The sequence below is a fragment of the Cytobacillus sp. Bva_UNVM-123 genome (assembly GCF_046351715.2).
Taxonomy (GTDB): domain Bacteria; phylum Bacillota; class Bacilli; order Bacillales; family Cytobacillaceae; genus Cytobacillus.
On record NZ_CM177772.1, the window covers coordinates 1,555,875 to 1,786,066 of the forward strand.

Genomic DNA, 230,192 nt, shown 5'->3' on the forward strand with positions numbered 1-230,192 from the left:
CAAGATTTTCTTCATTTAAAATAGACGTTATCAAAGCTATCCTGATTGCTATGCATTTAGGATAGTTTTTTTGATTTTTAAGAGCTGTCCGATTGGAGAAAATAACATTAATCAGTACAATATGGTATGAAAGGATGGGAAAATATGAATGAAACGATAAATTTACAGAGGAATCATCGCTCTATTCGCAAATTTGAGGATAAATCTTTATCTAAAGAGCAAATTAAAACAATTGTTGAAAGTGCACAATCAGCATCCACTTCAAGCTTCATCCAGGCTTATTCGATTATCGGTGTTACTGATTACGAAAAAAAGGAAAAATTGGCACAGCTAGCAGGTAATCAAAGCTATGTTGCCCGAAATGGACATTTCTTTCTATTTTGTGCAGATTTCTTTCGTCATGAATTAATAGGAGAAATGGAAGGAAAAAATGTACAGGCTTCATTAGAAAGCACTGAGAAATTTATGGTCGCTCTTATTGATACAGCATTAGCTGCGCAAAATGCAGCTTTAGCAGCTGAATCAATGGGGCTCGGAATTTGCTATATTGGCGGAATCCGCAATCATCTTGAGGAAGTGTGTGAGCTATTAAAAATTCCTTCAAGAGTTTTGCCTCTATTCGGGCTAGCAGTTGGTTATCCCGAAAAAATGACTGATAAAAAACCGCGGCTTCCATATGAGCATGTTTATCATGAAAATGAATATGAACAAAATGAGGAAGAATATCGTAATCAGCTTGAAACCTATAATAAGATCATTTCTAACTATTATGCCGAAAGGACAAATGGTGAAAGAAAAGATACTTGGACGAGCCAAATGGCGAACATGCTCGAAAAGCACACGAGAATGAGTATGAAGGAATTTGTAGACATGAAGGGATTCAATCGAAGATAAAAGATGGAAATGAAAAAGCTGCTATTTTTTTAGCAGCTTTTACTTATGGATTAAAAATATGGAATACAAGCTAATTCCCGATTACATCTATCCTTTTGCTTACCCCTTACGAATCATTACGCTCCTGGCTTGTCTTCGTAGCCTGATGTGAAGATAGCTGCTAAAAATGCAACCATAACACCAATAATTAAAATAAGTTTCATTTATATGTAATCCTCCTTTGAAAATGATAACTAAGTATAAGCTTATTATAGCCCAATACATAAAAACTGTGAATAAAATCTATGGAGAATTTTTAACAGTTAAAAGTTGAAACCATTCTCTCGTTTGCATGTTCATTTACAGGATTGCATACAGTATATTAATCGTCTCTGATTAGTGATGAGGGGGAGGAACATATGGATATTATAAAGAAAATTGAGATGTACCGCCATGAAGAAGAAAAACTCAAATGGGAAGGAACCTTTAGGGAGTATTTAGAAATTATTAAAGAGAAGCCTTGGGTTGCCCAGTCAGCACATTCGCGTGTCTACAATATGATAAAGGACGCTGGTGTTGAAGAAATAAAGGGGCAGAAAAGATATAAGTTTTTCTGTAATCAATTGTTCGGTCTTGAAGAGGCTTTAGAACGATTAGTCGAAGAGTATTTTCATCCAGCAGCGAAAAGACTTGATGTAAGAAAGAGAATTCTTTTACTTATGGGGCCAGTAAGTGGCGGAAAATCGACATTAGTGACGATGTTAAAGCGAGGGCTGGAATCATATTCACATGATGATCACGGAGCTATATATGCGATAAAAGGCTGTCCAATGCATGAAGACCCGCTTCATATGATACCACATCAATTCCGTCAAAACTTCTATGAAGAATATGGAGTAAGAATAGAAGGAAATCTGTCACCTCTAAATATGATGCGGCTGGAGCAGGAGTATGGAGGAAGGATTGAAGATGTTCTTGTCGAAAGAATTATTTTTTCTGAAGACCGCCGAGTAGGAATTGGAACTTTCAGCCCGTCTGATCCGAAATCTCAAGATATTGCAGATTTAACTGGAAGTATTGATTTCTCGACAATTGCAGAATATGGATCTGAATCTGATCCAAGAGCTTATCGTTTTGACGGAGAACTGAATAAAGCGAACAGAGGGATGATGGAGTTTCAGGAAATGCTTAAATGTGACGAGAAGTTTCTTTGGCATTTATTATCATTAACGCAGGAAGGGAATTTTAAGGCAGGGAGATTCGCTCTTATTTCTGCTGATGAGTTAATTGTGGCTCATACGAACGAAACCGAATATCGTTCGTTTATTTCCAATAAGAAAAACGAAGCCCTCCATTCTAGAATTATTGTCATGCCTATTCCGTATAATTTAAAAGTCACGCAAGAGGAAAAAATATATGACAAAATGATTCGAGAAAGTGATGTATCTGATGTCCATATTGCTCCACATACATTAAGAGTAGCAGCGATGTTTACCATCTTAACTCGTTTGAAGGAGCCGAAAAAAGGTGATATTGATTTAGTAAAGAAAATGCGCCTTTATGATGGGGAAAGTGTGGAAGGCTACAATCAGGCAGACTTGAATGAATTGAAAAAGGAATATGCAGACGAAGGAATGAGTGGAATTGATCCACGATATGTCATTAATCGAATTTCTTCAACAATCATACGAAAAGAAGTTTCCTCTATAAATGCACTCGATGTTTTAAGGTCATTGAAGGAAGGGCTAGATCAGCATCCATCCATTACAGCGGAGCTAAAAGAACGATATTTAAACTATATTTCTCTTGCTCGAAAAGAGTATGATGATATTGCAAAGAAGGAAGTTCAAAAAGCATTTGTCTATTCTTATGAAGAATCGGCTAAGACACTGATGGATAACTATCTTGATAATGTCGAAGCTTATTGCAATAAATCCAAGCTTCGTGATCCATTAACAGGTGAAGAAATTAATCCTGATGAAAAGTTAATGCGTTCGATTGAGGAGCAAATTGGCATTTCTGAAAATGCGAAAAAAGCATTCCGGGAAGAAATTCTTATCCGTATTTCTGCTTTTGCCCGTAAAGGAAAACGTTTTGATTATAATTCACATGATCGACTTCGTGAAGCCATTCAAAAGAAATTATTTGCTGACTTAAAGGATGTCGTCAAAATTACAACCTCAACGAAAACACCTGATGAACAACAGCTTAAGAAAATAAATGAAGTCGTTGCTCGATTAATTGATGAGCACGGATACAATTCGACATCAGCGAATGAATTATTGCGCTATGTCGGCAGTTTATTAAATCGTTAACATCGTTAAATATCATAAAGATGAAAAAGGACTGACAAATGCTGTCAGTCCTTTTCATGTATATGTTTAGTTTAATAATCACTTTCTTTTAATCATCCAGTTTCTTCGTATTCGAAGCGTCATTTACTTCTGCATGGCAAGTTTGGCAAATCGGTTTGTCATGAATATAAATGGTATGATCATACATAGAAAGCTCACCACAGTTACAGCAACAAATGAGTTCACTCATCATCTCACCTCATTACTTAGAATAATACAGTGTATTAATCCTCGTAATAAATTATGATTTTCATTATAGGCTCAGTTGCAAGCTTGTCCTAATAATCCGATTGTCTTGTTTTATTATCTAAATAATTTGTAAATTATTTTGAGTTTTTGCATAGGATAGAGTAATAAATAGCTTTTCGATATAATTATTTTTCTTTATTTTCGGCGCCTCGATTCAAAGAGCGACACTCTTAATATCGTATGTTAGAAGGCTTAATGGGTGCGTAAAAAAATATTCATTAGGAGGGCTTATGATGACCGATGTTAATAACAATCCGTTTGTGATTTCTCAAGAAGATTGGTCCCTCCATCGCAAAGGCCATGATGACCAGCAGCGCCATCAAGAAAAAGTACAAGATGCGATCCGCAATAATTTACCAGACTTAATAACAGAAGAAAGCATCGTGATGTCGAATGGTCGAGAAGTAGTAAAAATCCCAATTCGTTCATTGGACGAATATAAAATTCGTTATAATTATGATAAAAATAAACATGTTGGTCAAGGAGATGGAGAAAGCCAAATCGGTGATGTTGTCGCCCGTGATGGTTCTGGTGGCCAAAAGGGAGCGGGTAAAGGGCAAGGAGCCGGCGATCAACCAGGTGAGGAGTATTTTGAGGCAGAAGTATCGTTAATGGAAATTGAAGAGGCATTATTTAAACAGCTCGAGCTACCAAACCTAAAGAAAAAAGAACATGATGAGCAAGTAATTGAAAATATTGAGTTTAATGATATTAGAAAAACAGGTCTCATGGGAAATATCGACAAGAAGCGTACGATGATGACGGCGTTTAAGCGCAATGCCATGACTGGAAAGCCAAGTTTCCATCCGATTTATCCGGAAGACTTAAAGTTTAAAACATGGAATGAAGTAGTGAAGCCTGATTCAAAAGCGGTTGTCTTAGCGATGATGGATACAAGCGGCTCAATGGGAATATGGGAGAAATATATGGCAAGGAGCTTTTTCTTCTGGATGACGAGATTTTTACGTACAAAATATGAAACGGTTGAAATCGAATTTATCGCCCATCATACGGAAGCAAAAGTTGTTTCAGAAGAGGACTTTTTTTCCCGAGGAGAAAGCGGAGGAACAATTTGTTCATCTGCCTATCGAAAAGCACTTGAGCTTATCGATGGAAAATACAACCCAAAAAGATTCAATATTTATCCATTCCACTTCTCAGACGGAGACAACTTAACTTCTGATAATGTTCGCTGTGTAAAACTCGTCGAAGACTTAATGAAAGTGTCTAATATGTTTGGGTATGGGGAAGTGAATCAGTATAACCGAACATCATCTCTCCAGAGTGTTTATAAGAATATTAAGGATGAACGGTTTAAGTCGTATGTTCTGAGGAATAAGGTAGATGTGTTTCATGCTATGAAGGAGTTTTTTAAGAAGGAATAAGATATAGTTGAAGTATAGGGGCGCAATTCCGCGGCCTTTTTTTATTAAAACAGGAAATCTCCTGATTAAGTGGTAAAATATACATAATGTAAATAAAATGAATAATAGTTTTATAAGGAGTGCATAAAATGAATTATCTATATCCATATCATTTAACAGAGGGGATAAAAAAACAGTGGAATAAATTCACAAGTCGTTTTAGAAATTGGCAGTCTATTAGCTTTTGTTTTCCTGCTGATGAAAATTTATTAAAAATGCTAGACGTTATGTATCATGTAAGTTTTGAAAAAGAGGAAGGGAGATACATAGTAGCTAAGGTTGCTTATATGGAACCAAGCACTAATTTAAGTTCTATACTTAATTTTTGTAATCCACCAATAGAATTAGAAAATGTTATTAAATTCGGTAAAAGTGAGATTATTCGTTTATCACCAGCGGTTAATTCAAGTACAAGTATTTTAGTGGTGTGTCCTGAAAATTTAATTATTAAAGATGGAAATTCAAATAATTTAGTTATATGGGGAGTTTTGTTTTTAGGAAATGAGTATGACAATTTATTAAATGGTAGAGCAGACGGTGCTTTGACCCCTCCATTTGTTCTTTCAATAGAAGTAAAGGAACCGGGTGAATTAATTATTTCTTCTAGTGGGGAGATATTCTGTAATTTAAATGGAGGAAAGTTGACTAATTCGACATTAAAAAATTTTGGAGAAGGATTAATCGGATTACACTTTTCAAAAATTACTGATCATTTATATAAAGATGTATGCAATGAACTTAAACTAGATAAATATAGTGAAGATGATTCGAATGATAGGCCCAAATCTCTCTATTATAGTACATTAAAGAATATACTAAGAATAATAGAAAAGAAAAAACATGGGGGAACTTTAATTGTTATTCCAGAGAATAAGGAACTAACTGAGGAATTTAAAGAATCAATCCACATTAAATACAGAATAAAAAGTCCTGAAATTTGGGAGAATTTAATAGATGTTTGTAAATTCAAGAGGTTGTATTTTGATGTTGTGTTTAAGAAAGGAAAAGAAATAAAAGATTATAAACAACAAATTGACTCTGATAAAAGTGCTGAACGAGCAAAGAATATAATATTTGAGCATGAAGAATTTATTGCAGCTTTATCTGGGGTAGATGGGGCGGTTGTAATTAATGAAAAGTTTGAAATTATCGGATTTGGGGCTGAAATCAGGTTACCCAATGATGGAATATCAACTGTAAGAAAAGCTAAAGATGCTGAGGGTAGGGAATATACAGATTTAGATATTACTTCTTTTGGAACTAGACATCGATCTGCGATAAGATTTTGTAATAACTTTGAGGATTCAATAGCTTTTGTTATTTCACAGGATGGTAAAGTAAAGTGTGTAAAGCGTAATGAAGGATTTATATATCTTTGGGATGATGTAAATTTAAAACCTTAATTTTTTTACTAATTTCTTTTCTTAAATACTGATAACATTTATGTGACTTCTATAAAAGGATAAGGTTCTCTAATAAAGCATGTTGGGTTTATTGAAATAAAGTGTATTTTAATTGAACATTTTAAGTAAAGCAAAACGCTTGGAAAAACCAAGCGTTTTTTGTACAAAGATTATTGTTATTTCATTGCTTTTTTTTCTTTATTTTCCAATACAATATTAATTTTTCACGTTACAATTACGCTACTAAAACTGAATTATTTACTATTGGAAGTGAGGAATATTTATATTTTAGTGAACAGTTCTATTTCAAATTGATCACGTCTAGTCCATTCTATTTTTCTTGTATAACACGCCTTATTAATTACAGACTTTAATAAATTATTTTTCCTTTGAATGTCATTTGACGCTTTATATGCAGGAATGATACTTCTAACTTTAGGAATAAATATAACACTTGCAGCTTGTTGTCTTTTTTCATACTCAATATCTTTCAGAGTTGAATTAATCCTTTCATTTAAAGCTTCTAATTTTTCTTTTATTACTTTTTGTCTCTGCAAAAATGTCTCAATATCGTAGACCTTCTTCTCTAGTAATTCATGGATACTATCTTTTTGTTCCTCAATATCTTTCTTTTCTTTTTCCATCCCGCGAAGTGCTCTCTCTTTAAGTCTAATAGAGGATTTAACTTTCTTTTGTTCTTCCTCAGGTACATCAAATTCAGTTATTAAATTCTCAAGAGTATCAAGAATACGCTGTTCAACCAGTGTAAAAGAAGCCCCTTTTTGCACTCCTTTACATCGATGATTCGTACATCTAATCGTATCGTTTGGACGGTCTGGACGTGGAAAACGTACCATTGCTTTACTACAATTTGCACAGAATAGCATTCCAGCAAGGGGATTAGAAAGCTTGCTGCTCTTTTTAAGAGGAGCTGGCCAACGTAATTTCGTTTTGCTGTTTATTTTATTAAAAAGTTCTTTACTAATTATTGCTTCATGAGCATTTTCAGTAATCTGCCAGTTCTCTCTAGGGAATATTCTCTTTTCATATTTACCATTAACTTTAGTGTATTTCACTTTCCCCCAGATAATTTTGCCTGTGTAAACTTCATTTTTTATTATTCTACCTATGGTTGTATGCTCCCACTGGTCAGACTCAGGAGGTTTAATATTTAATTGGTCTAATTCCTCAGCAATTGTTCGTTGACCAATTCCAGCTGCTGTTTTTTCGAAAATTAATTCAACTACCCAGCTTGTTTCTGGGTCTGGATGCAACTTTAAGTTAACATCTCTCAAGTAGCCATATGGTGGTTTTCTAGTGATTGATTTACCTTCTCTAGCTGATTGTCTTCGTCCACGTTGCATTCGCTTAGTGATTGCTTTTAATTCTTCCCTTGCAATTAATGACTTAATACTAAATGTCAGTTCTTGATTATCGTCCTGAGGGTCAATAATCTCTGTGGGCGTTACAATGATAGTTTGAGAGTTTCTAAATATACGGTATATCGTCCCTTGGTCAACCATATCCCCACGGCCTAAACGGTCTAAATCCATGCAAAGAACAGCATCTGCTTCACCGTTCTCAACACGTCTTAGCAGACTTTGCATTTCTGGACGTTCTGAAATATATTCCCCTGATTCCACTTCGTGAAGAATATCTATAATATTAATTTTCTTCAATCTGGCAAACTCAAGCAGCTGCTGACGGTGACGATCTAATGTATCGAAATGGTTCCCGATTTCGGCTTGTCGCTTTTCTTCTTCAATGTCTTTACGACTTTTCCTAAGATAAGCCAGGGCAGCCATATTAGACAAATTGCTGTAAGTCAAAGCTTCTCACCCCTTTACTATATGTTATTAGCTAATTTTCCCTTTCATGTTTCTTCTAATATGTTCAACTCGATATTGACAAATTTCCTCTGAAATTTTAAATAGAGAGGACATATCACTAACTAATGTTGGACTCTGCCAGTCAACTTCTTTAAGCATATGAAAGGGAACAGCAGCATATCGTGTAAAATGCTCACAATCCCATTCTTGAAGCTCTCTCCACGTTAATGGCATGGACCACTGATTTCCTGAATGTCGGAGTAGATGACACAGCTCATGATAAAACACTTCTCTTTGCATAACCTTATCTTGATCAATATTAATATTGATGATTTTAAAATTTCCTTGTTCAAAAGAATAATTTCTCTTCTCGGAATACTTCAAGTGAATCCCAAGCTTTCTAGCTATCACTCTTTCATCTATATCATCTGGATTAATGACACCAAGTACTTTAAATAATCTCGACACCCATTTATCCAGTGGAAATGGTTTATACACATAGGACAAAAGAATCACCTCGCTCACAATTATAAGAACAAATGTTTGGTTTTGCAATAAAAAAAACAGCTCTACTAGCTGTTCGGTTTTTTTAACTAACCATTTCTTCTATTTACATGTATTTACCATACTCTTTTTCTTTCATCTTAGTTCTTCTTCTTTCTACAGCACTATAATGCATAAGTAATCTTCCGTTCTTATCATAAATGTTACCACGGTGATCTTCATGACTGTAAAGAATTGATGCTCTAATCACGAAAAATAATCCTCGAATTAACATAAACGATAGTCCAAGTAATAGAAATCCTCCAACTATTTTAAGTAATCCTGTTGAAGATATTAATAAATCTGTTACATTAAAGGGTAGCTTTATGTCGGAAAAATCAATCATTTTTTCGACTCCGCCCAAACTTTTACCTTCATATTAATATTTGGCGAAAAATAAAAATATCCCAAAAAGAATTTTGGGATACTAAATAATCTATACTAAATTCCAATATTTTAATGTATAGTAAAATTATACTAGATCTATTGGAGGGGACAAATTGTTAGATTATGGTTTTTATGCATATATTATTTTTTGGTTCCTAATTATATTAATTGTCATTGCATTACCAATTATTATATTGGTTTGGGCATATAAAGATGCAATAAATAACGGAAAAAGTAGTGGTTATGCATTAGGAATATTATTCTTAATATTATTTTTTCCAATATTAGGTTTGTTAATCTATCTATTAATCAGGAAATCATAAGTCACTGAGAAAGAATTGTTAGTTTCAAACTAACTTTTAGCCCTATGGTCTCAGCCTTTAATAACTACCTACATAAGAATGAAAGGAACACTTTATAAGGATATTTTTAACTTTATTTATGAAAGCGAAAGTTAGCATATAAACGACCGAATCAAATTGTCTATGCTAATTTTCGTTTTTTTGCTTCTTCTTCTCTCCAAGGAACTAGGTGACTCTATTAAAGATAAAAGATTTTTCTCAAATAATAATGATAAACAAACTAGTTTGTAATAATAAAAAAGGCCAGATACACCGACCTTTACACTTCTGTACTACAATGAGTCGTAGTGTTTTTTCCTATATTCTTTTGTATCGGCCAATCTTCTTCTTTGAAAATTTCTGGCTCTCTTCATACCACCATCAAATTGCCATTTTGCACTTTCTCTTACCTCATACTCAAAATAATATGTCCGGCTAATCAAATAGATTACTTTAGGTGCAAAATGAAAAGCTAATCCCAAAAGTACAAAAACACCAACTAAACCTATTAATGCTGAACCTGAACTAAGTAAATCGGTGACATTGAAAGGTATACTTTCTTCGGAAAAATCAAGCATTTTTTCACCTCCGTCCATACACTTACCCTTATGTTAAGATACGAAAGAAAAGGAAAATATCCCAAAAATAATTTTGGGATACTAAGAGATTTTTTTTACTTTTTCTTTACGCCATTTATCTATTTTATCAAAGACATGTAGTCGGTTCCAAATCTCCATTTTAGTTGATTCAGAGAATTCTTTTGCTTTTTGTGTATAGCTACTTGTGGTAATAAACAACGTTCCATGACATCGGTAAAAATTTTTTCCGCCTTCAAGCTTTATTAAATCACTATTTCCAATTGCTGCTGTACTTTTATATCTTTTACACTGTACAGCAATTTTATGTCCGTCTTTTGGGTCAGTAATAACTAAGTCGACTCCGTGATCCCCTGACTTGGGAGTTGTTTCTGATTTAAAGCCTTTATCTTTGAAATATAAATAAACAAGTCTTTCAAAACTTTCTCCAGATAGTGAATCAATATCGGAATTAAGTAAGTCTATATCAGTTAATTTTTTATTTTGAGAAGATGATTTATTCTTTGTTGTTTTATTAGTTGTAGTATTATTCTTCTTAGGGGTTGTTTTCTTTGCGGTCTTACTATCTGGTAATAATCTTTCAATAACTCTTGAAGTAAAAAGTCCAACTACAATTGTGAATCCTATAAGGATATAAATATTATTTAGAAAAGGAACTAGTTCCTTTATATGGGTTTGATACATTATTATTATCATTGCAACAAATAAGCCAATTCCATTGGAAATTACCCTTTTTTCAGAAGGTTTCATTTTCCCCTCTCCTCTTTCGCTTTCCACTTCACATATTCAATATGACGTTTAATGTCATCAATTTCATCTTCTGTTAGACCATCCATATCAAAGAAAAATAAATTGCCCTTTTCTTCATCATCTTTAATTCCAGTTAATAAATAATCTACTGATACATTATAAAATTTAGCTAATTTTAATAGGGAATCATAATCTGGTTGTCTGTTGCCAGATTCATACGCTGTATAGGCTGGTCTAGTTATACCAAGAATCTTTGCAATTTCTTCTTGAGTTTTTTTATGTTCTTTTCTCAATGCTATTAATTGTTCTTTCAACATATAAATTCACCTCGTCTATATCTTAAATAATACAGTAACTATTAATTGCTTTTAACTTATGTAACAAAAAGAAACATTATTAAAAATAAACGCTTGACTATGTAACGAAACGATACTATTATAGGTTTATAGAATGTTTCATATCGTTACTATTCAAGGAGGGGAGTATTTGAGAATTTGGCTAAAACTGCACAGAGAGAAATTAGGTTTAACTCATGAAGATGTTGCAATGGATTCAGGAATAAAAAGACCATATTATACAATGATTGAAAATGGATCTAGGAATCCAAGTGTTGAAGTAGCGAAAAAAATTGCTAAAGTATTAGGTTTTAATTGGACATTTTTTTTTGAAAATTAATGTAACGAAATGAAACATAAAAATTAAAAATTCTATGCAGGAGGTTTTACTTTGACAAACACTATTCCAGCTGGTTTATCTCAAGATCGATATTGGGCTTCACTAATTTATTTGTTTAAAAATCACTATCGTCTTAATGATTGTTTCACTACAAATTTTTTCGATATGTCAGATGAAACAATCAGAATCCAAGCCTTGAAAAGAAATTCTGGCCCGTGGTCACAATCTGAAAAAATCATGTTGAATCTGGCACTTCATTTATTTAATGAAAGGAACAAGTTTAACCTTTCTGATTTAGATTACTTGGATGGTAACAACAAAAAACTTGCAATGGAAGCAATTAAAATTCGCTTTTTCTAGGGCAGTCCTGTTGTCTCCATTTCATATTAATAAACAGAGGAGGGATTACATGCCTAAAACATACACCTTTGGCAATACAACAGTTATTGTTCATTCACCACTGGCCCATATGACATCAGAAGAAAGAAGAGAGTTCTTTCGATCTGAATGGGAAAAGGGGAATCCAGTATTAAAGGAAATTGCCCAGGCTGCTCACGATTGTCTGAAAGCCTCTGTTCCAGAGAAATTAGCGAAATATTCCTAGTCTAAACATACCACTTTTAAGGGGATGAATTTGTCGATATGTGCTTAATTAATGCTGAAAATGTAGCAATTAACCAGTTGCAGGAGTACACAGAGAAAACAGCATTTTATTTACTAGATGCAATTCGTGAACAAGATTATGAATCTGCCAATCTTGAAATGGAAGAATTGAAGTTTTTAATGAAACGCTTGGAGGATATGAGGGCAAAGCAAAAAAGGTTTCAAATGCTTAAAAATGTTGTTACTGAAATGAAAGCACGGGGTATAAAAATAGATTTCGCCAAACGTGCTTTATTTTTGAAAAACAATGCAAAAAATGCTGTTGAAATTTATGAGAAAACAAATGAAATACACAAATTAAATAAAAAAAGGCAGCAAGCGTAAGCCTACTGCAAAAAAATTCTTTATAAAACACACACACTCAGTTTAACAAATAAATATTGGAAAGGAAAGAGCCAATGCTTGCTATGCAAAATGTAGAGGAATCAGTCGATTTAGCTCGGCTGTTTCCTTCCAGTCCAATTAAAGTAATTAAACTATTTGGCTATTCTTCTTTTAATAGAGAACAAGATTATAACAAAAGATATTCAAAAGCCAAACGTCCCTGTATGAAGGGATGGCAACAAATGGACAAGCCTGGTCTATCCAGTGAAGAGAGATCCTCATGGCTTAATGAAAGTGGATGGACAGGCTTAGTAATTCCTAAAGGATATATTGTAGTTGATATAGATGATCAGCATGAAGGAGAGCTGATTTATAAGGCTTTGCAGAAAGACCAGCTTTGCTTTCATGCAATAAAGACGGTTAGAGGCTATCAGTTCTTTTTCAAAGATAACGGGAGAGTAAAGACACAAGACGCAACAGTATTAATGTCTTGTGGCTGTGTGGGTGATTATCGGTTAGCGGAACGAGGTCAAATTGTATTACCTTCGCTTAATACAAAGGGGAGGGAATGGGTACAGCTGCATGATGGCGAACTGTCAGAAATGCCAATTTACTTCGAACGTTTGAAAAAGGTTGATAATGATAGACCTTTCCCTATCCCACTAGTTGAGGGTGGTCGTAATAATGCCATGTATGCCCATGCTTGTCGTCTTGTTGAGTTTGGATACTCTCAAGATGAAATTCATGAGATTACTAGTTTTACAAACAAGTATTTCTTTCTTCCAGCACTAGATCATTCCGAATACATAACAACTTTGAATAGTGCTTTGCAAAGGAAACAAAGTGGGAAAATTTACGGACAGCCCCCTGCTTCCCCTCCAACACAACAGCAACACGAGCATAGAGAACCAAAGTTTAACTTAACTGAAATGGGTAACGCTGAAAGGCTTGTATATCGTAACGGACAGAATTTGAAGTACTGTATTGAGTTTGAAGAGTGGCTTCTATGGAACGGCAGCACATGGATCGAGGATAAGAAGAGAAGAATTGAACGAATAGCAATAAAGACTTTCCGTGAAATGTATGGTGAGGCCAGTAAAGAAGAAGATATGAACAGGAGGACACAAATTGTGAAATGGGCGCAATCCAGTGAAAAGAGTTCTGTTTTCCTCAATAGTATAGCAAGGGCGCAAGCGATGCTTCCACTCACTCAAGATGAACTAAATAAAAATGGTATGTTACTTAATTGTAAAAATGGTGTTGTTGATCTTCAAACAGGTAATTTACTTGAACATGACCGAAAATTGCTCATGACGAAAAATAATCATATTCACTATGATGTAAAGGCTAAATGCCCAACATGGATTAATTTTCTTGAAAGTATCATGAAAGATGAAAAAGGAAATGTAAAGCAAGACTTGATTGATTTTTTACAAAAAGCAATCGGATATACATTGACTGGAGATATTAGTGAGCAAGTGGCGTTCTTTCTATGGGGAACTGGACGAAATGGAAAATCGACTTTCATTAATATCATCAAAGAAATATTAGGTGACTATGGCAAACAGACGAACAGTGACACGTTCACTTCAAAAGTAAATGATAACGGGATAAATAATGATATTGCTAGGCTTCATGGAGCACGCTTTGTCTCGGCTGTGGAATCAGAGGATGGGCAAAAGCTTTCTGAGTCCCTAATTAAGCAGTTGACAGGCGGAGAGCCAATCACTGCAAGATTTTTACGGAAAGAGTTTTTTGAGTTTCTACCCGAATTTAAGATATTTTTTACAACAAACCATAAGCCGATTGTCAAAGGTGATGACGAGGGTATATGGAGAAGGATTCGTCTAATTCCTTTTACGGTGACGATTCCGAAAGAAGAAGTGGACAAGCAGCTCCCTGAAAAGCTTCGTGCTGAATTGTCAGGTATTTTGCGCTGGGCAGTAGAAGGCTGCATGAAATGGCAGCAGGAAGGGTTAGGAGAACCAGAGGAAGTAAAGGCTGCTACTGACGAGTATAAAGAGGAAATGGACTTATTATCCAACTTTCTTGATGAATGCTGTGTAATCTTTTCAGAAGCTAAAGTGGCAGTAAATGATATTCATAAGGAATACATGAAATGGGCGGAGGAAAACGGAGAGTACCCAATGAAACAAAGGGCATTCAGTAACCGCCTGCAAATGAAAGGATATTCAAAACGGAAATCTACAGGGAACCGTACATTCTTCTTTGGTATCGGACTTTTAGCAGATTATAAGGATAAGTTACCTAACAGTTACCTAGTTACCCAAAGTGACTCATTTTCTAGTATCCCTCCTATAGAGAAAAAATTTGAGACGAACCTAGAAACAGGGTCACTAAAGGTAACTTCTAACTCGAAAAGTAACTCTATGGTAATTGAGGAGGAGATTTAATGATTTATCAACTCCTTAACACAATGTATCACTTAAATATACAAATAAAAGAAGTAGAACGAAAAACAAAGCTTGTTTATGACCCTGGACTATTAAACGAAAAACTAAAGGAACAAATTAGACTTCATAAAAAATCACTGATTCAGAGATTAGAAGAAAATGAGGGAGCAAAGAAAATAGGCTTTATTGTTTACAGTCATGGACAGCTTTATGAATACCGATATGGCAGAGGAGCGTTCTTGTATATTGAGCGCCTTCCAAACGGCCATGCAACAGCTTGGAGGGAGAATTATCTACCAGACCAAAGCACAGCATATAAAACGATAGTAATCGTTACTAATGTGCGTTTTGAAAAGGCATTTGAACAAGCTACAAGCTTCATAAATTGGCTAAATAAAAAGCGAAATAGGAAAGTGGGGTGATTGTATGAAACTTTTTAAAACCTATTTAAGAGAAGCCCAAGAAAGGCTAAAAGATAGTTTGATAGAAAGGTTGCTTGCCCTTGGAGTAACAAAAGTGAATGATGGAAGGCAACTTTACGAACTGACTTTGACTGAACTTACTAATGAATATGACTATGCTAAGAAACGCTGTAAAACGTGCAGTATTTAAATATAAATATATATTAAATTATGCACGCACTCCTATATAGCGTAAACAAGATGAAATTCAGAATTTATCCATAAGCAATTGAATCGAATGAAACTTCGGAATTGAATAATTTGAAAGAAATTATTATTAAATTTTTGGGGAGAATTTGATTTTTGTAAAAGTGAAAATTTCATTTTCTTCAAAATGAAATATTAGAAACTGTGAATTGTTAAGTTTAATAGAAAGGATGAAAAGACTATGAAAATTGGATATATAGAAAAGAATTTTCGAGAATCAAGCCTAAAGTTAATAAACCTTGCAAATAAAATCATAAAGGAATATCAAGATAAAGGTTATTCATTAACCTTGCGTCAAGTTTACTATCAGTTAGTGGCAAGAGATGTTATTCCTAATAACGAGAGAAGCTATAAAAATTTAGGGAATTTAATTAGTGATGGTCGATTAGCAGGATTAATTAGTTGGAGGGCTATTGAAGATAGAACAAGATATATAAGGAAAAATACTCATTGGGAAGATCCTTCCCATATCATTCAAGCGACGACATGGTCACTTAGATATGATAGATGGGAAAATCAAGACTACCATGTGGAAGTGTGGGTCGAGAAAGACGCTCTTGTTGGGATAATTGGGCAAATTTGCGAAAAGTTAGATATAAATTATTTTTCTTGCAGAGGTTATGTGAGTCAGTCTGAAATGTGGGGAGCAGCCCAACGATTGCAAAGAATCGGGTCTAAAACACCGGTCATTATCCATTTAGGTGACCATGACCCTAGTGGCATAGATATGAGTCGAGATATTGTGGAACGTTTGAGCCTTTTTGAAGTAGAGCCTATATTTGAACGTATCGCTTTGAATATGGATCAGATAGAAGAATTTAATCCACCGCCAAATCCTGCTAAGATAACCGACAGTCGAGCAAGCACCTACATTTCACGTTATGGTCGTGAATCTTGGGAACTAGATGCCTTGAAACCAGAAACTCTAGAAGAATTGATTAGAAATACTGTTGAATCATATTGTGATCAAGGCCTTTTCGATGAAGTGGAAGAAAGAGAAAACAAAGACAAAGAAATATTAAGAGTAGTTTCTGATAATTGGGCTGAAATTGAAAAGAAATATGGAACAGAACTTGAATAAAGATTCAGTCAAGGAATGATAGGAGTGTTTATCATGTCAAAAGAGAACATTGCTTGGTTAGGTTTTGGTCTTTTGCTCACAACTCTTTTTGTAATAGGAATAACATTAATATTTTTTGTTAAAGGGTATTTTTTAGCTGTGGGTTTAACAGTATTGAGTATTATGGGTATTTTTATAGTAGCTTCCGTTTATGATTATTTAAATGAAAAATACAATGGATTTGAGAAAAAAGAAATTCAATGATTGGAGATGATTAAACGAAAGGAGTGCGGCTGCTTTGCAATTTAGTGAGCTAGTTGATAGGAGTGATTCCTTAATATGTTTTTTTTAAAGGTCGCCTCAGCCTATTTTGTTGGAGTTATTGGCTGTTTAGCAATTTTATATATCATTAATCAGTTGAATAAAGTTAAAAGAAAAGATGAATTAGAATGATAGGAGTGTTTAACTAATGATCGTTCAGGCAATGGGATATAAAAAGAATGGGATAATGCACTGTTGGGATTTTCACAACAGGAACAAGGATGAGATCGAAACGCAATTAAAAGAGGAAGGCTGGACAATCGTTTCAATAGAGGAGCTGATTATATAAATGGCATTTTTAACGCAAGTTCGCTCAGGAGGGAAACAGTATATTTATCTGACAGAATATTGCGGAAATCAATTATTTACATCTAAAACAGATAGAACTGTTTACGCATTTGGCCCTACAAGTTTAGCCATATTACGAATGAAAAAATGGTTATGGAAGTTCGATAAGGAGTTTCCACAGGAACTGAAGGACTTAGGTTTTACAAGGCAAGATTTAGAATCATGGTTAAAACAACTCGAAACTGGAAGGACTCCACAAGGGCGATATTTCAGAGTCGAGAGGGAACCTGTGGAGCATTACAATATATATAATATATATTAAACTATGCACGAAATTTTACTTTATGTATTAGTTTTAGATAGCGATTTTCTAAATTAAATAATTATGTTTGATAGACAGGTGGGGATAAACTCACCTGTTTTTTCTATATTACCCCAAAATTTTTTTTGGGATATTTATAAAAATAGTTATTTAGTAATATCGGAAACAAGAGGTGAAAAGTATGAATGAGGAAAATCAAATATCGACTCCAACTAATGAAAGTGTAGATAATGCAACCGATTCAAGTGAAACAGTTGATACTAACCCTCCTGTTTCATCAACAGAATCTGGTTTTCCTTCACTTATATTTGACCCTAATTCAGATGTAATAGTGACAGCTCCAATTGATTTTAGAGAGTCTACTATTTTCTCAACAGAAAAGGGAGATATTCACGTCATTCATGAAATCACTCTTGGGGAAGTCATCATATCAACTCTTATCATGGCTATGTTAATATTCTCGCTTTTGGATCGAGTGATAAGGAGGTAGGGATTATGTATACAGTAATGGCATATACACCGAAGGATATATTTGTTACATATGTCATCATCGTTGCAAGTTGTGCCCTTCTTTATCCTATCGCAAGAGTGATATATACAGCTATTGAAAGAGGTGTCGACAGATGGAGGTAAGCACATTCGAGATTGGGGGCCTTGTTGCATATGCTCTAAAAATTGTGTTTGGTAATCCAGATGTCATTGTCTTGCTATTAGCGTTTTCGATTATTATTACGCTTGGGCTAGTAATCTTTAGGATTTATGAGGATCTATCGAGTTAAGGGAGTGAAGCTATGGGTGGTCTTGCAAATGTATTTGATTGGGATTTCTTTTGGGGAACATTCGGCTTCGTCTTGAAAATTGTAGCTCCTTTCGTAATGCTCATTGTCGCCATTATCGCAGTAGGAATTCTTCTTAAAAACATCATAGCAGCAGTAAGGCAGAAAAACTAATGCCAGCATATGAAGCGTTTTTAAGCGGAGAAAACTTAGTCAAGTTTTGGGAATTTGTCAAATGGATTCTTTTCCTTGTAGCTCCAGGAGTATTAATTTGGATAGCTGTACAAGCGATTGGGCATCTCGTGGATGTAGTAAAAAAATCAATAGCTGGTGAAGCGAACAAAGATGATGATGACTATGATGTTTATCGGTATTAACTACTAGCCTAGCTAGTAAAATATAAAAATTTATTTAGGAGGAATTATTCATGGGTGGAAGTGCAATTGATTTTTCAGGAGTATCATTACCTTTTAGCGTAACAGATTTATTAACTAGTGGTACAGGGCTGTTGGCAATTGTAGGGGGATTTGTTCTTTTAGGACTAGCTTTCCCACTAGTAGGCAAGCTAATTCAAGTTATCCGCCGTTCATTTGGACAAGGTGGAAAAGCAGCTTAATAGCTATGAAAAAGGGGGAGCAATCCTCCTTTTTTCTACTTGAAAGTGTGGTGTATTTAAAATAATGAAGAAGAAGGCAACAATGTTGCTGTTGGTGCTATTTTTATTAGTTGGGATGGTTAAACCGACATTTGCAAGTGGGTCATTGGGGAGCGTTTCTGAGAATAGGAATTATAACCGACTGTATCAAGAAATAGAAATATATTTTTCGCCGCAGGCTGATAGGGTGACAGTACAACTTGATAAAAGGGATTTTGGAGGAAAATTAGAGTCGCCAATGATGTTTGGGGGAAAACCTAATAGTTTTATGAAGTTTCGTTTCTATTGTGCTGCAGATGTGATTTTTTCATGGTATCGAATAGGTGCTTCAACTCATGAAAATGTCCAAACAATAAGGATAACACCACAGTTTATAAATAATTGTATGTGTGAGACTGCTACTAATACTAATTATCCTACTTTTCAACAGGGAATCCAGTTTCTTCCACAAACTAATTTTGACTGGCACTATCCTAGTGGGTTTGCTTCGTGTGGTTACGATGGTAGCCAAGACAAAGACACAGGCGGAAGCGGTGGAGATGGTGGTGATGGCTCGGGCGGTAATGGAAGCGGCGGAGATGGTGGCGGAGGTTCAGGCGGTAATGGAAGTGGTGGAGGAGGTAACGGAAGCGGTGGAGATGGCAGTGGAGGTTCAGGTGGCGGTAGTGGAAGTAATGGAAAGGTATCATTCGGTTGGAATCATGTAAAAAATCCATCAAAAGGAACTCCGAAAAGCTATAAAGTTATCCGAAACGGTCAAGTTATAGATACCATTCCTGGCTCAAGCAATTCTTATACTGATTCCACAGCTAAAGTAGGCGAAAAATATGATTATGAAGTAATTCCTGTGTATGAGGATGGAACGGAAGGCGATTCAATTGAAATAGGAAATGTTGAAGTTAAGGATGATAAAGAAATCGTAATTCGTGATGGTAAAGTCGTAGAAAAATGTGATCCTTGTAAGATTTTTGAATGCCCTGGATGGCAGCAATACATGGGGAAATTAGACCAAATTAAAGACTCTATTCCACCAACACCAAATTGGCCAGAAGTTGCTGACACTTTTAGGGATTCGATTGTACCAAAGCTAGTGGATGATGTGGGTAATCTACTAGGCAAAGCTCCAGAACCCCCTGCCCCTCCCCCACAGTTACCAGGACTAGATGATCGAGGTATTAAAAGTCATGAACCCGAAATGAAGGACGTACCAGGATTAAAAGAAGCAGGATTTGACGCAAATAAGATTAAAAATCAAGCACCTGTTATTTCAGAAAGAGACGATCCAACTGGCGGTTTTGACTTAGTAAAGAATCCAATGGACACATTACCTGACGCCCCCGAAAATCCAAAGCCAGGAGAAACAGACGCAGGGGAATGGGGGCAAAACAAACCGAAAGAAGAAGCTAATCCATTTCCTTTCCCAAAGGATAAAGGTGAGCCAAATGTCGGAACACCGCCAAAGCCTAGTGATAACGGAGCAAAACCACCAACACCAGGCGGAGACCCAGGAAGCGCACCTAAGCCCGGAGGAGATTTAGGAAACGGGCCAAGCCCAGGGGGAACAGAAGGCGATAGTGGGATGAAAGATTATAAACCAAATCCAAATGCACCAGATGGATCTGGGAGGGATATATGGCCGTGAGGAAACTGATTACAATACTAACAGCTTGTATAGCAATTATCATAATGCCCCTTGCTGCAAGTGCTTCATATGGATTCAAACAGGGCGATTATGTTGAGTTAAATGGATATAGGTTTATTGTGTTAGACCCTGAAACGAATTATTTATTTGCGGATTTTTATTTAGAGAATAGGGCGTTTGAGTCAGGCGGTACAAATATATATAATCCAACAAAATCAACTAATGTTGCCTATTATTTGAATAATACATTCTTAAATAATTTTGGACAATTTACGGAATACATTAAAAATCATAATTGGGAAATTGGGGGGGATGGAAAAGAATCTTCAGTTGTTGTATCTACAAAAATTGGAATGCTGTCATTTTCTGAGTGGAATAAATATAAAAATAAACCGCTAACTTTTCCTGTAGCAATGTTTTGGACAAGAACTCCGGCAGCAGCCAATACAGTTAATTCATGGAGAGTAAGAGTAGAAGGGAATCTTGAAGCTACTAGAGCATACGACAAGCACGCAATAAGACCTTCTTTATATTTAAATGAAGGTCTTTATAAGAAGGAAGGGTTAGGAGTAAGAGCAAGTCCATATGTAATGACGACGGAAAAGATAGAAATGTTATCTGACATTAAAGATCTATCTTTGGTAAAAACAACTCCAACTGAAATCACCTTAGTTTGGAATAATCCCACAGAATCAAATTTTTCACACTTAAATATTTATAAAAATGGTGAATTGATTAATTCTAATTACACAAAAGAGACATACAAGTTCACAAAGTTGAGTCCGTCCCAAAAATATACATTTACTATAAAAGCTGTTGATGAAAAAGGTATGGAAACAAATGGTATATCCATTGAGGTTTCTACTGATGCAATACCTCTTATCCCTGAAGTATTAAATTTAAAAGCAACAACCAAACATGATCGAATCAATCTGTCATGGTCAAATCCACAAAGTGAGTTTTTTAATCATATAAGAATTTATAGACGTTTAGATGAAACACATACGGCTACTATAAAAGAAAATCTGATTAATGAATTGTTAAAATCGAAAACAGCATTTGCGTCTGATACAGTTACCGATTTCGATCCAATGTTCGAAACAAACGGAACATATTGGAATGATCTAACAGTTCAAGCAGCTACTACCTATAGCTACAAATTAACAACTGTAAATATAGCTGATGCAGAATCAGATGGAATTATTGTACAAGCTACTACTCTTGAGGAACCAAAAACATCAATAGAAGGTGGAGGTTATGAAAAAAAAGAAAATGGTGACTTCCTTTACACTTGGACAAGCCCCACAACAGGCAAAGTAAAAGTCTTAATAGACGGTAAAGAATATAAAACTGTCCAAGCTTCATTAAAACAGATTCTTATTCCAGCTGCTGATATGAAATATGATATTTTCAACAATCCAAGGGTATCACTAGTGGCAATATCAGAAGATGGCAAAGAAGGAACACCAACCGCACCCAAACCAGGACAAAGCGGAGGAACTGGAGGGGAAACAGGGACAGTAAAAATTCCTTTCGATGTAAATGAGTTAGTGCAAACAGGTTTTGGTCTATTAAAGATAGTCGGCCCATTCGTTTTACTAGGTTTATCCTTTTTACTTGTTAAACCAATTAGAAATGTAATAAGAAAAGCACTCTTAAATTATAGGGAAAGGAGTATCCATAGATGACAGGATTAACTCAAGAAGTATTAAATATTATTTTCTCCAAATATATGGTTATCCTTTCCCCAATGATATTACTGTTAATGTCTGTTTTGTTTGCAGATAGAATAATAGACCTAATTCATAAAGCAGTAAGCCAAAGAAATAGAAGGTGGGATTAATGCAATTTTACACACCGTTCATGTTTGTTGCTGCTGGGATATTAGGTGACGCATTCGGTAAGCTTTTTAAAGTTATATGGGATGGGATTAAGTGGATAGGAAATTTATTTAAAAATCTATTACAAGGTTTAGTTGATATTTTCATAGGTTTTTTTAAAATTATTTACGCTTTGATTGATGGGATACTTTATTTTTCTATAAAGTCGGAGTATTAGTAGTTAAGCTGTTTACCCTTTTATTTGAAGTAGCAAAGCTTCTCTGGTCATTAGTAGTCGGTTTTGCTAAGACTCTTGCAAGCTTGGCATATACACCTAGAGGCACATCAGGTACAGGCTACAGTGACATGCTTGGTAAGCTTTTTAAAAATCTAACTGTCTTACAAATTGATGTAATTGCTTATATTTTGCTATTCGTCATATGGATGTTTACAGCAGTTGGAGCAATAAAACTATTATCCTCTATTCGAGTAGGGGGAGAATAAATGAATTTAAAAGAGAAAATAAAAGAGTTTTTAGATAATATTTTTGGCCCCGTGATGTCATTTCTTGATTTAGGAATCGAAAAATTAAGGAGTGTGCAGCTCGTTACAGCTCAGGGGTTAAACGTGGGGAAATATCTATCTGTATTTGGAGATATGCCAGCAGCATGGCAGTTGGTTATCTCCTCACTTTTACTATCAACTGTGCTGTTAGGTTCACTATTAATTTTTAGGTCAGTTATGCGCTTATATTATTCTGCTAAAGAAGGTGTGAAGTGGTGGTAATTGTATTGTTTTTATTCGTATCAATCGGGATTTTATATTTTAAGGACATTATGAATCTATTTAAAAAGGAGAAAAAAGCAAATGGCTGAAGCTTTTATTTATATGTACTTTGTCGGTGCAGGAACGGCAGCCGGAGCAGCTACAGTAGGCTTAATTACATGGAAAATTGTAAAAAAAACAAATGATAAAGTTGCAAAAAAGAAAAGAGGGATTGTCTAATGAGATTTTTCAGAAAAAAAGATGATGAAGAATTCTTCCCGGAAACAAATGATTTACTAATTATTTTTGACGATGAAAATAAAACAAGTGAGATCCATCGAATTAGTGAAATTAGAGAAGGTACTTTATATGTAACAAGTAAACACGCTGTGCCAATAGGTGATTGTGAGATTACGAATAGTATAGAAGGAAGAAACTTTTTTTATCGAGCACCTGAACAATCAATAAAAGAAACAGAAAGACTTGCAGCACTTGAACACAGTATTGTCTTAAATCAAATAACAGCATATCGTCCTCCTGTGCCACCAGCAGCGATGGATTGGACAAAAGGTTTATTGTTCGGATTAATATTCTTAGCATTTATTATTATTGGAATAAGTAGCTGTGGAAGTGGGGCGTAACTGTGCTTGAGAAAAGCTCTACAACGCAATTAACTATTTTAAATAAGGGAGTTGGTCATTAAATGCAAAATACGAATGCTGAAAAATTGCAAGCTGCTATATCAGATGATTTATTTCCTCAAGTACAGCACATAAGCGATGTTAAACAAGTGCTTGAAGAAATGAAAGGCAACTCCCAAAACTTACGGGAGCCTCAAATTAAAGCATTAATTCTACTACAAAGAATGGGAGATAATGAATACTTATATGGTAAAAAGAATCCTTATAAAGAACTAATAGAGTTCATTATGAAAGGGAAAGAATTTGTTGCAGACCCTCAATATTTCATTGATACAATCGAGGCATTGATACCAAAACCGCCAAAGCCTATCGTAATGGCTGAAAAAGTTGGGGGGAAACGCTAATGGCACATCATTTTGTAATTCAAGGCCCATTAGGTTCTGGTAAGACCTTTTTAGCTTCAACTCTTGCACACTGGTGGAAATTAAAAGTGGAACGAAATGGTGGGAAAATAAAACTCTTCTCAAACTATGAGCTTCATGATAGTTCACCAATGACACATTACACTGATTGGTATGAGGTAGCAAAAGAACAAGGTAGTATATGTGTTTGGGATGAAGCATATTTAGCTTTCAGTAATAGAAAATGGTCTAAATACGGTCAAGGAATATTAACTGATGTATTGATGTTAACTAGAAAAATGAAATCAGTACAACTCTACTGTACACCCTCTATTAATTTTGTTGATTCAAGGGTAAGACAAATTGCAGAGGTTTTAATCACTGCAAGAAAAATAGGGGACAAAGGTTTTCAATATCATTTTGTAGACTTCCAGACAGGAGAATTTATGCATAAACAATTTCTTCCTATGTATAAGGCTAAACAGATTATGAAATGTGGGCTATACGATACGGAGAATATGGTGCAATACTTCCCGATTCCTCAAACAGAGCGTGAAGGGGAAAAGTTTTTTGAAGAATTGGAAGTTATCCATAATCAATCAAGAGGAAAGAAAAGATTGATTGTTTAGGAGTGATTTTTTGAAAAGTTATTCATTAGTTCCAAAAGAGTATAAAGAGAAAGACCCTCGGCGCTTACCGTGGCTATATCCTACTTCTTTAAATCTTGTGTATTATGCAAAAAAAATGCAGGAGTTTTCTTTTTACCAGGCATTAGAGGTTGCAGAGGACTTAGCTAATAAACAGGGTTTTATTTTGCTACCTCACGCTTGCATTCATTGGCAGCGTGCTAAAAATTATGGCCATGATCGGAAAATTAAAATTGGTAGGAAATCGTTTTTCTTGATGAAGTTAAACGAACTTACTAAGAGTGAAAAAATTAAACTAGAAAAGCACCTGGAGGAACTGCATGAAAGTTAAGGAGGGATAAAGTGACATTAATATTGGACAAGGTCGAATTAAGTTTATTGATATTACACATGAACGTAATGAGAAACAACATTAAAAAAGGCTTTAAATCGAATTATGGGCGCATAGAAGGCAAAAGGATGATAAAGGTCTTTGACGATATAAAAGACTGTTTTAATAGCGAGTTTACAGGGGAAGAAAGAGAGTTATATGAGTTTAACTTTGAAACTGATGAAATTGATATGCTGCACTCCTTTATCGCCTGGTATGTACAAGAGATTAAGTTATCAGCAGAAATACAAGGAGCTGATATAGAAAAGGATGAACAAGTTGTTGTATTGGATAAATTAAATATAAAAATAAAAGAAATGGTGGAGACCACTACATGACATATTTACACGAGATTGCAGCCTATTTTAATATGCTATCAGATAAAGCAGATGAAATAAGAAAACTTGATAGAGATAAATATAAACATTATACAGATATGCAGATATTTGAAGAAATAATAGATGATAAGATTAAGGCTTTAAAAAATATAGTTGAAGTTTATCAAAAACGTTCGTTTTTAATAGAAAATGAGATGTGAGAGGAACAGGGGAAAAACAACTGTTTTTCTTTTACAAAATTATTATCAAAATCAAATTATCAAACAAACTATTAAAAATCCTTTTTGATAAGATTGGAGGATAAAAATGATTCAGTTATGCTAGAGTTTCAACTCAAGACCAAAATTTACAATTGAAACTGGATGCATTGCAAAAATGTTGGAGCTTTGAGATTTTCGAAGAAAAAATAATAGGAGCTAAGAAGGATAGACCAGCTCTAAATGAAATGCTTAAAATGCTTCGTGATTTAAATTTAACAGAGCCTATATATAAATAACCCATCTCGTTATGAGATGGGTTATTTGATTTATGCATAGACTTCTTTAACGAAATGATTATTTTCTAAATCTTTAATATGAGATATTAATTTTTGTTTTTCTTTTTCTCGATCATAAATTATCTCTGTTTTTTCCTCTATAAAGGATTCTAACATGTATAACAGATCATCTTTGAAGTAGTATTTATATTCTGCGTTTAATCCATTTTGAAGAATACAATGAGTGTTAGCTATTAAATATCCTCCAGCTTTCTTAAAATTAATTTCTATGTAATTTGATAAATTTAGGTTTGTTAAAAGTGTTTGTGGTGTCAATTTTGGAGAATATGTCTCATCGTAAAGCCTTTCTAAAAGTTCAAGCACAATTAATCCTCCTTTAGATAATATTTTAATTCATTTACAATAAAATCACTATATGTCTCTACCTGTTTTATGGCTCTTTCATAGTCATCTAGATCCCAGTCTTTTCTATTTTTTTTATTAAATTTTAATAGGGACATATTAAAGTACTTTCCTAAAGTTGCTCCATTATCATCCTTGTAATCATAAGGGAATTTATCTGAATTTGCAATAAAATGATGACGAATACGAGTTATCTCATTAGAATTTAGACCGATTTTAAAGTGTGAAATAATATCAGGGATTATTTCTTCATTAATTTTGGAGTTTAATAATGAACGAAGATTTTTTTGATATAAATCTGGTCTTAGAAGTCTTGCTGTTTCAGCGTCATTTTTCACATCCATTTGCCTGCTGAGGTTAATTGCTAATTCTTCCGTAATACCAAAATCCCTCATTAATTTTTTTATTCTTTCTTGTTCTTCAGCCAATCTAGATTCTCTTGCTGCAATTAAATCAGTATCCATAAAAGTATCAGTACTAGTACTATATGTACTTGATTCAGCAGTATTACCGAAATCTAAATCTTCCATTGGTGTCGTAGGTTTTAGTTTTCTCTCAATGTTATTATTTTTCCTAATTTCTTTTATCACGTTACTTTTCTCAATCTCATCCTTGTATCTAATCCATAGTTCATCTAAATCTAGCTCTTTATGATGTATTACTTGTGCAATATTGTCTTCTTCATTCACTTCGTATCCATCACTGAGTGAAATTGACCTTAAAACTCTTCCAATAAACTGTTGATAAGGTAAATCTGACTTGAATGGCCTAAAGATTGCAGCGATCGTCAAAAACTTATGGTCATAACCTTCTCCTAATAAAGCCACATTAACAACAACATCAACTTCATGAGTATCAATTTTATCAAATTCTTTATTTAGGTCTTTTTTATCCATTTTACTATGTACGATTGCAGCCGATAATCCCATTTGTTCATAGATTTTTTTTAATTGTTCTGCGTGCTCAATACTACATGCTACCGCAACTATTTTATGAGGATTATTATTAGTCTTTTCCCTTTTAACTTTTAACATTTGAATCGATCGTTCTACTACGCTCATATTACTTTCAAAAGACAAAGCAACGCTTCTACTTATCCAGTCCTCTGGTTTCAACTCCATAATTTGTTCTAACGTATAATACTGGTTATCGTTTTTGTCCAAAGTAAAAGACATTTTTTCAGGAACATGTCTAAATCGTTCTAGTGTTTTTACATATCCATTTGCCATTGCTTGACTCAGCCGATAACGGTACACTTCATCTCCTTCGATTTTGATACCATCACTTCTAAAGGGAGTTCCTGTAACTTTTATTATTTTTGCATCAGAAAAATATTGAATTGCATTCTTCCAAGTATGGGCTTCGGAATGATGCGCTTCGTCAATAATAATCATATCAAAGAACATAGGATCAACTTTTTTTAATAATGAGCTTTCAAGTCTTTCTTGCAACTTATGTACATTTAGTATTACTAAATCAGCACTATTTATTATGTCACTGCTTAGGTCCTTTGAGTATTCTATAACTGTAGGTAATTCATACTTACCATTAAATACCTTCGTTGTTAACCAAAAATTTAATGGATACATTGGATCTAGTGAACCTAGAACTGTATTCTTTACTACAGTTTGAGGAGTAATTATTAAAACTCTCTTTTTGGCTAATCCGTAGGGCGCAATTGCCATTAATCCTGTTTTTCCAGTACCTGTTGGTAAAACAACTAGTGAAGTTCGATTATTGGTTGTGTCAGAATAATGTTTTATCAGACTTTCATAGGCAAATAATTGTGGATCCCTTAAATTTACGTTTCCTCTAATATGTGGATTGGCAATTAAGTAATGATTCATCAACATATCCCCTTATACAATTTTTATTGAACATTTTTAATATGCATACTGAATTCAGTTCTATTTTACTATATTTATAGGAATTCATATACATAAAAGGAAATTTTTATATACAGATTAAAAAAATATCAATTATAATTATATTCTCAATTGCTTTTTACACCTATAAACTAAAAGATATTCCTTCTATTAAATACCAATTAGATATCGAAATTATATATTTGAATTATTTATTTCGTTTAAATAGAAGCCTATTAGTAAATCCGGTAATTGTGTGCTCACTTTTTAGGAGGCGTTTTTGCCGGCGTTTAAAGAAATAGAATCTGGTTTTAAATTACATATTTTTGACACAAGGACTTTTTGTCTATTTAGCTAATTATTTATGTATAGGAGTGTGATATTTAATGAAAAAGGAAAAAAAACAGATTTTAATGAGGTTTTTGTTTCAGAGTATGATTTTGAAGATGGTTTGGTTGTTGACGTAAGAGTGAAGGCTAAAGTAAAAAATGACTTAGAAACTACGCTTCTTGGAATCGAACAATTGATAAATTCTATTGACCCAAAACATGCTTGTAGAGAGGACCAAGAATTATATCAACAATCTATGGATGAGAATTTTATTCGCAGTCGCTGACAACTTGGGATTTATTGGAGACAACTATTATATTCTTCCTGATATTGAAGTTAGTATGATGAAGATGAAGAAGGTTATGTTTCAAATAAGGATAAAATTAAATTGCTTAAAATGCATTTAAATTTTTTAAACGAACGTATAGAATGAATACAGTATTTTAAATGTCATAAAAACAGAAAATTTCTTGGTAGGAGTTACTATGATTAAAGATTTTTTAATATATATCCCCTTAGGTTCTTTAATACTCATTCTTGTTTCTTTTTTATTTACCTTGCCTATGAATGATGTCTTAAAGCAAGCAAAATCAAATCTAAATAAAACTAATAATAAACCTATGGGTTTAATGATGTTAACTATGTATATTCTAGGGATTACATTTGGTTACTATCTGCTAAAGATAGTTAGTATTATTTTTATTTATCCAATATCAATACATTCTTTTTGGCTGCTACCTTCGCCCTTATCTTTCCCAATTTCTGTCCCTTTACTTATGTTTATATTCTTGCTGGTTCCTGTAGGAATTTATTTATATAAAAGAAGGGTTACTGAAAAGAAGGTAGATGATATTTATTATAAAACTGACAACTATGAACCAGATAAGAAAAAATATTTATCAAGTATCACTGAGGCAATGGGCAATATAATTATATTTTCAACAATATTAGGAATGTCTATCTTTATATTATTAAATACAGAAACTAGTCATGTAAATAACTACGTTGAATTTAATTTGATTACAGAGGAAATTAGCGATAACAATAATGAAAATAAAGAAAATTCAACTTCAATTACTCTAAAAACTACTGTAGAATCTAGCCTTTTAATTTTAGTATTATTTTTTCATATAGCATGTGTGTTTTTAACAAGTGGGAATATTTATTGCTACGGCGTTTTATGCAATTTTTCTAAATTTAACATAAAGTTAAAGAATAATAAATCTATATTGTGTTTCTTAATCGCAGAAAATGAAGGATACTATATTATTAAACAACCATATAAATCAGTAGAACTTATTCCAAAAGAAGAAGTACAATCATTGCAATTTAGAAATTAATAAATATTTCAATTTTGTTTTATTAAATAGTTATTCTGATTAAATGAAAAAATGAATGATATAGTTGTGTATATCCTGTCGAGTTAAACCAATACAATCGCCATTCCACCCTCATGTCAGCCTACAAAAACATTAAGCATGACAATTTCCGCTATTATATTCTAAAGCAAAAAATAGATGTGTTTCATGCAATGAAGAGCTTTTTTAAGAAGGAAGAGGAAAAGCTGGTTGTGTAATAAATAAAAACAACGCACAATTTTTTTATAAATGTGCGTTGTTTTTATTTTTATCCAAAAAAATTTGTCCTATTAATTGTAATTATCCCCTTTCAACAACAGTCTTTTGTTGGAGGAAAAGAGCACAAGGGGAATTCGATTTTGAGTACCTTTGAGTCATATATCGATATAAAAAATGTTAACCAGAAATAACTGGCTGACCTTATAATATTATCGGGCCATATTGTTGCGGAATCAAAATGGCAGGATATCTTAATAAGGAAAGCGAATTAAATTAAGTTTAAAGGCTATATTAAATTAGTTATCACTAGGGAGATGTCACATTGAAATTGAAAGAAGGAAAATTTGAGATTGTTTCAGAAACAGAGAGATTAGTAATAAGACCTTTAAAGAAGACCGACTATGAAAATTGGTTAAAAGAATTTGAAAACCGTTATCCATCCCAAAATCGCCACGATAAAGGGAAAATAGATATGAGTGAATGTACACGGGAGTGGTTTCATAATCTGGTAGATAAACATCAAGAATTGGCACTTACAGATACTGCTCACGTATTTGGTGTGTTTAGAAAAGAAGATGGTACACATATAGGTATGGTTGATTTTTCAACGATAGCAAGAGATGATTTCCAATGGGGAAGGATAGGATATACCATCCATAATCAGTATTGGAGAAAAGGTTATGCCAAAGAAGCAGTAAAAAAAGCTTTAAATATTGCGTTTAAACATTTGAAATTTCACCGTATAGAAGCTCATATAAACCTTGATAATACACCTTCTGTGAATTTAGCTGAAAGTGTAGGTATGGAATTCGAATGTATCCGTAAAGGGTTTATATACGAATTTGATGAATGGACAGATCACTTGGTTTATTACATAAACTCTAAGTAAAGCTTCACAACAATCGGGCCCTTTCCTGTAAATGATCTGATCCGTGTCAAGTAGTCACAAAAGCGCAATTAAGAATATTGACTTCTATATATTCACTAGGAGTCAGGTTGTTTAATTTAGTCTTTACAGCGAGACAACCAATATAAAAGACAGCGACACGTTTGAATACGGATCGCTGTCTTTTTGTTCGATGTGATTATGTCTGGCTTGGGATTTTAACGGCTTTTGCCATTTGGCGGATAGCTCCGAGATGATAGGCTGAGTGTGCTAATGATCCTAAGATTCCGTTTAAGGTCTGTTCATCTAAGGAGGTGAGTGAATGGATGTTTTCAAGAAGCGTAGTGTACTCGTTTTGAAGTTCGACTTTAAACCTTGACCAGGTGCTTTCATCCACGGATGAGATTTTCCATGATTCCGACCAATCAAGCTCTGGTTTATCACCTTTCATATAGGTGTTCGCCATCCACAGATAATAGCGGGTATGATCTATATGGGCTGCGATAGTGGCACCTTGGACGAGTATGGATGCTTCTTCTGCAGATACTTTTTCGAGCGTGCCGAAAAAACCGCTTCCTGGCTTTGATTCAGTGTACCAGCTTCCATTCTCACCAGGTCCATCAAATGTTTCCTTCAACAACACTTTGAAAGATTCCTTTAACATATCGTTCATCTCGTTACCTCCAAATTTTTGTTAAAAACTAAAGATATAACCATCTAAGATAATTTAGATGGTTATATTTTAATGGAGTTGAATATAACTGTCAATATAGTTTATGATGGTTATATGAAATGAAGGAGTTTTTACAATGACTGAAACAAACAAATATATGATGGTCGGCGAGCGGTTATGTCTCAATTTCGTAAATACGATCAGCTGGCGTGAGAGTGAAGATAAAAGGCGGGATTGGTTTACCAGTTACGATAAATTAGTGGACTGGAGCTCCCATGCTGGGATTCTAGAAGAGAAGCAGACTGATCTCCTTCTGAAAAAATCTGTACAAGATCCATCAGAAGCTGAAAAGACCCTTACACAAGCCGTTCAATTGAGGGAAGCAATTTATCGGATATTTCGTTCTTTCATAAAAGAGGAACTAATAAATCCGGAGGATCTGACGAACTTTAATAAAGTGATACGTCATTATTATCAACTAATGCATCTTGTACCGATGGAAAACGATTTTTCAATGTTTTTTGATATTCCAGAAGGGGCATTTGATCGTATGCTTCCTCCGATTATCCAGTCTGCAGTAGATATTTTGACCTCTGAAAAGGACCTGAAACGCGTTAAGCAATGTGAAGGCGATCCTTGTGGTTGGCTTTTCTTCGATACAAGCCGTAATCTAAGCCGTCGTTGGTGTTCGATGGCCGACTGTGGGAACCGTGCTAAAGCACGACGCTTTTATCAGAACAAGAAATAGTCAGAGAAGCTGCACTCATTTTCTTTTTCAAGCTTTTCAATAAAAAAAAGAAAGAGTCGTTTACTCTTCCTTTTTACTAAAGTTTAGATTATCTAATTTAGTGGAGATTTCTTTTAAAATCTGATTCCTCTCTTTTTGAGCGTTTATTAAGCTAATAATAAACCAAATAGCAAAACCTATAAGAGCTAAATAGATTAAAAGTGGTAGAAAAGCAAAAAGTGCCATTTCCATAGTAACATGACCATCCCTTATGTATAATTTTCTTATTATAGCATATTTGCAGAGTTTAATAGTTTAAGTTAGCAATTTACTTGATTTCAGATAGACAAAAGGTGGGAATCCAACCTAATTCCCCCTTTTTTGTTTTACAGTATGTCCAATCATTCACATGTTCAAAACCTACTAATATTTCACCTATATTCATTGTTAATTCATGGGCTGAATAATCTTTAGTCACGATTGCGATTCCAAGATTATTTGGCTCAGTTAATAGCTGCTTAGGAACCCATCCAACTTTATTTGTAGAAATTGATTTACAAAAAATCCAATTCGGAAACTGATTATCTTCATTTCCATACAAAACTTCTTGACCCTTATGTAAGACTATTGGGTCAGGATAATTGGAAATATGTTCTTTAATTACTTTGTATTGTAGCAAGACTATACCTCTCCCTTCGATAAGCAATAGTAGGATACACCTTAAATTTAAATTCGTCATGATAAGAAATATTATAATCAGTAATTTTCTTTCTCAACAAATGAAGTGGAGGACAATATATTGGCTAAGAAATTAATCCTAGAGTCACAGTCAATAAAATAAAACAAAGAAATATTATCGCTGTAATGACCGTTCTAAATAGGTTATAAAACTGTGTTGATTTATTAGTTAAAAAACTTAATTTAGAAAAACCAAATTTATAAATAGCTTCACATAAAACGACAATTATAATAAAAATGATCAGTTCAAACAACACGAAAAGCACCTCAATAACATATAATCGTACAATATTTTACGAATTGAACGTTTGATAAGTTTCATATTTTGGGAATAAGTTATGAGACTTTAGCTGTTAGAATGATGTTCCTACATATTATTTTGAAAGAATGATACCATGTGGATCCTTAAAGTAATTAAATATCAGAATTTTAATCGCTGTAACATCTACAGTTTTGGCTGGAAATAAGAAAAACAGCATCCTAAGATGCTGCTTTCTAAAAACTAGTTCTCTATTTCAAGAAATTCTTGTAAGTTCTTTTCTATATAGTCATTTATTGTTCTAATGGTCAATGGAGAAAGGTTTTCAAATATTTCATGCAGAGATTCAATGGACGCAAGGAGTTCTTTATTTTCGTCAAGTACCTCTCGTGTGACAGTAAAATGATCTAATGAATTAGGGTGATTATGTTTTTTTAGTACCTGTTCAATTTTCTCAAGAAGTGAAAGCATGGATTCATCCTGAAAATAGCCAATTCCAGCTTTGAGCGCAGACCAACTTTTAGGTTGTGCCATAAAATAAGCACTCCACCAATAAAATTCATAAATGGATTTACTGACATGATTGTAATAAGCATAAAACATAAATAATGCTCTTTGACCTTCAGTTAGTTGCTCGTAAAATTGTTCTTTCATTTGAGAAATGCTGCTAAAGTGAGTTTCTTCTGAGACTCGGTTTTTATAAATTTTTACTAGTGGTTCGAAGCATTTTTGACTCAAGTCAGAACATGTCTTCCAATCAAAACTTTGTTTTTTGACCCTTATTAGCAAATATAATCACACTCCTAACCAAATTATACAACAATTGGAAGGAAGTTAGATGAATTTTTACGAGCAGTATGAAATCTTTTTTAAAATTATTTATTAAAACCATCTTGAAACTCGATCGTTTTACTCGTACGAATAGCAGCTTCTTCGTCTATCAGTCTACTAACGATATGTAAAGCCATATTAATTCCAGATGAAACGCCAGCTGAAGTAATCATGTTTCCTTCATCAACGAATTTTACATCCTTTATTACTTCAATATCTGGGTAGGCTTTGGCGAGTAATCCTAATGCTGATTTGTTTGTAGTAGCCTTTTTTCCAGACAGAAGGCCAGTCTGTGCTACAAAAAATGCTCCAGTACAAACAGAGGCGATTAATTGATCTTCATAGGATTTAATCCAGTCTATTATTTCTTTATTAGTTGTTATAGTATGAATCGCTTTTAATGGTCCACCAGGGACGATGATTATATCGAATTTAGGACAATTGGAAAAACTGAAATTAGGAATAACTGTTAAACCATGATGAACTTTAATTTCCTTCCCATCTACTGAAACTGTATGTACTTTAAAGGGCTTTTCTTCTAATTCATTTGTAAGTAGTTTTTTTAGGTCTTCAATTTTGTACGTTGTCATATTAAAAACTTCATATGGGCCAGCAAAATCTAAAGCGTCAACATCATCAAAAAGTAAGATTCCTACATGATATTGTCTAGGCATATCTTATCCCTCCTTTTAAGTAAAAATATACCCTATGTAGGTATATTAAGCAAGAAGGGAGTTGTAAATCTTTTAGTATCTTATTTTTGAAATTGTGGATTTTCTAACACAATTATTTTTTCTTGTGATGGGATATGTGCTATTTGTTTAGTATTTTCTACTAATTCAAATATATTTTTAACGGATTTTTTTGCTCCCATTATTAATAATGGTACCCCAATACTATCTATTTTTAATCCCCGTGAGAAAAAACCTCCAATGGACATTGAAATCGGAACTGTAGGAGAGGTGTTAGAAAATATGATTCGCTCTTCTACTTTTAAATGCTCAAAAAGCAACAATCCAAAATTCGTCAGAGAAGGGATCACAAGCTTTTGAGATTTTCTACCTAATGTATAAACAGGGTGACCGTTATGATCTTTACCATGAAATATAAGCTTTCCAAAATCTTTTTTTGTCAATTTATTAAAAAAAGGAACAGCAAGAATTTCTTCCTTCGTTAAGGGGAAAGATGACGGCTTCAAAATTTGTAAATGAAGAGCGGCAGCTAATGATGTTGTATGAGTACCACCATAATCGTTATAGATATATATCATGTTCTCATCCCTTCCAAAAATCGCTAATAAATAGTTTAACCAATTATTAGGGATTCATGTGTTTAGGATGTTGTGCTAAATGAATACGGTACAGGAAATGCAGCTGCATATCTAATGTTAAAGTGGAAGATAAAGGAGTTTCTTGCCTTGAAATCGAAATAGTTTAGTACACATTTTTCTGGAAAGGTGGCGTAACGTCAGGTGAAATTAACAACGGATTTAGGGTTGGGTGTGTCACTTATTGATTTATTTGATTTAGGAAAAGAAAAAAGGACTGGCTCTTATGTTCTTCAAGGTGAAGATTTGACGATCATTGAGACGAGTGCAAGTCCGTCCATTTCATATTTATTAAAAGGGTTGAAGGAGCTTAACATCGAACCTACACAAATTAAGAATATTATCGTTACTCATATTCATCTTGATCATGCAGGTGGTGTTGGTTTATTGCTTGAAAGCTGTCCGAATGCGAAAGTGATTGTCCATGGGCGCGGGAAACGCCATCTTGCTGACCCTTCTAAACTTATTTTAAGTGCGAGGGCAGTATATGGGGAGCAATTTGAACGGTTATTTGATCCAATTTTACCCGTACCTGAGGATAGACTAGTTGTGATGGGAGATGGGGACACATTACAAATTAGTAAGGAACGTATCCTTACATTTATTGATACGCCGGGACATGCAAAACATCATTTTTCTATACATGATTCATTAAGTAATGGTGTTTTTACTGGTGATACAATAGGGGTATTTTATCCTCAAGCACTTGTTCAGGGGATGGAATTAATATTACCATCTACTTCGCCAAATCAATTTGATCCTGTGGCCATGCTTGAGTCCCTTCGAAAAATTGAAACACTACATGTTGAACGAATTTATTTCGGACATTACGGTATGACGATGAACCCAATGTATGTGTATGAACAAATAAATTTTTGGCTGCCGAAATTTGTAGATGCAGGGGAAAAGATATGGTTTGAAAATGAGTCAGTGGAATGGAAACAAAATGCGATAGCTGAATCACTGTATCATGAAATAAACGGTGTTTTAGCAGCCAAACAGATCGATTTAGACGGTGACCTTGCTGAAATTTTGAGACTTGATTTAACTGTTTGCGCAATGGGAATACTCGATTACTTAGCAAAAAGGGAAAAATAAGTAAATGAGGTAGTTGAAGACCAAGTAATATAGAGGCTTGGTCTTTTTTATTACACCTTTTACTTATACAATACTATAATTAATATAACTTTCTGTTCATAGCAGCTAATGGAGGTGTACAGTGGAAATTCAAAAAATTGCCCAAAAGCTTCATAATCGGAAACCGACGATATTAGGGAGTAAAGAATTTGCAAAGTTTGCTGTATTATTGCCTTTAATTAAAATAAATAATGAAATACATGTCCTATTTGAAGTACGATCCCTTCAGTTAAGAAGACAGCCAGGTGAGGTATGTTTCCCAGGTGGACGAGTCGATGTAAGTGATAAAAGTGAGCGGCATACAGCAATTCGTGAAACGTCAGAAGAACTTGGAATAAATGAAGCAAGTATTATGAATGTTTCCCCGTTGGATTTCTTAATCTCTCCTTTCGGTACAATCGTGTATCCTTATGTTGGCATCATAAAAGCTCCGAATGAAATTAAACCGAACCCGAGTGAGGTTGAAGAGGTTTTTACTGTTCCACTCTCATTTTTAAAAGAAGCAAAACCCGAAATATTCAATGTGCATTTTAAAGTAGAGCCTGAAAAAAACTTTCCGTTTAATCAAATTGTAGGTGGAGAAAAGTATAATTGGCAGGCACGGAATATGGAGGAGTGCTTTTACTATTATGAAGATAAAGTCATTTGGGGAATGACAGCAAGAATATTAAAGCATTTTATCGAGATTATTAATGAACAGGAGTAATCTAGTTTATGAAGAAAAAAATCGGATTTATTGGCGCGGGAAAAATGGCACAAGCGATGATTGGTGGAATGCTGCAATCACATGAAATTCTCTCAGAGCAGTTATTTGTCAGTGCAAAGTCACAAGAAACAGTAAATAGCGTGAAAGCTAGATTTTCTATTCAAGCTACAACTGAAAATCAACTTGTCGCCGAAGGAGCAGATATTTTATTTTTAGCTGTGAAACCAGCCGTTCATTCAACCATTATCGAAGAAATAAAACAGTTTATTAAGCCTAATGTAATCATTATTACGATTGCAGCAGGTATCAGTTTGTCATTTCTTGAACACTCGTTTAATCGGAAAATAAAAGCAGTTCGTTCGATGCCTAACACCCCTTCATTAATTGGAGAAGGGATGAGTGCCATTTGTATAAATCAAGAAATAACCGATGAAGAGTTACAGGATGTTCTCAAGCTTTTTTCGTATTTTGGCAAAGTAGAAGTCATTGAAGAGAGGTTAATGGATGCCATTCCTGCCATTAGTGGCTCCTCTCCAGCCTATGTGTATATGCTTATTGAGGCTTTAGCAGATGGTGGAGTGAGAAATGGACTATCAAGAGAACAAGCAAATAAATTGGCTGCTCAAGCTGTGTTAGGAGCGGCAAAAATGGTTTTAGAAACAGATAAGCATCCTGGAGAATTAAAAGATGAGGTTTGCACACCCGGTGGGGCAACAATTGAAGCAGTAGCGGAGCTTGAAAAAAATAGATTTCGTGCAGCAGTGCTAACAGCTATGCAAAGCTGTACGGAAAAAACAAAAGCTTTGCTAAAGCAAAATGAATCTTAATGAAAGAAAATCGTCAAGGAAGCATTGATCAAAAACAGGAAGAGCCACTTTTTGCTCCTCCTGTTTTATTTGCATTAAACGCCGTGCGTAATATTCTTTTTTTCTAATGATTGATTTAGTCCAGTATATAAATCTTTTATGTGAACCGTAACAATTTTAGCACCAATTTGGACGTGTACCATATTATCGAAAACAGCAGTTACAAGGCCGTTTAACGAAACCTTTGAACCAATGTTTAAGTCTTTTTTTATGTTTTTGTCCTTTTTATCATTAGTCATAATAGCACCATCCAATCTTGATTGAAATAATATAGTTAATAAAAAGTATATATGCTTCTTATTGTAAAATAAAACGAACGAATAAAAAAGGTTATCCACTATTTTTTTATCGACAAATTTTTTAATCTTATCTTTTTTTTAAGTGAAATGGAATAATATTAGTTTAATTCCAACTTGACTCATAGGAATACATGGAGTATTATGGTTTTCATAGTGAATTATTTTAACTTCAGGAGGGGAATTTGGTGACAACTTGGTTGGTCATTTTGAACATTGCCATTTTATTATTATTTATTATTGGCCTATTTCTTTTACAAAAGAAGCATGTTTCTTTTTCTAAACGTGTGTTTACTGCTTTAGGGTTAGGAATTGTCTTTGGATTTGCTTTACAATTTATATATGGTCCAACGTCAGAAGTAGTAACTAAGTCCTCAGAGTGGATTAATCTAGTCGGTGGAGGATATGTAAAGTTTTTACAAATGATCGTCATGCCACTCGTATTTATCTCAATCTTAACTGCTTTTACAAAATTAAAATTAAGCAGTAATATTGGAAAAATTAGTACGCTTGTACTTGGATTACTTGTCGGTACAACTGCAATTGCTGCAGCTGTTGGAATTGCAACGGCTATAGGTTTTAATTTGGAATCTGTGCAAATTACACAAGGGGATGCAGAGATTGCACGTGGAGAAATGCTAGAACAAAGGCATCTTGAAATTGGGGATAAAACAATGCCACAGCAAATTCTCGATTTGCTTCCGGCTAACCCATTTTTAGATTTAACAGGTGCTAGACCAACATCTACTATTTCAGTCGTTATCTTTGCGGCCTTTTTAGGAATCGCCTACTTGGGAGTCAGAAGAAAAGCGCCAGAACAAGCAGAACTATTTTCGAAGATTGTAGAAGCCATTCATACGATTATCATGCGAGTCGTAACACTTATTTTGCGATTAACTCCATATGGAGTTTTAGCCATTATGACAAAAACCGTTGCAATGAGTGATATTGATTCCATTTTAAAGCTAGGTAAATTTGTTCTAGCTTCATATGTCGCATTAATTGTTATGTTTGTCATCCATTTATTGTTACTTTCTTTCGCTGGATTCAATCCGATAACATATGTGAAAAAAGCTTTTCCAGTATTAACATTTGCTTTTACATCACGAACAAGTGCTGGGGCACTTCCGTTAAATATTAGTACGCAAAGATCTTTAGGTGTACCTGAAGGGATTGCAAATTTCTCTGGATCTTTTGGTCTTTCTATTGGGCAAAATGGCTGTGCGGGAATATATCCAGCCATGCTCGCGGTTATGATTGCACCAACTGTTGGGATTAATCCACTTTCACCATCATTCATTGTGACGGTTATTGCGATTGTCGCCATAAGCTCATTCGGTGTTGCCGGTGTCGGTGGTGGTGCTACATTTGCAGCTTTATTAGTACTTTCAGCTTTAAATCTGCCGGTTGCATTAGCAGGATTGCTTATTTCCGTTGAGCCGCTAATTGATATGGGGCGTACTGCTTTAAATGTAAGTGGATCGATGACTGCAGGGGTGTTAACAAGTAGAATGACTGGAGAAATTGATTCTAATGTTTATAATAATATGAACAAAAAAATTGAAGCTGAGGCTTAAAAACAGAAAGTCTTTAATTATTAAAGCAAATTGTTTATATTTGCACCTGTTGATTGGAGCGGAAATCAACAGCCAATGTTAACAGAGCCAATTATTTAAAAACGGCAGTTGCACTTGCAACTGCCGTTTTGATTTGAATCATATCGTATTCGTATAACTGTTTATTTAAAAAATTGCATTCAGTAATAAATAAATGAGACCCGCAAGAGTGGCTGAAATAGGTAAAGTAATAACCCAAGTAATAATCATTCTTTGTGCAGTGCCCCATTTAACCCCTTTTAAGCGATGGGCAGAACCTACCCCTAGAATAGAAGAAGAAATAACATGTGTTGTACTTACAGGCAAATGAATAAATGTTGCACCAAAAATTATCATCGCTCCAGTTAAATCTGCAGCAACTCCATTTACAGGCCGAATTTTCATTATTTTTCCACCGACGGTTTTGATAATCTTCCAGCCTCCAACAGATGTACCAAGTCCCATTGCAGTCGCACAGGCGAACTGTACCCAAAATGGAATGTCAGTGCTTGTCACATAATTATTTGCAATCAATGCCATTGTGATAATTCCCATTGCCTTTTGAGCGTCATTTGTTCCATGTGTATAGGATTGTAAGGCGGCAGTGAATATTTGGAAAATCCTGAAGTTACGATTTGTTTTTGCCAAGTTATTGTTTTTAAATACAATTTTAAAAATGCTATAAACAATATAACCAACTGCAAATGCAATTAGTGGGGAGAAAATTAATGCCTCTAAAATTTTTAAGAAACCTTGATAATGGATTGCTGAAAAACCTGCAGCAGCAATAGCAGCTCCAGCAATGGATCCGATAATTGCATGAGAAGAACTGCTAGGTATTCCATAATACCATGTAAGCAAATTCCAAAAAATCGCTGAAATTAAAGCAGCAAGAATAACTAATGACCCATTTTCTAATGTGAATGGATCAACGATATCCTTCGTAATCGTTTTGGCAACGCCTGTAAATGTCATTGCCCCTACAAAATTCATTGTTGCCGCTAATATGATTGCATGTCTCGGCTTTAACGCTTTTGTTGAAACAGCGGTTGCAATTGCATTAGCTGTATCATGGAAACCATTAATAAAATCAAAAGCTAAGGCCCCGATGACGATCAAGACTGTTACGATTAATACTACATCCATTTGTAAGGCTCCTTATGCATTTTTCATGATAATAGTTTCAAGTGTATTCGCTACACTCTGACAGCTATCTGCAATATCTTCAAGGTTTTCATAAATTTCTTTATATTGAATGATTCGAATCGGGTCTTTCTCAACTGAGAATAAATGTTTAATGGATTGACGAAGAATTCCATCACATTTGGATTCATAATCCTTGATTTTAATCGCATGGTCACGGATATCTAATAATTTTTTATTTGAAAGCAGGTCGATTGACAGCACAATTTCATCTGAACAATTTTTGATCGCATCAACAAAATTCAACATAAAATCATCAGCTTGTGTAATGGAGTACATTTCAAAAAGTGCTGCACAATGCTCAATTCCATCAATCACATCATCTAATGTCATCGCAAGATGTAGAATATCTTCACGTTCGATTGGGGTAATAAAGGCATTATTTAATTCTTTAATAACCTCATGAACAAAAGTATCTCCTTTTGTTTCGTAATCTTTCATTGTTTCAGAGAAGATTTTTAAATCACTAATATTTCGAAGTTTATAGTCAGCGAAATAATGAGCTCCTTCTTTCATATTTAATGCGATATCGGTAAGTAATGTACTAAACTTGTCTTTCTTTTTAAAAACCATTTTTATGTAACCCCCATAAAAAATATTACTTAAACAGAATAAGTTTAAACGAAAAATGTTGAATAAGATAGTTTTTTGCTGAAATCTACAAAAAAATTTGCTCTTTTTTCTTATTATGTGAGAATTATGGAAAAATATGTTTCCATTATTAATAATGGGCTAAACTAAGTTTGTGATATTTGTCACAAATAATTCAAAAATGATTCGTAAATAATAATAACTTTAAATATATAATAATTCTGAGATGGAAATTAGGTTAAAAAATACCATTATTTCCATTATCAATAAATGCTTGGGGGAAACTCTAATGAAAAAAATAAGCATATTTTTATTAGTTTTAGTACTTTCCATACTTGGAGCGTGCAGTAATAAGGAGGAAGCTGCTAAACCTGAGAACAAAAATGAAGATGCAGTAGTTGAAGAAGATGTAGTTGATAAAGAGCTTGAAGAAGCAAAAGCAAAATTTGAAGTCCTTGGTGCAATGTCAATTCCAGAAGATAATCCAATGACAGATGAGAAGATTGAATTAGGAAAACTATTATACTTTGATCCACGATTATCAGGAAATAATGTCCAAAGTTGTATGTCTTGTCATGCTCCAGGAGCCGGTTATGGTGATGGAATGGCTAAATTCATTGGTTTCGAGGGTTTCAATGGACCGAGAAATAGTCCAACAATTATTAATTCTGGTTATTACAAAGAGAATTTCTGGGATGGTAGAGCTGGAAGCTTGGAAGAACAGGCTTTAGGTCCAATCCAATCTGAAGTAGAAATGAATCAAAATCTAGATGAACTTGTTACTGAATTAAATGCTGTTCCAGCATATGTAGAAAAGTTTGACTCTGTATTTAATGAGCAAATTTCTGCAGACAATATTGCGAAAGCAATTGCAGCATTCGAAAGAACGATCGTTATTACGGATACAGCATTTGACCGTTATTTACAAGGGGAAGAGGATGCCATTAGTGCAGAAGCGAAGGAAGGCATGAAGCTTTTTGCTGGTAAAGCCGGCTGTATTTCTTGTCACGCTGGCCCACTATTATCCGACCATAATTATCATAATTTAGGGATGAGTGGGGATGATGGCCGCTCTGCAGTAACTGGAAATGAAGAGGACAAAGGTAAATTCAGAACATCTGGCTTAAGAGGTGTAGCACACACTGCTCCATTTATGCATGATGGAAGCCTTGAAACATTAAAGGATGTTGTTGATTATTATAATGTTGGTGGGGGAGATCATGCTAATAAGAGTGTATTAATGAAGCCTCTTAATTTAACAGATGGTGAAGTTAATTCTCTTGTTGCCTTTTTAGAAAGCTTAAGTGGTGAACTGCCGAAAGTAGAAACGCCAGAAATACCATAAGATAACAGAAATCACTACATAAACGGTGCCGAAATAAATCGGAGCCGTTTTTTGTTTTTTATAGAAAAAATTTATTGAAGAATGTATGAAAAAAATGAAATAGACAAAAGCTACAAAAAACAGTAAGGGGTGATAGTTTGTTTACCTTTCTTTGGTCATTAGTCATAGGTGGTATAATTGGTTGGATAGCTGGGATGATTGCAGGTAAGGACATTCCAGGTGGAATATTTGGAAATATTGTTGCTGGTTTTGTCGGTGCATGGTTAGGTCAATGGATTTTAGGCGACTGGGGACCTATAGTGGCAAATTTTGCAATTATACCTGCATTAATTGGAGCAGTTGTGTTAGTTTTTATCGTAAGCCTCATTATGAGAGCTTTTAGAAAAACAACTGATTAAAAACGAAAAATGAGTAATACCAAAAGATCAATATCTTATTGTTAAGAAAAAAAGCTGTCCTTTTGGGACAGCTTTTTTAAGTCATAGTTTATGAGACCAATCTTTAAAGAAATTATCCAAAATATGATTTTGAGTATGAGGAGCATAACAGCTTATTAATTTTTCTGTAAAAGGATGAGGAATTTGTAATTTCGCTGCATGAAGCGCCTGTCGGTTAATGATTGGTCTGCCACCATACAATAAATCACCAGCTAAAGGGTGGCCAATTGAGCTTAAATGGACGCGTATTTGATGTGTCCTTCCTGTATCTAATTGACATTTAATGAGTGAAAGATCTTCCTTTCGGAATGTTTCAAGTAATTCATAATGGGTCGTAGCTGGCTGTCCTGTTGGTGAAACCCGTCTTCTTGTCGGATGGTGCCGATCACGGCCAATTGGTTCCTGTATCGTTCCTTTTTTTAATGTTAATTTTCCATGAACGAGCGCCAAATATGTTCGTTTTATTCGTCTTTCTTCAAGCAATTTATCTAAAAGTGAGCCAGCAAGCTGGTGTTTGGCAAAAAGGACTGCACCAGATGTATCTCGATCTAGACGATGAATATGCTTGACCTTTCTAATTTCCCCTTTTGCGAGTAAATGAAAAGCAGCAGCATTTGCTAGTGTGTTCGTTTCGTCATGTAGTGAATTTGGATGAGTGTCCATAAAAGCAGGCTTATTAAAAACAATCATATGATCATCTTCGTACAGTACTTCGACCTCGTGATACTCTGGAATGACATCAAAATTTGCTTCCTGAAATAATTTTAGTTGAAATTTATCCCCTGCGACTAAAGGATTATGCCAATTTATTATCTCCCCGTTTACTTTTATTTGTTTTTCCATGCTCATGGAATGGATTAATTTTTTCGGAGCTGACCATTTTTCACGTAAAATTGAATCAATGGATAATCCATCCCAATGGGAAGGGACTATTATTTCAAACCATTCGCCAAATCTTTTCGTTTTTATCATTTGAAACTCCTTATTGTAAATGGATTTAATTTCCGAACAAAAGACCTAGTAATTATGCTATTATTTACATATATGTAACATACGTAATAAACTGATTGTACTTTATTTAGTGGTAGATTCCTACTTGATAAAATGGCAAGAAAAAGCAAAGATAATTCTACATTTATGGGGATGCAGACAATTGCTATGGATAAAATTGAATCCTTTGGCATGATCAAAAACTGGATTTAAATAAGTTAAGACGAAATTGAAAGTTAAAGGGGTAGGTATCAGTGAAGGTAGTATACGCTTCAACCCCCGATCAAGAACAAAAAATAAAAGAACTTGTTCGGAATTTTTATTCTAATATTTTTCCGCTTTATTTTCCAGATGTTAAAATTAAGGAGTTTGAGCAATTACGTGTATTACATATCTCTGAGAGGAATTTCAAATTATTTAGCACTTTAAAAGAAGCATATCAAGTAATCGTTAGCTTGGAAACGATTTCGGCCATTTTAGAAGCAGATATTTTTGAAGATAGATACGAATCGATCTTTAATAAAAATGTTGGAATTTTACAAAATCTCGGTTTATTCTTTCCGTTTGAAATGAGTTGTTTTCATGGAGATAAAATCGTGAGGAACGAGATCATTAGTATGTACACAAAAGCAGCAAATGAAATATTAGTATAATGAGAAAAAACGCCTCAAGTTGGGCGTTTTTTCTTCTTTAACTGATTGTTTGGCATTGTTCCATGTATAATAAGGAAACAGAAGAAGAGTTTTAATATCCTTAGAAAATTCATTCATGCAATTAATGCAAAAATCTATAATGAATAATAAGAAAGAAAAGAATCTTATTATTGCATGGTTATGAAAGGATTTATCTTTCTTGTATCGAAATCATTAATGACTCATTATACTGTTGGAGGGGTTAAGGTGAATTGGAAAACAAAAGCCAAACAATGGCTTGAATTTGAAGATATTCCTAAAGAATTAAAGTCTGAGCTACAAATGCTGTCTAAAGATGACAAGAGGCTTGAGGATGCGTTTTATCGTAACTTAGAATTTGGTACTGGTGGGATGCGAGGAGAAATTGGGGTAGGAACGAATCGGATGAATATTTATACGGTTCGCAAAGCGACTGCTGGGCTTGCAACATACATAGAGGAAAATGGTATAGAAGCAAAAAAACAAGGGGTTGTCATTGCATATGATTCCCGTCATTTGTCACCTGAGTTTGCGATGGAGTCAGCAAAAACTTTAGCAACGAGAGGAATTCAAACATATTTATTCGAGGAATTACGGCCGACTCCAGAGCTGTCATTTGCTGTTCGTTATTTACAGGCATTTTCGGGTATTGTCATTACAGCAAGTCATAATCCACCAGAGTATAACGGTTATAAAGTTTATGGAGCAGATGGAGCTCAGCTCCCTCCAAATAGCGCAGATATTGTTATTACGAAAGTGAATGAAATTGAGAATGAACTTCTTATACATGTCGAAGATGAACAAAAACTTATTTCACAGGGCTTAATAAAAATAATTGGTAAAGAGATTGATGATGCCTATTTAAAGGAACTAGTCACCATTTCTCAAAACCCTTCGCTAGGGGAAGAAGTTGATCTTACAATTGTATTTAGTCCTTTACATGGAACAGCGAACAAACCAGTAAGGAAGGCGCTCCATGCCTTAAATTATGCGAATGTTCATGTTGTATCTGAACAGGAACTTCCCGATCCAGAATTTTCGACTGTAAAAAGTCCAAATCCAGAAGAAAAATCTGCATTTGAATTGGCTATAAAGCTTGGGGAAGAAATAAATGCTGACCTGTTAATTGCGACTGATCCTGATGCCGATCGATTAGGAATTGCTGTTAAAAATCAATCGAATGAGTATGTACTTTTGACCGGGAACCAGACGGGAGCACTTCTTCTTCATTATCTCTTGTCACAGAAAAAAATAAAGAATGAACTTCCGAGAAATGGAGTCATGCTGAAAACAATTGTTACTTCAGAGTTGGGTAGAAAAATCGCTTCCTCCTATGGTGTTGAAACGATTGATGTCCTAACTGGCTTCAAATTTATTGCTGAAAAAATGAAGGAATATGATACAACTGGGGAATACAAGTTCCTATTCGGCTATGAAGAGAGCTACGGCTATTTAATTGGTGATTTTTCTCGGGATAAGGACGCAGTACAAGCAGCGATATTAGCTACAGAGGCGGCCGCTTTTTATAAGAAAAAGGGGATGTCTCTTTATGACGCTCTATTATCATTATTTGAACAATACGGTTATTTTCTTGAAGGACTTCGTTCCTTAACTTTAAAAGGAAAAGAAGGAACTGAATTAATTCAGCAGACATTAACCTCTTTCAGAGAGAATCCGATTAAACAGCTAGGTGAATTGAAAGTTACAGTCATAGAAGATTATTTATTAAAAAGTCGCAGAAAAATGAACGGAGAGACAGAAACAATAGAGCTGCCAAAGTCGAATGTAATAAAATATTATTTTGAAGATGGGACTTGGATATGCTTAAGACCGTCAGGAACTGAGCCAAAAATTAAATTCTATTTTGGCATAAATAGTCAGTCACTTGATGATAGTAAGCAAAAACTGGCTATGGTTGAAACTGCTTTTATGGAAGTAGTTAATCAAAGAATGAATGCAGCTGTGAACAATTAGCTTTCGTAACAAAAAAAGAGTGCACCTAAAAGTTATACTTTTTGGAGCACCCTTTTTTTGTGGAGCTTCTCGTTTTACGCATGAGCCTAATACATCGCATTTGTCACATTATCGCAGATTAACGGGCTGTAAGACTCCTACATCAGGAATTTAAGGAAATTATTAGAAAGCTAAGAAGGAGAGCCAACAGCCCGTAAAAGCCCGACGACGGACAAGGATGTCCTAGTCAGGCGAAAGCCACAGGACGTGGCGCTTTGAGCGTGATTAGTTCAACTAACATTCAGTGGGGGAGAAGTACCTCCCCACTGAATTAAGTTTCACTTTATCAAAAGATGATGCATTTGCATGATCAACATATCTGAGTAAAGAATATAAGTGTTTCTCAATAACGGAATAATCATTCTCAAACGTGTAGGCATGAAGAAAATGCTCTATTTTTTTTGAAAGAAATTGGTCATTCGTTCTCACCATGAGAATTAATAAATTATCCCATTCAGAGCGATGAGTATAAAAAAGCGCACGATCATAATCTTCTTTATTCATTCTACTTTCCTCCTTTAAGGAGTTGAATATAGTTTGCGACGTAACCTTAAATGTTTTCACTGTAAATGTTGGACATGTTGGTTTTAGTGGGTTTTCAACTATTACCTGTATAAATGAATGAAAAAATGGCTGAAAGCAAAAAATAAGTCGGATGACAACTATTATTGGAGGGAAGAAATAATGGTAAAAAAGCTCATGCTCTTATTCATGACAATTGGTTTGTTTTTGACGACGTTTTATTCAGTCTCAGCAAGGAATGAAAATCCTGATTATGAAAAATATGGTCGCATTGCAATCGCAGTTGTAAAAGAAGACTTTCCAGGCGAAGATGTTACTGAATACGAATATAAAGGGCGAGAAAAACTAACTGATACTGATGTTTTGGATACTTTTAGCTTTCAATTAAAGGAAAATGAACACCCTATAACCGTAACGGTAAAAATAGCCCACAGTTTAAAAAATAAAAAGCTGCTTAATTTAACGGTAGAGGAAAAAAAGGGGTAAGTTTAAAGAAACATATTAAGAATTAAAATCGGCAGCTATGCCGATTTTTTTGTTAGAGAAGCCGAAAACTTCCTTCTCTGTTGAACAGATTGTACATCAGAATCATAATGAATTCCTTTATCATTTCTGCTAATCTTATTTTATAAAGATAGAAGGGCCGTATTATTGGGAGGAATTTACTTGAATAAGGAATCTATTTTAGTTGTTGAAGATGAAGAAAAAATTGCTCGACTCTTAGAGATAGAGCTTACATATGAAGGCTATGCTGTTACGAAAGCAATGGACGGATTCGAGGCAATGAAAGCATTTCGAGCAAGGAAATGGGATTTAATCTTATTAGATGTCATGCTGCCAGGACTAAGCGGAATAGAAATTCTACGGAGGATTAGAATGAATGACAGCAACACCCCTGTAATTTTATTAACTGCAAAAGGTTCTGTTGAAGATAAAGTGTCTGGCCTAGATTTAGGGGCAAATGATTATATTACGAAGCCATTTCAAATTGAGGAGCTTTTAGCAAGAGTTCGTGCGACATTAAGAGTAAAGCATATTGAGCTGATTGAGAATGAAGAGACCGATTGGCTGACAATTGCGGATTTAAAATTAAACGAAAAAACACGTGAAGTTCTTCGTGGAGAAGAGGAAATTGACTTAACACCAAGAGAATTCGATTTGCTCGTTTATCTTCTTGTTAATAAACGTCAAGTATTAAATCGTGATCAAATTTTGGAGGCTGTTTGGGGCTATGATTTTTTCGGTGATACGAATGTTGTTGATGTGTATATTCGCTATGTCCGAAAAAAAATTGATACACCTCATAAACCTGCCTTAATTCATACAATACGTGGTGTAGGCTATGTACTAAAGGAAGCAAAATGAAACTAAGAAATAAAATTAACCTTTATACTTCTGTTTTATTCACAGTCCTGCTTTTATTAATGAATATTTCAATATATTATTTATTTAACAATTTGCTTGTGAATAGTGCGCTTGAAACAGCAAAAGGTGAAATCAAGAAGTCGGCTGCCGTTTTTAATGAATCATTAGGGACGATTGAAGAAAAGAAGCTTCTTCGTTCTTATCTTCCAATGGAAGGAATGATTAAAATTGTGGGTGCTGATAAGATATATACAACATTTACTACTACACCAAATGAAATAGACTTGAGCAAAATGAAGAACGAATTTTATGAAGGTGAAATTAGTAAAAAAATAATATTTCAAAAGCGTATATATGCCTTTAACTCAATGCCGATCATTCTTCCAAATGGGGATGTAGCTAATTTACAAATTACAAAGAGTATGGAAACAGTCATTGATAATTTATATACCTTAAAACTCGTTTTAATTCTCGTTACTTTACTTGCATTAATTCCAGTTTTTATATCGAGCAGGCTTTTGAGCAACCTTGTCATAAATCCGGTTATTTCGATGATAAAAACGATGAGTGAGATTAAGGAAAGTGGTCAGTTTAAACATCTTCCATTAGAAGAGAAATCGAAGGATGAGCTTTATCAAATGGGGAACACATTTAACCATATGATTGATTTGCTTGAGATGAATTTTGAAAAGCAGAAGCAATTTGTTTCAAACGCTTCCCATGAACTGAAAACACCACTAACTGTTATCGAAAGCTACGCAAGCCTTTTAAAAAGAAGGGGATTAAATGAACAAGATCTTTTCCATGAGTCTATTGAGGCGATTCATTCTGAGGCAGTTCGAATGAGGGACTTAACTGAGCAGCTGTTATTACTTGCTAAGCATAATGAGCAATGGAATATTGAATGGAAAGAAATAAATATCTCCGACTTTCTCAAACAGACGGTTAAAGCATTTCAAAATGCCTTCAATCGAAATGTTATCCTTGAGTTAAAAGATAATACAGAAATCATTGTCAAAACCGACGAGAAAAAGTTAAAGCAGCTTCTGTTTATTTTTCTTGATAATGCAAGGAAATATAGTGATAAATCGATTACTGTTACCGCCTTTACTGAAAATAATAAAGCTTTTGTACAAATTACGGACCGAGGGGTTGGAATACCCGAAAGTGATTTATCGAAAGTATTTGATCGGTTTTATCGTGTGGATCAAGCAAGAAGTCGAAAAAGTGGGGGATCTGGTCTCGGTCTTTCACTTGCGAAAGAGCTTGCCGATGCGATTCATGTTCATATTGAATTAAATAGTAAAGAAAATGAAGGGACAACCGTTACTCTTTCTTTTAGTTAATAGTTGTACGTCGCTGACCAAGGCGCTTTCGCTTTTCTTTTTTTCTCAGCTAATTCTCATTTTTATATGGGAAAATAGTTGAAAGTCATTTGGGGAGGTGTGAAAAATGACAAAAAAGCGCAAACGATGGATCATAATCGGTATTATTACCATAATCGTCCTTTTGTTCGGTTTTCAGAAATGGATTCCTTCATTAAATCCAACTGCTGAAATTCTATCTAAAGAAGAAGCTAAAAATATTGTAAAAGATCGTTATGCTGGGAAGGTAATGAATATAAGTTTAAAGGATGACCAGTATATTGTTTTAATGGCTAAAAATGAAATTCGTTATGAAATAAAGCTTAAAGCGGGGAATGGAGAAGTTGTTTCTTTCAGTAAGTTAGGAAATCCCCCGGTAAATTCAAGTGAGGATACTCAACAAGAAGAAATAGTAGAGCCTGAACCATCAAGCCCCAATTTACCAAGCTCAGGGCCTTTAACAGAGGAAGAAATAAAAAAAGCAGTCCAATTGGAAGTACCTGGAAAACTAACTTTATTTAAAAAGATAAATGAAAAAGGAAGCAGTTTTTATAAAGTAATTGTAACGAATAATCAGCAGAAAACCATTTTAAAGGTAGATGCTTCCTCAGGTGAAATCCTTTTTCGCAAAAATGAGATCGATAAAGAATCGATTGCGAAAATAACCGAAAAAGAAGCAGGTCAAATTGCCTTAAATCAAGTTCAAGGCAGTATTAATGATATCGATTTAGAAGATGAAAACAACCATGTATTTTATTTAGTTGAAATTGATACGCCTGATGACAAGGAAGCAACAATCCAAATTGATGCCATAACAGGTGAGGTATTATCTATCTCATTTGATGATTAACTAATTCTCATCAAATTTTAATCTTTTCTTCCTTATTCTCTAATTATCGAAGACTAAACTGTAACTGAAGTTAAAGATAAGGATAAAGGAGGAAATGGGATGAAAAATAAATTTATCATTGGAGCTGTGTCAGCAGCTATTATTTTAGGAGGAGCAGTAGCAGTAGGTGCGACAAAAAACGATTTGCCTAATGTGAGTTTACAAAATGTAGCAAACTCGATTGGCACAACAAGCAATAAAGAAATCCTATCGTATGATGAAGCTGTAAAAATTGCTTTATCAAAGGCAGAGGGAATCGTTGAAAGTGTCGAATTAGAAAATAAACGAGGTAAGCATTATTATGAAATTGAAATTGACGATATTGATGCAGAATATGAAATTCACATTGATGCTTATACTGGAGAGATTTTATTTTTTGATGAAGATAAAGATGATGATGATCGTGTAATTGATAAGGGAGCCACTCAACAACCTGCTCAGAATAAGTATATTTCTACTAAAAAAGCAATAGAAATGGCTGAAAAAGCAGTGAATGGGAAAGTGGTAGAAATAGATCGTGATGATGATAATGGTCTTGTCATTTACGAAATTGAATTAAAAACAAGCAAGGGCGAAGTAGAGCTTGAACTTGACGCTGTATCAGGAAAAGTATTAAAAATTGAAGATGAAGATTAAGAAATAAGCGAAGGCAGGAGAGAATAACTCCTGTCTTTTTATATGCCAATTGGACACAAAGTTTTTCTAAAACTGAATTTCCTCCTTACTCTCATCATTTTTATTATTTCTTCATAGATTGTGTTAAGAAGAAAAAGGGGGAGTAGCGGATGAATAATGATGATCAACAAGAGCTGCAATATGCCATTCAGGAAATATCAGAAATTGCGTCCGGCTTTGGTTTAGATTATTACCCAATGCGTTATGAAATTTGCCCAGCAGATATTATTTATACATTTGGTGCTTACAGTATGCCGACAAGATTTTCGCATTGGAGCTTTGGAAAGCAATTTTTTAAAATGAAGCTGCATTATGATCTTGGTCTTTCAAAAATTTATGAGCTCGTCATCAACTCCAATCCTTGTTATGCTTTTTTGCTTGATTCGAATTCGTTAATTCAAAATAAATTAATTGTTGCACATGTATTGGCTCATTGTGATTTCTTTAAAAACAATGTACGTTTTCAAAATACGAAACGTGATATGGTAGAAAGTATGGCAGCAACAGCTGAACGAATTAGGCAGTATGAAATTATCCATGGAAAAAAAACGGTGGAAACTTTTCTTGATGCCGTTTTAGCAATAGAAGAACATATTGATCCATCATTAATGAGACCGAAGCTCGCCTGGAATGTAGAGGATAGCGAATATGAGGAGGATGAACCAAATATTTCCTCTCCTTATGATGATTTATGGAATCTCGATGATAAAGATAAAAAACAGTATGACCGAAAAAAGAAGAAAAAGAAATTCCCTCCACAGCCAGAGAAGGACTTACTGCTTTTCATTGAAAATTATAGTAGAGAGCTTTCAGACTGGCAGCGAGATATATTAACAATGATGCGTGAAGAAATGCTTTATTTCTGGCCTCAGCTTGAGACGAAAATCATGAATGAAGGATGGGCCTCATATTGGCACCAACGCATTCTTCGTGAAATGGATTTAACGAGTGGAGAGGCGTTAGAGTTTGCGAAATTGAATGCGGGTGTCGTTCAACCATCAAGAACAAGCATTAATCCTTACTATCTTGGCTTGAAAATATTTGAGGATATCGAGGAGCGCTATAATAATCCAACGGAGGAAATGAAAAGACGAGGGGTTGAACCGAACTCTGGCCGCGAAAAAATGTTCGAGGTTCGAGAAATTGAATCAGATATTTCCTTTCTGCGCAATTACTTAACAAAAGATCTTGTTATGAAAGAGGATATGTATTTATTTCAAAAGCAAGGCAAAGATTATAAAGTCGTTGATAAAAAATGGGAAAATGTCCGTGATCAGCTTGTAAATATGCGTGTAAACGGGGGGTTTCCTTATTTAACTGTAAATGACGGCGATTATTTAAAAAATGGAGAGCTTTATATAAAGCATTGGTTCGAAGGAATTGAGCTTGACTTGAAGTATTTAGAAAAAGTCCTTCCTTATATTCATCAGCTATGGGGAAGAAGTGTTCATATTGATACGATAGTCGAGGGGAAGAATATGTTATTTAGCTATGATGGGAAAATCATTCATCGGAAATATTTATAAAGAAGCAGGAGGCTTATTAATCGCCTCCTGCTCAATTTTTTAGAAGTAAGTACAGTTGAATCTTGTGGAGAAAGTCAGCAATATAATAGAAGAACATACCTCACTTATATCGTAATCTTTAAGTGAGGTGAAGAGATATGTACATAAATATACTAAAAAATAATCGGAATGCTTTATTTTACTTATTAGGGGCGGGTGTTTCTAATTTAGGTAATGTCATTGCGGGGCTAGCATTTTTATTTTTAGCTTATGATATGACGCATTCTAGCTTACACACAACAGGGATAGCCATTTCACAGGTGCTTCCGTACCTTTTATTTGGATTAATTGGAGGAGTCATTGCTGATTGGGTAAATAAAAAAAAGTTATTGATAATGCTTGACCTTATAAGGGTACCACTTACATTGTCACTTATAATATTTCACCAATTTGAACTTTTGAGTTATTGGCATTTAATCATTGTCAGTTTTGCCATTCAATGCTTAGGCTGTTTTTTTAACCCTGCTCATCGAGCTATTTTACCCGTAATTACAGAGGACGAAGAAAGAACGTCTGTGAACAGCTTACTTGATACTGTTACAAGGGGCGTAACCGTACTAGGACCTATTGTAAGTGTTGGACTAATAAATACCATTGGATATATTCATTTTTTTACCATTGATGCGTTAACCTATCTACTAAGTGCGGTATTTATTTATAAAATTCAAGTTCAAGAATACAATAATGGAATTACTGGCAAAAAGAAAATAACTGATATATTTATTTCTATTAAGGAATTTGCTATTTGGGTAAAAAACCAGACTACAATACGAACTTTGTTTATTGTGACAGTCATTATGGTGTTTTTTAATACATGGGTATGGCAGGTTGGGCTTTTACTACAACTTATCGAAACAACGTCTAACGGTGAAAAGTTATATAGCATTCTTCAAGGTTGGTACGGTGCCGCTGTCATAGCAATAAATTTGTTAATCCCAATAATATGGAGGAAATTGAATTTAAAAATTTATTTAATTGGCTCCCTAATTTGGGGAATTGGTGTATTTATTTTAGGGTTTGCAAGCAACCTTCCCTTATATTTTATAGGAGTATTAATTGCTGCAATCGGCCTGCCTATATCTGGATTATCAAGGGTGTATTTGTTGCAGCAATACCTTCCAACAGAAAAATTAGGGCTAGGCTTTAGTTTTAATGCATTTTTATTATATTTATCTAATGCTATTTCCCTTGGAATATTTGGATTAATCTCTTCGTTCATTTCAATTCATATTTTATTTTGGATATGTGGGCTTATGATGATTATTGGTTCTGGTGTTTATTTACTAACCATTCTGCGGAAAGAACCTGGCGTTATACCATATAATCGCTTAAAAAGTTGATTGTAAACGGCAACAGAAGAAAAACCGCATTCAATTGCTATGTTTAAAACGGTTTTTTTGGTCCTTTTAAGCATTTCTTGACTACGGATAACCCGATATATTTGCAACCAAGAGTATGGTGATATCCCAATGATTTCTTTGAAATAATGGGCAAATTGAAACTTGCTTAAACTAGAAATATTCGCCATTTCATCTAAAGTCCACGGATGCGTATAATTATCTTTCATTGCCATAAGTGTTTTGTAGAGCTGTGGATTAATTGATTTATAGGTATGTAAATTAACATCTTGCATGTGAGTTCCAACCGCATTTTTTGTCAGCATTAAAGCTAACTGAGTGAAACTGTGGTCCAAAAAGAGTTCCATTGATTCAATGTTATCTTCTTTTTCAAGTTGTAAGTACTCCAAAACAAATTGGACCCAGTTAGTTAGCAGAGAATATTGCTGGGGACAGGAAGCAAATTGAATATCATAGTGAATTGGAGATAGAGATTTAGCAACTTGATTTAGAAAAGACGGTTTTAATTCAATCAAAAATTTTCTTTCATCCACTGCTAATTGTTTATGCTCATCTTGTGGATTAAACATAACAAATTGCTGCTTTTCAATAGTTATCTGAGTTCTTTTCGTTTGATATGACATAGATCCATTTACGGAATAAATAAATTTATAACAACTATCTGAGCGCCAGTTGCTTTCCTGGTTGAAATCTTTTTTTAGTAAAAAAACTCCGTTGGGAACTTCCAACAAAAATTTTGTTTTACACACGAAAATCACCTGCTTTGTTCATCATTTATAAAATTGTATCACAGTGTTGATTGGTATAGCATAAATAAGATAGGAGGCTTTATTTTTGCCTCCTAGCTTATTTTTTCTAAATGTTTAATGAATAGCAGATTTAAATCTACTTCCATGTGCTTCTTGAGTATCCATAATCGTAGTAAATGCACTTGGATCGATTTCTCCTATAATACTTTTCAGTTTGGAAATTTCTAAACGTGTTACAACTACATAAATGACTTCTTTGTCATTATCCTTAATTCCACCCTTGCCATATAGTTTTGTAACACTTCGTCCCAACCGTTCAATAATGGCATCTGAAATTTCCTCGTATGAATCAGATACAATAATCGCTGCTTTTGTATCTCCTTCTAAACCTTGGACGACCGAATCAATCATTTTCGAGGCAATATAGTATGCAAGGATTGAATACATAGCCTGTTCCCAGCCTAATACAAACCCAGCCCAGCCAAAAACGAATATATTAAAGAACATGACAAACTCACCGATTGAGAAAGGGAGCCTCTTCGTCAATAGAATGCCAAGAATTTCAGTTCCATCCAATGCTCCTCCATGACGGATCACTATTCCTACACCTGCACCTAATAGCAATCCACCGAATACAGTTGCTAACAATGGTTCATGTGTAAATGGTTTTAAATAATGCAGTTGTGATTCAACAATCGCAAGTGCGATAATACTAAACAGGGAAGAAAAGGTGAAAGTTTTGCCAATATATTTATAACCGAAAAATAAAAAAGGAATATTAAAGAGGAAAACGAGAATTCCAAAATTAATACTTGTTAAATGATTAACGATTAAGGAAATACCGATAATTCCACCATCGATAATTGAGTTAGGAATTAAAAATAACTCAATGGCTAAGGCAGCAAGTGTTGCCCCAATTAATAACATGATGTAGCGATAAATAAAATGTGCTTTTCCTTCAGCTTTATGATTCTTTACCATAATCCACCATCCAATCTTAAACTCAAAAAATATAATAACAAATTTAGAAAAAAAAAATCAAATAATAAGATATTTTTAACACTTGTTGATTGGAGTGGAAGGCAAGGAACTCCTGCGGGAAAGCAACAACAAAGTTTAAAGGAAACGATACAACAATTTGAAAAGACGCCGTATCCAAGCGTCTTATCCTTAACATCTCCATAATATAAGTTTCCAATCTAACGTAAATTAGTGTATAGAATTCTTCTTAAAGCGTCCGCCTCTTACCTCTGATATATTAGCAACTGCTAAAAACGCACTAGGATCAAGCTCTTCGACAATGGATTTTAATTTTGCCTCTTCCAGTCTGGTAATAACACAGAAAATAACTTTTTTATCATCACCTGTGTATGCCCCTTCCCCCTTTAAATAAGTAACACCGCGTCCAAGTCTCGCTAAGATCGCTTCTCCAATTAATTGATGGTTTTCACTAATAATCCATGCAGACTTCGATTCATCAAGCCCTTGAATAACAATATCAATCGTCTTATAAGCAATAAAGTAAGCAAGAACGGAATACATGGCTCGGTTCCAGCCAAACACAAATCCAGCAGTTGTAAAGATAAAAATATTAAAAAACATGACAATTTCTCCAACCGAAAAAGGCAGCTTTTTATTGGCGAGAATCGCTAATATTTCAGTTCCATCTAAAGAGCCGCCATATCGAATGACGAGTCCAACCCCTGCTCCCAAAATCATTCCACCAAAAACGGTCGCTAGGAGTGGATCAGTTGTAAAAACGGGAACATCGTGTAGAAAAGCTGTTGAAATGGATAAGACAGTAATTCCTAATAATGTGGAGAGGGCGAAGGTTTTACCTATTTGTTTATAACCAATATAAAAAAAGGGGATATTCAATGTGAAGATAAATATACCAAGCTTCATACCAGTTAAATGTGAGAGCATAATCGAAATGCCAGTGATTCCACCATCCAATATTTTATTCGGGACTAAAAATTCTTCAATCCCTACTCCCATCAAGGCAGAGCCAAGTATGATAAAGAAAATAATTTTGATTAATTTCCCTTTTGACAAGCTTTTATGAGAGGTTTGAATGATTATTTCCTCTGTAGTTGTTGGTGTTGGATTCATACGTTTTCCCCCATTATATTTCAGGCTCATACATAGTTAATATGTTTACTATTATACCACTTTATAGGTTTATTCCATTTATTGAAAATGAAAAAATGTCTAAAATAAAAACTTTTTAGGATTTTAGTGATGTAAATTCATTTTATTGAAGGGATTCAACGGAAAATATAGAACTTTTATCCTATAACAAGATATAGGAGTGATTTATATTGCAACAAGAATTGAAAGTGTTAATTTGTGATGATTCTGCCTTAATAAGAAAAAAATTTCGAAAGATATTAGAGGTTTGCCAATGTAAATATATTGAAGAAGCAGATAATGGTGAGATGGCTGTAGAGAAGGTAAATGAATTTAAGCCAGATCTTGTTTTTATGGATATTGTGATGCCTAAAAAAGACGGAATTGAGGCTTTAGAGGAAATTAAAAAGGAATATCCAACGATTAAAGTTGTAATGGCATCTTCAGCAGGAACACAATCACATTTGAAAAGGGCGCTTGAGCACGGTGCATATGATTTTATTCAAAAGCCAATTACACTTGAAGCTGTAGCTGTGTTGATTGAGAAAATAATGACAGAAAAGAAAGAAGGTAGTGCCCATGTTTAGTCAATATTTTGGTCATTATTTATTAAACAATGGACTCCTTACTTCCGAACAGCTCCATACCGCCCTTCAACGCCAGCAAACAACACATGTGAAATTTGGTGTTATTGCTGTTGATGAAGGTCTTTTAACCTCTGCACAGGTAGAGGAAATTCATGAAAAACAAAAGCAGCAGGACAAACGGTTTGGGGAGATTGCTGTTGACCTAGGCTATTTATCAAATGAACAGGTTGAAGAGATGCTGACCGCCCAAAAGAAAAATCATCTATTATTAGCTCAAGCGATCGTAGAGCAAAACTATATGACGATTGATGCATTTTCGAATGCGCTAACCGATTATAAAAATCTTCACAGTCTTTCTGATGAAAAATTTGCCGCCATTAAGGATGGCAATATCGAGGCCATGATTGAAAGTCTTCTTCAGTTAAATGAGGAAGAAAAACAATGCTACTCCGATTACTTATCTCTATTCGTAAAAAACATCATTCGCTTCATTGATGATCAAGTTTTTGTTGAAATAAGTTCTGAGCAAGATGAGTTGCGGGCAGAGTGGCTTGTATCCCAAGAAATAAAGGGGAAAGTACCATTATATACAGCCATTGCACTTGAAGAAAGTGTCTTTTTGCAAATAGCGTCTATATATGCGGAGGAAGAATTAACGGAAGCAAATGAATTAGCTCAAGCATCAGTGAGTGAGTTTTTAAATTTGCACAACGGGATCTATTTAGTGAATATGTCTAACAAAGGGGTTGAGTTAGATATGGACCCGCAAAAGATAGAAAAAAATGCTGTCATTTCAACACCGCCAGCAGCAGGTCTATCAGTAGATGTCCACACTTCAAAAGGAAAATTCCATTTAGTCATTTCTAAACTGCCTAAACATGTTAACGTTATTAGAAGTGTAGCTACTAACGAAGCCATTTAATAGGAGAAAAGAAGCCGCAAAAGATGTAGAGGCTTCTTTTCTCATTTTTTCGATAGGATAATTAATCCATTATATCTTCTTTTATTTTTTTTATTAATGTTTTCTTTTCCATATGCAATTTTTTATGATCAAGGTTTAAGTCTTTCAATAAGTCTTTATAAGACTTTCCCTCTTTCTTAAGCTTAATGAGCTCTGCTAAATCTTTATTTCCCGCTTTTGCGATTACTGCCGCGTGAATAAGAAAACGCAAAGGTATTCCTTCTTCAACATAGCCTACAATTTCAGCTTCGGTTTTCCCAGTATATTCTGCGACATTCTCTACGACTGTTTCTTTATTTTTCATAAGGAATTTTTCCAGTTCCTCATGACATTTCTTCTTTAACTCTTCCGTATTTAATCCGTAATGTTCAGCTGTCTTTTTCCATGAAGAATCACTTTCTTTATATGTTTTTAATACATCATCAATCTTTTGATTAGCAAACTTTGCTATATGTGCAGCTTTGTAAATATCACCTTTAGAATATCCTTGTTTTAAAAGACGGTTAAAATCTACTTCATTTATGAAATGGTGGTGATGTTCTTTAAATTCCTCCTCATTTGTTTTTTCTTCTGCATATGTAGGAACTGTTGTTGGTAAGAAAATGCTTCCGAATAGCAAAATACATAATGAACTAGCTGTAATAAATAGCTTTTTCATTTTTGACACTCTCCTTCTTTGTGAAAATTCAAGATACAATGATAGCATGTCCAAAAATTCTAAACTAATGTGGAAAAAAATAGGATGTTGCAGGATAATATAAGAGAAATAAGAGATTATGATTGAAAAACTAGCAAATGTTCGATTAAATTAAAGAAAGAACTAACTAGAAAATGGGGAAGGTAAAAATGAAAATTCTCGTAGTTGAAGACAACGAAAGCGTTTGTTCCATGCTTGAGATGTTTTTCATAAAAGAAGGCTATCAAGGTGTTTTTGTCCATAATGGTCAAGATGGTTTCGATCACTTTAATAAAGATAAATGGGACTTGATTATCCTAGATTGGATGCTGCCAATTATGGATGGGGTTACACTGTGCAGGAAAATACGTGAGCTTAGCCAAGTGCCAATTATTATGCTTACAGCGAAAGATAGCGATTCTGATCAAGTGCTTGGGCTTGAAATGGGAGCAGATGATTATGTGACAAAACCATTTAGTCCACTTGCCCTCATGGCAAGAATTAAAGCCGTGACACGGCGCTATCAAACGGAAGCAACTGAAAAAACGGAAGCTCATATTGTGACAAGCCAATATTTTAAAGTGAATAAAGATTCAAGAGAAGTTTTATTTAATGGACAGCCTGTAACAAATTTAACACCAAAAGAATTTGATTTACTCTATTATTTTGTAAAATATCCAAAACAAGCTTTTTCAAGAGAGCAGCTTTTAGATCGTGTATGGGGATATCAATTTTACGGTGATGAGCGTACAGTGGATGTTCATATTAAACGTTTAAGAAAAAAGATTAGAACTCCTGACCAGTCGTTTATCCAAACCGTCTGGGGCATCGGTTATAAGTTTGATGAGACGGTGTTCACAAATGAGGATTAAATTTTTTTATCAGCTTTTAATTAGCCATATTGGCATGTTAATCTTTGCTTTCATCGTTTTAAGCCTATCGTTTTCTCAATTTGTTCAAAATTATATTTTTCAAAACAAAGTAGAAGAGCTAGAGGCATATGGCGAGCAAATTTTAACAGATTTTACGATGCGGATTGAGGGAAATGAACAATTTCTTTCTGAGTACAGCCAGCTTCTAAATACGAGGCATATAAGATATTTGCTTTTTAATAGAGAAGGGTATGTCATCTATCCGCAATTGCAAAGCACTCCTCTTATTCAACTGACAGATGCGGAATGGGGAAAATTATTGAATGGTCACAAAGTCTCGGTAAAACATGACTTTAAAAGGTTTGGTCAGGAAGTGTCACTTGTTGCTATTCCATTTATGAATGGGGAGCAGTTAGCTGGAGGCATTCTTTTAATAGCTCCTATTACTGGAACGGTAGCAATGATTAGTCAATTGAATAAGTTTTTATTATATACAATTATTATTTCGCTTTCAGCGGCCATTTTGATAAGCTTATTATTCTCGAAAAGCTTAATTAAAAGAATTAAGGATTTGCGAAATGCGACATCAATGATTTCAACAGGCAATTATGATGTTCATGTTCCGTATAATTATCTTGACGAAATTGGTTTACTAGCAAAGGATTTTAATAAAATGGCGGTAAAATTAAAATCCTCGAATGAAGAAATTAATCGACTGGAAAATCGCCGGAGAAAATTTATCGCTGACGTTTCCCATGAATTGAGAACACCTTTAACGACTATTAGCGGACTTGCGGAAGGAATTAAAGATCAATTGATTCCTGAAGAGGATATTGAAAAAGGGATGATTCTCATCGATCGAGAAGCAAAGAGGTTAATTAGACTTGTGAATGAAAATCTTGATTATGAAAAAATCCGCTCGAATCAGCTAAAACTAAATAAAATGTCAGTGAATTTATTAGAAGCACTAGAAGTTGTAAAAGAGCAGTTAAGTATTCAGGCGAAAGAAAAGAATAATGATATATCGATTGATTGCCATGAAGAATTAACGGTTTTTGCTGATTATGATCGATTAATTCAAATTTTAGTAAACATCGTGAAAAATTGTAATCAGTTTACTGAAAATGGACAAATTCGATTAAGAGGGAAAGCAAATAACGATTTAACGATGATCGAAATAGAGGATACAGGTATTGGGATTGATCCGAAAGAAATCGAATCCATTTGGCTCCGTTTTTATAAGGCCGATGTTTCAAGGACTGGCAATGCTTTCGGAGAATTTGGCATCGGGTTGTCGATCGTAAAGCAGTTAGTGCAGCTTCATAACGGGCAAATTCAAGTTCGTAGTGAGGAAGGGGAGGGAACAATATTTACCATTACTCTTCCGAATAGCAGTGACTCGTAAAGGTAATGAATTATATAAGCTAGGCAATAAAAAAACCTACATTCCATCGATGGGAAGTGTAGGTTTTTATTTTTTACACGGAAGCCGCTTCCGCTTTCTATGTCTAGCTCCAGCGGCTAGCGACTAGTAAACTTCCTTCCCTCTCCCTACGATAAGTCAACATCGACTCGTTCCACTTGTCGTGTTTCCTTTATCTCAGTCGAGGTCAGTCCAGTTTATACGTCGCTGATCAAGCCGCTTCCGCTTTTCTATTACGAAACAATTTGTGTTTCTGTTAAGGGTAATGAGTTTGCTGATGGTTCAGTTTCAGGATTTTTTGTGACCTCAATATATTTAATATGATGGTCTTCCATATCGACAATTTTAAAAGAATAAGAGTCTAGGTGAATAATATCACCTTGTTTGGCCTCATAGTTTTCTGTTAAAATCCAACCGCCGATCGTATCTACGTCTTCATCATCAATTTCAAGATCAAGCAATTCATTAACTTCACTTACAAGTACTTTTGCGTCAATTAAATAGTGATCATCTTTAACTTTGCGAACTTCAGCTATTTCATCCATATCGAATTCATCGCGGATTTCCCCTACAATTTCTTCGATAATATCTTCAACTGTTACGAGTCCAGATGTACCGCCATACTCATCCATTAAGATTGCCATATGAATTCTTTCCTTCTGCATTTTCAAAAGAAGGTCATGAATCGGAATCGTATCAATAACACGAATGATTGGCCGTGTATATGAATGTAGTGTATTGGCTGTGACTTGTCTATTTTTAATAAGGTCAGTCATCACTTCTTTAATATTGACTAAGCCAATAATATGGTCTTTATCCCCATCAATGATTGGGTACCGTGTATATTTTTCTTCATAGACCGTTTCAATAAATCTTTCTAACGTATCATCTTTTGAGAATGATACAATTTCTGTCCTTGGAACCATAATTTCTTTTGCAATTCGATCATCAAAATCAAAAATTTTATTTACATACTTAAACTCTGATTGGTTGATTTCGCCACTTTCATAGCTTTCTGATAAAATGATGCGAAGTTCTTCTTCAGAATGGGCCAATTCATGTTCAGAAGCAGGCTTTAAACCAAATAACCCTGTAATTAGTCGTGCTGACCCATTGAGTACCCAAATGAAGGGGTACATCAATTTATAGAACAGAATTAAAGGACGAGCAGTCAAGATTGCCACAATTTCGGCCTTTTGAATCGCAAGTGTTTTTGGTGCCAATTCTCCTACAACAACATGTAAGAAGGTCATGATAAAAAAGGCAAACCCGACTGAAAGAATCTTGGTAACAGATTCAGGTATTGTTAGTTGATTAAACAATAAATGAAGTATGTGAGCAAATGTTGGCTCACCAAGCCACCCGATTCCAAGTGCTGTAACTGTAATCCCTAATTGACAAGCTGACAAATATTCATCAAGATTACTAATTACTTTTTTTACCGGTATTGCATGTTTATTTCCTTCTTCAATTAATTGATCAATTCTCGAACTTCTTATCTTTACAATAGCAAATTCTGAAGCTACAAAAAAAGCCGTCAAAGCAATTAAAATGGCTATAATAACCAAGTTAAATATGTCCAAATAAATTCCCTTAGCCCGAAGTTTTTCGGGTAAGGAGTCACCTCCTGATAATATGGAAAATTGTACTTCTTCAGCTTGTTAAAATTTAGGCTGAATGAAGTTGTGCCACAGGCAATTGCTTTAGATTTTTTAATAAATGTATTGGACAAGCCAACTAAAAAATCTATGCACAAATTCGCCAGGGCAAATTTGTACTAACTCGTTAAACTCATAAGAGATTTAATCAAGGATGAACCCTCTGAATTTAATTTTTTGGAGAGATCATCTTTCTGTTCTTCATCTAAACGATTCATTAGTGGAAGCAAAACAGATATTTCATTACGCAGCTGTCTAATTTGTTTTGACACTGCGTCAATCTGATTTTTTACCTCACCAGTATGCATATTCGTTTTAGATTTTAAATCTAGCTTTCTCTTAATCTCGTCTAATGGAATATGCATATTTTTGCACTCTTCAATAAATCTAAGATCAGACAGTGCCTTCTCCGAATATATTCGGTAATTGGATTCTGTCCGATCAGCTTGAATGAGCCCAATTTTTGTATAATAATCAATTGTTCTTTTAGAGACATTAGCTATGCTTGCTACTTCACCGATACGATAAACGACCCCATTCTATCACCCCTATTTTTCATTCTTGAAATTATTATATGTTACACAAAACCGTACAGTCAAACGTCTTAGTTTGAAAAAATGGATTATTTTAATTTTATTAGAAAAAAAAGTGAATATGAAACAAGATTTTAAAGTATTTTTCATTTTTCTTTCATACTTGTTGTTTCCGCTTTTTTAACCTCAATATATGAAATGTGATGGCCATCAATTTCGTTAATAATAAATTGATATCCATCTTCTTCAATAATATCCCCTTTATTAAGATCAAATTTTTGTGTTAAAAACCAACCACCAATTGTATCGACTTCCTCTTCATTTAAATTTGTTCCAAGCAAATCATTTGTCTCAGTAATGAGAAGCTTCGCATCTAAAATATAATGGTCTTTATTAATCTTTTGGATGAGAGGAAGTTCATCTATATCAAACTCATCTTGGATTTCACCAACGATTTCCTCCAAAATATCTTCAACGGTAACTAAACCTGCTGTTCCTCCATATTCATCGAATAATATGGCCATATGTGTACGTTCTTTCTGCATTTTTAATAGTAGATCATGAATAGGGATTGTTTCAATTACACTAATTACACGCTTGATATAATGAACGACTGGCTTGTCCTCTTTACATTTCTTTTGAATGCAATCCGTTAATAATTCTTTCACATTGATTAATCCAAGTATATTGTCTTTATCTCCATCTGAGATGACTGGATACCGAGTATATCTTTCATGTAGCACAACCTCAAGAACTTCATTAAGTGTTGCACTTTCATCCAAGCTTACGATTTCAGTGCGAGGCACCATAATTTCTTTTGCAATTCGATTGTCAAACTCAAATATCCGATCTACATATTTATACTCCGCCTGATTAATTTCTCCGCTTTTATAGCTTTCTGAAAGGATAATTCGCAATTCCTCTTCAGAATGAGCCATTTCGCTTTCCGATATAGGTTTTAATCCAAACAAGCTGCTGACAAACCTTGCAGAACCATTTAAGGCCCAAATAAACGGAAACATAATTTTATAAAACCAAATTAAAGGTTTTGCGAAGGCTAATGTGATTTCCTCTGATTTATGGATGGCAAATGATTTTGGTGAAAGCTCACCAATGACAACATGTAAAAAAGTAACAACCGAAAATGCGATGATGAAAGATAGAAATTTCGAGATGGATGGCTGTAAATGAAATAAGTCAAAAATAGGTAGCAGGAGCTTTTCAAAAGTTGGTTCGCCAAGCCATCCAAGCCCAAGTGATGTGATTGTAATTCCAAGTTGGGTGGCAGATAAATATTCATCCAGATTAGAGACGATTTTTTTTGCCGCATAAGCACGTTTATTTCCTTCGGCAAGCAACTGATCAATCCGTGATGTACGTACTTTTACCATTGCAAACTCTGAAGCAACGAAGAAAGCGGTAAGTAATATTAATAAAATGAGAAGAAAGATATTTAGTAGCATTTTTTTAAACCTCGCATATGTATAGGGATTATCTGCTCCCTTTAAATTTAACATTCCCTAAAATATAGTATTTTACAAATGGGATTGTGGAATATATTACGGTCGGCATAAGAGAGCATTCGTTTGTCGTTCCAACAAAAAGAGCAGTCAAGTGACTGCAATCATAATTTCTTTTAGAAATAAAATGATTAATTTTTCCAATCTCTAGCCAGCATTCCGTAAACAGCTAGATCATGGAAGTGATTATAAAGAAATTCTCCATCTCGAATGACTCCCTCTTGCATGAAGCCAAGTCTTTCAGGTATGGCACGGCTTTTCTTATTTTCAACCCCACATCTTATTTCAATCCTGTTTAGATTAAATTGGAAAAATGCGTAATTGATAAGAGCTTGTACGGTTCTTGTCATAATGCCTTTTCCCTCAAAGCCTTCCGCTAAATAATAGCCCAAACTTGATTGTTTGTTATTCCAATCAATATTATGAAATCCGATGGAACCAATGAGTTCACCGTTATAGCGAATTCCTGTATTAAAACCTTGATTATCGGCAAATTGTTTTAGCCATATAGGAATAATGGAATGATATTGCACAGGTGAAGTCATATTATCAACCCATGGCAGCCATTTTCGTAAATGATTTCGATTGTTGTCTACGAGGTAGAAAAGCTCCTCTGCATGGTGCAACTGAAATAGTTGTAATTCGATTTCTTGATCAACCTTTAACGTAAACATTGAAAAGCTCCTCTCCAAAATGTTTTTATCCATAATAATAAAGGGAAAAATCACAGAAGTATATGAAATTTATTATTTTTTTGGAAAAATAATTTAAAATGCCGACTCAGCTACTAAGTGAGTCGGCTTTCTTTGATGAAATTAAAGGATCAATTTTAAAGTTAGAGAACTGTCTAGCTCCAGCGCCTAACGACTAGTAAACTTCCCTCCCTCTCCCTACGATAAGTCAACATCGACTCGTTATCACTCGTCGTGTTTCCTTTATCTCAGTCGAGGTCAGTCCAGTTTATACGTCGCTGACCAAGGCGCTTCCGCTTTTCTAGTGATGAGCAATCGGAAGAGTGATGCTGAAAATCGTTAATTCATTTTTTGTTTGGCAAGTAAGTTGCCCTTTATGCTTTTCAATGATTTCTTTACATACAAATAAACCTAGTCCGGTTCCAAGCGTTTTTGTCGTTACGAAGGGCTCAAAAATAGTTTTGATTAAACTTTCCGGAATCATTGGTCCATTATTGGCAATTTCAAGCTTAATATGTGAATTTTCTTCACGGCGGCTAGTAATTTCAATTTGCGGATCTGATGAGTATCCGTTCAATACATCAATTGCATTAAAAATAATATTTATGAGGACTTGACGGATTTCATCGGCATAGCCATATAAATTTATATTTTCTACTAAATCCTTTCTTACGCTTACATTCCCATCTAAAATACTAGGATATAAAAAGATTAATACTTCATCAACCAACTCATTAACCGAAAAAGTCACTTTTTCTTTTCCGATTATTTCCTTTTTAGAAAGAAGAAGAAATTGAGATATTCGAAAATTCAATTGTTCTAATTCAATTGAAATGATGTCTAAGTAGCTCATTTCAGGGTTTTCCGCTTTAAGTAGCTGAATAAAGCCTTGTATAGAAGTAAGAGGATTTCGAAATTCGTGGATGAAGCTAGAAGTCATTTGCCCTAATAAAGTCAGTCGATCTTTATGGCTCATACTAATAAACTTAGTTTTTTCCTCTATAATTTGATTTTGTTTATTGCTATAGTGAGTCATTGAATAATATAAGAATTGATCAAAGAAATAGTGTATTCGCTCTGAAATATCTTGTAGCTCCTCTTTATTTAAGTCCATCTTCCAAATGGTTTTTTGGAAAAGCTCTCTTCCTAAATTCACGTTATACACAAATTCCCCAATATTACTTCCAGCCTGCACTCTTTGACTGGCAATGGAAATCGCAAACTTACGAATATTTTCAGTGAAGTTCTCTTTGTTATTAGAGAGGCTCTGTATAAATTGATTGAAAATCAAGTTTCCATTTTCTAATATATTGTCCTTAAAGCTGTCCCCAAGAGATATTAATACTCTTTCTTCCCATTCATTGACTAATTTCTCTCTTTCTTTTTGTAAGAAATCAACGGTATGATTGACTATTTGGGTAATCATATAAACCTCCATTCTGTTATGAACATAGAAAAAAGTGCTTTTACCATATACATTTCTATATTGTTTGTAAATTTCCTTTGTCGAAAAAAAACGAAAAAGTACAACTTTAGTGTGATTATTAGCAGTAGGGGTATTTGCACAATGGGAAGGAATTCCATTGTGACATATACGTGAAAAAAGTTGTGATGTGATTTTATTCACGGTTTTTTTATGATAAAATTGTTATAAATAGAGAGAATCATTCTCAATTAATCTTGATTTATGAAGAAATTAGGTGGGTACTGTGCTTGGGAAATTAAAAAAAGGCGAAAAAGCTAGAATATTAGACATTTCACAAACTGACCATTTAGTCCGAAGACGATTGCTTGATTTAGGCATCACTGAAGGAGCAGAAGTATGCATTAAATGCTTTATGCCATTCGGAGGCCCTGTAATGGTAGAATCTTGTGGACAATGTGTGGGTATTCGAAGAAAAGAAGCGATCCAAATTGAAGTGGAGAGATTATAATGGACATCGCCTTAATCGGTAATCCAAATACAGGAAAAACATCTTTGTTTAATACGCTTACAGGTTCATATGAATATGTTGGTAACTGGAGCGGAGTTACGGTTGAGAAAAAGGTTGGCATATTTAAAAATAACAAAGCAAAGCTAATCGATTTACCTGGAATATATTCCTTAAATCCATTATCTAAAGATGAGGGAGTTGTCACCCAATTTCTTCTATCAGATGATGTTGATAAAACAATTAATATATTGGATGCCTCACAATTAGAACGGAATCTCCATTTAACAATTCAATTAATTGAATATGGAAAGCCCATTATTATTGGGTTAAATATGATTGATGTTGCAGAAAAAAGAGGCATTCATGTCGATGAAGAAAAATTATCGACGGCAATTGGTGTGCCGATTGCATCTGTTATTGCGAGAACAGGAAAAGGCTGTGAGCATTTATCAGAGATAGTTACATCTGAATCGATGTCACAGTCGAATGTTCATTTTGTCCAATACGGTAATGAAATAGAAGACGCTGTCTTACAATTACACGAGTTATTAGACGGCAAAACGAATTTATCCATAAGATGGCTTGCCATTCAATTATTCGAAGATAATGAATATGTAAAAAAATACATTTACGATTGCCTAGACGAAAAAAGCGTTTCTGATTTTGTTCAAGCAGTTAAAAATACTGTACTAGCAAAATATGAGACTTCGCTTGAACAATTTATTTTTCAAAAAAGAAAAGAAAAAATTCATCAAATTATGGAGCAAGCAGCGATAACTCGAACTGAGGGGAAGACCCCTCTTTCAGAAAAAATTGATGCTGTTGTGACGAATAAAATATTAGGCTTGCCGATCTTTTTTCTCCTTATGTATTTAATGTTCATGTTAACATTCGATGGATTAGGAACGCCATTATCAGATTGGCTCGATGGATTTTTTGCAGGTACTTTAACAAATCTTCTAAATGGATGGCTAGATGCCGCGGGTGCTTCTGAATTTATTCATTCTTTAATTCTTGATGGGATCGTTGCTGGTGTTGGGGGAGTACTTGTTTTTGTTCCACAAATTTTCATTCTTTTCTTTTTCATCTCGCTTCTAGAAGATTCTGGCTACATGGCTAGGGTTGCCTTAGTAATGGATAGAGTGATGGAATCTGTAGGGTTAAATGGGAAAGCCTTTATTCCGATGATTATTGGCTTTGGCTGTAATGTTCCTGGGATAATGGCTGCGAGAACAATTGAAACACCTAAGGAACGATTATTAACGATATTATTAACTCCATTAATGTCATGTTCAGCACGCTTACCAATTTATGCTTTATTCGTAGGAGCATTTTTTCCAGGGAAAAAAGCTTTAGTAGTTTTGTCTCTATATATTCTAGGAATTATCGTTGCACTCATTTTGGCAAAAATATTCTCATCAACATTGTTAAAAGGGGAAACCTCCTTATTCGTCATTGAATTACCGCCATATCGCTTGCCTCAATTCCAAGCTTTATGGAGAAGTACTTGGGATAAGGGAAAAGGCTTTGTTAAAAAAGCTGGAACATTTATTTTTGCAGGCTCTGTTTTTATTTGGCTCCTTTCTTATGCAGGACCAAATGGGTTAAATGTTGATTTGGATGATAGCTATTTAGCTGTGATTGGAGGCATATTAGCTCCACTATTCGCGCCAATTGGCTTCGCAACTTGGCAGGCAGGTGCTTCACTAATTACTGGTTTTTTGGCAAAAGAAGCGATTATTTCAACAATGAATATTATTTATTTTGTTCCAGATGAGGCGACTCTTCAAGGTTTACTAGCAAATTATTTCACACCATTAGCAGCATATAGTTTTATGGTATTTATTTTATTATACATTCCTTGCTTAGCAACAGTTGCAACGATTTATAAAGAAACAGGCTCGAAGAAGTGGACAGCATTTTCAATTGGTTATGCACTTGTTATTGCGTATCTACTTGCACTTATTATCTATCAAGGTGGAAAATTGCTAGGCTTTTCTTAAATCAGAAGGAGTGAATGAAATGATCATCAATATCCTTATCGGTGGAATAATATTTGGCTATGCAAGTTGGGCTTTATACAAATTTCTTAAGAAATCAAAGCAAGGAAAATGTGCAGCATGTTCAATCAAGGATAGCTGCAGTAGTTCATGTAGCACTGTTGCTAGTGGGCATTCTAAAAAAGCAAATTAATCGTGGTTTACTACATTGCAAACTGTTGTCTCTTTAGAAGGCAACAGTTTTTTTAATGGAAAGTTTGGCAAATCTAAAGTTTTTCTAAAGATTGTTAAAAAGTATTATAATCTTTTATAATACATGTATAAGTGTAATAATACACGAAAAGATATAAAGGGATGAATCAATTTGACTCGTGAGGAGATTATTTTAAAAGTATCGGAAAAATTGCGCCTAATTCGGACAGAAGCGGGATATACTCAAGATAAAATGGCTGAAATTATTGGTATTTCTAAAAAAACGTTAGTTCAAATCGAAAAAGGAAGAGTGGAAGCAGGTTGGACGACAGTAGTTGCTGTTTGTGCCCTTTTTCGAGAAACAGAAACAGTTCGATTTTTATTTGGAAATGAGCCATTAGAGGTACTTGAAACGATAGCAAGAGAAGGAATTGACTATCGAAAAGAAAAAACAATGGGCGGTAAAATTTGGTGGAAAGAAATAAGTCAGCAAAATGGTTTATTGTTGCAGCAAAATATTATTAGTAAGCACTATCGAATTATTGATGAGGATCATTTCCGGATATTTAGTAGCTTTGATGAAGGATCTACTAAAGAACGATTCAATGAATTAGTGTTTGAAATAACGGAAAAAACTTGAAAAAAGTACGCCCAAATTTGGACGTGCTTTTTTAGCTAATAAGTAAAACTAAGGCATACGCCATAAGAACTTGGCGCATGCTAAGTTTTTTTGAAAATTCTTTTGAACGATTTTTAAACCTTATACGTCTTATGATTGCTACTAAGAATAATTGAAGAAGCGAGATGGTAGAAAGAAAGGACTAGAAGTAAATGGAGGATAAGGCTCTCATAAAAAATGCAAAACGCGGTGACAAACGCTCCTTTGCCATGCTTTTTCAAAGAAATTATCCATTCCTGGTCAAATATTTACTAAAGATCACGATGAATCCTGATACAGCAGAGGAACTTGCACAAGAAACGATGGCAAAATGTATTGAAAAAATTCATCTATATGAAAATAAATCAAAATTTTCCTCTTGGCTTATTTCAATTGCGACAAACTTATATATAGATAAGCAACGGAAAAAAAAGAGAGAAAAAAAGTGGTTGCAGGAAGAAGAGATTTTCCGGAAGTTAAAATGGCAAATTGAAAGTCGCAATGAGGAATGGAATGATGCGTTGGCGGCTTTAGGGAATTTGAAAGAGGACGTACGGATTCCGATTATTTTAAAGCATTATTATGGTTATTCATATGACGAAATCGGTGAGATGATGAAGGTGTCATCTGGAACGATAAAGTCACGAGTTCATCATGGACTAATTGCTGTTAGAAAGGAGTTGAGGCCGAATGAAGAATCAGAGGAATATAGTGGAAAGCGGGCTTCAAGATGATAATCTACTTGTAGTTATTAACGAAATTGAACAAAGTTTAGATTCAATCGAACATAATACTCCTATTTATACACCTGATCTAGACTGGTTCGAAAATATGGTTTTAGAAGAAAAACACAAATTAAGGAAAAAACTCATCTTCGATGTAACTGCTTTTGCTGTTGTTGCTTTATTTATCTTAAGCATTGTTTTGTTTTCATTATATAGAATGCCAATTATTTTCTTCGCCATTCAAGGATGTTTAACGATGATTATGATTGCATATTTTTCTATTCAATATGTAAAGCGGGTGAAAGAGACATGAATGAAGAAATCTCTCCACTTCTGCTTGTAATGACTGCATTTATTCTTATTTTTCAAAGCAGCTTTCTTTTTTTAGATGCTAGAAAGTATGGACATAATTATTGGCTATGGGGGATTTGGGGATTAACTTCAGCACCAATGCCAATTCTAGTTTATCTTGTTTGTATAAGAAAGCCTTGGCGGAAAAGGAAGAGTAAATCAGAACTAAAGGAATGAGGATGTATGGGGAAAATAAAACAATTGCTTTTAGTGTTAACAACAGTTGGACAAATAATCGGGATAGCTTTACTATTTATTAATTTTAAAATAGGAATCATCGTTTATGTGATTTCGGCTGCTTTACCATTAATCATTATTTTGTTGTTAATTGTTGAAAGAAAGAGAGAAAAAGAGGAGGACAATCGAAATGATTATTGTAACTACTGATTATATACCTGGGAAAGAAGTAAAGGAATTAATAGGATTTGTTAGAGGTGGTTGTATTCAATCAAAGCATATTGGTAAAGATATTATGGCTGGATTGAGGACAATTGTCGGTGGAGAAATTAGTGAGTATACGGAAATGATGGAAGAAGCAAGACAAAAAGCGATTGGAAGAATGGTTGAGGATGCGAAAATGAAGGGAGCAAATGCCATAATTGGTATGCGTCTGCAATCATCTGCTGTCATGCAAAATGCCTCAGAAATTATCGCTTATGGAACTGCTGTTGTTGTAGAATAAGAGGAATATGGTGAGCTCGAGCGCTATAACATTGAACGAAAATAGACAGAGCAAAAGAGTATTCCAAGGGCTTTTTCAACTTTTTGATCAATTGTTGGTTTTCTGTCACAGAATGTTACCAATTACAATAGGTCTCCTTCCTTATTATATGTTACTTTTTAAGTATTCAAAGGAAACATGTACATAGGAGGGGTAGAGGGATGGAACAACTAACAATTACATTAGCATTAGCAAGTATAATGGTACTTACTTTTTATATTGGCTATACACTTGTCAAATCTTAAACTGCATGCGATACGCATTGCAGTTTTTTTATCCCTTTTTATCCCTTTTTATCCCCCTGAAGTAAGATAATGTCCACCCCACACAAACATAACCATCAAAACTGTCCACGAACGGTGCCTGGCACTGAGTAATAAGTTTGGGGGTTTTAGGGTATAGAATATAAGGGAAGGATTGGCATATTTTATTGTTGAGGAGGGGTTTTATGACTGGATATCGGATTGAGCGGGATACGTTGGGCGAGGTTAACGTACAAGCTGATAAATATTGGGGAGCTCAAACACAGAGAAGCAAAGAGAATTTCAAAATTAGTTTTGAGAAAATCCCAATGGAAGTGATTTATGCACTTACAAAGATTAAAAAAGCGGCAGCTATTGTAAATAATAGGTTGGGACGATTAACAGCAGTCAAAAAAGAAGCGATCAAACAGGCTTGCAGCGAAATTTTATCTGGAAAATTCGATGAGCACTTCCCTTTAGTTGTATGGCAAACAGGTAGTGGTACACAAACAAATATGAATGTTAATGAAGTTGTTGCCCATAGAGCAAATGAAATATTGCGGGAAAAGGGTGATCTAGAAGCGAAGGTACACCCAAATGATGATGTGAACATGTCGCAAAGCTCAAATGATACTTTTCCAACAGCTATGCATATAGCAGCGTATCATGTCGTATCTGACAGCTTACTGCCTTCTCTTCAAAATTTGAGAAAGACCATTCATTTAAAGGAAGAGCAGTACAAACATATTGTCAAAATCGGTAGAACACATTTACAAGATGCGACTCCACTAACATTAGGTCAAGAAATAAGTGGATGGCGCGTCATGCTTGAGAAAAATGAACAGATGATAGAGGACGCCAAGCTGTACTTGCTTGATTTAGCAATTGGTGGAACTGCTGTCGGTACAGGCATTAATGCACATTCTTCGTTTGGATCTGAAGTTGCAAAAGAAATTGCTGAAGACACTACTTATCCTTTTCGAACAGCTGAGAATAAATTCCATGCATTAACAAGCCATGATGAAATTGTTCATATGCATGGAGCCTTAAAAGCGCTAGCAGCTGATTTAATGAAGATCGCCAATGATGTAAGATGGTTAGCCAGTGGACCAAGAAGTGGGATCGGTGAGCTGATTATTCCTGCAAATGAACCAGGGAGTTCGATCATGCCTGGAAAAGTAAATCCGACACAAAGTGAAGCTTTGACGATGGCTGTATGCCAAGTGTTTGGGAATGATGCAACAATTGGCTTTGCAGCAAGTCAAGGGAATTTTGAACTCAATGTATTTAAGCCTGTCATTATTTATAACTTCATTCAAAGTATTCGTCTTTTAGCGGATGGCATGAAGTCTTTTAATGATAATTGCATTGGTGGTTTACAGGCAAATGAAGAAGTAATTGAGGATTATGTAAATCGTTCACTTATGCTCGTTACAGCACTAAATCCTCACATCGGTTATGAAAAAGCTGCAGAAATTGCTAAGCTTGCTTTTAATGAAGACATTACATTAAAGGAAGCTGCATTGAAAACTGGCTATATCACGAGCAGCGAGTATGATGAATGGGTCGATCCGAAAAAAATGGTTTAAAGGAAAAAGGGACGAAAATTCGTCCCCTTTAAGCCATAATATTTAATTAGTGTGAAAATATTATTGGTGACCGCCAAGCTGTTGTTGCGCCATTTGTACAAGGCGTTTTGTGATTTCTCCACCAACAGAACCGTTAGCGCGAGAAGTCGTGTCAGGACCTAAGTTGACACCAAATTCACTAGCGATCTCAACCTTCATTTGATTGATTGCCTGTGCTACTCCAGGTACTAGTAATTGATTTGAGGAATTGCTTCTGTTTGTGTTATCCATTATGTCTTCATCTCCTCATTCTTTTTTTTGAGATATGGTTGGGTTAGCCGGAGTTGCACCGGAACAGCATTTGCATGTTACCACCAATATGGTTTAACCCAGTAGTTTTATATTTAAATTCAACTTTGCATTGGGTTGTTACATACTATTATGTTTAAATCTTTTATCTTTATTCTGTTTATTCTAGTGGCAATTATTTCCGTACTCAATTCGATGCTTTCGGAAAAACTAATGAACATAACTATCCTTCTATGAAGTACAGAATTTGAATGGAGATGTAAAAAAATGGCGATTTGTCCCATTTGTAATGGATTTGAACAATTCAAAGGAAAATGCTCTATTTGTGGAAATGAATTGAAGGATACAGGAAGAATTATGGATTACTATGATGGTTATAGTGCGTATATGCCGATTGATCAAATGAAACTGGAGGATGGTTATCAGAATGATTATGTTAAAAAGGAATGTCCTCACTTATTAACATGTCCAATTTGCGGTCAAGATGAAGTAAGGCTCATAAAAGAATAAATAAAAAAAACCCGCTCCTCATCGGGTTTTAGGTTGTGGAACTCTTATTCAGTCGTATTAATTGGGGGTTCTTCTTCGTAAAGGTCTCTAGCTTCTTCAATATTTGCATAACCTTCTCGCATATGAACTGATCCACCAGACATCCCTTCATTAATCATGCGATCAATATCAAGATAAGCATGATCCCTTCCTTCATGAAGTAAATCCTTTTCACGTTCTTTATTATCCTTTGACAAATGCAATCCCTCCTATGAGAATTGTATATTTACAAATGGGATGCGAGATAAAACTTCATCCAATCTTATGTTTCCAAAGATAATTTTGTTCTATGCGACAAAAAATGAAATAGCTTAATTGCTTTATTATCCAGAGTATTTTCATGTGTCTGAGGGAAGAAGAAGTATGTACGATATTTTAAGCAAGATAAAGGAGGAGAATGGAATGAAAAGCAAAAATTTAGCCCTAACTACTTTAGCATTAGGTGCCGCCTACTTATTAAGAAATGATAAATCACGCAAAAAATTAAAAAATCAATTTTTATCATTTGCTGGTCCTTCTCGAAGAGGATGGTAAACCAATTGGTACTAAGCCCGATTTCAATTTACTTGAAATCGGGCTTTCATTATTTTTAATTACTAACAATTCACAAATGGTTGTTTACCTGTATAATAAAAAAACAAAGACTGTTTTAAAATCGGATGTAAGAAGGAACTAAATTGCTTTAAGTACAAATAGAAGGTAGATGTTTAATTTCATGCAATAGTTACGACAATAGGATTAATGGTTATTAATTTTGCATAAGGCAATCACTTACTTTTCAAGCTTTGAAGGGAGACAACATATTCAACAGATGGCAGATGATTTCTTAAAAGAAAGAACTAAGCTTTTCCTTCACTAAAGTTGTATCGCCCTCGCAATGATTAGCATAATTTGTTATAGTAAATTGATTGCCCAAAAAAGGAGTGAAGAGGATGGCAGTTAACTTATATGATTCAGCTTATGAGCTTGAGAAAGCAATTAGACAAAGCAATGAATTCAACTCATTAAAGCAAGCATATGAAGAGGTAAATGCAGATCCAACTGCTAAACAATTGTTTGAGAATTTCCGTAATATTCAAATGCAGCTACAACAAAAACAAATGATGGGTCAGAATATTTCTGAGCAAGAAGTACAGCAGGCGCAACAAACAGTTGCTTTAGTTCAACAAAACCCGAAGATTGCAAGGCTGATGGAAGCTGAACAGCGTTTAAGTATGATGATTGGTGAATTGAATAAAATTATTATGAGACCGCTTGAAGAGCTATATGGGCCACTTGTGTAAAATGATTAGGTTACCAAAAATAACATAAGAAAAGTAATAAAGGAGGATGACTTCGAATTAGTCATCCTCCTTTCAAATATAAAAATGTACATTACTTATTTGTTGTTTTATGCATTTCAAACATTCGCTTTGTCCAATTATTAACCCTTTCATTTATTTCCTTGCGCTTGTCATCGATTTCTTTTTCCTTTTTCTGTCCTAATTCCTTATGTGTTTTTAAAGCCAAGTCAGCTTTAATTTGGGCTTTTTCCTTAAGAGCGTCATGTGCTTCACTTGTGATCATCTTTTCAGTTCTCATAATATGGAGTGCCGAATAAAAACGGCTTTTTTCATTTAAACCTGTATAATAAATTCTACTTGAAAGCTTCTCTCGTTCTACCATAAAATCATACATTTGTCCCCAATGCTTTATTAGTGAGTTTGATTTGCTCATAATTTCTGTAAAAGATGGGACCCATGTGTTTTGGATCGAGCTATTCAATTCCTCGATTGTTTTGGCAGAAATATACTCACCATTACCAGCATCGGCAATTTTCTTTAGTGAGTTCTCTCCTTTAGTATCAACGTCAAATCCAATGATATTTACTTGTCTACCAGGGTTTTCTGAAGCAAATGCCTGTGCCTCTGCAACTGGATCTCCATCGCAAGTTTCGGCACCATCACTTATAATATAAAGAGTAACATTATCTGTAGTCCCAGCCATTTTTTCACGTGCAGTTTTGATTGCCCCTGCAATGGGGGTCCATCCTTTTGCTTCAACACTATTTACTGCCTCAGTAAATTTTTTTGCCTCAAATTTTTGTAATGGATATATTTCATCAATTTTCGAGCATGACTCAGCTTTACCTGCATTTGTTTCTGAACCAGCATGTCCGTAAACGAAAAGTGATACATCATGAGTAGAGCCAATTGTATTAGCAAATCTCCCAGCAGCCGTTTTAGCAATGGCCATTTTTTGCTTTCCTTGAATGTTTTTCAGCATACTTGTGCTCGCATCTAGGAGAATAATTGCTTTTCCAGGATCTGTCTCCTGTGCCCGATCTTCCATTTCGTGAGGTTCAGGTAAATAGGGCTCATACCAATCTCCTTCGAATTCTTCTAATTCCTTTATCGCCCTTTCATAAGCATAGCTCCCTATATAGTAATGAAGAGCTTTAAAGATCGTATCCGTATCTGAAGTTGCAGCTGTTACCTTTTTTAATTCCTCTGTTAATTCATCAGCATACTCACCAAGACCAAAATTTCCCCAAACTTGTGCAGTTTCTTTTTCGTATGGAATGTCATTACTAAAAATACCGCCAATTTGTTTTTGAAGCCCGTCTACTGATGTTGGAATTTCGAGCTGTTCAATTTTGGCTAAATCATTTTCATCTAATGAAGATAATTGAACTTCACTTTCATCTGTTTGCTCATTGGCTCCAGATTCAATTACTGGATTAGTTGGGGGAATTTTTTCTTGTGAAATATCCTCTTTTTTTGAACAGCCAAAAATAAAAAATAAAACGAACAGCGATATGATGGCTTGAGATTTTTTTAACATGCCAAACCTCCAATATTCTAAATAATACATATAGTTTAATAATGAATGTAAATTATTGCTAGCAGCAAAGGAATAATTAGGAAGAAATAACTAACTTAATAATTGAATTTGAAATTTCGAAGGAATGTTCTATTCGTATTTATTTATTCATAACAGTATAGTAGGGATACTTTATTCACCATGATTAGGGGGCATTGGGATGATCTACCGGCTGTTGGCGATAAATATTGATGGTACTCTTCTTCATTCAAATGGAAGACTTCATAAATCTACAAAAGAAGCGATTGAATATGTACAGCAAAAAGGAATCTATGTCACGTTAGTAACAGCAAGAAGCTTCCCCTCTGCGAAAAAAGTAGCGAAAGCATTGAAATTAAACTCATTGCTTGTTGCACATAGTGGAGCATATATAGCTAGCTCTGAGGATAAACCTATCTTTGTTAAACGGATTGCAGAAGATATTACGTATGATCTTGTGAGATTGCTTGAAGGCTTCTCCTGTCAAATTAGATTAGTTCACGAGAAATATTCTCTCGCCAACCGTTCGAAACTTAACCATAATATGTTAGCCAAGACGGTTTTTACATCAGGGGATCCCATTTTTTATTCGCATCAATTTGTTGAATCTTTAAGTGATACACTACTTGATGAACCTGTCACACCACCAAAAATTGAAGTGTATTTTGAAGATGTCTCAGATGTTCTCGATGCAAAGGCAGCTATAAAAGGTATGTTTAGTGAAATTGAAGTGTTTCAATTAAACAATCTTCGCATTGATATTTTGCCTGCAGGAGTATGTAAACTCAATGGATTATTATATCTTGGAGACCATTTAAATATTTCTCGCAGTGAAATGGTCGTTATAGGTGATGATATTGATGATCTTGATATGATCGAAGCAGTTGGTCTTGGGGTAGCAATGGGCAATGCACCTATACAAGTAAAAAAAGCAGCGGATTGGGTGACACGACCAAATAATCAGCAAGGAGTAACATATATGGTGAAGGAACATTTTCGTAAACAGCATCCAATTGAATTTTTAAGGAAAATGAATATTCTAAAAAAATAGGATGGAACACGATAATATTTTTCACTATGTTGACCTTGATTAGCCATTTTTGTACACTAAAATAAGCACATAGTGTAAATTTTAAGAGGCTGTCTTAACAGTAGAGATCAGCCTCTTTCAATATGGCTGTTTTCGTATAGTTTGTTGCTTTTTAGTACAATTTTTGTTTAGTTATCTGAGTTGATTGGAGCGGAGGGTACTTAACTTCTCGAAAATGCATTCGCATTTCCTTCGTGCAATGTTCATTCAGGGATGTTATTCAATGTCCTGCGGGAATGGAGGGAAGCGTGAGACCCCACAGGCGCAAGCGCCGAGGAGGCTTACTGCCTCCCCGCGATCGCTGCGTAACCCCAGCGGAAATCAACGGGCAAAATTTGAAGGCAAAAACAACAATATATGCGATTAGAGTCTTCATTAATACTTTAAAAGGTGATTATTTTGCAAATATCAATCATTGGTTTACAAGAAGAACGATACGAACGGCCGCTCCAACTTATTGCTAACTTATTTTTTGAGGAATGTAAAGTCAGTTTGAATGATATAGATGAAGCAAATGTAACGATAAAATTTGAAACGATCGTAAAGGATACGCTTTTTGTTAAAGCTGTGTTAATAGATAAAGAAGGAAACAAAAAATCAGCTTCTTATGAAATAATGAATGAAATAGCCAATACAGAAAAAGAAAAATTTAAACAAATGAAAAATGCAGTGTCCCATGTGTACTTGAAGGTTTTACAAGAATGGACAGGCATTATTCAAAAATGGGGAGTTTTGACTGGGATAAGGCCAACGAAGCTTCTTCATTCCCATATGAAACAAAAAACTCCTAAGGAAATTGCTCATCAGGAATTAAAGGATAAATATTTAATAACCGATGAAAAAATTTCGCTTATGCAAAGCATTGTCGATCGGCAACTTGCGGTCGTACCGGATCTCTATGAGTTACAAAATGAAGTCAGCATTTATATTGGTATTCCTTTTTGTCCAACGAAATGTGCCTATTGTACTTTTCCTGCTTATGCTATTAATGGCAGACAAGGTTCTGTTGACTCCTTCCTAGGGGGACTTCACTATGAAATGAGAAAAGTTGGAGAATGGTTAAAAGAAAATAATGTAAAGATTACGACCGTTTATTATGGTGGTGGGACTCCTACAAGTATTACAGCAGAAGAAATGGATTTGCTTTATGAGGAAATGTATTCTTCTTTTCCTCATGTTGAGCATATTCGAGAACTAACCGTTGAGGCTGGGAGACCAGATACGATAACGTCAGAAAAGCTTGAAGTATTAAAGAAATGGAAAATCAACCGTATTAGTATAAACCCCCAGTCATATATTCAAGACACGTTAAAAGCAATCGGGAGGCATCATACTGTTGAAGAAACGATTGATAAATTTCATCTTGCTAGAAAATTAGGGATGGATAATATTAATATGGATCTTATTATTGGTTTGCCTGGAGAAGGTGTTTCTGAGTTTGCTCATACGTTAAATGAAACAGAAAAGCTTATGCCTGAATCTCTTACAGTGCACACGCTTTCGTTCAAACGTGCGTCGGAAATGACAAAGAATAAAGAAAAATATAAAGTGGCAGAACGAGAAGAGATTGTACAAATGATGGCGATGGCCGAGAAGTGGACGAAGGAGCATCACTACGCTCCCTATTATTTATATCGTCAAAAAAACATCCTTGGAAATCTTGAAAATGTAGGTTATGCGCTGCATAATCAAGAAAGCATCTATAATATTATGATTATGGAGGAACAGCAGACAATTATTGGACTTGGCTGTGGGGCAGCTAGTAAATTTATACATCCAATGACAGGTAAAATTACTCACTTTGCCAATCCAAAAGATCCGAAAACGTATAATGATAGTTTCGAAAAATATACGGAAGAGAAATTGAATGTACTAAGTGAAATCTTTAACACGCAAAAATCCTTACGCTATTGAAGCTAAGGATTTTTTACATGGAATTTCATATAAAAAGGCAGAGAATGCCATTAAATTATTCTAAAAATTTAGATAAAAATAAGAGGTTTTTATAAAAATACAGAGAATGAATATGGTACATAGGTAATATACTTCTTTGAACGAAAAGAAAGCGCTTTATTAGAAAAAGGAGGAATCGATATGATGATGCAAACACCTTTGACAATGACGCAAATGATAAAACGAGCAGAAATGTTTTTTTCAAAAAAACAGGTAGTTTCGAGAACGGCTAGTGGGATTCAACGGTTTACATACAAGGAGATTGCTGACCGAACAAAGAGGCTTGCTGAAAGCCTGCAAAAGCTTGGGGTCGAAAGAGGCGATAAAGTTGGAACGCTAGCTTGGAATCATCACCGTCATTTAGAAGCGTATTTCGCCATTCCTTGCAGCGGGGCTGTTTTGCATACAATTAATATCCGTCTTTCCCCTCAGCATATCGTCTATATTATTAATCATGCTGAAGATAAAGTACTATTAATTGATTCCGATATTCTCCCTTTAATTGAAGCAGTTAAAGATAAGCTGCCAACCGTAAAAGCATTTGTGATCATGACAGACGAACTTGAACTTCCTGATACAACATTATCCCCAGTTTATCATTATGAGAAATTAATCGAAGAAGCAACAGGAGATTATCAGTATCCAGATGATCTTGATGAAAATGCTCCGGCAGGAATGTGTTATACATCAGCAACAACAGGAAATCCGAAAGGAGTTATTTATTCACATCGCGGGATTGTTCTCCACAGCATGGCGCTAGGGATGGCAGATAGTGCAGCCGTAAGTGAAAAGGATATTGCCATGCCTGTTGTGCCGATGTTTCATGTAAATGCATGGGGATTGCCATTTGCGGCTGTCTGGTTTGGAACGAACTTAGTTATGCCTGGCCCTTATTTCACCCCAAAGCTTTTGGCTGAGCTTATCGAAGCTGAAAGGGTAACAATTGCGGCTGGGGTACCGACCATATGGCTTGGTCTTCTTAAAGAGTTGGATGAAAATAGTTATGATCTTACTTCATTAAGGGCAGTTCTTTGTGGTGGAGCAGCTGCACCTAAAGGCATGATTAAAGCTTTTGAACAAAAACATAATATTCCTTTCGTTCATGCATATGGGATGACCGAAACAAGTCCACTAGTCGTCATCTCAACTTTAAAAAGCTATCAGGAGGAGCTTTCTACTGAAGAAAAGCTCGATATTAAGGCAAAGCAAGGTATTCTTGTTCCTGGTCTTGAAATGAAGGTTGTCGGGAAAGATGGCATTGTCGCTTGGGATGGTAAAGAGATGGGAGAGCTTGCTATTCGTGGTCCATGGATTGCTTCTGAATATTATAAAGATGAAAGAACGAACGAATCATTTCGTGATGGTTGGCTTTATACAGGGGATGTCGTGACAGTAGATGATGAAGGCTTTATGAAAATTGTTGATCGTACGAAGGATCTTATTAAAAGTGGTGGGGAATGGATTTCCTCCGTTGATATTGAAAATGCATTGATGGCACATGAAGCGGTATTTGAAGCAGCTGTAGTCGCTGTACCCCATGCACAATGGCAGGAGCGCCCAGTCGCCTGCGTTGTATTAAAAGATGCCTATAAAGGAAAGGAAATAAAAGAAGAACTCTATGATTTTCTAACACCACAATTCGCAAAATGGTGGCTTCCAGATGACATTTTATTCATGGAGGATATCCCAAAAACATCCGTTGGAAAATTTCTTAAGATGGCATTGAGAGATCAGGTTCAAAAGGAGTATATTGGAAAAAATAGTAATTAGAAGTAATTAGGAGGAAAGAAAATGCCAATAGAATATAGTACAGAAACGGTTATTGTTCATGAGAAAGGTCGTATTGCAACAATTGAGTTGAACAGACCAGAATCATTAAATTCGCTCAATGTTGAAATGTTAAAGGGATTAGCGGCAGCATTTAAGGAAGTAAGTATTTCAAATGAAATTGATATCGTTGTTTTAAAAGGAAATGGCAGGGCCTTTTGTTCTGGTGGCGATATTAAAACGATGCTCACATCAGATAACACGATGTTTTCTGATGTAATGGCAATCATAAGCGATGTTGTCTTTACGTTGTATACGATGCCAAAGCTAACAATTGCGGCAGTTTCAGGTGCAGCTGCTGGCCTTGGCTTAAGCATCGCTTTAGCAACAGATTATCTCATTGCAGAACAATCTAGTAAACTCGCAATGAACTTTATCGGTGTTGGCCTTATTCCTGACGGGGGTGGACATTATTTATTAGAAAAGCGTCTCGGTGAAGATAAAGCAAAGCATATCATATGGGAAGGAAAATCTTTAGTGGCTAATGAAGCATATGCAGCAGGGCTCATTAATGAAGTTGCTAGCGAAGGGGAATTATCTACTGTTGTGGAGGCTAAACTACAAAGCTTGCTGAATAGTCCAATTAAAGCCATGATTGAAACGAAGAAAATCTTTGTTGAAAAAAATAGCCCGCAATTATTAAAAGTTCTGGAGCTTGAAAAAGATAGCCAGTATAAAATGAGACAAACGAGGGATCATAAAGAAGGTGTACAAGCTTTTATCGAAAAACGGAGACCAGTATTTGAAGGAAAATAGAAAACTAGTTTAATCATGTTTTCGCGGGTCGATTGACTTTAAAGAGTAGTTAATAGTGTACACTTTATAGGAAAGAACGACCCGCGAATAAAAAGTTTCCGATGCACTAAAAGCTTTATTGATGAAATAATATTAACTTCCCATCAGAAGATGTGCAGCGATACGATTTATGCTCAAAGCCTTTTTCTGAAATTTTTTTCTCTCCGAGTTTTTTTGCTTCATCATTACTCCCTGCTTGAAACGCTTCATCAAGTATCTTTTCTCCATTTGCTTCAAATACAGTTAATTTGTAAGTTTTCATAGGAAACTTCCTTTCTGTAAAATTCTAATAATTCACTATTATTTTGGCATAATTAAGCTTAATGTACAAAATTTTAAGTTTTTAATAAAAGTTTGAACCTTTTTTTTATCTAATCCGTATTAGGGGGTAAAGGAGGATTTTGTATGGGATTACAGTTAGAACATGTGACTAAACGTTTTGGAAAGTTTATAGCAGTTGATGATTTATCGATCTCAATTCCGGAAAAAGAAATGTTTGGCTTCCTAGGTGCAAATGGTGCCGGTAAGACAACAACGTTCCGGATGATTTTAGGCTTGCTTGATACGAGTGATGGGAAAATTACTTGGGACGGTAAAAAAATTGATTATTCAACAAGTCCATTCATCGGTTATTTACCAGAAGAGCGGGGATTGTATCCGAAGCTAAAGGTAAAGGAGCAAATCGTTTATTTAGCAAGATTACGTGGTATGCAAAAACAAGAAATATTGAAAGAGCTTGATTACTGGCTCAATCGTTTTAAAGTTCCTGAATATGCGGACAAGAAAGTAGAAGAACTCTCAAAAGGAAATCAACAGAAGATTCAGTTCATTACAGCTGTTATTCACAAGCCCAAGTTGCTCATTTTGGATGAACCATTTAGTGGTCTCGATCCAGTAAATGTTGAACAATTGAAAAACGCAGTTATCGAACTGAAAGAAAAAGGCACGACGATTGTTTTCTCATCTCATAGGATGGAACATGTAGAGGAAATGTGTGAGCATTTATGTATTATGCATAAAGGAAAGCCTGTCGTGAAAGGAGCCCTTAAGGAAATCAAACGTGCCTTTGGTAGGAAAAACCTTGTTATTCACGCTGATTTTGATTTGAGTTTTCTAGAATCTCATATTGGTGTAAGTAGAGCTAGACGTACAACAGAGGGAATTCATCTACAAATAGCAGGAGAAGAAGTTGCAGAATCAATTTTAAAGGAGATCGTTGGGAAAGGGTTTATCCGAAAATTCGTTCTTGAAGAACCTTCATTAAATGATATTTTTATTGAAAAGGTAGGTGCTTCCTATGAGTAATTTTTGGATAATACTTGGGCATACATATACCTCAAAGCTCAAAACAAAATCTTTTATTATTACGACACTCATTACTGTCTTACTAGTCATTGGATTAACAAATATGTCAAAAGTTATTGATTTTTTTAATAATGGTGAAGAAAAACTTGAGAAAATAGTCGTTATAGATGAAACAGGTGAATTATTTATCCCGTTATCAGAGCAGATAAAAGTAAATAATAGTAATATAAAGCTTGAGTCTTTTAAAGGCACAGAGATTGAGGCAGAAAACACTGTCAAAGATGGAGAAAATAAAGGAGTACTTGTCTTAACTTATAATCAGGAAAAATTACCTGAAGCCACTTATAAGGCAATGACAATAGCGGATTCATCCCTTTCATCTGAGCTTCAGCATTATTTGCAACAGGTGAAAACAGAGCTTGCAGCTTCAAAAATTAATTTAACACAAGAACAATTAGCAAAACTTTATGAACCTATTTCATTCAATAATCTTCCACTTGAAGAAAATGCAAAAACTCAAGAAGAACTGAGTCAAGCAAGAGGACTCGTCTATGTATTGCTATTCATTATTTATTTTTCGGTACTACTTTATGCAAGTATGATCGCTACAGAGGTAGCTACTGAAAAATCATCAAGGGTAATGGAAATTCTTATTTCAAGTGTATCACCAGTAAAACAAATGTTTGCCAAGATCCTAGGAGTAGCATTACTTAGCTTAACTCAAATGACTGCCATTCTATTAGTTGGGTATATTTCTGTAAAAAATAATTTAGAATCAATGCAAGGTGGAATGTTTGAGTTTTTTGGCTTTAGTGATATTCCACTTTCGACAATCATATATGCACTTGTTTTTTTGCTATTAGGTTATTTCTTGTATGCGACTTTAGCAGCGTTCCTTGGCTCGCTCGTTAGCCGTATCGAGGATATTCAGCAAACAATTATGCCAATGACATTATTAGTCGTTGCCGGTTTTATGATCGCGATGTTTGGTCTAGGAACACCAGATACTACATTTATAACGATTACATCGTACATTCCATTTTTTACTCCTATGTTAATGTTTATGCGCGTTGGCATGCTGACATTGCCTACATGGGAGCCATTAGTAGGTATCGCGATTTTAATTATTACCATTGTGATTCTTGCGATATTTGGTGCAAAGGTGTATAAGGGAGGGGTTCTAATGTACGGAAAATCGAACTCCTTTAAGGATATTAAAAAAGCATTGCAGTTAACAAAAAAGGAATGAATAACGAGAAGAGGCTGACTCAAAAGGTCGTTAATAACGATTTTTTTGGCTAGTAGGAAAGTTTCAACGGACAAGTTAATAAGAACATAAAAAAAGAGAGTGGCCCTTATATTTTTGGGACACCCTCTTTGTTTATGCAAAAACCATTTGGACCCAGTAAAATAGCAGGAATAAAGTTACCATCGTTGACAGTGGGATCACAATGATCGATACACTTAAATAATCCTTCCATTTTATTTTGATTTTATATGTCCTTAATATATGCATCCAAATAAGTGAAGCGAGTGTCCCAATTGGCAATAATAATGAGCCCATGTCACTTCCAATAATATTTGCAAGATATATTGTTTTTAATGTAATTGGGTCAAGTCCCATTTTCGTCAACGTAATAGTTCCCACCATTAACGCGGGGTGATTATTGAAAATATTAGAGAGAATCGATACTAATCCACCCATTATAATGCTAGCTTGAAGTAATCCTTGATTAACGATAGGCTCACAAACACTTACTAAATATTCGGTTAAGCCAACATTATGGAGTCCGTAAATGAGAACGTACATCGAAAATGCAAAAATTAGTATATGCCACGGAGTTTTCTTTAAAATATCGATAGGATTTGTCCTTAAATGGTACCATCTCCATATAAGTAACAAGACTGAACCTAGTACTGCTACAAGCTCGATTGGGATGGCAAGATAAGAAGCAACGAAGAGCAAACAACGCATGACAAAAACAAATAGCAATACTTTTAGCATTAATTTGGTTCGCTTTTTTTTCGTTTCCACAGAGAGTGTCTTTTTTAACGGGTGAAAATGCTTGGAGAAGAAGGTTTCATCTATTTCATCCATTGCGGCAGGCAATCTTTTAGGTAGTTTTTTCTTAACGACTAAAAACATAATCCATGACATGAAAAGCAATCCTAATGTGGCAGGTACAAACATCATTGCTGTATGCATGTATAGTGACATATCGATAATTTTTAAAGCGATTAAATTAACGATGTTACTGACACCGATTGGGGCGCTTGAAGCCGTAGCAGTAAGTGCTCCACTTAAAAGGTAAGGGATCATTTGGTGTGGTTTAAGTCGAAGATTTTTTAAAAGAATGATTAATAATGGGGTCGTTATTAAAATGCTTCCATCATTATTAAAAAGAAGTGTCATCAAAAAACATAAAAGTTGAATATACCAATATAGCCTATAGCCTGATCCTTTTGACAAATTCGTTAATCTAGCAGCCGCCCAATGGAAAAATCCGAAGCTCTCTAGTATAACTGCCATTACGATCGTTGCCATAATTGTGATAGAGGCACCGCCAATTTTATCAATTATATCAATAATATCTGTACGAGACACAATTCCAGTTAGTAGAATAATGGCTGCTCCGACAGCAGCTGGCCACGCCTCATTTAAACCCCTTGGTCTCCAAAAAATGATTAGCATTGTGAATATAAAAACTAAAGTTGTTATCCCGATTTCATACGTCATTTTTTTTCGCTTCTCCTTCCGTCCCACAAAGATATTTATCCCTGCATGTCCTATTCACTATATTTATATTCATTCATAGAATGAAGGACTAGTTATACACCTGTATTTTCAAAAAAGTATGTTTGTCCGTAAAGTGAATTTGTCTATTAGTGATAGGTGCGGAAGGGGTATTTTTGTTAGATCTTTTATGTAAGAGGAACGTGCATTCGCCTTTTAAATCGGTTAAAATAGAAAAAAAGATATCGGGAGGAAACAGGATGAAAAAGGTAACATTTATCCACGCGGCTGATTTGCACTTGGATAGCCCGATGATTGGCTTGAAAAATTTACCTGAAAGAATTTTTAAAAAGCTGCAAGAGAGCACTTTCGAGGCATTAGGAAAAATCGTTGATGCAGCGATTATACATCAAGTTAATTTTGTTATATTAGCAGGAGATTTATTTGATGGCGAGGATCGGAGTATTCGTGCCCAAGCTAGGCTACGAAAGGAAATGGAACGGCTTGAGGCTAGGAATATTGCTGTGTTTGCTGTTCACGGAAATCATGACCATTTAGAAGGGGTATGGACACATTTGCCATTGCCGAAAAATGTTCAGCTTTTTTCTCATGAGGTTGAAGCCTTGAAGTATACAAAAGAAGATGGAACATCAGTCCATTTATATGGATTTAGCTATCCAAAAAGACATTTATTCACAAGAATGGTTCCTTTTTATGTGAAGGAGGAAGGGGCTGATTTTCATATTGGGATATTACACGGACATATAGAAGGAAGTAGTGAACATGCGAAATATGCTCCTTTTACATTGAAAGAATTACTTCATAAAGAATTTGACTATTGGGCTCTTGGCCATATTCATAAGCGCCAAGATTTATCAACACTGCCCCCTGTCGTTTATCCAGGGAACATTCAAGGGCGTCATCGCAAGGAAACAGGAATGAAGGGCTGCTATTTAGTTCATTTGTCTGAGGCAGGCTGCATTAGAAATTTCATTGCAACATCCGTGGTTATTTGGGATGAAAAAGAGCTGGATGCTTCTAATCTAAACTCCTTTCATGACATATATACGATGTGTAAAAACATAATTGAAGAAAAACGGGCTGAAAAAATCGGAACTATTTTATCTCTAACAATAAAAAATGTGAATATTCCTGAACAGGATTACAAAGCAGTAGTAAATGGTGAACTTTTAGACGTCTTACAGGAAGAAGAAAAAGAAGAAGAACATTTCGTTTGGATTTCTAAACTTTCAGCAGTTGAAAGCAAGAAGTGGTGGAGTCGGGAACAGCTCGAAAAGGACTCTGCCTTTTATAGTGAGCTTTTTAAAATAGCAAGCAATAAAGATGAATTAAATAAGAGTATTGTCTCCTTATATAATCATCCTGTTGCGCGAAGATTTTTAGAAGATTTACCGGCTGATGAAAAAAACAAACTTGCAATAGAAGCTGAGGAATTACTAGTCAGCCTTCTAAATCTTCGAGAATAGAAATCGATCAGAGACTTGGAGAAAACAAGAGGGAGTTATGGGAATGTTTATTACAGAAATACACATATATGGGTATGGGAAGCTTGAAAACTTAATAATTTCCGATCTTCAAAATCTCCAAGTATTTTACGGAGAAAATGAAGCGGGTAAATCGACAATTATGTCATTTATTCATAGTATATTATTTGGTTTTCCAACTAAGCAGCAAGCAGAGCTTCGGTATGAGCCAAAGAAAGGAGCAAAATATGGAGGAAGGCTTAAAGTAAATTTTCCTGAGAGAGGCAATGTCATTATTGAAAGAATTAAGGGAAAAGCAATTGGTGATGTTCGAGTACAGCTTAGTGATGGAACAATAGGTGATGAGGACTTATTGAAGGAGCTTTTATTTCATGTCGATAAATCACTTTATCAGTCTATTTTCTCATTTAATCTTCAAGGTCTCCAAAACATTCAGCAAATGAAGAATGAAGATATAGGGAGATTTTTATTCTCAGCAGGCGCACTCGGTACAGATCAATTACTGCGGGTTGAAAATACATTACAAAAGGAACTTGATACCCGTTTTAAACCAAATGGGAAAAAGCCTCTTATAAATGAAAAGCTTAAGGAAATAAAACAGACTTACAATGAACTAAAAAAAGTGGAACAGAAGAATGAGCAATATTGGCTGCTTATTCAGGAGATAGAAGCAATTGAATGTGAAATAAAGAAGAAGCAAAATGAACAATTAGCCTGTCAAAATGAATTAAACCGCTTAGAGATGTGGAAGCAAGTCAAACCACTAATAGAAGAGGAATTAGTGATAAAGTCGGAATTGGAGACATATGAAGAGCTGCAATTCCCGATTGAAGGTAAAGTTAGATTGGAGCGAATAGAAGAACGGATGAAGCCGCTTGAAGCTCAACTTGCAAGTATTGAGCAGAGAGTGTCTGCAATTAAGAACAATTTACAAGAAATGAAGCCGAACAAACTTCTTTTACATAATGAACAACAAATTATGTCTGTAGTCGAATCTGTTTCTTTATTTGAAAAATGGCAACAGGAGGAAGTAGAAACAGAAAGTAAGCTGCAAGAATTGATTCAGTTGGAATCGATACTCCGCGAAAAACTGCATTTATCCATTAGAGAAGAAGAGATATTGACAATTAACACAAGTATTTTTCAAAAAGAAAGAGTAGAAGGTGCAAATGAGAAATATCGACAACTGGCTTCAAAAAAAATAAATTTAGATGAGAAATTCAATGAAGCAAAGCAATTGCTTGAAGAAGCAGAAGAAAAAATAAAAAGCTTAAAGAGCAAGCTGCTATCTGAATCTGAACGTGCAGCATTGAAGGAAAAAATGACTGCTGCTACAAGGAAAACAACGATTGAAATAGAACTTAGCCAAACAGAAGAGAGGCTTGCACATCTAATAAAAACATCGAAAAAGGAAGTGGAAAAAGCAAGGAAAAAAAAGAAAAATGAGCGTATGCAATATAGTTTTTTTTGCTTTTTATTCGTTATTTTAAGTATCTGGGGCTTTTGGAGACAAGAGTGGCTGCTAATAATGGCTGGTGCTATTGGCCTATTATTCTCACTGGGTTTAATAATAAAGGGATTTAATAATTTTGAAAATGACATGATGAGAGAAGAGATAAAAAAATTAGAAGAAAAGAAGCGGCATATAATTGAAAAACTGAGAAATACCGATTTTCAAAATATTACTTTCATTGAAAGTGAGCTTGAAAGAGATCGAAATATAAATGAGCAGCTTCGTTATTATGAAATGCAATGTCAGCAAAGAAACGAACAGTATGAAAAAGTATTAATAGCATTTGAAGTGTGGGAAAAGGACATGCTTGAACACGAGCAGGAGCTGAAAGGGCTTCGTGAAGAGTTGCTTTTGCCAAATGTTTTACCGTTATTTCATTTAGCAGAGGCTTTTCAACTTATCGAGCAATTAAAAACACTCATTAGAGACAAACAATTGACAGCACGTCAAAAAAATACATTGGTGGAACGAAAGGAGAAGCTTTCTGAGACGATAAATCATTTATGTATGAAATGGATCGGAACCAGCTCATCAACCATTCAAGAATCAGCTTATTTGCTAAGAAAGAGCTTAAAGGAAGAGATGGAAAAACAAATAATATTCGATGAAAAAACGGCAAACCTGCTTCAGCTTGAAGAAGATTTTCAAAGGTATTATTTAGAGCTTGAGCATTACAAATCAGAACTGAAGGAGCTGCTCCAGCTTGCGAAGGTGGAAACTGTCGAAACATTTAGGGAGCTTAGTATTTTAGCTGATAAAAAAATAAGTCTTGAAAATTTGCTCCTTGATTTACAACGGCAAATAAAACATTTGCCTCTTAAAAATGCTGAATTCGAAGTATACAGAGGCATTAATAATATCGATGAAGTTATAAATAGACAAGCTCAAAATATAAGCGGACTTAAAGAAAATATTCCAGAGCTACAAAGTCAGCTTGCTGAGAAGAAATACGAGATTCAGATGATTGAAGAAGGTGGGCGATTTGCTGAGCTTTTGCATAAATATAAACAAATGAAAGCTGATTTTGAAGGTGAAGCAAGGGAATGGGCGAAATATGCGATGGCAAAAGAAATTCTTGATCAAACAATTGAAAGCTTTAAGAAAGAACGTTTGCCTAATATGTTAAAACAAGCAGAAGAGTTTCTTTCCTTTCTTACTGATGGAAATTATGTTCGAATTTATCAGAAGCAAGAGGGAAGTGGATTTTTGATCGAAAGCAAGGAGCATATCTTGTTTGAGGCTAATGAATTAAGTCAGGCAACAGCAGAACAAATTTATGTTTCATTTAGGCTCGCTCTTACCGTTACCATTTATCAACACTATTCATTCCCAATTATTATCGATGATAGTTTCGTAAATTTTGATGAGAAAAGAACGAGAAAGGTTATGGAGCTTTTAAAAGGTTTATCAGGCAGACAAATTTTGTTTTTCACATGCCATAAACATTTGCTTCCTAATTTTTCAGAAGGGCAAATAGCCTATTTAAATAAAGAGATTCGTTTGCCTATATAACTAGTAACAGCTTCCTTTCATTCCGAAGGGGAGAGGAGAAATATGCTATACTACTTATATTAAACTTAATCATTCCTATTAGCCTAGAAAAATAGTGAGGTGCGAAAAATGTCTAAAGGTGTTATTTATTATGATGTCGGAGAACAAATTGACCTTTTTTTATTAATAAAAACTGCAACAAAAGGAATTGCTAGTAATGGGAAACCTTTTTTAACCTTGATCTTTCAAGACCAGAGTGGTGAAATTGAAGCTAAACTTTGGGATGTATCAGAAGGTGACGAGAAGAACTTTTTACCAGAAACAATTGTTAGAGTATCAGGGGAAATCCTGAATTATCGCGGACGAAATCAGCTTAGAATTAGGCAAATCCGACCTGCTTTGCCATCTGAAAATGTGAAACTAGCAGATTTTTTGGAAACAGCACCTTTAAGTACGGAAGAAATGGGAGGGAAGCTGACTCAATATATTTTTGAAATGAAAAATCCGAATATCCAAAGGATTACCCGCCACTTAGTAAAAAAATATCAAAAAGCTTTTCTCGAATATCCAGCTGCAACGAAAAACCATCATGAATTTGTTTCTGGATTAGCTTACCATGTTGTGTCTATGCTAGACCTTGCTAAAGCGATTGCTGGACTCTACCCGAGCCTTGATAAAGATCTTCTCTACGCTGGAGTCATTCTACATGACTTAGGAAAAGTAATTGAACTATCTGGTCCAATATCTACTGTATATACGCTTGAAGGCAATCTACTCGGTCATATTTCGATTATGGTAAATGAAATTGGGAAAGCTGCTGATGAGCTTTCAATTTCAGGGGAGGAAGTGCTAGTTTTACAGCATTTAGTCCTGAGTCACCATGGGAAAGCCGAATGGGGAAGTCCGAAACCTCCGTTAATTAAAGAGGCTGAAATTCTACATTATATTGATAATCTTGATGCGAAGATGAATATGCTCGATAGGGCTCTTGAAAGAATAAAACCAGGTGAGTTTACAGAGAGAGTATTTGCTTTGGACAATCGTGCTTTCTATAAGCCCACTTTTCATAAATAAGAAATCTAGCTATGGGGCTGTCAGATAAGAGTGCCTGGCTCTCTCCTCACAACACAATATATAGAGTAGCTTAAACTGCTTTTTATCTATATAAAGTGTTGGAGGTGCCAGGCTCTTTGTTTTCGGACAGCCCTGTTTTTTATTATTTCACCTCCGTTTTTCTATACATAAAATGATTTCATATACATAAATATTTTAGTAGAGAAAAGGATTACCATTGGAAGGGGGGGGCAACATGTCTTTGCCTGTTTGGGCTTTTTTTGCTTTTGTAGGAATCGTTATAAGTGCGTTTATGACGATTCGGACTGGCAAGGAGGAGCGGCGAATTGAAAATGAGAGTATCGAGCTTGAAGGGAAAATATATATGGAAAGAATTGAAGAAGCAAGATTGAAAAGAAAGAGAGCACAATAAAGAAAAAAAACCGGGCACTTTGCCCGGTTTTTTTCTTTATTCAGCTTCAGTGCTACTTAAGATATTCTTTAAATCTTTATCTTTAATTTTCACATCAGCTGCTTTCAATTCTTTTTCCATAGCTTTTTGAATTTTTTCTTGATCAAGTTTAGAAACTTTCACTTCATATTCCATTTTATCTTTCATCTCTTCAAATGGCTTTTTCTCTTTTTTCTCAGTCGTTTGAATAATATGGTAGCCATTCTGAGATTTAATTGGTTCGCTTATTTCATTTACTTTAAGCGCATATGCCGCTTCTTCAAATTCAGGAACCATTCTACCAGGACCGAACCATCCAAGGTCTCCACCGTTCGCCGCAGAACCTGTGTCAGTCGAATATTCCTTAGCAAGATCTTCGAATTTAGCACCTTCATCAAGCTTCTTCTTAACTTCTTTTGCAGTTGCCTCATCTTCAACTAAGATGTGACGTGCTTTTATTTCTGGCTTGTAGTTATCGTAGTATTCTTTTACTTCTTTATCGGTAATTTTAACATCTTGAATGGCTGCTTTTTCTTGCATCATTCCGGTTTTTAACATTGCTTTTAAATCATCTTCATTTTTGTAGCCGTACTGCATTAATGCCATTTCAAAATTAGCACCAAGCTGTTCTTTTAATTCTTTCACCTTATCATCCAATTCTTTATCTGTCACAGGATACTTTTTAGAAAGAACTTTGTCATAAACAAGCTCTTGCAGAATTGATTGCCCTGCTTTGTCCTTCATTGCTTCATAAAGCTCGTCCTTCGTAATATTGCCTGCTTTTGTTTCAGCAACAATATCAGAGCCATTTGCATTGCCACAAGCGCTTAATGCTAAAACACTAGCTGTTAGTGTAAGTGATAACACCCATTTTTTCATGTTGAACACTCCTACATATTTTTTTTCGATTCTTAATTTCACAAAACATACTATACCATAAATGCATGTAAGAACAAAAATAATAACCCATATGATTATGAAAAATTCCTTTTTGCCCTCTTTTTGCTTTTCAATTTTTATGGGTAATTATCTATCGCAAAAAGAATGTTCCTACATATGATAAAAAGAAAACTCCCGGCGAAATCAACAGATTTTCAAGAGGTTTTAGCCAAGGAAAATTTGATATTACGGTCATTAGTGGAAGGAAATTTGTATTTCCGTGATAAATGCCTATCCGAATTCAGCGGATGTTGAATAGGATATGGTAGCAACATGAAAGGAGGGTGTCTCATGTTTGCAGGTGGAGGTTTCGCACTAATTGTAGTGCTGTTTATCCTGTTAGTTATTGTAGGAGCAGCGTGGTGTTAAAAAAATACAATACGATAAGTAAAAGCGGCGAAAAAAAATTCGCCGCTTTTACCATAAATATCCTTGAAATTCAAAAGCTTTATGCGAATAGAATTTCAACAAATGAAGATACTAAAAGAATTGTAATCAATATATTTATCGTTCTAAACACTTTAGGTTGCCGTTCTTCAGGGATTTCTTTTTGAAGGCAAAGGGAATTTGTCATTTTGTTAATATTATATAAGATAAAAACAGCAAAAATAATGAAGGCAATAAAAATCATTGAAAATCCCCTCCTTTTTCAATAGATAACTGTATATTCAATCATATCATTCATTTGCCTGCTATTTACAATAACAAAATTTGCAGAAAAAAGATAGTCTTGTAGTTAAGCCAGTATATGTTAGTGGAACAAAAAGGTACCCCTTTTATTGGATACCTTCAATAGAATTAGTAATTATTTCTGTTCTCAAGCAAAATTTCAATGCCATCATCATTCTCTTCAATATATGAACAATTTGGTGCTGTAATCACATTTTTAGCACAAATCATATCTGGAAAACAAATGCCCACATGAAAGGCTAATAAAATGGTAAAATAATGTACATAATGGGGGAAGAGAATACATGCCCCAATTAAAATACTATTAATGATAATAAAAGGGAATAATAAAGCAAACAGAAAAAGCCATTTTGAAATAGGTTCATATATTTTAATTTGGATGATTGGAAAAACACCGCATTTAAATTCTAGCAATTTTTTCATTTTATTGCCAAGATGGGCTACAGGTACAAAATGTAAAAGTTTATGAAATGGATAAATTAGCCAAATTGCCATGACAAACAAAATAAAATAATTATCATAAAGTACATTAGCTTCAAATAAGTATTGCGCCGGTACATAAAAGATGATAAAACAAAGTATCATCGTTAAGGAAGACATGAAATAGATTCTTTGAGAACCATATTGTTTTGAAAAGTTGACCGTCTTCCAGCTGTTCATCATATCATCCCTCCATAAGGAGAATCATTCAATCTCTAGCTAATAGGGCTAGTATGAGGATAAAGGAGTAAGCCGAGTTATCGAACGTTTTAGTCTGTGTTTAATTTCTCAAACTCACTAAGATACTTTACGATGATTAAAAGAAAAAATCAATAGGCAATATACAAGTATTTTGTAGAATATTATCGAAACGATTAAAATTTATATTTAATTTGATTTATCAGATTTGGAGGACAAGGTAAGTGGAGATGAACCTCTTATATGAAAAAATAAAAAAATTGGAATATCATCAAAAACTACTATTACAAATTATTGAACATCCATATAAAGCTTTCGATAAATTAGTAGTCGAATGTTCATTAGCGGAAAAGGAAGTGAAGGAGTTCGAAAGACTTTGTGAAAATATGATCAATGAGTGGGAAAAACAAAAAGCGGAAGGATTTGTTCATTATTATCCGCTTTTTCAAAAATTTAACGACCAACTCCATCATAGATTTCAGCCTGAAAAGGTCATTAACGCATGTATAAAACAAAGATTATTTTTACCCTTGATGGAGGAATTCAAAAAATATTTATAAAAAGGAATTAACTATGAGGACTCCTGTAATGTAGTATCCTTTTTCAATAGCTTTCCTTTTTCCTCCACAAAATCATTTTCAATATTAGCAAAAGATTTTTCAAAAATAGCCATAAAATCATCACCATAAATATTTCTAACAATGGCCATTATTTCTAGAGCGTCTGGGAATTTCCCATAGAGTTCGCGAATTGGTTTTGCCCCTGAGAATACAGCATTGTTATCAGGCACATAATTTTCCATTGAACTCAACAGAATTTTTTCCCCTTCTTCCGTAAGTTCGATATACGTATTTCTCTTGTCACTTTCCTTTTTCGAAAAACGAAGTAATCCACGTTCTTCAAGTTTCTTAGAAAAATTAAATGCAGTTGAAACATGCATAACACCAAATTTTGCAACATCTGATATTGAAGCGCCTTTTAAGTGATACGAAATCCAAAGAATATGATGCTCATTTATATTCAAATCGAAAGGCTTGATCCATTGTTGCCAATCCTTCTCGACCGATTTCCATAATGCTTTGCTTAGCTGAGCAATTCTTTGGCTGAAAACCATAGCTTCTTTCATCGTGTACATTTTATCATTCATGAATAATATTCACCTACTTTAGTTAATTCTTATTATCATTATGCCAATAAAACAAAAATTAATAAAGATATAAATTTACAAAATTTTTAGAAATCATTTTTTGCAATTATTCATTGGGATGATGCAATCGAAACAATAGTGGAGATATCGTTGTTTGTAAATTTATTTTAATATATTTATTTTCGGCTTAAATTGAAAAAATCCTTCTTTTTTTACGAAAGAAAGGATTTTTTCTGAAAAATTTTTATTATTTTACTCTTTTACAGTTTAGAGAGATGTAAAATCTCTCATGCATTATCTTTATTTAATTTCGCTTCCAGCTCTTGGATAGCAGTTTCAATCTCTTGTAGTTCCTTTTGGATTGCTTGTTGATTAGGAATGATCTCTTGTTTCCAGCTATTAATGGATGTTTTAATATCGGAAGAAAAAGCAGAGATCGTTTCCTTTCCTTCTTTAGTTGCAGTGATAGCTAAGCTAGTTAAGCTTGTTAATTGCTCCTTTAAATCCATTAATTGATTTTTAATCAAGTCAGTATTTTTCTTTACGTATTGCCTAGCCTCTTTACCAGAAACAGGAGCGGCTAACAATGTACTAATACTTGCAGCTGCACCACCAATAAGAAATCCGAGCAGCAGTGATTTAGTTCTCATAATTATCACCTCAAAATATTTATTATTTGCTTCTATTTTACTACATTGTCCTTCAAAACCAGCAATCATTTGTGATGATTTTAGAAAACATATAATTTACATAGCTATGGAGAACCAAGCATACATATCAATAACAGGATGTTAAGTTAAAGATTGAGGTGAACCAAATGTCCGGAGTGGGAAAAGTTTTTTTTACCATTGGTGCCTTATTAATGGTCGGAGGAGTTTATTTTATTGGAGCCATGAGAAAACCTGGTGTATATCCACCTAAGTATATTTTGAAAAGGAGGGCAACTTCACTGTTATTGATGGGAGTTTCATTTTTTCTCCTCGGCTTGTTCATATATAGCTTTCGATAATATTATGGATTATACCCAATAAATGAAAGAAAAAACCCGCTAAGTGAAGTGACCCCTAAAAGTTAGACACGGTTATTTCATCAGGCAGCTTGAGTAAAATGAGTTCGGTATTGCACCGGACTCATTTTTAATTTTGCCTTTATTCGTTTCGTATTATAGTAATTGATATATTTTTCTAATTCTAATTTAAAATGTTCTACACTTTCAAATTCCTTTAAGTAGAGGAATTCCGACTTCATAATACCAAAGAAATTCTCTATTACCGAGTTGTCGTAACAGTTGCCTTTACGAGACATGCTTTGCACAATGCCCCTGGACTTAAGCGCATGCCGGTATTGATTCATTTGATAATGCCAGCCTTGATCTGAATGCATTAGTAGCTGATGATCCTCTGGTAAGCGCTCTAAAGCTTTCACCAACATATCTGATACAAGTGAATACGTTGGTCTAGAGCCAATTGTATAAGTAATAATTTCTCTATTAAATAAGTCTAAAATAGGAGATAAATAGAGTTTCTCGCCGAATAATTTAAATTCCGTAATGTCTGTTACCCACTTTTCATTTGGGACATTTGCGGTAAAATTACGGTCTAAAATATTAGGCGCAATTTTACCAACTGTACCTTTGTATGATTTATATTTTTTCATACGCACTAAACACTTTAAACCTAACTCTTTCATGATACGTTGAACCTTCTTATGATTTACTTTTTGTCCACGATTCGCTAGCTCATCACGAATACGACGGTACCCATAACGACCTTCATGTTCTTCATAAATCGCTTTGATTTCCACTTTCAAATCGGCATCTGGGTCTGGTTGATTCATTCGCTTCACTAAATCATAATACGTGCTACGTGGAATGCCAGCGAGTTTTACAAGTGCTTTCACCGAATATTTATGCCTTAATTCATAGACTACTTGTGCTTTGTCTTGTTTGGTGATTTTCCCTTGTTTTGAACTAAGGCATTCAACTTTTTTAAATACTCATTTTCCATTTCTAGCTGTTTAATACGTGCTTCAAGTGCTTCGGTAGACCCTTTGACCGGTGCTGGTTTAGGTTGTTGATTGGATTCCTTTTTCATGGATGGACGCCCCTTTTTCTTTGATTGAAGGGCATCTAATCCTTGTGTTTCAAATAGATTTCTCCAAACAACAATGGTTGAAGGGGCAGGGATCTTAAAAATCGCTGCTGTTTCATTTAAGGACGTACCATGTTCAATCATGTAATTTAGTACGTCTAGTTTATACTGTTGTGTGTAATTTGTACAAGGTTTAATAAAGGCTTCAACACCATTGTATTCGTATTGTTTGACCCATTTAAGGATAGCTTTATGATCAGTCCCGAACGATTTCGCTATTTCATTTGAACTCTCATTTCCATTTAAATATCGCTCAACTGCTTGTAATTTATCTTCTGCAGTAAATTTAGCCATAGAAAAACTGCACCTCCAATTGTTAGATGGTGTCTAACAATTGGGGTGCAGTTCAAAGTACGGGTTTTTTCTATTAAGAAGTATATTTTGTATTTTTAATGAGTTAACGTTTGCTCTACTAACTTAGTACGCTTCACTATCGTTTGTGCAACAGGATATAGAACAATCATAGTAATCGTGTTTACAGCTGTAGCTGGTAAGACGACTGTTGCAAACAATGCTGCAAATGGACCTGGTAAACCAACAATAACATAAGCTGAAGTTAAAAAAACCGTACCAGAAATAATGGTTCCAACAGCTGTTAAGACAGCTACACTAATAATAGATTTATGAAGCTTACTAACCAATAGTAATAATCCAAAAAAGATTAAAGAAGTTGCAAATTTATCAATCATATTCGGGAAAAGCCCACCAGGGAAGGTTGTTGTTAATCCAGAAATTAACCCAGTTACTAATCCAAGCAATAATACGCTTTTACGATCTGGAAACAGGATAATGCCCAAAAACATCATCGTCAACATCATATCTGGCTTCATTCCAAGGAAAAAACCTGGCACAACCGCGTGCAAAACAGCTCCCATTCCGACTAATAGGGATAAAGCAACAAGATTCTTCGTATTCAATTCTACTCTCTCCTCAGCTTAGCTAAACTAAACTCATTTTATTTGTTCCTCCTACAGTGCACTCTTTGCCTGCAGCGAAAAACTTGCATTCATTATAACATAAATTTGCTTGAAATAAAGCACTAAATTTTCTGTAAACTATTTTTTCTAAACTTCGTCATAAAATCAACGAGCTGCAAAACATGCTCTACAGGAACAGCATTGTAAATGGAAGCTCGACAACCTCCAACAGACCTATGACCGTTAAGACCGATAAACCCTGCTTCTTTTGCCTGATGAAGAAATCGTTTCGTTGTTTCTTCATCTTTCAGCTTGAATGTAACATTCATTTTTGATCTGCTTTCTTTGTTGGCATGACCAATAAAGAAGCCTTCACTTTCATCAATGCAATCGTATAATAGCTTAGCTTTTTCCTCATTCGTATTTTCAATGAATGGCAAACCGCCGATTTCATCTACCCATTCAAGAACTAATTTTAATAGATAGATTGCTAGTGTAGGTGGCGTATTATATAAAGAGTTATTTTCAGCAAAGGTATTGTAGTTTAGCATAGTTGGTAAACTTTCATTTGATTTTGTGAGAAGCTCTTTATTCATAATGACAACAGTAACACCAGACGGGCCGAGGTTTTTCTGTGCACCTGCATAAATAAGATCAAAATTATTAATCTGTAATTTTTTGCTTAATATATCACTAGACATATCAGCGACTAGGGGGAATTTTTCGAGAACCGGAAAGGTTTGCCATTGTGTGCCATAGATTGTATTATTACTTGTTAAGTGAACGTATGCAGTATTATTATCAGTTAGAGATAGACAATCAAAGGGCGGAATGGAACGATAATTCTCCTCTTTACTTGAAGCTATAACAGATGTTAATCCGATTTTCTTTGCTTCTTGTATTGCTTTTTCTGACCAAACTCCTGATAGAATATAATGAGCCGTTTTTCCTTCTGTTAATAAATTCATCGGCACCATTGAAAATTGTAAGCTTGCTCCCCCTTGAAGAAAAAGGATTTCATAATTATCTGGGATTGCTAAAAGCTTGCGTAGCAATTCTTGTGCTTGATTATGAACTTTTTCATATTCTTTACTTCGATGACTTAGCTCCATTATTGCCATTCCGCTACCATTGAAGTTTAGCCAGTTGGCTTCTGCTGCTTTTAACACTTCCTCTGGTAAAGCAGCAGGGCCTGCGTTAAAGTTTAAAGCACGGTTCATTTAATTCCCCTCCATAATATTTGCTATGGCAACGCTGTAATGAAATAAAGATAATCTTATCGTAACAAAAAATATACGTTTGTACAGAGGTGGAGTGAACATTCTGAAAACTATTTTCCTACTTGTTTTTCAATTCCTTGTGCAATCCTTTGTAACTCTTCAAATGTATATTCAGACTGATGTGATTTCCAAACAGCTCCAAATCCATCTCCATTTCCATATCTTGGGATTAAATGTAAATGGAAGTGGAAAACCTCTTGACCAGCTGCTTCTCCCGCATTTGATAATAGGTTCATTCCAGCAGGGCTTAAGTCTGCTTTAATGGCATTTGATATTTGGGGAACAACTTCAAATAAATGACGTGCAGTCAATGGATCCATATCGAAAATATTGTCTGTATGTAATTTCGGAATGACTAAAGTATGTCCTTTTGTAACTTGGCTAATATCAAGAAATGCCATCACATGTTCATTTTCAAATACCTTTGCTGCAGGAATTTCGCCCTTCACAATTTTACAAAAAATACAATCACTCATTAGACACTACATCTCCTTTAGTTAAATTGCTTTATTGTCTTATTTTATCATAATTATGATCCCTCTATTAGAAAAACTTGGCATTCGCATAGTCCTTTCGACGATTCCATTACTCGCAAACAAAAGACAGGATTCTCTTATAGAATCCTGCCTGAATGAAGGGGAAAGCTTCATATCGTCTACTTCAGGTTGTTCCCTTTGATAAACACCTCATTTTTAAATGATTGTGTTTACTAATAGAGTATCTCGATCTTTGCCCAAGCTGACCATCCCCTTATTAACTTTATATGTTATTCAACGTATAAAGCAGGTTATTGTCTTTTACAAACACCTCATTTCAAAGTGTATGCTAGACTGACCTTTTAGGCTTAGCGATCAGTTGTGGATGATCTGGTTACTGTTCAATGTAACCATCCCCTTTAGTTTTTGTACGTTAGAAGCAGCATATCAAGAAATGTTGTTGTCTGCTACAGACACCTCATTTCGAGTATTGATAATTCGTATTGTTATCAATAGGCTTGTGTTTCCCCTTCAAAGATTAGAATTCCCATATTAGGATTACATATTCATAAAACAGACTTTAATTTGCTAATAGGAAAGTTTAAGTTTATTCACGTACTAAAGGAAAATAAAGTTCAAATAATAGTAGCGTTTATAATACCGCATAAGAAAAGCTAGGGCATTCGCCGAAATGACTTGGCAAAATGCCAAGTTTTTCTAATTTTTTCTCATGAAAGTGGACAAGTAGCTTAAGGATTTCCTACAATGAAGGTATAACTTTATGCTGATAAATGGAAGGAAGAAAAGAAATGACTCTTTTGCAAATTAAAAATGTAACGGGGGGCTATACAAGAAACCCTGTTTTAAAAGAAATTTCTTTTGATGTAAATGAACAAGAAATTGTAGGGTTAATTGGCCTAAACGGAGCAGGAAAAAGCACTACGATCAAACATGTCATTGGACTAATGGAACCTCATGGTGGGGAAATTAAGATTAACGGAAAGAGTTTCCATAAAGACAAGGAAGGCTATCGCAAGCAATTTACATTTGTTCCAGAAACACCGATTTTATATGATGAGCTTACATTAGAGGAGCATTTAAAAATAACTGCGATGGCATATGGTTTAGAGGAAGAGGAATATAAGAAAAGGATGGAGAAGCTCTTAAAGGAATTTCGAATGGAAAAACGGTTAAAGTGGTTTCCAGCTCATTTTTCAAAAGGAATGAAACAAAAGGTCATGATCATGTGCGCCTTTTTAGTTCAACCATCTTTATATATCGTTGATGAACCTTTTGTAGGTCTTGATCCACTTGGCATCCAATCCTTACTCGATTTGATGAAAAAAATGAAAGAAAATGGAGCAGGAATCTTAATGTCAACACATATTCTTGCAACAGCTGAACGGTATTGTGATAGCTTTGTCATTTTACATGAAGGAAAAGTAAGAGCAAAAGGTAATTTGGAACACTTAAGAGAGCAATTTTCGCTGCCTGGCGCCACACTTGATGATATTTATATCAAGCTGACAAAGGAAGAAGACTATGTTTAATGAAAGAAAATTATGGAAAGAGCGGTTTAGCAGAACACTCAAGGAGCTTTGGCGCTATTCACGCTATATTTTTAACGGACATAATGTTATTGTGATGGTTTTTTTATTAGGAACAGCATCCTTTTATTATCAAGAATGGCTGAAAACTGTACCTGCACAATTTCCGGCAGCTGAAGTAATAGCAATCGTTTTAGCTTTGTTGCTTACTTTTAGTCCGATCTATACGTTTCTATTTGATGCAGATAAAATTTTTCTTTTACCTCTTGAAAATAAACTTTCTGGATATTTTAAACGTTCGATCATCGTTAGTTTCATCATTCAAGCTTATTTAGTGTTTATGGGACTTGGGGTTTTTATGCCGATGTATGCTAAGGTGAATAGTGGTAATTATCAAGCGTTTATCCCGCTTTTACTGGCTATTCTTTTCATAAAAATAATCAACCTACTCATACGCTGGAAAGTTCAATATTTTGCAGATACGAAAGTTCATATATTTGACTCTTTCATCAGATATGCTGTAAATGCTGTATTTTTATTTCTGCTTTTTTCCAATACGAAATGGTATTTTCTATTGCCTGAAGCACTCTTATTGCTCATATTGTTCTTTTATTATGATAAAAATACAAAGATTAAAGGGCTTAAATGGGAGTTTTTAATTGAACAAGAAGAAAGACGTATGACATCTTTTTATCGATTTGCAAATTTATTTACAGATGTCCCAAAATTGAGAGACCGCATAAAAAGAAGGAAATGGCTAGATTGGCTCTTTGTTAGACTAGAGTTTGCGCAAAAGAATACATATAGCCACTTATATATAAGAACATTTTTGCGAGCAGGGGATTACTTCGGATTGTTTATACGTTTGACAGTCATTAGTGCGGCAGGCATTTATTTCATCTCATTTGGGCCTGGGCAAATCATAGTTGCCATTCTCTTTATGTATTTAACAGGTTTTCAGCTATTACCTTTATGGAAACATCATCAAAATAAACTTTGGATCAACTTATATCCTGTCGAAGATGTTTTGAAGGAAAAATCATTTAAACAGCTTTTAGTTAAAATATTATCTATCCAAACAGTATTATTATCACTTCCTTTATTCGTCAAAGCTGAGTTTGTAAACGCCATTATTTTAATTGTGGTTGGACTCGGATTTACTTTCTTTTTTACTAATCTTTACATTAAGAAAAAACTAAAGTCTTGAAACTATTTCAAGTGACATGCGTAAAATTAGAAAGAAGAAAAAAAGGATTGATTGCCAATGAATGAATATGAATTAAAGGTTTATCATGAAATTGAAGAATGGAAACGGAAAATGGGAAAACGATCGAGTTTGCTTAATCGTGTTTCCAAAAAAGCCCAAGTGAAACTCAATAGTTTTATTCCTGAAAAAGCTCATCAAATTATGACTGATAGCATTAAAAATATTGTTAAAGCAACACTTGTTGGCTCAAATTTAACGACCAAAAAAAATGTTTCAACTGGCAACTCATTAGCTGAAATGGATGCCTTGTTTAATGAAAAATTATCTTCATACCGCAAAACAGCTATTATTGAAGGGGCGGGGACAGGGGCAGGCGGCTTTTTGCTCGGTTTAGCAGATTTTCCATTACTGTTGTCAATTGAAATGAAATTTCTTTTTGATGTGGCAGTTGTTTACGGTTTTGACACGAATGAGTATGAAGAAAGATTATTTATTCTTCACGTGTTTAAACTTGCATTTTCAAGTGATGAAAAGCGTAGAGAAACAATGCGAGTTATTGAAGATTGGGAAAATGAAAAAGCCAGTTTAATTGAAATGGATTGGCGTGAATTTCAACAAGAATATCGTGATTACATTGATTTTGTGAAAATGCTGCAGCTCCTTCCAGGAATTGGAGCAGCGGTAGGTGCATATGCGAATAATAATTTAATGGAGCATTTAGGTCAAGTTGCCAAAAATGTCTACCGAATGCGAATACTAAAAACAGCCCCAAAGCCTGACTAAGCTTGGGGCTGTTTTTACTTATATTTAGGATTCATGCTTGGAATGATACTCAGTAGCAGCAACTGCAAGCGTTTTGGCTGCAATCAGCATCGCTTTTTCATCAATATCAAATTTCGGATGATGGTGTGGATAGTTTTCTGATGTATATGTTGGTCGTGCTCCTGTAAAGAAGAAAGTTCCTTTAACATGCTGGAGATAATAGGCAAAATCCTCACCACCCATATGTGGTTCCGTTTCCTCGATAGTAGCAACACCTTCAATTTTTTTAGCACAATTAATCAAGTATTCCGTTTCAGCCTGGTGATTGACGACTGCAGGATAACCTCTTGCATATAAATATGTGTAGCTGCTATGTGCTGAATAGCACGTTCCCTTAACAATTCGTTCAATTTCCTTCTCAATTGCGGCTCTAACATCCTCACTAAAAGTACGAACCGTTCCGCCTAATTTTGCTTTATCAGCTATTACGTTAAAGGCGTTGTCGGCAACAAAAGATCCAACAGACACTACAGCCGAATCGATAGGATTTACTTTTCTGCTGACGATTTGTTGAAGATTTACAACAAGCTGTGAAGCTGTAACGATGGCATCGTTCGTTCGATGAGGCTGTGCACCATGTCCTCCTTTTCCTTGAATGGTAATTTCAAAACGATCAGCAGCTGCCATGACGGGACCAACCCGATATTGAATTGTTCCAGTCGGTTCAGATGCCCATAAATGGGTACCGAAAATGACGTCTACCCCATCTAAACAACCATCCTCTATCATTGTAATCGCTCCACCTGGAGCATACTCTTCTGCATGTTGGTGGATTAATACATATGTTCCTTCAAGCTCATCACGCATTTCATATAGTGTTTTTCCGAGCACTAACAAGGTTGCAGTATGACCGTCATGTCCGCATGCATGCATCACTCCTGGGACAAGTGACTTATATGGCACATCTTTTTCATCATTAATCGGCAATGCATCAAAATCAGCTCGTAATGCAACGACTTTACCAGGTTTCGCACCATAGACTTTTGCCACTACCCCATTTCCTCCGACATTTCCTTTTACTTCAATTCCTAAATTTTCATAATACGTTTTTATGTATGTCGCTGTTTTTTCTTCTTGGAATGAAAGCTCAGGATGCTGGTGAAGGTATCGCCTTATGGAGACCATTTCCTCAAAGCTGTTTTCTAATTTAGTTAATAATTTTTCAAGCATAGTCTCTCTCCTATTCGTTATTTTTTTGAATATTATAACATTTAAATTTGAATCGGAGGAGTTATTTTTGTTAAAATTAAGGACGTATGTCAAGGAAAGAGGGAATTTTCAAATGGAAATAAGGAAGTTACCAATTACATATGTGATGCTAGTCATTTCGGCAAGCGTTTTTATTTACTTCGCCTTTTCTGTAAAAAGCAGTAAGCCTTTAAAGTTTGATCATGCTGTTAGCTCATTTTTGAAGAGCCTTTTTACTGAATGGTCTTATCCACTGTTTAAATTATTCAATGTGCTCGGTTCTACTATTGGTATTGGAATGATATCGCTTATTATCGTGGCAGTGTTATGGTTGACTAAAAGAGATTACCTAAGTATGTCTTTTTTTACTTTTACAATCGTATTAGGTTCCTTATTTAATTCGTGGATAAAAAAATGGATTGGTCGTCCTCGTCCAGAAACGGAGCATCTCGTTCACATAAAAAGTTTAAGCTTTCCTAGTGGTCATGCCATGATGAATACGATCCTTTTTATGTTAATTGTATATTTTATCATAAGTATGCTTCATTCGAGAGGAATAAAATGGGTCTTCTACATATTCGTTTGCTTATTCATTTTAACGATGGGTGTAAGTAGAATTGTTTTAAATGTGCATTATCCATCAGATGTTGCAGCAGGTTTTGCCCTTGGGATTGTCTGGGTCATTATTTGGCTCATCCTATACGAATCCTTCAGAAAAAAAAGCATGAAACATTAATTATGACAAAAGACTCTACCAAGTTGTTTGAAAACGTTGGTAGAGTCTTTTAGTTAAAGCATTCACCGAAAAAATTTATTACTTACTATATGAGAAATATGGCAACAATCGTCGTAACGAGTAAGCCAATGGTGACGGGAAGAAGATTTCTACGAGCAAGCTCAAAAGGATCAACATTACAAATCGCTGCTGCGGGGATTAATGCCCAAGGGATTAACACTCCACCACCAACCCATATTCCAGCTATTTGACCTAATGCTGTAAGAGTCGCTGCTCCTGCTCCGATGGCTGTTGCAAAAAGAGTAGCAATGGAACCGACAAGGGAAATCCCAGAAAAGCCTGAACCATCTAAACCTGTAATGGCTCCGACAACTGTAATGGTAATGGCGCTAATTTCTTTACTTAATGGTACGAAAGACGCTAATCCAACTCCAAGGTCATTTACAATCCCATGCGAATTTCCAGGGAGAAAGTCGCCAATTATAGTTGAAAAACCAGAATCACCTAAATAGAAAAATGCTGCAATTGGAATGACAGGTCCAAAGACTTTAAAGCCAAATTGGAACCCTTCTATGAAGTAACTAGTTGTCTTTTCGAGCCCTTTATTTTTATGTGCTAACAATACAATCATTAAGAGAATAAAGATAGAAGTTCCGCCAACTAAAGCTGTAGCATCCCCACCTTGTAAATCTAATAGGAACATGGCGACAACATCCGCAGAAAATAAAAGAGGGATTAATAAAGCGAAGAAGCGTTTTTGACCAATCGATAGAAGCTCTTTCCTATTATTTAAAGGCTCATGCTGCTGTTGAGTATGTGGAGAGAGTCCTGTACTATCTGTTACTTTACCTAGCTTCATATCACGTCTTAATAAATAAAATGCAGTAATAGTCGTAACAGCTCCCATGACAATGACAAGCGGAATGCTTGCAGCGACGACTTCCCCAACTGGTAATCCAGCTGCATCTGCAGTAATTTTTGGTGCAGCTTGAATGATAAAATCACCTGAAAGGGCAATGCCATGGCCAAACAAGTTTATTGCCATCGCCACCCCTAAAGCAGGGAGACCTACTCGAATGGCAACCGGAAGTAACACAGCACCCATTAAGGCAACTGCTGGGGAAGGCCAAAAAAACCAAGAGATGACCATCATTAATATGCCAATTGTCCAATAGGCAAGTGTAGGCGTCTTAATAAATTTTGCAAATGGTGAAATCATGACATCATTGACCCCGGTAGCCGTTAAAATTCTACTCATGGCAACAATGATGGAGATGATGAGTATGGTTGAGAGTAATTCTGATATGGCAAAGATGAAGCTATTAAATACACTACTAATAGAAGAGGTTAAAGACCCTGTAGCGACAATTGCAATTAAGAAGATACCGATAATACATACGAGAGTCGTATCTCTCCTCATCACCATAAAACCAATAATGATAAGGATGAAAAAAACATAAATCCAATGCAGTGCGGTTAATTCAATGCCCATTTATATTTCCCCCTATTCTGTGGCTCATATAGCATTTTGGGCTAATAACCAGATTGAAAATGTACTACAGAATATGAAAAAAGAGAGGAGTTGTGATTAGAAAAAAACAAAAAAGGAAAAGGCGATAAGCTCGATTTCCTTTTCCTACAATCTTATTATTCGTTACTTATGAAATATTCTTTGATATAGGATGATCCTGAAAATAGTTGTAATTGGGTGGAGGCTGTGTCTGTTTGATTAAAGAAATTTTGATAAGTAGAAGTAGCTTTCCAGTCTTTATAAAATTTTTCTTTTTCCCAGAAGGTGATGATGATGTACGTATTTCCTTTTCGCGGGCGAAGAATACGCAAAGCATTAAAACCAGCCTGAGATTGTAAAGGGGTGTGATTGTTTTTAAAACGGAACTCAAAAATGGGTCTTTCTTCGTCGGTTAACGGAATATAATTCATAACTGCAAATCCAGCATTTTCAAATGATTGAATGGAATGAATTACTTCGTACGATTTGGGCATCCTGAACACAGTTTTCTGCATCGTCTCATGAAGTAAAACTGCGTTCTCATTGTTTTGCATGATAACCATGTTTTCATTAGGATTTTTTTCTTTCATCTTGTTCAGAAAATCAAATGTTCCACTTGTAATGTAAAAATTCATGCCAATCCTCCTTCCGGTTTCATACTTATTACTATACTATATATTTATTTTCATTCAGGCACTCTCCGCAATTCATACAAAATCGTCAAATTTTCGACATTTGGGATTGATTACTATACATCCTTGTATGAAAAGGATAGAGTTATAAAGGGAGAATATGTGTCAAAGTTTTCTATTTATATCTAGTTATATTACAATGTAAAACAGAGAATCTTGAAAGGTGGCACTTCGTAAATGTCAAAAATATTAAATGATACATTTTTAAAAGCTGCAAAAGGGGAGAAAACGGCTCATGTTCCTGTCTGGTATATGCGCCAAGCAGGACGCTCTCAACCAGAGTATCGTGCTATTAAAGAAAAATATACATTATTTGAAATTACTCATCAACCTGAGCTTTGTGCTTACGTTACAAAGCTACCAGTTGATCAATATAATAATGATGCAGCGATTTTATATAAAGACATAATGTCACCGCTTCCAGCACTTGGTGTTGAGGTGGAAATTAAATCAGGCATTGGTCCTGTTATATCCAATCCGATTCGTTCATTAGCAGATGTCGAAAAGCTTGGGGAAATTCATCCTGAGGAGGATGTCCCTTACGTTCTAGAAACGATAAAACTGTTAACTGAAGAACAACTGACTGTACCTTTAATTGGTTTCGCTGGTGCACCATTTACACTTGCAAGCTACATGATTGAAGGCGGCCCTTCAAAAAATTATAATAAAACAAAAGCATTTATGCATGCAGAGCCGAAAAGCTGGTTTGCATTGATGGACAAGCTAAGTGAAATGACTATTACATATGTTAAGGCACAAGTTAAGGCAGGGGCAAAAGCAATCCAAATTTTTGATTCATGGGTTGGCGCATTAAATGTGGAAGATTATCGAATATTTATTAAGCCAACAATGAATAAAATCTTTACTGCTTTAAAGGAAGAGAATGTTCCACTTATCATGTTTGGTGTAGGGGCTAGCCATCTTGCATTAGAATGGCATGATTTGCCTTTAGATGTAGTTGGACTAGATTGGAGACTACCGATTAAAGAAGCAAGAGAAAAAGGGATTACGAAGGCAGTTCAAGGAAATCTTGATCCAGCCATTTTATTAGCACCATGGGAAATAATTGAGGAAAAGGCAAAAGCGATTTTAGATCAAGGAATGGAGCGTCCAGGGTATATCTTTAACCTTGGACATGGTGTATTCCCGGCAGTTAACCCTGATACGTTAAGAAAACTAACTGCATTTGTTCATGAGTATTCAGCTGAAAAACTTAAATAGGAAATAGAGCCGCCTTCAATCATTTCTAGAAGGCGTTTCGGCTTTTTAGGCTTAACAGATGTGAAAGTGTCGTGTTTCTATTCGTATGTATGTGGTTAAGTTGATACAATAATGAACGAAAGTTTACGAAAAACGAGGTGGCTAATTTTGAGCAAAAAGAAAATGGGTTTACTTGTAATGGCATATGGTACTCCTTATAAAGAAGAGGATATTGAAAGGTATTACACACATATTCGTAGAGGAAGAAAGCCCTCACTTGAAATGCTTGATGATTTAAAAAGTAGATATGAAGCGATTGGGGGAATCTCTCCATTAGCTAAAATTACGTTAAATCAAGCGAAGGCTCTTGAGGAATTTTTAAATACAAGTCAAGAAGAGATTGAATTCAAAATGTATCTTGGCTTAAAACATATTGAACCATTTGTTGAGGATGCCGTTAAACAAATGCATGAGGATGGAATTGAAGAGGCGGTAAGTATTGTTCTTGCACCGCATTTTTCTACTTTCAGTGTTCAATCCTATAATGGCAGAGCAAAAGAGGAAGCAGAAAAACTCGGCGGCCCAATTATTCACTCGTTAGAAAGCTGGTATGATGAGCCGAAGTTTATTCAATATTGGGTTGATCGTGTTAAGGCAGTATTTGAAGGCATGACACAATCAGAAAGAGACAATGCCGTTCTAATTGTATCTGCTCATAGTCTACCAGAAAAGATTTTACAACTAGGTGATCCTTATCCAGCTCAGATTCAAAAGACAGCTGATTTAATTGCGAGTCAGGCGGGTGTCAAAAACTATGCGGTTGGTTGGCAGAGTGCTGGAAACACACCTGAACCATGGCTTGGACCAGATGTTCAAGATTTAACGATAGAGCTATTCGAAAAAGAAGGCTATAAAGCTTTTATCTACACACCAGTTGGATTTGTTTCCGAGCATCTTGAAGTACTATATGACAATGATTATGAGTGTAAAGTGGTCACTGAGAAAATCGGTGCAAGCTATTATCGACCAGAAATGCCAAATACAAATCCTCAGTTTATCGATGCGATGGCTACAGTTATTCTTAGTATGTTACGTAACAAAGGGTAAAACTTAAAGTAAAGAAGGCGATGACCGTGTCTGAAGGAAAGCAAAAGGTTGTTATTATCGGAGGGGGAATCACAGGTTTAACAGCTGCTTATTATTTACAAAAGGAAGCTAGAGAAAAAGGACTGCCATTGGAAGTAAAATTGATTGAGGCAACTCATCATCTTGGGGGGAAAATCCAGACGGTAGTGAGGGATGGCTTTGTTATTGAAAGAGGTCCTGATTCATTTCTAGAACGTAAGCAAAGTGCCTCTCGTTTGGCAAAAGAAGTAGGCATAAGTGATTCTCTAGTTAACAATTCAGCTGGTAAATCTTATGTGCTAGTTAAAGAGCGTCTGTACCCAATGCCGGGTGGGGCGATTATGGGGATTCCAACAGAAATCGCACCATTTATTACAACTGGATTGTTTTCGCCATTAGGAAAGCTCCGTGCAGCAGCTGATTTTATTCTTCCACGTTCTAATCCTGCGAAGGATCAAGCTTTAGGCATGTTTTTTCGAAGAAGATTAGGTGATGAAGTTGTCGAAAACTTAATTGAGCCGCTTTTATCAGGCATCTATGCTGGAGATATTGATAAATTAAGCTTAATGTCAACATTCCCACAATTCTATCAAGTCGAGCAAAAATATCGAAGTCTCGTTATTGGCATGAAAAAATCAACGCCCCAAAAGCCAAAGAATACGGGAGAAAAGAAAGAACCTAAAGGCATTTTTCTTACCTTTAAAGCTGGTTTGCAGTCGTTTGTTGCTGCAATTGAAGAGAAATTAGAACCGAATAGTGTTATGAAAGGTTATACAGTTCGGCATATTGAAAAAACAGAAAATGGATATGAAGTTAAGTTACTTGGGGGGGAAACAATTCACGCGGATAGTGTTATTATGTCAGTTCCTCATCATGTTACACAATCAATCTTCTCACAATATCCGTTATTTGATCCTTTCAAGGAGATGTCATCAACTTCAGTTGCGAATGTCGCACTTGCGTTTTCTGAGGAAGCCATTGAGAAGGATATTGAAGGAACAGGTTTTGTTGTTTCTAGAAACAGTGATTTTACGATTACGGCTTGTACATGGACTCATAAGAAATGGCCACATTCGACACCGAAGGGAAAGGTTTTGCTGCGCTGCTATGTAGGAAGGCCGGGTGAAGAAGCTGTCGTTGATTTATCAGATGAAGAAATAACGAAGATTGTTCTTGATGATCTAAATAAAACGATGAATATTACGATGAAACCTGAGTTTGCAGTAATTTCAAGATGGAAAGACTCTATGCCGCAATACACAGTCGGCCATAAAGAACGAATCGAAAAAGTCACATCGGAGCTAAAATCAGAATTGCCTGGTGTGTTTATAGCTGGAAGCTCATACGAAGGATTAGGACTTCCTGATTGTATCGATCAAGGCGAAGATGTTGTTCAAAAAGTATTAACGTTTTTACAGAAGAATTAGCTTGAGAATTTATGCAGAAAGCCATCAATAAGGTGGCTTTTTCTCTTGCATTTATTTTTTATCTGTGATAATCTAACAAATGTACAAAGTGACCAAAATGTTCATTCAGTCAATCTTCTTAAAAAGTTAGTTTCATTAGTCAAGGCGCTTACGCTTTTCTATTTGGAGGTGAGGAAATGGCAATCGATCGAAAGCAACAGATTATTGAAGCAGCTACAAAGTCGTTTTCATTATTTGGCTATAAAGCTACAACAATGGATCAGGTTGCAAAGATTGCAAACGTTGGAAAAGGAACGATCTATACTTTTTTTAAAAATAAAGAGGAATTGTTTGATGAGATTATTAATTCCTTAGTTTCTGAAATGAAGCTAGCGGCAGATGAAGCGATCGTTCCGAATCTTTCATTTCATGAAAAGGTACACCGCCGATTGTATAAAATCTTGGAGTTTAGGAAAAAACATCAACTTATGATTAAACTTGTCCAAGAAGAAAAGGAAATGGGAACGCCTGCAGTTGCCGATGTCATGACAAAGTTAGAGGATATGATTATTAGCTACTTAAAGGATAAAATTTCTGAAGCAATCGAAAAAGGTGAGATTCAGCCGTGCGATCCGAAACTAACGGCATTTGTTATGCTAAAACTTTATATCGCATTAATCTTTGATTGGGAGAAGCGACATAAGCCATTGGAAAAGGAAGATATCGCTGAGCTATTTGAACAGTATATTTTCAAAGGATTATCAAGTAGATAGTCCTCATTTTTTGAAGTGGATTGACCAAGTGAACAAAACAGTCATTTATTTTAGGAGGCAATAACATTGAAGAAGAATCTATTTGCGAAGGAATTATCCGCCATATTTAAAAATAAGAAACTGCTTATTCCAATAATTGCGGTTCTATTTATTCCTGTTTTATACAGCGGAATGTTCCTTTGGGCATTTTGGGATCCATATGATCATCTGCAAGATTTACCTGTCGCTGTCGTAAATGAGGATAAAGGAGCTAGCTTTGAAGGAAAAGAGCTTGATCTAGGTAATGAACTTGTAGAAAAGCTAAAGGAAAGCAATGAGTTTGATTTTCGTCTGTTAGATAAAGAAAAGGGATATGACGAACTAAAAAATCAGAAATATTATATGCTCGTTGAAATTCCTGAACAATTTTCCAAAAATGCTACGACTCTTCTTGATGAAAATCCAAAGAAGCTGGAGCTTAAATATGTTCCAAACGAAAGCTATAATTTCCTATCAGCTCAAATAGGCGAAACAGCAATGGAAAAAATTAAAGCATCGTTATCTGAAAAAGTAACAGAAACTTATGCAGAAACGATGTTTGATAAAATAACCGATTTGGCTGGCGGAATAGAGCAGGCGAGTGATGGGGCTACAAAAATTAATGATGGTGCTGCAGAGTTAAAGGCAGGCTCAAAAACTTTGCATGAAAAATTATCACTTCTTGCTGAAAAATCAATTGAATTTAATGAAGGGGTAAGTAAAGTAAATAGTGGTACGAAGGAAGTTGCTTCTGGTTCACAGACACTTGCTAGCGGACTTAATCAGCTTCAACAAGGACATGAGCAGCTTGAAGCTGCCGCAGACCAATTAAAGGCAGGTCATGAAAAGTTAGCAACAGGAATTTCTCAAACGAATGCAGGACTTCAAGCTGTGAACGAGAAAGTGCCGACCATTATTACAGGAACAGAACAGATTCAATCTGGCGCAAATACACTATCAACATCTTTACAACAATGGCAAACAGAAGCTGAGAAATTAAGTGGTGGTTTTGCAGTATTAGAACAAAAGCTTCAAGGAATGATTGCACAGCTACCTGAGAACTCCCCACAAAGACAGGAACTAACGGGTGCTCTTAGTCAGTTACAGAACGGAACCAAACAGCTTGCTGGCTCAGCCGGCCAACTTGCGGCAGGTGGGACAGAGCTTGCAAAAAATCTGTCTGGATTAAATGCAGGACAGAAACAGCTTCAACAAGGAATCAATCAGCTTGCTGAAGGAAATGGTAAGCTCGAAAGTGGAGCTAGTGAAATATCGAAGGGACAAAATGATTTCCAAGCTGGCATGCAAACATTTGGTAGCAAGTTTGCAGAAGCAAAATTGGGGGCAGATAAACTTGCGAATGGTGCTACTGCTCTTGCGGGAGGACTCACTCAGTTAGAGGATGGCTCAGCTGCAATAAAGGATGGTTCTGCACAGCTAAATGATGGTGCCAAGAAGCTTGCTGAAGGAAACGAGACTTTATATGATGGCTCAGATGAATTAGCAAGCAAGCTAGCAGAAGGTGCTGACAAGGCGTCTTCAGTACATGCAGATGATAAAACATTTAACATGATGGCAGGTCCGGTAAAAGTAGACAATGAAAAAATAAATAAAGTACCTAATTATGGAACAGGTTTTGCACCCTATTTCTTATCTCTAGGTCTATTTGTTGGAGCATTATTACTTTCTATCGTATTCCCGTTACGTGAGCCAGCAGGAGTACCACAGAATGGAATGAGCTGGTTTGCAAGTAAATTCTTTATTTTGCTGGGAATCGGAGTAATTCAAGCATTGCTTGCTGTTTTCATCTTACTTGTCGGTTTGAAAATAGAAGTTCAAAGTGTACCATTGTTTATTTTGTTTGCGATTATTACAAGTTTAACATTCATTACGTTAATTCAGTTTTTTGTTACTCTTTTCGCAGATCCAGGACGTTTTATCGCGATCATTATATTGATTTTACAATTAACAACAAGTGCAGGTACATTCCCACTTGAGTTAATACCAAAGGCTTTACAGTCTATTAACGTATTCCTGCCAATGACTTATACTGTTTCTGGATTTAAAGCAGTTATTTCAAGCGGCGACTTTAGTTTCATGTGGCAAAATGCTGCCTATTTAAGTATTTTTATCCTATTATTCGTTGCAGGAACGATTGTTTATTTCAATGCTATGTTTAAAAAGCGCTTTTCTGCTGTAGTTTCAGAATAATAGCTCGGATCAAAAAAACCAGCCATTCATTATGAATTGGCTGGTTTTTTATTGTAATTTATATCTTTGAAGTTGGATGAGTGTCTATCTTCAGCGCCTAGCGTCTAGCAAACTTCCGACGCACAGGACGTGGCGTTTTAGTCTGCCTTCCCCCCCCTACGATAAGTCAACATTGCGACGCACAGGATGTGCTAGCGCAGGTGTTGCCACAGGACGTGGCGATCTTAGCCTGCGATCATATCTTTACTCGTCGTGTTTCCTTTATCTCGTCGGGGTCAGTCTAGTTCGTACGTCGCTTACCAAGGCGCTAACGCTTTTCCTACTATTATATATCTTTCACATCTAAACAGTGATCACATTTATTACCATAGCATTCATGCTGTTCGTCGATTGGCTTCCCACACTCTACACATTGCTTCGCTGGCAAATTTCTAAAGAATTCTAAAATGTTTTGAATCATTGTGAAGCCTCCTAGTTATTGTTAATAAATTTATTTGATTTTATTGTATTGTATTATAACAGATATGTAGTGTCAATATCTGTTGCGGGACAAAAAATGAAAAAAATGAAAAAATGGGCTTAATCGGGTATATTAAAGACAGGTTAAGTATGAATAGGGGGAGAATAGTTGAAGTTAACAGTCATTGGATGTTGGGGAGGGTTTCCGAAGGTTGGGGAAGCAAGTTCAGGTTATTTGCTTCAACATGACGGATTTAACTTGCTTATTGATTTTGGGAGTGGTGTACTTGCACAAATGCAAAAATTAATACAACCAGAACAAATCCATGCGGTCATTCTTTCACATTACCATCCAGATCATATCGCAGATATTGGGGTGTTACAGCATGCCCGACTTATTTTAGGTTATTTAGGGAAAGAAATGGAATGTTTATCGATATATGGTCATGATGAGGATGAATATGAATTTTCAAAGCTTACATATAAAAATATTACAAACGGAGTTACTTATAAACCCGACAAGCCTTTAATAATAGGTCCATATACGATACAATTTCTACAGACGGAACATCCTGTTCCTTGCTATGCTATGAAAATAGAGGCGGGTGGTAAAACTCTTGTCTATACAGCTGATACATCATATAAAGAAGCATTCATTCCTTTTTGTAGAGGGGTAGATTTATTACTATGTGAGTGTAATTTTTATGGGAATCAAGATGGAAAAAATGCAGGGCATATGACGAGCTATGATGCAGGAACCTTAGCTAAAAAAGCAAATGTAAAAAATCTTATGCTCACTCATTTGCCGCAGTGGGGAAATTTTGAAGATTTAAAGGGCGAAGCAGCAAAAATTTATCATGGTCCAATTTCTTTAGCAGCCTTCAAGCATTCAATTACCTTATAGGGGGAAAAAAGATGTTATTTATCGATAATAAAGGAATAACAGATCCGAGAATTAATTTAGCTATCGAAGAATATGCTTTGAAAAATTTAGATATTAATGAAACTTATTTGTTATTTTACATAAATGAACCATCCATTATTATTGGGAAAAACCAGAATACAATTGAAGAAATAAATACAGAATATGTGGATGAAAATGGCATTCATGTCGTTCGCAGGCTATCAGGTGGTGGAGCAGTTTATCATGATTTAGGAAATTTAAACTTCAGCTTCATTACGAAAGATGATGGAGAAAGCTTTCATAATTTCTTGAAATTTACGGAGCCTGTTATTGAAGCTTTAAAGAAGCTTGGTGTTCATGCTGAATTGAGCGGGCGCAATGATATTACAGCGGAAGGAAGAAAAATATCTGGTAATGCACAATTTTCAACAAAAGGCAGAATGTTTAGCCACGGCACTTTACTGTTTGATTCTGAAATTGATAGTGTTGTTTCAGCTTTAAAAGTAAAAAAGGATAAAATAGAATCAAAGGGGATTAAATCAATTCGTAGCCGTGTCGCTAATATTTCAGAGTTTCTACAGGAAAAAATTTCGATTAAAGAGTTTCGGATGCTTTTACTAGAGTATATTTTTGGTGGCAAGAATAAAGTGCAGGAATATAAACTTACAGATGAAGATTGGCAAAAAATTCATCAACTCTCGGAAGAAAGATATCGAAATTGGGATTGGAATTATGGGAAATCTCCAAAATTTAATTTACAGCACTCTCATCGTTTTCCAGTCGGTCAAATTGATATTCGTCTAGAGGTAGATAAAGGCACAATTGATAATTGTAAAATATACGGCGACTTTTTTGGAGTTGGCGATGTGAATGAAATTGAAGACAAGCTTATCGGTTTACGTTATGAAAAGGCAGAAATAGAAAAAGCCCTCAAAGATGTTGATATTAAATATTATTTTGGAAACATTACGAAAGAGGATTTTTTAAATTTAATATATTAAGCTATGAGAGCGTTTCTACTTAAGAAACGCTCTTTCCTATGTTTCAGGTATATATTTTGGATGGTTAACTTACTGAAAATTGAACAAAAGATCGTAAAACCAGTCGCTTGTGTTGAAAAAACAAAAACTTTTTATTATTGCTTATGCGTCTATATACTGTATACAAATAATAAGCAAAAAAGGAGCCTTTTTGCGGGATGAAAAAGTTGAAGAAATTTAATGAAGAGGTATTTGTCGATTTTGTTAGAGGAAATAAAGAAAATTTTTATCGCCTTGCTTTCAGCTATGTAAAAAATAAAGAAGATGCATTAGATATTGTTCAGGATTCAATTCATAAAGCGATGGTCTCTTTCCATACACTCCAAGATGAGAAGATGCTCAAAAGCTGGTTTTACAGAATTGTTGTCAATACATCTTTGGATTTTTTACGGAAACATAAGCGGGTTCATATTATCGACGCAGAAACGATGGAATTTATTAGTCAAGGAAAAGAAGATCATTACGATAATCTTGATTTGGAGCGAGCGATAGAGCAGCTTCCTCCTGAATATCGCAATATTATTGTATTACGGTATTTTGAAGACTTGAAAATTGAAGAAGTTGCTGCTGTCCTAGAAGAAAATACGAATACGATTAAAACACGCTTATACAAGGCATTGAAAATTTTGCGAATTGAAATGCAAGACGAGCATTTTGCGGAGGTAAAATAACATGGATAAAAAAATCGAAAAAATAAAGAATGATTATAATAATATTCCAATTCCAGATGAGTTAGACTTTGTTGTCGAAAGAGCTTTGAAGACAGGCAAAAGAAAGAAAAAAAATAATTATAAATGGTTTTCAGGAGTTGCAGCAGCAGCTGTTATTTTTACAGTCGGAATTAATACAAGTCCGGCAATGGCTAAAGCACTTGCAGATGTACCTTTAGTCGGCAGTGTTGTAAAGGTACTTACATTTACTGAATTTAATGTTGAAAAAGACGATAAATATGAAGCAAATATAAAAGTACCAGCTATTAAGGATTTGGAAAATGAGCAGCTTGCAAATAGTTTAAATGAAAAGTATTTAAAAGAAGGTAAAGAGTTATATGAAGGTTTTATGAAGGATATCGAGGAAATGGATAAGGACGGAGTTGACGGACATCTTGGCGTTGATAGTGGCTATGAAATAAAAACAGATAATGACCAAATTTTGTCAATTGCTCGATATGTTGTAAACACGGTTGGTTCATCTTCAACAACGATGACATATGATACGATTGACAAGAAAAAAGAGATCTTATTAAGCTTACCAATGCTCTTTAAAGATGATCGTTATGTTACTGTTATAAGCGAGAATATTAAAGAACAAATGCGAGAAGAAGTGAAAGATATCGACGCCGGCAAAACTTATTGGGTTGCTGACGCTGGGCTTGAAGATGAAAACTTAGTAGAATTGTTTGAAACGATTAAAAAAGATCAAAATTTCTATATTAATAATGAAGGTAAACTTGTTATTTCTTTCGACAAATATGAAGTTGCCCCTGGTTATATGGGAGTAATAGAATTTGTCATTCCAACAGAGGCAATCTCAACTATTTTAGTTGGAGATGAATATATACATTAATCAGTGAACCGAACGGAATAGGCCGTTCGGTTATTTTTGTAAAAAATATGGCAAAGTGTTTTTTTTCCTTGAATACATAACTTTCTTTCAATATAATATATTTAGAAAATTTTTTATTAAAAATGAATGATTATTCATTCATTAAAGGGGGAAGGGGAAATGAAATTAACTGAACAACTTCATGAAACAGCAAAAAAAATGGGAGAAAAACAAGCATATTACTTTATGGACCAGTCGAGTACATATGCTGAACTTGATGGGGCAGTAACGAAATTTGCAGCGGGGCTAGCAGAAATAGGGGTAAAAAAAGGGGATCATATTGCATTACTGTTAGGAAATTCACCACATTTTGTTATTAGCTTATATGGAGCACTTCGTCTTGGCGCAACGGTCATTCCGATCAATCCGATATATACGCCTGATGAAATCGGCTACATTATTAATAACGGTGATGTGAAAACAGTTGTTATGCTTGATCTCCTCTTGCCATTGGCTGAGAAAGTACATCATGTATTGCCTAAAGTTGAGAACTATATTATTTGCGAAACACCTCAAGGAAATCGAGCAAATGTTAATCTTGAAAGCTTATCAGTATCTTCTAAAATGAAATCGTTTTCAGATGTCTTAGCAGCTGGTGATTTACAGTTTAAAGAAGCGGAAACCGATGAGAATGATGTAGCCATTATTCTTTATACTTCAGGTACAACAGGAAAACCAAAAGGTGCAATGTTAACACATAAAAATTTATTCAGTAATGCGAAGGATATTAGTGACTATTTGCATATGAATGAAAGTGATCGAGTTATTACAACACTTCCAATGTTTCATGTTTTTTGTTTAACAGTTGCCTTAAATGCGCCCCTTATGAATGGAGCCACCATTATTATTGATCCAAAATTTAGTCCGCAAGAAATTTTTAGAATTGTGAAGAAATATGAAGTAACTGTATTTGCGGGTGTACCAACAATGTACAATTTCCTGCTTCAATATGCAGAAGGCTATGGCGGCGATTTGGGTTCACTAAGACTTTGCATTTCAGGTGGTTCATCAATGCCAGTTGCATTATTAAAGGGCTTTGAAAAGAAGTTTAACGTATTGATTTCTGAAGGATATGGACTTTCAGAAGCTTCACCAGTTACTTGCTTTAATCCGCTTGATCGTCCTCGAAAACCAGGCTCTATCGGTCAATCGATCGTGAATGTTGAGAACAAAGTTGTCAACGAGCTTGGGGAAGAAGTTCTTGTTGGGGAGGTTGGAGAACTTATTGTTCGTGGACCAAACGTGATGAAAGGCTATTATAAAATGCCTGAAGAAACACAGGCTACAATTAAAGATGGGTGGCTTTATACAGGGGATTTAGCAAAAATGGATGAGGAAGGCTATTTTTACATTGTCGATCGTAAAAAGGAATTAATCATTGTTGGTGGATATAATGTGTACCCAAGAGAAGTGGAAGAGGTGCTATATGATCATGAGGATGTTGTAGAAGCTGCTGTCATTGGTGTGCCAGATCCGAATGTAGGGGAAGCGGTTAAATGCTATGTTGTAAAGAAAAACGAAGCATTAACAGAAGCTAAGCTGCTTGAATATTGCAGTGAGCATTTGGCAAAATATAAAATTCCATCCTCAATTGAATTTATAGAAGAACTGCCGAAGAATACGACGGGGAAAATTTTACGAAGAGCTTTAAAAGCACAAGTGTTACAGTAAAAAAATAGAGCCATTAAGAAAATCTTAGCGTTCGCCGAAAAGGACATGGCGAAGCTAAGATTTTTTTATTAAAAGGTTTTTTAGCAAAAATAGCGAATTGAAAAAGAAAAGCGGAAGCTAGACAAAGAAAAGCGGAAGCGCTAAATTACAAAAACAATGAGGAGGAGAAAAATGAGTTCAGTTATTGTTGAGAAAAAAGAGCATATAGCGATCATTATGATTAACCGACCTGAGGCGTTGAATGCATTCAACTTTGAAACATTAACTATGCTACAGGAGGTAGTCGAAGAAATTCGCACTGACACTGAAATAAGAGTTGTCATATTTACTGGTTCAGGTGAAAAAGCATTTAGTGTAGGGGCAGACTTAAAAGAGCGGAGGACATTAACCGATGTAGAGGTTCGACGGAATCTTTATAAAATCGGTGAAGTGTTTTCATTAATTGATCAGTTGCCTCAACCAACGATAGCGGCAATAAATGGGTTTGCATTTGGCGGAGGAATGGAGCTTGCGCTAGCATGTGATTTTCGTGTAGCTGCCTCTGGAGCTTTAATAGGACTAACTGAAACGAGCTTGGCGATCATTCCAGGTGCGGGTGGCACACAGCGTTTGCCAAGACTAATAGGACAGGCGAAAGCGCTGGAATTAATTTTAACTGCTAAAAGGTTAACAGCAGAAGAAGGAACGGAATATGGGATGATAAATCGAGTTATCGAAAAAAACGAGTTACTAAATGCCAGTCTTGAGCTTGCGCAACAAATGCTAGCAAATGGACCACTTGCCATCCAACAAGCGAAATTTGCCATTAAACACGGGATGGGTGTCGACCTCCAAACAGGTTTGCAAATGGAAAGAAAAGCATATGAGGTTATTATTCCAACAGCGGATCGATCGGAGGCGCTTGCAGCTTTTGCAGAGAAGAGAAAGCCCAATTTTAAAGGAGAATAAATGAAGTTTGTCATATTTGAAATCGCCTGTATGGATGCGTGCAGAGTATTGATCCAATTAGTGGATGAATCTCCAAAGCGTAAACTATGCAGGTTTTTTTTATATAGAAAAATGATCTTAATTAAGATCATTTTTAAAAAGGAAATGTTGAAAACTTTTTGAAAATAATAAAAATCACTTGAAATCCATCCTTTACTAGACTTATAATTTAATGAATAAAAGCGTAAAAGCATAAAAGCGTTCGAGTGAAAAATGAGGAGATGAAAAAATGATTAATAGATTCAAAGCCCTCGCGGCGACTAGTTTAATAGGTGTTGCAATCTTAAGTGGTTGTGGGACCGATAATGCAAGCAATAATGCAGGAGAAAGTAAAAATTCAGAAACAAGCTCTGGAAACTCTTATAAAATTGGCGTAACGCAAATCGTTGAGCATCCTTCACTTGATGCGGCACTCGATGGATTTAAGAAAGCTTTGGAAGATGAAGGTCTTGACGTAACATATGATATTCAAATTGCTCAAGGAGATCAAAATAACAACCAGACGATTGCAACGAATTTTGTCGGTGATAAAGTAGATTTGATTTTTGCTAATTCAACTCCAAGTGCATTAGGTGCTTTAAATGCAACAAAGGATATTCCAATTGTCTTTACATCTGTATCAGATCCTGTTGGAGCAAAGCTAGTACCTTCAATGGAGAATCCAGGTGGTAACATCACTGGGACGACTGATATGCACCCAGATGCGATTCCTAATATGGTTAAGTTTATCGATGATAACTTTCCAGGTAAAACAGTAGGAGTTATTTATAACTCTGGTGAACAAAACTCGGTTTCTCAAATTGATATTGTAAAAGAGGCGTTAAAAGGAACGAGCTTAAAACTTGCTGAGGCAACAGTTTCTACATCTTCAGAAGTGAAGCAATCTGCAGAATCTTTAATTGGGAAGGCTGATGTTTTCTATGTTATTACGGATAACACAGTTGTATCAGCACTAGAATCAGTCATTCAAGTTGCAAACGATCAAGACATTCCACTTTTCGTTGGCGAGTTAGATTCTGTAAAACGTGGCGGATTTGCTGCATATGGGTTTGACTATAGTGATATTGGCTATGAAACTGGCGTCATGGCTGCCAAAATTTTAAAGGGTGAAAAACAGCCTGCAGAGCTTCCCGTTCAATATCCACAAAACTTAAAGCTACTAATTAATAAAAAAGCGGCTTCAGAAATGAATGTAGATCTAAAAGAGGACTGGAATAATCTTGCAGAATTCATTGAATAAAATTTTACACATTAGAAAGGAAGAGTTATATGCCTACAGCCATTTTTGGTTCAATTGAAGCAGGGGCGATATATGCTTTAATGGCGTTGGGAGTTTATCTCTCATTTAGAATTTTAGATTTTCCTGACTTAACAGTGGATGGAAGCTTCGTTACTGGAGCGGCAGTAGCAGCTATTTTAATTGTTGGCGGGACTAATCCATTCCTTGCCACTCTTATCGCTCTAGTTTGCGGTTTTTTGGCAGGCTGTATAACTGGGATCCTCCATACGAAGGGAAAAATAAATCCTCTTCTGTCCGGAATACTAATGATGATCGCTTTATATTCAATTAACTTACGAATTATGGGGAAATCAAATGTTCCACTTTTAACAGAAGAAACGGTGATTACGAAATTAACAGCATTTTGGCAAGGACTTGGTTTGGACAAGGCAATACAAGCCATGATTCCTGGTTTTGTACCAAAAACATGGGGAATTCTTATCCTTATGCTCATACTTGCTTTTCTCGTAAAACTTGTCATTGATCAATTCTTAAAAACAGATATTGGCTTAGCGATTCGGGCAACAGGGAATAATGAAACGATGATCCGCAGTTTTTCTGCAGATACAGATTTATTAAAAATTCTTGGCCTTGGCTTATCAAATGCATTAGTAGCTCTTTCAGGAGCTCTTATTGCACAATACAATGGATTCAGTGATGTTGGCATGGGGATCGGAATGATCATAATTGGCTTAGCATCCGTTATTATCGGAGAAGCGATTTTTGGTGCGAAATCGATTGTAAGAGCAACATTTGCTGTAATCGGTGGAGCGATCCTTTATCGTATTATTGTCACATTAGCCTTGCGTGTTGAATTTCTCGAAACAGGCGATATGAAGCTTATTACAGCATTTATCGTTGTTTGCGCACTTATTCTTCCTAAGATCATTGAAAAACAACGGGAAAAACAGCGTAAAAGGCGGAGAATAGCACAAAAAGCATATGAGAAAGGTGGTGAACCACTTGCTACAGTTAAAACAGATTCATAAAGTCTTTAATGAAGGTACTCCAGATGAAAAAATTGCATTGCAACAAATGAATCTCCATTTAAAGCCGGGAGATTTCATGACCGTGATCGGCAGTAATGGGGCGGGAAAGTCGACATTAATGAATCTTATTTCTGGGAAGATGATCCCAGATTTAGGGCAAGTAATAATTGATCATCATGACGTCACCTTTGTAAAGGAGCATAAAAGGTCAAGATTAATTGGCCGTGTTTTTCAAGATCCGATGGCTGGAACAGCTCCTGCAATGACGATTGAGGAAAATCTTGCAATTGCTTATTCAAGAACGACTTCACGTGGTCTAAAGAAAGGTGTTTCTAAGGACAGACGGAATTTCTTTCAAGAGAAGCTTGAGACTCTTCATCTCGGACTTGAAAATCGTTTGCAGGCAAAAGTCGGTTTACTATCTGGTGGGGAAAGGCAAGCTCTTTCATTATTAATGGCAACCTTTACTGAACCAAAAATTCTCCTTCTTGATGAGCATACTGCGGCATTAGACCCGGCAAGAGCTGAGCTAATTACGGCATTGACGAAAGAAATTGTGGAAACGTATAAGCTCACGACTTTAATGGTAACACATAACATGCAACAAGCTTTAGATTTAGGGAATAGGCTCATTATGATGGATAAAGGCCAGCTTATTTTTGAAGCGAATGAAGAGCAAAAACAAAAGCTAACAGTTGATAAGCTTCTGCTTGAATTCCAGCGTATTCGTGGAGAAAAAATGAACAGTGATAAGGCTGTTTTAATATAATCAGTTCGAAAATAAGGCATATCACGAAAAATGTGATATGCCTTCGAATATTTTATGGATAATACATGACAAGTTGGAATGTCAGCAATTTTTCACCATTATTTTTATAAGTATGCATTTTATTTGCTAAAAAACGAATTGAATTTTTTGAGTGAATAAGGATAGACTGTTCGCCAATTTGCATTTCTAATGTTCCTGTAGACATGACAGTAAGATGCTCTTCGACTCCCTCATTATGCTTATCAGAAGTATGTTCGCAGCCCGGTTCAATTTCTACTGTGTAGATTTCAAACTTTTTCCGTGGATCAAAAGGAAAAATCGGATAGACACGATAATTTCCATTGCATTCGACAATTGGAGAAATTGTTTTTAAATCAACGAGTAAAATGTCAGATGGTTCTTCATACATAAGGGATGAAAAAGGAATTTTGAGACCACTAGCAATTTTCCATAATGTTGTAACGGTTGGATTTGATTCCCCACGTTCAATTTGTCCTAGCATTGCCTTGCTTACTCCTGTAATTTCGGCTGTGGAGTCAAGACTGTATCCTCTCGATTTACGAATATTCCTTAAGTTAGAGCCGATATTTTTTTGAATATTCTCCATTATTTCCTCCGAAGGTATTGTTTATTATAACATACATTTGTATAATATATTATAACATATAGATGTTATAATATTCATTATAGTTATTATAACGTATTTTTAAAAAGAATTTTTCGAAATTATTGTGGTGGTGAAAGAATTGTTAGAGCTAACAGTAAACAAAACACAATCGGAATTTAAAAAGGGGCTACAGTCAGGAATTACGCTTGCAATCGGCTATGCTCCAGTAGCAATGACTTTTGGGCTGCTTGCAAAGACTACAGGTCTTTCATTTAGTGAAGCTGTTTTAATGAGTATCATCGTTTTTGCTGGAGCTTCTCAATTTATTTCGCTTAGCTTGATCTCACTTGGAACTGGGGCTTTCGAAATTATTTTAACAACTTTTATTGTAAATATAAGGCATTTCCTAATGTCCACGGTTCTTAATGAAAAAAGTGAAGAAGATCATCTCTTGTATAAAATTATTTATTCTTTTGGTGTAACGGATGAATCATTTTCGGTTGCAGCCATGAAAGATGGGGAAGTTGGCAAAAGTTTTATGTTTGGGCTGAATGGTATTTCTTATTTAAGCTGGGTTGTTTTTACTGGACTTGGTTTTCTCCTTGGGGCAGGTTTGCCGCAAATCTTACAAGAAAGTATGTCTATAGCTCTGTATGCTATGTTTATCGGCCTATTAGTTCCTTCAATGAAAAAAAGTGCAAAAGTAATTTTTTTAGCCGTTCTTGCTGCCTGTTTTAATACAATTTTCACACTGACAAATGTCCTTTCCACAGGTTGGTCCATCGTATGCTCAACCCTTTTGGCTTCCATAATTATTGAGGCAATTGAAGGAATGAAAAACAAGCAAAGGAGAATAGAAAATGAGTAATCAAATCATTTGGCTCATTATTGGAATGGGTGTTGCTACATATCTTCCAAGGATGCTTCCTTTCGTGCTTTTTAAAGGGGTAGAATTGCCTTCATTTCTCCAAGGTGTTTTAAAAAATGTTCCATCAGCCACTTTAGGAGCGCTTATCTTCCCAGGTGTTTTTTTTATCAATGAAGATATTTGGTTCGGATTATTAGGTGCAGTGGTGGCTATAGTGGCTGCTTATTTTGGTGCAAATGTAATTGTTGTCGTGTTGGGTTCGATTGCTGTTTTATCTCTTTATTCCTTATTAATTTAGCCCTTATGAAGAGAATATTATTTAAAAAAATTCGGTTCACTTCCATGTTGATCCGTTTTTTTTATTAATTTTTTTCTAAATGCAATAAGCTATAATAATGGTACAAACTATTACAAGATTTGTATTCGGATTCTTCGATAAGAAATTGTTCTAAATATAGATTTTTAAACTAAACTAACTATTGAAGGGTTGTACGAAAGGGGGAGAGATAAATGGCTAGAAAGATAGGCTTTTACGGAGTGATTGCCTATTGTTTATATGGGTTATTTTTTTATTGGTATTTATTTTATTTTGCTGATACGAGCTTATCATTCGAGTTTGAGGGAACAAGTGCTGATCCCGTGACATTCCTAAATGCTAGAGAGTTAATGCTTAGCGAGGAATATTCGAAGATTAGAAATTTATTGTTTTTCTTATCCACTCCATTTGAATGGTTATTTTATCTTTTTATATTGTTGCTTGGTCTTTCAAACACTATAAAAAAATGGGCTGCTCAATCATCGAAATATAAGTTTTTACAAACAGCTATTTATTTTATTTGGCTTTCCGTTTTTGCTTTTATTGCGACATTTCCACTGAGTTATATTAGCTATTCATTTTCAAAAGCATATAATATTTCGACCCAGTCCTTTACGAGCTGGATGAAGGATGAAGTAATCGATTTTTGGGTTAATTATGGCACAATGTTAATGATCATTACAGTCCTTTATTGGCTTATTCAAAAAAGTCAAAAGCGCTGGTGGCTTTATGCATGGTTCTTATCGATCCCTTTTACTTTATTTATGATGTTTTTACAGCCGGTTGTGATCGACCCATTGTATAATGATTTTTATCCTTTGAAGAATAAAGAGCTTGAAGCCCAGATTTTAGATCTGGCTAATAAAGCCAACATTCCTGCCGAGCATGTGTACGAAGTAAATATGTCGGAAAAAACTAATGCATTGAACGCCTATGTAAATGGAATTGGATCAAACTCGAGAATTGTTCTTTGGGATACAACCTTAAATCGACTATCAGAAGAACAGATTTTATTTATAATGGCCCATGAAATGGGACATTACGTCGAAAAACATATTTATTTTGGCATTGCTGGTTATTTACTGCTTTCCCTTGTTGGTCTTTATTTGACAGCTCGAATAATGAAATTTGTTATTCATAGGTGGGGAGAGGTTTTTAAGATTCGAGCTATTCAAGATATCCGTTCGCTGCCGTTATTTTTGCTTATTATTTCTATGCTCTTATTTATTTCCAGTCCATTGTCTAATTTTGTTTCTCGCTATCAAGAATCACGGGCTGATAAATATGCCATTGAGTTGACAAGCGATGTAGGTGCTGGAATTCAAACATTTCAGGAGCTTACTCGAGCGGGTTTAAGTCAAGTGAATCCTCCTATCCTCGTGAAAATATTTCGTTATGGACATCCAACAATGCTTGAACGCATTTCGAGACTTGAGGAATATGAAGTGAAGAATCGTTCTAAGTATAGTGAGTAGGAGGCTCTTTTTCACCAAAATAATTTTTTAATAGCTTTTGTTAAACACGGCTGTTGATTTCCGCTCCAATCAACAGTGCATAAATCAACATAGTCTTTTAACAGAGCCCTTTTAATAAATTTATTTTTTAATACTTACTAAGAGAGCGGGAGAACGTTTTGAACGTCCTCCCGCTCTTCTATGTGCCGTAACGCCTCGTTAATTCCTTGTATTGTTTGGATAAATCCATAAATACTTGTTTATTTCCTTCATCAATAGCCGCATCGATCTTTTTTATTAATTGTTCTTTTTCTATATTCATTAAAATTTCAGAGAGCAGTATATCAATATAAAGCTCTAATACATATGCTTCTTTGCGTCGCTTTTTTTTCATAGCACTTTTTTTCATTAGCTCCGTGTATGATTTTTCATTCACGAAAATCACCCCAATGCTTTTTATTATTATATGGGGTTTTAATCAATTATTAACTAAATTTTTAAAATTTTCAGCCCATTTACAAAAGAAACTGAATTATGAACAAATTATTAACTTTTTGAAAAGAATGAAATGTTTTGACAAATTTTTGGTATGATGAGGTGGCAGATTAGTTGTAAGGGAGATGAGATGATGAGTAATACCATAAAGACTCCACTGATCGAGGAGTATGAAATTAACCCGAATACAATGATTATTATGCCTATTCAATATGGGAGCAAGATTTATTCACAAGTTTGGGAGCTTGAGGATATTATTGTTTCTCCATTCAAACCTATTGACATTATTAAAACTAGCTGTAAATTCTTTGGATCTAGCTATGAAGGTCGAAAAGAAGGCACCACCCAGCTAACAGGTATTACCCACAAAGCACCAATTACAGTCGACCCCACAAACTTCATTTACTTTTTTCCAACAACTTCAGCGAGTAACTCTAAATGCATTTGGATTTCACTTGAGCATATTCAATATCATAAGCGAGCGGATGCAAAAAATACACAGGTTGTTTTTAAAAACAATCAGCATCTTTCAATACCGATTTCTTCTAATTCCTTTAATAATCAATTATTAAGAACGGCATTGCTGAAGAATACTTTAATTAGCAGAATTGAGGAATCAGAAAGAAAAGCCTTATATTTTATTAATGGCAGGAGAAACTTTAACCATATAGAAAGAATAACCTCCTATGCTAAGAAAGGTATTGATTAGGTCGAGCTATTTGTGCTCATGCGTCCTGTATTTTCCTCCTGATTAAAACATTCTGTCATAAGGGCTGTTGCTCCCACATTTAAATTATTGTTTCCTCAACTTCTTGAAGTGGGGGTTTACAGCTTGCTAATCTGCAATAAACTCATGATTTTGTTTGTTCGCACATATCTTTTGCTGCTGTAAAAGCTGCCTTTTACATAAATAGAACTCCATTAACTCTTGTACTCTGTTACGGAGGCGGGGATTAAAGTAGTTATGCTGTTCCTCATATCCCTTATAAAAAAATAAAAACATCGTAAACGCCTCATCAGTTCTTAGCTGCTGTACTTTCAGCTTATTTTTATTCATGTAGCGTTTTACGTCTGTAAGCTCTATTTGAATCATTTTTATTGTTTCATCAATTAAATTTAAATAGGGCTGTTTAAGTTTAAAAGGACTTTTGCTAATGACAATAAGATCCCGATTCAAAACCGTTATGACCATTGGTAAATAAATGGCCTGTTCAATAATGTTCCGATCCTTCTCAGGAATTTTCGTCAAAACCCTCCATCTCCTCTCAAATTAAAGACATTTTTCATTGCAAACTAAGAGATATAGCTATTAATAATCTATAAACGTTTTTTACATAGAAACAGAACATCTGTTCTTATTTTATCTTGGCATTATCTCTTTTGCAAGCCAATTATATTAGGAAAAATTTAACTGTGTGATTTTTTATAAAAATATTTTTGTGATAAGAAAGGGAATTTATTTCTAGTGTCGAAATAAATTGGGAGAGTCAATTTAGTAAAGGGTGAATGAAGATGACGAAAAAAAGAGTAATACAAGCGGAAGATCTTTATCAATTAAAATCAGTAACAGATCCACAGCTTGCTGCAAATGGTGTAGACTGCATATACGTTGAGACGACAATGCTTGAAAAGGAAAATAAATATGCAGCTAATTTGTACTACATAAACATTGAAGAAAAAACAAAGCCTGTTCAATGGACGTTTGGTGAATATCGCAATATGACGCCACGTTGGTCACCGGATGGAGAAAAATTGGCATTTGTCTCTAATAGAAGTGGAAAAAACCAAATTTATGTGTTGAATAAAGGTGGAGGAGAGGCTCGACAATTGACGGAGTGTCTAAATGGAGCGTCAAATCCGGTCTGGTCACCTGATGGAACAATGATTGCCTTTAATACGGCTTTAAAGAAAAATGAAGCCTTAACAGAGGCAGAAAAAAGCACGGAGGAAAAAGAAAAGAGTTTAGAACCGCTTGAAGTGGATAAGATGACGTATAAATCTGATGCCTCTGGATTTTGGGATGGAAAGTATAATCAAATAGCAACCGTTCATCTTGATACGGAAGAAGTGGAATTACTAGTATCAGGGGAGCATGATTTTCAGCTGCAGAGCTGGTCTCCTAATGGAAAAACGATTGCTCTTACAGCTAAATTATGTGAGGACAAAGATTTTTCTTTTATAAATGATGTCTACCTATTTCATTTAGAAACGAAAGAATTAGAAAATATTACAAATGAAATTGGGAACTTTGGAAATGTAACATGGTCTCATGACGGACATTATCTAGGTATGTTTGGACATGAAAGAGAATATGAAAATGCAACCATTACGAAACTTTGGGTTTATCATATTTTTGAGAAACAGCTTACGTGTATGACGGCTGATTCCGATCTCCTTGTTGGCGACTATGCAATCGGAGATTTTCAGCAAGGTACAGTTACACCAGGTGTTTTGTGGGGGGAAGATAACCGTAGCTTTTATTTCTTAGCAACTGATAATGGAAATACAGTTGTTTATTACGGCTCCATAGATGGTGAAATGTATCCCGCTTTATTGGATAATCAGCATGTGTACGGATTTTCTACTGGTGGAAAATTAGATCGGGGAGTTGCTGCCATTAGTACACCAACAAATCCAGGAGATTTATTTTTGCTCGCAGTGCCAACAGGTGAATTAGTTCAGTTAACAAATATAAATGAGCAATTTTTCAATGAAACAGCTGTTGCAAGGGCGGAGCCATTTCAATTCAAATCATCGGATGAATGGGATTTACATGGCTGGATTATGAAGCCAGTAAATGTTCAAGAAGGTGAAAAATATCCGTTAATTATCGAAATTCACGGTGGTCCACATATGATGTATGCAAATTCTTATTTCCATGAATTTCAATGCCTTGCGGCACAGGGATTCGGTGTGTTATTTATAAACCCTCGTGGTAGTCACGGCTATGGTCAAGATTTTGTCGATGCCGTTAGAGGTGATTATGGAGGGAAAGATTACGAAGATATCATGCAGGCAGTCGATTATGCATTGGCGAATTATGATTTTATCGATGAAAATCGTTTAGGTGTAACAGGTGGGAGCTATGGTGGGTTCATGACGAATTGGATTGTTGGTCATACGAACCGTTTTAAAGCAGCAGTAACTCAGCGTTCCATCTCGAATTGGATTAGCTTTTATGGTGTAAGTGATATTGGCTATTTTTTCACCGAATGGCAAATTAAAAGTAAGCTTAATAATATGGAAACACTTTGGAAGCACTCACCACTTGCTTATGTAGAAAATGTGGAAACACCACTTCTCATACTTCATAGTGAAAAAGATTACCGCTGTCCGATCGAGCAAGCAGAACAATTATTTATTGCCTTAAAACATAATAAGAAAACAACAAAGTTTATTCGTTTTCCTGAATCAAATCATGAACTTTCTAGAAGTGGAAAGCCAAACTTAAGAATCAGCCGCCTCCATTATATTAAGGACTGGTTTACTAATTATTTACAATAAAATATAATATTTAATAAGAACAAGAAACCGTGAGTCTAATAGACTTACGGTTTTTTAATAGAAATACAGAAAATACCATATAAATAAAAGAAACTTTTTCATTCAATAAGTAGTCATATATAGTTGAAGGTTTTGAACAGAGTATGTAAAGAAAGGAATCTTAAATATGAGATCTGGACGATATCAAAATAAAAAGAAACCGAAGAAGGGAATATTGAAAAAGTTTGTTTTAGTCCTTTTTCTTTTGTTTTTAGCGGTAATTGGATATTCTTATTTTCAATTTAAACAAGGAGTTATGAAATCTGAAAAGAAAGCTAGTAATGTTGCACAAGAGGAATATGAGTTTAACGGTGATAAAGATCAATTTGGCGGAACAAATATTCTATTAATCGGTAATGATTCACATGGGAAGAAAGCAAGGTCAGATACAATGATGATCGCACAATATCACCCTAAAAAAGGCACTTACAAATTAATGTCGCTCATGCGAGACACGTATGTTGATATACCTGGTCATGGAAAAAATAAACTAAATGCCGCATTTGCTTATGGTGGACCAGAATTACTAAGACAAACAATTAAAGAAAATTTCGATATTGATCTGCAATACTATTCGATTGTTGATTTTGATGGCTTTGTTAATTTAATAGATGAAGCATTTCCAAAAGGAATAGAAATTGACGTTGAAAAGGAAATGTCTGCTTATATTGGTGTGAAACTAGAACCTGGACTGCAAAGACTTGATGGGAAGCATTTACTTGGATATGTCCGTTTTCGACATGATGCCGTCGGAGATTTTGGAAGAGTTGAACGTCAGCAAAAGACGATGAAGGAAATTGCAAAACAATTTACGAATTTTGGAACGGTAGCGAAACTGCCTAAATTAATGGGCGTCATGACACCTTTTGTTAATACAAATATGGACACTACGGATATACTGTATATAGGCAAAGATTTTATTTCTAAAAAAAATCGTCAAATTGAAACATTGAGAATACCAGTAGATGGAACGTATCGTAATGAGAGAGTTAATGGGAGTGGTGCGGTCTTAGCCATTGACTTTGAAAAAAATAAACAAGCAATTCACGAATTTCTTGCTAAATAAATTATTTTTATCCAAAATAGGTGTACAATAAAGAAAAGCGCAAGCGCCTTGGTCAGCGACGTATAAACTGGACTGACCATTTCAAAGATATAGATTAATTCGGGTTTTATAAAGAAGAGCCTATTCGTCTGTGATGTACGAGGAGATTTTAAATGGATTACGAATTTTTTAAAGATTGGTTTACACTTGAGCATATTATGGAATTAATTGAAAAATATCGTTCCTTTGGACCAATACCAGGAATTTTGTTGCCGTTGATTGAGGCCTTTTTGCCTTTTCTGCCACTCTTTCTATTTGTAATGGCAAATGCAAATGCGTTCGGTCTATGGCTAGGCTTTTTGTTTTCTTGGATAGGATCAACGATCGGAGCATTGTTAGTTTTTTTATTAATTCGTAAATATGGACAAAAGAAAATTTTAGGTAAAATAAAAAATAACTTACAAGTTCAAAAACTAATGGTATGGGTAGAAAAACATGGTTTTGGCCCATTATTTATTCTCCTATGTTTTCCGTTCACACCTTCAGCAGTTGTTAATATTGTTGCAGGATTGTCAAAAATTAGCATTGCTCAATATATACTTGCTGTATTAACAGGAAAAGCGGTTATGATTTTTACGATGAGCTTTGTAGGATATGATATTAAAGCACTTATCACACAGCCAGTTCGAACAGCGATTGTTGGCCTTATTATCTTCATCCTATGGTATGTAGGGAAGAGAATTGAAATAAAAATGAATATGAGTGTGGAAAAAGATAGAAACAATTAAGTAAAAATAGTAAATGTAAACGGAGGAGTGACAATGAAGGAAGCATTGAAAAAAGAAGGATTTGAATGGATAAAGGCATTTGTTATCGGTTTGATTATTTTTATTTTCATCCGCACTTTTTTCTTTTCGAACTATGTTGTTCAAGGAGAATCAATGGAACCAACTCTTGTAGATGGAAATAAACTTATCGTAAATAAATTGAGCTATCAAGTCGGAGAGCTACACCGATTCGATGTCATCGTTTTTCATCACAATAAAAAAGAAGACTTTGTAAAGAGAATCATTGGTCTTCCAGGGGACAAAATAGAATATCGTAATGATGAGCTCTATATTAACGGCGAAAAGGTTGATGAGCCCTATCTTGAAAAATATAAAAAAGAAGCATTAGGCATGCAAATTACTGAAGACTTCACGTTAGAAGAGATAACTGGGATGAAAACAGTTCCAGAAGGTAAACTCTTCGTTCTAGGTGATAATCGTCTCAAAAGCTGGGATGGTAGGAGATTCGGCTTTATTTCAGCCGATCAAGTAGTTGGAAAGGTCAATTTACGGTATTGGCCACTCAATGATATGGATATATCCTTCTAATTGAAACAGCTGTTGGCAAAATGGATAAAAATGAATGAAGAAAGCTAGGAGAAAAAGCATGACGAGTTGTCATGCTTTTTCAATTTTACTTTAATGATTGTCTGTATTAAAGCTAAATATTGATTTTTGAGCCTGTTGATTGGAGCGGAAGGTGCGAGACTCCTGCGGGAGGAAGGGACAAGGGAGACCCCGCAGGTGCGATAGTGCCGAGGAGGCTCCCGGACCGCCCGCGGAAAGCGAGCAGCCTGGAGCGGAAATCAACAGCCATGTTTAACAGAGCTAATGATTAAATAAAAAACGAGAAAGAAAATCTATGATAAAATAACGAATAGGAGAGATTAACGTTTGTTGTAAAGGAAGTGAATATATATGTCTGTAAGTTTATTAATTGGCCGTTCTGGGAGTGGGAAAACCGTTCATTGCCTAAATGAAATACAAAATGAGCTTAAGCACAGACCAGACGGCAGTCCTATTATTTATTTAGTACCTGAACAAATGACTTTTCTATCAGAATATAAATTAATTACAACACCTGGTCTCGGCGGAATGGTACGTAGCCAGGTTTATTCTTTTACACGCCTTGCCTGGAGAATATTGCAGGAAACAGGGGGAATTAGCCGTTATCACTTAAATGGCGTTGGAATTAGTATGCTTATCCGTAAAATTATTGAAGATAAAAAAGATGAATTGAAATTATTTCAACGTGCTGCAGATAAGCACGGATTTATTCAACAAATTGAACAAATTATTACAGAGTTTAAGCGCTATTGTGTGACCCCTTCCGAATTAAATGATAAACAAACACATGTCGGTGCTGAGAACAAGGCACTACAGGATAAGCTTCATGATCTCGAACTAATCTATCAAAATTTCGAACAATTATTAAGTAATAAATATGTAGATTCTGAAGATTATTTCCGATTGTTTGCAGAAAAAGCTCATAAATCTCAATATTTAAAAGAAGCGGAAGTATATATTGATGGGTTTTATAATTTTACTCCGCAGGAATATGTCATTGTTGAACAACTCATGAAGCTTTGCAAAAAAATTACAATTACCTTCACTTTAGATATGCCTTTTAAAAATAGTCCACCTGATGAGCTGCATTTGTTTAGAATTTCAGGAGAGCATTATCAAACAATTTATGAAATGGCTAAACATAATGGAATTGAAATAGAAGAGAAAGTATTTAAAGTACAGAAAAGATGGCAGCACCCCTCATTAAAACATCTTGAGGCGAATTTTGATACTCGCCCAGCTAAATGTTTTAAAGGAGACACAGCTATTCATATCGGACAAGCGTCCAATCGGAGAGCGGAGATTGAAGGGATAGCACGAAAAATCAAACAACTCATCCGAAAAGAAGAGCTTCGTTATCGCGATATTGCGATCTTAGCAAGAAATGGTCAAGAATATAAAGACATGATTGAGACTGTGTTCCGAGATTATCAAATTCCTTATTTTATTGATCAAAAAAGAACGATGCTAAATCATCCACTTCTTGAATTCATTCGCTCAAGCCTAGAGATTATTAGTGGAAACTGGCGTTATGAACCGATTTTTAGAGCAGTGAAAACGGAATTATTATTTCCGACTACAATGGACGCTAGCCGTTTGCGTGAACAGATGGATAAGCTTGAAAATTATTGCCTTGCTTACGGAATTCAAGGAGATAGATGGACACAGAAGAAAAAATGGACATATAGAAGAATTAGAGGATTAGAGTTTGCCACCGTCGCGCAAACAGATGCAGAAAAAGAGACTGAGCAAGAAATAAACGCGTTAAGAGAAATGATTACAGAGCCACTCTTAACTTTATCTACGCGTTTAAAAAAAGCTGTTAACGGCAAAATGCTTTGTGAAGCAATCTATTTATTTTTAGAAGAATTAGATATTCCAACAAAGCTTGAGGCGTGGAGTTTAGCAGCTGAAGATAGAGGCGAACTAGTGAATGCTAGAGAACATAGTCAGGCTTGGAATGGGGTAATCGACCTGCTTGATCAATATGTTGAAATGCTTGGTGATGAAGAAGCTTCGATTAAAAAATTTGCCTCTATTCTTGATGCTGGGATGGAATCATTGCGCTTTACACTCGTTCCACCAGCCATTGATCAAATTATGGTAGCGGACTTAGGGCTGTCACGTCTGTCAAATATAAAAGCAGCCTTTATTATCGGACTTAACGAAGGCGTATTTCCTGCTAAATTTTCTGAGGAAGGTGTTTTAGCTGATGAAGACCGGGAACGTCTTCTTTCAAAAGGGTTGAAAATTGCACCAAGCAGCAAAACAAGACTGCTTGATGAAGAGTTCTTGGCCTATAATACCTTTGTTACTCCGTCTAAATGGCTTTATATTAGTTATCCGCTTGCAAATGAAGAAGGCAAGGCATTATTGCCATCAGTCTATGTAAAAAGAATAACTGATTTATTTCCAGACTGTATACAGTATGATTACATTGCTGATCCTGCTGAATTAAGTGAACATGAACAGCTGGAATATGTTGAACATGTAAATACAAGTCTTTCTTATTTAACCTCTCAATTGCAGTTGAAAAAAAGACATTATCCTATATTTGATTTTTGGTGGGATGTTTATCATTATTATGTAGGAAATGAAACTTTACGTAGTTCAGCCCTTAAAGTATTTTCTAGTCTTAATTATGAGAATCGAACGAAGCAGCTCGGAGAAAAAATAAGCAAGGATTTATATGGAGATGAGATTCAAGCAAGTGTTTCACGGATGGAATTATTTCATAGCTGCCCGTTTTCGCATTATGCTCAGCATGGGCTTAAGTTAAGAGAAAGACAAATTTTCCGTTTGGAAGCCCCCGATATCGGTGAATTATTTCATGCAGCTTTAAAATACATTGCTGAAACAGTTAAGAAGGATAAGCTTTCATGGACAGAACTATCACGTAATCAATGTGAAATTCTTGCTCAAGAAGCGGTTGAAATGCTTGCACCGAAATTACAGAACGAAATTTTATTAAGCTCAAATCGTCATTATTATATAAAAAGGAAATTAGAACAAATTATTAGTCGTGCTTCTTTTATTTTAAGTGAACACGCAAAATCAAGTGGTTTTTCTCCAGTTGGACTTGAACTCGGATTCGGACCGAAAGCCGAGTTGCCAACACTAGAATTCCCACTAAAAAATGGTTCGAAAATGGAGCTTGTGGGTCGAATAGATCGTGTTGATAAGGCGGTAGAAGGAAACGAGACTTATTTACGGATAATAGACTATAAATCAAGTGCAAAAGACTTAAATATGAATGAAGTCTATTATGGACTGGCTTTGCAAATGATTACCTATTTGGACATTATCATTGCCCACTCTAAAGCTTTAATTGGGACAAAAGCTAATCCAGCTGGGGTTCTCTATTTCCATGTTCATAACCCAATGATTAATACATCGAAAATTCTTACACTTGAGGAGATAGAAGAAGAGATTTTCAAAAGGTTCAAAATGAACGGTTTATTGCTCGGAGATGAGAATGTTATTAGATTAATGGATCAATCTCTAGAGACTGGTGATTCTGCCATTATATCTGCCGGCTTTAAAAAGGATGGCACGATATCAAAACGTTCGAAAGTGGCAAGCAAGCAAGAATTTGATTATTTGCGACATTTTGTTCGCAACAAATATGAAGAAACAGGCAATCGCATTATTGACGGAGATGTTCATATTTCTCCATACAAAATGAAGGACAAAAGCCCATGTACATTCTGTTCTTTTAAATCTGTTTGTCAATTTGATGAATCACTTGAGTCGAACGAATATAGAATGATTGTTCCAAAACCGAAGGAAGATGTTCTTGAGTTCATTAGAAAGGAGGTAGAGAAGAATGAAGTTGACTATACCGTCTAAGCCAGTTGATGTAACTTGGACTGATGAACAGTGGGAGGCCATAACGGCAAAAGGTCAGGACATTCTTGTCGCTGCAGCAGCAGGCTCCGGAAAAACAGCAGTTCTTGTTGAACGGATGATAAAAAAAATCATTTCTGAAGAAGAACCAATCAATGTTGACGAACTATTAGTTGTTACTTTTACGAATGCATCGGCTGCAGAAATGCGTCATCGGATAGGTGAAGCACTTGAAAAAGCAATAAGTAAAAACCCGAAATCTACTCATTTACGAAAACAGTTGACCCTATTAAATAAAGCTGCCATTTCTACTCTACATTCTTTCTGTTTAGAGATTATTCGCAAGTATTACTATATGATTGACATTGATCCGGGTTTTCGGATTGCAGATGAAACAGAGGCACAATTAATAAGAGATGAAGTGCTTGAGGAGCTTTTTGAAGAGGAGTATGGCAAGGAAGGCAATGATTCATTCTTTTCGCTAGTTGATACATTTACAAACGACAGAAGTGACACAGCACTTCAAAATATTATTCGTGATGTATATGATTTTGCTCAAGCAAATTCATCACCAGATCAATACTTAAACTCGATAATCGAAATGTATGAGGTAGATGAAACGGTACGGATTGAACAGCTTTCTTTTACCCGTTCTCTTATGGAAGATATTAAACTTCAGCTTAACGGTGCAAAGCAATTGCTGGAATATGGATTAGCACTAACGAAGCTTCCAAGCGGCCCCGCACCAAGGGCAGAAAATTTCATTGACGATCTGCATATCGTCAGTATGTTAATTGAAGCGAATAATGAATCATGGGAGGCACTTTATAAAGCGATTCAATCATCATCCTTTAATAGGGCAAAAGCATGTAAAGGTGACCAATACGATCAAGCTTTAATTGAAAAAGCAAGTAAACTACGAGATAAGGCGAAAAAAATCATAAAGGATATTCATGAAGAATTATTTTCACGAAAACCGGAAAGCTTTATTCGTGATATGAGGGAAATGAAACCACATATTGCCCAGCTAGTTTACCTTGTAAAAGAATTTTCATATCGTTTTAGTAAAGTAAAAACCGAAAAAGGCCTCGTAGATTTTGCTGATTTGGAGCATTATTGTTTAAACATTCTAGCAGAAGTAGATGAAAATGGGATCATTTCGCCGTCAACGGCAGCTTTAGATTGCAGAAGGCAATTTAATGAGGTACTTGTTGACGAGTATCAAGATGTAAATATGGTTCAAGAAGCGATTTTAAGATTAGTAACAAAAGATATAGAGCATGAAGGGAATCTTTTCATGGTCGGAGATGTGAAGCAGTCCATTTATCGTTTCCGCCTAGCAGAGCCTAATTTATTTTTAGGAAAGTATAATCGATTTACTCGTGAAGATCGTGAGTCAGGTCTTAGAATAGATCTTGCAAGAAACTTTAGAAGCCGCAAAGAAGTACTTCATGGTACGAACTATATTTTTAAGCAAATTATGGGTGTTTCAGTCGGTGAAATTGAATATGATGAGGCGGCTGAGTTAATAAAAGGCGCTCCATATCCAGAAGATCAGGCATATCCAATTGAATTGACTATCATCGACTTGGAAGAGCAGGAAGAAGAGGAGAAACAAGAAGTTGAGAAGGAAGATTATGATGGAGATGATCTAGCCGCTTCTCAACTAGAAGCGAGATATATGGCTGCAAAAATTAAAGAAATCATTGCTGAACGTAAAGAAGTTTATAACCCAAAAAAGAATTCAAGCAGACCAGCCATGTACCGTGATATCGTTATTTTGCTGCGTTCCATGACATGGGCACCTCAAATCATGGAAGAATTCAAGCTGCAAGGAATTCCAGTGTACGCTAATTTATCTACTGGGTATTTTGAAGCAACAGAAGTAGCGATTATGATGTCTTTATTAAAAATTATTGATAATCCATATCAAGATATTCCACTTGCGTCAGTTCTGCGTTCACCTATTGTTGGTTTGACGGAAGCAGAGCTTGCGCAGATTAGAATCGAAAATAAAAAAACTTCTTTTTATGAGGCATTCGTCGAATTTTGTGAAAATAAATGTTCAGCTGAAACGGAAGATTTGTATGGTAAGGTTAGACCTTTTTATGACAAATTAAAGGATTGGCGTATAAGAGCTAGACAAGGAGCTCTTTCTGAGCTCATTTGGTCTCTTTATCGTGAAACAAGCTTCTATGATTTTGTCGGTGGAATGCCAGGAGGAAAACAGAGGCAAGCAAATCTTCGCGCTTTTTATGATCGGGCGCGCCAATATGAAGCAACATCATTTAGAGGACTATTCCGCTTCTTAAGATTTATTGAACGTATGCGTGATCGAGGGGATGATTTAGGTGCTGCTCGTGCCCTAGGAGAGCAAGAAGATGTCGTTCGAATTATGACCATTCATAGCAGCAAAGGCCTGGAGTTTCCATATGTGTTTATAGCAGGACTTGCAAGAAATTTTAATATGATGGATTTAAGAAAATCATATATGCTTGATAAGGAATATGGGTTTGCGACAAAGTATGTAAATGCCGAGAAACGTATTTCCTATCTATCTCTTCCACAAATTGCATTTAAGCGGAAAAAGAAAATGGAAATGCTTGCAGAAGAGATGCGTGTTCTTTATGTAGCCCTAACTAGAGCGAAAGAGAAATTATTTTTATTATCATCTGTGAAAAGTGTAGAAAAAAAATTAACCGAATGGATACAAACAGCAGAAAATTCAAATTGGCTTATTAATGAATTCGAGCGTGTTTCTGCTTATAGCTATCTTGATTGGGTCGGACCTGCTTTAATTAGACATAAGGACTGCGAATCTCTACTTTTAGATGGAGAGCAATTAAATCCACTCATCCCAGCAGAAATAATTGAACATCCATCCTGTTGGCAAATTCATATCATCAAGAGTGAAGAAGCAGCTTTGATTGTAAACGAAACAGAAGCGGTTGAAGAGAGAATAATGGAAAAGGTCTCTGCAGGGGAACTCATTCCCGTAGCCTCTAAATTTAAAGAGCAAATTAATGAAACATTATCATGGAACTATTCATATTTGCATGCTGTCAATTCACGCTCTAAACAATCTGTTTCTGAAATAAAGCGGCAAAAGGAAATATTTTCTAATGAGGACAGTGGCAGCGATATTATCGGTAAATTTAAAAAGCCCCTTTTAAATCGTCCTCGATTTATGCAGGCGAAATTGCTTTCTCCTGCTGAAAGAGGAACAGCAATGCATATGATTATGCAGCATTTAGATTTTGCCCAAGAACCAACAGAGGCTTCAATCAGTTTGTTGATGGATGAAATGGTAGAAAAAGAGCTGCTGACTGTAGAGCAAAGCTCAAGCATTGATCCCTCCCTTATTATGAGATTTTTTGATACTGAGCTAGGACAAAGAATGCTGCAGGCGGAAATTAAACGTGAAATCCCATTTAGCTTGTCTATTCCAGCAAGTGAGATCTACCGGGATTGGCAAGGAGTCGAAGAGGCAGTTCTCATTCAAGGGATCATTGACTGTGTTTTTGAGGATGATTATGGGATGGTACTAGTAGATTATAAAACGGATGGCATTACAGATCGTTATAAAGGTGGATTTGAAGAAGCGAAGACAGTGCTTGAAGAAAGGTATCGGATTCAAATTGACATGTATGCGAGAGCTTTAGAGCAAATTTTAAAGCGAGAGGTGACTGAAAGGTATTTATTTTTCTTTGATGGGGGACATACAATCAAGCTTTAAACATGAAGAAGTGGCAGTTCACGGAAGTGAATTTGCCACTTTTGTTTATATAATCTTTTCTAATTATTCCCAATGATTGGCTGGTCAAGGAGATTTGTATCAATTACATTACTTGCACTAAGTCCATTTAACGTGATGATAAGGCCCCCAGTATTGAGAGCACCTTGACCGGAATTCGTTTTTGAACTGCTCTTTGGAGAGATATAAAGAGCATCTCCAAATTGAACAACTCCTCCACCTACAGTAATAATTTGTACTGGACCTACAATAGCTGGCATAGCAGAACATCCTTTATCCGAAAAAATATAGTTTGATGCATGGATGACCTTGAGATAATGACTCAAATAATCGTTTATTATTCTTTTTTTAAGAGCTGACGAATATGCTTGATTCTTGATTCCATGAAAACATGGTTGCTGCTCCCAATATGGATGATAGAAGCGGCTGAAACCCCGGTTATGTCAATATAATCAACTTTTATGACCGGATGAAGCTGCTCAGTAAACATTGTCAAATCCTCTTCAAATGGATTGAAAAAAATCGGTTTTGAAAAAACAGGAAAACGATCAAAGCTGCCTTCATTGCCAAAAAATATTTCGCTTTCCCGTTGAACTGCTAAAGCACGTGAAAACCCTTGGATATAGTTAGCATCTCCAATTTCAATAACAGAGGAAAATAATAATGTATTTGCCTCCAGCCGATTAACGATTGACGTTCTTTGCAACATTTTATTTCGGTGCTAACGGAACAAATGGTCCGATAATTAAAGATTCTGGTGGTGTATCAAATGCTGAGGCTAGTTGAATTGTTTGTGTATCTCCGACCATTAGCATAGATGAACTGGCAACACCGATTATCCGGATATTTCCAACTGAAAGCTCTCGATTATAAACGTGAAAATTCATGTAGTTTTCATTCCTTTCATATTTTCAGGCAAATGACTAATAAAAGTTTGGACCCCATTTTGAATTTCTTTTATTAATTGCTCGACGATTTTATCACTTAGATTTTCTGCTGTTCCTTCTACACGAGTAAATTCGGATTGTTTAAGATGATGTTCAATTCGGATGGGTAACTGTTTCTTTATATCTTCTTTAATAAATGAGATATAAGATTCATCCAATGTTAGTTCATATTTCTTCTGTACATCAGCAATCACATGAGGTAAGTGCTCCTCTAAATATTGAGACATTTTATCTTCAATTTCAATTGTCCTTTGCATGTGCTGTTGTGGAGAGAAGGGTGTTTTTAAGGTATTATTATGATCTACAGCGAAGTCTTCAATATTTTGCAAATCACTAGGATTTAATCCAATATTCAATGTTCCATCAAGCGTCTCTACCTTAAGTTGATCAAATTTATATTCGATTGTATCAATTTTAATTGGAGGGCGGTTTGCTAACAAAACTACTTCATCTTTTAAACTCGCTATCGACTGTTCTAGGTTGTGAATTCTAAGTTCCAGTGATTCTACAAAAGCATGAAGTTTTTGAAGATAGGAATATATATCGTTTGTCATTTACACCACCCCGTTAAAAATAAGAATCAAAAACTCTTTGCGTTTTTCTTATGAAGTTGATAATGGTACGGATGGAGTTGATAATTGCAATCCAGTTAATTGACCTACTGCAGGTGCAGGCTCTGTAAATCCACCTGTATTGTATAATTGAGATGAACTCTTAATGATTCCCGCGCTTCCAATTTGCAAAACAGACGAATTTGAAATGCCTCCAATTTTGATGAAATTTATTTGAATGGACTGCTGGATATAAAAATTCATAATAATCACCTTTGTTTATGAGAAAATATTAAATTTATCGTAGTTTAAAATATTGAGCAAATAAAAATTTCTTAGTTGGGGATTAAATGCATGTAAATGCCCGACAACGGACACGTTGTATTAGTCAGGCGAACGTTACAGGATGCGGCGTTCTAAGCGTGTTTAGCTTAACTAGCGTTTTCAGTGGGGGATGAGGAATCCCCACTGATTGAGATTCGTTTTTTTTTAGGCGTTTAATACAATGCCTTGATCAAAGCCATCCGAATCATATGTGTTTGTTGAACTTTGTTGATTATAAACTTGTAATCCGTCGCCTGTGTTAAATGAACCTGCTCCAGAAAAGGTTTTTGCACTAGAAATAGGCATAATTTTATAGACATCTCCGATATTAAAAACCCCACTCGTTCCGATTGAAATAACTTGAGTAACCCCAACGATAGCTGGCATTTGCGACACCCTTTGTGAAATGATTAAAAAGATCAATTTTTAAATAGGCGTATTTGTTTTTCTATATCGTATGTACCTATTTGCTGTTTGTGATAAAAAAGCCCAAACTAACAAGGAGAACGATGGAATGATAATTCTCTGGAAAAACGAAATAAAGTAAAGGCGTAGGAGTGAAAAGCAATGAAGAAAATTATTATTATTGGTGCCGGCGGTGCTGGTAAATCAACTCTTGCCCACAAACTAGGACAAATACTGAATATAGAGGTTTTCCATCTTGATGCATTGTTTTGGAAGCCAAATTGGACACCGACACCACAGGAAGAATGGGAATCAATGACGAAACAATTACTCGCAAAGAATTCGTGGATAATTGACGGAAACTTCGGCTCAACGATGGATTTGCGAATTCAAGAGGCAGATACAATTATATTTTTGGATTATTCAACTATCCGTTGCTTGTATGGGGTCATAAAGCGCAGAATTCAATATCATGGAAAAACAAGACCTGATATGGGTGATAAGTGTCCAGAGAAGCTAGATTTCGAATTTATTAAATGGATTGCCAAGTATCGAAAAAAGAAATCACCAAATATAATCGCTAAATTAAATGAACTAGAACATAAAACGGTCTTCCATTTTCGAAATCCTAAGGAAACGAAAAATTTCTTAGAAAAGATATAAACATTACGATGGAAATTATATGTGGAGGATTGCAAAAACTGATATAATTCCAACATATTAGAAATTTATTGCGTTTACAAAGGGGTGTAACAACTTGAAATTTATAACAGCACAATTTGATGGAGAAGTTTTTGTTGGGGTGATAGATGAAACCGAAACAAAGGTTTTGCCACTTCAAAAAGCAGCAGATAAGAGTAAGAGTAGCTACGATTTTCCTATGACAATGCAAGAATGTATCGCAATCGGCCCAGCTTTTGTAGAAGAAGTAAGAGGTTTATTGGCTTGGGCAAAAAATGCTGCTGAAGAGTTATATCTTCCATTGCAATCAGTAAAATTATTAGCTCCAATCCCTCAGCCACACAAAAACATCTTTTGCATTGGCAAAAATTATGCTGACCATGCAATTGAAATGGGAAGTAAAGATGATATTCCTGAGCATATTATGGTTTTTACGAAAGCTCCTACGACCGTGATTGGCAATCATGAAACCGTGTATCATCATCAAGAAATAACAACACAACTAGATTATGAAGGTGAACTCGCGATTATCATTGGGAAAAAGGGAAAGGGAATAAAGAAAGAAGAAGCATTCGAGCATATATTTGGCTATACTATTTTGAACGATATTACAGCACGTGATCTCCAAGCTAAACATAAACAATTTTTTATTGGCAAAAGCCTTGATACTTCATGTCCAATGGGTCCTTGGATCGTTCATAAATCAGCTATTGAAAATCCCAATCATCTTAATATCCAAACAACGATAAACGGAGAAATTAGACAAAATTCTAACACGGAGAAATTTATCTTTTCAATTGAAGAAATGATCTCTGTGCTTTCTCAGGGGATGACATTGGAACCAGGCGATATTATTGCCACAGGAACACCTGCAGGGGTTGGCAAAGGCTTTAAACCACCCCGCTTTTTGCAACCAGGAGATACAATCGAAATTACGGTAGAAAAAATCGGAACATTAAAAAATACGATTGAAAATTAGAGGAAAAGATACTTTCTAACATATACACCATATCTTTAGGTTTTTCTTGTTATCTGTGATATGATAATATCGATTTTACTTGGGGGGGATTGAGATGATTCATACACACATAACGTCGTGGGTATTGGCAATTGTATTATTTTTTGTCGCGTTAGGATTACATAAAAGTGGTAAAGCAAAAGGTGCTAAAGTCGTACAAATGATTGTAAGACTACTCTATTTATTCATAATTGGGACAGGAATTTGGATATTAAGTAGTATTAGTAGCATCAGCACACTTTACGTGATAAAATCTATTGTCGGTATTATCGTAATTGCGATGCTAGAAATGATTCTTGTCAAAACGTCTAAGGGAAAAAATACAGGCATTTACTGGATATTATTTATTATTTCCTTTGTTGTTGTTCTTTATATAGGATTTATGAAACTACCTTTAACTTTCCTTTCATAAAAAACGTCATAAATGTTAACAATTTTGCAAAAAGCTATCGAAAAAGGTAGCTTTTTCTTTTTTTTAATATCAAGATTTCATGATTTATGGTATTTTTAAGATGAGAATAAATATCACAATAACGATGGTGGTTATTATGGCGAATACGAAAACTTGTCTTTACATAGATAATTCTCAGCTTGACCATTTTATTAATAAGCATGATTTTGCAAATATACCTAATTTACTAGTTCAAGTTTTCTCTAGTAGAACAGAGCGTTCTTTTTTACAACAGCTGCAAAATCTGCTGAAAGATAAACTCCCATTTTCGATTATTGTTGGTTGTACAAGTGCAGGGGAAATATATGAAGGAGAAATCACTTCTCAGGAAGCCCTTCTTTCATTTACAGAATTTGAAAAAACGGAACTTAAATCTGTATTACTGCATCAAGACTACTATGAAAATAGTTATGAAATGGGAAAAAGCCTCGGAGAGCAGCTAGTTGACTATGATACGAAAGCAATCATTATTTTTCCAACTGGAAAAACAGTGGATTCACAGTCCTTATTAGATGGTATACATAATACCAGTCCAGATGTGAATGTAGCTGGCGCGATTTCTGGAAATACTGCTTTTTTTAACGAAACCTTTTCGTTCACGAAAGATGAGATGACGAATGAAGGGGTTGCCGCTGTTGCGTTTCAAAATGAACAGCTAATGACTCATTCGTTTAGCAATTATGAATTTCAGAAAATCGGAAAAAACTTTACCATTACGAAAGCAAATGAGAATATCATTTATACGATTGATAAGAAGAAGCCATTACATATATTAAGGAACTATTTAGGCGAGAAATTCACAGAAACTTTCCCTGATTTATCATTTGAATTTCCTTTTGTTATGAATTATAAAGGGGAAGAAGTCTCGCTTTTCATTCTCGAAATTTTAAAAAATGGAGCGATTCGAGTAAATCGAAAAGTAAAAGAAGGGCATGAAATTACTTTCTCCTATACGAATATTGAAGCCATGATTGAGGGCTCAATAAATGGAGTAAAAAAGCTGGCGAAAAAACAAGTTGATACAATTTTTGTTTATAATAGTGAAACGAGAAAAAGATTCGTACCTGATTTTACGGAGCAGGAACTTTTGATGCTTCAGAGTATTGCACCGACAAATGGTTTTTTTTCGTTCGGGGAATTATCTTCGGGAAAAACCAGAAGGCCACGGTTATTAGGGCTTTCACTTACATATTTAGCTCTTTCTGAAAATAGCAATCAAAAGCTGCCAGAACGAAAGCTAACCTTTAAATATTCTAGACCAGACCATTTAAAAACCTTATCTGCATTCAATCATTTGCTAGAGGCAACACAAAATGATGTTCGTCAATTACATGAGAACTTAAAGCTTTCAGAGAAACAATATGAATCACTATTTAATATGAATTCAGACTTTATTTTCTCAACTGATTTACAGGGGCAATTCACGAGTGTTAATCCCGCTTTTGAAAAAATGTTTGGCTATCAAAATGAGGAATTGTTTGGAAAATCAGCTCTCCATTTTATTGCCAATGAAGATCTTCCGAAAGTTAGAATGCATTTTTTGCGCGCGTTGAAGGGAAAAGAACAATATTATAATAGTAATATTAAATTAAAGTCTGGTGAAACAAACCTTTTTCAACTGAAAAACATTCCAATTATCATTAATGGTGAATGTGTGGGGATCTATGGGATAGGCAGAAATATTTCTGAGCAGAAGAAAATTGAAGATAAAATAATGGAATTAGCTTACTATGATCATGACACAGGACTTCCAAATCGAATGAAATTTACTGAACAGCTTGAAAATATGCTAGTAAGAGCGAAAAAGAAGAAACGCATGCTGGCAGTCCTTTCGATCGATATGGATCGTTTTAAGCTTATTAATGATAGTTTAGGCCATTATGCAGGTGATAGTATTTTAAAAGAATTGGCATACCGAATTGAAAAAATTCTCCCAAGTGGTTCATATATTGGAAGGTTTGGAGGAGATAAGTTTACTGTTATCCTCTCGAAGGATGTCAATATTGATGATGTGATGAAAGTATCAAAATCTATTTTACAAGAGATTGCGAATCCTGTTTTTCATGAGGGACAAGATTTATTTATTACAGCGAGCATTGGTGTCAGTTCATTTCCAGAAGATGGACTAGATGAACAAACTCTTTTAAAAAATGCTGATATCGCTGCCAATCTTTCGAAAAATCACGGGGGTAATCGGGTTACATTTTTTTCAACGGATATGAATGATAAGGCAATGAATAGGTTAGAGCTCGAGAGTTATCTAAGGAAGGCACTTCAAAAGAACGAATTTTATTTAATGTATCAGCCTTTAATTGACTTACATACAGGAGAAATTTTTGGAAGTGAAGCGTTAATCCGTTGGAATCATCCTAAACATGGGCTAGTTTCGCCTGCAGATTTTATTCCGCTCGCAGAGGAAACGGGATTGATTGAAGAAATTGGTAACTGGGTATTAAGAACAGCTTGTATGCAAAATAAAAAATGGCAGCTGCTCGGAAATGAATATTTATCTGTTTCTGTGAATGTATCTGCTTATCAGTTTCAGCAGACTGGATTTTTACACGAAGTAAAACAAGCATTAAGAGAGTCAAACCTTTCACCACAATATTTAACTTTAGAGTTAACAGAAAGTACGATGCTAAGCAATGTCGATTATAGTATTAAGATCATGCAGGCATTACAAAAAATCGGAGTTAAAGTATCAATTGATGATTTCGGAACAGGCTATTCTTCATTAAGCTACTTAAAAGATTTGCCTATTAATACATTGAAAATAGATCGTTCATTTATTAATAATTTACGAGTTGATACATCTGATATTGCAATTGTCAAAGCCATTATTACGATGGGACATGGCTTGGATGTTAAGGTTTTGGCTGAAGGTGTTGAAACAAAAGAACAGATTGAGCTTTTGAAAGAATTAAATTGCCACTATGCCCAAGGATTTTATATTCATCGTCCACTCCTTTCCACAGATTTTGAGAAAGGATTGACGAAAGAATAAATTGAAAGTTATACATAATATGAAAGGCGCAAGCGCCTTGCTCAGCGACGTATAAACTGGACTGACCTCGACTGAGATAAAGGAAACACAACGAGTTGATGTTGACTTATCGTAGGGAGAGGGAGGGAAGTTTACTAGTCGCTAGGCGCTGGAGCTAGACACTAGCCTAACTTCAAAGATATAAATTTTGATATAATTATGAAAGGCGCAAGCACCTAATTTAGGTCCTTGCGCCTTTCGCATTATGAAGAAATCTTTTCGATCACCATTCTTTTTCCGCTGTTTAATGTGAATTCGAAGCGATCGTTTGTTTTTTCGAAATAGCTAAAGTGATGCTGGACATTACAAATTTGTTCTTGATTATCAAATACAATGAAGTTTACACCGCTTTTTCTCTCGTTAGGGTTTAAAAAATTCAGTTGGTTATAACAGTAAATGCAATCATAAATTGAAAACTGTAAAGAATTTAGAGTCGTAATAAATTGAAAAAAAGCATCATCATTTATTTCCTCTAATAATTTTTCTAAAGAAAATACGAGTAGTTTTCGAATGCGAATCGTGTCTCGATCTTTAAGATGCATGTTTTCATCTGATCCAGTTGCTCTTCCTTCTTCAAATAATAGTCCTTTTTTCCAGCGTTTAAAACGATATACTTCAATTTCCTGATGGAGGAAATCATCTAATAATGAGGCTTCTTCTGTTTCCTTATCAAAAAAAACCCACTGATTATTAATGAATTCAATTGTACCTTCAGTATAAGCTCGGGCTTGAAATTCAATCAGTTTAGTTCGTTGCTGTTTATCCATCCATAAAACCTCCATTTACTACCATTAACAATCTTTTTAGACAGATTCTGCAATATTTATAACTATAATCTTGTCGATAGCAAATTCTTTATTTAAATTCTCTTTATTAAGATATTCTTAGCAAGTGCAAACTGAAATAGGTGGATAGCTTAATTAGTGCTTTGAAACAGGCTCATTTAAAGGCACTTTCAGAATGGCTGACCTTGTTAAAGTGAACTAATTCATCTTTCTATTTGACGTTAGAGGGGGAAACAGGCTACTCTTAAAGAGTTGTAGCTTAACATTATATATGTAGTGGATTTTGATAGAAGGAGAGGGGAAATGGAGATGAGAAAAGGAATAAAAATTCTTTGTCTAATTCCATTGCTTCTTTTATATGCACTACCGGTTGGTGCAGTTGAAGAAGAAGAGCGTAAATGGCAGGATGAATCGATATATTTTCTCATGGTAGACCGGTTTAGTAACGGGGATTTTCAAAATGATTATCAAGTGGATGTGAAGGATCCAGAAAGCTATCATGGAGGCGATTTCCAAGGTATAATCAATAAGCTTGATTATATTAAAGATATGGGGTTTACGACGATATGGCTATCATCAATATTTGATAATGAAGAGAAGGGTTACCATGGCTTTTGGATTCAAGATTATTACAATACAGAAGAGCATTTCGGAACGATTGATGAATTTAAGCAGCTCGTAAAAGAAGCCCACAAGCGTGATATGAAGGTTATGATTGACTTTATTGTGAATCAAGTCGGCCCAAATCATCCGTGGTTAAAAGACTCTGAGAAAACGGAGTGGTTTCATGAAGAGAAGGACATGGAGAGCTTACAGAATCAGCAAGAACTTGAAGAAGCATGGGTGGATGGGTTACCAGATTTAAAGCAGGAAAATCCTGAGGTGAAGAATTACTTAATCGATGCGGCAAAATGGTGGATTACCGAAACAAATATCGATGGGTATCATCTTAATGCAATAAATTATGTTCCAAAAAGCTTTCTTTCTGAATTCACAAAAGAAATAAAAGGGATAAAAAATGATTTTTATCTGCTAGGAGAAGTAAAATCAGAGGACGAAAAATTGATTTCCCAGTATGGAGAAACAGGGTTGGACGGGTTTATTAACTATCCGCTTATGGAGAAGGTAAGACCCATTTTTGCAGCAGTCGATCAATCGACAGATAATCTTTTATCAGCAGAAATAGAGCTGAACTCCGTTTATCGTGATCCGAATGTCATGGGAAACTTAATGGATAATAACCAAACTGTACGCTTTACCCGCGATGCTATTACGAAAAATCAACATCCTGGTCCAAGATGGAAGCTGGCTTTAACGCATCTTTATACAATTCCCGGAATTCCAATTGTTTATTATGGTAGTGAAATTGCTCTTGACGGTGGATTAGGGGTTGAAAATCATGGACAAATGGATTTTAGGACAGATAAAGATTTAATAGATTATATAACAAAGCTAGGGGAGCTTAGGAAAACGCTTCCAAGTCTTACGCGAGGAACGTTTGAAATTCTTGCAGAAGAAAATGATATGGCCGTTTATAAACGGACATATCAAGATGAGACGACTGTTATAGCCATTAATAATTCTTCTGAATCACAAACGGTTACGCTAAACGCAGAACAATTAGAAGATGAGAATGAGCTTCGGGGTTTGTTAGCAAACGATCTAGTACGAAGTAGTGATGGACAATACACCTTGTATATGGATAGGGAGAAAGCAGAAATCTATGTTTTAGCGCCAAAAACAGGATTAAATATTCCTTATCTTGCAGCAATGGGAGTTGTTTATGTTTTGTTCATTACGTTTATTTTTATGCTTTGGAAAAGATCAAAGCGAAAAGCTGATTAGTCGAGCCTTGATTAGTAGCTAATAGAATTTGTGCCCATCATAGATAAAGGAGATATCCGGTTACAAGATTAAAGCATCCACTGAAAGGAAATGGTGGATGCTTTTTCTTATAGGTTTGAAATATCTCCATTCAGAAATTTATGAAATGGCTCTACAGCTTTTGTTAGCGATAATTCACGAATTGTACATCAACAGATAAATCAGCTTCTTTAACGGCTGCTATTACTTTTTGTAAGTCATCTCGGCTTTTTCCAGTTACTCTAACTTGATCATCCTGAACTTGGCTTTTCACTTTTATCCCACTATTTTTAATGAGTGTATTAATTTTCTTGGCATCTTCTTTATCAATGCCTTGGGCTATTTTGGCTCTTTGACGAACTGTTCCACCTGATGCACCTTCAATTTTGCCATAATCTAAGTTCTTTATCGGTACACCTCGTTTAATTAACTTGCTAAGCAAAACATCTTTTAGCTGACCAAGTTTATATTCATCATCAGATATAAGGACAAGCTCCTCTTTATCAAGTGAGACATGACTCTTGCTGCCTTTAAAGTCATATCGTGTTTTGATTTCCTTCATTGCAATATTAATTGCATTCGTAACCTCAGAAAAATCAACCTTAGATACGATATCAAATGAGCTTTCTTTTGACATGTTTTCCTCCTGCCCCTTCATTTTTTAGGAAGCTTTTTTAAATGAAGTTGTACTATTTCCTTTAATTATAGTAAAATATAGCAGTTCAAACAACCTCAGGAAGAGTGAAGGGGGATTATCGATGTCATTACATGAATTTATTGGGCGTACAATTCAGCTAAAGGTTGAAAGGCAAGTTGACTTTGGTTATTTTTTATCAGATGGTGATGAAGATGTTCTTTTACATAAAAATGATACAAACTTGGAATTAGAGGAAGGTCAAGAAGTTGAAGCTTTTCTCTATATTGATTCGATGGGAAGGATAGCTGCAACAACAGTAATCCCTGAAATCACGACAGAAAGCTATGGTTGGGCAATTGTGAGTGATGTTAAGTCTGGTATTGGAGCTTTTATTAATATTGGGATTAATAAAGATATGCTTCTAGGGGAAGAGGATCTTCCGGTCCATCAATCGGTGTGGCCGAGAATAGGGGATATGCTTTACATAACCCTTAGGGTGAATCGTAATCATCGAATTTTTGTGAAACTAGCCACCGATCCAATTATAGAAGGAATTTCAGTGAAGGCGTCAAGACAAGATTTCAATAAAAACATCCACGGACATATTTATCGAACAGCAAAAGTAGGCAGCTGGATTTATACCGCTGAAGGCTATAAAGGATTTATTCATGAATCCCAGCGGAAAACAGAACCGCGGTTAGGTGAAAAAGTAATTGGGCGCATAATCGATGTGAAAGAGGACGGAACTGTAAACGTTTCTTTACTCCAGAGAAAGCAAGAATCACTTGATGAGGATTCAGAAGTAATCATATCGTACTTAACATCTCGAAATGGTGCAATGCCATATAGCGATAAAAGTTCACCAGAAGATATTTACGACCGTTTTCATCTAAGTAAAGCTTCATTTAAACGTGCATTAGGTCGCTTAATGAAAGAAGGAAAAGTATATCAAGAAGCAGGCTGGACATATATGAAAACGGAAAACTAAAATGAGCAAGCATTTCGCTTGCTCATTTATCTATCCATCTATACATGGTCAGTCTTTTTGGAATATTGATGTTTTCCAGCTTTACGGTTCTTTTCACGCATCATATTTTTTTCATGTCGCAGTGCATTATTATCTTGTGCTTTCTTATCATTATCAGAAGTTTGGGGCATAGTATGGTTACTCCTTTCATTTATGTTTCTAGCATATTTCGATTTATTGTTTGCTGAAACGAAAAGGAGTATTCCATTAATAAATAATTGGTATATGACTATTATGATTGCTTCACTTTATTTAAAAAGAAAATGGCGATTGTTCCAGACCCAGTGTGAGAGCCGATGGCAGAACCAATAGAAGAAATATAAAAGTCTTTAGCATTTAATTGTTGAGCAATTAATTCTTTTATTTCTAAAGCCGTTTCTTCATCATCTGCATGGCTTATTCCGATCACTTGGTTGTCAAGAGCGTCTCCTCTTTCATTCATTAATTCAATGATGCGACGGAGTAGTTTTTTCTTGCCACGGTGCTTTTCAATCGGTACAAGTTTCCCTGCTTCAACATTTAACAATGGCTTAATATTAAGCAGGCCACCTAAAAAAGCAGAAGCTTTAGAAACACGTCCACCTTTAGCAAGATAATCAAGATCATGAACAGTAAATAAATGCTCCATATGCTGACTATAAAACTCAACTTGCTTTAAGATTTCTTCTTTAGATTTGTTTTCCTTGGCCAGTTTAGCGGCTTCTTTTACAATTAGTCCTACTCCTAGTGAGGCGCATTTTGTATCAACGATTGTTAAGTTAAAGTCGGGATATGTTTCTTTTACTTGGTCTAGGATCATTACAGCAGTTTGATATGTACCTGATAACTCTGAGGAAAATGCAATATATATTCCAACTTCATTATTTTGCGCCATTTTTGTAAAAGCTTCTTCGAACGCAAGAGGTGAAGCTTGTGATGTTTTTGGTACTTTACCATCACGAATTGCTTGATAAACCGTTTTGGGGTTTATTGTAATGAGATCTTCATATTCAGTATCATCTAAGTGGACTTTCAATGGGAAAAGTGTGATATTATTTTCTCCGTAAAAGCTAAGAGGTAAATCACACGCACTGTCAGCTAAAATTTTTACTGACATACTAGTCACCTGCTTTCAAAACGATATACTCTTTAAGTTTATAGAAATTAACAGGAAAAGACAATAAAGAAAATTCGCTAAAAACCTTTGTCTATAAGAAAAATAACATAGAAACGAACAATTATTTCATTTGGGTAGGCGATAAAATATGAATTGGTGGCAAGAAATAAAGAAAGTGGTAATAGTCCTTTGTGGTGCTCTTCTAAATGCTATTGCGATGAATTTCTTTTTAATTCCAGCGAATGTTTATGCAAGTGGGTTTGCAGGAACTGCTCAACTATTAGCTAATATTTTTGGAGGATATGCTTCAACCGGGATTTTACTGTTTATCTTGAATATTCCTGTTACAATTATCGGATGGAAAAAGATCGGTAAGGCATTTACACTTTACAGTTTTATTAGTGTTCTTGCGATGTCCCTTTTTTTAGAGGTTATCCCTGTTAGACATTATTCTGAAGATATATTATTAAATGCAGTATTTGGTGGTGTAATCGGTGCTGTAGGTGTAGGACTAACACTAAAATGGGGCGCTTCTACAGGTGGAATGGATATAATTGCAATGATCTTATCAAGAATGAATGATAGGCCAATTGGTACATACTTCTTTACTCTGAATGCCATTATTATCGTCACTGCAGGTTATTTATACGGCTGGGAAAAGGCATTATATACGATTGTTGCACTGTATGCATCGACAAGAGTGATTGATACAATTCATACTAGACATGTTAAACTAACAGCTATGATTGTAACGAAAAAGTCGGATGAAATGAAGAAGGCCATTCATGAAAAAATGGTAAGAGGCATAACAACCATTCCTGCAAAAGGGGCATTTTCAAACGAAAGTAAAGAAATGATGATGATCGTTATTACTCGATATGAATTATTTGATCTGGAGCGAATTATTAAACAAGTAGATCCACAAGCTTTTACTAATATTGTTCAAACGGTTGGTGTTTTTGGCTTTTTCCGAAAAGATTAAAATAATAAATCCTTTTATTGGACATAAATGGATAAAGGCTGTCCCATTAAATTACGTTGGGACAGCCTCCTTTTTATACATCTCGTCAGCTTTTCATTGTATCATCTATTGCTGCCTGCATTTCACTAAGCTGAGATTGTTCTGCCGCTGTAGAATTGGCAAAAGCGGAGCTTAAGGCATTTTTAGCTTGGAGAATTTTCGTTTGCTGATCATTCCCGTAAGCGTTGCTTGCATTTTGAACTGCGATCTTCGCTTCTTGGAATAACTTATTCCCCATTTTAGGCGCCTCCAATAGATGAATTCTTCACGTTGGCTAATTTTTCTGCCTCTGCTTCAGCATATGTCGAATGATATGGGATACGTTCAGCGTGCTTAGTAACAGAATCTACACCTTGTTGAACAAAGCGTTTTGATTTATTCCGTCTACCCAATCGAATCCCCTCCAAATGAAGAATTATGAAACAGTTTTTCTGCTTCGCTTTTAGTATGCTCCATTTTGGGGATTAATAAAGGAGAAGAATATGGATTTTTCTTTAATTTAATATTTCAAATTTAATTGTTCTGTTAAATAAACGCCAATTCCATCTTCTTCGTTTGAAAGCGTCACTTGCTTTGCTACCGATTTTACTTGATCAATGGCATTTCCCATTGCAATGCCTTTGCCAGCATATTCGAGCATTTCTAAATCATTATCTTCATCACCAAAAGCGATGATTCGTTCAGGTGGGATTTGGAAATAATCAGCAGCTTTCTTTAGTCCGACAGCTTTATTTAATCCATTTTTCACAATTTCAATGACCGGCCATGGTGCCCCCCAGCTTCGATGACTAATGACTTCGGCATGGACACTTGATAAATGATCGCGTATGACCTTTATATTCTCTTCTTCAGCGTGAATGAGCATACTTGTTGGCGAGGCATTTAAAAAATTACGTAAATCGCCTGTCGTCACATTTGGTTCGCCCATTCCGAAAATTTCTAATAATTTTTTATCTTGATAATGAAAATATACATCATCAATTACTTCCGCAATAATATTATGAAATTGAAAGGATGTACATGCCTCAACAATTTCCTTTGCAATTTTTACCTCCATTGGAGAATGATAAACACCCCAGTTTTTATCTTTAGGATGATGTACAAATGCTCCATTGAAATTGACGATTGGTGTATTGAGATTTAATTCATTATAATATGGTTGGCTAGATCGGAAAGGTCTTCCAGTTGCAATCATAACAATATGACCTTCTTCACGAGCTTTTTGAATAACCTTTTTTGTTTTCGCAGAAATGGTCTTATCGTCTTTTAATAATGTCCCATCTAAATCTAATGCAATTAAATGCTTTTCTGCCATAATAACACCTTCTTTATATATTTTTCGAATCATAAGCAAATGGGTTTGGAAAAAAAAGTTTACATGTTAAACTAAATGAATATTAACAAAATCTTTTTTTGATATTATTAAATCTTACATTACTTATTCAATTTTACATAATTTTTAGCTTTTTTAACATAGAAAGGAGTTTTTCGCTTGATAACGATTGAAAATGATGAAATGAACAAAATCCCTTTTTTACATATTACGAATGAAAAGAACAAGGCGGAAAAGCTCCCACTTATTATTTTTGTACACGGCTTTACGAGTGTAAAAGAAAACAATTTACATTATGCGTATTTGCTTGCGCAAAAAGGGTTTCGAGTTCTGCTTCCTGAGGCATTATATCATGGAGAGCGAAATCCTGGCTTATCAGGTCATAGCTTAAATATTCACTTTTGGGAAATTGTCCTACAATCAATTCAAGAACTTGATCTATTAAAACGATCATTTGAAGAAAGAGAATTAATTGATCCTGATCGAATTGGAGTAGTTGGTACATCGATGGGTGGCATTGTTACGCTTGGTGCATTAACGAAATACAATTGGATAAAAGCTGCAACAAGCTTAATGGGAATGCCTTATTATGAAAAGCTAGCACTTAAGCAGCTAGATGATTTAAAGAAAAATGGACTTAATATACCAATAACAGAAGATGAATTATCAAAGTTAATGGACAGGCTAAGAGCGCTCGATTTAAGCTTACAACCAGAAAAACTCCATAATCGACCATTGCTTTTTTGGCATGGAAAAAAAGATTCTGTCGTTCCTTATGAATATTCCTATCGATTTTATGAAAAAATTAAACCGTTATATGAACAACATCCAGATAGACTTCAATTTATAACCGATCTTCATGCAGGTCATAAAGTGAGCAATGACGGGGTATTAAAAACAGTCAACTGGTTTGAAACATATATTTAATAAGAAGTGAAACTGCAAAAGCAAAAATTCACAAAGGTAAATTTAATTTAACTTCGTGGAGATATTTGCTAATATAGTGGCAGTAGGCGAATTTGATAAAAAAGGAGCTGTTCAATATGGACCAAGATTTAAAAGATAGCATTATGGGTGCATTAGAACTTGTTGTTGACCCTGAAATAGGCATTGATATTGTGAACCTTGGATTAGTTTATAATGTAGACATGGATGAGGCTGGAAAGACAACGATTGACATGACATTAACTTCAATGGGCTGTCCATTAGCTGGAACGATTGTTGAAAATGTTAAAAGTGCACTAGCTGATATTCCAGAAGTTACTGAGACTGAAGTCAATATTGTGTGGAACCCACCATGGTCAAAAGATAAAATGTCTCGTTACGCTAAAATTGCTTTAGGAATTCGCTAGAAGGGTGTAAGGAGTAATTATGAACAAAGTAATATTATTAAGTTCGGATCAATTAGGTAAAGGTGAAAAGGAGTTAGGTGAAGGGATATTAGAAACATTTTTCACCTTGCTTAAACAAAGAGAGGAACTACCGATAGCGATATTTTGCATGAATAGTGGTGTTTTTACATTAACCGAAAATTCTTTTGTTTCCGTACATTTAAAGGAGTTAGAAGAAAAAGGTGTTGAAATCATAGCATGCAAAACATGTGTAGATTACTATAATATTGAGAAAAGAATGGTAGCAGGCAAAATTGGCGGAATGCCACAATTTATTGACTTGGCTGCAAAATACGAAGTATTAACAATCTCTTAGAAAACAACAGCAGGGTTTATCCCGCTGTTGTTTTTTCTATCAGAAAGTTTACGTAGTGAACGTTTTTCTTCTAAAAATTAATATAAATTATCGATAATTACACTTTTTATGTGAGCTATTTCACTTATTTAATTTCATTTATCTTCTATAATTGAATTCGTAATAAACTTTGGAAATGATACAAGAATGAGAATGGGAAATCAGAGGGAGGATTTCACATGAATTTTAATAGAGATTTTAATAAAGATCCTTTTATTGTTATATGGGAATTAACAAGAGCCTGCCAGCTAAAATGTTTGCATTGCCGAGCAGAAGCACAGTATAAAAGAGATCCTCGTGAATTGTCTTTTGAAGAAGGGAAAGCATTAATAGACGAGATTTATGAAATGAATAATCCGATGCTCGTATTTACAGGTGGAGATCCACTAATGCGAGAGGATGTATTTAAAATTGCCGACTATGCAGTAAAAAAAGGTGTACGAGTTTCGATGACTCCAAGTGCTACACCAAATGTTACGAAGCAAGCCATTGAAAAAGCTAAGGAAGTTGGCTTATCTCGCTGGGCGTTTAGTCTTGATGGACCAACTGCCAAAATTCATGATCATTTTCGTGGAACTGAAGGTTCCTTTGATTTAACAATTGAACGTATTAAATATTTGCATGAATTGGAGATTCCAATACAAATTAACACTGTTATTTCTCGATATAATATTGATTATCTCGATGAAATGGCCAAAGTAGTCGAGGATTTGCAATGTGTTCTATGGAGTGTCTTCTTCCTCGTACCAACCGGTAGAGGGCAAGAAACAGATATGATTTCACCAGTTGAACATGAAAAAGTATTTACATGGCTATATAATTTAAGTAAAAAAGTGCCGTTTGATATAAAAACGACAGCTGCACAGCATTATCGCAGAGTTGTTATTCAACATAAGATACGTGAGGCGAAGGAACATAAGGATGAAATTGATTATTTAGATGCCTTGACTCAGCAAGGTTTAACAGGCTCTATCGATGGACTCGGCCGAGCTCCAAAAGGAGTAAATGATGGAAATGGCTTTGTTTTTATCTCACATGTTGGAGATGTTTATCCAAGCGGCTTATTACCGGTTAAGGCGGGGAATGTGAGAGAGCAATCATTAGCTGAAATTTATCGCGAATCACCGGTATTTAAGGATTTAAGAAATCAGGATAAATATAAAGGTAAGTGTGGTGTATGTGAATATAGATATGTTTGTGGTGGTTCCCGCTCGCGTGCATATGCCATGACAGGCGATTATCTAGAGAGTGAACCTTTCTGTGTTTATATTCCGAAGGCTTTACGAAAAAAAGCTTAGAAGCGAATTTGACATGCTATAGCATAAAGGAAAGTGCAGCATAAAACTATGCTGCACTTTTAATCTATAATACAATAGGAAATAAGATAAGTACTTGTAACCGTTCTCAAAGGAAAATGATTACAATTCTAGGCGATTTTAAATGAATAATATTGACAACATCATGACAATTTATACAACGTTATTAACATAGAAGTGGTATTATGTTGTAATACTTGTAGTATAGTGTATATACAAGTTATTGTAATGAAGATCACTCTGGGATGGAGTTGACTTATATGGAAAAACAACTTATTAAAGATCAATTAAATAGGCCATTAAGAGATTTACGAATTTCAGTCATTGACAGATGTAATTTCAGATGCACGTATTGTATGCCTGCTGATATTTTTGGTTCTGATTTTGCCTTTTTGCCGAGAAGTGAATTATTAACATATGAAGAAATTGAACGTTTAGCAAAAATATTTGTTGGGCTAGGTGTCGAAAAGATTCGTCTAACGGGAGGCGAGCCGTTACTTCGTAAGGATATGCCATTATTGGTTGAAAAGCTTTCCGCAATTGAAGGATTAAAGGATATTGGCTTAACAACGAATGGTGTATTTCTTCCAAAGTATGCAATGGACTTAAAAAAGGCAGGACTGTTACGAGTAAATATTAGTTTAGATACGCTCAATTCAGAGCTTTTTGGAGAAATTAACGGACGCCATGTAGGGGTTGACCCAGTGCTAGAGGGAATTAAAGCTGCGCAAAAAGCAGGACTTGGGGTAAAGATTAACATGGTTGTGAAAAAAGGCTTAAACGATTCCGAAATCTTGCCAATGGCAGATTTTTGTAAAGCTCAAGGACTGCAGCTGCGTTTTATTGAATTTATGGATGTTGGCAGCACGAATGGCTGGAAAATGGATGATGTCATTACGAAAAAAGAGATTTATGAGCTTCTAAAGGAAAACTATCAATTAGAGCCAGCCAACCCTAATTATTTTGGCGAGGTTGCAAAACGGTATCGCTACGTAGGGACAAATATTGAAGTCGGATTCATTTCATCTGTTTCCGAATCATTTTGCTCAACTTGTACACGTTCAAGATTATCTGCAAATGGACAAATTTTCACATGTCTCTTTAATGGAGAAGGACATGATATTAAAGAATTTATGCGTAAAGGCGTTACAGACGAAGAGATTGCCAACCGAATTACAACGATTTGGAATGGCCGAAAAGATCGCTACTCAGATGAACGAACTGCTGAAACGATTAAGAATAGAAAGAAAATTGAAATGTCATATATTGGCGGTTAGTTAGTGGAATGGGTATGATGAATATAAATAAAGAAATCGGCAAATGCCGATTTCTTTTTTACGAAGTATAGGAATTATATATATCTAGGGAAGAGAATATTGTTCTCTAAATGAACATGCATAAATGTATCTGCTTCAAGTTTTTCTAATCGCTTATAAACTAGATTGTATGTTCCACATGCATCAAGTGGAAGCTTGTAATCTGTTGTCACTTCTCTTAATTGTTTAAGTATAGCTCCAGCATGGTCATGTTCTTTTTCCAATTCTTTAATATAATTAATCATTTCTTCACGGTTTTCTACAGCTGGATCGTCTAATTTTAAAAGCAGCGGGAATACGGTTTCATCTTCTTTTGCCGTATGAGCAATCAATTCTTTTTTAAACTCATAAAATAATTCATATACTTTGATTAATTCTGGATGGCTGTTGCCATGAACTTTAGATACTTTCGTTACATAAGGGCTTAACAGAGTAAGTTCTTCAAGAAGTGGACGATGGTAGCGAGCTTGAATATGTTCAATAATGTCCTCAGATGTACTATTTGTCCAAACTTCCATATTATCCTTTTGATTTTCTTCTTTCACGAAAATTTCTTTCAGCTCTTCGAGCAATTGCGCAACATCAATCGATTGTTCAGAAGCAGCTTGGATTAATGGAATGTTGCCACCACAGCAAAAATCTATTCGATAGCGCTTAAATACATCACTTGTTTTTGGTAGTTCATTGACAATATCTTTAACTAATGTTGTTTCCGAAAATGGAATATTCATATTAAAGGAACCTCCTAATATATTCGTTACATCATAATGATAAATGATATTTACTTTCAATTAGGTGACCGCCATCACACTTTTGTCGGCTTTTTGAAAAAAAAGGTATGAAAGTGAATTTGTGATGTTTATCATGTTGAATCATTTCCAGTACATATATAATATAAAGGTAGTTCAATTCATTTCTATATAGTGAAATAAATGTTCATTATACATTCATACATACTATAAAATGTTGTTTGGAGTTGGTAAAATGCTAGAAAGAAGAATACCAATCCCAGTTGGGGAAGCGGTTAAGCGGATTATGGATTTCTCAATTGGTGGAAAAATCGAATATGTTTCTATAAATGAAAGCTATGGTAGATATTTATCAGAAGATATTACAGCGACAAGTGATGTACCTCATTTTGATCGTGCACCATATGATGGATTTGCAGTTCGTACAATCGATACATTAAGAGCTTCACAAGCGAATCCGATAGAATTTGAAGTAATTGATCATATCGGAGCTGGTATGGTTACTTCTGCCCAAGTTGGTCCTTTTCAAGCAGTTCGGATTATGACAGGTGCACAAATGCCGGCTGAATGTGATGCTGTTGTTATGCTTGAGCTTGCAAAAACCTTTGAAAGAGAAGGAAAAAATTATATGGCCATTAAACGGTCTTATAAACCTGGTGACAACGTTAGCTATACAGGAGAAGATGCTAAAAAAGGTGATATTCTTATACAAAAAGGAACAAAAATTAATCCGGGTATTCAGGCAATTCTAGCAACCTTTGGCTATGAAAAAGTTCCTGTAGCCAAAAAGCCTATTGTTGGTTTATTTGCGACTGGTACAGAATTGTTGGATGTTCATGATCCTTTAGAGCCTGGAAAAATTAGAAATAGTAATTCCTATATGATCTCTGCCCAAATTCAGCGTGCAGGAGCTGAAGTTCAATATTTCGGAAAGCTGCCAGATGTTTTTGATACTTGTTATGAGGCTGTTGAAAAAGCATTAAGTAAAGTAGATATATTGATTACAACTGGTGGCGTTTCTGTCGGTGATTTTGATTATTTACCTGCTATATATGAAAAGCTACAGGCAAAAGTACTTTTTAACAAAGTAGCTATGCGCCCTGGTAGTGTGACAACTGTTGCAGAACTTCATGGACAGTTATTGTTTGGCTTATCAGGTAATCCTTCTGCATGTTATGTAGGTTTTGAACTGTTCTGTCGACCGATTATTCGTACAATGCTTTTCGCTGAGAAGCCTCATTTAAGAAAGGAAAAAGCAATTTTACAAGTTGACTTTTTAAAGGCTAATCCATTTACCCGTTTTGTTAGAAGTGCTTATTCCATAGTGGATGGTCGTTTACAAGTTACTCCAAGCGGGTTGGATAAATCAAATGTTGTTATGAGTCTTGCCGGAGCAAATTCTTTAATGATATTACCTGGTGGAACGAGAGGCTATGAAGCGAATACAGAGGTAGATTTATTAATGCTAGAAGATTTTGATGGAAGCAAATGGCCGTGGTAAAGCCTTATATTTTTCAAATCGTAGGCTATCAAAATAGTGGGAAAACAACACTTGCTACGAAAATAATAGCCCTTCTCACTGCGAGGGACTTTTCAATTGTAACGATAAAGCATCATGGTCATGGTGGGAAACCTGATATGGTAGTAAATAAAGATTCAAATCAGCATATTTCCGCAGGTGCATGTGCCTCGATCGTTGAAGGGGATGGACGCTTACTTTTACAGGCAGACAAGCCAAGCTGGACATTAAATGAGCAAATTGATGTTCTTCGTCCATTCCAACCGGATATTATCCTGATAGAAGGACATAAATTTGAGAATTATCCAAAAGTTGTAATCTTAAGAACAGATAAGGATCATGAGTTATTAGATCAGCTGACGAATATTCATGCTGTCTTATTTTGGGACAAGAATGTAAATGAATTGCAAGATCGCTTTCCCTCTACTCCTTTTTTTGATATTCATGATGAACAAAGCAGCAAATGGATATGTTCATTTTTAATAAATAATTGCAACTAGAAACATGTATTGTTGAAAAACCGTCACATTTTTACGGTTTTATTTATTTTTGTGATGAGGTTCACTCGAAGTACCGAAAAATTTGTTTATAGTATAGGTAGCATCTTTTATGGAGGGATGATTATGAACCTTTGTATGCCGAAACAACATGGTGCTTGGGCAATGCTTATTATCCCATTTTGGCTTGGGGTTGCAGCCACTAGTTTTTTATGGTCACATCTAGCTTTTTTCATTGGCTGGCTATTTTTATATTTAGCCACATATCCAATGCTGCTGCTTTTTAAAAAGAAAAAAATGCGGTATTATGCGAAGTGGGCTGTCATTTATTTAGTTCCTGCAATTAGTTTGCTTTTGATTCCGTTATTTTCAAGGCCTTCAATCGTTATTTTTGGTTTAGCGATGATTCCGTTTTTTCTTATTAATGCCTATTATTCCGCAAGTAATAATGAAAGAGCATTAGGAAATGACTTAAGCGCCATTTTGGTATTTGCGATTGCTGGTCTAGCAAGCAGTTATTTGCCTAACGGTGAAATTAGTTCGCCTGCGCTGCTTGCATTCATTACATCCATTTTGTTTTTTATCGGCTGTACTTTTTATGTTAAAACAATGATAAGAGAGAAAAAAAATCAAACATATAAATGGGTATCATGGATATATCATACAGTCATTTTAATCATGTGGGCAATAACAGGTCATTGGTTAATTGCACTTGCGTTTCTTCCAAGCTTATTAAGGGCTGTTTATTTTTATGGGAAGAAAATTACGATTATGCAGTTGGGAATTTTTGAAATAGTTAATGCGACCATCTTTTTTCTCGTCATGTTAATGGAACTATTAAGCTAAATTTTTAAAGCTTACGAAAAGTAAACGGCCCCCAAATTGTCAGCTTTTAACAATTAGAGGGCCGTTTATTTATCATTTATTATCATATAGGAGAGGAATAACTTATTCAATATTACAGATGTTAATTGGACAGTTTTCACAATCAATCTCAGTCTTTAAGTAGGCAAGACTATGAATCGTAATCAATCCTTTATCAATGGAAATAATTTTATTTTTGCGTAAATCACCAAGCATTCGATTAACTACTTCTCTCGATGTCCCGCAAAAGTTAGCAAGCTCTTGATTTGTTAATGGTGTTTTAATCAGTATACCTTGCTCAGATTTTTCCCCATAACTATTAGAAAGTCTAATTAAGGTGGAGTATAATGCCCCCTTTTTACCGTGAAGAACAAGATCTCGAAATTTAGATTGTGTTTTCTGATATTGTAGATTAATATATTTCATCAATTCAAGTGTAAGAGCATGATCATGCTTTAATTGTTCCTCAAGTTCATCCTGAAAAATGACCAAAACTTCTCCACTTTCCATTACCTTTGCATTTAACATATGTTTCGGCGACCTACAGTATAAAGATAAATCTCCAATCAAATCCCCTTTAGAACACATTCTTAAAGTAAGCTCACGACCGTCAGGCACTATTTTACTTATCTGAATAATTCCACTTTGAATAATGAAGAGTTCATTCGCTAACATACCTTCTTGGAACAGATAAGTCCCTTTCTCGATTTTTCTCTTATGATGGGAAGTCTTAAATATTTTTGTTAGTTCCTCGGAAATATCATTTATAGACTGCATGTAAAAAACCACCTTATGCCCGTATTATCAGTCTGAGGGAAGTATAACGTCGAATCGTAAGTGTGAAAAATGTTACACTTATCAATTTACCATTTAAGCAGTAGTAAATTCAACTATTCAACACAATTATTACTAATTTTATATTGCAAAGAGTAAAAACCTAATGAAAAAATGGTTGCTTTTCTTTCCAGGAGTTTTTATAATAAAATAAATATTAAGTTATAAATATAAAAAAATATGATTAAATATACAGAAAAGTATGATTTGTGAAAGGAGAAGTCATGAAAGTTTCAGTTGTTGGAACAACAGGCTACGGAGGAGCTGAATTAATTCGAATATTACATAATCACCCAGAATTCGAAATTGAATCAATTCACTCAACAAAAGATGATCTTCCAATTTGGCAGGAATATCCTCATCTATATAATATTTTTGATAAAAAACTTGAAAAGCCTATTCCTGAAAAAATTGCTGAACATTCGAACATTGTTTTTTTGGCCACTCCATCTGGAATATCAGGCAATCTTGCGAGTGAATTTATTGATATGAACATAAAGATTATCGATCTTTCAGGTGATTTAAGATTGCCCCCAAAGGTTTACAAAGAATGGTATAAATTAGAACCAGCTATTCAAGCTTTAAGTGAGAAAGCGGTGTATGGACTGTCAGAATGGAACTTTGAAAAAATTAAAAAATCAAGTTTAATTGCAAACCCAGGCTGCTATCCGACAGCAACATTATTAGGCTTAGCACCTGTTGTGAAAGCAGGTATTATTGACACAGCAAGCATTATAGTTGACGCAAAATCGGGTGTATCTGGTGCTGGGAGATCTCTTTCAAGAAATACGAGTTTTTCGGAAACGAACGAAAATTTTAAAGTGTATAAAGTGAATGAACATCAACATACACCAGAGATTGAACAACAGCTAGGTTTTTGGAATAGTGAGATGAAACCAATTACATTTACGACACATTTATTACCGATAACGAGAGGAATTTTAGTTACCAGTTATGTTCAATTGTTAACAGAATATACGACAACTCAGTTATTGGAACTTTATCAGGAAACATATGACTCACACCCGTTTATTCGAGTTCGTCCGGAAAATAACTTCCCATCTGTAAAAGAAGTTGCTGGTTCCAATTACTGTGATATTGGGCTTAAAGTGGATCCTCGAACAGGTAGGCTGACGATCATATCGGTTATCGACAATTTAATGAAAGGTGCAGCAGGTCAGGCTGTACAAAATGCGAATATTATGTATGGGATGAAAGACAATACAGGACTTGATTTTACACCGTTGTACCCATAAGGAGGAAGTGAAAATGCAAGCATTATCAAACATGTTATCCATTAAAGAGATTGCTGAGGGGAGTTTACTTACACCGAAAGGCTATACAGCAGATGGAGTCCATGCTGGACTTAGATACCAAAAGAAAGATTTAGGAATTATCATAAGCGAAAAACCTGCTGATTGTGCAGCTGTATATACGACTAACCAATTTCAAGCTGCACCACTGAAGGTTTCGCAAGCTAGTATCGATACAGAAGGAAAGATTCAAGCAATCATCGTAAATAGTGCATGTGCTAATGCTTGTACTGGAGAGCGTGGTCTTAATGATGCCTATCAGATGAGAAAATGGACGGCTGAGAAATTTGGATTATTAGAGCAACATGTTGCGGTAGCTTCAACAGGCGTGATCGGTGAGTATTTGCCAATGGAAAAAATTCATGCAGGCATTCAATCACTTATACCCAAATGTAACGAGGAGCATGCAGAGGCTTTTCAAACGGCAATCCTAACAACAGACATCGTAATGAAAAAATGTTGTTATTCAGCAGTTATTGATGGAAAAACCGTCTATATGGGGGGAGCTGCCAAAGGGTCAGGGATGATCAATCCGAATATGGCAACAATGTTGGCTTTCATTACAACAGATGCCAATATAGAAAGCGAATATTTGCAAATGGCTTTGAAGGAAGTGACAGACACAACGTTTAACCAGATTACGGTTGATGGTGATACTTCGACAAATGATACTGTTTTTGTCTTGGCAAATGGATGTAGTGATTCGATTTCGCTTACCCCTGAACATTCGGACTGGGATACTTTTGTTCAGTTGCTTAAAAGGAGCTGTGAAAACCTTGCAAAGCAAATTGCTAGTGATGGTGAGGGAGCGACAAAATTAATTGAAGTAGAAGTCATTGGTGCAAAAAATGATCTTGAAGCAAGAATGGCAGCAAAACAAATAGTTGGATCCAATCTCGTAAAGACAGCCATTCATGGTGAAGATGCAAACTGGGGAAGAATCATTAGTGCAATTGGACAAAGTGATGCAGAGATAAATCCATTTTCAGTCGATATTGCAATAGGACCGATTACGATGTTGAAAAATAGTGAACCTCAATCGTTCTCTGAAGAAGAGGCAACAAATTATTTAAAGAATAAAACGATTCATATTTTTGTAGATCTGCATCTCCATAATGGGAAAGCGAAAGCATGGGGCTGTGATTTATCATACGATTATGTGAGAATTAATGCGAACTATCGCTCGTAGGGGTGAATTCATTTGAAAACAGTATTAATTAAATGTGGTGGAAGTATAATAGATGAATTAAGCCCATCATTTTTTCATAGTCTAACAGATTTAAGAAAAGCAGGATATAAGATTATACTCGTACATGGGGGAGGTCCAGATATAAATGAAGCACTTAATTTGTATAATATCCCCCATGAATTTAAAAATGGACTTCGAAAGACCTCAAAAGAAGCAATGGAAATTGTCGAAATGGTATTAGCAGGAAAAACAAACCGGAAGCTTGTAGCATTATTAGAGTCAAATGGTTTTAAGGCATTTGGTTTTAATGGGAGTGATGGACATTTCCTCCAAGCTGATTTTATTGATAAAAACAATTTAGGATATGTTGGTGAAATTAAAAAGGTAAACGCAACGATTATTTCGCTATTATTGAAGGAAGATTATATTCCTGTCATTACACCAATCGCAGCTACTGAAAATGGAATAAAGCTGAATATAAATGCTGACTTCGCAGCGGCAGCCATTGCAAATGAGCTAAATGTTGAGCATTGTCTTTTTGTCACAGATGTTGAAGGTATTATGATAAATGGAAAAATGGCACTTCAATTGGACACAGAAGAAGTTCACCAATTCATTGCGGAAGGCGAGATTTCCGGAGGAATGATTCCGAAGGTAACATCAGCCATTGCAGCAATTCATAAAGGATTGCAAAGTGTAAAAATTGTATCAGGTAAAAAGCATTTCTTTTCTAACTCTGCTTGGAGTGGAACGGAAATAAGTGCAAAATTGGGGGTTTTATGATGAGTCATTTATTTCCAACGTATACACGATGGGAAGTTGAACCAGCATTTGCTAAAGGAAGCATACTCGTTGGAATAGATGGAAAACGATATTTAGACTTTACTTCCGGAATAGGTGTATGCAACCTCGGTCATCGTCCTGAACTCATTCAAGAAGCTATTACTAATCAGTTGAACAAGTTTTGGCATGTGTCAAATTTATTTTCTCAAAGTGAACAGGAGCGTGCGGCAAAGCTATTAGCAGATGGTGCTAATATGGATTTAGTATTTTTCGCGAATAGTGGGGCTGAAGCGAATGAAGCTGCTATAAAACTTGCAAGGAAGACGACAGGAAGAAGCAAGATTATTACTTTTGTTAACTCATTTCATGGTCGTACATTTGCAACGATGTCAGCAACTGGTCAAGAGAAAATTAAAACGGGTTTTGGAAGTATGCTTGAAACCTTTGTTTATCTTCCTTTTAATGATATTGCTGCATTAAGAAATGAAATGGATTCAGAAACAGCGGCAATTATGCTAGAAGTTGTTCAAGGAGAAGGCGGCATTCATATTGGTGAACATTTGTTTTTAAATGAAGTACAGCAATTATGTAAAGAAAATGGCGCTTTATTCATTATTGATGAAATACAAACAGGAATTGGTCGTACAGGAATGCCATTTGCATTTCAGCATTTTGGATTATCTCCAGATATAATAACTTCAGCGAAAGGTCTAGGAAACGGCTTGCCAATCGGAGCAGTCATTGGAAAAAAAGAGTTAAGAGACGTTTTTAGCCCAGGTAGTCACGGTTCAACCTTTGGAGGGAATCCGATTGCGATTGCAGCAGCTATTGCGACGATGGAGACCGTTTTTCAACAATCATTTTTAGATAATGTGAAAGAAAAAAGTAAGTATTTGTTTGAAAAGTTAGAAGAGAAAATAGCTTCATCCTCCCATATTTCAACTATTAGACAACTCGGTATGATGATTGGATTAGAAACAACAATTGACCTGCCCTCCTTATTGAAAGAACTTAGAGATAATGGTTTGTTAGTTTTGCCAGCTGGAACGAATGTCGTGCGATTATTGCCGCCATTAACAGTAACAACTGAAGAAATGGATCGTGCAGTAAATATACTTCAGAAAATAATAGAAAAGCATTCAAAATCAGCCGTTTAGGCTGAACTTTTTACACCTAAATGCATAAAAATAAGAATATATAAATAAATATTCAGATATGAATCATTGAATTAACAATATATTGCTCGGGAAATATTGTAGATTAAAAAACTTAGGAGAGTGAAATGTAATGATTTCTTACCCCATAACGGAAACTAAATTAAATATTAAAGGAAAAGATTTTTTAGCATTAGCTGATTTTTCATCAGAGGTTATTTATGGACTTTTATTAAAAGCAAAAAAAATGAAAAATGCTCAGCTGCTAGGAGATCATATTGAACCATTGAAAGGGAAAATATTAGGGATGATTTTTGAGAAACCATCAACACGTACACGAGTTTCCTTTGAAGCGGGAATGTTACAATTGGGTGGGAATGCTTTGTACTTAAATAGTCATGATCTTCAGCTTGGAAGAGGTGAATCAATTGCTGACACTGCAAAAGTTCTATCTAGTTATTTAGATGCCATTATGATTCGCACTTTTTCTCATCAAACAATTACAGAATTAGCAGAGCATGCAACAATTCCAGTAATTAATGGTCTTACCGATCTTGCACACCCTTGCCAAGCTCTCGCTGATTTATTAACGATAATGGAAAACAAAGGCGATTTAAAAGGGCTAAAACTTGTTTATGTTGGTGATGGAAATAATGTTGCCCACTCTTTAATGATTGCTGCTACAAAGCTTGGAATGGAGATGACAATTGCAACACCAGCTGGTTATGAGCCAAATTTGACAGTTACGAAAAAGGCACAGCAGTTTGCGCACGAAAATGGTGGGAAGCTCACAATTACAAACCATGTGCAAGAAGCAGTTCTAGATGCAGATGCCATTTATACAGATGTATGGACGAGTATGGGACAGGAAGAAGAAAATGAAAAGAGATTAATGGATTTTCATGATTTTCAAGTAAATGAGTCATTAGTTCAAAATGCAAAGCAAGATTTTATTTTTCTCCATTGCTTACCTGCTCATAGAGGGGAAGAGGTTTCAGGAAGTGTCTTTGACGGTTCAAATTCAGCTGTATTTCAGCAGGCAGGGAACAGACTGCACGTACAAAAAGCAGTGCTATCAGAAATATTGTAAGTTTTTCAGGAAACACTATAAAGGATCATAAAAATAAAGGAGGATTCTTTATAATGGGACAAAATCGCCAATTTAAAGCTGGACAACGTGCACCTAATAATGGAATGTACATCGAAGTTGGAGAAACAGGAAGTAATGTAAACAACCCTCAAATGCTTAAGCTGAGGGCAGGGGATAGATTTCCAGAGAACTCTAATCATAATCGTGTATGGACATACCTCCGAAAACCGTAAAGCAAACATATTAGCCATCCCTTTGTGGATGGCTTTACTTATGTTATAATAAAAACAAAGGTCAAAAAAGGTCAAAGAGGAGGATGAGTGATGGATTTAAACCGTATGACGGAGCGAATGCAGGAAGCGTTTATGAATGCCCAAACATTAGCCATACGTAATCAACATCAAGAAGTGGATGATGTCCATTTATTTATTTCACTTATGGAGCAAGAAAATAGCTTAATCGCTTCTATTTTGAAAAAGATAAATTTCTCAACAGAAAAATTTGTTGAACGTTTAAATGTAGCATTGCGAAAAAAAGCACAGGTAAGTGGAAGTGGCATTGAACAAGGTAAACTTTATATTACTGGAGTTCTCCATCGAATATTGGCAGATGCAGAATCCATTATGAAAAATTACGAAGATGAGTATTTATCTGCTGAGCATGTATTGTTGGCAGCAGTGGAAGTAAATCAATCAGAAATTGCTAATATACTTAAAACTGAACATATAGATCTGAAAAAACTTGAACAAGCCATTGGGGAGATAAGGGGAAATCAAAAAGTGACTAGCCAAAACCCTGAAGCAACATATGAAGCACTAAAAAAGTATGGCAGAGATTTAGTAGCTGAAGTAAGAGCTGGTAAAATGGATCCAGTAATTGGTCGAGATAGTGAAATTCGAAATGTCATACGGATTCTATCTCGAAAAACGAAAAATAATCCTGTACTGATTGGAGAACCGGGAGTTGGAAAAACAGCGATTGTAGAAGGTCTGGCACAAAGAATTGTTAGAAAGGATGTTCCAGAAGGTTTAAAAGATAAAACCATATTTTCCCTCGATATGAGTGCGTTAATTGCCGGGGCAAAATTTAGAGGGGAATTTGAAGAAAGATTAAAAGCGGTCTTAAATGAAGTGAAAAAAAGTGAAGGTAGAATTCTGCTTTTTATCGATGAGATTCATACAATTGTTGGAGCTGGAAAAACAGAGGGAGCGATGGATGCAGGTAATATGCTGAAGCCTATGCTTGCGAGAGGAGAGTTGCATTGTATTGGTGCAACGACACTTGATGAGCATCGTAAGTATATTGAAAAGGACCCAGCATTAGAGAGACGCTTTCAGCAAGTATTAGTTCAAGAACCAGATGTTGAAGATTCAATTTCGATTTTACGTGGATTAAAGGAAAGATATGAAATTCACCATGGTGTCAATATTCATGATCGTGCCCTTGTTGCTGCCGTAACTTTATCTAACCGGTACATTTCTGATCGTTTTCTTCCTGATAAAGCAATAGACTTAGTCGATGAGGCATGTGCGATGATTCGAACTGAGATTGATTCAATGCCTTCCGAATTAGATGAAGTAACGAGGAGGGTCATGCAATTAGAGATTGAAGAAGCTGCATTAAGAAAAGAAAGTGATGAAGCAAGCAAATCAAGGCTGGACCTTTTACAAAAAGAATTAGCTGAACAAAAGGAAAAAGCGCATTCCATGAAGGCGAAATGGCAGTTGGAAAAAGAGGCAATCCAAAAAGTTCAGGAAAAAAGAGAACTTCTTGAAAAAATGCGCCGTGAGCTTGAGAAAGCTGAAAATGACTATGATTTGAATAAAGCAGCCGAGTTACGCCACGGAAAGATTCCTGCATTAGAAAAAGAATTAAAAGTGCTTGAAACCGAAGTAAATGTAAATAGCGCTGATCGTTTATTAAAGGAAGAAGTAACAGAAGAGGAGATTGCAAGCATTGTTGCTAGATGGACAGGCATTCCTGTTGCAAAGCTCGTCGAGGGTGAGCGAGATAAGCTTTTGCGACTTGAGAGTATTTTACAAGAACGAGTGATAGGGCAAGATGAAGCTATCCAGCTCGTATCTGATGCTGTTCTTCGTGCAAGAGCAGGTATTAAGGATCCAAATCGTCCAATTGGCTCATTTATCTTTCTTGGTCCAACAGGTGTAGGGAAAACGGAGCTTGCTAAAGCACTTGCACAAAGCTTATTTGATAGTGAGGAACAAATCATTCGGATTGATATGTCTGAATACATGGAAAAGCATGCCGTTTCAAGACTGATCGGAGCACCCCCAGGCTATGTAGGCTATGAAGAAGGAGGTCAGCTTACAGAAGCAGTAAGAAGAAAACCGTATTCTGTTATCCTACTTGATGAAATTGAAAAAGCACATCCAGAAGTATTTAATATCCTTTTACAAATGCTTGATGATGGACATATTACAGATTCTCAAGGACGAAAAATAGATTTCAAAAATACGGTCATTATTATGACATCAAATATTGGTTCACAATTATTACTGGAACGCGTTGAAGAGAATGAGTATATTAATGAAGAAACTAGGAATAAAGTTTTGACCCTTTTAAGAGGTCATTTCCGTCCTGAGTTTTTAAATCGGGTAGATGAGATTACATTATTTAAGCCATTAGCTTTAAATGAAATTAAAGCAATTGTCTCAAAGCTTGTAAAAGAGCTGCAGGAAAGATTGTCAGATCAACATATTGTTCTAAAGATTGACGAATCTGCTAAAAATTTTATCGCTGAAAATGGGTTTGATCCTAACTTCGGTGCAAGGCCTTTAAAGCGATATATCCAACGAAATGTTGAAACAAAATTGGCTCGAAAAATAATTGCTGGTGAAATAAAAGATTTTAGCGAAGTGAATATTATCGTTGAAGAAGGCGAAATCAAGTTGGAAATACGTTAATCGATACTGTGTCGTCGTAAAAAATTAATAAAAATAAAGGTATCCCATGATATGGGATACCTTTATTTTTATTAATTTTAATTTAAGCTTTCTTTTTCAGTTGGACCTTCAGGAATAATAGCTGAAATCACAAAAATTAATATTGTCATAACCACAGCTAAAATGGAACCAGTTTTAAAATCAAAAGCTTCTCCTAACATTGAGCTTACAACATATGTGACCATTTGAATTAGAAGGAAAGTCCAAAAAAATGTAAAAAAGTATTTCATCATTTTCACCTCTACAAAATAACATCCCTATTTATCTTACCATAAGCTTTAAAATTAATAAACATGTCTTTAAAAAGCAAATTATGAAGAAATAAAGCAAAGTTTTGTAGCATAGGATACAGTGAGAATGTTCTAGGAGGCTTTCGGATGAACAAGGCGGTTATTTTTGGGTCATTTGAGTTTTTAGGATTTCATTTTTGTACAAGACTGCTTGAACAAGGATATGAAGTGGTTGCAATTAATGATGAAAGCCTAGAAAACGAGCCCTTTTTTGAAGAAAAACGAATGACAATTGGTAGAAATGCAAATTTTACTGAAATAAATAGGATTAATGAGTTATGTAAAGCAAATATTACGGATCAATCTGTAATGATCATTAATTATTATGATTATTTTATTGAAAGCAAGCTGAGTTTTTTTGAAAAAAGCGCTTTCTTCGAAACATTTATTTTAAGCAATTCACAACGGATTAAAGACACAAATTCAAAAATGATCAAGATTTTGCCAATCCAATGGATTCAATCTAGAGAGCTTGAGAAAATTCAATTTAACCATCATGACATTCCTTGCCATAATATTTATATACCAACTATTTATGGACCATGGCAGCCAGCAATATTTATGTTCCAACAAGCGATTTTGAAAGGTTTACAAAAAAAAGAATGCTTATCTTTAAATGAGCGAGAGTGGATACATGATGCGATTTATGTAGAGGATGTTGTTGAGTCAGCATTAGAAATTATTGATTTACCTCCTGCTTCTTTCATATTAGAAAGTGAAACAAAGGACCATTGGTTGAAGTGTGCACAATTTCTTTCAATTCCATTAACAAAAATAGAAGAATTAAACAATGAGAACGTAATAGAAAAGAGAGAAATCAACGTAAAATTAATAAAAAGTTCTATTCCAATTAGAGAGGGAATTGAAAGACAAAAAAAGCATTGTATGTTTTTTTTGGAAGGATATCTTTAACTAATATGGTAAAAAAGACTTTTCCTTTTTAAACGGTAAAGGGTAGAATGGGTATAGTTGGGCCATTTATCCTGAATCTAAAGGTTTTAATAGATTAAGGAAGAGAGTGATTTGATTTAAACCGAGAGGCGGAAGGAAGAAGATGGATAACCTAATAAAAAGATATGGGCTTCTATTTTTATGCCTTCTTTTATTAGCCTCCTGCGGACAACAAATGTCTAAAGATAAACTTCAAAAAGCAGGATTATTAATCCCTGATACGGTTAATGATCAAGTATGGGGAACAAAAGGCTATAAAGGAATGTTAAAAATTCAATCGAAATATAATGTGGAGGTTTACTATAAAGAAGGGATGAACTCATTGCTTGTTGTTGAACGAGCAATTGAAGAGTTTAATCAGAAAGGCGTTAATCTTATTTTTGGTCATGGAAATGAGTTTGCTGATTATTTTAATGAGATTTCTAATAAATACCCAAATATCCATTTTATTAGTTTTAATGGGGATGCCAAAAATTCGAATACAACAAGTTTAAATTTTGAAGCATATGCCATGGGGTTTTTTGGTGGTATGATCGCAGGGCACATGACAAAAACGAATATGATAGGAATTATTGCAGCGTATGAGTGGCAGCCTGAAATTGAAGGATTCTATGAAGGAGCTAAATATCAAAATAATGATGTTAAGGTATTCATTGAATATGTAGAAAATTGGGATGATAATCAAAAAGCAAAAATGCTATTAGATAAACTTTTGGCAAAGGATGTGGATGTTGTTTATCCTGCTGGAGACGGATATAATGTACCCGTAATAGAAAAGGTAAAAGAAAAAGGTCGTTATGCAATTGGTTATATTTCAGACCAGTCTGATCTAGGTGAATCTGTCGTATTAACTAGTACTGTTCAACATGTTGATGCTTTATATGAGCTAGTTGCCGAGAAATTTAATAAAGGTGAATTGCAATCAGGGAATCTATTTTTTGATTTTCAAGATGATGTTATTTCGCTTGGTAAGTATAGTTCGAATGTAGACCCAGAATATATTCAAACGATTGACGAAGCGATTGAAAATTATAAAAAAACGGGGAAATTACCGAATGAATACGAATAGTAGTTGTAAAAGAGGAACTGGCCATTTTGTCGGTTCCTCTTTTAATTAAGCTATGTTTTCCTAAGAAAATGTTGCATCTTCGATTAGTTTTTTGATAAAATTAGTACCAAGTCATAATAATTGATAATAAAATGAAATATGTATAGTTAACATTGTTCAAAAGCGCTTTAAGTGAAAAAAGAAAAAGGAGTGGGTATAGTGAATGCTGGAATTATAGGAATCGGCAGATGTTTACCAGAGAAAATCTTAACAAATAAAGATCTTGAAAAAATGATGGATACTTCAGATGAATGGATTCGTTCAAGAACAGGCATTGAAGAAAGAAGAATTGCTGATGATGAGACAAATACTTCAGATTTAGCATATGAAGCAGCTAAAAAAGCGATTGCCGATGCCGATATTACACCCGAAGACATCGAAATGATTCTTGTTGCTACAGTTACACCAGATCGTCCATTTCCATCAGTTGCAACGATTCTTCAAGAAAAATTAGGGGCATTCAATGCTGCTGCAATGGACGTTAGTGCTGCTTGTGCTGGTTTCATGTATGGTATAATAACGGCAAAACAGTTTATTGAGAGTGGAACATATAAACATATTTTAGTAGTCGGTGTTGAAAAACTTTCAAAAATTACTGATTGGAATGATCGGAATACGGCTGTTTTATTTGGTGATGGAGCTGGAGCAGCAGTCATAGGTCCTGTTTCAGAAGGAAGGGGAATTCTCTCTTTTGAGCTTGGAGCAGATGGACGAGGTGGCAAACATTTATATCAAGAAGATTATATTGTGATGAATGGACGAGAAGTTTTTAAATTTGCTGTTCGCCAGATGGGAGAAAGCTGCATCAACGTGCTGGAAAAGGCAGGACTCAAGAAAGAGGATGTTGATTTTCTTATTCCTCATCAAGCAAATATTCGAATAATGGAAGCATCGAGACAAAGACTTGAGCTTCCTGAGGAGAAAATGTCAAAAACCGTCCATAAATATGGAAATACATCTGCAGCTTCTATTCCAATTTCGATTGTAGAAGAATTGGAAGCTGGAAAAATTAAAGATGATGATTTAATTGTGATGGTTGGCTTCGGTGGGGGCCTAACATGGGGAGCTATCGCCATACGTTGGGGCAAATAAACCATATTCGCTCAACCATCTTTCAATGGCATAGCTATATATTCATAAACACAGTATTAACACTTTTATTATTTGTGTAAAGGAGTTTTATAAAATGGATAAAAGAAGAGTTGTCGTTACGGGAATTGGTGCTGTAACACCACTTGGAAATAATGCAGAAACTTCATGGAAAAATATAATAGCAGGGGTCTCAGGAGTAGGGCCGCTAACTAGAGTAAATGCAGATGAATATTCAGCTAAAGTAGCAGCTGAATTAAAGGATTTTAATGTAGAAGAATTTATCGATAAAAAAGACGCACGGAAAATGGATCGCTTTACACATTATGCAGTAGCAGCTTCATTGATGGCTGTTCGTGATGCAGATTTAATAATTAATGATGAGAACGCTCATCGTGTTGGAGTATGGGTTGGTTCTGGTATAGGTGGAATGGAGACATTTGAAAATCAATATGAGACATTTTTGAATCGTGGCTATCGAAGAGTAAGTCCGTTTTTCGTACCGATGATGATTCCTGATATGGCTACAGGGCAAATTTCTATTACTTTAGGTGCTAAAGGCTTTAACTCATGTACTGTAACTGCATGTGCAACAGGTACAAATTCAATTGGAGATGCATTTAAAGTCATTCAGCGTGGAGATGCAGATGCCATGGTAACAGGCGGTGCAGAGGCACCGATCACGAAAATGTCTGTAGCGGGTTTTTGTGCTAATACTGCTCTATCTACAAATCCTGATCCGAGTACAGCAAGCCGTCCATTTGATAAAAATCGAGATGGATTTGTCATTGGGGAAGGAGCAGGGGTTGTTGTATTAGAAGAACTTGAACATGCGTTAGCTCGCGGCGCAAAAATTTATGCTGAAATCGTTGGGTATGGTGCTACTGGTGATGCTTACCATATTACGGCTCCAGCTCCAGCTGGTGAGGGTGGAGCAAGAGCAATGAAAATGGCAATAGCAGATGGCGGCTTAGCACCGGAAGAGATTGATTATATTAATGCCCATGGGACAAGTACAGACTATAATGATAAATATGAAACAATGGCAATAAAAGAAGTATTTGGTGAGCATGCCTATAAACTAGCGGTTAGTTCAACGAAATCGATGACAGGTCATCTTCTTGGAGCTGCGGGTGGAATCGAAGCTATTTTTACAGTATTGGCTTTAAAGGAAGGGATTTTACCACCGACTATCAATTATGAGACACCAGATCCAGAATGTGATTTAGATTATGTGCCAAATGAATCAAGAAAGAAAGAGATTAAAGCTGCGATAAGCAATTCATTAGGTTTTGGCGGTCATAATGCAACGATTGCATTTAAAAAATATGAATAATAGGCAATACGAATGCTATTTTGAGACTAAATCAATGTGATTTAGTCTTTTTTTATGGCAAAAGGAAAAAGTTAATGTTTATGTTGCTAAAAGATGAGTGTAGAACTAGTGGATTAAAGAACAAATATAGCCCTATCTCATAAACTATATTGGATGTTTTTTTAGAAAAACTCGATTAACAGACTCAAACTAAATTTATGAATATAAAATGTCAAGGGGATGGGCGCATGGGGTAGTGAGGACAGATGAATGGCTTGAAGGGAATTTTCGTGACCCGATAAAAATTTGTCAAAGACTGCAAAAGGTATTTGCAGAAGAGAATCCGCAAAAAATATATCATTACTTGATGACTTTTGGAATGTATAAACCAAATCGCCAAACTTATAATCACTTTGAAAAATTAAAAGAGCAAAAAATGTGGGAAAAAATTAAAAAAATATATTTAAAATATAAACGGAAATGGAATGGCCCAAATGTAGAAATTTATCTCTTTCCAATAGCAGCAAAGAATAGCATTTTTTCAATATCAGAAAATGTGAAGTCTGGAATTGCATTCAAAGATAAGATCTTTCTATTCATTACTCCATTTAAAGACGAGACCGAATTAGAAGCATTGTTCGTCCATGAGTATCATCATACTTGCAGACTTATTAAGCAAAATAAACCATTAGAAGAGCTAACGTTACTAGATTCAATTGTGTTGGAGGGGCTTGCAGAATATGCTGTTGAAGTCTGTTGTGGTTCTAAATATCGAACAAAATGGTGTACTTATTATTCTAGAAAAGAAATAACCTATTTTTGGAAAAAATATATTCAAGATAGGCTCGAAATAAAAAAGAATAAAAAAATTCACGATGAAATTCTATTTGGACGAAAAAATATTCCACAAATGCTCGGTTATGCAGCAGGTTATGAAATCGTTTCCATTTACAAAGAAAGAAATAATTTAACAATGAAAGAGTCATTTTTATTGCCGTCTGAAAATTTTATTTTAAGAAAAGAAATACTATTTAAATTATAATAGAAGCCTTGTTATATGATTGCTTTTATCAGATTTTTCCTTTTGAAAATAACTGAAAAATAGGTATTTTTTAAAAATTTCGAAGTGCGTTTTTATAAGAAAAAGCAAAATATTTTAAAAAAATCTTGAATTCGTAATCTTTCTGTAATAATATACTATTAAATAACGGATTATTTCCAACAAAGATAATAATTAGTATTTTTGTAAAAAGTTATTTCCGTATATTAAAGAGTAACTAAAGTTGCTCTTTTTTTAGACTACTAGATGACTTTATTTGTTTTTTTTTGGTTAATTATCCGAAAATTCAAGGAAATGAATGAATTGATTTAACTTTTAAGGGTGATAAATTTGAGTGAAAAATTACTAAAGATTGAAAATTTGAAAACATCATTTCGGATTAAGGATGAATACTATGCAGCAGTAGATGACGTATCCATAACGGTAAAGAAGAACGAGCTGCTCGCCATAGTCGGTGAATCTGGTTGTGGAAAAAGTGCTTTAGCGTTCTCAATAATGGGTCTTCATCGGAATGCGAAGGTAGATGGTAGTATTTTGCTTAAAGGCAAAAATATTGCTAATATGTCAGTTTCTGAGCTTAACAAATTACGTGGGAAAGATATAGGGATGATTTTCCAAGACCCACTCAGTGCCTTAAATCCATTAATGATTATCGGAGACCAAATTAGTGAAGTGTTAACAAATCATAATAAAAACCTTACTTCGGGTAAAAAGAAAGAAAAAGTGATTGAGCTTTTAAATAAAGTTGGAATCCCTCGTCCAGAGTATACATATGAGCAGTTTCCGCATGAATTATCCGGTGGAATGAGGCAGCGTGTTGTCATCGCGATGGCAATCGCGAATGAACCGGAATTACTAATTGCTGATGAGCCTACAACAGCACTAGATGTGACGATTCAATCTCAAATTCTTGATTTAATAAAAGAACTTAAAGAGGATTCGAATGCAGGGATTATTCTTATTACACATGATTTAGGTGTTGTGGCTGAAATGGCAGACCGAGTAGCAGTCATGTATGCGGGTCAAATTATTGAAATTGCAGATGTGTACACATTATTTGAAAATCCTTTGCACCCATATACGAGGTCATTATTAAATTCAGTTCCAAATTCACATGAAGCACAAGACAAGCTTCATGTCATTCAAGGAATCGTTCCTTCGTTGCATAATTTACCGCGAAATGGCTGCCGATTTAGTGCAAGGATTCCATGGATTGATGAGTCCTTTCATGAGAAAGACCCCCAGCTTCATGAAGTAAGCCCAGGACATTTCGTTCGTTGTACATGCTATAAGAATTTTTACTTCCCTCATGAAAACAACAAGGAGGATACGCATCATGGAGTTTCTTAAAGTAGAAAATTTAAAAGTCCATTTTCCAATTCGCGGCGGAGTTTTTGGAAGAACGGTTGGACATATTAAAGCGGTTGATGGTGTCTCTCTTGAAATCGAAAAAGGAAAAACGTATGGATTAGTTGGTGAATCCGGATCAGGAAAAACGACGACAGGGAGAGCCATCATCGGTCTAAACAATATTACGTCAGGCAAAATTACGTTTGAAGGAAAAGACATAACAAATATTAAAAAAGTTAATAAGAATACGAAAAGAGATATTCAAATGATCTTTCAAGATCCATACTCTTCCTTAAACCCCAAAAAACGTGTGCTTGATATCGTTGCTGAGCCGCTTAGAAATTATGAAAAGCTGACGAAAATGGAAGAAATTAAACGTGTACAAGAATTAATGGAGCAAGTTGGACTTAGTCCTGAAAGTATCATTAAGTACCCACATGAATTCTCGGGTGGGCAGCGTCAGCGCATTGGAATCGCTCGAGCAATTGCTCTAAAGCCAAAACTGATTATTGCGGATGAACCTGTTTCAGCACTAGATGTATCTGTACAAGCTCAAGTATTGAATTTTATGCAGGATATTCAGAAAGAATTAGGGCTTACTTATTTGTTTATTAGTCATGACCTTGGCATTATTAGGCATATGTGTGACCAGATCGGGATTATGTATAAGGGAAGATATGTTGAGCAAGGAACAGCAGACGATATCTTTAATAATCCGCAACATATTTATACGAAACGACTTGTTGCAGCGATTCCTGATATTGATCCGCGAAAAAGAGAGGAACAACTAGAGTTCCGCCAACAAGTTAAGATTGAATACGAAAAAGCCTATAATGATTACTTTGATGACGAAGGTTTAGCATTTAAGCTACAGCCCGTTTCTGATACTCATCTAGTGGCAATGCCTGAGAAAGGTTGAATGGTATGTGGAAATTTACTTTACGTAGAATAATGATTATGATTCCTCAAATATTTCTTTTAAGTGTTTTTATATTCATATTAGCGAAACAGATGCCAGGTGATCCGCTTACTGGTCTAATCGATCCAAGTGTTGACCCTGCATATATTGAAGCGAAGCGAGAAGCACTGGGAATAAACGACCCATGGTATACGCAGTATTGGAAGTGGATCTCGGGAGCGGTACAAGGAGATTTAGGCCAATCATTTCATTATCGAATGCCTGTTACTGAAATAATTGGTCAGCGGTTAGTAAATACATTTTGGCTAGCATTAGCAACATTAATTTTAACTTATTTAATTGCTATACCACTAGGAATAACAAGTGGACGCTTCAACGATACTTGGGCAGACAGAACGATCACAGGCTATACATATATCGGTTTTGCAATGCCAATTTTTATTTTTGCATTAGTCATGCTTTGGATATTTGGATTTAAACTTGGCTGGTTTCCAACAGGTGGTAGTGTCAAACCAGGACTAACACCTGGGACATTCGAATATATTATGAGTAAGATTAATCATTTGCTGTTACCTGCCTTGTCGTATGCATTAATCACAACCGTTTCGACAGTTCAATATTTGCGAAGTGAGATCATCGATACAAAGCAAAAAGATTTTATTTTAACGGCTAGGGCAAAAGGTGTTGCAGAATCAAAAATTTACAATCGCCATATTTTAAGAAACTCATTGCTGCCAATTGCCGCCTTTTTAGGCTTTGAAATTACAGGCTTAATTGGAGGATCAATCTTTATTGAGAGTATCTTTAGTTATCCTGGCATGGGGCAATTATTCTTAAGCTCTATTAGTCTACGAGATTATAGTGTTATGACATCAATTGTTCTGTTATTTGGCATCACGACGATTTTGGGTGCTTTATTATCAGATATTATTTTAAGTCTTGTTGATCCACGTATTCGTATTAAATAGAGCATTTGAGATACTTAAGAGGTGATTACAATTGGAATTAGAAACAAAAAATATTGATATCGTAAATAAAAGTCAAGAGGATGAGAGAAGTCCTTCTGGTTGGCGTATCGTTTGGCGTGAAATTGTTCGAGATAAATTAGCTTTAATTTCGTTAATTTTCCTCATTGCTGTAATAACATTTGTTTATGGAATCGCCCTGTTTTTAGACCAAGAGGAAATTGTGACCGTCGATTTATTTTCGATTCATAAACCGCCTTCAGCTGAATTTTGGTTAGGAACCGATTATGGCGGTCGTGATATATTTGGCCAATTAATTATTGGGACAAGAAATTCATTGTCAATTGCATTTATCGTAACCATTTTAACTGGAATCATTGGGATTACAGTTGGGATCGTCTCCGGTTATTTTGGTGGAGTGATTGATAACATCTTAATGAGAATTGTCGATTTCTTTTTAATCCTACCGTTTTTAATGATTGTTATTAGCTTTGTAGCGATCGTTCCGAAATATAGTATAGTCTCTTTTTCATTAATTATGACAGCATTTTTATGGATGGGGAAAGCGCGGTTAATCCGCTCGAAAGCGTTGCAAGAAAAAGAGCTTGAATATGTTCAAGCCTCGAAAACACTTGGCTCGTCCCATTTGAAAATAATTTTTACACAGCTATTGCCAAATATTACATCGTTAATCATAGTGACGATGACATTAAATTTAGCAGCAAATATTGGCTTAGAATCAGGGCTTTCCTTCTTAGGATTTGGTTTCCCTGAAAGCACACCAAGCCTTGGGACATTAATTAGCTATGCGCGAAATCCGCAAACATTGGAGTATCGCTGGTGGATTTGGGTACCTGCATCATTGCTAATCTTAGTATTGATGTTAAGTATAAATAACGTCGGTCAAGCACTTAAACGTGCGACTGATGCTAGACAAAGAAGAGGATAAGAAAGGGAGGTTTTCAATTAATGAAAAAAAGAAGTATGAGTAAAGCTCTGTTTGCTTTGCTGCTTGCATTCATGCTTATTTTATCAGCATGTTCGAAAGATGATGCAAAACCAGCTACAACTGAGCCAAAAAAAGAGCAAGGTACAGAAGAAAAAGGAACAGATGCAAAAGAGGATGGCCTATTCTCGATTGATGATTTTAGCAACATCAAAACTAATGAAGGAACAGCAATTGATGGCGGTATACTTAAATACGGCCTCGTATCTGACACACCATTTGAAGGTACATTGAATTATGTCTTCTATTCTGGTAATCCTGATGCAATGGTTATTCAGTTTTTTAATGACTCTTTATTAGACTGGGATGCAAACTATGTATATACGCAAGATGGTGCTGCAACATATAAAGAAGATCCAGAAGTATCACCAGCTGTTCTTGCAACATTGCCAGAAGATGTAGCGAAAGAAGTAGCTGAAAAAGGCGTAACTTTCACATTTACAATAAGAGATAACGTAAACTGGCATGATGGTCAGCCAGTAACAGCAGAAGATTGGTTGTTTGCTCATGAAATAATTGCAAATAAAGACTATGATGGTCCACGTTATGGGTCAGATTTCACGCAAATTGTCGGCATGGATGAATTCCATGAGGGTACAGCTAAAACAATTTCAGGTATTGAAGTAGTAGATCAAAAAACAATGAAAATTACGTTTAAAGAAGCAACTCCATCCTTGCTAACTGGTAGTATTTGGACCCATCCATTAGCTAAACATATTTTTAAAGATATTCCGGTAGCAGATATGTCGAAATCACCAGCAGTTCGCCAAAATCCAATTGGATTCGGAGCTTTTAAAGTTGATACAATCACACCTGGTGAGTCTGTGACTTATGTTAGAAATGATGATTATTGGCGTGGGGCTCCAAAGCTTGACGGAGTTGAATTAAAAGTTATCAATGATAGTGTCATTGTTCAAGCTTTAGAAAAAGGCGAAGTTGATATGGTAGATAAATTCAATGTAGATTTATATCCAGATAATGCTAATATGCCAAATGTTGAATTTCTAGGAATTGTTGACCGTGCCTACACATACATCGGGTTTAAGTTAGGTACATGGGATAAAGAAGCAAAGAAAGTAAAATTGGACCCGACGAAGAAAATGGCTGATGTTGAGTTGCGTAAAGCAATGTGGCATGCTGTTGATAATAATGCAGTTGGTGATAAATTCTATCACGGACTACGCTGGAATGCGACAACATTAATTCCACCTTCACACCCAGAATTTCATGATAGTGAAAATAAAGGACGTGCATATGACCCTGAGCTAGCGAAGAAGATACTTGATGATGCTGGCTATAAAGACGTAGATGGTGATGGCATCCGTGAAAATAAAGATGGTGAGCCATTAGTGATTAACTTTGCTTCCATGTCTGGTGGAGATACGGCTGAGCCGTTAGCAAAATATTATATTCAAGCTTGGCAGGCTATCGGTTTAAAAGTTGAGCTTCTTGATGGACGTTTACAAGAATTCAATACGTTCTATGAGCGTGTTGGGGACAAAGGGGATGATGATCCTGAAGTCGATATTTTCCAAGGGGCATGGCAAGTTGGTATTGACGTAGATCCACGTGGATTATATGGTCCTGATGCGATTTACAACTTCTCAAGATGGGAAAATGCTGAAAATGATCGTCTATTAGCAGCAGCTGTTTCTCAAGATGCGTTTGATGTAACCAAACGTCAAGAGCTTTATAAAGAATGGCAGCAACTAATGGTTGAGGAAATCCCTGTTTTCCCAACACTATATCGCTCAAAATTAGTTCCAGTTAACAAGCGTGTTCTTAATTATGCAATTGGTGATGGAACTGGACTAAACTGGAATGATGTTCAAGTTACACAAGAAGCTCCATTTAAGAAGTAATAAGTGAAATAAGGAGAAGACTTGCAATAGCAGGTCTTCTTTTTTGTTCATTTCATATAATGAATAAAAAAGACAAGCCCAAAGGGGTTGATAGCAAATGAAGGAAGAAGAAAGATGAGCATTCGTGTGTTATTTTTATTAATTGGCTTTGGATTAGCGGTTTCTGGAGGGATTAGTACGATCGTTTACTTAAATGTTTTATCAATTGGCTTAGATTTTACTGAATATTTGTACTTTATTGCTGGTAAAATGGAATGTTATTTACTTCCAATTGGCATTATCGTTATTACTTTAGCAATTTATTTAAATGGCTACAATTAGAAATCACTTTTTTCATCTATTCATTGAGGAATAATTTTACTATTACCTGCCAATACTGAGTGACAAACAGCTTGTTGAAGTGGGGGTAGTAAAATGTTATATCTTCATGATGTTTGGGTAAACTGGTTTGAAGGGGAAGAGAATGGCTATAATGTTTGTCACTTTCATGAATGGCGGAAAGATGATGGTGTAGAACTGCTTGACCAAGTCCCTTTACTAAAAATTGATCAGAAACTATTTAATTACATTGAAAATGATCTATCAGAGCTTCCTCAACAACTTCTTGATGATATTTATCAAAAAGCATATTTGCGAAAAAATCATGAACGTGTTCAATTAGAATATTGCTTCGTTGTTTCAGATGGTACAAGCCTTCTTGCGGTTGATACGATAGGCTACAATATTCCGATCCGCAAAAGCAGATTAATTCCACGTCAAGAGCAATTAGCTTATGAAATGATCCATAATCAAAAAGCAAAACTTTATGCATTCAAAGATCAAGTCACCTCGAAAAATTTCCATATTCTTTCACCATCACCTGAGCTAATGAACGGACTCACGAGAAAGGAAAGACAATTAAAGCAACTAATGTTTATGGCGCTTGATCAATTGAAAACTTCAAAAAACGTTGCTGAAGTTCGCTATTGGTATACTGAATGGAGTCCAGAATGTTATTCCGAAATACAACAGATGGATTTCGAGCACGCATGGCTTCAACTATTTGAACAATGCAAATATGATTGGACTCAAAAGCATGAACAATTTTGCGAAAACTTGATTAAAGGACAGCCCTTTTTCGAAAAGCTTTGGGAAATGGAGCATGGTCCTCGCGTAAATTAAAAAAATGGGCTAAAATAGCCCATTTTTTACGATCTTTTTCTCCCTAATCCCATTGCATTTTCCATCTTTTTAAGCATTTTATTCGCGACTTTGCTAGCTTTCTCTGCACCACGATCAAGAATATCATCAAGCTCACTTGATTCCATAAGCGCAGCATATCTTTCTCGGATAGGTTGAAGTTCTTTAATGACAACTTCTGCTAAATCCCCTTTAAAATCTCCATATCCTTTTCCTTCATACATTCTTTCAATTTCTCCAATTTCTTTTCCAGAGAAGATAGAATAGATTGATAAAAGATTTGAAACTCCTGGCTTATTTTCTTTATCATATTTCACGATGCCTTCAGAGTCCGTAACAGCGCTTTTAATTTTCTTTTCAATTTGTTTAATATCATCAAGTAATCGAATAGATGCTTTTGAATTAGGATCTGATTTACTCATTTTCTTTGTCGGCTCTTGGAGTGACATAATTCGTGCTCCAACTTTAGGAATTCTCACTTCCGGAATTGTAAAAATATCATTATATTTATTGTTGAATCTTTCTGCTAAATCACGAGTTAATTCAAGATGTTGTTTTTGGTCTTCCCCTACTGGTACTAGATCGGTACTATATAATAAGATGTCAGCAGCCATTAATGGTGGATATGTTAATAATGCTGATGATACAGCATCTCTTCCAGCTGATTTATCTTTAAATTGAGTCATTCTTTCAAGCTCACCAATATAGGAGATACACTGCATCATCCATGCAGCTTGAGCATGTGCAGGAACTTCTGATTGGATAAATAATGTAGCTTTCTCTGGATCAATTCCAACTGCTACATATAGTGCAGCTAAACTGCGAATATTATTTCTTAATACTAGGCGATCTTGAGGGACAGTGATTGCGTGTTGATCGACGATGCAAAAATAGCAATGATATTCATTTTGAAGTTCCACAAACTGCTTTAATGCACCGATATAGTTGCCAAGAGTAATTGTCCCACTTGGCTGGATGCCTGAAAAAATAGTTTTCATTATAAATTCCTCCTTTATTAATGGCAGAAAAAGTGTAAAATGGAAAATGGGCAAAAAATTTATTCATCCTTTGAATAATATGGACAGTCAAAACGAAAATTAAGCACAAAAAGACCATTCGTCACCTAAAATAGGGACGAATGGTCCGTGTTGCCACCCTAATTACTCGAAAATGAGTCACTTTATTCCATACATGATACAAAGCTGTATGAAACCTCGATAACGTGAGGAAACGTCAGAAAAATGAATGACATTTTTCAAGAAAGCTCAAAAGTCCATTCGATTTATCCGGCTACTTGTTTACACCAAACACAAGCTCTCTTAAAACCTAAGATAAATGTACTACTCTTTTTCAGCGCCATTTACTTTTAAATAGTATTTATTAATTATAACATATTAAGAGAAAAAGCAAAGTTATTTCTTTAGTTGGAAAATAATATTAAATGCAAAAAAGAGTGAAAATTGTCGACAAATAAAGTATGTTAAACCTATGAAAAGACTAACTTTTTACGTATATTGAGAAAAAAATTTAAAAAAAGAATGATATTTTACCTGTAGAAATTTCTTGCAATAATAATTTTGTGTAATTATAATGAGTTTATCAAACGATTTATTTACGAATTTGTTAAATTTAGAATACACATTTTCTTGTAATCGTTGAGAGTATTGAGTTTGAAAAAAATACAAGTTTATTACTAATTGTTAATTGTTATCCTTGAATATATTTGAAATTATCTGAATATAAGGATAATCATTTGAGACATGTTTAGAATATAAACTTGTTTTTTTATTTCAATTGTATAGTTTGGTAACTATATAAAGATAATTTACAGACTATTTAAGCAATACACCTGCAACGTACAAATGTGTTTTTTGGTCATGTTTTCGTAACGTTTGATGATAAAAAAAATGGGGGTATAAATTGTGAAGAAAAGATTATCAGTCTTTTTTAGCATGTTGCTAGTTCTTAGCATGTTCCTTGCTGCTTGTGGTGGAAAAGATAATGCTGGTAGCAGTGACAAAGGCGGAGAAAAAGACACGCCTAAATCTGATGTAAAACAAGAATTAAGTGTAAATATCAATACTGAGCCACCATCCTTACACCCAGGATTAGCGAAGGACTCAACTTCAGGTACTGTACTTCGTCAAATTTTTGAAGGGTTAACTCGTATTGAAGCTGACGGTCTTCCACATGAAGGGGCAGCAGAAAAAATTGATATTTCAGAGGACCAAAAAGTTTACACATTCACACTACGTGATGCACAATGGTCAAATGGCGACCCTGTTACAGCAAAAGACTTTGAATATGCTTGGAAATGGACATTAGATCCAAAAAACCAATCAGAGTATGCTTACCAACTTTTTGTCATTAAAGGTGCAGAAGCTGCTAACACTGCTGGCGGATCATTGGATGATGTTGGAATCGTTGCAAAAGACGATAAAACTCTTGAAGTAACATTAGAAAATCCAACACCATACTTCTTAGAATTAACAGCTTTCTACACTTATTTACCAATCAACAGCAAAGTTGCTGAAGCAAACCCTAACTGGGCAAATGATGCTGGTGAAAACTATACATCAAACGGTCCTTTCGTAATGACTGATTGGGCTCACAGCGACAAAATCAACCTTGCAAAGAACGATAAGTATTGGGATGCTGATACTGTAAAATTAGATTCAATTGAAATGATTATGATTAACGATCCAAACACTGAATTATCTATGTTTGACAATGGCGAGCTTGACTGGGCTGGAGCTCCAACAGGTGCACTTCCAACAGACGCTATGCAAGCACTTAAAGATGATGGACGTTTAATTACAAAATCAATCGCAGGTATTTACAACTACAAGTTCAATACAACTGTTAAGCCTTTTGATAATGCAAACATCCGTAAAGCGTTTACTTTAGCTATTAATCGTCAAGAAATCATTGACAATGTAACTCAAGGTGAACAAAAACCAGCAATGGCAGCCGTTCCTCCAACAATGTTCCCTGAAAGTGAAAAAGGGTACTTTGCTGATAATGATGTTGAAAAAGCAAAAGAATATTTACAAAAAGGTTTAGATGAGATGGGTCTTAAAGACGCTTCTGAACTTCCAGCAATAACTCTTTCTTACAACACTTCTGAAGGACATCAAAAGATTGCACAAGCAATTCAAGATATGTGGAAAACAAATCTTGGTGTTGAAGTAACTCTTGAAAACTCAGAATGGGCTGTATTTATTGACAAAATGCACTCACTTGATTTCCAAGTTGGACGTATGGGCTGGTTAGGTGACTATAACGACGCAATTAACTTCCTAGACATGTACCGTGACGCTGACGGTGGAAACAACGATACTGGCTGGGAAAACAAAGAATTCCAAGATTTACTTGCAAAATCTGCTACTGAAGGTGACCATGACGCTCGTCAACAAATCTTAAAGGATGCAGAGAAAGTATTAATAGATGATATGCCAATAATGCCTATCTACTTCTATACTCAAAACTGGGTACAAGATGAAAGCTTAAAAGATGTAGTAGTAACAGGTCTTGGTGATGTTCAGTACAAGTGGGCACACTTTGAATAAGAAAGGTTAGAAAACGAAAGGTATATGGGTGACCTCTCCTGTATACCTTCGTTTTCTGCTTTAATCAGCTATTTTTTTTTGTAAAAAAATGTAGAAATCTTACTGTTATCGGCTCGTGGCATAAGCCAATCCACTGTATAAGGGGAGAGGGACAATATTTTTTTTGAGTTGTCTTATGCTAAATGCTGATTAAACAACATTTTTTTGTTCAAGATTAAATTGGAGGTGTTTGTCAATGGCGAAATATATTGGAAAACGTGTATTATACATGCTAATATCCTTATGGCTTATCGTAACTGCGACGTTTTTCTTCATGCGCATTGCACCAGGTAACCCATTTACTTCTGAAAAAAAGCTACCTCCCGAAATTGAAGCAAACTTAAATGCCCATTATGGCTTAGACAAGCCTTGGTATGCTCAATATGGGGAATATTTATTAAGAATTGCAAAATGGGATTTTGGACCATCATTTAAATATAAAGCTCAAACGGTGAATGATTTAATAAGCGATGGATTTCCTGTATCAGCTGCTCTAGGATTAGAAGCTATTTTCTTAGCGATTGCATTCGGAGTTCTATTAGGGATCATTGCAGCATTAAAACATAATAGATGGCCAGACTACACGGCAATGATTATCGCGGTATTGGGGATTTCTGTTCCGTCATTTATCATGGCCACTTTCTTGCAATATTTTCTAGCAATAAAAATGGGATTATTCCCTGTTGCACGTTGGGAATCTTTTACACATACAATTCTTCCAGCGCTTGCACTAGCCTCCTCACCAATGGCCTTTATTGCCCGACTTACCCGTTCAAGCATGCTCGAAGTTTTAGCAAATGACTATATAAAAACCGCTAAGGCAAAAGGTTTAAGTCAAGGGGTTATTACTGTTAAACACGCAATTCGAAATGCATTATTGCCAGTAGTTACGTATATGGGGCCGCTTACAGCGGGAATTCTGACAGGAAGCTTTGTAATCGAAAGAATTTTTGGTATTCCAGGGCTAGGCGCTCACTTTGTAACTAGTATTTCAAACCGTGATTACACTGTTATTATGGGTGTAACCGTGTTCTATAGTATATTGTTGCTCGTATCTATTCTCCTTGTTGACATAGCATACGGAATCATCGACCCACGCATTAAGCTTGCTGGCGGGAAGAAAGGAGAGTAAACCATGCAGATTTCGAAAGATAAATTTCAACTTGTTGGCACAAGAATCTCTGATGCTGAGAAAATTTCAAAACCAAGTCTTTCATTTTGGAAAGATGTTTTTATCAGGTTCCGTAAAAATAAGCTTGCTTTATTTGGATTAGTTCTTTTACTACTATTAATCTTTATGGCAATTGTTGGTCCGTACATGACACCTTATGATTACGCAACAAATGATTTAGCTAATAAGAATAAAGCTCCTTCTGCTGAGCATTGGTTTGGTACTGATGACCTTGGACGTGATGTTTTTACTCGTACTTGGGAAGGTGCTCGAATTTCTATCTTTATCGGGGTTGCAGCTGCATTGATTGATTTATTCATCGGTGTATTATGGGGTGGTATTTCAGGTTATAAAGGCGGACGCACAGATGAAATGATGATGCGTTTTGCAGACGTACTTAATGGAGTACCCTATTTACTATTAGTAATCTTATTAATGGTTGTCCTAGGACAAGGTCTTGGAACGATGATTTTAGCGATGACGATTACCGGCTGGATTAATATGGCTCGTATTGTTCGCGGTCAAGTATTATCATTAAAAAATCAAGAATATGTTCTTGCTTCGAAAACACTTGGTGCAAGCACAAGTAGAATTATGGCACGACACTTAATACCAAACTCTATGGCACCAATTCTTGTTACAATGACATTAACAATTCCAAATGCTATTTTTACAGAAGCATTTTTAAGTTACTTAGGACTAGGTTTAACACCTCCACTTGCCAGCTGGGGAACAATGGCGAATGATGGTTTACCTGCTTTACGATATTATCCATGGCGATTATTCTTCCCAGCTACATTTATCTGTTTAACCATTTTTGCTTTTAATGTAGTGGGAGACGGTTTGCGCGACGCTCTAGACCCAAGACTTCGTAAGTAAGAAAAGCGGATGCGGCTTCGGAACAATTAAAGAGTAAATTGTTCCTGCGATGTTCAAACAAAGGAGTGAGAAAATGGAGAAAATATTAGAAGTGAAAGATTTAGAGGTCTCATTCCAAACATATGGGGGACAAGTTAAAGCTGTTCGTGGTGTAAGCTTTGACCTTCATAAAGGAGAGACACTTGCTATAGTAGGTGAGTCAGGATCTGGTAAAAGCGTAACTTCCCAGACAATCATGAAATTGATCCCAATGCCTCCAGGCAAAATTACGGGTGGACAAATTCTTTTCAATGGAGAAGATATTGTTCCAAAAACTGAAAAACAAATGGAAAAAATCCGTGGTAAAGAAATAAGTATGATTTTCCAAGATCCGATGACGTCTTTGAATCCAACAATGAAGGTCGGTTATCAGATTATGGAAGTGCTTATAAAGCATCAAAACATGTCTAAGCAAACAGCAAAGGCACGCGCTGTAGAACTGTTAAAACTTGTTGGGATTCCAATGCCGGAAAAACGTGTGAACCAATACCCACATGAATTTTCAGGCGGAATGAGACAACGTGCGATGATCGCTATTGCTCTTGCTGCAAACCCAAAGCTATTGATTGCGGATGAGCCGACAACTGCTTTAGATGTTACGATTCAAGCGCAGATTTTAGAGCTGATGAAAAACTTACAAAGTAAAATGGAAACTTCCATTATCTTTATTACTCATGACCTTGGTGTTGTTGCAAATGTGGCTGACCGTGTAGCAGTCATGTATGCTGGACAAATTGTTGAGATGGGAACCGTTGATGAAATATTCTATGACCCACGTCACCCTTATACTTGGGGATTACTTGCTTCCATGCCAAGCCTAGACAATGATAATAAGTCAGAACTTGCTGCGATTCCTGGAACACCACCTGATTTAACAAATCCACCAAAGGGAGACGCTTTTGCAGCAAGGAATAAATATGCATTAGCAATCGATTTCGAAGAAGAACCGCCATTGTATCAAATTTCAGAGACACATTTTGCGAAAACATGGCTTCTTCATCCAGACGCACCGAAGGTAGAACCACCTGAAGCAGTTGTGAAACGGATGCGTAAATTATCCTCCACATTTGAAACGCCAAAATTAGTGAAGGAGGGTAATAGGTAATGGCTGAAAAATTAGTAGAAATCAAAAATCTAAAGCAGCATTTCAATGTTGGAAAGTCTAATATGGTAAAAGCTGTTGATGGTATTACATTTGACATTTATAAAGGTGAAACACTTGGTTTAGTTGGTGAATCCGGCTGTGGAAAGTCAACAACCGGCAGAACTATTATTAGACTTTACGATGCGACAGATGGCCAAGTGCTCTTTAATGGTGAAGATGTTCATGGCAAAAAATCAGCAAAAGAATTAAAAAAGTTTAACCGAAAAATGCAAATGATTTTCCAAGATCCTTATGCTTCACTTAATCCAAGAATGACAGTTGCGGATATTATCGCGGAAGGCATCGATATTCATGGATTAGCTAAAAGCAAAGTGGAGAGAATGGAAAAGGTTTATAGTCTACTTGAAACAGTTGGGTTAAATAAAGAGCATGCTAACCGTTATCCACATGAATTTTCTGGTGGTCAAAGACAGCGCATAGGAATTGCTCGTGCACTTGCTGTTGATCCTGACTTTATCATTGCGGATGAGCCTATCTCTGCTCTTGACGTATCTATTCAGGCGCAAGTTGTAAACTTAATGAAAAAGCTTCAGCGTGAAAAAGGCTTAACATATTTATTTATTGCTCATGATCTTTCAATGGTTAAGTATATTAGTGATCGAATTGGGGTTATGTACTTCGGGAAGCTTGTAGAACTTGCAAGTGCAGAAGATTTATATCAAAACCCATTGCACCCATATACACAATCATTATTATCAGCGATTCCACTTCCTGATCCTGAAAGTGAGCGTACACGTGTGCGTAAGTCATACGATCCGAAGGTTCATAATTATGCTGACAATGAAAAGATTGAGATGCATGAAATAACTCCTGGCCATTTCGTCTATTGTTCAGAAAAAGAAGCTGCTTTTTTAAAAGCACAGAGCGCTAAATAATACAAAAACGATCTCTTCGATGAGATCGTTTTTTCTTTTTTGAAGAGACTGGATAGTCTTTCAATAGAAAATTCTCTCAAAATAATTACTAAGTTAAGTTAAAACACTGCCACTTAAACGCATTTAAACAATAAAGGATAATTAATATATATTTTACTATATTTTCATAATAAATACTATTCAAATTTTAGAAGTTTTTGAAAAATAAACTCTTTTAATGCCAACAGTTCCGTTTAACTGAGAAAAAAATAAATGGGGCTGACAAATCGTCAGCCCCAAATGAATGGATGATTACTTTTTATTATTTCCACCTACAGATTTCCAGCCAATCTGTACTTTATCTGCTTGATCTACAAATTCATTTTTTCTTTTGCCGCCGAATAGTCCTTCACCAACAGCATTTGTAAATACCCCGAGAGTTGCAGTAAAGCCAATAACAAGCAGGGCAACAACAGTTAAATCAAATATGTATTCCATCATGACTCCATCTTCCTTTCACGGTTCTTAATAAGTAATCGGAAGTAATCCCCTTACTCTTATTGTATTAGAAAGGAGCAAGTATTTAAAGGGGAATCTTTCTAATCTGTTAAAATACTTATTTTCATTTGTTAGAACTAATTGAGAAAGAAAAACATCATTCTCTCGCGTTTAAAAAAAATGATATAAGGGTAGAAATAAAAAAACGAAAATATATAAAAAAAATGAAACTTTTCAATGATTCAATCGTCTTATATACTAGAATCGCAAAAAAATAATTGTTTAGTTAATGTATGAGGCTTTTTTCATATGAAAAAAAATATATACCAAAACATACATTCTTGGTGTATAATAAACAATATAGATTACTTGTTTAAAGTAATTTTAATTTAAAAAGCTAACTTGTTCATTATTAAACAGCTAATTATCGATTTTATCGAACTATATGTCTAAACTAAGGGAGTGAATTTGTAAAATGGTCACATTATACACTTCACCAAGTTGTACTTCTTGTAGAAAAGCAAAAACATGGTTAGAAGAGCACGAAATCGCATATAAGGAAAGAAATATTTTCTCTGAGCCACTAACGATAGATGAAATTAAAGAAATTTTGCGAATGACAGAAGATGGTACTGATGAAATTATCTCTACTCGTTCAAAAACGTTTCAAAAACTTCATGTTAATTTAGAGACAATGCCTTTGCAAAATTTATTTGAGCTTATTAGAGAAAATCCTGGCTTGCTCCGCCGTCCGATTATTATTGATGAGAAACGGCTGCAGGTTGGTTACAATGAAGATGAAATTAGACGCTTCCTTCCAAGAAAAGTGCGTACATTCCAGCTTCTTGAGGCTCAGCGTTTAGTGAACTAAATGTTTGTTTTTACTAGACCTTCTTTCGTTCAGATAGAGGGTCTTTTTTCTTTCATCATCTTTATGTATGAATAGTTTGTGAAAGATGATAAAATTTGATACAATACAAAGCAAACTCATGGGCATTTAATGGTTTTTTCAAAGTTGAGATATTTTAATTCCCTTTATGCTCATTTTGTCATAAAATGAAAGTACAAGGTGCAATATCCAGAAGGGAGAGTTGCAATATGGAAATTGAACGTATAAATGATAATACTGTAAAGTTTTATATATCTTATGTTGATATTGAAGAACGAGGCTTTGAACGTGATGAGATTTGGTATAATCGCGAGCGAAGTGAAGAATTGTTTTGGGAAATGATGGATGAAGTCCATCAAGAAGAGGAGTTTACTGTTGAAGGTCCTCTTTGGATTCAAGTTCAAGCCCTTGATAAAGGTTTAGAAATTTTAGTAACGAAGGCACAGCTGTCAAAAGACGGTCAGAAATTCGAGCTGCCCGTGCCAGAGGATAAAACAAAAGATCTGCCTGTTGACGAGCGAATTGAAGAGATGCTTGATGAGCATTTTAATCATGATGTGGAAGAAATTGAATTAGAAGAAGATTTAGACTTTCTTCTTTCCTTTAATGACTTCGAAGATCTGCTTTCATTGGCAAATCGTGGTAGGTTGGATTTAATCCAAACAAAGTTATTTTCTTTTGAAAATAAATATTACTTATATGCTGAATTTCCCGAAGAGCATTTTACTGAAGATGAAATCGATAATCTGCTGTCAATTTTGCTTGAATATGGGGTAGAAACACAAGTTACAATTCATCGCGTAGAAGAATACGGAAAGCTGATTATCGCTGAGAATGTTTTTGAACAATTAAGAGCATATTTTAACTAGCTACCGGTTTCAGTGATGAAATCGGTTTTTTTATGTAGTGCTCGCGCTTTTCTTTAAAATAATAAGTATAAATTTTTGAAGTTAGAGAACTGTCTAGCTCCAGCGCCTAGCGCCTAGCGAACTTCCGACGCACAGGACGTGCTAGTGCAGGCATTGCCACAGGGATGTGGCGGTTTTTGCCTGCCTTCCCCCTCCCTACGATAAGTCAACATCGACTCGTGTCACTCGTCGTGTTTCCTTTATCTCGTCGGGGTCAGTCCAGTTCGTACGTCGCTGACCAAGGCACTTGCGCTTTTCTTAATAGGTAGGTGGAAATATGAAAAATACTGTGAGAATTGGTTTATTCCTTTTCCTTTTGCTTGGACTAGTGTTTATTTATGATCATTATGTCCAACGTGCTGGCGGGTATTTAGGTTATGCAAGTATATTAATCGGAATCTCAGTTACTTTTATTGGTTTTGTCATCTTTTTAGAAAATCGTCACCCTTCACAAACGTTAACGTGGTTAGTTGTGTTAGGGAGTTTTCCGTTAGTTGGCTTCGTCTTTTATATTTTATTTGGCCGAAATTATCGCAAAGAAAAAATGTTTCGTGAAAAACATATTCTTGATAAACAAGCATTTTTAAGAATTGAAGGTGATCCTGACCCTGCTAATATTGAGAAGATGGAACAAATGGCAGATCATCAAAGGAAATTGTTCTATTTAGCACATAAACTGGGGAATAGTCCGATTTCATTTGCTACACAGACTCAAGTTTTAACAAACGGTGAAGAAACTTTTACAGCGATTTTAGCAGCTTTAAAGGAAGCGACACATCATATTCATCTTGAATACTATATCGTTCGTCATGATAAAATTGGACAAGAAATTAAAGAAATTTTAATTGAGAAAGCAAAAGAAGGAGTTAAGGTTCGTTTCCTCTATGACGATGTTGGTTCCTGGCAATTATCAAATAAATATATTACAGAGTTACAACAGGCAGGTGTGGAAATCGTCTCATTTGGCCCTGTGCGAGTTCCGTTTTTAAGTAGTAAGGTGAATTTTAGAAATCACCGAAAAATTATTGTCATCGATGGAAGCGTTGGATTTATTGGAGGATTAAACATCGGGGACGAATATTTAGGGCGCGATGCAAGCTTTGGATTTTGGCGTGATACTCATATGCTAATGAAAGGGGAAGCGGTTAGAAGTCTTCAACTGATTTTTTTGCAAGATTGGTATTATATGACAAATAAGAATATTTTAACTGCTGACTATCTTTCACCTGATTTAGAGGAGAATATTCATGGTGGCGTTCAATTAATTGCAGGTGGCCCAGATACTGAATGGAGTGTAATAAAAAATATTTTCTTTTCGATGATTACTTCAGCTGAAAAGTCAGTCTGGATTGCATCACCTTATTTTATTCCTGATGAAGATATTTTTTCTGCATTAAAAATAGCAGCATTAAGCGGAATCGATGTTAAATTGCTTGTCCCTAAAAGGCCCGATAAAAAAATTGTCTTTCATGCTTCACGATCATACTTTCCTGAACTCTTAGAAGCTGGCGTGAAAATTTTTGAATATGAAAAAGGATTTATGCATAGCAAAATTGTTATTGTAGATGGCGAATTAGCTTCAATTGGAACAGCAAATATGGATATGAGAAGCTTTCATCTTAATTTTGAAGTGAATGTATTTTTATATCGAACTAGAAGTACACAAAAGCTCGTAAGCGAATATATCAATGATCTTACCTATTCAATAGAAATAGAAAAGGAAATGTTTAAGAAAAGGCATATAGGCTACCGGATTATCGAATCAACATCAAGATTGCTTTCACCATTATTGTAAGTAATCAGGGCTGTCTAATATGTTCCTAATAGGTGGAGAAAAACGAATTGTTTTTCTCCACCTATTTTTCTATTTCAGTAAAGTAAGAGCAAGATGTAGTCTAATTGCTTGAAAATGAAACAGAAGTCTTTCCTGATTTTAAAGGATTTTATTGGTTTATCCCGAATTAGATCATCATCGAAAGGAGAGGATGATATGCTTATTGCTAGAACGAGGCAAGGAAACTGGGTAAGCTGGGCAAATTATACGAATCAAGAACAATTAAGAAATGTCAGACAAAAGGAAAATTATTATTGTCCAGAATGTAATGAAGAGGTTATTTTAAAAATCGGTTCCAAAAGAATTCCTCATTTTGCTCATAAAAAAAGGACAGTTTGTATGGAAAGCTATGAGCGAGAGTCAGAGTATCATTTGGCAGGGAAGCTAAGCTTATATAAATGGTTGAAGCGCCAAGGAATCGAAGCAACGTTAGAGAAATTTGATCCGCGTGTTGGCCAGCGACCTGATATTGAATTTGTCTATAGTGGTTCACAGTATGCGATTGAATACCAATGCTCCAATATTCCGGTTGAACTGTTTATTAAAAGAACGATAAACTTCCAACAAGCAAATATTATTCCAATCTGGATTATGGCAGGCAAAAATATTAAAAGACAAGGAAATTCACGAGCTTCCTTGTCAGGGTTTGATTATTTATTCTTACGAAAAAGCCACCAAAATAATTGGATTATCCCTTCATTTTGTCCTTTAACAAATACCCTCATTGTGATGAATAAAATTACCCCGGTTAGTGTAAAAAATATTATTACTTCTTTTACGATTAAGAATTTAACAAACGTAACTCTTTCTGATTTAGTACATCCAAAATCTACTTCCCTTCAGCTTAAAGATTGGCGGACAGAAATTAAAAAATGGAAAAATACAGTTGCGATTTATGGTACTCCCAAAAATAGATTTCTCCAACAATTATATGCTAGTTCATTAATCCCTCAGTTTCTCCCACCAGCAATCGGCTTGCCTGTCTCTCACTCACCATATATTGAAACCTCACCTATTCAGTGGCAAAGCTATTTATTTATCGATGTATTGCTAAAAAAAGAATATTTCTCATTAGAAGAAATCTTTCACTCTGTAAAAATGAGGGTTAGGAATCAAGATGTGAGAATAAGAAGGCTTCCCCTTAGTCCGAATAATAATTTCAATACCGCAGTCAAAGAATATTTGGATTTACTAATAAAAACAAATATGATTAGAAAAATCAATCATCGTCATTTTAAAATAGAGAATCCAATCATTATGGCAGACAACGTAATGAGACAGGAAGAGATAGAACAGAGCTTTTATCAGAAATTCAGCAAATATTTAAAGTGAAAATTCAAATGAAAATAGGGCAATCTAGTTAAGAAATGAATCTAGCATTCCATTTTGAAATTCGGAAAGATGAAAGTAATAATATAAGCAATCATGAGTAAAATTGTATTGAGTAATAAAGTCAGATAATTTATTCATAAATAAAGGAGTTTTTTATTCGGAAAGCGAAATATTAACTAGAAGTAAGCTTTAGTATTAATAAATGGAGGATGCTTAAATGACAAATGAAACAGCAGTAAAAAAACTACCTAATAGAAGTGAGATAGCAGTTGAAGATACTTGGAGATTAGAGGATATTTTCCCAAACGATGAAGCATGGAATAAAGAATTCAAGGAAGTGGCTGCTCTCATCCCAAATGCTAATAAATACAAAGACAAACTGGGAGAAAGTGCTGAGCTCATGTATGAAGCTCTTCAATATCAAGATGAGCTTTTAGAAAGACTCAGTAAATTATATACATATTCACATATGCGCTATGATCAAGACACTACGAACTCCTTTTACCAAGGAATGGATGACCGAATTAAAAACTTATATACACAAGCTAGTAGTCAATTAGCTTATATTGTTCCAGAAATGCTATCAATTGATGAGGAAACCATTAATCAATTTCTCGAAGAAAAACAGGAGCTTCAATTGTACAAACATGCTTTAGAAGAAATTAATCTGCAGCGTCCGCATGTTCTTTCTGCTGATCAAGAAGCTTTACTAGCACAAGCTTCAGAAGCTTTGGGTGCTTCAAGTAATACATTTGGGATGCTTAATAATGCAGATTTAGAGTTCCCATCAATTAAAGATGAGAACGGTGAGGAAATTGAGGTTACTCATGGACGCTATATCCGGTTTCTTGAAAGTGATGACAGTAGAGTCAGGCATGATGCCTTTAAAGCTGTATATAACACGTATGGGAAATTTCGAAATACATTTGCCAGTACATTAAGTGGAAATGTGAAAAAGGATAATTTCTATGCGAAAATTAGAAATTATCGCTCAGCACGTCATGCAGCATTAGCAGCGAATAATATACCAGAGAGTGTTTATGATAATTTAGTTAAAACCGTCACAGATAATCTACATCTTATGCACCGATATGTAAAGCTTCGCAAAAAAGTACTGGGAGTTAAAGAACTCCATATGTATGATTTGTACACACCGCTTGTTAAAGAGGTGAAAATGGAGATTAAATATGAAGAGGCAAAAGATATCATAATGAAAGGACTTGCTCCACTTGGAGAAGACTATTTAAATGTTTTAAACGAGGGCTTTAATAATCGCTGGGTAGACGTACATGAAAATAAAGGAAAACGGAGTGGGGCTTACTCATCTGGTTCTTATGGAACAAATCCTTATATCCTCATGAATTGGCAAGATAATGTAAATAATTTGTTTACTCTTGCACATGAATTTGGACATTCTGTACACAGCTATTACACACGTAAAACCCAAGCCTATCCATATGGAGACTACTCCATTTTTGTAGCCGAAGTTGCTTCAACTTGCAATGAAGCACTTTTAAGCGACTACTTACTGAAATCGATTGATGATGATAAAAAACGCTTATTTTTATTAAATCATGATCTTGAAGGTTTTAGAGGGACTGTTTTCCGACAAACGATGTTTGCTGAATTCGAGCATATTATTCATGAGAAGGCGAGAAATGGCGAGGCATTGACTGCAGAAACTTTAACACAAGAATATTATGAGCTTAATAAAAAATACTTTGGTGAAGAAGATATTGTCATTGATGAAGAAATTGGCTTAGAATGGGCTCGTATTCCACATTTCTATTATAATTATTATGTATATCAATATGCGACAGGGTTTAGTGCTGCGACAGCATTAAGCAAGCAAATTTTAGAAGAAGGTCAACCAGCAGTTGAACGATATCTCGAATTTCTGAAATCTGGAAGCTCGAATTTTCCAATTGAAGTATTGAAAAAAGCTGGGGTCGATATGACTAGTGCGAAACCAATTGAAGAAGCTTGTAAAGTATTTGAAGAGAAATTGAATGAAATGGAAAAACTGTTAGGCTAAATAGAAATGAAGAATGGACTTTTGTCTATTCTTCATTTATTTTATTTAAAATCCTTTAAATTTTTTTCGTTCATTTAATGAGAAAATGAAAATAAGCAAGGAAATAAACAAAAGTGGGGAAGTAAAATAAAGTGGAAATATTTTCATTAAACCAAGTAAGTTTATGATAAAAGAGAAAATAATAAAGAGAATCATTAATAGACTAGAAAGCTTATTCAAAAGGAATACCTCCAAACAATATGTGAATTTCATAAATTATATGTGTTTGTCCTATATATATTCATTTTATTTGACAATATTGTGAAATAACACACAAACTTATTGTCACATTAAATGTTCCGTGTTATCTTATAAACATAGAAGTTGTTCACCAACAAACACTTACCCCTTTTGTTTGGTCGTGAAAAATTTCTCCCATCCCCTTTGTTCGTATATAAATAGAAAAAGACTATGCTAACTTGTCGCTAGCATAGTCTTTTTCATTTCATAAGACAAATAAGTGCGTTTTCATGATAAATGATTATATCTCCAAAAAATCCCATATTTAACAGGGATTTGTTCCACAATTTGTTTGAGCTGTAGTTTTTTCATTTCACGCTCAACTTCAGTGATTGACATATTATATACCACTGCAATTTCCTTTGAAGCAACGAATTTAAAATACTGTAAAAAAACTTCAATGGGTGGCAAAATTGAACGTTCAGGCTTTTCCGCCAGCATTTCTTCAATAATTTGCTCGTACACTTCATATGAATAATACCCAGTAATTTTAATCCCTTCTTCTTCAATATTTTCGTTAAAGAAGACGAGAGTAGGGATCTCCTGTACTTCCATTTCAGCTGTAATTTTTAAATCGCATTGGAAAGCCTTTGCTGCACTATTTGAATAAATATCGGAAATAAATTCATTTGTATCAAGCCCAACACTTTTCGCACATTCTTTTAATACGTTAAAGCTTGATACATTTTGTTTTTCCAAAAACAAAACTTCCTGTAATTTGCGAAGAAAACGAATTCCGGCTTTTCTGCCTTGCAGCTCTGCAGCCTTAATAGCAATCGATGCAAGATGGGGAGAATCGATTGGATTTTCAAACCAAAGGTTTCCATCACAGGACATACCAGAGCGGCTTGCTGTTTTTTCCCAAAGGGAGGCCATACTTTCATAGTTTTGCCTTTTGGCGGAATTTAATGTTGCAAGTCTCCCACTTAACACATGTTTAATGGAAAAGTAACGGCCATACTCGATCATGAGTTTTTTGATTATCGGTTCAAAAGCCCAGCATTCAGGACAAAGAGGGTCGATGAATAAGTACATTTCAAGTGGCTTTTTCTCACTCCCATGACAATGAGTAGATGCAAATTTTGATTCGAATGCTTCTTGATTGCTCACTAGTTCTCACCTTTCGTCATTTCGTTTTCGGATGTATTTATCATATGCTGTGCAGTTAAAATGAGTCTGGCGTAGAAGTCCTCTCTTACCGGACCAACGAGACCGACTTCGTCCATCGCTTCAGTCATACAGGATAACCACGCGTTTGCTCTACTGGCAGTAATTTCAAAAGGCATGTGGCGTGCTCTTAACATTGGATGGCCATGTTCAGATGTATATAATGGGGGCCCCCCTAAATATTGGGTTAGAAATTGCTTTTGCTTCCTTGCTGTTTCTGAAAGATCATTCGGAAAAATAGGAATGAGCTCTTGGTGTTTTCCAACTCGGCTATAAAAAGCATCTACGAGTTGATGAAGTTTTTCTTCTCCGATTGCTTCAAAAGGTGTATGGATTTTTTCAGCCATGTCGATAACTCCTTTTGTAATTTCTCTCTATATTCTATCAACGAGTGATATATATCTCAAACAAATAGCTTAAAGGAAAGTATTATTACCAAAAACAACCAAGTATTAGTGAAAAAAACACGATTTTCAATAGTTTTTCGCATTTATTATTAGAAAACACAAAAAAAAAACCGTCAATTAGTTTCAATTAACGGTTGGTGGCTTTAAGAAAAAAAGGAGTTCGTAATTTTTTGGACATAGTTGATTGTTTCTTTAAAAGGAGGAATCCCACCGTGTTTATCTATATTTCCAGGACCTGCATTGTAGGCTGCAAGAGCTAATTCGATACTGCCATTATATTTATCCATCATTTGTCGTAAATATTTTGCACCACCGAATATATTTTCCTTCGGATCAAATATATTTTTCACACCAAGGCCTCTTGCTGTTTCTGGCATTAATTGCATAAGTCCTGAAGCACCTGCATGACTCATTGCATTCGGATTGAAATTAGATTCTTGCTTAATGACAGATTTCAGAAGCTTCACTGGGAGATTGTAAATCTCAGAAGCTTTCTCAATAATATCATCGAAGTTGGAAGTTGAACTTGATAGCTTTGTAAAACTAATTGGTGGCAACGAAGGCCCTGATAAGAGTGATGACACTGAATTATTTAAGTACAAATCAATTGGTTCATCAGCATTGATTTGAGCGAATGATTCTGATGAAGAAGGAAGCTTATTTTCCGCTAAAAAACTAGTGAGAAGATCTTGAAACATTGAATTTTGGTCAGCAGGAGCTTGAGAGTTATTAAAGTTCTGTAATGCCTGAAGTTCAAGCATAATTTTCAATTGGTCAACATTCATTGCAAAATCTCCTTTTATTATGTATCTGCCTTATAAACGGAATGTTTATATGTAATAAATGGTTATAAACTGTACAAATGCTTGAAAATCTTTATAGTGGAAAGAACTATGTTCACGAAATCGAAAGGTTGTCGTACTTCTGGCATTTTAAGCTTAACTAATTACGAATGGAAACAAGCCCTTAAGGCAGTTGAGCTTTATATTTTTCTTGATAGAATCGTTTAATTTTATTTTCTGTTTTGCGGAAAGGAATTTGCAGCTGTGAGAGCAGTTCAGCAAAAACAGACTTACCTGCTTCTTGATTACTTACTTCATATTCTATCTCATAATCTTCTTTATTTAAATAGCTGCTATGATCAAGAACAATGAGACCAGCTTGATATTCAATTTCAGCTCTTTTTGTTAATAAAGTACCGAAGTATTCAATTTCATTAGGATCAATGCCCATTTCATTTATTAACGTGCGAATGAAATGGTTTGTAATTTCACCACCATTTAGCATTTCCTCTACTTCTATTATCGTCAACATTTCATTTGTTTCAAGTAGACCCTCCTGATGAGGCTGCTTCAATGTTAGTTCATATTCATTATTTTTTTTTCTTATTCGAAGTGCAGAGCCACTCTCTTTTAAAGCAAACTGAGCTGTATCAAAATAATGATTTTCTTGTGTAAAGAAATCATCTTTCGTAAATTGAAAAAAATGAATTAGTTTTTGAAATTCTTCTTTTGTAAGGATATTCTTAAATTCAATTTCAATATTTTGTGCCAATGTATAATCATCCCTCCGAAATGGTCTCTTTTTATTATCTCTATCTCTTCATGACGACGCAAATTTTTTTTTACAATTCACTAACGAAAAAATGAAATACGGCGAAATAAAGTTTAAGGCATTTACAGTCAGTTATCCCTTTGCAAATAAAATGTAAGAAACATAAAAAAGGTTTGGGGTTTTACTGCCTGTTAATCTGCGACAAGGCGAAACTTCATTTGTGGAGCGTATTATTCCACAAATGATTAGCTGAGCCAGTCGGGCATTTACAGCAGTTAACCCACTGAAAGTAAAATGTAAGAAACATAAAAAGGTTTGGGGTTTTACTGCCTGTTAATCTGCGACAAGGCGAAACTTCATTTGTGGAGCGTATTATTCCACAAATGATTAGCTGAGCCAGTCGGGCATTTACAGCAGTTAACCCACTGAAAGTAAAATGTAAGAAACATAAAAAGGTTTGGGGTTTTACTGCCTGTTAATCTGCGACAAGGCGAAACTTCATTTGTGGAGCGTATTATTCCACAAATGATTAGCTGAGCCAGTCGGGCATTTACAGGCAGTTAACCCACTGAAAGTAAAATGTATCAAACATAAAAAAGTTTAAGGGTTTTACTGCCTGTTAATCTGCGATAAAATAGGAAAAGAGTTTGGAGGTAGAATGATGAATAAAAAAATAATGATAACGAGTACAGAAATAAGGCAAGAGGAAATTTATCTACTATCAGAAAGTCATTTTGATATTATAGCATTAAAGCCGATGGAGCAAATGCTCGTCGATTCTGATAATTTATCATTTATTTACATAATGGATGACGAAAGTGATTATACATATATTTCAATACCTTCTTTTGTTTGGCCAGAATTAAGAAAAGCGCTTGAGAAGAATTTGATGGTGTTCTTGGAAAATCAGGATAGCCGTGTATGTCTTCCGAATTTTCTTGAGGAATTACAATACCTTATTGAGAACATTAAGGGAAATAGTAATTATGGCGCTCAAATGGTTGAAAATGTAGAAAAAAATTTTGATTAAATCGATTAGATCCTTTTCAAAAGGATAAGGTGGTGCTCAAATGAAGAATTGGGAACAATTTCTAAGCCCATATAAACAAGCTGTAGAAGAACTGAAGGTTAAGCTAAAAGGGATGAGAAGACAATATGAACAAGATTCAACTCATTCCCCAATCGAATTTGTTACAGGAAGAGTAAAACCGATTGCAAGTATTTTGGATAAGGCGAAGGATAAAGGCATTCAGATCGATAAGCTTGAAACAGAAATGCAGGATATTGCTGGTTTGCGGATGATGTGCCAATTTGTGGACGATATAAAAAAAGTTGTCGAATTGCTTAGGGTGCGGAATGATTTTGAAATCGTTGAGGAAAGAGATTATATATCCCACGAAAAAATGAGCGGGTATCGTTCTTATCATGTTGTTATTCTTTATCCTGTACAAACAATAAAAGGAGAAAAGAAGATTCTTGTCGAAATACAAATTAGGACATTAGCAATGAATTTTTGGGCAACGATTGAACATTCCTTAAATTATAAATATAAAGGCCAATTTCCGAAGGATATCCAAACGAGATTGCAAAGAGCTGCTGAGGCGGCTTTCAGGCTTGACGAAGAGATGTCTCTTATTCGCGGAGAAATTCAAGAGGCACAAGCCTTTTTTACGCGAAAAAAAGAACAATCATAATGGAAAGCCGGAGAAAAAGGACTACATAATTTGTGATAGGAGCTAAGACGATGAAATTTGCTATTACTTCAAAAGGTGATACAAAGTCCAATACGCTCATGCATAAAATGAAAACGTATTTATTAGATTTCGAACTTACTTATGATGAAGAGCAACCTGATATTGTTATTTCTGTTGGTGGGGATGGCACATTGTTATATGCATTTCATCGGTACATTGGTCGGTTAGACAAAACCGCATTTGTCGGTGTGCATACTGGTCATTTAGGCTTTTATGCTGATTGGGTGCCGGAAGAGATTGAAAAGCTAGTCATTGCGATTGCAAAGACACCCTATCAAGTAAGTGAATACCCTTTGCTTGAAGCGATCATTCGTTATCAGCATGGAGGAAGAGAATCACGCTATTTAGCTTTAAATGAAGCAACCGTGAAAGCTGTAGAAGGTACTCTTGTGATGGATGTTGATATTCGCGGTCAGCATTTTGAAAGGTTTAGAGGGGATGGGCTATGTGTATCCACCCCTTCAGGAAGTACAGCCTATAATAAGGCTCTTGGCGGAGCGATTCTTCATCCTTCGTTACCTGCGATTCAGCTTACAGAAATGGCTTCCATTAATAATAAAGTTTTTCGTACGGTTGGTTCACCACTTGTTCTTCCAGCACATCACACATGTTTACTTAAACCAGTGAATTTGCCGGATTTTCAATTGACAATCGATCATTTGACTCTTCTTCATAAAGAGGTTAAGTCCATTCAAATTCGAGTAGCTGATGAAAAAATCCGCTTTGCTCGCTTCCGTCCATTCCCATTTTGGAAACGAGTCCATGATTCTTTTGTAGCGGATTAGATGAAAATGAAAGACCATTTAAAGCTAATTTCTTTTTTGGATGAATAGAGGCCATTATACGACATGTCTAAATTTCAATTAAATTGGAAAATTACAGAAGTGGATAAACGTAAGATGATTAAGCAATTTTTAAAGGAAAAGGGAATTTCTAAATCTGCCTTAGCTGATATTAAATTTCAAGGTGGTCGTATTCTCGTTAATGAACAGGAAGAAACCGTTCGGTATTTATTAAAAAGTGGTGATGCACTTTCGATCCTTTTCCCTGAAGAACAGCCTAGTAGCAGATTATTAGGAGAAACCATTCCATTATACATATTATATGAGGATGATTATGTTCTGGTTGTTAATAAACAAGCTGGAATGAGTACAATCCCTTCAAGAGAACATCCTACTGGAAGCTTGGCAAATGCTATTATCGGTTATTATGAACAAATCGGTTTAGTAGCTACGACTCATATCGTGACAAGACTTGATCGAGATACGTCTGGAATTGTTTTGATTGCAAAACATCGGCATGTCCATCATCTTTTCAGTGAACAACAAAAGGTTCGGGAAATAAAGAGAGTTTATGAAGCATTTGCTGGAGGAGATATATATCCTGACAGTGGAGTGATTGAGAAACGAATTTCTCGAAAAAGCGATAGCATTATTGAAAGAGAAGTTAATCCGAATGGACAATATGCTTGTACTCGATTTGAGGTCATTCATCGCTATGAACATTTTTCGTATATTCAACTACGTTTAGAAACGGGTCGAACACATCAAATTCGTGTCCATCTTTCTTATATGGGGCATCCATTACTCGGTGATCAACTTTATGGTGGAAATCGAAATTTAATAAATCGGCATGCACTTCATTGCTGTGAACTTGAGTTTTATCACCCTTTTCTAGAAAAAAAAATAAATATTAAGCAAGAAATGCCTGCGGATATGTTATGTCTTGTAAGAGTTTGTAAATAGTAATAAAGTGGCCTGTGGAGATAAACAGGAAGAATGGAGTGCAATAAGACTCGCATTCCGAATGAGTATCCCCACAGGCATTTCTTATAAAAAAACTCACTCAAGCTTAAATTTTTCCTCAATAAGTGGCAGTGTTGATTGGACAGAAAGGATGTCCATTTCAGGATATTTAAGGGCGGTTAGTTTATTTCCAAATACGACACCAGTATCAATGTTGTAAGTGTTATTAATAATTCGAACCTCTTTTACAGGAGTGTGTCCATAAACAACAATTGCTTTTCCGGTATAAAGCTTTGCCCAGTCTCGTCGTACAGGAGAGCCATCCGGATTTTTTTCTCCAGTTATGTCCCCATATAAAACAAAGGTTTTCACCTTTTCAGTTGTTTTGCCAATATAGTCTTCACGTATACCAGCATGGGCAATTACAAGCTTTCCATTGTCTAATACCTTGTAAAGCGGTGCATCTTCATAAAGAGAAATAAATTGATGACGGATTTCTTGTTTGTTTATTTCATCTAGAGCTTCGTATTCAGCAGCGGTTGTTTCAAGGCCATGGGTAATTTGCACTTTATTGCCTCTAAAAAAACGATATAATTTATTGCAGTGGTTCCCAGGAACATAAAAAGCTAGTCCGTTACTTACAAGCCTTGAAACAGTATTCACTACTTTTAATGAATAAGGTCCTCGATCGGTCAAATCACCAACAAATGCTAACTTTCTTCCACTTTTGTGCACAGGGATATCTTTAGTCCAATCATATCCTAGTTTTATCGTAAGTTCTTTCAATTCGTTAAAGCAACCATGAACATCACCTATTATATCAAGTTTCATACTGTACCCCTTTTTTTCTTAATCTTAATAGCATAAACGATTTCAGAAGATTTATCATAAATTAGCGACAAAATAGTGGGAATTTGCTAGTATTATGAATAAACTTTCATAAAAAGTAGGAAGGAGGAAAAGAAAATGGGAGAAGAAAAAGCATTAGAAGTTATCCATCAATTAAACAAAGATTTATTAATCGATTCTTTAAAAAATGAAGAAATAGATACATTTCGTGCTGAATTTTTGGAGTCGCACCCATATGATCAGGCTTTATTTTTTAAGGAATTGGATGATAAGATGCGGGAAATCGTTTATTATTATCTTTCTCCTGAGGAGATGGCATCATTATTCGAAAATATCGATATGGATGATGATGACTATAAAGATATGCTGGCAGAAATGGATCCGAATTATGCTGCAGAAATGATTTCGAAAATGTATGTAGATGATGCCGTGGATGTTCTAAACACGCTTGAAAAGGCACAAGTAGTCAGCTATTTAACAATAATGGATAAAGGTGCAGCTCAAGAAATTAAGGATCTGCTCCACTACGAAGAATATACTGCTGGAAGTATTATGACAACAAACTTCGTTTCGATTGCAGCAAATCAGACTGTTCGATCTGCCATGTACATTATTAAAAACGAAGCGCCAAAAGCAGAAACTATTTATTATATTTATGTTTTAGATGAACAAAGAAGATTGGTCGGGATTATTTCACTTAGAGATTTAATCGTGAATGATGATGATACGATGATTTCTGAAATTACGAATGAACGGATTGTTTCAGTTTCTGTAGGAGATGATCAGGAAGAAGTCGCTCGGAAGTTAAAAGATTACAACTTTTTAGCTTTACCGGTTGTTGATTTTCAAAATCATCTATTAGGCATCATTACGGTTGACGATGTCATTGATGTTTTAGAGGAAGAGGCATCAGATGACTATTCAAAACTTGCGGCAGTTTCAGACATGGATACTATTGATCGCAATCCAATCTCAGCTGCTAGAAAAAGACTGCCATGGTTAGTTATTTTGCTTTATCTTGGAATGGGGACGGTAACTTTAATTTCGCGTTTTGAAGCTACGTTAGAAAAGGTGGCTATATTAGGTGCGTTTATTCCATTAATTGCTGGAATGGCCGGAAATACAGGAACTCAAGCCCTTGCTGTTGCAGTTCGTGGATTAGCTACCGGTGAGTTAGAAAAGGAAAACAAGCTTAAGTTAATTATAAGAGAAATGGGAACAGGTCTGATTACAGGCTCTATTTGTGGAATTTTAATTATGATTACGATTTTTTTCTGGAAAGGTAATTTATTTTTAGGTGTGCTTGTTGGTATATCTATATTTTGTACACTCATCGTTGCAACATTGGCAGGTGCGCTCATTCCACTCCTTATGCATAAGTTTAAAATTGACCCAGCCGTAGCTTCAGGTCCATTTATTACAACCATAAATGACATCATCAGCGTCCTAATTTACTTTGGCGTAGCAACCTCATTTTTAAGTTACCTAAAATAATTATGGTGCCAGGCACCGCTTGTGGACATTATGGTTGATTTGTATTTTTGGAGAGGACACTCTAAATAATGGAGGGATTGGATGGAAGAACACGGAGTTTCTGTCGCGTCACTCGTCATTGTTATTATCGCAGCTTTCTTAACCCCGATATTAATGCACCGTTTTAGAATAAATTTTATTCCAGTCGTTGTCGCAGAAATTCTTATGGGTTTACTTATTGGGAAAAGTGGTTTCGATATGGTGCAACAGGATATGTGGCTTGAAACCCTTTCGACACTTGGATTTATTTTTCTAATGTTTTTGAGTGGATTAGAGATTGATTTTTCCTCTTTTACAGGAAAGAAAAAGCGCACTGTGCTTCCAAGCGGAAAATTAGAACCAAATGCGTTTTTTGTTTCTTCCATTATTTTTATCGGCATTTTGCTATTGTCAGCTGTTTTAGCTTATTTATTCGTATTAGCTGGCTTTATTGAGAATATTTTCTTAATGACGTTAATCATTTCAACAATTTCTCTAGGGGTAGTCGTTCCAACTTTAAAAGAAGCATACTTAATGAAAACCGCGATCGGACAAATTATTCTCTTAGTCGCTGTCATTGCAGATTTAGTGACCATGATTTTACTTGCAGTGTTTGCTTCGATTTATGATGGTGGGCAAGGGAACGTATGGCTACTACTCATTCTTTTCGCAGCTGGAGTAATTTTATACATCATTGGGAGAGTGTTCAAGAGTCGAAAATTTGTTGAAGCGATGTCGATGGGGACAGTCCAAATTGGAACACGAGCCGTATTTGCACTTATCATTCTTCTTGTTGCACTTTCGGAAACTGTAGGTGCTGAAAATATTTTAGGAGCTTTCCTTGCTGGGGTGCTTGTTTCTTTACTCGCTCCTAATCAAGAATTGATTCATAAATTGGATTCATTCGGCTATGGGTTTCTTATCCCGATTTTTTTCGTCATGGTAGGTGTAAAATTAAATATTTGGTCATTATTCAGTGATCCTAAATTATTACTATTAATCCCATTGTTATTATTTGCATTATTATTATCAAAAATAATTCCGGTATATTTATTAAAAGTTTGGTATGACAAACAGACAGTTTTTGCATCAGGGTTTTTGCTAACATCAACGCTTTCTTTAGTGATTGCTGCTGCAACAATCGGGGAAAGATTAGGAGTCATTACATCAGAAATGAGCGGGACATTCATATTAGTCGCAGTTATTACAAGTGTACTTACACCTGTCTTATTTAAAAAGCTATTTCCTAAAGAGGCAAATAAGGAGCGTAAGTTGAAAGTTGCCTTTATTGGTGTAAACCAGTTAACGATGCCAGTATATAGAGAGCTGAAATCAGGGCATTATGAACCATGCCTTTTTCATAAAAAACAAGAAAAGGTTGAAAAGACCATTTCCGATTCAATATTCGAGGTTCATGAAATGGCAGATTTCTCACCTGATTCTCTTAAAAAGGCTCATGTTTATCAATCGGATATCGTTGTTATATCGACAGGTGATGAAGAAATAAATGCGGCTTTATCAATAGCTTGTAAAGAAAATGGAGTAGAGCGAGTTATTTGTCGACTGGAAGGTCCTGATTTGCAAGAAAGTACAAAGGAGTATGGGATTGAAGTATTTTCTGTTTTATTATCTCAAAAAATTCTTCTTCAAGCTTTAATTGAGTCACCAAATGTCATGAATATTTTAACGAATCAAGAAACAGCTTTGTATGAAATTCGACTGCTAAATAAAGAATTTAATGGAATGACATTAAGAGAATTTCCTTTTACAGGAGATATTATTTTCGTTCGTATATTCCGTGGTCATGATTCCATCGTTCCTCATGGCGAAACAGAACTTCAATTGGAGGACCGGCTTATCGTAACTGGTACAAAAGAATATGTAGATGAGCTAAAACAAGAATTAGAATTGAGTGCCTGGCACCGCTCGTGGACAGATTAGGTGATTTTGTATTTCTTGGGTGGACGTTTATGCGAAAGAAGAAAATATTTCGGGCAGATTGCTTTTCTTTTAAAATAACTTCTGATAGAATTAGTACTAGGTACTAATAACATGTAATAGAAATAGTAGGAGGCTAATAAAAGATGACTCTTTCATTAAATGGAAAAACATTTGTTGTTATGGGGGTTGCCAATAAACGCAGTATCGCTTGGGGGATTGCAAGATCGCTTCACCAAGCAGGCGCGCGTTTAATTTTCACATATGCGGGAGAGCGTTTAGAAAAAAGTGTACGTGAATTAGTTGATACGCTTGAGGGGGCAAATTCACTAGTACTTCCTTGTGACGTAACGAATGATGAGGATATTGCGAAATGTTTCACCGAGATTAAAGAACAAGCTGGTGTGATTCATGGAATAGCGCATTGTATTGCTTTTGCGAATAAAGAGGAGCTACAAGGTGACTATATGAATACAACTAGAGACGGCTTCTTGCTTGCACATAATATTAGTGCATATTCTCTAACTGCTGTTGCAAAGGAAGCAAAGAAATTGATGACAGAAGGCGGAAGTATTGTTACGCTTACTTATCTAGGTGGTGAGAGAGCAGTACCAAATTATAATGTCATGGGTGTTGCGAAAGCTTCCTTAGACGCAAGTGTAAAATATTTAGCTGCTGATCTTGGTAAAATGGGTATTCGAGTAAATTCCATTTCAGCTGGGCCTATTCGGACGCTTTCTGCAAAAGGTGTAAGTGACTTTAACTCTATTTTGAAAGAAATTGAAGAGCGTGCTCCTCTTCGCAGAACAACAACTCCAGAAGAGGTTGGAGATACTGCAGCTTTTCTATTCAGCGATTTATCGCGCGGCATTACTGGTGAGAACATTCATGTTGATTCTGGCTTTCATATTTTATAAAAACCTTTTTAAAAACCTGCTCCTTTTTGAAGGGCAGGTTTTTTTGTTTGTAGGAAAGTTTGATTTATAAAAATGAAAAAGTTACTAAAAAGGTTTTGAGTGAAAGCAAGGTTTTCAAAAAGAGCGAGGAAACGATACCCACTGTTTTGCATACATATAAAAGGAATCTATATGTTGTGGAGGTGGTATAGAATGTCCGTTAACAAAACAAAAAAGCCATTTCTTTATATTGAACAGGCTGGCCTTCAAGCTCCTGTAGGGCATATGCAAGAAATTTATTCAAGTCGAGCTTCCAAAAAAGAGAAAGTTAATCCACAAGAATCCAAGCAGGAAGAACAAAATCTTTTAGAAAAGGATAAAAAGCTCAGAGATGATAATCTGGATGAACAACAAGAATTAGACATGAATGAAGAAGAAGAGAAAAGCTCGCACTTGGCACCATTTATTTCTCAAAAAGAAAAAAAATCGAGGTCATCTTTTCAAAGACTTCGAAGCTTTAGAGAAATGAACACGTTTGAACGTCTTAACTATTTGGCTGAGTTTCCAAAGCAATTAGCTCCTGTGACTTGCGTATTTGAAACCGAGGATCAAACTTTTAGAGGGATTTTAATTGGGATGGATGAGGAAGCAATTGAAATTCGCAAACAAGATGGGCAATTGTTGACGATTAATCCTCAATTAATTAAAGAAGTAAGAATGATAGGAAATCGAAGGTAGTCAATTGTAAAAAAAGTAGCCAGCCGTATTAGTACGACTGGCTCTTTTAAAATTACGATAGACCTTTTGGTTCCAATATATGAGTATTGCTTTCCATCCATTTATCGAGTTGGCGTACTCCATGATTAAAAACCTTTTCACACTATATGCAGATGTTTAAATCTACGTCTGCGATACATTGGACTGCACAGAAGCATTTTAGGTCAACCGTAACACAATCATTTGTACTACGGAAAAAATCCACATCACACACTGCATTTAAATCAATGCAGCAATCCTTGACTAAACTTACTGGTTTTGCATGTTGCATTTGATTTTGCATTTGATTATCTTGTTGTCCTTTGCCATCAAACTTAATTGGCTCTAAAACTCTCAAGACTGCGCAGCAGTTGTCAAATACTTCTTCAACACGGAAAAAGATTGATACACAGCTATTATTTTTTCCTGATCCGTGCCCATGAGTATTGGCGTTAGCAGTTATAAAAGCGTGAAAGGGAGTACCATCAGCGGTCTTTAATACAAATACACGAGTATCCGGGCGTTGTCTTCTAATTGTTGAAGGTGAGATAGACCCAAGCGGCTCTAAAAAGCAGTTTGAAGGGCATTCGCATACCTCTTCTGCGTTTTCTTGAATATCTTTTATCGCACGGACTACTTCACATACACAGCTGTTGCCTTTGAAGTCGTCATTTTTTCCACAACCCATCTTTATTTCCTCCTTGTTTGATTCTTGTGATACTACACTAATAACATATTGCTAAAGTGCCCTATGGGTTACGGACAAACGCCTTGTTTTTTAGAAAAATAGGCAATATTTTTGAAAAAAAATTTAGAAAGTAGGTGTTTAGGATGGATTTTTCATTTTTTGAGCTAATTGTACTTGCAATTGCAAGCTTTCGTCTCACAAGGCTGATTGTCTATGATAAAATTACTGAATTTATCAGAAGTCCATTTTTGGATGACGTGGAAGAAAAGAATGAGAATGGAGAAATAGAAATTTACACGATACCGAAAAAAGGCGGACTTCGTGGTTTTATTGGAGAGCTTATAAGCTGCTATTGGTGTACTGGTGTTTGGACGTCTCTTTTCTTATTTGTAATATATTTACAAATCCCTATTATTGCTATTCCGATTATTTTAGTATTAGCAATTGCAGGAATTGCTGCATTGATCGAAACGATTGTTCAGCAATTTTTACAATGAATAGCATAAAAAAAGTGAGATTAGGCTTCTGAAATACACAAGCTAGCATCTCTTTTCATATCTTATAAAACGATTCATTAAATTTGTTTTTACAGGAAAATTGAAGGAGAGAGGTTGAATCTAATGGATAAATATTCTGACTGGATGAAATCTACATCTCAAACTAAATCACAGCCTCAACAAATGACTAAAAATAAAAAAGGATGTGGCTGTGGTAAAAAAACAAAAAAGACTAGTAATTGGCGGCCGGAGTAATTTCCGGTTATTTTTTTTGTCATTTTCAATCACAAGTAAATGTTTTTTACAATACTTGGAAGTTGTTCTGGAGACTCATTTATTCATAAATTAGCTCTTTTTCGAAGACAATAAATGAAGAGGAAGCATGCTATTTAAAGAGAAATGAACTATATATAGGAAGTGACATGGATGAAAGGAATAAAAGTAATTTTTATATTAATCATATTTGTCATGCTTGTTAGCTGTAGTCAAAACGATTCGAACAAAAAAAGTGAGCTAGCGTTAATAAAAACAACCAATCCAAATCCAGTTTTACTTGAGGAGCATTCGCAAAAAAAGGTGGATTTAGTTGCAAACATTGAGCATGACATTGAATCAATGAAGGAATTGTATGATGTTGCGATTGTTAAAGGAGATAAAGATGTTCTCATTGCCTATAAGGTAAAACATTTGTACCGTTTTAAAATGAAAAGTATTGAAAAAAAGTTAAAGGATACATTACAAAAAAAATATCCAAATGAAAACTTTACCGTATCAAGCGATTATAAAATTTTTCTTGAAGCGGTCAAACTAAAGGAAAAAATGGAAAAACCCAATTATTCAAAGGAAAAAGCAAATAAAAAATTAAAAAAAATTATTAAATTGAAACAAGAGATGGCTTAGAAAGGAGAAGGAAGATGGGGAAAAAAGAAAAGAACTTAACTCCGGAACAACAAAAATATAAAACACTTCAACAGAAGCATGAGGTAAAGCGTCCGATTATAAAAAATTGTATAAAAGCTTTTTTCGTCGGTGGATTCATTTGCTTAATTGGTCAGGCCATTACGTATTTTTACATATATTTTTTTAATTTTACTGAGCAAACAGCTGGAAATCCTACAGTAGCAACAATGGTGTTTTTATCGATGCTTTTCACTGGAATTGGTGTATATGATCGAATCGGTCAATTTGGAGGAGCCGGAAGTGCTGTTCCTGTTACTGGATTCGGTAACGCGGTTATTTCTGCAGCAATTGAACATCGAACAGAGGGCTTTGTATTAGGTGTAGGAGGAAATATGTTTAAATTAGCAGGAGCAGTAATCTTATTCGGTGTATTCTCAGCTTTTGTTGTAGCTCTAATTAAAACGGTACTCATTATGTGGGGGGTTTTGTAAATGTTAAAAGGAAAGCAATCTTGGATATTTCAAAATCGTCCTGCCATTATAGCAACCGGGGTTACAGGGGGGCCATTCGAAGCCAATGGAAGACTCGCTGCAGATTTTGATATTCTTTACGATGATTTATGGATGGGGAAAGAATCTTATGAAAAAGCACATCGGATTCTCATTGAAGATGCAGTTCATAAAGCTCTAGAGAAAGGAGATTTGTTAAAAGAAGATATCCAATTTTTCATTGCTGGAGATTTAATTAACCAAATTACCCCAACTAGCTTAAGTGCAAGAACGAATAAAATTCCTTATCTCGGCATATTCGGTGCATGCTCAACTTCAATGGAAGGTCTTGCTCTTGCCTCTTTCATTATTAACTATAAAGGAGCAAAGCACATATTAACTGGTGCTTCAAGTCATAATGCTGCCGTTGAAAGACAGTTTAGGTATCCAACTGAATATGGAGGTCAAAAACCTCCTACTGCCCAATGGTCAATTACAGGCGCAGGAATTGCCCTCGTTTCTGAAAATCAAGGTGTACAAAACCTCCCAGTAACGACTTCAGCTACAATTGGTCAAGTAGTTGATATGGGACTTACAGATCCCTTTAATATGGGGGGAGCAATGGCTCCAGCAGCTGCTGAAACGATTTTGGCTCACTTTAAAAATCTTCAAATTGATCCTTCCTATTACGATTTGATTGTGACAGGGGATTTAGGAAAGATAGGCCAAAGTGCAACATATGAACTTTTAAAGAATGCAGGATTAAAAATTGAAAAAGAAAAGTTTCAAGATTGCGGCTTAATGATCTACAAAGAAGACCAGCCTGTCAATTCTGGTGGAAGTGGAGCAGGCTGCTCCGCGACTGTCGTATATGGTCATTTACTTAATCAAATGAAGCAAGGGGTATATAAGAGAATTCTTGTCGTAGCAACTGGAGCATTATTGTCACCTTTAACCTTTCAACAAAATGAAACAATCCCTTGTATTGCACATGCAGTCTCGATTGAAATGAATGAATAGGAGGAAAAGTGCATGTTGGCGATGTTTTTTTGGGCTTTTGTTATTGGAGGAATGATTTGTGTATTTGGACAATTACTATTTGATGTTGCGAAATTAACACCAGGCCATACGTTAAGCTTGCTCGTTGTTATCGGAGCCATTGTTGGCGGCTTCGAGCTATATGATCCACTTATTGATTTTGCAGGGGCAGGTGCTACAATTCCGATAACAAGCTTTGGAAACTCTCTTGTTCATGGGGCATTAAATGAAGCCGAGAAGCATGGGCTTGTTGGCGTTTTAACAGGGATGTTTGAAGTAACAAGCTCTGGTATTTCTGCAGCAATCATCTTTGGCTTTATTGGTGCACTTCTATTTAGACCAAAAGGATAATTACGGACATTTTCTATTTCCTATCACCTTTAGCGCCCACTTTCATACAATATAAAAGAGTTTATGAAGGGGCGTGAAATGAAAGATGGATAATAATTTTTTCAAAAATATTGAAAAGAAAACAGGCGTTAATATGAATGATATATTTGAATTAGCAAACTCATTGCAAAATGCAAATTTTAAAGATGAGAAAACGGTCAGAAGCGTAATTCGTAGAGTTTCGCAAATTGCGAATAAGCAGGTTCCTCAAGAAATGGAAGATAAGATTGTTCAATCTATTGTGACAGATGGAAAGCAGCTTGACTTTAGCACGCTCGCAAATATGATTAACAAAAAATAATCTGTTTATATCGTCATAAAATCCGAGGTCATATCGAATATATATATAAAGGGTTATTTGAAAAGGAGCGTGATTGAGATGGGCTATATTGCACCTGTAACAAATTATCAATATCAGCAATATACAGAACGAGTAATAAGCAAACGATATGATCCATATCGATTTGTGCCTATCAGTACAATTAAACCTCCTGTTAATCCGCGAGAATATATTCGGGATGAGCAGAAATCATTTTTGAGTAAACCACATCAAAATAACAACTTTCGAAATCAACAAAGAAATCATTTTGTTGAAAACATCTATAGTGAAATAACCGGAATTGGTCGGTTTTATAATGAAAGTGTATAATAAAAAAACTTCTGCCAAAAGTGGCGGAAGTTTTTTTATAATGTTTTTTTCATCGTTCGATGCGGGATTCCAGCGTCAAGAAATTCATCTGAAACTACTTCATATTTCAATTTCTGATAAAATGGAATGGCTTGAGTTTGGGCATTTAATTTTACATGACTAATCCCTTGGCTATCTGCATATTCTTCGATTTTTTCCATGATAACTTTTCCTGCACCGGTTTTGCGCTTATCCTTTAATACGCAAATCCTTTCTACTTTACCAATTCCATCTAGAATTCGGAACCTGCCTGCTCCAATTGGATTTTCATCTTCATAAAGGACAAAATGAACAGCCGATTCATCGTATTGGTCAATCTCCTCTTCAATAGGTACAAGCTGTTCATGAACAAATACCGTTTTTCGTACCGAAAATGCATCCTGAAGTTCTTTTTCATCATTAACAATTTTAACTAGCATTTATTTTTATTCCCTTCCAAGTCGAAATGTTTCATAAACGGTCCAAGAACCGTTTTCTAGCTGATAGAGAAGATGGAATCTGTCAACTACTTCTTCATAATTAAATTGGGACAAAATAAGTGAGCTATAAACATCTGCATGTTCAGCACTTGATAGCTTCTGTCCAACAGTAATATGTGGAACGAAGGTGTATTCAGGTATATTTGTACTAATCTTAGCGTTTAATTCTGTTTGTAAAGCTTCAAGTTCTTTAGATGGCTCAATCTTATAATAGATCACATTATTAACTGGTTTAAAAGAACTAAATTTTTTCGTTGTAATTTGAAATGGCTGATAATTATTTGAAATTTTGTCTAAAGTAATGGTTAGTTGCTTTATTTGTTCTTCTGAAGCATCAAATGCAGGTTTTAATGTTATATGAGGAGGAATTAGTGAATAGTTTGGGTCATACCGTTTTCGGTAAGAGTTAGCTAAATCTTGTAATTTTTTTGATGGAAAAATGACAATGCCTAATTTCATATTATTACCCCCATTTTTGAATTTAACTTTCCTTCATTTACTTTTAGGCTGTGTTAAACATTACAGTTGATTTCCGCTGCAGGCATTCGCTTTCCGCGGGCGGTCCGGGAGCCTCCTCGTCGCTGTCGCTCCTGTGGGGTCTCCCTTTGACTCGCACTCCCGCAGGAGTCTCATGCCTTCCGCTACAATCAACAAGATGGAAATATCAACAATAAACTTTAACAAAGCCTACTTTTAAGAAAAATAGACTTATAATTATTTTTAACCATTATAACAAATTTTCAATAATTAACATATAAGATCCCTTTATTTTCATTAATAATACAGTTGTCTATTAGGAGAACATCATTTTTAACGCTCGTTTTAAATCTGGCTGCCAATAAGTCCATGTATGATTGCCATCAAACTCATCATAGAAGTAAGGAAATTGTTTAGCAGCAAAAAGTTCAGATAGGCTTCTATTAGGTGTTAGAAAATCCAATACTTCATTAGTAGTCGTTTTGACTTCTGTTTCTTCATTGCCAATTACGTGATAAATATTTACTAAATGTGGGTGCTGCGCTTCTTTAACCTTATTGAGAACTTCTTCATTTACCATTGGTGATTGAAGAATGACTTTGCCAAATGTATGTGGATATTGCAATGCGGCCATTAATGAAACTGTAGCACCAAGAGAATCACCTATTAATGCTCTTCCCATCCCCATTTGATAAGTAGGAAACTCCTTATCCAAAAATGGAACAAGCTCATGGGCAAGGAAACGAATATAGGCTTCATTTCGATCACCTTCAGGATGATATTTACTTCTTCTATCCATGACATCCTTATAGGGTATCCCAACTATGATCATATTTTCAATTTCCCTATTCTTTAATAAATCATCTGCTGTGCGGCCAATTCTCCCAAGTTGAAAATAATCTTTTCCATCCTGAGCGATAAGGATGGAATATTTATATAAAGGAGAAAACGACGCAGGTCGGTATATAAGAAGTTGAATTTCTTCGTCTAATTCTTTGCTTGTCAAAGTAATATCCGAAATACTGCCTCTAGAATTATTCATTAAAAAGTCCTCCATTTAATAGGTTGTAAAGTATTTCATGATATTTTACCATATAAACAATGATTTATAGCAAAAAGTTAGGTGTTTTTTTATTCTTGTAAAATTACACTCGGACAATTTATTGACAATTTAGATAACTATTGTGTTAGAATATAATCTGGGAAACTGCTAATAAAGAAGGGGGAATTTACATGAAAAGGAAAAGTTTTCTAATGCCACTTATTTTACTTTTAGCGCTTTCTATGGTTCTTGCTGCTTGTGGTGGAACGAAAGAGGCTGAAGGTGAAAAAGGAGGAGACAGTAAAGGTGGCACTGAAAAGCCGGAATTTATTAGTATTGTAACAGGTGGAACAGGTGGTACATACTTTCCGCTAGGTGGTTCTTTTGCAAATATTATTTCGGATGAAACAGGCATAACGACAAATGCTGAAACTTCAGGAGCCTCTGCAGAAAATATGAACACGCTGAAAGATGGAAATGCAGAGATTGCATTTACACAAACAGATATAGCTTCTTATGCTAAAAATGGAAAATTAATGTTTGAAGGAGCTGTAGTTGATAATGTAAGTGCTATTGGCACTCTTTACCCTGAAACAATTCAAATTGTTACTACAGCAAAATCAGGGATTAAATCTGTGGAAGATTTAAAAGGTAAAAAGGTATCTGTCGGCGCTCCAGGTTCAGGGACAGCAGCTAACGCGGAGCAAATTCTTGAAGTTCACGGATTAACATTCGCAGATATTAAAAAGCAAGATTTATCATTTGATGAGTCAACTACTGGAATCCAAGATGGAACGATTGATGCAGCATTTGTTACTGCAGGTACTCCAACCGGTGCTGTTGAAGGACTTTCTGCGACAGAAAACGTTGTTATCGTACCGATTACTCAAGATAAAATCGATGCATTAATTGAAAAGTATCCATACTATATAAAAGAAGAAATTCCAGCAGGAACTTACAAGCTTGCAGATACTGTTACATCTGTAGCTGTTCAAGCGATGTTAGTAGTTTCAAATGACCTCGATAAAGAAACAGTTTACGAAATCACGAAAGCCATTTTTGAAAATACTGATAAAGTACAACATGCTAAAGGAAAATTAATTAAAGCCGAAAACGCACTAAACGGTGTTGGAATCGAAGTACACCCAGGTGCACAAAAGTATTTCGATGAAAAAGGCATTAAAGCTAAATAAATTGCTTTAAAAATTGACCGGACGTATAACCTGACAAGTTGGTTATTATCGCCGGTCAAATTCTCTTTTTAGGTATTGAGAGAGCTGCATATTTATGGGGAAAATTATGAAAAGCAGCAATCTTTAGTGGGCGGGGTTTAAATGGAAAGAAGAAAGTCTGTCAGAAATGTAAGCATTCTGCTGTTCCTCATTTTAATAATCATCGTATTTATGTTAATCATTCCAATCAGGCAAGCTCTAGTACTTGAATATCAAAATACTGAGAAGCTACTTGCCTACTTCCCTTTATCGAAGGAAGCGAAATTTAAAATTAAATATACCCATTCCATTCATTTATCTGATGTAGTAGAAAGTTATAAAATAACAGAACAAGCTCATATACAACAGTATGAGCTAATGTACGAAGACTTCGCAATCGGCATGCCAGAAAATGCCTCCGACGGAGAAATTTTTGAGCAAAAGGACGGCAAATATTATTTAAGAAATATGAAGCTGGACTTTCCTTTTTTTGATCTTCGGATAGGACAAGTACGTGCAAATCATACTGTTATTTTTCAAAATAAAGAATATACACTTTCAGACTATATTGAGCCTGGAACATGGGTTCGAATAAAGGTTAAAAGATTAAATTTTATACAGCAATTGAAAGGAGTGAACATCCTTGAGCAATCAACATGAAACATTGTCTCAGGAAGAACAACAAGCACTACTCGAAAAGTATGATCCAGAAGCCGGGACTAGAAAGTTAAAAGGGATATTTGGTTGGATTGTATTTTTAGGACTATTAACATTTTCACTATTTCAGTTATATACTGGAATATTTGGAGTGCTAACCGCACAGCTTCAGCGCTCTATTCATTTAGGATTCGCCCTTGCTCTTGTTTTCTTATTATTCCCTGCAAGAAAAAGAAATCGGGGTTTAAAGCATAAACCTGCTTGGTATGATATTATTTTGGCAATCGCAGCAATCGCAGTTGGTGCATATTGGCCGCTTATGATCGATGAACTTGTAATGCGAGTTGGGCGTTTAACAGATCTTGATTTCTATATTGGTTTAATCGCTATAATTCTAGTATTAGAGGCTACTCGCCGTGCAGTTGGTTTACCGATTACAATTATCGCAACATTATTTTTGGCGTATGCGATATATGGCCAATACATGCCAGGTTTCTTGGCACACCGTGGCTTAGATTTACAAAGGCTAGTGCAAACAATGTTTTTTACAACGGAAGGAATTCTCGGTACGCCGTTAGGTGTATCATCGACATTTATTTTTCTATTTTTATTATTTGGAGCTTTCCTCGTCAAAACAGGGGTAGGGCAATATTTTAATGATTTAGCACTCACGATTGCAGGAAAAAGAATCGGTGGACCAGCAAAGGTTGCCATTTTTTCTAGTGCCTTACAAGGAACGATAAGTGGAAGCTCTGTGGCAAACGTTGTTACTTCTGGTTCCTTTACAATCCCTATGATGAAAAAACTTGGCTATAAAAAGGAATTTGCTGGTGGAGTAGAAGCTGCGGCTTCAACTGGGGGACAACTTATGCCTCCTGTCATGGGGGCTGCTGCATTTTTAATGGTAGAGTTTATTGGTGGCATTACATATTGGGAAATTGCAAAAGCCGCAGCTATCCCAGCTTTGCTTTATTTCACTGGTATTTGGATTATGACTCACTTTGAGGCAAAAAGGGTCGGTCTTCGTGGGTTAAAGGACGAAGAAATGCCAAACAAAAAAGAAGTTTTAAGTAAAATCTACTTGTTATTACCGATACTTGCGGTAATTGTGCTGCTAATGAGTGGAATGAGTGTAATTCGTGCAGCATTATGGTCAATTGTAATAACAGTAGGAGTTAGTGCGATTCGAAAAGAAACAAGGATTAGCTTTAAAGATGCCATTGATGCGCTTGTCGATGGAGCTCGTACTGCTCTTGGCGTTGCCTCAGCAACTGCAGCAGCAGGTATTATTGTTGGGGTAGTAACGAAAACAGGACTAGGGCTTAAGCTTGCCAATGGTTTGCTCGACCTTGCAGACGGTGCCTTAATTCCTACTTTAATGCTAACAATGCTTGCTGCTTTGGTACTTGGAATGGGTTCACCGACAACAGCAAACTATGTTATTACATCAACAATTGCAGCTCCAGCGATTATTTTGTTAGGAGTACCTGATCTGCCAGCACATTTGTTTGTGTTTTATTTCGGAATAGTTGCCGACATAACACCACCAGTTGCTTTGGCAGCCTTTGCAGCAGCAGGTGTTTCTGGAGGGGATCCGATAAAAACCGGGGTCAACTCCTCGAAGCTTGCAATTGCAGCATTTATCATTCCGTACATGTTCGTACTTTCCCCTGAGTTATTAATGATTGACACGACATGGTATTACTTAATTTGGGTTGTATTTACTGCAATTGCTGGAATGACTGCAATAGGAGCAGGTGTCATAGGATATTGGTTTAGAAAGCTTTACTGGTTTGAAAGAATTCTTAGTTTAATAGGAGGAATTCTACTTATTTATCCAGAAGGAATATCTGATATTATTGGATTAATAATGTTTATTGTTGTGATTGTCCTTCAATTTATTTTCAAACGAGGGGATCAAACACCGAAAGTTCAAACAGCTTAAGAAGTTTTACTTAGGAAGTTCCTATTATGGAGCTTCCTTTATTATAATGGTAAAATAAAGAAAAAGAGTAAAGAGGCTTTGTATGAAATTATTTGAAGCAACGAATGCTACTAAACAGATTGATAGAGTATCCGTTTTAAAGGAAATCTCATTTGTAATTAATCAAGGTGAGAGAATTGCCATTACTGGTCATAATGGTTCAGGGAAAAGCAGTCTATTGAAGCTCATTGGCGGGATATTCGAACCTTCATCAGGACAAGTAGTAAGAAAAACGCTGACAACAGGTTATGTACCAGAGCATTTTCCCGAAAACATCCGTTTTCGCCTTATGGAGTATTTACTAACAGTTGGGAAAATGAGTGGCAAACGTGATGAAGTTCTAAAAGATAAAATTTTCAAATATGCTGATGACTTTCATATTAACGATTTTATGAATACACCATTAAAAAGCTGTTCGAAAGGGACGAAGCAAAAAGCAGGTATTATTCAAGCCTTGCTCCTTGAACCAGAGCTGCTGCTCTTAGACGAGCCAATGACTGGCTTAGACGAAAAGACACAAAATGCGTTAATAAAGCAGTTAAGACTATTAAGCAGTAAGACTACGATCATTTTCACGGTACATGATTCCATTTTAATTGACGGACTAGCAAATCGAGTCATAACAGTGGGAAATGGAAGAATTATTGAAGACTGTGCCATTGATAAAAAAGAAGAGTATCGAGTCATAACGGCAGTTGCCGATAAGAAAATGATCTCAAATATTCCTTTTGTAAGGGTAAATTCGATTACGGATACAACGATAGAGATGACTGTACTAGCCGATCGATCTGATCGTGTTCTTAGTTTGCTCTTAAACCAAGGCTGTTCAATATTAGAGTTAAGAGAGAAGAGGTAGGAAATTGCCAGCGCTTATTCGATATCAGACGATAAGTTTTATTCGTTCAATGACATTTATTCCACCGGTATTTATTTATTTGGCATGGATATTTATTTTGTATGCCTATAAAAATACTCCGATCTTAAGTAGTTATGGTGTTTCATCCATTGCCCTTTATTTTTGTATGACATGGATGATGATGGCTATAGGCTCTTTAGAAACAGAAAGTGAGAAGCATATATTGTTCACACATTTAGCAGGAAAGAAAAAATACTTGATTGGTAAATGGCTTACGGCGTTTATCTGTATGCTCCCCCTAGCCTTGTTTGCCATCCTATATCCACTTGCAGCTGGAAGCTTTCATGGGGAAATGACTGCGGGATTATTAACGATGGCCATTTATAGCCATTCGGTTTTTGCGATCTTCGGAATAATTGTTGGAACATTGTTTACCGTAACGACGCTTGCCATGAAAAAATATGCGTGGTTGTCTGCAGTATTTGTACTTGTTGTTTCACTAGCAGCAAAACCACTAGTTGAGGCAATTTCCGTCT

Annotated in this window: 257 protein-coding genes, 2 pseudogenes and 1 other annotated feature (2 of these 260 cut by a window edge); of the genes and pseudogenes, 180 read left to right on the plus strand and 79 right to left on the minus strand. The window is 35.3% G+C overall.

The window, feature by feature from the left end:
• The 3 genes from trmL to prkA all read left to right on the plus strand — a co-directional run.
• On the plus strand, positions 1-24 hold the 3' end of the coding sequence (gene trmL / locus KDN24_RS07440; RefSeq protein WP_409971491.1) for a tRNA (uridine(34)/cytosine(34)/5-carboxymethylaminomethyluridine(34)-2'-O)-methyltransferase TrmL. 450 nt of this gene lie to the left of the window's left edge; only the last 24 of its 474 coding nucleotides appear in the window; the start codon falls outside the window, past its left edge; the stop codon is at positions 22-24.
• Positions 25-144: 120 nt separating this feature from the next.
• Complete coding sequence (gene nfsA, locus KDN24_RS07445) at positions 145-894, plus strand: oxygen-insensitive NADPH nitroreductase (RefSeq protein ID WP_409971492.1); 750 nt, start codon at positions 145-147, stop codon at positions 892-894.
• Positions 895-1,292: 398 nt separating this feature from the next.
• Entirely contained in the window at positions 1,293-3,188 is a 1,896-nt protein-coding gene (gene prkA / locus KDN24_RS07450) for an ATP-dependent protease PrkA (RefSeq protein ID WP_409971493.1), read from the plus strand.
• Positions 3,189-3,276: 88 nt separating this feature from the next.
• Here the strand turns inward: prkA and KDN24_RS07455 are convergent, their stop codons facing one another.
• Positions 3,277-3,417, minus strand: coding sequence for a hypothetical protein (locus tag KDN24_RS07455; protein WP_409971494.1), 141 nt, complete (start codon positions 3,415-3,417; stop codon positions 3,277-3,279).
• Positions 3,418-3,709: 292 nt separating this feature from the next.
• On the opposite strand from KDN24_RS07455, the gene yhbH reads away from it, so the two are divergent.
• A complete protein-coding gene (gene yhbH, locus KDN24_RS07460) occupies positions 3,710-4,861 on the plus strand; it encodes a sporulation protein YhbH (RefSeq protein WP_409971495.1) in 1,152 nt (383 codons plus the stop codon).
• Positions 4,862-4,989: 128 nt separating this feature from the next.
• Complete coding sequence (locus KDN24_RS07465) at positions 4,990-6,303, plus strand: DNA integrity scanning protein DisA nucleotide-binding domain protein (RefSeq protein WP_409971496.1); 1,314 nt, start codon at positions 4,990-4,992, stop codon at positions 6,301-6,303.
• A 281-nt stretch (positions 6,304-6,584) separates the two neighbouring features.
• Here the strand turns inward: KDN24_RS07465 and KDN24_RS07470 are convergent, their stop codons facing one another.
• The 3 genes from KDN24_RS07470 to KDN24_RS07480 all read right to left on the minus strand — a co-directional run bounded on the left by KDN24_RS07470 (position 6,585) and on the right by KDN24_RS07480 (position 9,039).
• Positions 6,585-8,108: a recombinase family protein gene (locus KDN24_RS07470; protein ID WP_409971610.1), complete on the minus strand. Its 1,524-nt coding sequence runs from the start codon at positions 8,106-8,108 to the stop codon at positions 6,585-6,587.
• A gap of 51 nt (positions 8,109-8,159) precedes the next feature.
• Positions 8,160-8,630 (minus strand): ImmA/IrrE family metallo-endopeptidase, encoded by a 471-nt coding sequence (locus KDN24_RS07475; protein ID WP_409971611.1) that lies wholly within the window; start codon positions 8,628-8,630, stop codon positions 8,160-8,162.
• A 112-nt stretch (positions 8,631-8,742) separates the two neighbouring features.
• Positions 8,743-9,039, minus strand: a complete 297-nt coding sequence (locus KDN24_RS07480) for a hypothetical protein (protein WP_409971497.1) — start codon at positions 9,037-9,039, stop codon at positions 8,743-8,745.
• 217 nt (positions 9,040-9,256) lie between these two features.
• Between KDN24_RS07480 and KDN24_RS07485 the strand changes: the two genes are divergently transcribed.
• On the plus strand, positions 9,257-9,385 hold the full coding sequence (locus KDN24_RS07485) for a PLDc N-terminal domain-containing protein (RefSeq protein WP_409971612.1): 129 nt from the start codon (positions 9,257-9,259) through the stop codon (positions 9,383-9,385).
• 311 nt (positions 9,386-9,696) lie between these two features.
• On the opposite strand, the gene KDN24_RS07490 is transcribed toward KDN24_RS07485, so the two are convergent.
• From KDN24_RS07490 to KDN24_RS07500, 3 genes are all read right to left on the minus strand, one after another.
• Positions 9,697-9,999, minus strand: coding sequence for a hypothetical protein (locus KDN24_RS07490; RefSeq protein WP_409971498.1), 303 nt, complete (start codon positions 9,997-9,999; stop codon positions 9,697-9,699).
• A 63-nt stretch (positions 10,000-10,062) separates the two neighbouring features.
• On the minus strand, positions 10,063-10,749 hold the full coding sequence (locus KDN24_RS07495) for a restriction endonuclease (protein WP_409971499.1): 687 nt from the start codon (positions 10,747-10,749) through the stop codon (positions 10,063-10,065).
• Positions 10,746-11,066: a helix-turn-helix domain-containing protein gene (locus KDN24_RS07500; protein WP_409971500.1), complete on the minus strand. Its 321-nt coding sequence runs from the start codon at positions 11,064-11,066 to the stop codon at positions 10,746-10,748. The genes KDN24_RS07495 and KDN24_RS07500 overlap by 4 nt, the downstream gene beginning before the upstream one ends.
• Before the next feature lie 133 nt (positions 11,067-11,199).
• On the opposite strand from KDN24_RS07500, the gene KDN24_RS07505 reads away from it, so the two are divergent.
• From KDN24_RS07505 to KDN24_RS07655, 31 genes are all read left to right on the plus strand, one after another.
• Entirely contained in the window at positions 11,200-11,424 is a 225-nt protein-coding gene (locus KDN24_RS07505; RefSeq protein ID WP_409971501.1) for a helix-turn-helix domain-containing protein, read from the plus strand.
• A 51-nt stretch (positions 11,425-11,475) separates the two neighbouring features.
• Complete coding sequence (locus KDN24_RS07510) at positions 11,476-11,784, plus strand: hypothetical protein (protein ID WP_409971502.1); 309 nt, start codon at positions 11,476-11,478, stop codon at positions 11,782-11,784.
• A 49-nt stretch (positions 11,785-11,833) separates the two neighbouring features.
• Positions 11,834-12,028: a hypothetical protein gene (locus KDN24_RS07515; RefSeq protein WP_409971503.1), complete on the plus strand. Its 195-nt coding sequence runs from the start codon at positions 11,834-11,836 to the stop codon at positions 12,026-12,028.
• A gap of 38 nt (positions 12,029-12,066) precedes the next feature.
• Positions 12,067-12,411 carry a hypothetical protein gene (locus KDN24_RS07520; protein ID WP_409971504.1) on the plus strand — a complete coding sequence of 115 codons (345 nt, stop codon included), beginning with the start codon at positions 12,067-12,069 and terminating at the stop codon, positions 12,409-12,411.
• A 74-nt stretch (positions 12,412-12,485) separates the two neighbouring features.
• Complete coding sequence (locus tag KDN24_RS07525; RefSeq protein WP_409971505.1) at positions 12,486-14,825, plus strand: phage/plasmid primase, P4 family; 2,340 nt, start codon at positions 12,486-12,488, stop codon at positions 14,823-14,825.
• Complete coding sequence (locus KDN24_RS07530; RefSeq protein ID WP_409971506.1) at positions 14,825-15,247, plus strand: hypothetical protein; 423 nt, start codon at positions 14,825-14,827, stop codon at positions 15,245-15,247. The genes KDN24_RS07525 and KDN24_RS07530 overlap by 1 nt, the downstream gene beginning before the upstream one ends.
• A gap of 4 nt (positions 15,248-15,251) precedes the next feature.
• Positions 15,252-15,437: a Fur-regulated basic protein FbpA gene (gene fbpA / locus KDN24_RS07535; RefSeq protein ID WP_409971507.1), complete on the plus strand. Its 186-nt coding sequence runs from the start codon at positions 15,252-15,254 to the stop codon at positions 15,435-15,437.
• A 237-nt stretch (positions 15,438-15,674) separates the two neighbouring features.
• Positions 15,675-16,574, plus strand: coding sequence for a hypothetical protein (locus KDN24_RS07540; RefSeq protein WP_409971508.1), 900 nt, complete (start codon positions 15,675-15,677; stop codon positions 16,572-16,574).
• A 33-nt stretch (positions 16,575-16,607) separates the two neighbouring features.
• Positions 16,608-16,817, plus strand: coding sequence for a hypothetical protein (locus KDN24_RS07545; RefSeq protein ID WP_409971509.1), 210 nt, complete (start codon positions 16,608-16,610; stop codon positions 16,815-16,817).
• 205 nt (positions 16,818-17,022) lie between these two features.
• A complete protein-coding gene (locus KDN24_RS07550; RefSeq protein WP_409971510.1) occupies positions 17,023-17,163 on the plus strand; it encodes a hypothetical protein in 141 nt (46 codons plus the stop codon).
• The gene (locus tag KDN24_RS07555; protein WP_409971511.1) at positions 17,164-17,484 is read left to right on the plus strand and encodes a hypothetical protein; all 321 of its coding nucleotides are present in this window, start codon (positions 17,164-17,166) and stop codon (positions 17,482-17,484) included.
• A gap of 181 nt (positions 17,485-17,665) precedes the next feature.
• Complete coding sequence (locus tag KDN24_RS07560; protein WP_409971512.1) at positions 17,666-17,974, plus strand: hypothetical protein; 309 nt, start codon at positions 17,666-17,668, stop codon at positions 17,972-17,974.
• 5 nt (positions 17,975-17,979) lie between these two features.
• Positions 17,980-18,117 carry a hypothetical protein gene (locus KDN24_RS07565; protein WP_409971513.1) on the plus strand — a complete coding sequence of 46 codons (138 nt, stop codon included), beginning with the start codon at positions 17,980-17,982 and terminating at the stop codon, positions 18,115-18,117.
• Positions 18,108-18,263: a hypothetical protein gene (locus tag KDN24_RS07570; protein WP_409971514.1), complete on the plus strand. Its 156-nt coding sequence runs from the start codon at positions 18,108-18,110 to the stop codon at positions 18,261-18,263. The genes KDN24_RS07565 and KDN24_RS07570 overlap by 10 nt, the downstream gene beginning before the upstream one ends.
• 12 nt (positions 18,264-18,275) lie before the next feature.
• Positions 18,276-18,434 (plus strand): PTS ascorbate transporter subunit IIC, encoded by a 159-nt coding sequence (locus tag KDN24_RS07575; RefSeq protein WP_409971515.1) that lies wholly within the window; start codon positions 18,276-18,278, stop codon positions 18,432-18,434.
• Positions 18,434-18,637: a hypothetical protein gene (locus KDN24_RS07580; protein ID WP_409971516.1), complete on the plus strand. Its 204-nt coding sequence runs from the start codon at positions 18,434-18,436 to the stop codon at positions 18,635-18,637. Before KDN24_RS07575 ends, KDN24_RS07580 begins: the two co-directional genes overlap by 1 nt.
• A gap of 50 nt (positions 18,638-18,687) precedes the next feature.
• Positions 18,688-18,876, plus strand: coding sequence for a hypothetical protein (locus tag KDN24_RS07585; RefSeq protein WP_409971517.1), 189 nt, complete (start codon positions 18,688-18,690; stop codon positions 18,874-18,876).
• A gap of 64 nt (positions 18,877-18,940) precedes the next feature.
• Positions 18,941-20,557, plus strand: a complete 1,617-nt coding sequence (locus KDN24_RS07590; RefSeq protein WP_409971518.1) for a hypothetical protein — start codon at positions 18,941-18,943, stop codon at positions 20,555-20,557.
• On the plus strand, positions 20,554-22,245 hold the full coding sequence (locus tag KDN24_RS07595; RefSeq protein WP_491348366.1) for a fibronectin type III domain-containing protein: 1,692 nt from the start codon (positions 20,554-20,556) through the stop codon (positions 22,243-22,245). The genes KDN24_RS07590 and KDN24_RS07595 overlap by 4 nt, the downstream gene beginning before the upstream one ends.
• Positions 22,242-22,400, plus strand: coding sequence for a hypothetical protein (locus KDN24_RS07600; protein WP_409971521.1), 159 nt, complete (start codon positions 22,242-22,244; stop codon positions 22,398-22,400). Before KDN24_RS07595 ends, KDN24_RS07600 begins: the two co-directional genes overlap by 4 nt.
• Positions 22,400-22,615 carry a hypothetical protein gene (locus KDN24_RS07605; protein WP_409971522.1) on the plus strand — a complete coding sequence of 72 codons (216 nt, stop codon included), beginning with the start codon at positions 22,400-22,402 and terminating at the stop codon, positions 22,613-22,615. The genes KDN24_RS07600 and KDN24_RS07605 overlap by 1 nt, the downstream gene beginning before the upstream one ends.
• Positions 22,616-22,698: 83 nt before the next feature.
• Positions 22,699-22,881, plus strand: a complete 183-nt coding sequence (locus KDN24_RS07610) for a hypothetical protein (RefSeq protein ID WP_409971523.1) — start codon at positions 22,699-22,701, stop codon at positions 22,879-22,881.
• Positions 22,882-23,163 (plus strand): hypothetical protein, encoded by a 282-nt coding sequence (locus tag KDN24_RS07615; protein WP_409971524.1) that lies wholly within the window; start codon positions 22,882-22,884, stop codon positions 23,161-23,163. It begins immediately after the preceding gene.
• 81 nt (positions 23,164-23,244) lie between these two features.
• The gene (locus tag KDN24_RS07620) at positions 23,245-23,382 is read left to right on the plus strand and encodes a hypothetical protein (RefSeq protein WP_409971525.1); all 138 of its coding nucleotides are present in this window, start codon (positions 23,245-23,247) and stop codon (positions 23,380-23,382) included.
• A complete protein-coding gene (locus KDN24_RS07625; protein WP_409971526.1) occupies positions 23,382-23,783 on the plus strand; it encodes a hypothetical protein in 402 nt (133 codons plus the stop codon). Before KDN24_RS07620 ends, KDN24_RS07625 begins: the two co-directional genes overlap by 1 nt.
• A 62-nt stretch (positions 23,784-23,845) precedes the next feature.
• Entirely contained in the window at positions 23,846-24,187 is a 342-nt protein-coding gene (locus KDN24_RS07630) for a hypothetical protein (RefSeq protein WP_409971527.1), read from the plus strand.
• Positions 24,187-24,813, plus strand: a complete 627-nt coding sequence (locus KDN24_RS07635) for a zonular occludens toxin domain-containing protein (protein ID WP_409971528.1) — start codon at positions 24,187-24,189, stop codon at positions 24,811-24,813. Before KDN24_RS07630 ends, KDN24_RS07635 begins: the two co-directional genes overlap by 1 nt.
• A gap of 10 nt (positions 24,814-24,823) precedes the next feature.
• On the plus strand, positions 24,824-25,162 hold the full coding sequence (locus KDN24_RS07640; RefSeq protein WP_409971529.1) for a hypothetical protein: 339 nt from the start codon (positions 24,824-24,826) through the stop codon (positions 25,160-25,162).
• An 11-nt stretch (positions 25,163-25,173) separates the two neighbouring features.
• On the plus strand, positions 25,174-25,539 hold the full coding sequence (locus KDN24_RS07645; protein WP_409971530.1) for a hypothetical protein: 366 nt from the start codon (positions 25,174-25,176) through the stop codon (positions 25,537-25,539).
• On the plus strand, positions 25,536-25,739 hold the full coding sequence (locus KDN24_RS07650; RefSeq protein WP_409971531.1) for a hypothetical protein: 204 nt from the start codon (positions 25,536-25,538) through the stop codon (positions 25,737-25,739). The genes KDN24_RS07645 and KDN24_RS07650 overlap by 4 nt, the downstream gene beginning before the upstream one ends.
• 167 nt (positions 25,740-25,906) lie before the next feature.
• Complete coding sequence (locus KDN24_RS07655; protein ID WP_491348474.1) at positions 25,907-26,035, plus strand: hypothetical protein; 129 nt, start codon at positions 25,907-25,909, stop codon at positions 26,033-26,035.
• A gap of 30 nt (positions 26,036-26,065) precedes the next feature.
• Here the strand turns inward: KDN24_RS07655 and KDN24_RS07660 are convergent, their stop codons facing one another.
• Positions 26,066-26,398: a hypothetical protein gene (locus tag KDN24_RS07660; protein WP_409971532.1), complete on the minus strand. Its 333-nt coding sequence runs from the start codon at positions 26,396-26,398 to the stop codon at positions 26,066-26,068.
• Positions 26,399-26,400: 2 nt separating this feature from the next.
• Positions 26,401-28,284 (minus strand): DEAD/DEAH box helicase, encoded by a 1,884-nt coding sequence (locus KDN24_RS07665; RefSeq protein WP_409971533.1) that lies wholly within the window; start codon positions 28,282-28,284, stop codon positions 26,401-26,403.
• 394 nt (positions 28,285-28,678) lie between these two features.
• On the opposite strand from KDN24_RS07665, the gene KDN24_RS07670 reads away from it, so the two are divergent.
• From KDN24_RS07670 to KDN24_RS07685, 4 genes and pseudogenes are all read left to right on the plus strand, one after another.
• Positions 28,679-28,918 (plus strand): hypothetical protein, encoded by a 240-nt coding sequence (locus KDN24_RS07670; RefSeq protein ID WP_409971534.1) that lies wholly within the window; start codon positions 28,679-28,681, stop codon positions 28,916-28,918.
• Positions 28,919-29,117: 199 nt separating this feature from the next.
• Positions 29,118-29,972, plus strand: a complete 855-nt coding sequence (locus tag KDN24_RS07675) for a hypothetical protein (RefSeq protein ID WP_409971535.1) — start codon at positions 29,118-29,120, stop codon at positions 29,970-29,972.
• Between the two features lie 80 nt (positions 29,973-30,052).
• Positions 30,053-30,208, plus strand: a pseudogene (locus tag KDN24_RS07680) (sporulation protein YhbH); the annotation flags it as partial.
• Between the two features lie 323 nt (positions 30,209-30,531).
• On the plus strand, positions 30,532-31,098 hold the full coding sequence (locus tag KDN24_RS07685) for a GNAT family N-acetyltransferase (protein WP_409971536.1): 567 nt from the start codon (positions 30,532-30,534) through the stop codon (positions 31,096-31,098).
• Positions 31,099-31,294: 196 nt separating this feature from the next.
• Here the strand turns inward: KDN24_RS07685 and KDN24_RS07690 are convergent, their stop codons facing one another.
• Positions 31,295-31,768, minus strand: a complete 474-nt coding sequence (locus KDN24_RS07690; RefSeq protein WP_409971537.1) for a hypothetical protein — start codon at positions 31,766-31,768, stop codon at positions 31,295-31,297.
• A gap of 136 nt (positions 31,769-31,904) precedes the next feature.
• On the opposite strand from KDN24_RS07690, the gene KDN24_RS07695 reads away from it, so the two are divergent.
• Positions 31,905-32,516, plus strand: a complete 612-nt coding sequence (locus KDN24_RS07695; RefSeq protein WP_409971538.1) for a CGNR zinc finger domain-containing protein — start codon at positions 31,905-31,907, stop codon at positions 32,514-32,516.
• Between the two features lie 60 nt (positions 32,517-32,576).
• Here the strand turns inward: KDN24_RS07695 and KDN24_RS07700 are convergent, their stop codons facing one another.
• The 5 genes from KDN24_RS07700 to KDN24_RS07720 form a co-directional block, all read right to left on the minus strand.
• Entirely contained in the window at positions 32,577-32,747 is a 171-nt protein-coding gene (locus tag KDN24_RS07700; RefSeq protein ID WP_409971539.1) for a hypothetical protein, read from the minus strand.
• Between the two features lie 76 nt (positions 32,748-32,823).
• Positions 32,824-33,174 (minus strand): SH3 domain-containing protein, encoded by a 351-nt coding sequence (locus tag KDN24_RS07705; RefSeq protein ID WP_409971540.1) that lies wholly within the window; start codon positions 33,172-33,174, stop codon positions 32,824-32,826.
• Positions 33,175-33,735: 561 nt separating this feature from the next.
• Positions 33,736-34,146, minus strand: a complete 411-nt coding sequence (locus KDN24_RS07710; RefSeq protein WP_409971541.1) for a hypothetical protein — start codon at positions 34,144-34,146, stop codon at positions 33,736-33,738.
• 221 nt (positions 34,147-34,367) lie between these two features.
• On the minus strand, positions 34,368-34,997 hold the full coding sequence (locus KDN24_RS07715; protein ID WP_409971542.1) for a DJ-1/PfpI family protein: 630 nt from the start codon (positions 34,995-34,997) through the stop codon (positions 34,368-34,370).
• Positions 34,998-35,077: 80 nt separating this feature from the next.
• Positions 35,078-35,593: a DUF3189 family protein gene (locus KDN24_RS07720; RefSeq protein ID WP_409971543.1), complete on the minus strand. Its 516-nt coding sequence runs from the start codon at positions 35,591-35,593 to the stop codon at positions 35,078-35,080.
• Between the two features lie 201 nt (positions 35,594-35,794).
• On the opposite strand from KDN24_RS07720, the gene KDN24_RS07725 reads away from it, so the two are divergent.
• From KDN24_RS07725 to proC, 3 genes are all read left to right on the plus strand, one after another.
• Positions 35,795-36,748 (plus strand): MBL fold metallo-hydrolase, encoded by a 954-nt coding sequence (locus KDN24_RS07725; protein WP_409971544.1) that lies wholly within the window; start codon positions 35,795-35,797, stop codon positions 36,746-36,748.
• A 121-nt stretch (positions 36,749-36,869) separates the two neighbouring features.
• Positions 36,870-37,493: an NUDIX hydrolase gene (locus tag KDN24_RS07730; protein WP_409971545.1), complete on the plus strand. Its 624-nt coding sequence runs from the start codon at positions 36,870-36,872 to the stop codon at positions 37,491-37,493.
• Positions 37,494-37,501: 8 nt separating this feature from the next.
• Positions 37,502-38,320 (plus strand): pyrroline-5-carboxylate reductase, encoded by an 819-nt coding sequence (gene proC / locus KDN24_RS07735; protein WP_491348367.1) that lies wholly within the window; start codon positions 37,502-37,504, stop codon positions 38,318-38,320.
• A 74-nt stretch (positions 38,321-38,394) separates the two neighbouring features.
• Here proC and KDN24_RS07740 read toward each other — a convergent pair whose 3' ends face one another.
• Positions 38,395-38,598, minus strand: coding sequence for a hypothetical protein (locus KDN24_RS07740; protein ID WP_409971546.1), 204 nt, complete (start codon positions 38,596-38,598; stop codon positions 38,395-38,397).
• Positions 38,599-38,843: 245 nt separating this feature from the next.
• Between KDN24_RS07740 and KDN24_RS07745 the strand changes: the two genes are divergently transcribed.
• Positions 38,844-40,232, plus strand: coding sequence for an L-cystine transporter (locus tag KDN24_RS07745; protein WP_409971547.1), 1,389 nt, complete (start codon positions 38,844-38,846; stop codon positions 40,230-40,232).
• Positions 40,233-40,397: 165 nt separating this feature from the next.
• Here KDN24_RS07745 and KDN24_RS07750 read toward each other — a convergent pair whose 3' ends face one another.
• A complete protein-coding gene (locus tag KDN24_RS07750; RefSeq protein ID WP_409971548.1) occupies positions 40,398-41,396 on the minus strand; it encodes an inorganic phosphate transporter in 999 nt (332 codons plus the stop codon).
• A gap of 12 nt (positions 41,397-41,408) precedes the next feature.
• The gene (locus KDN24_RS07755; RefSeq protein WP_409971549.1) at positions 41,409-42,026 is read right to left on the minus strand and encodes a DUF47 domain-containing protein; all 618 of its coding nucleotides are present in this window, start codon (positions 42,024-42,026) and stop codon (positions 41,409-41,411) included.
• Positions 42,027-42,333: 307 nt separating this feature from the next.
• On the opposite strand from KDN24_RS07755, the gene KDN24_RS07760 reads away from it, so the two are divergent.
• Both KDN24_RS07760 and KDN24_RS07765 read left to right on the plus strand, forming a co-directional pair.
• Positions 42,334-43,389, plus strand: coding sequence for a cytochrome-c peroxidase (locus tag KDN24_RS07760; RefSeq protein WP_409971550.1), 1,056 nt, complete (start codon positions 42,334-42,336; stop codon positions 43,387-43,389).
• A 137-nt stretch (positions 43,390-43,526) separates the two neighbouring features.
• Positions 43,527-43,787 (plus strand): GlsB/YeaQ/YmgE family stress response membrane protein, encoded by a 261-nt coding sequence (locus tag KDN24_RS07765; RefSeq protein WP_409971551.1) that lies wholly within the window; start codon positions 43,527-43,529, stop codon positions 43,785-43,787.
• An 81-nt stretch (positions 43,788-43,868) separates the two neighbouring features.
• Here the strand turns inward: KDN24_RS07765 and KDN24_RS07770 are convergent, their stop codons facing one another.
• The gene (locus tag KDN24_RS07770; RefSeq protein ID WP_409971552.1) at positions 43,869-44,798 is read right to left on the minus strand and encodes an RluA family pseudouridine synthase; all 930 of its coding nucleotides are present in this window, start codon (positions 44,796-44,798) and stop codon (positions 43,869-43,871) included.
• Between the two features lie 272 nt (positions 44,799-45,070).
• Between KDN24_RS07770 and KDN24_RS07775 the strand changes: the two genes are divergently transcribed.
• Positions 45,071-45,469 carry a DUF5365 family protein gene (locus KDN24_RS07775; RefSeq protein WP_409971553.1) on the plus strand — a complete coding sequence of 133 codons (399 nt, stop codon included), beginning with the start codon at positions 45,071-45,073 and terminating at the stop codon, positions 45,467-45,469.
• 246 nt (positions 45,470-45,715) lie between these two features.
• Positions 45,716-47,461, plus strand: a complete 1,746-nt coding sequence (locus KDN24_RS07780) for a phospho-sugar mutase (RefSeq protein ID WP_409971554.1) — start codon at positions 45,716-45,718, stop codon at positions 47,459-47,461.
• Between the two features lie 273 nt (positions 47,462-47,734).
• On the opposite strand, the gene KDN24_RS07785 is transcribed toward KDN24_RS07780, so the two are convergent.
• Positions 47,735-48,004 carry a YhdB family protein gene (locus tag KDN24_RS07785; protein WP_409971555.1) on the minus strand — a complete coding sequence of 90 codons (270 nt, stop codon included), beginning with the start codon at positions 48,002-48,004 and terminating at the stop codon, positions 47,735-47,737.
• Positions 48,005-48,184: 180 nt separating this feature from the next.
• Between KDN24_RS07785 and KDN24_RS07790 the strand changes: the two genes are divergently transcribed.
• The 7 genes from KDN24_RS07790 to KDN24_RS07820 all read left to right on the plus strand — a co-directional run bounded on the left by KDN24_RS07790 (position 48,185) and on the right by KDN24_RS07820 (position 55,220).
• On the plus strand, positions 48,185-48,508 hold the full coding sequence (locus KDN24_RS07790; protein ID WP_409971556.1) for a DUF3889 domain-containing protein: 324 nt from the start codon (positions 48,185-48,187) through the stop codon (positions 48,506-48,508).
• Positions 48,509-48,688: 180 nt separating this feature from the next.
• Positions 48,689-49,387, plus strand: a complete 699-nt coding sequence (locus tag KDN24_RS07795; RefSeq protein ID WP_409971557.1) for a response regulator transcription factor — start codon at positions 48,689-48,691, stop codon at positions 49,385-49,387.
• Entirely contained in the window at positions 49,384-50,733 is a 1,350-nt protein-coding gene (locus tag KDN24_RS07800) for a sensor histidine kinase (RefSeq protein ID WP_409971558.1), read from the plus strand. The genes KDN24_RS07795 and KDN24_RS07800 overlap by 4 nt, the downstream gene beginning before the upstream one ends.
• A gap of 106 nt (positions 50,734-50,839) precedes the next feature.
• Positions 50,840-51,601 (plus strand): PepSY domain-containing protein, encoded by a 762-nt coding sequence (locus KDN24_RS07805; RefSeq protein WP_409971559.1) that lies wholly within the window; start codon positions 50,840-50,842, stop codon positions 51,599-51,601.
• 99 nt (positions 51,602-51,700) lie between these two features.
• Positions 51,701-52,276, plus strand: a complete 576-nt coding sequence (locus KDN24_RS07810) for a PepSY domain-containing protein (protein WP_409971560.1) — start codon at positions 51,701-51,703, stop codon at positions 52,274-52,276.
• Between the two features lie 149 nt (positions 52,277-52,425).
• Positions 52,426-53,841, plus strand: coding sequence for a SpoVR family protein (locus KDN24_RS07815; protein WP_409971561.1), 1,416 nt, complete (start codon positions 52,426-52,428; stop codon positions 53,839-53,841).
• Positions 53,842-53,978: 137 nt separating this feature from the next.
• Positions 53,979-55,220 (plus strand): MFS transporter, encoded by a 1,242-nt coding sequence (locus KDN24_RS07820; protein ID WP_409971562.1) that lies wholly within the window; start codon positions 53,979-53,981, stop codon positions 55,218-55,220.
• Here KDN24_RS07820 and KDN24_RS07825 read toward each other — a convergent pair.
• From KDN24_RS07825 to KDN24_RS07835, 3 genes are all read right to left on the minus strand, one after another.
• The gene (locus KDN24_RS07825; protein WP_409971563.1) at positions 55,157-55,987 is read right to left on the minus strand and encodes an AraC family transcriptional regulator; all 831 of its coding nucleotides are present in this window, start codon (positions 55,985-55,987) and stop codon (positions 55,157-55,159) included. The two genes, KDN24_RS07820 and KDN24_RS07825, sit on opposite strands and share 64 nt — an antisense overlap.
• 114 nt (positions 55,988-56,101) lie before the next feature.
• Positions 56,102-56,968 carry a YitT family protein gene (locus KDN24_RS07830; RefSeq protein ID WP_409971564.1) on the minus strand — a complete coding sequence of 289 codons (867 nt, stop codon included), beginning with the start codon at positions 56,966-56,968 and terminating at the stop codon, positions 56,102-56,104.
• 228 nt (positions 56,969-57,196) lie between these two features.
• The gene (locus KDN24_RS07835) at positions 57,197-58,099 is read right to left on the minus strand and encodes a YitT family protein (protein ID WP_409971565.1); all 903 of its coding nucleotides are present in this window, start codon (positions 58,097-58,099) and stop codon (positions 57,197-57,199) included.
• A gap of 209 nt (positions 58,100-58,308) precedes the next feature.
• Here KDN24_RS07835 and KDN24_RS07840 point away from each other — a divergent pair, with 209 nt between their 5' ends.
• Together KDN24_RS07840 and KDN24_RS07845 are read left to right on the plus strand one after the other, a co-directional pair.
• The gene (locus tag KDN24_RS07840; protein WP_409971566.1) at positions 58,309-58,704 is read left to right on the plus strand and encodes a response regulator transcription factor; all 396 of its coding nucleotides are present in this window, start codon (positions 58,309-58,311) and stop codon (positions 58,702-58,704) included.
• The gene (locus KDN24_RS07845; RefSeq protein ID WP_409971567.1) at positions 58,697-59,626 is read left to right on the plus strand and encodes a cyclic di-GMP-binding domain-containing protein, MshE-related; all 930 of its coding nucleotides are present in this window, start codon (positions 58,697-58,699) and stop codon (positions 59,624-59,626) included. The genes KDN24_RS07840 and KDN24_RS07845 overlap by 8 nt, the downstream gene beginning before the upstream one ends.
• A gap of 61 nt (positions 59,627-59,687) precedes the next feature.
• Here KDN24_RS07845 and KDN24_RS07850 read toward each other — a convergent pair whose 3' ends face one another.
• Positions 59,688-60,323, minus strand: coding sequence for a hypothetical protein (locus KDN24_RS07850; RefSeq protein ID WP_409971568.1), 636 nt, complete (start codon positions 60,321-60,323; stop codon positions 59,688-59,690).
• 188 nt (positions 60,324-60,511) lie between these two features.
• Between KDN24_RS07850 and KDN24_RS07855 the strand changes: the two genes are divergently transcribed.
• Positions 60,512-61,213: a winged helix-turn-helix domain-containing protein gene (locus KDN24_RS07855; protein ID WP_409971569.1), complete on the plus strand. Its 702-nt coding sequence runs from the start codon at positions 60,512-60,514 to the stop codon at positions 61,211-61,213.
• Positions 61,203-62,618, plus strand: a complete 1,416-nt coding sequence (locus KDN24_RS07860) for a sensor histidine kinase (protein ID WP_409971570.1) — start codon at positions 61,203-61,205, stop codon at positions 62,616-62,618. Before KDN24_RS07855 ends, KDN24_RS07860 begins: the two co-directional genes overlap by 11 nt.
• 251 nt (positions 62,619-62,869) lie before the next feature.
• Here KDN24_RS07860 and KDN24_RS07865 read toward each other — a convergent pair whose 3' ends face one another.
• The 6 genes and pseudogenes from KDN24_RS07865 to KDN24_RS07890 form a co-directional block, all read right to left on the minus strand.
• A complete protein-coding gene (locus tag KDN24_RS07865) occupies positions 62,870-64,219 on the minus strand; it encodes a hemolysin family protein (RefSeq protein ID WP_409971571.1) in 1,350 nt (449 codons plus the stop codon).
• 194 nt (positions 64,220-64,413) lie between these two features.
• Positions 64,414-64,659: a MerR family transcriptional regulator gene (locus KDN24_RS07870; RefSeq protein ID WP_491348368.1), complete on the minus strand. Its 246-nt coding sequence runs from the start codon at positions 64,657-64,659 to the stop codon at positions 64,414-64,416.
• A 21-nt stretch (positions 64,660-64,680) separates the two neighbouring features.
• Positions 64,681-64,815 (minus strand): annotated as a pseudogene (locus KDN24_RS07875) (MerR family DNA-binding transcriptional regulator); the annotation flags it as partial.
• 158 nt (positions 64,816-64,973) lie between these two features.
• Positions 64,974-66,290, minus strand: coding sequence for a hemolysin family protein (locus tag KDN24_RS07880; protein WP_409971572.1), 1,317 nt, complete (start codon positions 66,288-66,290; stop codon positions 64,974-64,976).
• Positions 66,291-66,478: 188 nt separating this feature from the next.
• Positions 66,479-67,021, minus strand: coding sequence for a GNAT family N-acetyltransferase (locus KDN24_RS07885; RefSeq protein WP_409971573.1), 543 nt, complete (start codon positions 67,019-67,021; stop codon positions 66,479-66,481).
• Positions 67,022-67,340: 319 nt separating this feature from the next.
• A complete protein-coding gene (locus KDN24_RS07890) occupies positions 67,341-68,465 on the minus strand; it encodes a histidine kinase N-terminal domain-containing protein (protein WP_409971574.1) in 1,125 nt (374 codons plus the stop codon).
• 283 nt (positions 68,466-68,748) lie between these two features.
• On the opposite strand from KDN24_RS07890, the gene KDN24_RS07895 reads away from it, so the two are divergent.
• The 10 genes from KDN24_RS07895 (at position 68,749) to fumC (ending at position 75,451) form a co-directional block, all read left to right on the plus strand.
• On the plus strand, positions 68,749-68,973 hold the full coding sequence (locus KDN24_RS07895) for a FeoA family protein (RefSeq protein WP_409971575.1): 225 nt from the start codon (positions 68,749-68,751) through the stop codon (positions 68,971-68,973).
• On the plus strand, positions 68,973-70,976 hold the full coding sequence (gene feoB / locus KDN24_RS07900) for a ferrous iron transport protein B (protein ID WP_409971576.1): 2,004 nt from the start codon (positions 68,973-68,975) through the stop codon (positions 70,974-70,976). Before KDN24_RS07895 ends, feoB begins: the two co-directional genes overlap by 1 nt.
• A 19-nt stretch (positions 70,977-70,995) precedes the next feature.
• Entirely contained in the window at positions 70,996-71,166 is a 171-nt protein-coding gene (locus KDN24_RS07905; RefSeq protein ID WP_409971577.1) for a FeoB-associated Cys-rich membrane protein, read from the plus strand.
• Positions 71,167-71,337: 171 nt separating this feature from the next.
• A complete protein-coding gene (locus KDN24_RS07910) occupies positions 71,338-71,805 on the plus strand; it encodes a helix-turn-helix transcriptional regulator (RefSeq protein WP_409971578.1) in 468 nt (155 codons plus the stop codon).
• 191 nt (positions 71,806-71,996) lie between these two features.
• Positions 71,997-72,557 carry an RNA polymerase sigma factor SigY gene (gene sigY / locus KDN24_RS07915; RefSeq protein WP_409971579.1) on the plus strand — a complete coding sequence of 187 codons (561 nt, stop codon included), beginning with the start codon at positions 71,997-71,999 and terminating at the stop codon, positions 72,555-72,557.
• Positions 72,514-72,861: a YxlC family protein gene (locus KDN24_RS07920; protein ID WP_409971580.1), complete on the plus strand. Its 348-nt coding sequence runs from the start codon at positions 72,514-72,516 to the stop codon at positions 72,859-72,861. Before sigY ends, KDN24_RS07920 begins: the two co-directional genes overlap by 44 nt.
• A complete protein-coding gene (locus KDN24_RS07925; RefSeq protein ID WP_409971581.1) occupies positions 72,858-73,076 on the plus strand; it encodes a sigma-Y antisigma factor component in 219 nt (72 codons plus the stop codon). Before KDN24_RS07920 ends, KDN24_RS07925 begins: the two co-directional genes overlap by 4 nt.
• A gap of 6 nt (positions 73,077-73,082) precedes the next feature.
• Positions 73,083-73,286 carry a hypothetical protein gene (locus tag KDN24_RS07930; RefSeq protein WP_409971582.1) on the plus strand — a complete coding sequence of 68 codons (204 nt, stop codon included), beginning with the start codon at positions 73,083-73,085 and terminating at the stop codon, positions 73,284-73,286.
• Positions 73,267-73,581, plus strand: coding sequence for a YbjQ family protein (locus KDN24_RS07935; RefSeq protein WP_409971583.1), 315 nt, complete (start codon positions 73,267-73,269; stop codon positions 73,579-73,581). The genes KDN24_RS07930 and KDN24_RS07935 overlap by 20 nt, the downstream gene beginning before the upstream one ends.
• Before the next feature lie 487 nt (positions 73,582-74,068).
• Positions 74,069-75,451, plus strand: coding sequence for a class II fumarate hydratase (gene fumC / locus KDN24_RS07940; protein ID WP_409971584.1), 1,383 nt, complete (start codon positions 74,069-74,071; stop codon positions 75,449-75,451).
• Between the two features lie 60 nt (positions 75,452-75,511).
• Here the strand turns inward: fumC and KDN24_RS07945 are convergent, their stop codons facing one another.
• Complete coding sequence (locus tag KDN24_RS07945; RefSeq protein ID WP_409971585.1) at positions 75,512-75,721, minus strand: alpha/beta-type small acid-soluble spore protein; 210 nt, start codon at positions 75,719-75,721, stop codon at positions 75,512-75,514.
• Between the two features lie 285 nt (positions 75,722-76,006).
• Here KDN24_RS07945 and KDN24_RS07950 point away from each other — a divergent pair, with 285 nt between their 5' ends.
• The gene (locus tag KDN24_RS07950) at positions 76,007-76,249 is read left to right on the plus strand and encodes a hypothetical protein (RefSeq protein WP_409971586.1); all 243 of its coding nucleotides are present in this window, start codon (positions 76,007-76,009) and stop codon (positions 76,247-76,249) included.
• Between the two features lie 44 nt (positions 76,250-76,293).
• Here the strand turns inward: KDN24_RS07950 and KDN24_RS07955 are convergent, their stop codons facing one another.
• Positions 76,294-76,485 (minus strand): hypothetical protein, encoded by a 192-nt coding sequence (locus KDN24_RS07955; RefSeq protein ID WP_409971587.1) that lies wholly within the window; start codon positions 76,483-76,485, stop codon positions 76,294-76,296.
• Positions 76,486-76,690: 205 nt separating this feature from the next.
• Here KDN24_RS07955 and KDN24_RS07960 point away from each other — a divergent pair, with 205 nt between their 5' ends.
• Positions 76,691-76,822, plus strand: coding sequence for a hypothetical protein (locus KDN24_RS07960; RefSeq protein WP_409971588.1), 132 nt, complete (start codon positions 76,691-76,693; stop codon positions 76,820-76,822).
• Positions 76,823-77,220: 398 nt separating this feature from the next.
• Positions 77,221-77,571, plus strand: coding sequence for a YlbF/YmcA family competence regulator (locus tag KDN24_RS07965; protein ID WP_409971589.1), 351 nt, complete (start codon positions 77,221-77,223; stop codon positions 77,569-77,571).
• A gap of 91 nt (positions 77,572-77,662) precedes the next feature.
• On the opposite strand, the gene KDN24_RS07970 is transcribed toward KDN24_RS07965, so the two are convergent.
• Positions 77,663-79,111 carry a vWA domain-containing protein gene (locus tag KDN24_RS07970; RefSeq protein WP_409971590.1) on the minus strand — a complete coding sequence of 483 codons (1,449 nt, stop codon included), beginning with the start codon at positions 79,109-79,111 and terminating at the stop codon, positions 77,663-77,665.
• Between the two features lie 199 nt (positions 79,112-79,310).
• Between KDN24_RS07970 and KDN24_RS07975 the strand changes: the two genes are divergently transcribed.
• The 4 genes from KDN24_RS07975 (at position 79,311) to KDN24_RS07990 (ending at position 84,755) form a co-directional block, all read left to right on the plus strand.
• Positions 79,311-80,180 carry a Cof-type HAD-IIB family hydrolase gene (locus tag KDN24_RS07975; protein WP_409971591.1) on the plus strand — a complete coding sequence of 290 codons (870 nt, stop codon included), beginning with the start codon at positions 79,311-79,313 and terminating at the stop codon, positions 80,178-80,180.
• 438 nt (positions 80,181-80,618) lie between these two features.
• Entirely contained in the window at positions 80,619-82,133 is a 1,515-nt protein-coding gene (locus KDN24_RS07980) for a coproporphyrinogen III oxidase (protein WP_409971592.1), read from the plus strand.
• Between the two features lie 180 nt (positions 82,134-82,313).
• On the plus strand, positions 82,314-83,942 hold the full coding sequence (locus tag KDN24_RS07985; RefSeq protein ID WP_409971593.1) for a long-chain fatty acid--CoA ligase: 1,629 nt from the start codon (positions 82,314-82,316) through the stop codon (positions 83,940-83,942).
• Between the two features lie 21 nt (positions 83,943-83,963).
• Positions 83,964-84,755 carry an enoyl-CoA hydratase gene (locus tag KDN24_RS07990; protein WP_409971594.1) on the plus strand — a complete coding sequence of 264 codons (792 nt, stop codon included), beginning with the start codon at positions 83,964-83,966 and terminating at the stop codon, positions 84,753-84,755.
• A gap of 115 nt (positions 84,756-84,870) precedes the next feature.
• Here the strand turns inward: KDN24_RS07990 and KDN24_RS07995 are convergent, their stop codons facing one another.
• Positions 84,871-85,056 (minus strand): YhzD family protein, encoded by a 186-nt coding sequence (locus tag KDN24_RS07995; RefSeq protein ID WP_409971595.1) that lies wholly within the window; start codon positions 85,054-85,056, stop codon positions 84,871-84,873.
• Between the two features lie 143 nt (positions 85,057-85,199).
• Between KDN24_RS07995 and KDN24_RS08000 the strand changes: the two genes are divergently transcribed.
• On the plus strand, positions 85,200-86,099 hold the full coding sequence (locus KDN24_RS08000) for an ABC transporter ATP-binding protein (RefSeq protein WP_409971596.1): 900 nt from the start codon (positions 85,200-85,202) through the stop codon (positions 86,097-86,099).
• Positions 86,092-87,348 (plus strand): ABC transporter permease, encoded by a 1,257-nt coding sequence (locus KDN24_RS08005; protein ID WP_491348369.1) that lies wholly within the window; start codon positions 86,092-86,094, stop codon positions 87,346-87,348. Before KDN24_RS08000 ends, KDN24_RS08005 begins: the two co-directional genes overlap by 8 nt.
• A 132-nt stretch (positions 87,349-87,480) precedes the next feature.
• Here the strand turns inward: KDN24_RS08005 and KDN24_RS08010 are convergent, their stop codons facing one another.
• Complete coding sequence (locus tag KDN24_RS08010; RefSeq protein WP_409971598.1) at positions 87,481-88,836, minus strand: arsenic transporter; 1,356 nt, start codon at positions 88,834-88,836, stop codon at positions 87,481-87,483.
• A 257-nt stretch (positions 88,837-89,093) separates the two neighbouring features.
• On the opposite strand from KDN24_RS08010, the gene KDN24_RS08015 reads away from it, so the two are divergent.
• The 4 genes from KDN24_RS08015 to KDN24_RS08030 all read left to right on the plus strand — a co-directional run bounded on the left by KDN24_RS08015 (position 89,094) and on the right by KDN24_RS08030 (position 94,828).
• Positions 89,094-90,320 carry a metallophosphoesterase family protein gene (locus tag KDN24_RS08015; RefSeq protein ID WP_409971599.1) on the plus strand — a complete coding sequence of 409 codons (1,227 nt, stop codon included), beginning with the start codon at positions 89,094-89,096 and terminating at the stop codon, positions 90,318-90,320.
• 43 nt (positions 90,321-90,363) lie between these two features.
• Positions 90,364-93,363 (plus strand): ATP-binding protein, encoded by a 3,000-nt coding sequence (locus tag KDN24_RS08020; RefSeq protein WP_491348370.1) that lies wholly within the window; start codon positions 90,364-90,366, stop codon positions 93,361-93,363.
• 108 nt (positions 93,364-93,471) lie between these two features.
• Positions 93,472-94,416: a 3'-5' exoribonuclease YhaM gene (yhaM, locus tag KDN24_RS08025; protein ID WP_409971601.1), complete on the plus strand. Its 945-nt coding sequence runs from the start codon at positions 93,472-93,474 to the stop codon at positions 94,414-94,416.
• Positions 94,417-94,651: 235 nt separating this feature from the next.
• On the plus strand, positions 94,652-94,828 hold the full coding sequence (locus KDN24_RS08030; RefSeq protein ID WP_409971602.1) for a sporulation YhaL family protein: 177 nt from the start codon (positions 94,652-94,654) through the stop codon (positions 94,826-94,828).
• A 36-nt stretch (positions 94,829-94,864) separates the two neighbouring features.
• On the opposite strand, the gene KDN24_RS08035 is transcribed toward KDN24_RS08030, so the two are convergent.
• Positions 94,865-95,725: a peptidylprolyl isomerase gene (locus KDN24_RS08035; RefSeq protein ID WP_409971603.1), complete on the minus strand. Its 861-nt coding sequence runs from the start codon at positions 95,723-95,725 to the stop codon at positions 94,865-94,867.
• Positions 95,726-96,040: 315 nt separating this feature from the next.
• Here KDN24_RS08035 and KDN24_RS08040 point away from each other — a divergent pair, with 315 nt between their 5' ends.
• Entirely contained in the window at positions 96,041-96,154 is a 114-nt protein-coding gene (locus KDN24_RS08040; RefSeq protein WP_525931283.1) for a YjcZ family sporulation protein, read from the plus strand.
• A 79-nt stretch (positions 96,155-96,233) separates the two neighbouring features.
• Here the strand turns inward: KDN24_RS08040 and KDN24_RS08045 are convergent, their stop codons facing one another.
• Both KDN24_RS08045 and KDN24_RS08050 read right to left on the minus strand, forming a co-directional pair.
• Complete coding sequence (locus KDN24_RS08045) at positions 96,234-96,416, minus strand: hypothetical protein (protein WP_409971605.1); 183 nt, start codon at positions 96,414-96,416, stop codon at positions 96,234-96,236.
• Positions 96,417-96,583: 167 nt separating this feature from the next.
• Entirely contained in the window at positions 96,584-97,138 is a 555-nt protein-coding gene (locus KDN24_RS08050) for a DUF3267 domain-containing protein (protein WP_409971606.1), read from the minus strand.
• A gap of 245 nt (positions 97,139-97,383) precedes the next feature.
• On the opposite strand from KDN24_RS08050, the gene KDN24_RS08055 reads away from it, so the two are divergent.
• Positions 97,384-97,713, plus strand: a complete 330-nt coding sequence (locus KDN24_RS08055) for a DUF1878 family protein (RefSeq protein WP_409971614.1) — start codon at positions 97,384-97,386, stop codon at positions 97,711-97,713.
• A gap of 11 nt (positions 97,714-97,724) precedes the next feature.
• On the opposite strand, the gene KDN24_RS08060 is transcribed toward KDN24_RS08055, so the two are convergent.
• Both KDN24_RS08060 and KDN24_RS08065 read right to left on the minus strand, forming a co-directional pair.
• On the minus strand, positions 97,725-98,300 hold the full coding sequence (locus KDN24_RS08060) for an HTH-type transcriptional regulator Hpr (protein ID WP_409971607.1): 576 nt from the start codon (positions 98,298-98,300) through the stop codon (positions 97,725-97,727).
• Positions 98,301-98,587: 287 nt separating this feature from the next.
• Positions 98,588-98,950, minus strand: coding sequence for a YtxH domain-containing protein (locus KDN24_RS08065; protein ID WP_409971608.1), 363 nt, complete (start codon positions 98,948-98,950; stop codon positions 98,588-98,590).
• A gap of 212 nt (positions 98,951-99,162) precedes the next feature.
• On the opposite strand from KDN24_RS08065, the gene yhzF reads away from it, so the two are divergent.
• On the plus strand, positions 99,163-99,309 hold the full coding sequence (gene yhzF, locus KDN24_RS08070) for a membrane protein YhzF (RefSeq protein WP_491348475.1): 147 nt from the start codon (positions 99,163-99,165) through the stop codon (positions 99,307-99,309).
• 80 nt (positions 99,310-99,389) lie between these two features.
• Here the strand turns inward: yhzF and KDN24_RS08075 are convergent.
• The 4 genes from KDN24_RS08075 to KDN24_RS08090 all read right to left on the minus strand — a co-directional run bounded on the left by KDN24_RS08075 (position 99,390) and on the right by KDN24_RS08090 (position 103,123).
• A protein-coding gene (locus KDN24_RS08075) for an IS3 family transposase (protein ID WP_491348077.1) occupies positions 99,390-100,744 on the minus strand; the annotation gives its coding sequence in 2 pieces (ribosomal slippage) (positions 99,390-100,291 and positions 100,291-100,744; 1,356 coding nt in all).
• A gap of 95 nt (positions 100,745-100,839) precedes the next feature.
• Positions 100,840-101,367 carry a tryptophan transporter gene (locus tag KDN24_RS08080; RefSeq protein WP_409974356.1) on the minus strand — a complete coding sequence of 176 codons (528 nt, stop codon included), beginning with the start codon at positions 101,365-101,367 and terminating at the stop codon, positions 100,840-100,842.
• Positions 101,368-101,489: 122 nt separating this feature from the next.
• The gene (gene serC / locus KDN24_RS08085; protein WP_409974357.1) at positions 101,490-102,587 is read right to left on the minus strand and encodes a 3-phosphoserine/phosphohydroxythreonine transaminase; all 1,098 of its coding nucleotides are present in this window, start codon (positions 102,585-102,587) and stop codon (positions 101,490-101,492) included.
• A 110-nt stretch (positions 102,588-102,697) separates the two neighbouring features.
• Positions 102,698-103,123: an HIT family protein gene (locus tag KDN24_RS08090; protein ID WP_409974358.1), complete on the minus strand. Its 426-nt coding sequence runs from the start codon at positions 103,121-103,123 to the stop codon at positions 102,698-102,700.
• 809 nt (positions 103,124-103,932) lie between these two features.
• Between KDN24_RS08090 and KDN24_RS08095 the strand changes: the two genes are divergently transcribed.
• Genes KDN24_RS08095 through KDN24_RS08105 form a run of 3 tightly spaced genes read left to right on the plus strand, consistent with a single transcriptional unit; the run spans position 103,933 to position 106,660 of the window.
• The gene (locus KDN24_RS08095) at positions 103,933-104,673 is read left to right on the plus strand and encodes an ABC transporter ATP-binding protein (protein ID WP_409974359.1); all 741 of its coding nucleotides are present in this window, start codon (positions 103,933-103,935) and stop codon (positions 104,671-104,673) included.
• Complete coding sequence (locus KDN24_RS08100) at positions 104,666-105,877, plus strand: ABC transporter permease (protein WP_409974360.1); 1,212 nt, start codon at positions 104,666-104,668, stop codon at positions 105,875-105,877. The genes KDN24_RS08095 and KDN24_RS08100 overlap by 8 nt, the downstream gene beginning before the upstream one ends.
• 57 nt (positions 105,878-105,934) lie before the next feature.
• Positions 105,935-106,660, plus strand: coding sequence for an EcsC family protein (locus tag KDN24_RS08105; RefSeq protein ID WP_409974361.1), 726 nt, complete (start codon positions 105,935-105,937; stop codon positions 106,658-106,660).
• Positions 106,661-106,684: 24 nt separating this feature from the next.
• On the opposite strand, the gene KDN24_RS08110 is transcribed toward KDN24_RS08105, so the two are convergent.
• Positions 106,685-107,869, minus strand: a complete 1,185-nt coding sequence (locus KDN24_RS08110; protein ID WP_409974362.1) for a M20 family metallopeptidase — start codon at positions 107,867-107,869, stop codon at positions 106,685-106,687.
• A gap of 67 nt (positions 107,870-107,936) precedes the next feature.
• Between KDN24_RS08110 and KDN24_RS08115 the strand changes: the two genes are divergently transcribed.
• On the plus strand, positions 107,937-108,623 hold the full coding sequence (locus KDN24_RS08115) for a phosphatase PAP2 family protein (protein WP_409974363.1): 687 nt from the start codon (positions 107,937-107,939) through the stop codon (positions 108,621-108,623).
• 85 nt (positions 108,624-108,708) lie between these two features.
• On the opposite strand, the gene KDN24_RS08120 is transcribed toward KDN24_RS08115, so the two are convergent.
• Together KDN24_RS08120 and KDN24_RS08125 are read right to left on the minus strand one after the other, a co-directional pair.
• Entirely contained in the window at positions 108,709-110,115 is a 1,407-nt protein-coding gene (locus KDN24_RS08120; RefSeq protein ID WP_491348371.1) for a hypothetical protein, read from the minus strand.
• Between the two features lie 155 nt (positions 110,116-110,270).
• Positions 110,271-110,768, minus strand: a complete 498-nt coding sequence (locus tag KDN24_RS08125) for an antibiotic biosynthesis monooxygenase family protein (protein ID WP_409974365.1) — start codon at positions 110,766-110,768, stop codon at positions 110,271-110,273.
• A 234-nt stretch (positions 110,769-111,002) separates the two neighbouring features.
• Between KDN24_RS08125 and hemE the strand changes: the two genes are divergently transcribed.
• The 5 genes from hemE to KDN24_RS08150 all read left to right on the plus strand — a co-directional run bounded on the left by hemE (position 111,003) and on the right by KDN24_RS08150 (position 117,558).
• Positions 111,003-112,046 (plus strand): uroporphyrinogen decarboxylase, encoded by a 1,044-nt coding sequence (hemE, locus tag KDN24_RS08130; RefSeq protein ID WP_409974366.1) that lies wholly within the window; start codon positions 111,003-111,005, stop codon positions 112,044-112,046.
• A 147-nt stretch (positions 112,047-112,193) separates the two neighbouring features.
• A complete protein-coding gene (gene hemH, locus KDN24_RS08135) occupies positions 112,194-113,132 on the plus strand; it encodes a ferrochelatase (RefSeq protein WP_409974367.1) in 939 nt (312 codons plus the stop codon).
• A gap of 20 nt (positions 113,133-113,152) precedes the next feature.
• Complete coding sequence (hemY, locus tag KDN24_RS08140) at positions 113,153-114,577, plus strand: protoporphyrinogen oxidase (RefSeq protein WP_525931275.1); 1,425 nt, start codon at positions 113,153-113,155, stop codon at positions 114,575-114,577.
• A 176-nt stretch (positions 114,578-114,753) separates the two neighbouring features.
• On the plus strand, positions 114,754-115,329 hold the full coding sequence (locus KDN24_RS08145) for a TetR/AcrR family transcriptional regulator (protein WP_409974369.1): 576 nt from the start codon (positions 114,754-114,756) through the stop codon (positions 115,327-115,329).
• A 66-nt stretch (positions 115,330-115,395) separates the two neighbouring features.
• Positions 115,396-117,558 (plus strand): YhgE/Pip family protein, encoded by a 2,163-nt coding sequence (locus tag KDN24_RS08150; protein WP_409974370.1) that lies wholly within the window; start codon positions 115,396-115,398, stop codon positions 117,556-117,558.
• A gap of 325 nt (positions 117,559-117,883) precedes the next feature.
• On the opposite strand, the gene yhfH is transcribed toward KDN24_RS08150, so the two are convergent.
• Positions 117,884-118,018 carry a protein YhfH gene (gene yhfH, locus KDN24_RS08155; RefSeq protein ID WP_409974371.1) on the minus strand — a complete coding sequence of 45 codons (135 nt, stop codon included), beginning with the start codon at positions 118,016-118,018 and terminating at the stop codon, positions 117,884-117,886.
• Positions 118,019-118,186: 168 nt separating this feature from the next.
• Here yhfH and KDN24_RS08160 point away from each other — a divergent pair, with 168 nt between their 5' ends.
• The 9 genes from KDN24_RS08160 (at position 118,187) to KDN24_RS08200 (ending at position 127,261) form a co-directional block, all read left to right on the plus strand.
• A complete protein-coding gene (locus KDN24_RS08160; RefSeq protein ID WP_409974372.1) occupies positions 118,187-118,921 on the plus strand; it encodes an MBL fold metallo-hydrolase in 735 nt (244 codons plus the stop codon).
• 11 nt (positions 118,922-118,932) lie between these two features.
• Positions 118,933-119,922, plus strand: a complete 990-nt coding sequence (lplA, locus tag KDN24_RS08165) for a lipoate--protein ligase (RefSeq protein WP_491348372.1) — start codon at positions 118,933-118,935, stop codon at positions 119,920-119,922.
• Between the two features lie 197 nt (positions 119,923-120,119).
• Positions 120,120-120,632: an RNA polymerase sigma factor SigV gene (gene sigV, locus KDN24_RS08170; RefSeq protein WP_409974374.1), complete on the plus strand. Its 513-nt coding sequence runs from the start codon at positions 120,120-120,122 to the stop codon at positions 120,630-120,632.
• A 1-nt stretch (position 120,633) separates the two neighbouring features.
• On the plus strand, positions 120,634-121,527 hold the full coding sequence (rsiV, locus tag KDN24_RS08175) for an anti-sigma-V factor RsiV (RefSeq protein WP_409974375.1): 894 nt from the start codon (positions 120,634-120,636) through the stop codon (positions 121,525-121,527).
• Between the two features lie 159 nt (positions 121,528-121,686).
• A complete protein-coding gene (locus KDN24_RS08180; protein ID WP_409974376.1) occupies positions 121,687-123,237 on the plus strand; it encodes a fatty acid--CoA ligase family protein in 1,551 nt (516 codons plus the stop codon).
• A gap of 171 nt (positions 123,238-123,408) precedes the next feature.
• The gene (locus KDN24_RS08185; protein WP_409974377.1) at positions 123,409-124,185 is read left to right on the plus strand and encodes an enoyl-CoA hydratase-related protein; all 777 of its coding nucleotides are present in this window, start codon (positions 123,409-123,411) and stop codon (positions 124,183-124,185) included.
• Between the two features lie 268 nt (positions 124,186-124,453).
• A complete protein-coding gene (locus tag KDN24_RS08190; RefSeq protein ID WP_409974378.1) occupies positions 124,454-125,464 on the plus strand; it encodes an ABC transporter substrate-binding protein in 1,011 nt (336 codons plus the stop codon).
• Between the two features lie 29 nt (positions 125,465-125,493).
• The gene (locus tag KDN24_RS08195; RefSeq protein ID WP_409974379.1) at positions 125,494-126,492 is read left to right on the plus strand and encodes an ABC transporter permease; all 999 of its coding nucleotides are present in this window, start codon (positions 125,494-125,496) and stop codon (positions 126,490-126,492) included.
• Positions 126,467-127,261 (plus strand): ABC transporter ATP-binding protein, encoded by a 795-nt coding sequence (locus KDN24_RS08200; RefSeq protein WP_409974380.1) that lies wholly within the window; start codon positions 126,467-126,469, stop codon positions 127,259-127,261. Before KDN24_RS08195 ends, KDN24_RS08200 begins: the two co-directional genes overlap by 26 nt.
• Positions 127,262-127,313: 52 nt before the next feature.
• Here the strand turns inward: KDN24_RS08200 and KDN24_RS08205 are convergent, their stop codons facing one another.
• Positions 127,314-127,868 (minus strand): helix-turn-helix domain-containing protein, encoded by a 555-nt coding sequence (locus KDN24_RS08205; protein WP_409974381.1) that lies wholly within the window; start codon positions 127,866-127,868, stop codon positions 127,314-127,316.
• Between the two features lie 139 nt (positions 127,869-128,007).
• Here KDN24_RS08205 and KDN24_RS08210 point away from each other — a divergent pair, with 139 nt between their 5' ends.
• The 3 genes from KDN24_RS08210 to KDN24_RS08220 all read left to right on the plus strand — a co-directional run bounded on the left by KDN24_RS08210 (position 128,008) and on the right by KDN24_RS08220 (position 130,527).
• Positions 128,008-128,736 (plus strand): AzlC family ABC transporter permease, encoded by a 729-nt coding sequence (locus KDN24_RS08210; RefSeq protein WP_409974382.1) that lies wholly within the window; start codon positions 128,008-128,010, stop codon positions 128,734-128,736.
• Positions 128,729-129,034 carry a branched-chain amino acid transport AzlD family protein gene (locus tag KDN24_RS08215; RefSeq protein WP_409974383.1) on the plus strand — a complete coding sequence of 102 codons (306 nt, stop codon included), beginning with the start codon at positions 128,729-128,731 and terminating at the stop codon, positions 129,032-129,034. Before KDN24_RS08210 ends, KDN24_RS08215 begins: the two co-directional genes overlap by 8 nt.
• 212 nt (positions 129,035-129,246) lie before the next feature.
• The gene (locus KDN24_RS08220) at positions 129,247-130,527 is read left to right on the plus strand and encodes a M48 family metallopeptidase (RefSeq protein ID WP_409974384.1); all 1,281 of its coding nucleotides are present in this window, start codon (positions 129,247-129,249) and stop codon (positions 130,525-130,527) included.
• A 178-nt stretch (positions 130,528-130,705) separates the two neighbouring features.
• On the opposite strand, the gene KDN24_RS08225 is transcribed toward KDN24_RS08220, so the two are convergent.
• Positions 130,706-130,942, minus strand: a complete 237-nt coding sequence (locus KDN24_RS08225) for an IDEAL domain-containing protein (RefSeq protein ID WP_491348373.1) — start codon at positions 130,940-130,942, stop codon at positions 130,706-130,708.
• A gap of 192 nt (positions 130,943-131,134) precedes the next feature.
• Here KDN24_RS08225 and KDN24_RS08230 point away from each other — a divergent pair, with 192 nt between their 5' ends.
• Positions 131,135-131,710 carry a competence protein ComK gene (locus KDN24_RS08230; RefSeq protein WP_409974386.1) on the plus strand — a complete coding sequence of 192 codons (576 nt, stop codon included), beginning with the start codon at positions 131,135-131,137 and terminating at the stop codon, positions 131,708-131,710.
• Positions 131,711-131,836: 126 nt separating this feature from the next.
• On the opposite strand, the gene KDN24_RS08235 is transcribed toward KDN24_RS08230, so the two are convergent.
• A complete protein-coding gene (locus tag KDN24_RS08235; RefSeq protein WP_409974387.1) occupies positions 131,837-132,250 on the minus strand; it encodes a YhjD family protein in 414 nt (137 codons plus the stop codon).
• A gap of 263 nt (positions 132,251-132,513) precedes the next feature.
• On the opposite strand from KDN24_RS08235, the gene KDN24_RS08240 reads away from it, so the two are divergent.
• From KDN24_RS08240 to addA, 6 genes are all read left to right on the plus strand, one after another.
• Complete coding sequence (locus KDN24_RS08240) at positions 132,514-134,505, plus strand: S9 family peptidase (protein WP_409974388.1); 1,992 nt, start codon at positions 132,514-132,516, stop codon at positions 134,503-134,505.
• Between the two features lie 166 nt (positions 134,506-134,671).
• Positions 134,672-135,610 (plus strand): LCP family protein, encoded by a 939-nt coding sequence (locus KDN24_RS08245; RefSeq protein WP_409974389.1) that lies wholly within the window; start codon positions 134,672-134,674, stop codon positions 135,608-135,610.
• Positions 135,611-135,762: 152 nt separating this feature from the next.
• Complete coding sequence (locus KDN24_RS08250; RefSeq protein WP_409974390.1) at positions 135,763-136,377, plus strand: TVP38/TMEM64 family protein; 615 nt, start codon at positions 135,763-135,765, stop codon at positions 136,375-136,377.
• A gap of 33 nt (positions 136,378-136,410) precedes the next feature.
• Positions 136,411-136,965, plus strand: coding sequence for a signal peptidase I (lepB, locus tag KDN24_RS08255; RefSeq protein WP_409974391.1), 555 nt, complete (start codon positions 136,411-136,413; stop codon positions 136,963-136,965).
• A gap of 369 nt (positions 136,966-137,334) precedes the next feature.
• Positions 137,335-140,832: a helicase-exonuclease AddAB subunit AddB gene (addB, locus tag KDN24_RS08260; protein ID WP_491348374.1), complete on the plus strand. Its 3,498-nt coding sequence runs from the start codon at positions 137,335-137,337 to the stop codon at positions 140,830-140,832.
• Positions 140,810-144,565, plus strand: coding sequence for a helicase-exonuclease AddAB subunit AddA (gene addA / locus KDN24_RS08265; RefSeq protein WP_409974392.1), 3,756 nt, complete (start codon positions 140,810-140,812; stop codon positions 144,563-144,565). The genes addB and addA overlap by 23 nt, the downstream gene beginning before the upstream one ends.
• 59 nt (positions 144,566-144,624) lie before the next feature.
• Here addA and KDN24_RS08270 read toward each other — a convergent pair whose 3' ends face one another.
• The 6 genes from KDN24_RS08270 to KDN24_RS08295 all read right to left on the minus strand — a co-directional run bounded on the left by KDN24_RS08270 (position 144,625) and on the right by KDN24_RS08295 (position 146,792).
• A complete protein-coding gene (locus tag KDN24_RS08270) occupies positions 144,625-144,843 on the minus strand; it encodes a spore germination protein (RefSeq protein ID WP_409974393.1) in 219 nt (72 codons plus the stop codon).
• A 77-nt stretch (positions 144,844-144,920) separates the two neighbouring features.
• On the minus strand, positions 144,921-145,292 hold the full coding sequence (locus KDN24_RS08275; RefSeq protein ID WP_409974394.1) for a spore germination protein GerPE: 372 nt from the start codon (positions 145,290-145,292) through the stop codon (positions 144,921-144,923).
• 1 nt (position 145,293) lies between these two features.
• Positions 145,294-145,470: a spore germination protein GerPD gene (locus KDN24_RS08280; RefSeq protein ID WP_409974395.1), complete on the minus strand. Its 177-nt coding sequence runs from the start codon at positions 145,468-145,470 to the stop codon at positions 145,294-145,296.
• Complete coding sequence (gene gerPC, locus KDN24_RS08285; RefSeq protein ID WP_409974396.1) at positions 145,467-146,084, minus strand: spore germination protein GerPC; 618 nt, start codon at positions 146,082-146,084, stop codon at positions 145,467-145,469. Before gerPC ends, KDN24_RS08280 begins: the two co-directional genes overlap by 4 nt.
• 48 nt (positions 146,085-146,132) lie before the next feature.
• Positions 146,133-146,345 (minus strand): spore germination protein GerPB, encoded by a 213-nt coding sequence (locus tag KDN24_RS08290; protein WP_409974397.1) that lies wholly within the window; start codon positions 146,343-146,345, stop codon positions 146,133-146,135.
• Between the two features lie 225 nt (positions 146,346-146,570).
• Positions 146,571-146,792: a spore germination protein gene (locus KDN24_RS08295; protein ID WP_409974398.1), complete on the minus strand. Its 222-nt coding sequence runs from the start codon at positions 146,790-146,792 to the stop codon at positions 146,571-146,573.
• Between the two features lie 180 nt (positions 146,793-146,972).
• Between KDN24_RS08295 and KDN24_RS08300 the strand changes: the two genes are divergently transcribed.
• The 4 genes from KDN24_RS08300 (at position 146,973) to KDN24_RS08315 (ending at position 151,964) form a co-directional block, all read left to right on the plus strand.
• Positions 146,973-147,473, plus strand: a complete 501-nt coding sequence (locus tag KDN24_RS08300; protein ID WP_409974399.1) for a DNA topology modulation protein — start codon at positions 146,973-146,975, stop codon at positions 147,471-147,473.
• 94 nt (positions 147,474-147,567) lie between these two features.
• Positions 147,568-148,470, plus strand: coding sequence for a fumarylacetoacetate hydrolase family protein (locus KDN24_RS08305; protein WP_409974400.1), 903 nt, complete (start codon positions 147,568-147,570; stop codon positions 148,468-148,470).
• 94 nt (positions 148,471-148,564) lie between these two features.
• On the plus strand, positions 148,565-148,921 hold the full coding sequence (locus tag KDN24_RS08310) for a YisL family protein (RefSeq protein WP_409974401.1): 357 nt from the start codon (positions 148,565-148,567) through the stop codon (positions 148,919-148,921).
• Positions 148,922-149,057: 136 nt separating this feature from the next.
• Positions 149,058-151,964, plus strand: a complete 2,907-nt coding sequence (locus KDN24_RS08315; protein WP_409974402.1) for a bifunctional diguanylate cyclase/phosphodiesterase — start codon at positions 149,058-149,060, stop codon at positions 151,962-151,964.
• A 242-nt stretch (positions 151,965-152,206) separates the two neighbouring features.
• Here KDN24_RS08315 and KDN24_RS08320 read toward each other — a convergent pair whose 3' ends face one another.
• A complete protein-coding gene (locus tag KDN24_RS08320; RefSeq protein WP_409974403.1) occupies positions 152,207-152,770 on the minus strand; it encodes a DUF2777 domain-containing protein in 564 nt (187 codons plus the stop codon).
• A 327-nt stretch (positions 152,771-153,097) separates the two neighbouring features.
• On the opposite strand from KDN24_RS08320, the gene KDN24_RS08325 reads away from it, so the two are divergent.
• Entirely contained in the window at positions 153,098-154,633 is a 1,536-nt protein-coding gene (locus KDN24_RS08325) for an alpha-amylase family glycosyl hydrolase (RefSeq protein WP_409974884.1), read from the plus strand.
• Between the two features lie 163 nt (positions 154,634-154,796).
• Here the strand turns inward: KDN24_RS08325 and KDN24_RS08330 are convergent, their stop codons facing one another.
• Positions 154,797-155,288 carry a YajQ family cyclic di-GMP-binding protein gene (locus KDN24_RS08330; protein ID WP_409974404.1) on the minus strand — a complete coding sequence of 164 codons (492 nt, stop codon included), beginning with the start codon at positions 155,286-155,288 and terminating at the stop codon, positions 154,797-154,799.
• 121 nt (positions 155,289-155,409) lie between these two features.
• Between KDN24_RS08330 and KDN24_RS08335 the strand changes: the two genes are divergently transcribed.
• Complete coding sequence (locus KDN24_RS08335; RefSeq protein ID WP_409974405.1) at positions 155,410-156,276, plus strand: CvfB family protein; 867 nt, start codon at positions 155,410-155,412, stop codon at positions 156,274-156,276.
• Between the two features lie 38 nt (positions 156,277-156,314).
• Here KDN24_RS08335 and KDN24_RS08340 read toward each other — a convergent pair whose 3' ends face one another.
• Positions 156,315-156,446 (minus strand): DUF3941 domain-containing protein, encoded by a 132-nt coding sequence (locus KDN24_RS08340; RefSeq protein WP_409974406.1) that lies wholly within the window; start codon positions 156,444-156,446, stop codon positions 156,315-156,317.
• A gap of 101 nt (positions 156,447-156,547) precedes the next feature.
• Positions 156,548-157,411: a fatty acid kinase binding subunit FakB gene (fakB, locus tag KDN24_RS08345; RefSeq protein WP_409974407.1), complete on the minus strand. Its 864-nt coding sequence runs from the start codon at positions 157,409-157,411 to the stop codon at positions 156,548-156,550.
• A 148-nt stretch (positions 157,412-157,559) separates the two neighbouring features.
• Here fakB and KDN24_RS08350 point away from each other — a divergent pair, with 148 nt between their 5' ends.
• Positions 157,560-158,393, plus strand: a complete 834-nt coding sequence (locus KDN24_RS08350) for a YitT family protein (RefSeq protein ID WP_409974408.1) — start codon at positions 157,560-157,562, stop codon at positions 158,391-158,393.
• Between the two features lie 85 nt (positions 158,394-158,478).
• Here the strand turns inward: KDN24_RS08350 and KDN24_RS08355 are convergent, their stop codons facing one another.
• The 3 genes from KDN24_RS08355 to KDN24_RS08365 form a co-directional block, all read right to left on the minus strand.
• On the minus strand, positions 158,479-158,670 hold the full coding sequence (locus tag KDN24_RS08355) for a DUF3813 domain-containing protein (RefSeq protein WP_409974409.1): 192 nt from the start codon (positions 158,668-158,670) through the stop codon (positions 158,479-158,481).
• Between the two features lies 1 nt (position 158,671).
• Entirely contained in the window at positions 158,672-158,824 is a 153-nt protein-coding gene (locus tag KDN24_RS08360) for a hypothetical protein (RefSeq protein WP_409974410.1), read from the minus strand.
• 107 nt (positions 158,825-158,931) lie between these two features.
• Positions 158,932-159,747, minus strand: coding sequence for a Cof-type HAD-IIB family hydrolase (locus KDN24_RS08365; RefSeq protein WP_409974411.1), 816 nt, complete (start codon positions 159,745-159,747; stop codon positions 158,932-158,934).
• Positions 159,748-159,924: 177 nt separating this feature from the next.
• Here KDN24_RS08365 and yjfP point away from each other — a divergent pair, with 177 nt between their 5' ends.
• The 5 genes from yjfP to moaA all read left to right on the plus strand — a co-directional run bounded on the left by yjfP (position 159,925) and on the right by moaA (position 164,104).
• Positions 159,925-160,692: an esterase gene (yjfP, locus tag KDN24_RS08370; protein ID WP_409974412.1), complete on the plus strand. Its 768-nt coding sequence runs from the start codon at positions 159,925-159,927 to the stop codon at positions 160,690-160,692.
• A gap of 116 nt (positions 160,693-160,808) precedes the next feature.
• On the plus strand, positions 160,809-161,117 hold the full coding sequence (locus KDN24_RS08375; RefSeq protein ID WP_409974413.1) for a metal-sulfur cluster assembly factor: 309 nt from the start codon (positions 160,809-160,811) through the stop codon (positions 161,115-161,117).
• A 16-nt stretch (positions 161,118-161,133) separates the two neighbouring features.
• Positions 161,134-161,472, plus strand: coding sequence for a DsrE family protein (locus KDN24_RS08380; RefSeq protein ID WP_409974885.1), 339 nt, complete (start codon positions 161,134-161,136; stop codon positions 161,470-161,472).
• Between the two features lie 218 nt (positions 161,473-161,690).
• Entirely contained in the window at positions 161,691-162,809 is a 1,119-nt protein-coding gene (locus KDN24_RS08385) for a TIGR04053 family radical SAM/SPASM domain-containing protein (protein WP_409974414.1), read from the plus strand.
• 278 nt (positions 162,810-163,087) lie between these two features.
• A complete protein-coding gene (gene moaA, locus KDN24_RS08390; protein ID WP_409974415.1) occupies positions 163,088-164,104 on the plus strand; it encodes a GTP 3',8-cyclase MoaA in 1,017 nt (338 codons plus the stop codon).
• Positions 164,105-164,178: 74 nt separating this feature from the next.
• Here moaA and ric read toward each other — a convergent pair whose 3' ends face one another.
• The gene (ric, locus tag KDN24_RS08395; RefSeq protein ID WP_491348476.1) at positions 164,179-164,874 is read right to left on the minus strand and encodes an iron-sulfur cluster repair di-iron protein; all 696 of its coding nucleotides are present in this window, start codon (positions 164,872-164,874) and stop codon (positions 164,179-164,181) included.
• 253 nt (positions 164,875-165,127) lie between these two features.
• Between ric and KDN24_RS08400 the strand changes: the two genes are divergently transcribed.
• From KDN24_RS08400 to KDN24_RS08410, 3 genes are all read left to right on the plus strand, one after another.
• Positions 165,128-166,393 (plus strand): molybdopterin molybdotransferase MoeA, encoded by a 1,266-nt coding sequence (locus KDN24_RS08400; RefSeq protein WP_409974417.1) that lies wholly within the window; start codon positions 165,128-165,130, stop codon positions 166,391-166,393.
• A complete protein-coding gene (gene mobB, locus KDN24_RS08405) occupies positions 166,381-166,911 on the plus strand; it encodes a molybdopterin-guanine dinucleotide biosynthesis protein B (RefSeq protein WP_409974418.1) in 531 nt (176 codons plus the stop codon). The genes KDN24_RS08400 and mobB overlap by 13 nt, the downstream gene beginning before the upstream one ends.
• 123 nt (positions 166,912-167,034) lie before the next feature.
• On the plus strand, positions 167,035-167,754 hold the full coding sequence (locus KDN24_RS08410) for a YwiC-like family protein (protein ID WP_409974419.1): 720 nt from the start codon (positions 167,035-167,037) through the stop codon (positions 167,752-167,754).
• Between the two features lie 102 nt (positions 167,755-167,856).
• Here the strand turns inward: KDN24_RS08410 and KDN24_RS08415 are convergent, their stop codons facing one another.
• Positions 167,857-168,549: a Crp/Fnr family transcriptional regulator gene (locus KDN24_RS08415; RefSeq protein WP_409974420.1), complete on the minus strand. Its 693-nt coding sequence runs from the start codon at positions 168,547-168,549 to the stop codon at positions 167,857-167,859.
• A gap of 281 nt (positions 168,550-168,830) precedes the next feature.
• Here KDN24_RS08415 and argC point away from each other — a divergent pair, with 281 nt between their 5' ends.
• From argC to clpB, 7 genes are all read left to right on the plus strand, one after another.
• Complete coding sequence (gene argC, locus KDN24_RS08420) at positions 168,831-169,862, plus strand: N-acetyl-gamma-glutamyl-phosphate reductase (protein ID WP_409974421.1); 1,032 nt, start codon at positions 168,831-168,833, stop codon at positions 169,860-169,862.
• 13 nt (positions 169,863-169,875) lie between these two features.
• Positions 169,876-171,108 (plus strand): bifunctional glutamate N-acetyltransferase/amino-acid acetyltransferase ArgJ, encoded by a 1,233-nt coding sequence (gene argJ, locus KDN24_RS08425; RefSeq protein ID WP_409974422.1) that lies wholly within the window; start codon positions 169,876-169,878, stop codon positions 171,106-171,108.
• Between the two features lie 12 nt (positions 171,109-171,120).
• On the plus strand, positions 171,121-171,891 hold the full coding sequence (argB, locus tag KDN24_RS08430) for an acetylglutamate kinase (RefSeq protein ID WP_409974423.1): 771 nt from the start codon (positions 171,121-171,123) through the stop codon (positions 171,889-171,891).
• Positions 171,891-173,048 carry an acetylornithine transaminase gene (argD, locus tag KDN24_RS08435; RefSeq protein WP_409974424.1) on the plus strand — a complete coding sequence of 386 codons (1,158 nt, stop codon included), beginning with the start codon at positions 171,891-171,893 and terminating at the stop codon, positions 173,046-173,048. Before argB ends, argD begins: the two co-directional genes overlap by 1 nt.
• 130 nt (positions 173,049-173,178) lie before the next feature.
• The gene (gene argF / locus KDN24_RS08440) at positions 173,179-174,135 is read left to right on the plus strand and encodes an ornithine carbamoyltransferase (protein WP_409974425.1); all 957 of its coding nucleotides are present in this window, start codon (positions 173,179-173,181) and stop codon (positions 174,133-174,135) included.
• Between the two features lie 53 nt (positions 174,136-174,188).
• A complete protein-coding gene (locus KDN24_RS08445) occupies positions 174,189-174,368 on the plus strand; it encodes a YjzC family protein (protein WP_409974426.1) in 180 nt (59 codons plus the stop codon).
• A gap of 90 nt (positions 174,369-174,458) precedes the next feature.
• On the plus strand, positions 174,459-177,059 hold the full coding sequence (gene clpB / locus KDN24_RS08450; protein WP_409974427.1) for an ATP-dependent chaperone ClpB: 2,601 nt from the start codon (positions 174,459-174,461) through the stop codon (positions 177,057-177,059).
• Between the two features lie 77 nt (positions 177,060-177,136).
• On the opposite strand, the gene KDN24_RS08455 is transcribed toward clpB, so the two are convergent.
• The gene (locus KDN24_RS08455) at positions 177,137-177,328 is read right to left on the minus strand and encodes a DUF2929 family protein (protein ID WP_409974428.1); all 192 of its coding nucleotides are present in this window, start codon (positions 177,326-177,328) and stop codon (positions 177,137-177,139) included.
• Positions 177,329-177,475: 147 nt separating this feature from the next.
• Here KDN24_RS08455 and KDN24_RS08460 point away from each other — a divergent pair, with 147 nt between their 5' ends.
• The 12 genes from KDN24_RS08460 (at position 177,476) to KDN24_RS08515 (ending at position 190,174) form a co-directional block, all read left to right on the plus strand.
• On the plus strand, positions 177,476-178,300 hold the full coding sequence (locus KDN24_RS08460) for a Rossmann-fold NAD(P)-binding domain-containing protein (RefSeq protein WP_491348375.1): 825 nt from the start codon (positions 177,476-177,478) through the stop codon (positions 178,298-178,300).
• A gap of 142 nt (positions 178,301-178,442) precedes the next feature.
• Positions 178,443-179,408, plus strand: coding sequence for a BMP family ABC transporter substrate-binding protein (locus KDN24_RS08465; protein WP_409974430.1), 966 nt, complete (start codon positions 178,443-178,445; stop codon positions 179,406-179,408).
• A gap of 198 nt (positions 179,409-179,606) precedes the next feature.
• Positions 179,607-180,539: a beta-ketoacyl-ACP synthase III gene (locus tag KDN24_RS08470; RefSeq protein ID WP_409974431.1), complete on the plus strand. Its 933-nt coding sequence runs from the start codon at positions 179,607-179,609 to the stop codon at positions 180,537-180,539.
• Between the two features lie 94 nt (positions 180,540-180,633).
• A complete protein-coding gene (fabF, locus tag KDN24_RS08475) occupies positions 180,634-181,872 on the plus strand; it encodes a beta-ketoacyl-ACP synthase II (protein ID WP_409974432.1) in 1,239 nt (412 codons plus the stop codon).
• 235 nt (positions 181,873-182,107) lie between these two features.
• Entirely contained in the window at positions 182,108-182,893 is a 786-nt protein-coding gene (locus KDN24_RS08480) for a DUF2268 domain-containing putative Zn-dependent protease (RefSeq protein ID WP_409974433.1), read from the plus strand.
• 348 nt (positions 182,894-183,241) lie between these two features.
• The gene (locus KDN24_RS08485; protein ID WP_409974434.1) at positions 183,242-184,261 is read left to right on the plus strand and encodes an ABC transporter ATP-binding protein; all 1,020 of its coding nucleotides are present in this window, start codon (positions 183,242-183,244) and stop codon (positions 184,259-184,261) included.
• The gene (locus tag KDN24_RS08490; protein ID WP_409974435.1) at positions 184,248-185,180 is read left to right on the plus strand and encodes an ABC transporter ATP-binding protein; all 933 of its coding nucleotides are present in this window, start codon (positions 184,248-184,250) and stop codon (positions 185,178-185,180) included. The genes KDN24_RS08485 and KDN24_RS08490 overlap by 14 nt, the downstream gene beginning before the upstream one ends.
• A gap of 5 nt (positions 185,181-185,185) precedes the next feature.
• Complete coding sequence (gene opp4B, locus KDN24_RS08495; protein ID WP_409974436.1) at positions 185,186-186,148, plus strand: oligopeptide ABC transporter permease; 963 nt, start codon at positions 185,186-185,188, stop codon at positions 186,146-186,148.
• Positions 186,149-186,179: 31 nt separating this feature from the next.
• Positions 186,180-187,094 carry an ABC transporter permease gene (locus KDN24_RS08500; RefSeq protein WP_409974437.1) on the plus strand — a complete coding sequence of 305 codons (915 nt, stop codon included), beginning with the start codon at positions 186,180-186,182 and terminating at the stop codon, positions 187,092-187,094.
• A 20-nt stretch (positions 187,095-187,114) separates the two neighbouring features.
• Positions 187,115-189,013, plus strand: coding sequence for an oligopeptide ABC transporter substrate-binding protein (gene opp4A, locus KDN24_RS08505; RefSeq protein WP_409974438.1), 1,899 nt, complete (start codon positions 187,115-187,117; stop codon positions 189,011-189,013).
• 114 nt (positions 189,014-189,127) lie between these two features.
• Positions 189,128-189,334 carry a YuzI family membrane protein gene (locus KDN24_RS08510; RefSeq protein WP_409974439.1) on the plus strand — a complete coding sequence of 69 codons (207 nt, stop codon included), beginning with the start codon at positions 189,128-189,130 and terminating at the stop codon, positions 189,332-189,334.
• A 93-nt stretch (positions 189,335-189,427) separates the two neighbouring features.
• Positions 189,428-190,174 (plus strand): YjbA family protein, encoded by a 747-nt coding sequence (locus KDN24_RS08515; protein ID WP_409974440.1) that lies wholly within the window; start codon positions 189,428-189,430, stop codon positions 190,172-190,174.
• Positions 190,175-190,200: 26 nt separating this feature from the next.
• Here KDN24_RS08515 and trpS read toward each other — a convergent pair whose 3' ends face one another.
• Positions 190,201-191,190 (minus strand): tryptophan--tRNA ligase, encoded by a 990-nt coding sequence (gene trpS / locus KDN24_RS08520; RefSeq protein WP_525931276.1) that lies wholly within the window; start codon positions 191,188-191,190, stop codon positions 190,201-190,203.
• Between the two features lie 129 nt (positions 191,191-191,319).
• Positions 191,320-191,555 (minus strand) — a binding site (T-box leader).
• A gap of 559 nt (positions 191,556-192,114) precedes the next feature.
• On the opposite strand from trpS, the gene KDN24_RS08525 reads away from it, so the two are divergent.
• The 5 genes from KDN24_RS08525 to oppF all read left to right on the plus strand — a co-directional run bounded on the left by KDN24_RS08525 (position 192,115) and on the right by oppF (position 197,929).
• Positions 192,115-193,761, plus strand: coding sequence for a peptide ABC transporter substrate-binding protein (locus KDN24_RS08525; protein WP_409974441.1), 1,647 nt, complete (start codon positions 192,115-192,117; stop codon positions 193,759-193,761).
• A 235-nt stretch (positions 193,762-193,996) separates the two neighbouring features.
• Positions 193,997-194,932, plus strand: coding sequence for an ABC transporter permease (locus tag KDN24_RS08530; RefSeq protein ID WP_409974442.1), 936 nt, complete (start codon positions 193,997-193,999; stop codon positions 194,930-194,932).
• 3 nt (positions 194,933-194,935) lie between these two features.
• Positions 194,936-195,850, plus strand: coding sequence for an ABC transporter permease (locus KDN24_RS08535; RefSeq protein WP_409974443.1), 915 nt, complete (start codon positions 194,936-194,938; stop codon positions 195,848-195,850).
• Between the two features lie 73 nt (positions 195,851-195,923).
• A complete protein-coding gene (locus tag KDN24_RS08540) occupies positions 195,924-196,994 on the plus strand; it encodes an ABC transporter ATP-binding protein (protein WP_409974444.1) in 1,071 nt (356 codons plus the stop codon).
• Positions 196,994-197,929 carry an oligopeptide ABC transporter ATP-binding protein OppF gene (gene oppF / locus KDN24_RS08545; RefSeq protein ID WP_409974445.1) on the plus strand — a complete coding sequence of 312 codons (936 nt, stop codon included), beginning with the start codon at positions 196,994-196,996 and terminating at the stop codon, positions 197,927-197,929. The genes KDN24_RS08540 and oppF overlap by 1 nt, the downstream gene beginning before the upstream one ends.
• 291 nt (positions 197,930-198,220) lie before the next feature.
• Here the strand turns inward: oppF and KDN24_RS08550 are convergent, their stop codons facing one another.
• On the minus strand, positions 198,221-198,409 hold the full coding sequence (locus KDN24_RS08550) for a hypothetical protein (RefSeq protein ID WP_409974446.1): 189 nt from the start codon (positions 198,407-198,409) through the stop codon (positions 198,221-198,223).
• 472 nt (positions 198,410-198,881) lie between these two features.
• Here KDN24_RS08550 and spxA point away from each other — a divergent pair, with 472 nt between their 5' ends.
• From spxA to pepF, 5 genes are all read left to right on the plus strand, one after another.
• Positions 198,882-199,277, plus strand: a complete 396-nt coding sequence (gene spxA, locus KDN24_RS08555) for a transcriptional regulator SpxA (protein ID WP_409974447.1) — start codon at positions 198,882-198,884, stop codon at positions 199,275-199,277.
• A 227-nt stretch (positions 199,278-199,504) separates the two neighbouring features.
• A complete protein-coding gene (gene mecA / locus KDN24_RS08560) occupies positions 199,505-200,164 on the plus strand; it encodes an adaptor protein MecA (protein ID WP_409974448.1) in 660 nt (219 codons plus the stop codon).
• A gap of 316 nt (positions 200,165-200,480) precedes the next feature.
• Entirely contained in the window at positions 200,481-201,998 is a 1,518-nt protein-coding gene (cls, locus tag KDN24_RS08565) for a cardiolipin synthase (protein WP_409974449.1), read from the plus strand.
• 195 nt (positions 201,999-202,193) lie between these two features.
• Entirely contained in the window at positions 202,194-203,369 is a 1,176-nt protein-coding gene (locus KDN24_RS08570; protein WP_409974450.1) for a competence protein CoiA, read from the plus strand.
• Between the two features lie 217 nt (positions 203,370-203,586).
• On the plus strand, positions 203,587-205,404 hold the full coding sequence (pepF, locus tag KDN24_RS08575) for an oligoendopeptidase F (protein WP_409974451.1): 1,818 nt from the start codon (positions 203,587-203,589) through the stop codon (positions 205,402-205,404).
• A 45-nt stretch (positions 205,405-205,449) separates the two neighbouring features.
• On the opposite strand, the gene KDN24_RS08580 is transcribed toward pepF, so the two are convergent.
• The 5 genes from KDN24_RS08580 to KDN24_RS08600 form a co-directional block, all read right to left on the minus strand.
• The gene (locus tag KDN24_RS08580; RefSeq protein ID WP_409974452.1) at positions 205,450-205,623 is read right to left on the minus strand and encodes a hypothetical protein; all 174 of its coding nucleotides are present in this window, start codon (positions 205,621-205,623) and stop codon (positions 205,450-205,452) included.
• A 288-nt stretch (positions 205,624-205,911) separates the two neighbouring features.
• Positions 205,912-206,718 (minus strand): ClpXP adapter SpxH family protein, encoded by an 807-nt coding sequence (locus tag KDN24_RS08585; RefSeq protein WP_409974887.1) that lies wholly within the window; start codon positions 206,716-206,718, stop codon positions 205,912-205,914.
• A 74-nt stretch (positions 206,719-206,792) separates the two neighbouring features.
• Entirely contained in the window at positions 206,793-207,197 is a 405-nt protein-coding gene (locus KDN24_RS08590) for a globin domain-containing protein (protein ID WP_409974453.1), read from the minus strand.
• Positions 207,198-207,400: 203 nt separating this feature from the next.
• On the minus strand, positions 207,401-208,042 hold the full coding sequence (locus KDN24_RS08595; protein WP_409974454.1) for a lytic transglycosylase domain-containing protein: 642 nt from the start codon (positions 208,040-208,042) through the stop codon (positions 207,401-207,403).
• A 181-nt stretch (positions 208,043-208,223) separates the two neighbouring features.
• Positions 208,224-208,811, minus strand: a complete 588-nt coding sequence (locus tag KDN24_RS08600; protein WP_409974455.1) for a CYTH domain-containing protein — start codon at positions 208,809-208,811, stop codon at positions 208,224-208,226.
• A gap of 661 nt (positions 208,812-209,472) precedes the next feature.
• Here KDN24_RS08600 and KDN24_RS08605 point away from each other — a divergent pair.
• The 4 genes from KDN24_RS08605 (at position 209,473) to KDN24_RS08620 (ending at position 212,310) form a co-directional block, all read left to right on the plus strand.
• Positions 209,473-209,841: a UPF0738 family protein gene (locus KDN24_RS08605; RefSeq protein ID WP_409974456.1), complete on the plus strand. Its 369-nt coding sequence runs from the start codon at positions 209,473-209,475 to the stop codon at positions 209,839-209,841.
• 40 nt (positions 209,842-209,881) lie between these two features.
• A complete protein-coding gene (gene yjbM / locus KDN24_RS08610; RefSeq protein WP_409974457.1) occupies positions 209,882-210,505 on the plus strand; it encodes a GTP diphosphokinase in 624 nt (207 codons plus the stop codon).
• A gap of 50 nt (positions 210,506-210,555) precedes the next feature.
• Positions 210,556-211,350, plus strand: coding sequence for an NAD kinase (locus tag KDN24_RS08615; RefSeq protein WP_409974458.1), 795 nt, complete (start codon positions 210,556-210,558; stop codon positions 211,348-211,350).
• Between the two features lie 63 nt (positions 211,351-211,413).
• Positions 211,414-212,310, plus strand: a complete 897-nt coding sequence (locus KDN24_RS08620) for an RluA family pseudouridine synthase (RefSeq protein ID WP_409974459.1) — start codon at positions 211,414-211,416, stop codon at positions 212,308-212,310.
• Positions 212,311-212,406: 96 nt separating this feature from the next.
• On the opposite strand, the gene prpE is transcribed toward KDN24_RS08620, so the two are convergent.
• Positions 212,407-213,141, minus strand: coding sequence for a bis(5'-nucleosyl)-tetraphosphatase PrpE (gene prpE / locus KDN24_RS08625; protein ID WP_409974460.1), 735 nt, complete (start codon positions 213,139-213,141; stop codon positions 212,407-212,409).
• Positions 213,142-213,276: 135 nt separating this feature from the next.
• On the opposite strand from prpE, the gene mgtE reads away from it, so the two are divergent.
• The 4 genes from mgtE (at position 213,277) to KDN24_RS08645 (ending at position 218,243) form a co-directional block, all read left to right on the plus strand.
• Positions 213,277-214,653, plus strand: coding sequence for a magnesium transporter (mgtE, locus tag KDN24_RS08630; protein ID WP_491348376.1), 1,377 nt, complete (start codon positions 213,277-213,279; stop codon positions 214,651-214,653).
• Positions 214,654-214,734: 81 nt separating this feature from the next.
• The gene (locus KDN24_RS08635) at positions 214,735-216,612 is read left to right on the plus strand and encodes a monovalent cation:proton antiporter family protein (protein WP_491348377.1); all 1,878 of its coding nucleotides are present in this window, start codon (positions 214,735-214,737) and stop codon (positions 216,610-216,612) included.
• 143 nt (positions 216,613-216,755) lie between these two features.
• Positions 216,756-217,526, plus strand: coding sequence for an enoyl-ACP reductase FabI (gene fabI / locus KDN24_RS08640; RefSeq protein ID WP_409974463.1), 771 nt, complete (start codon positions 216,756-216,758; stop codon positions 217,524-217,526).
• A 192-nt stretch (positions 217,527-217,718) separates the two neighbouring features.
• A complete protein-coding gene (locus KDN24_RS08645) occupies positions 217,719-218,243 on the plus strand; it encodes a CotO family spore coat protein (RefSeq protein WP_409974464.1) in 525 nt (174 codons plus the stop codon).
• A gap of 142 nt (positions 218,244-218,385) precedes the next feature.
• Here KDN24_RS08645 and KDN24_RS08650 read toward each other — a convergent pair whose 3' ends face one another.
• Positions 218,386-218,949 (minus strand): CotY/CotZ family spore coat protein, encoded by a 564-nt coding sequence (locus tag KDN24_RS08650; protein ID WP_409974465.1) that lies wholly within the window; start codon positions 218,947-218,949, stop codon positions 218,386-218,388.
• Positions 218,950-219,092: 143 nt separating this feature from the next.
• Here KDN24_RS08650 and KDN24_RS08655 point away from each other — a divergent pair, with 143 nt between their 5' ends.
• From KDN24_RS08655 to KDN24_RS08690, 8 genes are all read left to right on the plus strand, one after another.
• A complete protein-coding gene (locus KDN24_RS08655; protein WP_491348378.1) occupies positions 219,093-219,446 on the plus strand; it encodes a DUF1360 domain-containing protein in 354 nt (117 codons plus the stop codon).
• 123 nt (positions 219,447-219,569) lie between these two features.
• Positions 219,570-219,701 (plus strand): hypothetical protein, encoded by a 132-nt coding sequence (locus KDN24_RS08660; RefSeq protein ID WP_409974467.1) that lies wholly within the window; start codon positions 219,570-219,572, stop codon positions 219,699-219,701.
• Between the two features lie 171 nt (positions 219,702-219,872).
• Complete coding sequence (locus KDN24_RS08665; protein ID WP_491348379.1) at positions 219,873-220,346, plus strand: sporulation protein; 474 nt, start codon at positions 219,873-219,875, stop codon at positions 220,344-220,346.
• 14 nt (positions 220,347-220,360) lie between these two features.
• Positions 220,361-220,837 carry a stage V sporulation protein AC gene (spoVAC, locus tag KDN24_RS08670; protein WP_409974469.1) on the plus strand — a complete coding sequence of 159 codons (477 nt, stop codon included), beginning with the start codon at positions 220,361-220,363 and terminating at the stop codon, positions 220,835-220,837.
• Entirely contained in the window at positions 220,838-221,854 is a 1,017-nt protein-coding gene (spoVAD, locus tag KDN24_RS08675) for a stage V sporulation protein AD (protein WP_491348380.1), read from the plus strand.
• A gap of 12 nt (positions 221,855-221,866) precedes the next feature.
• Complete coding sequence (spoVAE, locus tag KDN24_RS08680) at positions 221,867-222,223, plus strand: stage V sporulation protein AE (RefSeq protein ID WP_409974470.1); 357 nt, start codon at positions 221,867-221,869, stop codon at positions 222,221-222,223.
• A gap of 85 nt (positions 222,224-222,308) precedes the next feature.
• Positions 222,309-222,563 (plus strand): sporulation-specific transcription regulator SpoVIF, encoded by a 255-nt coding sequence (spoVIF, locus tag KDN24_RS08685; protein WP_409974471.1) that lies wholly within the window; start codon positions 222,309-222,311, stop codon positions 222,561-222,563.
• Positions 222,564-222,641: 78 nt separating this feature from the next.
• Positions 222,642-222,911, plus strand: a complete 270-nt coding sequence (locus tag KDN24_RS08690) for a hypothetical protein (RefSeq protein WP_409974472.1) — start codon at positions 222,642-222,644, stop codon at positions 222,909-222,911.
• A 35-nt stretch (positions 222,912-222,946) separates the two neighbouring features.
• On the opposite strand, the gene KDN24_RS08695 is transcribed toward KDN24_RS08690, so the two are convergent.
• The 3 genes from KDN24_RS08695 to KDN24_RS08705 all read right to left on the minus strand — a co-directional run bounded on the left by KDN24_RS08695 (position 222,947) and on the right by KDN24_RS08705 (position 224,948).
• Positions 222,947-223,369, minus strand: coding sequence for a GNAT family N-acetyltransferase (locus tag KDN24_RS08695; protein WP_409974473.1), 423 nt, complete (start codon positions 223,367-223,369; stop codon positions 222,947-222,949).
• A 6-nt stretch (positions 223,370-223,375) separates the two neighbouring features.
• Entirely contained in the window at positions 223,376-223,888 is a 513-nt protein-coding gene (locus KDN24_RS08700; protein WP_409974474.1) for a YjcG family protein, read from the minus strand.
• Positions 223,889-224,222: 334 nt separating this feature from the next.
• Positions 224,223-224,948 (minus strand): alpha/beta hydrolase, encoded by a 726-nt coding sequence (locus tag KDN24_RS08705; protein ID WP_409974475.1) that lies wholly within the window; start codon positions 224,946-224,948, stop codon positions 224,223-224,225.
• Between the two features lie 191 nt (positions 224,949-225,139).
• Here KDN24_RS08705 and KDN24_RS08710 point away from each other — a divergent pair, with 191 nt between their 5' ends.
• From KDN24_RS08710 to KDN24_RS08730, 5 genes are all read left to right on the plus strand, one after another.
• Positions 225,140-226,141, plus strand: a complete 1,002-nt coding sequence (locus KDN24_RS08710) for a TAXI family TRAP transporter solute-binding subunit (protein ID WP_409974476.1) — start codon at positions 225,140-225,142, stop codon at positions 226,139-226,141.
• A 141-nt stretch (positions 226,142-226,282) separates the two neighbouring features.
• The gene (locus KDN24_RS08715) at positions 226,283-226,819 is read left to right on the plus strand and encodes a DUF1850 domain-containing protein (protein WP_409974477.1); all 537 of its coding nucleotides are present in this window, start codon (positions 226,283-226,285) and stop codon (positions 226,817-226,819) included.
• Positions 226,803-228,761, plus strand: a complete 1,959-nt coding sequence (locus KDN24_RS08720) for a TRAP transporter permease (protein WP_491348381.1) — start codon at positions 226,803-226,805, stop codon at positions 228,759-228,761. The genes KDN24_RS08715 and KDN24_RS08720 overlap by 17 nt, the downstream gene beginning before the upstream one ends.
• An 82-nt stretch (positions 228,762-228,843) precedes the next feature.
• Complete coding sequence (locus KDN24_RS08725) at positions 228,844-229,656, plus strand: ATP-binding cassette domain-containing protein (RefSeq protein WP_409974479.1); 813 nt, start codon at positions 228,844-228,846, stop codon at positions 229,654-229,656.
• Between the two features lie 4 nt (positions 229,657-229,660).
• Positions 229,661-230,192, plus strand: the 5' portion of a protein-coding gene (locus KDN24_RS08730) for a hypothetical protein (protein WP_409974480.1). Its footprint extends 173 nt past the window's final position; 532 of the gene's 705 nt are visible here — the first part of the coding sequence; its start codon is at positions 229,661-229,663; its stop codon lies off the right edge, out of view.

Excerpts from the sequence above, each read along its gene's own strand:
- nfsA (WP_409971492.1), top strand. The coding sequence starts at position 145 with ATGAATGAAACGATAAATTTACAGAGGAATCATCGCTCTATTCGCAAA.
- prkA (WP_409971493.1), top strand. The coding sequence starts at position 1,293 with ATGGATATTATAAAGAAAATTGAGATGTACCGCCATGAAGAAGAAAAA.
- KDN24_RS07455 (WP_409971494.1), bottom strand. The coding sequence starts at position 3,417 with ATGAGTGAACTCATTTGTTGCTGTAACTGTGGTGAGCTTTCTATGTAT.
- yhbH (WP_409971495.1), top strand. The coding sequence starts at position 3,710 with ATGACCGATGTTAATAACAATCCGTTTGTGATTTCTCAAGAAGATTGG.
- KDN24_RS07465 (WP_409971496.1), top strand. The coding sequence starts at position 4,990 with ATGAATTATCTATATCCATATCATTTAACAGAGGGGATAAAAAAACAG.
- KDN24_RS07470 (WP_409971610.1), bottom strand. The coding sequence starts at position 8,108 with ATGGCTGCCCTGGCTTATCTTAGGAAAAGTCGTAAAGACATTGAAGAA.
- KDN24_RS07490 (WP_409971498.1), bottom strand. The coding sequence starts at position 9,999 with ATGGACGGAGGTGAAAAAATGCTTGATTTTTCCGAAGAAAGTATACCT.
- KDN24_RS07495 (WP_409971499.1), bottom strand. The coding sequence starts at position 10,749 with ATGAAACCTTCTGAAAAAAGGGTAATTTCCAATGGAATTGGCTTATTT.
- KDN24_RS07500 (WP_409971500.1), bottom strand. The coding sequence starts at position 11,066 with ATGTTGAAAGAACAATTAATAGCATTGAGAAAAGAACATAAAAAAACT.
- KDN24_RS07505 (WP_409971501.1), top strand. The coding sequence starts at position 11,200 with ATGTTTCATATCGTTACTATTCAAGGAGGGGAGTATTTGAGAATTTGG.
- KDN24_RS07515 (WP_409971503.1), top strand. The coding sequence starts at position 11,834 with ATGCCTAAAACATACACCTTTGGCAATACAACAGTTATTGTTCATTCA.
- KDN24_RS07520 (WP_409971504.1), top strand. The coding sequence starts at position 12,067 with ATGTGCTTAATTAATGCTGAAAATGTAGCAATTAACCAGTTGCAGGAG.
- KDN24_RS07525 (WP_409971505.1), top strand. The coding sequence starts at position 12,486 with ATGCTTGCTATGCAAAATGTAGAGGAATCAGTCGATTTAGCTCGGCTG.
- KDN24_RS07530 (WP_409971506.1), top strand. The coding sequence starts at position 14,825 with ATGATTTATCAACTCCTTAACACAATGTATCACTTAAATATACAAATA.
- fbpA (WP_409971507.1), top strand. The coding sequence starts at position 15,252 with ATGAAACTTTTTAAAACCTATTTAAGAGAAGCCCAAGAAAGGCTAAAA.
- KDN24_RS07540 (WP_409971508.1), top strand. The coding sequence starts at position 15,675 with ATGAAAATTGGATATATAGAAAAGAATTTTCGAGAATCAAGCCTAAAG.
- KDN24_RS07545 (WP_409971509.1), top strand. The coding sequence starts at position 16,608 with ATGTCAAAAGAGAACATTGCTTGGTTAGGTTTTGGTCTTTTGCTCACA.
- KDN24_RS07550 (WP_409971510.1), top strand. The coding sequence starts at position 17,023 with ATGATCGTTCAGGCAATGGGATATAAAAAGAATGGGATAATGCACTGT.
- KDN24_RS07555 (WP_409971511.1), top strand. The coding sequence starts at position 17,164 with ATGGCATTTTTAACGCAAGTTCGCTCAGGAGGGAAACAGTATATTTAT.
- KDN24_RS07560 (WP_409971512.1), top strand. The coding sequence starts at position 17,666 with ATGAATGAGGAAAATCAAATATCGACTCCAACTAATGAAAGTGTAGAT.
- KDN24_RS07565 (WP_409971513.1), top strand. The coding sequence starts at position 17,980 with ATGTATACAGTAATGGCATATACACCGAAGGATATATTTGTTACATAT.
- KDN24_RS07570 (WP_409971514.1), top strand. The coding sequence starts at position 18,108 with ATGGAGGTAAGCACATTCGAGATTGGGGGCCTTGTTGCATATGCTCTA.
- KDN24_RS07575 (WP_409971515.1), top strand. The coding sequence starts at position 18,276 with ATGGGTGGTCTTGCAAATGTATTTGATTGGGATTTCTTTTGGGGAACA.
- KDN24_RS07580 (WP_409971516.1), top strand. The coding sequence starts at position 18,434 with ATGCCAGCATATGAAGCGTTTTTAAGCGGAGAAAACTTAGTCAAGTTT.
- KDN24_RS07585 (WP_409971517.1), top strand. The coding sequence starts at position 18,688 with ATGGGTGGAAGTGCAATTGATTTTTCAGGAGTATCATTACCTTTTAGC.
- KDN24_RS07590 (WP_409971518.1), top strand. The coding sequence starts at position 18,941 with ATGAAGAAGAAGGCAACAATGTTGCTGTTGGTGCTATTTTTATTAGTT.
- KDN24_RS07600 (WP_409971521.1), top strand. The coding sequence starts at position 22,242 with ATGACAGGATTAACTCAAGAAGTATTAAATATTATTTTCTCCAAATAT.
- KDN24_RS07605 (WP_409971522.1), top strand. The coding sequence starts at position 22,400 with ATGCAATTTTACACACCGTTCATGTTTGTTGCTGCTGGGATATTAGGT.
- KDN24_RS07615 (WP_409971524.1), top strand. The coding sequence starts at position 22,882 with ATGAATTTAAAAGAGAAAATAAAAGAGTTTTTAGATAATATTTTTGGC.
- KDN24_RS07620 (WP_409971525.1), top strand. The coding sequence starts at position 23,245 with ATGGCTGAAGCTTTTATTTATATGTACTTTGTCGGTGCAGGAACGGCA.
- KDN24_RS07625 (WP_409971526.1), top strand. The coding sequence starts at position 23,382 with ATGAGATTTTTCAGAAAAAAAGATGATGAAGAATTCTTCCCGGAAACA.
- KDN24_RS07630 (WP_409971527.1), top strand. The coding sequence starts at position 23,846 with ATGCAAAATACGAATGCTGAAAAATTGCAAGCTGCTATATCAGATGAT.
- KDN24_RS07635 (WP_409971528.1), top strand. The coding sequence starts at position 24,187 with ATGGCACATCATTTTGTAATTCAAGGCCCATTAGGTTCTGGTAAGACC.
- KDN24_RS07650 (WP_409971531.1), top strand. The coding sequence starts at position 25,536 with ATGACATATTTACACGAGATTGCAGCCTATTTTAATATGCTATCAGAT.
- KDN24_RS07665 (WP_409971533.1), bottom strand. The coding sequence starts at position 28,284 with ATGAATCATTACTTAATTGCCAATCCACATATTAGAGGAAACGTAAAT.
- KDN24_RS07675 (WP_409971535.1), top strand. The coding sequence starts at position 29,118 with ATGATTAAAGATTTTTTAATATATATCCCCTTAGGTTCTTTAATACTC.
- KDN24_RS07690 (WP_409971537.1), bottom strand. The coding sequence starts at position 31,768 with ATGAACGATATGTTAAAGGAATCTTTCAAAGTGTTGTTGAAGGAAACA.
- KDN24_RS07695 (WP_409971538.1), top strand. The coding sequence starts at position 31,905 with ATGACTGAAACAAACAAATATATGATGGTCGGCGAGCGGTTATGTCTC.
- KDN24_RS07700 (WP_409971539.1), bottom strand. The coding sequence starts at position 32,747 with ATGGAAATGGCACTTTTTGCTTTTCTACCACTTTTAATCTATTTAGCT.
- KDN24_RS07710 (WP_409971541.1), bottom strand. The coding sequence starts at position 34,146 with ATGAAAGAACAATTTTACGAGCAACTAACTGAAGGTCAAAGAGCATTA.
- KDN24_RS07715 (WP_409971542.1), bottom strand. The coding sequence starts at position 34,997 with ATGCCTAGACAATATCATGTAGGAATCTTACTTTTTGATGATGTTGAC.
- KDN24_RS07720 (WP_409971543.1), bottom strand. The coding sequence starts at position 35,593 with ATGATATATATCTATAACGATTATGGTGGTACTCATACAACATCATTA.
- proC (WP_491348367.1), top strand. The coding sequence starts at position 37,502 with ATGAAGAAAAAAATCGGATTTATTGGCGCGGGAAAAATGGCACAAGCG.
- KDN24_RS07740 (WP_409971546.1), bottom strand. The coding sequence starts at position 38,598 with ATGACTAATGATAAAAAGGACAAAAACATAAAAAAAGACTTAAACATT.
- KDN24_RS07750 (WP_409971548.1), bottom strand. The coding sequence starts at position 41,396 with ATGGATGTAGTATTAATCGTAACAGTCTTGATCGTCATCGGGGCCTTA.
- KDN24_RS07755 (WP_409971549.1), bottom strand. The coding sequence starts at position 42,026 with ATGGTTTTTAAAAAGAAAGACAAGTTTAGTACATTACTTACCGATATC.
- KDN24_RS07760 (WP_409971550.1), top strand. The coding sequence starts at position 42,334 with ATGAAAAAAATAAGCATATTTTTATTAGTTTTAGTACTTTCCATACTT.
- KDN24_RS07770 (WP_409971552.1), bottom strand. The coding sequence starts at position 44,798 with ATGATAAAAACGAAAAGATTTGGCGAATGGTTTGAAATAATAGTCCCT.
- KDN24_RS07785 (WP_409971555.1), bottom strand. The coding sequence starts at position 48,004 with ATGAATAAAGAAGATTATGATCGTGCGCTTTTTTATACTCATCGCTCT.
- KDN24_RS07790 (WP_409971556.1), top strand. The coding sequence starts at position 48,185 with ATGGTAAAAAAGCTCATGCTCTTATTCATGACAATTGGTTTGTTTTTG.
- KDN24_RS07800 (WP_409971558.1), top strand. The coding sequence starts at position 49,384 with ATGAAACTAAGAAATAAAATTAACCTTTATACTTCTGTTTTATTCACA.
- KDN24_RS07805 (WP_409971559.1), top strand. The coding sequence starts at position 50,840 with ATGACAAAAAAGCGCAAACGATGGATCATAATCGGTATTATTACCATA.
- KDN24_RS07810 (WP_409971560.1), top strand. The coding sequence starts at position 51,701 with ATGAAAAATAAATTTATCATTGGAGCTGTGTCAGCAGCTATTATTTTA.
- KDN24_RS07815 (WP_409971561.1), top strand. The coding sequence starts at position 52,426 with ATGAATAATGATGATCAACAAGAGCTGCAATATGCCATTCAGGAAATA.
- KDN24_RS07820 (WP_409971562.1), top strand. The coding sequence starts at position 53,979 with ATGTACATAAATATACTAAAAAATAATCGGAATGCTTTATTTTACTTA.
- KDN24_RS07830 (WP_409971564.1), bottom strand. The coding sequence starts at position 56,968 with ATGGTAAAGAATCATAAAGCTGAAGGAAAAGCACATTTTATTTATCGC.
- KDN24_RS07835 (WP_409971565.1), bottom strand. The coding sequence starts at position 58,099 with ATGAATCCAACACCAACAACTACAGAGGAAATAATCATTCAAACCTCT.
- KDN24_RS07845 (WP_409971567.1), top strand. The coding sequence starts at position 58,697 with ATGTTTAGTCAATATTTTGGTCATTATTTATTAAACAATGGACTCCTT.
- KDN24_RS07850 (WP_409971568.1), bottom strand. The coding sequence starts at position 60,323 with ATGAAAAAGCTATTTATTACAGCTAGTTCATTATGTATTTTGCTATTC.
- KDN24_RS07855 (WP_409971569.1), top strand. The coding sequence starts at position 60,512 with ATGAAAATTCTCGTAGTTGAAGACAACGAAAGCGTTTGTTCCATGCTT.
- KDN24_RS07860 (WP_409971570.1), top strand. The coding sequence starts at position 61,203 with ATGAGGATTAAATTTTTTTATCAGCTTTTAATTAGCCATATTGGCATG.
- KDN24_RS07870 (WP_491348368.1), bottom strand. The coding sequence starts at position 64,659 with ATGCATATTCCATTAGACGAGATTAAGAGAAAGCTAGATTTAAAATCT.
- KDN24_RS07880 (WP_409971572.1), bottom strand. The coding sequence starts at position 66,290 with ATGCTACTAAATATCTTTCTTCTCATTTTATTAATATTACTTACCGCT.
- KDN24_RS07885 (WP_409971573.1), bottom strand. The coding sequence starts at position 67,021 with ATGTTTACGTTAAAGGTTGATCAAGAAATCGAATTACAACTATTTCAG.
- KDN24_RS07890 (WP_409971574.1), bottom strand. The coding sequence starts at position 68,465 with ATGATTACCCAAATAGTCAATCATACCGTTGATTTCTTACAAAAAGAA.
- feoB (WP_409971576.1), top strand. The coding sequence starts at position 68,973 with ATGGACATCGCCTTAATCGGTAATCCAAATACAGGAAAAACATCTTTG.
- KDN24_RS07905 (WP_409971577.1), top strand. The coding sequence starts at position 70,996 with ATGATCATCAATATCCTTATCGGTGGAATAATATTTGGCTATGCAAGT.
- sigY (WP_409971579.1), top strand. The coding sequence starts at position 71,997 with ATGGAGGATAAGGCTCTCATAAAAAATGCAAAACGCGGTGACAAACGC.
- KDN24_RS07920 (WP_409971580.1), top strand. The coding sequence starts at position 72,514 with ATGAAGAATCAGAGGAATATAGTGGAAAGCGGGCTTCAAGATGATAAT.
- KDN24_RS07925 (WP_409971581.1), top strand. The coding sequence starts at position 72,858 with ATGAATGAAGAAATCTCTCCACTTCTGCTTGTAATGACTGCATTTATT.
- KDN24_RS07930 (WP_409971582.1), top strand. The coding sequence starts at position 73,083 with ATGGGGAAAATAAAACAATTGCTTTTAGTGTTAACAACAGTTGGACAA.
- KDN24_RS07935 (WP_409971583.1), top strand. The coding sequence starts at position 73,267 with ATGATTATTGTAACTACTGATTATATACCTGGGAAAGAAGTAAAGGAA.
- fumC (WP_409971584.1), top strand. The coding sequence starts at position 74,069 with ATGACTGGATATCGGATTGAGCGGGATACGTTGGGCGAGGTTAACGTA.
- KDN24_RS07945 (WP_409971585.1), bottom strand. The coding sequence starts at position 75,721 with ATGGATAACACAAACAGAAGCAATTCCTCAAATCAATTACTAGTACCT.
- KDN24_RS07950 (WP_409971586.1), top strand. The coding sequence starts at position 76,007 with ATGGCGATTTGTCCCATTTGTAATGGATTTGAACAATTCAAAGGAAAA.
- KDN24_RS07960 (WP_409971588.1), top strand. The coding sequence starts at position 76,691 with ATGAAAAGCAAAAATTTAGCCCTAACTACTTTAGCATTAGGTGCCGCC.
- KDN24_RS07965 (WP_409971589.1), top strand. The coding sequence starts at position 77,221 with ATGGCAGTTAACTTATATGATTCAGCTTATGAGCTTGAGAAAGCAATT.
- KDN24_RS07970 (WP_409971590.1), bottom strand. The coding sequence starts at position 79,111 with ATGTTAAAAAAATCTCAAGCCATCATATCGCTGTTCGTTTTATTTTTT.
- KDN24_RS07975 (WP_409971591.1), top strand. The coding sequence starts at position 79,311 with ATGATCTACCGGCTGTTGGCGATAAATATTGATGGTACTCTTCTTCAT.
- KDN24_RS07985 (WP_409971593.1), top strand. The coding sequence starts at position 82,314 with ATGATGATGCAAACACCTTTGACAATGACGCAAATGATAAAACGAGCA.
- KDN24_RS07990 (WP_409971594.1), top strand. The coding sequence starts at position 83,964 with ATGCCAATAGAATATAGTACAGAAACGGTTATTGTTCATGAGAAAGGT.
- KDN24_RS07995 (WP_409971595.1), bottom strand. The coding sequence starts at position 85,056 with ATGAAAACTTACAAATTAACTGTATTTGAAGCAAATGGAGAAAAGATA.
- KDN24_RS08000 (WP_409971596.1), top strand. The coding sequence starts at position 85,200 with ATGGGATTACAGTTAGAACATGTGACTAAACGTTTTGGAAAGTTTATA.
- KDN24_RS08005 (WP_491348369.1), top strand. The coding sequence starts at position 86,092 with ATGAGTAATTTTTGGATAATACTTGGGCATACATATACCTCAAAGCTC.
- KDN24_RS08010 (WP_409971598.1), bottom strand. The coding sequence starts at position 88,836 with ATGACGTATGAAATCGGGATAACAACTTTAGTTTTTATATTCACAATG.
- KDN24_RS08015 (WP_409971599.1), top strand. The coding sequence starts at position 89,094 with ATGAAAAAGGTAACATTTATCCACGCGGCTGATTTGCACTTGGATAGC.
- KDN24_RS08020 (WP_491348370.1), top strand. The coding sequence starts at position 90,364 with ATGTTTATTACAGAAATACACATATATGGGTATGGGAAGCTTGAAAAC.
- yhaM (WP_409971601.1), top strand. The coding sequence starts at position 93,472 with ATGTCTAAAGGTGTTATTTATTATGATGTCGGAGAACAAATTGACCTT.
- KDN24_RS08030 (WP_409971602.1), top strand. The coding sequence starts at position 94,652 with ATGTCTTTGCCTGTTTGGGCTTTTTTTGCTTTTGTAGGAATCGTTATA.
- KDN24_RS08035 (WP_409971603.1), bottom strand. The coding sequence starts at position 95,725 with ATGAAAAAATGGGTGTTATCACTTACACTAACAGCTAGTGTTTTAGCA.
- KDN24_RS08045 (WP_409971605.1), bottom strand. The coding sequence starts at position 96,416 with ATGATTTTTATTGCCTTCATTATTTTTGCTGTTTTTATCTTATATAAT.
- KDN24_RS08050 (WP_409971606.1), bottom strand. The coding sequence starts at position 97,138 with ATGATGAACAGCTGGAAGACGGTCAACTTTTCAAAACAATATGGTTCT.
- KDN24_RS08055 (WP_409971614.1), top strand. The coding sequence starts at position 97,384 with ATGAACCTCTTATATGAAAAAATAAAAAAATTGGAATATCATCAAAAA.
- KDN24_RS08060 (WP_409971607.1), bottom strand. The coding sequence starts at position 98,300 with ATGAATGATAAAATGTACACGATGAAAGAAGCTATGGTTTTCAGCCAA.
- KDN24_RS08065 (WP_409971608.1), bottom strand. The coding sequence starts at position 98,950 with ATGAGAACTAAATCACTGCTGCTCGGATTTCTTATTGGTGGTGCAGCT.
- yhzF (WP_491348475.1), top strand. The coding sequence starts at position 99,163 with ATGGTCGGAGGAGTTTATTTTATTGGAGCCATGAGAAAACCTGGTGTA.
- serC (WP_409974357.1), bottom strand. The coding sequence starts at position 102,587 with ATGAACCGTGCTTTAAACTTTAACGCAGGCCCTGCTGCTTTACCAGAG.
- KDN24_RS08090 (WP_409974358.1), bottom strand. The coding sequence starts at position 103,123 with ATGAGTGATTGTATTTTTTGTAAAATTGTGAAGGGCGAAATTCCTGCA.
- KDN24_RS08095 (WP_409974359.1), top strand. The coding sequence starts at position 103,933 with ATGACTCTTTTGCAAATTAAAAATGTAACGGGGGGCTATACAAGAAAC.
- KDN24_RS08100 (WP_409974360.1), top strand. The coding sequence starts at position 104,666 with ATGTTTAATGAAAGAAAATTATGGAAAGAGCGGTTTAGCAGAACACTC.
- KDN24_RS08105 (WP_409974361.1), top strand. The coding sequence starts at position 105,935 with ATGAATGAATATGAATTAAAGGTTTATCATGAAATTGAAGAATGGAAA.
- KDN24_RS08110 (WP_409974362.1), bottom strand. The coding sequence starts at position 107,869 with ATGCTTGAAAAATTATTAACTAAATTAGAAAACAGCTTTGAGGAAATG.
- KDN24_RS08120 (WP_491348371.1), bottom strand. The coding sequence starts at position 110,115 with ATGGGCATTGAATTAACCGCACTGCATTGGATTTATGTTTTTTTCATC.
- KDN24_RS08125 (WP_409974365.1), bottom strand. The coding sequence starts at position 110,768 with ATGAATTTTTACATTACAAGTGGAACATTTGATTTTCTGAACAAGATG.
- hemE (WP_409974366.1), top strand. The coding sequence starts at position 111,003 with ATGTCAAAAATATTAAATGATACATTTTTAAAAGCTGCAAAAGGGGAG.
- hemY (WP_525931275.1), top strand. The coding sequence starts at position 113,153 with ATGACCGTGTCTGAAGGAAAGCAAAAGGTTGTTATTATCGGAGGGGGA.
- KDN24_RS08145 (WP_409974369.1), top strand. The coding sequence starts at position 114,754 with ATGGCAATCGATCGAAAGCAACAGATTATTGAAGCAGCTACAAAGTCG.
- yhfH (WP_409974371.1), bottom strand. The coding sequence starts at position 118,018 with ATGATTCAAAACATTTTAGAATTCTTTAGAAATTTGCCAGCGAAGCAA.
- lplA (WP_491348372.1), top strand. The coding sequence starts at position 118,933 with ATGTTATTTATCGATAATAAAGGAATAACAGATCCGAGAATTAATTTA.
- sigV (WP_409974374.1), top strand. The coding sequence starts at position 120,120 with ATGAAAAAGTTGAAGAAATTTAATGAAGAGGTATTTGTCGATTTTGTT.
- rsiV (WP_409974375.1), top strand. The coding sequence starts at position 120,634 with ATGGATAAAAAAATCGAAAAAATAAAGAATGATTATAATAATATTCCA.
- KDN24_RS08180 (WP_409974376.1), top strand. The coding sequence starts at position 121,687 with ATGAAATTAACTGAACAACTTCATGAAACAGCAAAAAAAATGGGAGAA.
- KDN24_RS08185 (WP_409974377.1), top strand. The coding sequence starts at position 123,409 with ATGAGTTCAGTTATTGTTGAGAAAAAAGAGCATATAGCGATCATTATG.
- KDN24_RS08190 (WP_409974378.1), top strand. The coding sequence starts at position 124,454 with ATGATTAATAGATTCAAAGCCCTCGCGGCGACTAGTTTAATAGGTGTT.
- KDN24_RS08195 (WP_409974379.1), top strand. The coding sequence starts at position 125,494 with ATGCCTACAGCCATTTTTGGTTCAATTGAAGCAGGGGCGATATATGCT.
- KDN24_RS08205 (WP_409974381.1), bottom strand. The coding sequence starts at position 127,868 with ATGGAGAATATTCAAAAAAATATCGGCTCTAACTTAAGGAATATTCGT.
- KDN24_RS08215 (WP_409974383.1), top strand. The coding sequence starts at position 128,729 with ATGAGTAATCAAATCATTTGGCTCATTATTGGAATGGGTGTTGCTACA.
- KDN24_RS08220 (WP_409974384.1), top strand. The coding sequence starts at position 129,247 with ATGGCTAGAAAGATAGGCTTTTACGGAGTGATTGCCTATTGTTTATAT.
- KDN24_RS08230 (WP_409974386.1), top strand. The coding sequence starts at position 131,135 with ATGAGTAATACCATAAAGACTCCACTGATCGAGGAGTATGAAATTAAC.
- KDN24_RS08240 (WP_409974388.1), top strand. The coding sequence starts at position 132,514 with ATGACGAAAAAAAGAGTAATACAAGCGGAAGATCTTTATCAATTAAAA.
- KDN24_RS08245 (WP_409974389.1), top strand. The coding sequence starts at position 134,672 with ATGAGATCTGGACGATATCAAAATAAAAAGAAACCGAAGAAGGGAATA.
- KDN24_RS08250 (WP_409974390.1), top strand. The coding sequence starts at position 135,763 with ATGGATTACGAATTTTTTAAAGATTGGTTTACACTTGAGCATATTATG.
- lepB (WP_409974391.1), top strand. The coding sequence starts at position 136,411 with ATGAAGGAAGCATTGAAAAAAGAAGGATTTGAATGGATAAAGGCATTT.
- addB (WP_491348374.1), top strand. The coding sequence starts at position 137,335 with ATGTCTGTAAGTTTATTAATTGGCCGTTCTGGGAGTGGGAAAACCGTT.
- addA (WP_409974392.1), top strand. The coding sequence starts at position 140,810 with ATGAAGTTGACTATACCGTCTAAGCCAGTTGATGTAACTTGGACTGAT.
- KDN24_RS08270 (WP_409974393.1), bottom strand. The coding sequence starts at position 144,843 with ATGCCAGCTATTGTAGGTCCAGTACAAATTATTACTGTAGGTGGAGGA.
- KDN24_RS08275 (WP_409974394.1), bottom strand. The coding sequence starts at position 145,292 with ATGTTGCAAAGAACGTCAATCGTTAATCGGCTGGAGGCAAATACATTA.
- KDN24_RS08280 (WP_409974395.1), bottom strand. The coding sequence starts at position 145,470 with ATGAATTTTCACGTTTATAATCGAGAGCTTTCAGTTGGAAATATCCGG.
- gerPC (WP_409974396.1), bottom strand. The coding sequence starts at position 146,084 with ATGACAAACGATATATATTCCTATCTTCAAAAACTTCATGCTTTTGTA.
- KDN24_RS08290 (WP_409974397.1), bottom strand. The coding sequence starts at position 146,345 with ATGAATTTTTATATCCAGCAGTCCATTCAAATAAATTTCATCAAAATT.
- KDN24_RS08295 (WP_409974398.1), bottom strand. The coding sequence starts at position 146,792 with ATGCCAGCTATCGTTGGGGTTACTCAAGTTATTTCAATCGGAACGAGT.
- KDN24_RS08300 (WP_409974399.1), top strand. The coding sequence starts at position 146,973 with ATGAAGAAAATTATTATTATTGGTGCCGGCGGTGCTGGTAAATCAACT.
- KDN24_RS08310 (WP_409974401.1), top strand. The coding sequence starts at position 148,565 with ATGATTCATACACACATAACGTCGTGGGTATTGGCAATTGTATTATTT.
- KDN24_RS08315 (WP_409974402.1), top strand. The coding sequence starts at position 149,058 with ATGGCGAATACGAAAACTTGTCTTTACATAGATAATTCTCAGCTTGAC.
- KDN24_RS08320 (WP_409974403.1), bottom strand. The coding sequence starts at position 152,770 with ATGGATAAACAGCAACGAACTAAACTGATTGAATTTCAAGCCCGAGCT.
- KDN24_RS08325 (WP_409974884.1), top strand. The coding sequence starts at position 153,098 with ATGAGAAAAGGAATAAAAATTCTTTGTCTAATTCCATTGCTTCTTTTA.
- KDN24_RS08330 (WP_409974404.1), bottom strand. The coding sequence starts at position 155,288 with ATGTCAAAAGAAAGCTCATTTGATATCGTATCTAAGGTTGATTTTTCT.
- KDN24_RS08335 (WP_409974405.1), top strand. The coding sequence starts at position 155,410 with ATGTCATTACATGAATTTATTGGGCGTACAATTCAGCTAAAGGTTGAA.
- KDN24_RS08340 (WP_409974406.1), bottom strand. The coding sequence starts at position 156,446 with ATGCCCCAAACTTCTGATAATGATAAGAAAGCACAAGATAATAATGCA.
- fakB (WP_409974407.1), bottom strand. The coding sequence starts at position 157,411 with ATGTCAGTAAAAATTTTAGCTGACAGTGCGTGTGATTTACCTCTTAGC.
- KDN24_RS08350 (WP_409974408.1), top strand. The coding sequence starts at position 157,560 with ATGAATTGGTGGCAAGAAATAAAGAAAGTGGTAATAGTCCTTTGTGGT.
- KDN24_RS08355 (WP_409974409.1), bottom strand. The coding sequence starts at position 158,670 with ATGGGGAATAAGTTATTCCAAGAAGCGAAGATCGCAGTTCAAAATGCA.
- KDN24_RS08365 (WP_409974411.1), bottom strand. The coding sequence starts at position 159,747 with ATGGCAGAAAAGCATTTAATTGCATTAGATTTAGATGGGACATTATTA.
- KDN24_RS08375 (WP_409974413.1), top strand. The coding sequence starts at position 160,809 with ATGGACCAAGATTTAAAAGATAGCATTATGGGTGCATTAGAACTTGTT.
- KDN24_RS08385 (WP_409974414.1), top strand. The coding sequence starts at position 161,691 with ATGAATTTTAATAGAGATTTTAATAAAGATCCTTTTATTGTTATATGG.
- moaA (WP_409974415.1), top strand. The coding sequence starts at position 163,088 with ATGGAAAAACAACTTATTAAAGATCAATTAAATAGGCCATTAAGAGAT.
- ric (WP_491348476.1), bottom strand. The coding sequence starts at position 164,874 with ATGAATATTCCATTTTCGGAAACAACATTAGTTAAAGATATTGTCAAT.
- KDN24_RS08400 (WP_409974417.1), top strand. The coding sequence starts at position 165,128 with ATGCTAGAAAGAAGAATACCAATCCCAGTTGGGGAAGCGGTTAAGCGG.
- mobB (WP_409974418.1), top strand. The coding sequence starts at position 166,381 with ATGGCCGTGGTAAAGCCTTATATTTTTCAAATCGTAGGCTATCAAAAT.
- KDN24_RS08410 (WP_409974419.1), top strand. The coding sequence starts at position 167,035 with ATGAACCTTTGTATGCCGAAACAACATGGTGCTTGGGCAATGCTTATT.
- KDN24_RS08415 (WP_409974420.1), bottom strand. The coding sequence starts at position 168,549 with ATGCAGTCTATAAATGATATTTCCGAGGAACTAACAAAAATATTTAAG.
- argC (WP_409974421.1), top strand. The coding sequence starts at position 168,831 with ATGAAAGTTTCAGTTGTTGGAACAACAGGCTACGGAGGAGCTGAATTA.
- argJ (WP_409974422.1), top strand. The coding sequence starts at position 169,876 with ATGCAAGCATTATCAAACATGTTATCCATTAAAGAGATTGCTGAGGGG.
- argD (WP_409974424.1), top strand. The coding sequence starts at position 171,891 with ATGAGTCATTTATTTCCAACGTATACACGATGGGAAGTTGAACCAGCA.
- argF (WP_409974425.1), top strand. The coding sequence starts at position 173,179 with ATGATTTCTTACCCCATAACGGAAACTAAATTAAATATTAAAGGAAAA.
- KDN24_RS08445 (WP_409974426.1), top strand. The coding sequence starts at position 174,189 with ATGGGACAAAATCGCCAATTTAAAGCTGGACAACGTGCACCTAATAAT.
- clpB (WP_409974427.1), top strand. The coding sequence starts at position 174,459 with ATGGATTTAAACCGTATGACGGAGCGAATGCAGGAAGCGTTTATGAAT.
- KDN24_RS08455 (WP_409974428.1), bottom strand. The coding sequence starts at position 177,328 with ATGAAATACTTTTTTACATTTTTTTGGACTTTCCTTCTAATTCAAATG.
- KDN24_RS08460 (WP_491348375.1), top strand. The coding sequence starts at position 177,476 with ATGAACAAGGCGGTTATTTTTGGGTCATTTGAGTTTTTAGGATTTCAT.
- KDN24_RS08465 (WP_409974430.1), top strand. The coding sequence starts at position 178,443 with ATGGATAACCTAATAAAAAGATATGGGCTTCTATTTTTATGCCTTCTT.
- fabF (WP_409974432.1), top strand. The coding sequence starts at position 180,634 with ATGGATAAAAGAAGAGTTGTCGTTACGGGAATTGGTGCTGTAACACCA.
- KDN24_RS08490 (WP_409974435.1), top strand. The coding sequence starts at position 184,248 with ATGGAGTTTCTTAAAGTAGAAAATTTAAAAGTCCATTTTCCAATTCGC.
- opp4B (WP_409974436.1), top strand. The coding sequence starts at position 185,186 with ATGTGGAAATTTACTTTACGTAGAATAATGATTATGATTCCTCAAATA.
- opp4A (WP_409974438.1), top strand. The coding sequence starts at position 187,115 with ATGAAAAAAAGAAGTATGAGTAAAGCTCTGTTTGCTTTGCTGCTTGCA.
- KDN24_RS08510 (WP_409974439.1), top strand. The coding sequence starts at position 189,128 with ATGAGCATTCGTGTGTTATTTTTATTAATTGGCTTTGGATTAGCGGTT.
- KDN24_RS08515 (WP_409974440.1), top strand. The coding sequence starts at position 189,428 with ATGTTATATCTTCATGATGTTTGGGTAAACTGGTTTGAAGGGGAAGAG.
- trpS (WP_525931276.1), bottom strand. The coding sequence starts at position 191,190 with ATGAAAACTATTTTTTCAGGCATCCAGCCAAGTGGGACAATTACTCTT.
- KDN24_RS08530 (WP_409974442.1), top strand. The coding sequence starts at position 193,997 with ATGGCGAAATATATTGGAAAACGTGTATTATACATGCTAATATCCTTA.
- KDN24_RS08535 (WP_409974443.1), top strand. The coding sequence starts at position 194,936 with ATGCAGATTTCGAAAGATAAATTTCAACTTGTTGGCACAAGAATCTCT.
- KDN24_RS08540 (WP_409974444.1), top strand. The coding sequence starts at position 195,924 with ATGGAGAAAATATTAGAAGTGAAAGATTTAGAGGTCTCATTCCAAACA.
- oppF (WP_409974445.1), top strand. The coding sequence starts at position 196,994 with ATGGCTGAAAAATTAGTAGAAATCAAAAATCTAAAGCAGCATTTCAAT.
- KDN24_RS08550 (WP_409974446.1), bottom strand. The coding sequence starts at position 198,409 with ATGATGGAATACATATTTGATTTAACTGTTGTTGCCCTGCTTGTTATT.
- spxA (WP_409974447.1), top strand. The coding sequence starts at position 198,882 with ATGGTCACATTATACACTTCACCAAGTTGTACTTCTTGTAGAAAAGCA.
- mecA (WP_409974448.1), top strand. The coding sequence starts at position 199,505 with ATGGAAATTGAACGTATAAATGATAATACTGTAAAGTTTTATATATCT.
- cls (WP_409974449.1), top strand. The coding sequence starts at position 200,481 with ATGAAAAATACTGTGAGAATTGGTTTATTCCTTTTCCTTTTGCTTGGA.
- KDN24_RS08570 (WP_409974450.1), top strand. The coding sequence starts at position 202,194 with ATGCTTATTGCTAGAACGAGGCAAGGAAACTGGGTAAGCTGGGCAAAT.
- pepF (WP_409974451.1), top strand. The coding sequence starts at position 203,587 with ATGACAAATGAAACAGCAGTAAAAAAACTACCTAATAGAAGTGAGATA.
- KDN24_RS08585 (WP_409974887.1), bottom strand. The coding sequence starts at position 206,718 with ATGTACTTATTCATCGACCCTCTTTGTCCTGAATGCTGGGCTTTTGAA.
- KDN24_RS08590 (WP_409974453.1), bottom strand. The coding sequence starts at position 207,197 with ATGGCTGAAAAAATCCATACACCTTTTGAAGCAATCGGAGAAGAAAAA.
- KDN24_RS08595 (WP_409974454.1), bottom strand. The coding sequence starts at position 208,042 with ATGAATGTTGACCAATTGAAAATTATGCTTGAACTTCAGGCATTACAG.
- KDN24_RS08605 (WP_409974456.1), top strand. The coding sequence starts at position 209,473 with ATGAATAAAAAAATAATGATAACGAGTACAGAAATAAGGCAAGAGGAA.
- yjbM (WP_409974457.1), top strand. The coding sequence starts at position 209,882 with ATGAAGAATTGGGAACAATTTCTAAGCCCATATAAACAAGCTGTAGAA.
- KDN24_RS08615 (WP_409974458.1), top strand. The coding sequence starts at position 210,556 with ATGAAATTTGCTATTACTTCAAAAGGTGATACAAAGTCCAATACGCTC.
- KDN24_RS08620 (WP_409974459.1), top strand. The coding sequence starts at position 211,414 with ATGTCTAAATTTCAATTAAATTGGAAAATTACAGAAGTGGATAAACGT.
- prpE (WP_409974460.1), bottom strand. The coding sequence starts at position 213,141 with ATGAAACTTGATATAATAGGTGATGTTCATGGTTGCTTTAACGAATTG.
- mgtE (WP_491348376.1), top strand. The coding sequence starts at position 213,277 with ATGGGAGAAGAAAAAGCATTAGAAGTTATCCATCAATTAAACAAAGAT.
- KDN24_RS08635 (WP_491348377.1), top strand. The coding sequence starts at position 214,735 with ATGGAAGAACACGGAGTTTCTGTCGCGTCACTCGTCATTGTTATTATC.
- fabI (WP_409974463.1), top strand. The coding sequence starts at position 216,756 with ATGACTCTTTCATTAAATGGAAAAACATTTGTTGTTATGGGGGTTGCC.
- KDN24_RS08645 (WP_409974464.1), top strand. The coding sequence starts at position 217,719 with ATGTCCGTTAACAAAACAAAAAAGCCATTTCTTTATATTGAACAGGCT.
- KDN24_RS08650 (WP_409974465.1), bottom strand. The coding sequence starts at position 218,949 with ATGGGTTGTGGAAAAAATGACGACTTCAAAGGCAACAGCTGTGTATGT.
- KDN24_RS08655 (WP_491348378.1), top strand. The coding sequence starts at position 219,093 with ATGGATTTTTCATTTTTTGAGCTAATTGTACTTGCAATTGCAAGCTTT.
- KDN24_RS08660 (WP_409974467.1), top strand. The coding sequence starts at position 219,570 with ATGGATAAATATTCTGACTGGATGAAATCTACATCTCAAACTAAATCA.
- KDN24_RS08665 (WP_491348379.1), top strand. The coding sequence starts at position 219,873 with ATGAAAGGAATAAAAGTAATTTTTATATTAATCATATTTGTCATGCTT.
- spoVAC (WP_409974469.1), top strand. The coding sequence starts at position 220,361 with ATGGGGAAAAAAGAAAAGAACTTAACTCCGGAACAACAAAAATATAAA.
- spoVAD (WP_491348380.1), top strand. The coding sequence starts at position 220,838 with ATGTTAAAAGGAAAGCAATCTTGGATATTTCAAAATCGTCCTGCCATT.
- spoVAE (WP_409974470.1), top strand. The coding sequence starts at position 221,867 with ATGTTGGCGATGTTTTTTTGGGCTTTTGTTATTGGAGGAATGATTTGT.
- spoVIF (WP_409974471.1), top strand. The coding sequence starts at position 222,309 with ATGGATAATAATTTTTTCAAAAATATTGAAAAGAAAACAGGCGTTAAT.
- KDN24_RS08690 (WP_409974472.1), top strand. The coding sequence starts at position 222,642 with ATGGGCTATATTGCACCTGTAACAAATTATCAATATCAGCAATATACA.
- KDN24_RS08695 (WP_409974473.1), bottom strand. The coding sequence starts at position 223,369 with ATGCTAGTTAAAATTGTTAATGATGAAAAAGAACTTCAGGATGCATTT.
- KDN24_RS08700 (WP_409974474.1), bottom strand. The coding sequence starts at position 223,888 with ATGAAATTAGGCATTGTCATTTTTCCATCAAAAAAATTACAAGATTTA.
- KDN24_RS08705 (WP_409974475.1), bottom strand. The coding sequence starts at position 224,948 with ATGAATAATTCTAGAGGCAGTATTTCGGATATTACTTTGACAAGCAAA.
- KDN24_RS08710 (WP_409974476.1), top strand. The coding sequence starts at position 225,140 with ATGAAAAGGAAAAGTTTTCTAATGCCACTTATTTTACTTTTAGCGCTT.
- KDN24_RS08715 (WP_409974477.1), top strand. The coding sequence starts at position 226,283 with ATGGAAAGAAGAAAGTCTGTCAGAAATGTAAGCATTCTGCTGTTCCTC.
- KDN24_RS08725 (WP_409974479.1), top strand. The coding sequence starts at position 228,844 with ATGAAATTATTTGAAGCAACGAATGCTACTAAACAGATTGATAGAGTA.